Genomic DNA, 230,686 nt, shown 5'->3' with positions numbered 1-230,686 from the left:
ATAACCGTGGTTTTGAGCGACGAAGAAGGCGTTGAATCAATGGAGCTGGCCACCGGCGTCGGCGTTGAACCGGTGCGACCGTCAAAGCGAATCGTCTGACCCGGATGGATCGTATAAGGCGTAGGAATGTTGTTGCGTGCCGCGAGGGCTTTGTAGTCCCAGCCGTAGCGAAAGGCGATGGAGAACAAGGTGTCTTTAGGTCGGACGACGTATTGACCCGTGGTCACTGCCGGACGCTGGGCGACGGCGTTGTTGCGATCGACGACGCGTACTTCGCTCGATTTGTTGCTGGAGCAACCGACTAGCAAGGTGCTCAAGACAAGGCCAGTCACCAGGCGCTGAAAGCTCGTTTTACCCATTCGCTGCGCAATGACTGTGAGACTCACCCGCCGCTCCCTTTGTGGTGGCTGAAAATGTGGATTGCCGTGTTCCGGCATGAAATGTCGCAAGTATAACGGGCCGTGCAGGCTTTACCTTTAATGAAGCGAAATGGCTTCGCGCACACGTTTGCTGCCTGACGATGAATCCCGTTTAACTGATCGATGCCGCTGTAAGACAGGAGCAATCGAAGAGAATTCAGCGCGCTAAAACAAATGCTCAGGCGAGCGGCCCATTGAGTAACGGGACGAAGCGAACAGCCCCCAGAACACGCCTGGAAAAGCCCTGCTCTTCCCGGATGATCAGCATCAATTGTTGAACCTCACCCGATCCGACCGGGATCACCAGCCGCCCTCCCGGTGCCAATTGATCAAGCAGCGCCTGAGGTACATCGGTCGCCACCGCGGTCACGATAATGCCGTTGTACGGCGCCAGCGCCGGCCAGCCTTCCCAGCCATCGCCCCAGCGGAACACCACGTTGCGCAGGTTCAGCTCCACCAGGCGTTCCTTGGCCCGATCCTGTAGAACCTTGATGCGCTCGACGGAAAATACCCGCTCGACCAGTTGCGACAGCACCGCCGTCTGATAGCCCGAGCCGGTGCCGATTTCCATCACCTTGTCGAGCGGACCGGCCTCCAGCAGCAACTCGCTCATGCGAGCCACCATATAAGGCTGCGAGATGGTCTGGTTATTGCCGATCGGCAGCGCCGTGTCTTCGTAGGCACGGTGAGCCAGCGCCTCGTCGACGAACAGGTGACGCGGTGTACGGCGAATGACTTCCAGCACCTTGGCGTTGCAAATCCCCTCTTCATACAGGCGCTGAATAAGGCGCTCACGGGTCCGTTGTGAGGTCATCCCGATGCCACGACGCAGAATATCGTCTTGTTCACGAGCCATTAGTTCAGCCCCTCCAGCCAGCCATCGAGACTTCTGAAGGCATCATTAAAGGTGCGATCCAGTTGCAGTGGGGTGATTGAAACATAGCCCTGCATCACCGCATGAAAATCGGTGCCCGGGCCGCCGTCCTCGGCATCCCCCGCCGCCGCAATCCAGTAACCGGATTTACCGCGCGGATCGACCACTTTCATCGGCGCTGCAGCACGTGCGCGATGTCCGAGGCGGGTCAGCTGAATACCGCGGATGTGATCCAGCGGCAAATTGGGAATGTTCACGTTCAGTACCGTACGCGGTGGCAGTTCAAGGTCCGCGTGAGCCTCTACCAGTTTGCGCGCAAAGTACGCGGCTGTGGGAAGGTTCTCCACTTGCCGTGAGGCCAACGAAAAGGCAAACGAAGGACGCGCCAGGAAACGTCCCTCAAGGGCCGCCGCCACGGTGCCGGAATACAACACGTCATCACCCAGGTTGGCGCCCAGGTTGATGCCCGAAACCACCATGTCCGGCTCGCGCTCCAGCAAGCCATTGAGGCCCAGGTGCACGCAATCGGTCGGTGTGCCATTGAGGCTGATAAAGCCGTTGGCCAGCGTTTGCGGGTGTAACGGACGGTCGAGCGTCAGCGAGCTGCTGGCGCCGCTTTTGTCTTGGTCCGGGGCGATAACCACGCATTCGGTGTAATCCGCCAGCGCAGCATAAAGCGCGGCGAGACCGGGTGCGGTTACCCCATCGTCGTTAGAAATCAGAATACGCATGGGCTGTCCGTCTGCCCCACCGGCACCAGATCAACAAGCTCGCGCACCAATACGGTGGCGAAGCATCCGGCCGGGAGGACGAATTCCAGTTGCAGAATGTCAGGCTCGGGATAATGCCACGTCAACCCACCAATGGGCAGTCGCAGGATGCGACGTTCGTGGCTCATTCCGGCGTTAATCAACCAATCACGCAAGTCTGCTTCGCGAGTGGCGATTGCCTGCTCCAGTTCATGGACAGCGCCCGTCGTCGGCGAGTCACCTTCGCCCCACTGCGGACCGGTCGGGTGCAGATCGAGAATTGCCAGACGCGGGTCGCTGCACTCGGCTTCACCGGCCGGAAAGAAGCTGCGGCTATCGGTGAAGGCCAGCAGATCGCCAACCTGGGCACGCTGCCAGCTGCCATCGGCGACACGCGCCGCCAACACCTGATTAAACAGAAAACTGCGCGCCGTAGAGAGCAGACGCGAACGCACGTTGCGCTGCTCCGGTAAGGCTTTGCGAGCAGCCCACGCACGGGCATCGACCACGTTACCGCCGTCAAACCCAAAACGCTGGGCGCCGAAATAATTGGGAATACCTTGCTTGGCAATCAGTTGCAGACGCTCCTCGATCGCCGCTTTGTCGCCTGCGAATTGCGTCAGTCGCAACGTGAAGCCATTGGCCGAGTGGGCACCGCGTTGTAGCTTGCGTTTGTGCCGGCCGGTCTTGAGGATTTTCAGCGTATCGTTTTCCGCCGCCGACAGATCGGGATCAGCCTTGCCTGGCAGCTGCACGCTGAACCACTGGCGAGTCAGCGCCTGACGATCCTTGAGGCCCGCGTAACTGACGGTGCGCAATGGAACGCCCGCTGCCTTGGCGATCCGCCGTGCCGCTTCTTCGGTATTCAGACCGCGCTTTTCCACCCAGATCCACAAGTGTTCGCCATCGCCACTGAGGGGGATATTGAGGACTTCATCGACCTGAAAATCTTCCGCCGTGGCTTTCAGTACTGCGGTGCCGAGGGCTTCGCCATAGGCCCGCGGGCCGAGCAATTGCAGTTCGTTCATGCGCGCAGCAACAAGGCAACGGAGTGCACGGCAATGCCTTCTTCGCGACCGACAAAGCCGAGCTTTTCGGTGGTGGTAGCTTTCACGTTCACTTGATCCAACTCAACTTGAAGATCCGCGGCAATCAGCGCGCGCATCGATTCGATATGCGGGGCCATTTTCGGCGCCTGGGCGACGATGGTGTTATCGACGTTGCCGACTTTCCAGCCCTTGGCGTGGATCAGTGCGACGACGTGACGCAACAGCACACGGCTGTCGGCGCCCTTGAATGTCGGGTCGGTGTCCGGGAAATGCTTGCCGATATCACCCAGCGCAGCGGCGCCGAGCAAGGCATCGCTCAAGGCGTGCAGCAGGACGTCACCGTCGGAATGAGCGAGCAGCCCGAAGCCGTGTGCAATGCGCACGCCGCCCAGAGTAATGAAATCGCCTTCAGCGAAACGGTGCACATCATAGCCGTGGCCAATACGCATAAAAAAACGCCCCGATTTTTGTCAGGGCGTGATTCTACCTGCTTTGTCGAACATTAGGCGCTTAGAGCGCGCCCATGATGTTGCAAGTGGTCGTCGATGAAACTGGCGATGAAGAAATAGCTGTGGTCGTAGCCGGGTTGCAGGCGCAACGTCAGCGGATGACCGGCCAGTTTGGCGGCCTGTTGCAAGGCTTCAGGCTTGAGCTGGGTGGCGAGGAAATCGTCGCGATCACCTTGGTCGACCAGCAGCGGCAACTTCTCGTTCGCTTCGGCAATCAGGACGCAGGCATCCCACTCGCGCCATTTCGATCGATCTTCCCCCAGGTAGCGGGAAAAGGCCTTCTGACCCCAAGGGCAGTCCATCGGATTGTTGATCGGCGAGAACGCCGAGACCGACTGATAACGCCCCGGATTACGCAACGCGCAGACCAAAGCACCGTGGCCACCCATGGAGTGACCGCTGATGCCGCGCTTGTCCGACGCCGGGAAATGGGCTTCGACCAATGCGGGCAATTCCTGCACGACATAGTCATGCATCCGATAGTGCCGGGACCAGGGTTCCTGCGTGGCATTCAGATAAAATCCGGCGCCGAGACCGAAGTCCCAGGCGCCATCCGGATCACCCGGCACATCGGGACCGCGAGGGCTGGTGTCCGGTGCAACGATGATCAGGCCAAGCTCGGCGGCCATGCGCATGGCGCCGGCCTTTTGCATGAAGTTTTCGTCGGTGCAGGTCAGGCCGGATAACCAATACAGCACCGGCAGTTTGCCGCCCTGCTCCGCTTGCGGCGGCAGGTACACGGCAAACACCATGTCGCAGCCGAGCACATCGGAGCGGTGCCGATAGCGTTTGTGCCAGCCGCCGAAGCTTTTCTGGCAGGAGATATTTTCCAGGCTCATGACCGACCTCAGAAATGGATGACGGAACGGATGCTCTTGCCTTCATGCATCAGGTCGAACGCCTTGTTGATATCTTCCAGGCCCATCGTGTGGGTGATGAACGTATCCAGCGGGATTTCGCCGGTTTCAGCCATCTCGACATAGCTTGGCAACTCGGTACGGCCACGCACGCCACCGAACGCCGAACCGCGCCAGACGCGACCGGTCACCAACTGGAATGGACGCGTGGAGATTTCCTGGCCAGCACCGGCGACGCCGATGATTACCGACTCGCCCCAACCCTTGTGGCAGCATTCAAGTGCAGCACGCATCAATTGGACGTTGCCGATGCACTCGAAGGAAAAGTCGACGCCGCCATCGGTCATGTCGACGATGACTTCCTGGATCGGACGATCAAAATCTTTCGGGTTCACACAATCGGTTGCACCCAACTGCTTGGCGATCTCGAATTTGGCCGGGTTGATGTCGATGGCGATGATCCGCGCAGCCTTGGCTTTGACGGCGCCGATCACCGCCGACAGACCGATGCCGCCGAGGCCGAAAATGGCGACGGTATCACCAGGTTTTACCTTGGCGGTATTGAGGACTGCACCGATGCCGGTGGTGACACCGCAGCCCAGCAGGCAGACTTTTTCCAGTGGCGCTTCTTTTGGAATTTTGGCGACGGAGATTTCCGGCAGCACGGTGTATTCGGAGAACGTCGACGTCCCCATGTAGTGGAAAATTGGCTGGCCTTTGTAGGAAAAGCGCGAAGTGCCATCCGGCATCAGGCCTTTACCCTGAGTCGCGCGAATCGCCTGACACAGGTTGGTTTTGCCCGACAGACAGAATTTGCACTGGCGGCATTCCGGGGTGTACAGCGGGATCACATGATCGCCGACAGCGACGGAGGTCACGCCCTCACCGATCGCCTCAACCACCGCGCCACCTTCGTGACCGAGGATCGACGGGAAGATGCCTTCCGGGTCCGCACCCGACAGCGTGTAGGCATCGGTATGACAAACACCGGAGGCAACCACACGCAGCAGGACTTCACCGGCCTTGGGCATGGCGACATCGACTTCAACGATCTCGAGGGGTTTCTTGGCCTCGAAGGCAACGGCAGCGCGCGACTTGATCATGTGGATTCTCCAGTGAATAAAAACGAGACAGGGAGTGTAATACACCTCCTGACGGTGAATAATCCGGACAAAAGCAAAACATTATTGCCATACAGGGATAATCCTTGATGTCCGAAAACCGCTGGGAAGGTATCGACGAGTTCGTCGCCGTGGCCGAGTGCAGCCAGTTCACGGCTGCCGCGGAACGCCTCGGGGTTTCGTCCTCCCACATCAGTCGACAAATAGTACGCCTCGAAGAGCGCCTTCAGACGCGTCTGCTTTATCGCAGCACTCGCCGGGTCACTCTGACCGAAGCCGGGCAAACCTTTCTTCAGCATTGCCAGCGCCTGCAGGATGGCCGTGAAGAAGCCTTGCGTGCGGTTGGCGACCTGACCAGCGAACCCAAAGGCATGCTGCGCATGACCTGCGCCGTGGCTTACGGTGAACGATTCATCGTGCCGCTGGTGACCCGTTTCATGGCGCTCTATCCGCAACTGCGCATCGACATCGAACTGAGCAATCGTCAACTCGACCTCGTGCACGAAGGGCTGGACCTGGCGATCCGTCTCGGCCGCCTGCAGGACTCACGACTGGTGGCGACACGTCTGGCACCACGACGCATGTACCTGTGCGCATCGCCGTCCTACCTGGAACGGTATGGTCGCCCACATAGCTTGTCGGAACTCAGCCGCCACAACTGCCTCATTGGTAGCTCGGACATCTGGCAACTGGAACAGAACGGGCGGGAATTTTCCCAGCGAGTGCAGGGAAACTGGCGCTGCAACAGTGGGCAAGCGGTGCTGGATGCCGCGTTACAGGGCGTGGGTTTGTGTCAGCTGCCGGACTATTACGTGCTGGAGCATCTGAAGAGCGGTGCGTTGATTTCACTGCTGGATGCGCACCAACCGCCGAATACCGCGGTGTGGGCGTTGTATCCACAGCAGCGACATCTGTCGCCGAAGGTACGCAAGTTGGTGGATTATTTGAAGGAAGGGCTGGCTGAGCGGCCGGAGTATCGAACTTAGCTCGGCTTGCAGCTTTCAGTGACAGTTTTGCTGACTGATAGACCGCCATCGCGAGCAGGCTCGCTCCCACAGGGAAATGCATTCCATTGTGGGAGCGAGCCTGCTCGCGATAGCGGTTGAATATTCAACGAGTAATTCAGCGGCGGTTAGCCCAACGCTGGCGCAACCACTCAAGGTCTTCAGGGCGGGTGACCTTGAGGTTGTCGGATCGACCTTCGATCAGGCGCGGCGCCAGGCCTGCCCACTCCATGGCCGAAGCTTCATCAGTGATGACCGCATCGGCCACCAGACTGTCGGCCAACGCCCGATGCAATGCACCAAGGCGAAACATCTGCGGCGTATAGGCTTGCCAGATCACACGGCGATCCACGGTTTCGACCACACGACCATGCTTGTCGACCCGCTTGAGAGTATCGCGTGCCGGAACTGCCAGCAGCCCACCAACCGGATCATCTGCGAGCTCACCCAGCAACTTGTCCAGATCATCTCGGCTCAGATTCGGCCGCGCAGCATCGTGAACCAGCACCCAATCCTCATCGTCAGCGCCTTGCGCATGCAAATGCAGCAACGCATTGAGTACCGACCCGGAACGCTCGGAGCCGCCCTCAACCCGCTGAATTCGCGGATCGCAAGCACACGCCAGGGTCGGCCAATAAGGATCATCAACAGCAAGACTGACCACCAACCCTTTCAGGGAAGGGTGATCAAGGAAACAGCCAAGGCTGTGTTCGAGAATTGTGCGCCCGCCCAGTTGCAAGTATTGCTTGGGACGGTCCGCGGCCATACGGGCACCGACGCCCGCGGCAGGAATTACAGCCCAGAAGGCCGGTAACGAGGGGTTCATTGAGCCAACTGGTAAAGGGTTTCACCGTCCTTGACCATGCCCAACTCATGGCGAGCCCGTTCTTCAACGGTCTCCATGCCCTTTTTCAATTCACTGACTTCAGCGTCCATCACCCGATTGCGCTCAAGCAGCCCCTCGTTCTCAGCGTGTTGATCTGCGATCTGCTGAGTCAGTTCGGCCACTTGCGCCAGACTGCCATTACCCACCCACAGGCGGTATTGCAGGCCAGCCAGCAGCAGGAGCAAGACGAGGAACAACCAATTGGGACTGCGCATCGAATATCAGGTATCCAGTGAAAAAAGACAGCCATGCCAAAACTTTGAAGCTTCTGATAGCACGAAGCCTGGAAGACCCAGGCTTGTGCTTATAAGGCATCAGATTAGTGGCAAATCCATCGCTGTAGCGATTTTTCCGACACAATCCGGTGTCTTTTTACCAATTAACGATTAACCGCGGAATTCGCTGCGACCGTTGTACTTGGCTTTGCCATTCAACTGCTCTTCGATGCGCAGCAGTTGGTTGTACTTGGAAACACGGTCGGAACGGCACAGGGAGCCGGTCTTGATCTGGCCAGCCGCGGTGCCCACAGCCAGGTCGGCAATGGTCGAATCTTCGGTTTCGCCGGAGCGGTGCGAGATCACGGCAGTGTAACCAGCGGCCTTGGCCATCTGGATGGCTTCCAGGGTTTCAGTCAGGGTGCCGATCTGGTTGAACTTGATCAGGATCGAGTTGGCGATCTTTTTATCGATGCCTTCTTTCAGGATCTTGGTGTTGGTTACGAACAGGTCGTCGCCTACCAGTTGGATTTTCTCGCCGATCTTGTCGGTGAGGATTTTCCAGCCAGCCCAGTCGGACTCGTCCAGACCGTCTTCGATCGAGATGATCGGGTAACGCTCGGTCAGGCCTTTCAGGTAGTCAGCGAAACCTTCAGCGGTGAACACCTGGCCTTCGCCGGACAGGTTGTATTTACCGTCTTCGTAGAATTCGCTGGCCGCGCAGTCCAGCGCCAGGGTCACGTCGGTGCCCAGCTTGTAACCGGCGTTGGCCACGGCTTCGGAGATCACTTTCAAAGCGTCTTCGTTGGAGGCCAGGTTCGGTGCGAAACCACCTTCGTCGCCAACAGCAGTGCTCAGGCCACGGGCCTTCAGAACGGCTTTGAGGTGATGGAAAATCTCGGTGCCCATGCGCAGACCTTCCGAGAAAGACTTGGCGCCTACTGGCTGAACCATGAATTCCTGGATGTCGACGTTGTTATCGGCGTGCTCGCCACCGTTGATGATGTTCATCATCGGAACCGGCATCGAGTAAACACCCGGAGTGCCGTTCAGGTTGGCAATGTGAGCGTACAGCGGCAGGTCCTGGTCCTGTGCGGCGGCCTTGGCGGCTGCCAGGGAAACGGCGAGGATCGCGTTGGCGCCCAGGGAGCCTTTGTTTTCAGTACCGTCGAGCTTGATCATCGCGTGATCCAGCGCTTTCTGGTCGCTTGGGTCTGCACCTTTCAACAGGTCGCGGATCGGACCGTTGATGTTGGCGACGGCTTTCAGCACGCCCTTGCCCAGGTAACGGCTCTTGTCGCCATCACGCAGCTCGAGCGCTTCACGCGAGCCAGTGGAAGCACCGGACGGCGCGCAAGCACTGCCGATGATGCCGTTATCGAGAAGCACGTCCGCTTCCACGGTGGGGTTGCCACGGGAGTCGAGAACTTCACGACCTTTGATGTCGACGATTTTTGCCATTGTTGTAAACACTCCAAAGTTGACGAAAACGACGCAGCTGAAGGAAATCTTGTATCGCCGGCAAGTAATGTGCAGCGGGCAGACTTGCGGACGATAAGGCCCAGACCCGAGGGCCTGAGCATTAATTCGTGCGGTACTTTACCGGAGAAATGAGGATTACGCGGTTTCTACCGTCGGAAAACTCTTCACCAGTTCGTCCAAAGCTTTGAGCTGGGCCAGGAATGGCTCCAGTTTGTCCAGACGCAAGGCACAAGGGCCGTCGCATTTGGCGTTGTCCGGGTCCGGGTGCGCTTCGAGGAACAGGCCAGCCAACGACTGGCTCATACCGGCTTTGGCCAGGTCCAGGACCTGAGCACGGCGACCACCAGCGGAATCGGAGCGACCGCCGGGCATTTGCAGCGCGTGGGTCACGTCGAAGAACACCGGGTATTCGAACTGCTTCATGATGCCGAAGCCGAGCATGTCGACGACCAGGTTGTTGTAGCCGAAGCTCGATCCGCGTTCGCAGAGAATCAACTGATCGTTACCCGCTTCCACGCATTTGCTCAGGATGTGCTTCATTTCCTGAGGCGCGAGGAACTGGGCTTTCTTGATGTTGATCACCGCGCCGGTCTTGGCCATCGCGACCACCAGGTCGGTCTGGCGCGACAAGAAGGCCGGCAACTGGATGATGTCGCAGACTTCAGCGACGACCGCGGCCTGATCAGGCTCGTGGACGTCGGTGATGATCGGCACGCCAAACGCCTGCTTGATGTCCTGGAAAATCCGCATGCCCTCTTCCAGGCCGGGGCCACGGTAAGAGGTCACGGAGGAACGGTTGGCCTTGTCGAAGCTGGCCTTGAACACGTAAGGGATACCGAGTTTCTCGGTGACCTTTACGTATTCTTCGCAGACCTGCATCGCCATGTCGCGGCTTTCCAGCACGTTCATGCCACCGAAAAGCACCATTGGCTTGTCGTTGGCAATCTCGATATCGCCTACGCGGATGATCTTCTGGGCCATCGGATTTACGCCTTCTTCTGGTGTTGAACCAAAGCTGCTTTAACGAAACCGCTGAACAACGGGTGACCGTCGCGTGGTGTCGAGGTGAACTCCGGGTGGAACTGGCAAGCGACGAACCATGGATGATCCGGGGCTTCAACCACTTCTACCAGGGCGCCATCACCGGAACGACCGGTGATTTTCAGACCGGCTTCCATGATTTGCGGCAGCAGGTTGTTGTTCACTTCGTAGCGGTGACGGTGACGCTCGACGATCACGTCCTTGGCGTAGCAATCGTGCACCAGGGAACCCGATTCCAGCAGGCAATCCTGAGCGCCGAGACGCATGGTGCCGCCCAGATCGGACGTTTCGGTACGGGTTTCGACGGCGCCGGTGGCATCTTCCCACTCGGTGATCAGACCCACGACCGGATGACCGCTCGCACGATCGAACTCGGTGGAGTTGGCGTCTTTCCAGCCCAGCACGTTACGAGCGAACTCGATCACGGCCACTTGCATACCCAGGCAGATGCCCAGGTAAGGAACCTTGTTTTCGCGAGCGTATTGAACGGCGGTGATCTTGCCTTCCACGCCTCGCAGACCGAAGCCGCCAGGTACCAGAATCGCGTCGACACCTTCCAGCAGCGCAGTGCCCTGGTTTTCGATGTCTTCGGAGTCGATGTAGCGCAGGTTGACCTTGGTACGGTTGCTGATGCCGGCGTGACTCATCGCTTCGATCAGCGACTTGTAGGCGTCCAGCAGTTCCATGTACTTGCCGACCATGGCGATGGTGACTTCATGCTCAGGGTTGAGCTTGGCGTCGACCACGGCTTCCCACTCGGACAGATCGGCGCCGCCACATTGCAGGCCGAAACGCTCGACAACGAAATCATCCAGGCCCTGGGCGTGCAGAATGCCCGGGATCTTGTAGATGGTGTCGGCGTCTTCCAGCGCAATCACCGCACGTTCTTCAACGTTGGTGAACTGAGCGATCTTGCGACGCGAGGAGATGTCGATCGGGTGATCGGAGCGGCAAACCAGCACGTCAGGCTGCAGGCCGATGGAACGCAGTTCCTTGACCGAGTGCTGAGTAGGCTTGGTTTTGGTTTCGCCGGCAGTGGCGATGTACGGCACCAGTGTCAGGTGCATCAGCATCGCGCGCTTGGCGCCGACTTCGAAACGCAATTGACGGATGGCTTCGAGGAAAGGCTGGGATTCGATATCACCCACGGTGCCACCGATCTCGACCATGGCCACGTCGGCATCGCCGGCGCCCTTGATGATCCGGCGCTTGATTTCGTCGGTGATGTGCGGGATCACCTGAATGGTTGCGCCCAGGTAATCACCACGGCGCTCTTTGCGCAGGACGTGTTCGTAGACACGGCCGGTGGTGAAGTTGTTGTTCTGGGTCATGGTCGTGCGGATGAACCGCTCGTAGTGGCCCAGGTCCAGGTCGGTCTCGGCGCCATCGTGGGTGACGAACACTTCACCGTGCTGGAACGGGCTCATGGTGCCCGGGTCAACGTTGATGTACGGGTCCAGCTTCAGCATGGTGACCTTAAGTCCCCGCGCCTCCAGGATGGCCGCCAATGAAGCCGATGCGATGCCTTTCCCCAATGAAGAAACAACACCGCCCGTGACGAATATGTAGCGCGTCATGAAAAACCCTAGAAGTCTGCGTTAAAGCGGTCCGAGCCGCCGGGGAAAGCGAAGGAAGGCCGAAGCCCCCGATCACCTGCATTAATCACAGCGCACCTTTCAAAAAAACCGCCGCGTTGGGACAGACCGGAAGATGAAACACCGGTACGTTGCTCGCTACACATTTTTTGGAATCGCCCAGCAAAGACTGCTTGGTAATCGGCAACTCCTGCAATTCAGGCGAATCCACAGAAGTTGTATCAAGAAGGGAGCGTAGTCTACCGGAAAGCCCCTTTCAGCTCAAACCTAGATCTTCGTGCGGCGGCTGCCAATGCAAATTCCAACGGTCCTTTGCACTGCCGTCCAAGCCCCGCAGGTTGGCCACCGCCAGCAATTGCTCGCCTTGGTAGAGCAGCGGCAATCTGCCACGGGCAAAAACCGGCACGCCGCTTTCGTTAAGCAATCGCTTCAGATCGCGATGGCCGCGACCGGGCAAATTCATCACCTCACCTCCCTCACGATAGCGGATATGCAGCAGGCCATCGGGGATTGGGCCGGTGAGTGTGAGCACGCCGTTGTCCGGCAACACCAGCGATAGCGAGGGGTCGGGCCAGTTTCCGGCGGCGGGCGACGGGCACAACCAACGGCCGGACAACCACCAGATACGCCCACCCGCCCGATGCAGTTCGCCATCCGCCAGCCGCCAGATCGGGCAGGCATCGCCGGTGGCATCACGTAAATTCTCCCAACCCGACCAATGGTCACTGTCCGGCAGTCGCGTCAACGGTTCGAGCCAATGACTTAACGCATTACGTTGACGAGCAGAAGACAGTTTTTCCAATGCCCCCAGTTCCAGGGACGGCAATCCCAGCCAATCAAAATCATTGGCAGTGCTGGCGCCAGCCAGGTCGATTTGCGCAAGCTCATCGAGCAATCCCTGTGCCTCACTCAGATGCGCAGCGCTGCGAGCCATGGTCGTTACCGCTTGCCGCCAGCGCTCGGTCAATACCGGGAATACCTGATGGCGCAGGTAATTTCGCGAGAATTGCCGATCCTGGTTCGATGGGTCTTCGATCCAGCTCAGCCGATGCTCAGCCGCATAGGCTTCAAGTTCAGCCCGAGCGACATCGAGCAATGGCCGAAGCAACTGCCCTTTACCGAGCGGGCGCTGGCGTGGCATCCCCGACAACCCCCTCACCCCTGCCCCACGCAACAGCCGAAACAACAACGTTTCCGCCTGATCGTCACGGTGCTGGGCGGTCATCAACACTTCATTGGCCTGAGTCGCCTCGATGAACGCGGCATATCGCGCATCCCGGGCTGCACGCTCAAGGCTGGCGCCGGGTTGAACCTGCACACGAACAACCTGCAGCGGCACACCCAGCGCATCACAGATCGACTGACAATGATCCGGCCACGCATCAGCCACAGCCTGAAGGCCGTGATGAACATGGATGGCGCTTAGCGCCGGCAGGGATTCGGTTTTTGCGAGGTGTGCGAGAAGGTGCAGCAGAACGGTGGAGTCGAGACCACCGGAGAAGGCGATGCGCCAGGTTGTAGTGTTGCGCCACGGAGCCAGATTCAGCAGGAGTCTGGCAGGAAGATCATTCTTGGATGAGCTCATAGTGTTCACTTCGCCCAAATCAAATGTGGGAGCGAGCTTGCTCGCGATAGCGGTGTAACAGCCAACCTATTTGTTGAATGTTAAGCCGCCATCGCGAGCAAGCTCGCTCCCACATGGGTATAGCAACGTCAGATCAGAGACCGTAGCTCATCAGACGCTCGTAACGGCGAGCCAACAGCGCTTCGTTATCGAACTTCTTCAACATCGCCAGCTGCGAGCTCAGCTCGGCACGGATCGATGCAGCCGCAGCGGCCGGATTACGGTGTGCGCCGCCCAAAGGCTCGCCGATCACTTTATCCACAATACCCAGGCCTTTCAGGCGCTCGGCAGTGATGCCCATGGCTTCGGCAGCGTCCGGCGCTTTCTCGGCGGTCTTCCACAGAATCGAAGCGCAACCTTCCGGCGAAATCACTGCGTAAGTCGAGTACTGCAGCATGTTCAGTTGATCGCAAACGCCGATCGCCAGAGCACCACCGGAACCACCTTCACCGATCACGGTGGCGATGATTGGGGTTTTCAGGCGTGCCATGACACGCAGGTTCCAGGCAATCGCTTCGCTCTGGTTGCGCTCTTCAGCGTCGATACCTGGGTAAGCACCCGGGGTGTCGATGAAGGTCAGGATCGGCATTTTGAAACGTTCGGCCATTTCCATCAGGCGGCAGGCCTTGCGGTAGCCTTCCGGACGCGGCATGCCGAAGTTGCGGCGAACTTTCTCGCGCACTTCGCGGCCTTTCTGGTGACCGATGATCATCACCGGCTGGTCGTCCAAGCGGGCAATGCCGCCGACGATCGCAGCGTCGTCGGAGAAGTGACGGTCGCCATGCAGCTCGTCGAACTCGGTGAAGATGTGTTCGATGTAGTCCAGGGTATATGGACGTTTCGGGTGACGCGCCAGACGCGCGATCTGCCAGCTGGTCAGCTTGCCGAAGATGTCTTCGGTCAGCGTGCTGCTTTTGTCCTGCAGGCGGGAGATCTCATCGCCGATATTCAGCGAATTGTCATTACCGACCAAGCGCAACTCTTCGATCTTGGCTTGCAGGTCGGCGATCGGCTGTTCGAAATCTAGAAAATTCGGGTTCATAGGCGTCCGTCTTGGGTCGACCTCCAAGAGAGCTTGGGCCGGCCGGTTGTCTATTCGCGCCCTACCTTAAGGGAGAGGCGCGTTCAGGTCGAGATTAAAAATTCAGGTCGAGATCAGGCCCTAGCTATAGGGCCGGACCGTCAACGGTATTGGAGGAAGACGTTGTCTCGCCCGAACTGGTCACGCAGGGCTTGAATCAAGGCATCCGCCGGGTCGATCCGCCAGGTCTCGCCGAACTGCAACAAGGCTTTCGCATCGGGACTGGTGTACTCCATGGTGATCGGGCACGCGCCACGGTGACGCTTGAACAACTCACCGAGCCAGCGTAGCTGATCGCCTTTCAAATCCTGGGTTTGCAGCTTCAAGCGCAGGCTTTCAGCCAGATTGGTGCGCGCATCTTCCATGCTCATCACCCGCTTGACCCGTAGCCGCAAGCCACCGGAGAAATCGTCGTTGCTGACTTCGCCTTCGACCACCACCATCGCGTCGGTCTGCAACAGCGACTGCGCCGAATGGAATGCTTCGGCGAACAGCGAGGCCTCGATCCGTCCAGAGCGGTCGTCGAGGGTAATGAAACCCATCTTGTCGCCCTTTTTGTTCTTCATGACTCGCAGGGCAATGATCATGCCCGCGACGGTCTGGGTATCACGGGCCGGTTTCAGGTCGATGATGCGCTGACGGGCGAAACGGCGGATCTCTCCTTCGTATTCGTCGATCGGGTGACCGGTCAGGTACAGGCCCAGGGTGTCTTTCTCCCCTTTCAGGCGTTCCTTGAGGGTCAGTTCCTTGGCCTTGCGGTGATTAGCGTAGACATCGGCATCTTCTTCGACGAACAGACCGCCAAACAGGTCGACATGACCGCTGTCGTGGGTACGCGCGGTTTGTTCGGCCGCCTTGATCGCCCCTTCCATCGCGTTCAGCAAGACCGCCCGGTTGCGGTCGATATTGGCCTGATAGGCTTTCTGCTCGTCATGGAAGTAAGGCCCCAGACGATCCAGCGCACCGCTGCGGATCAAACCGTCCAGGGTGCGCTTGTTGATACGCTTGAGATCGACACGGGCGCAGAAGTCGAACAGATCCTTGAACGGACCTTCCTGACGCGCCTCGGTGATGGCTTCCACCGGACCTTCGCCCACACCTTTGATCGCGCCGAGGCCGTAAATAATTCGGCCCTCGTCATTCACCGTGAACTTGAACTCCGAAGTATTCACATCCGGCGCGTCGAGACGCAGCTTCATGGTGCGAATTTCTTCGATCAAGGTCACGACCTTGTCGGTGTTGTGCATATCCGCCGACAGTACCGCGGCCATGAAGGGCGCCGGGTAGTGCGTTTTCAGCCAGGCGGTCTGGTAGGACACCAGGCCGTAAGCAGCGGAGTGGGATTTGTTGAAACCGTAACCGGCGAACTTTTCTACCAGGTCGAAAATGTTACCAGCCAGGTCGGCGTCGATATTGTTGGTCGTGCAACCTTCAATGAAACCGCCGCGCTGCTTGGCCATTTCTTCGGGTTTTTTCTTACCCATGGCTCGACGCAGCATGTCCGCGCCGCCAAGGGTGTAACCGGCCATGACCTGGGCAATCTGCATCACCTGTTCCTGATACAGGATGATGCCGTAAGTCGGTGCCAGAACCGGTTTGAGGCCTTCGTACTGGTAGTCCGAGTGCGGGTACGCGAGTTCGGCGCGACCGTGCTTACGGTTGATAAAGTCGTCCACCATGCCCGATTGCAATGGACCCGGACGGAACAGGGCCACCAGTGCGATCAAGTCTTCCAGGCAGTCGGGCTTGAGCTTTTTGATCAGCTCTTTCATGCCGCGCGACTCAAGCTGGAACACCGCAGTCGTTTCAGCTTTTTGCAGCAACTGGTAAGTCGGCTTGTCATCCAGCGGGATGAACGCGATATCCAGCGGCGGCTCATCAACCTTGGCGCGATCACGGTTGATGGTTTTGAGCGCCCAGTCGATGACCGTCAGGGTCCGCAGACCGAGGAAGTCGAACTTCACCAGGCCAGCAGCTTCAACGTCGTCCTTGTCGAACTGGGTGACCAGACCATCACCGGCCTCATCGCAATAAATCGGCGAGAAGTCAGTCAGTTTGGTCGGGGCAATAACCACACCACCGGCGTGCTTGCCGACGTTACGCACAACGCCTTCAAGCTTGCGGGCCATTTCCCAGATTTCGGCAGCTTCTTCATCGACCTTGATGAAGTCACGGAGGATTTCTTCCTGTTCGTAGGCCTTTTCCAGGGTCATGCCGACTTCGAACGGGATCATCTTCGACAGACGATCCGCCAAACCGTAGGACTTGCCCTGCACCCGCGCCACGTCGCGGACCACAGCCTTGGCCGCCATGGAACCGAACGTAATGATCTGGCTTACCGCGTTGCGGCCGTATTTCTCGGCCACGTAGTCGATTACACGGTCGCGACCGTCCATGCAGAAGTCGACGTCGAAGTCGGGCATGGATACCCGTTCCGGGTTAAGGAAACGTTCGAACAGCAGGTCATATTCCAGCGGGTCAAGGTCGGTGATCTTCTGCACGTAGGCCACCAGCGACCCGGCACCCGACCCACGGCCTGGGCCTACTGGCACACCGTTGCTCTTGGCCCACTGGATAAAGTCCATAACGATCAGGAAGTAACCGGGAAAACCCATCTGGATGATGATATCCAGCTCGAAATTCAGCCGGTCGACGTAGACCTGACGCTTGGTTTCGTAGTCTTCGGTGGTGTCCTTGGGCAGCAGAACGCTGAGGCGATCTTCCAGGCCATCGAAGGAAACCTTGCGGAAATACTCGTCGATGGTCATGCCATCGGGGATCGGGAAGTTGGGCAGGAAGTGAGTGCCCAGCTTCACGTCGATGTTGCAGCGCTTGGCAATCTCGACGGTGTTTTCCAGCGCTTCGGGAATGTCGCTGAACAGCTCGGCCATTTCCTCGGCACTTTTGAGGTATTGCTGATCGCTGTAATTCTTCGAACGCCGCGGATCGTCGAGGGCGCGGCCCTCACCGATGCAAACGCGGGTTTCGTGAGCGGCAAAGTCTTCCTGCTTGATGAAGCGCACGTCGTTGGTCGCGACCAGCGGCGCGCCGATTTTTTCAGCCAGGGCCACGGCGCCGTGCAGCTGTTCTTCGTCGTTGGGGCGGTTGGTGCGCTGGATCTCCAGATAGAAACGATCCGGGAACACGGCCATCCATTCGCGTGCCAGGTTTTCCGCTTCGGCCGGGTTGCCACTGAGCATGGCCAGGCCGATCTCGCCTTCTTTCGCCGCCGACAGCATGATCAAGCCTTCGCTGGCTTCGGCCACCCACTCACGCTCGATGATGACCGAGCCATTGCGCTGGCCGTCGATGAAGCCGCGGGAGATCAGTTCGGTGAGGTTGCGATAACCCACGGCGTTCATCGCCAGCAGGCTGATCCGGCTCAGAGCGTTATCCGGATCCTTGTTCGACAGCCACAGGTCGGCGCCACAGATCGGCTTGATCCCGGCGCCCATGGCGGCTTTATAGAATTTGACCAGGGAACACATGTTGTTCTGATCGGTGACCGCCACGGCAGGCATGTTCATGCCGACCAGGGTCTTGACCAGCGGTTTGATCCGCACCAGACCGTCGACCAGGGAATACTCAGTGTGCAGGCGTAGATGAACGAATGAAGCCGGCATAGTGATCCTGTCTAGAAACTAGAAACGTGAAGACAACAAGGCCCGGATTGTACCGGGCCTTGGCAAAAACATCAGCCTGCCGACTAGTTCTCGATCAGGTTTTCCCGTGCCTCGTACGCCAGGCGTACCGGGGCGAACGAGCGGCGGTGAATCGGCGTTGGCCCCAAGCGGGCCAGCGCCTCCAGGTGAACGGGCGTCGGGTAGCCTTTGTGGCCACCGATGCCGTACCCCGGGTAAATCAATTCGAACGCTGCCATCTCACGGTCGCGGCTGACCTTGGCCAGAATCGACGCGGCTGCGATGGCCGGTACCTTGCCGTCGCCCTGCACCACTGCTTCGGCACGCATCGACAGCTTCGGGCAACGATTGCCATCGATCATCGCCAGTTTCGGCGTGATGTGCAGACCTTCGACGGCGCGCTGCATGGCCAGCATGGTGGCGTGGAGAATGTTCAGCTCGTCGATTTCTTCGACTTCGGCCCGAGCGATGCACCAGCTCAGGGCCTTTTCGCAGATCTCGTCGTAGAGCTTTTCGCGGCGTGCTTCGGTGAGCTTCTTCGAGTCGTTCAGGCCCAGGATCGGACGGTTCGGATCGAGGATCACCGCGGCTGTCACCACTGCACCACAAAGCGGGCCGCGACCGACTTCGTCAACGCCGGCGACCAGATCTTCAACTTCGGCGACCAGGGTGAAGTCCAGGCCCATCTGAATGCTTGCTTTGCTCATTGTGTTTTGCCGATCAGGTTCAGTACCGCGTCCGCCGCCTGATTGGAGGCGTCCAGACGTAAGGTACGGTGAATTTCATCGAAGCCGCGGGTCTGTTCTTCACCGCCTTCGATCAGTGGCGACAGCGTCTGGGCCAAGGCTTCAACCGTCGCATCGTCCTGCAGCAACTCGGGCACCAACAGGCGCTGGGCCAGCAGGTTCGGCAAGGAGATGTAGGGACTTTTCACCATGCGCTTGAGAATCCAGAACGTCAGCGGTGCCAAGCGGTACGCGACCACCATCGGCCGTTTGTACAACAACGCTTCAAGCGTCGCGGTTCCGGACGCGATCAGCACAGCGTCACAGGCTGCGAGGGCCAGATGGGATTTACCGTTGAGCAATGTCAGCGGCAGATCTCGGCCCGCCAGCAGCTCTTCAAGCTGCTTGCGGCGCTCGGGGCCGGCGCAAGGCATGACGAACCGCACACCAGGGCGCAGGGCTCGCAGACGCTGGGCCGTATCGAGGAACAACGCACCTAGCCGGCCAACTTCGCCACCACGACTGCCCGGCATCAGAGCAACCAGCGGCCCGTCGGGCAAGCCGAGTTCAGCCCGCGCGGCGGCACGATCGGCCTCCAGCGGGATGGCGTCAGCCAGGGAATGCCCGACAAACCGCACCGGCACGCCCTTCTCTTCATAGAATTTTGCTTCGAACGGGAACAGCGTCAGCATCAGATCGCAGCCTTCGCGAATCTTCAGCACCCGTTTCTGCCGCCACGCCCAAACCGACGGGCTAACGTAATGCACGGTCTTGATCCCGGCCTGACGCAGCTTGAGTTCGATATTGAGGTTGAAGTCCGGGGCATCGATACCGATGAACACGTCCGGCTTCTCGGCGATCAGGTCGGCAACCAGCTTCTTGCGGCGTGCCAGCAACTCGCGCAAGCGACCCAGCACTTCCACCAGGCCCATGACCGAAAGACGTTCCATCGGGAAATACGAAGTCAGGCCTTCAGCCTGCATCAGCGGGCCACCGACACCGATGAACTCCACCGCCGGGTGCTGAGCCTTGAGTGCGCGCATGAGACCCGCGCCAAGAATGTCGCCGGAAGCCTCACCCGCTACCAGCGCAATACGCAGATTAGCCATGATTAACGAGTGATGCCGCGGGTCGAAGACTGGATGGAATCACGGAACACCGCGACTTCCGGGAACTGATCCGAAGGCTCGGCCAGTTCGGCGAGCGCCTGTTCGACCGTCAGGCCCTGGCGATAAACCACCTTGTAGGCACGACGCAACGCGTGGATCGCATCTTCGCTGAAACCGCGACGACGCATGCCTTCAAAGTTCATGCTGCGGGCTTCGGCCGGGTTGCCGAACACCGTAACGTACGCCGGGACGTCCTTGCCGATGGCGGTGCCCATACCGGAAAAGCTGTGGGCGCCGATATGGCAATACTGGTGAACCAGGGTAAAACCGGACAGGATCGCCCAGTCTTCAACGTGCACATGGCCCGCCAACGCGGTGTTGTTGACCAGGATGCAGTGGTTGCCGATGACGCTGTCGTGGCCGATGTGGGCATAGGCCATGATCAGATTGTGATCGCCCAGGGTTGTTTCAGAACGGTCCTGAACGGTCCCACGGTGAATCGTCACGCCTTCACGGATGACGTTGTGGTCACCGATGACCAAACGGGTTTCTTCACCCTTGTATTTCAGATCGGGCGTGTCCTCGCCTACCGAAGAAAACTGGTAGATGCGGTTGTGCTTTCCGATTCGGGTCGGGCCTTTGAGAATCACATGCGGCCCGATCACTGTCCCCTCGCCGATTTCCACACCTGCACCGATGATCGACCAAGGGCCGACCTCGACGCCGTCGGCCAGGATAGCCGTCGGATCGATGATTGCGCGAGGGTCAATCAAACTCATAGTTTGCGTTCCGCGCAGATGATTTCAGCAGAGCAGACTGGCTTGCCATCGACCGAAGCCTGGCACTCGAACTTCCAGATCTGACGCTTGCAGCTGATGAAGCGGGCTTCGAGGATCAACTGATCGCCTGGGGTGACGGGCTGGCGAAAACGCAGCTTGTCGGAGCCGACGAAGTAGTAGAGCGTGCCGTCGGCAGGCTTCACGTCGAGCATTTTGAAGCCAAGGATGCCGGCAGCCTGAGCCATCGCTTCGATGATCAACACACCCGGCATGATTGGATGCGCAGGGAAGTGACCATTGAAGAAGGGTTCGTTGATGCTGACATTCTTGTAAGCGCGAATGCGCTTGCCTTCCACATCCAGATCCACGACCCGGTCCACCAGCAGGAACGGGTAACGGTGAGGCAGGTATTCGCGAATCTCGTTGATGTCCATCATTTCGGGGGGAAGCCTATGTAAAGATTGGGAGGCGCGACTGACGCGCACCCCTCTAGCAAATCAAGGAGGCAGTCTAGCGGCTGTGCACACTTGATATTGAAATGGTATCAGCCATCTGATGAAGCATTACCGTCAGGGGTCACTTCCCCTACACGCTTTTCCAGCTGTCGCAGACGCCGCGCGATGTCATCGAGCTGACGAATGCGTGCCGCGCTTTTGCGCCATTCGGCTGCCGGTTGCATGGCTGTACCGGAAGAATAGGAACCCTTTTCGGTAATCGAGTGGGTCACCATGGTCATCCCGGTGATGAAAACGTTGTCGCAAATTTCGATATGCCCCACCAGCCCTACGCCACCGGCGAGCATGCAATGCTTGCCGATCTTGGTGCTGCCGGAGATCCCCACGCACGCGGCCATGGCGGTGTGATCACCGACCTGGACGTTGTGGGCGATCTGAATCTGGTTGTCGAGTTTCACCCCGTTACCCAGAACGGTATCGGCCAGCGCACCGCGATCGATAGCGGTATTCACGCCAATCTCCACGTCGTCACCGACCAGCACACCACCGATCTGGGCGATTTTCTGCCAGACACCTTTCTCGTTGGCAAAACCGAAACCTTCGCCACCGAGTACGGCACCCGATTGAATCACCACCCGCTTACCGATGCGAACATCGTGGTACAGCGTGACTCGCGGGGCCAGCCAGCCGCCCTCGCCAATCTCGCAGCGGGCACCGATGAAGCAGTGCGCGCCAACGGTCACACCCGCAGCAATACGCGCGCAGCTTTCGATTACCGCAAAGGCGCCAATGCTCGCCGCCGGATCGACCACTGCGTCCGCTGCCACCACTGCTGTCGGATGAATACCGACAGCAGCCTTTGGCTTGGGATCGAACAGATGGGAAATCCGCGCGTAGGCCAGATACGGATCAGGCACCACCAGCGCATTACCTGCAAAACCTTCAGCGTCAGCGGCCTTCAGCAACAGGGCTGCGGCCCGGCTGTCAGCCAGGTATTTACGGTATTGGGGGTTTGCGAGAAAGCTCAACTGAGCTGGGCCAGCCTCTTGCAAAGTGGCTAGCCCAGTGATTTCTTTCTCCGGGTCGCCACGCAGTGTGGCGCCGAGGAACTCGGCCAATTGGCCGAGCTTTATAGTCGCTGTCATGGTTACTTCAGCTGATTCATGCGCTCGATAACCTGGCGAGTGATGTCGTACTGAGGTTTGACATCAATCACTGCGCCACGCTCGAAGACCAGGTCAAAAGCACCTTTCTTGATGACTTCTTCCACAGCACTGTCCAGTTTCGGCTTGAGCTGTTTCAGCATTTCACGGTCAGCAACGGCTTTGGCTTCGTTCAATTCCTTGGACTGGAACTGGAAGTCACGGGCCTTTTGCTTGAACTCGAGTTCCAGGCGTTCACGCTCGCCTTGCTGCATCTTGTCGCCGCCAGCCATCAGACGGTCCTGAATGCCCTTGGCACTGCTTTCCAGAGTCTTGAGCTTGCTCAGCTGTGGGCCGAACTTCTTCTCGGCATCAACGGCGTACTTCTTGGCCGCATCGGATTCCAACAGAGCCATCTGATAGTTCAGAACGGCGATTTTCATGTCGGCAAAAGCCGGACCTGCTACCAGTACGGTCGCCAGGAGAACCAATTGAGTCAACTTACGCACGATGCACTCCTACAAAATCCATTGTCGTTATCTTGGGTCAGACGCTTAGAACGTCTGGCCGAGGGAGAATTGGAACACTTGAGTATCAGCGTCATTCGGTTTCTTGACCGGCATGGCCAACGCGAAGCTCAGAGGACCCAGTGCGGTAACCCAGGTCACGCCTACACCGACGGAGCTGGCCAAGTTGCTCAGGCTGATGTCGTTACATTCTGTTTGAGCGGTTGAACCGACATTTGCGTTCGTCGTTTTATCGCACTTGGAGTCGAATACGTTACCCACATCCCAGAATACCGAAGTACGCAGGGAACGTTGATCCTTGACGAATGGCAGCGGGAACAACACCTCGACACCACCCTGGATCAAAACGTTACCACCGAACGGCAGCGGATCCTGGTCCGGGTCGGCCAGCGTGCCGGTATTACCCGTCACAGCCGCACCGCGACTTGGTGTACTGCGAGGACCGAGGGTGCTGTCCTTGAAGCCACGAACCGAGTTGAAACCACCAGCATAGTAGTTTTCATAGAACGGCAAGCCATCGGTAGAACCATAACCATCGCCATAGCCCAGTTCGGTGTGCAGGCGCATGGTGTAGTTTTCAGACAATGGCTGGAACAACTGGCCACGGTAATCAAGCTTGAAGAACGACAGGTCGCTGCCAGGCGTGGTGGTTTCCAGTGTCAGACTTTGGGAATGCCCACGGGTCGCCAATACGCCTTTGTTCAGTGTGGATTCGGACCAGCCGGCCGAAGCCTTGAAGTTCAGGTAGCTATCGCCTTCCCTGTTAACGAAATCGAAAATCTCGTCAACGGTGTATTGACCGGTCTTGATCTTGTCTTGTTGCGCAGTCAGGCCGAAGGTCAGACGCGAAGTCTCGCTGATCGGGTAACCGACGCTCACGCCTGCACCCAGGCTGTCTACGGCATAGCTGGCTACGTCGACGTCGAGGTCTTTGTAGTCAGTGGTGCGATAGAACGCGTTGTAACCCAGGCTCACGCCATCAGCAGTCCAGTACGGGTCGACATAACCGAAGTTATAGCGACTCTGGTATTGACTGCGGGTCAAACCGATGCTGACTTTGTTACCCGTACCCAGGAAGTTGTTCTGGGTGATCGAACCACCGAGGATCAGACCGGCGCTCTGGGCGAAACCGACGCTGGCGGTAATCGAACCGGAAGCCTGTTCTTCAACGCTGTAGTTCACGTCTACCTGGTCGTCGACGCCCGGCACGGCCGGTGTTTCGACGTTGACTTCCTTGAAGAAGCCCAGACGTTCAAGACGAGTCTTGGACTGGTCGATCAGGTAAGTCGAAGCCCAGCCGCCTTCCATCTGACGCATTTCACGGCGCAGCACTTCGTCTTCGGACTTGGTGTTGCCACGGAAGTTGATGCGGTTCACGTAAGCACGTTTACCCGGATCGACGGCGAACGTGATGTCGACGGTGTGGTCTTCATCGTGAGGCTGAGGCACGCCATTGACGTTGGCGAAGGTGTAACCCTCGTTACCCAGACGACGGGTGATCAGTTCGGACGTGGTGGTCATCAGCTTGCGCGAGAACACCTGGCCTTTCTGGACCAGCAGCAGGGACTTGACCTGGTCTTCAGGGACTTTCAGGTCGCCGCTCAGCTTGACGTCACGGACGGTGTACTTCTCGCCTTCATTGACGTTGACGGTGATATAGACGTGCTTCTTGTCCGGGGTGATGGACACCTGGGTCGAAGCGATATCCATGTTGATATAGCCACGGTCCAGGTAGTAGGAGCGCAGACGCTCCAGGTCACCGGACAGTTTTTCACGAGCGTACTTGTCATCGTTCTTGAAGAACGACAACCAGTTGGTGGTCTTGAGTTCAAACAGGTCGATCAGGTCTTCTTCAGGGAAGACGGTGTTACCCACCACGTTGATGTGCTGGATAGCAGCAACGGTGCCTTCGTTGATATTGACCTTCAATCCAACGCGGTTACGCGGCTGCGGCACCACTTCAGTGTCGACGGTAGCCGAGTAGCGACCCTGAGCGACGTATTGACGCTGCAACTCGTTACGCACGCCTTCGAGGGTGGCGCGCTGGAAGATCTCGCCTTCGGCCAGACCGGATTGTTTGAGGCCTTTCATCAGGTCTTCAGTGGAGATCGCCTTGTTACCCTCGATCTCGATACTGGCGACCGACGGACGCTCGACTACCGTGATGACCAGGACGTTGCCATCGCGGCCCAGCTGGATATCTTGAAAGAAACCGGTTTTGAACAACGCACGAGTGGATTCCACCAGGCGACGATCATCCGCCTGTTCACCGACGTTCAACGGCAAAGCACCAAAGACGCTACCCGCGGAGACCCGCTGGAGGCCATTGACGCGAATATCAGAGATAGTGAAGGACTCGGCGTGAACTTCGGCGATCATCAATACGGTGAGAACCGCAGTTAGCAGCAGACGTTTCATGAAGTCCTTTCTTATTCCAACTGGCAATAAACAAACTGCCGCAAAATGCGGCAGATTCGCAATTCAGCGAAGCGTTACAGTCGACCCAGATCATTGACAAGAGCAAGCAACATCACCCCGATCACCAAACTGATACCGATCTGTATCCCCCAACCCTGCACCCGATCCGACAAGGGGCGACCACGCGCCCACTCGATCAGATAAAACAACAAATGCCCCCCATCCAGTACAGGAATGGGCAACAAATTCAGAACCCCCAAGCTAATACTCAGATAAGCAAGGAAATTCAGGAAATCAGCGACACCCGACTGGGCAGAAGCGCCCGCCACTTTAGCAATGGTTATCGGTCCACTCAAGTTTTTTACCGAGAGCTCACCGAACAACATTTTCTTGAGCGAATCGAGGGTCAGTACGCTCATGGTCCAGGTGCGTCGAGCACCCTCCCCAATCGCTGCCACAGGACCATAACTCACTTCGCGAATCATCTCTGGCGGCCAATCGACTGCCTTCACCCCAGCCCCCAGATAACCACTGGGTGCCTTCTTCTCGCCGCGAGCGGCCAGCGTCACAGGGACGTCGATTTGAGCACCATCACGCTCGACGCGCAGCATGATTTTGGTATCAGGGTGCATACGGACCGTGTCCACCACCTGCTGCCAGTCATCAAGCGACTTGCCGTCCAGAGCCAACAGTCGGTCACCGGTCTTCAGGCCAGCAGCCTGTGCCGGGCCTTTCGGGTCAAGTTCGGCCAGGACCGGTGGCAGCGCCGGACGCCAAGGGCGTAGACCCAGCGAACGAATCGGATCTGGCTCATCGGCACCCTTGAGCCATTTATCCAGCATCAGCTCACGGGGCGAATCCACCGTGGAACCCTGATCACGGACCAGCAACTGCAGGGAACCGCTCTCCCCAAGACGACGGACCAACTGCAGGTTCACCGCGGCCCAGCCGGAAGTTGGCTCGCCATCGATGGCAATGATTTCCTGGCCCGCGCTCAAACCAGCCTTGGCGGCGATACTGCCGGATTCGACCGCACCAATGACCGGGCGCACTTGCTCGCTGCCGAGTATGGCGAGCACCCAGAAAAAAATCATCGCCAGTAAAAAGTTGGCAATCGGGCCCGCCGATACGATAGCGATACGCTGACGGACGGATTTGCGATTGAAAGATTGATCAAGCTGATCGGCCGGCACTTCGCCTTCGCGCTCGTCGAGCATTTTCACGTAACCGCCCAGCGGGATCGCGGCGACGACGAACTCAGTGCCTTTCTTGTCGTGCCAGCGCAGCAACGGCATACCGAAGCCCACGGAGAAACGCAGCACTTTGACCCCACAGCGACGCGCGACCCAAAAATGGCCGAATTCGTGGAAGGTGACCAGCACACCCAAAGCCACCAGGGTGCCGACAATCATATAGAGCGCGCTCATCTACTTTCTCCGCAATCCTGTCCAGTGCCGCATGGGTCAACGTATTGCAGCACTTACCGCCCGTGACGACTCAACCATTGTTCGGCCAGTACTCGCGCTTTTGCGTCAGCCGTGAACACTGCCTCGAGATCGTCAACCGCAACCACGGGCTCGAGATTCAATACTTCTTCGATGATACTCGCGATTTCCGGGTAGCGAACCCGCCCGTCGAGAAAGGCCGCGACCGCCACTTCATTCGCCGCATTCAGCATGGCCGGCGCGCTATTGCCGGATTCAGCCGCCTGACGCGCAAGGCGCAGGCACGGGAATCGCTCTTCATCAGGCGCCTGGAAGTCCAGCCGCGCAATTGCAAACAGGTCCAGCGGCGCAACACCCGAATCGATTCGCTCCGGCCAGGCCAGCGCGTTGGCGATCGGCGTGCGCATGTCAGGGTTACCTAACTGGGCCAATACCGAACCATCAATGTAATCGACCAGGGAATGAATCACGCTTTGAGGATGAATCACCACTTCGACCTGGGACGGCTTGGCATCAAACAGCCAGCAGGCTTCGATCAGCTCCAGCCCCTTGTTCATCATGCTGGCCGAATCCACCGAAATCTTGCGCCCCATGGACCAGTTCGGGTGGGCACACGCTTGTTCAGGGGAAACATGCACCAGTTCAGCCATAGGTGTCTGTCGGAACGGACCGCCAGAGGCCGTGAGTAAAATCCGACGCACCCCGACGGCACTCAGCCCACGAGCGAAATCCTGTGGCATGCACTGGAAAATCGCGTTGTGCTCGCTGTCGATCGGCAGCAATACCGAACCACTCTTGCGCACCGCCTGCATGAACAGCGCACCGGACATCACCAGTGCTTCTTTGTTGGCCAGGAGGATTTTCTTGCCGGCTTCGACCGCCGCCAGAGTCGGTCGCAGGCCGGCAGCGCCAACGATGGCCGCCATGACCGCATCGACCTCAGGATCGGAAGCAACCTGACACAGGCCCTCCTCACCTACCAGCACGCGGGTCGGCAGGCCTGCGGCGCGCAAGTCGTCCTGCAAGCCTCGGGCAGCACCCGCCTCAGGCACCACGGCGAACCGCGGCGTATGGCGAACGCACAGCGCCAACAGCTCGCTCAGACGGGTGTAACCGCTCAAGGCGAAAACCTGATAACGCTCGGGGTGGCGAGCGATGACGTCAAGCGTGCTCAGTCCAATCGAACCGGTCGCCCCCAGGACGGTAATCTGCTGCGGGCGGCTCACGGTGCCGCCATCCACAGCAGCACGGCAAACACCGGAATCGCTGCAGTCAGGCTGTCGATACGGTCCAGCACGCCGCCGTGACCCGGCAGCAGATTACTGCTGTCCTTGATCCCGGACTGACGCTTGAACATGCTTTCGGTGAGATCACCTACCACCGAGATAAACACGATGATGGCTGCACCAATCAAACCTTTGAACAGCTGCGCCACCGTCCAGTCTCGAACCAGACTGACAATGACAGTAATGACCAGACTCACGGCGAGGCCACCGTAGACGCCCTCCCAGCTTTTGCCGGGACTGACCTGTGGCGCCAGTTTGCGCTTGCCGAAGGCTCGGCCTGAAAAGTAAGCACCGATATCAGCGCCCCAGACCAGCACCATCACCGCCATGATCAGCCAGTTGCCTAAAGACTCCTGCTTGATCTGAATCAGACCTTGCCAGGCGGGTAGCAGGATCAGCAGACCGATCACCAACTTGCAGGCAGCGCTGGACCAAAGATCGCTGGTGCGTGGATAAGTCAGCACCAGATAGGTTGCGACGCCCCACCAAAGCACCGAAGCGCCCAACACCCAGGGTGCGAGCCCAGGCACGATATGCATGACAAACAGCATCAACGCGACCACAGCTGCATAGGCAATGCGGATCGGCTGCTCAGTGAAGCCCGCCAGGCGAGCCCACTCCCATGCACCGAGGGTCACGACCAGCCCGATGAACAGCGCAAAACCAGTGCCTTCGAGCAGGAAAAACCCGCACAGGGCAATCGGCAGCAGGATCAGCGCGGTGATGATTCGTTGTTTAAGCATTAAAACCGGGCTCCAGCCTCGACCTGCTCGCTCGTTTTACCGAAGCGGCGCTGCCGAGAAGCAAAATCGGCCAGCGCGGTACGCATGGCATCGTGTTTGAAGTCCGGCCAGAACAGGTCGGAGAAGTACAACTCGGCGTAAGCCAGTTGCCACAGCAGGAAGTTACTGATGCGGTGCTCGCCACCGGTACGGATGCACAAGTCCGGCAACGGCAAATCACCGGTAGCCAGGCAGGTTTGCAACAGTTCCGGGGTAATGTCTTCCGGACGCAGGTGCCCGGCCTGAACTTCCCGAGCCAGACGCTGTGCGGCCTGCGCAATATCCCACTGTCCGCCATAGTTGGCAGCGATCTGCAGAACGAAGCGATTGGCGCCCGCCGTCATTGCCTCAGCTTCACGCATGGCAGCCTGAAGCTCTGGATGAAAGCGCGTACGGTCGCCAATGATGCGCAAACTGATGTTGTTTTCGTTCAGGCGCTTGGCCTCGCGACGCAATGCCTTGAAGAACAGATCCATCAAGGCGCTGACTTCGTCGGCCGGGCGCTGCCAGTTCTCACTGGAGAAGGCAAACAGGGTCAATACTTCGACCCCGGCCTCAGCGCACACCTCGATCACCGCACGAACCGCATCCACGCCCGCTTTATGACCGGCGACACCCGGCATAAAGCGCTTTTTCGCCCAGCGATTATTACCATCCATGATGATCGCGACATGGCGCGGCACCGCGGACGGCGCAGTCTGCTTGGTCTTTTCCATGAAAACGCGACCCTTATACGGCCATCAGGTCTTTTTCTTTCTGCGCCAGATTCGCGTCGATTTCAGCCACGTACTTTTTGGTCAGATCATCGATCTCACCAGTGGCGCGGCGCTCTTCGTCTTCGCTGATTTCTTTTTCCTTGACCAGATCCTTGAGCTGGCTGTTCGCATCACGACGGATGTTGCGCACCGCAACACGGGCATCTTCAGCGACATCGCGAGCCTGCTTGGTGAAGCCCTTGCGGGTTTCTTCGGTCAGGGCCGGCATGGAGATCAGCAGCAATTCACCCAGGTTGGTCGGGTTGAGGTTCAGACCCGCGCTACCGATGGCTTTGTCGACGGCACCCAGCATGTTGCGCTCAAAGGCAACCACTTGCAGGGTACGGGCGTCTTTGACGGTGATGTTCGCTACCTGCTTGATCGGAGTGTCGGAACCGTAATACGGCACCATCACGCCTTCCAGAATGCTTGGGTGCGCCTGGCCCGTACGAATACGGCCGAAGTTGTGCATCAGCGACTCGACGGATTTCTGCATACGCTCTTTAGCGTCTTTCTTGATTTCGTTGATCATTGTTGGCCTTCCTCGATCAGGGTCCCTTCAGCGCCGCCATGTACGATGTTCAGCAGGGCGCCGGGCTTGTTCATGTTAAATACGCGCAACGGCATCTTGTGGTCGCGGCACAGGCAAATGGCGGTCAGATCCATCACACCCAGCTTGCGATCCAGCACTTCATCGTAAGTCAGATGATCGAACTTCTCGGCATGCGGGTCTTTGAATGGGTCAGCGGTGTAGACGCCATCGACCTTGGTCGCCTTGAGCACGACATCGGCATCGATCTCGATTGCACGCAAGCACGCTGCCGAATCCGTGGTGAAGAACGGATTGCCGGTACCGGCCGCGAAAATCACGACTTCCTTGGCGTTCAAGTGGCGCATGGCTTTGCGGCGATCATAGTGATCGGTTACGCCAACCATGGAAATGGCCGACATCACGATGGCCGAGATATTGGCACGTTCCAGCGCATCGCGCATGGCCAGGGCGTTCATCACAGTGGCCAGCATGCCCATGTGGTCGCCGGTGACCCGATCCATGCCGGCCGCGCTCAGCGCTGCACCGCGGAACAGGTTGCCGCCGCCGATCACCAGACCGACCTGAACACCGATGCCGACCAGTTGGCCGACTTCCAGCGCCATGCGATCCAGAACTTTCGGATCGATCCCGAACTCTTCCGAGCCCATCAGGGCCTCGCCGCTAAGCTTGAGTAGAATGCGTTTATAGCGAGCCTGATAACCACTGCCCTGCTGAGCCATTGCGAATCTCTCCTGCGGCGTATTTTAAAAATTCTTTGCGAGCTGTTTACAGCTGGCGTTCACTCTAACTTGGCGCTGCTTCAGCGCCATCGGAACATGGCTTTGTAAGCCAGTTCCAAAAGGAAACCAATTAAAAATTGGTGCCCCATCTGAAAAGAGGCTGCGCGCGTGAGCGGGCAGCCTCTTCAGGGCGACAGTTAAAAAACTGTCTTATTGCTTGGCGGCAGCCAGCTGGGCAGCAACTTCTTCAGCGAAGTTGTCGACCGGCTTCTCGATGCCATCGCCTACTTTGAAGTAGGTGAAGGAAACGATTTCAGCACCGGCTTTCTTGGCCAGTTCGCCAACCTTGATTTCAGGGTTCTTGACGAACGCCTGCTCAACCAGGCTCGCTTCAGCCAGGAACTTGCTGATACGGCCTTTGACCATATTTTCAACAATGTTTTCTGGCTTGCCGGCGATCTTGTCAGCGTTGAGGGTCAGGAACACGCCCTTCTCACGCTCGACCGCTTCAGCGGAAACTTCCGATGGCAGCAGGAATTCAGGGTTGGTCGCCGCTACGTGCATGGCGATGTCCTTGGCCAGCTCAACGCTGCCGCCTTTAAGGGCAACCACAACACCGATCTTGTTGCCGTGCAGGTAACCACCAACAACGTCACCTTCAACGCGAGCCAGGCGACGGATGTTGACGTTTTCGCCAACCTTGCCGACCAGAACCAGGCGATCGGCTTCTTGAGCTGCGATCAGAGGAGCGACGTCAGTCAGTTTGTCAGCGAACGCTTTTTCAACGCTGGAAGCGACAAATGCCTTGAAGTCATCCTGCAAAGCCAGGAAGTCGGTCTGCGAGTTCACTTCCAGCAGAACGGCGGATTTACCGTCTTCCTTCAGAGCGATTGCGCCTTCAGCAGCCACGTTGCCTGCTTTCTTGGCAGCCTTGATGGCGCCCGAAGCACGCATGTCATCAATGGCTTTTTCGATGTCGCCGCCAGCCTTGGTCAAGGCCTTTTTGCAGTCCATCATGCCTTCGCCAGTACGCTCGCGCAGTTCTTTGACCAACGCTGCAGTAATCTCTGCCATTTCAAAATTCCTCTTGGATAGGTTTTCAACCATTCCACCCGATCGAACGGGCGATCAATTCTTCCCGAACCACCCTTGCTGGCTGCTGCAGGTTACAGAGGCTGTAACTGCGCCGCCGACAAACGGTTTTCGAGGTGGCAAAAAGGGGGCCAAGCCCCCTTTTTGCTTACTGAGTCAACGCCTAGGCGTCAATTACTCAGCTGCTGCTACCGGAGCTTCTTCAACGAACTGCTCGGTGCCGCCAGCAACGTGGTTGCGACCGCGGATAACTGCGTCAGCCATCGAACCCATGTACAGCTGGATAGCGCGGATTGCGTCATCGTTGCCTGGGATGATGTAGTCAACGCCTTCCGGGCTGCTGTTGGTATCGACTACGCCGATAACCGGGATGCCCAGCTTGTTGGCTTCGGTGATCGCGATGCGCTCGTGATCAACGTCGATAACGAACAGAGCGTCTGGCAGACCGCCCATGTCCTTGATACCACCCAGGGAACGATCGAGCTTCTCAAGATCGCGAGTGCGCATCAGCGCTTCTTTCTTGGTCAGCTTGGCGAAAGTACCGTCTTCGGCTTGCACTTCAAGGTCACGCAGACGCTTGATGGAAGCACGGATGGTTTTGAAGTTGGTCAGCATGCCGCCCAACCAGCGGTGATCGACGTACGGCGAACCGCAACGTGCTGCTTCTTCAGCAACGATCTTGCCAGCGGAACGCTTGGTGCCGACGAACAGGATCTTGTTTTTGCCCTGGGCCAGACGCTCTACGAAAGTCAGAGCTTCGTTGAACATTGGCAGGGTTTTTTCAAGGTTGATAATGTGAATCTTGTTACGCGCGCCGAAAATGTACTTACCCATTTTCGGGTTCCAGTAACGGGTCTGGTGACCGAAGTGCACACCGGCCTTCAGCATATCGCGCATGTTGACTTGGGACATGATAGTTCCTTAATAAGTCGGGTTTGGCCTCCACGTATCCCAATGACCAACCAGCAGCATCAGCTGAAGGCACCCAGGTCATCGTGTCGACACGTGTGTGGATTTAGGCTTCTCAGGGGATCCCCGGAAAGCGGCGCATTTTATATCACAAGGCTGAAAAAAACGGAACCCGGATTGTTAAATCCTGGTGCGCGCCTTGGTTCCGTCCCTTGGAATCCTCCAAGAATGCGCCATTCTATAAGGAGAAGCGATGCACAGAGGCTCAGATTTGCGCTGCTCGTCTGTTAGAATCGCGTTTTTCAGGGCCGCGAAGATCGACCGCGCAACGCCCATTCCGTTTTAGAAGGCGCCATCGAGCGCAGAGAGAGCCTGTATGACCGTCACCCTCAAAACCCCAGAGGACATCGCAAAAATGCGCATCGCCGGCAAACTGGCCGCCGATGTGCTGGAAATGATTGCCGAACATGTCAAGCCGGGCATTACCACAGAAGAACTGGACCGCATCTGCCACGACTACATCGTCAACGAGCAGAAAGCCATCCCTGCCCCGCTCAACTACAAGGGTTTCCCGAAGTCGATCTGCACCTCGATCAACCACGTGGTCTGCCACGGCATTCCGAACGAGAAGGCCTTGAAGGATGGCGATACGCTGAACATCGACGTCACCGTCATCAAGGACGGCTACCACGGCGACACCAGCCGCATGTTCCACGTCGGCACCGTGCCGGTCTGGGCCGAGCGCCTGTCGCAAGTGACCCAGGAATGCATGTACAAGGCCATCGAAATTGTCAAACCCGGCTGCCGCCTGGGCGACATCGGTGAAATCATCCAGAAACACGCAGAGAAAAACGGTTTCTCGGTGGTTCGCGAATTCTGCGGTCACGGCATCGGCAAAGTGTTCCACGAAGAGCCGCAGATCCTGCACTACGGCCGCGCCGGCACCGGCATGGAACTGAAGGCCGGCATGACCTTCACCATCGAGCCGATGATCAACCAGGGCAAGGCCGATACCAAGGTGTTGGGCGATGGCTGGACCGCGATTACCAAGGACCGCAAGCTGTCGGCACAGTGGGAACACACCCTGCTGGTAACCGAAACCGGTTACGAGATCTTCACCCTGCGCGCCGACGACACCATCCCGCGCGTTTCGGCCTGATCCGGGCGCGCAGCTCCTCAGCCTCATAGACAGGAAAGCCAATCGATGCCGCAGGTGGATCCCGAACTCTTCGACCGTGGCCAGTTCCAGGCTGAACTGGCCCTGAAGGCAAGCCCGATCGCGGCCTTCAAGAAGGCGATTCGCCAGGCCCGCGAGGTGCTCGACGAGCGCTTTCGCAGCGGCCGCGACATTCGCCGGTTGATCGAGGATCGCGCCTGGTTCGTCGATAACATCCTGCAAAAGGCCTGGGAGCAGTTCAACTGGAGCGAAGACGCCGACATCGCGCTGGTCGCGGTCGGCGGCTACGGTCGCGGTGAGTTGCACCCTTATTCCGACATCGATTTGCTGATCCTGCTGGACAGCGCCGATCACGAAGTTTTCCGAGATTCCATCGAGCGTTTTCTGACGCTGTTGTGGGATATCGGCCTCGAAGTGGGCCAGAGCGTTCGCTCAGTGGACGAATGCGTCCAGGAGGCCCGCGCCGACCTGACGGTCGTCACCAACCTGATGGAAAGCCGCACCATCTGCGGCCCCGAGCGCTTGCGCCAGCGCATGCTGGACGTCACCAGCACCGCGCACATGTGGCCGAGCAAGGACTTCTTCCTGGCCAAACGCGCCGAGCAGAAGGCCCGTCACCACAAATACAACGACACCGAATACAACCTGGAACCCAACGTCAAAGGCTCGCCCGGCGGCCTACGGGATATTCAGACGATTCTGTGGGTGGCCCGTCGCGAGTACGGCACCCTGAACCTGCGGGCCCTGGCCGGCGAAGGCTTCCTGGTCGAGAGCGAAAACGCCCTGCTGGCCTCCTCCCAGGAATTCCTGTGGAAGGTTCGTTACGCCCTGCACATGCTCGCCGGCCGCTCCGAAGACCGCTTGCTGTTTGATCACCAGCGCACCATTGCCGGGCTGCTGGGCTTCAAAGGCGATGATGCCAAGCAAGCCATCGAAAACTTCATGCAGCAGTATTACCGCGTGGTCATGAGCATTGCCCAGCTCAGCGACCTGATCATCCAGCACTTCGAGGAAGTCATCCTCGCGCCGGAAGACCAAGCGCCGCCGCAGCCGATCAACTCGCGATTCCAGCTGCACGACGGTTACATCGAGGCGCGCAACGACAACGTGTTCCGCCGCACACCGTTCGCCATGCTGGAAATCTTCGTACTGATGGCCCAGCAGCCGGAAATCAAAGGCGTGCGCGCCGATACCATTCGTCTGCTGCGAGAACACCGTCACCTGATCGACGACGACTTCCGCAACGACATCCGCAATACCAGCCTGTTTATCGAACTGTTCAAGTGCAAGATCGGCATCCATCGCAATCTGCGACGGATGAACCGCTACGGCATTCTCGGGCGCTACTTGCCGGAGTTCGGCTTCATCGTCGGGCAGATGCAGCACGACCTGTTTCACATCTATACGGTCGACGCTCACACCCTGAACCTGATCAAACATCTGCGTAAGTTGCAGTACACCCAGGTGTCGGAAAAATTCCCGCTGGCCAGCAAGCTCATGGGCAAATTGCCCAAACCCGAGCTGATCTACCTGGCCGGCCTGTACCACGACATCGGCAAGGGCCGGCATGGCGATCACTCGGAAATCGGCGCCGTGGATGCCGAAGCCTTTTGCCAGCGCCACCAGTTGCCGGTGTGGGACAATCGTCTGATCGTCTGGCTGGTGCAGAACCATTTGGTGATGTCGACCACCGCCCAGCGCAAGGACTTGTCCGACCCGCAAGTCATCCACGATTTCGCGCAGATCGTTGGCGACGAAACTCACCTCGACTATCTGTACGTGCTGACCGTCGCCGACATCAACGCCACCAATCCGACGCTGTGGAATTCCTGGCGTGCCAGTCTGTTGCGCCAGCTCTATACAGAGACCAAGCGTGCCTTACGCCGCGGCCTGGAAAACCCGGTCGATCGCGAAGAACAGATCCGCCAGACCCAGAGCGCAGCACTGGACATTCTGGTACGCGGCGGCACCGATCCGGACGACGTCGAGCAGCTGTGGGCGCAATTGGGCGATGACTACTTCCTGCGCCACACCGCCGGCGACGTGGCCTGGCACAGTGACGCGATCCTCCAGCAGCCGGCCGACGGCGGGCCACTGGTGCTGATCAAGGAAACCACCCAGCGCGAGTTCGAAGGCGGCACGCAGATCTTTATCTATGCGCCGGATCAACACGACTTCTTCGCCGTGACCGTGGCTGCAATGGACCAGCTCAACCTGAACATTCACGACGCCCGGGTCATCACCTCCAGCAGCCAGTTCACCCTCGACACCTACATCGTGCTCGACACCGACGGCGATTCGATCGGCGATAACCCGGCGCGGGTCAAACAGATTCGCGAAGGCCTGACCGAGGCCCTGCGCAACCCGGACGACTACCCGACCATCATTCAGCGTCGGGTACCGCGCCAGCTCAAGCATTTCGCGTTTGCGCCACAGGTGACGATCCACAACGACGCCCAGCGTCCGGTGACCGTGCTGGAACTCAGCGCCCCGGACCGCCCAGGCCTGCTGGCACGCATCGGCACGATCTTCCTCGAGTTCGATCTGTCGCTGCAGAACGCCAAGATCGCGACCCTCGGCGAGCGCGTGGAAGACGTGTTCTTCATCACCGATGCGAACAACCAGCCGTTGTCCGACCCATTGCTGTGCAGCCGCTTGCAGGATGCAATCGTCGAACAACTGACCGTCAGTAACGAACCCGATATCAAACTGTCGCGCATCAGCATCTGATTGCGCGTCAGGATTCAGCCGCTTTGAACGAGACCCCGTACCGATGAACAACGCTCTGAACCAGTTGCAGCCCTACCCGTTCGAGAAGCTCCGCGCCCTGCTCGGCAGCGTCACGCCAAACCCGGACAAGCGTGCCATTGCGCTGTCCATTGGCGAGCCGAAACACCGTTCGCCAAGCTTTGTCGCCGAAGCCCTGGCAAGCAATCTGGATAAGATGGCCGTGTACCCGACCACCCTCGGAATTCCGGCCCTGCGTGAAGCCATCGCCGCGTGGTGCGAACGTCGTTTCAGCGTTCCGAACGGCTGGCTCGACCCGGCGCGCAATGTGCTGCCGGTCAACGGCACCCGTGAAGCCTTGTTCGCGTTCACCCAGACCGTGGTCAACCGAGGCGACGATGCACTGGTGGTCAGCCCGAACCCGTTCTATCAAATCTACGAAGGCGCGGCGTTCCTCGCCGGTGCCAAGCCGCATTACCTGCCGTGCCTGGACGAAAACGGCTTCAACCCGGATTTCGACGCCGTTTCCCCAGACATCTGGAAACGCTGCCAGATCCTTTTCCTGTGCTCACCAGGCAACCCGACGGGCGCCTTGATCCCGGTCGAAACCCTGAAGAAGCTGATCACCCTGGCCGACGAATACGACTTCGTGATCGCCGCGGACGAGTGCTACAGCGAACTGTACTTCGACGAACAAACCCCACCGGCCGGCCTGCTCAGCGCCTGCGTGGAACTGGGCCGCAAGGACTTCAAGCGTTGCGTGGTGTTCCATAGCCTGTCCAAGCGTTCCAACCTGCCGGGCCTGCGCTCGGGTTTCGTGGCCGGTGACGCCGACATCCTCAAGGGCTTCCTGCTGTATCGCACCTACCACGGCTGCGCGATGCCGGTTCAAACCCAGCTGGCCAGTGTTGCCGCGTGGAATGACGAAGTGCACGTACGCGCCAACCGTGCGCTGTATCGCGAGAAATACGATGCAGTGCTGGAAATTCTTGGCCCAGTGATGGATGTGCAACGTCCGGACGGCGGTTTCTATTTGTGGCCGAATGTTGAAGGCGACGACGAGGCGTTCTGCCGTGATCTGTTCGTTGAAGAACATGTGACGGTCGTTCCCGGGTCTTATCTGTCTCGCGAAGTGAACGGCTCAAATCCCGGCGCAGGCCGAGTGCGCATGGCGCTGGTTGCACCACTGGCGGAATGTGTCGAAGCCGCTGAGCGGATTCGCAATTTCATAACTAATCGCAAGTAACAACCTGAGCCTGTACTGCGCAACGCAGTACAGGCCTCACTCACAATAAAGCAACAAGCACTTAAACATTAAAACCTCCCCCACCCACTTATCACTGATTCAATCCTAATCAAATGCGCCAACATTCGAACCCATTCGAAAGTTAAATTTGATAAGGGCATACCAATGCATCCTCTAGCACCCTGCCAAGTTATTGGAATCTTTGATCCACGCGCCTCTTACGAGGCTGCTCTACGAGAAAACCCTGACAACCTCCAGAATTCTTCAACCGGTGGACGCCAGAAACGTGGAGTCGCCACGCACTCAAAATTCTGGGCCAGCCACAGAACTCTGAAAATTGCATTTATAAACCCGCCCTCCCCCGCACACCGCAACGCAGTTATCAACGCCATAAAACAATGGCAACACTCAATCAACCTGACACTTGAATTTGTGGACGATGCCACGGGAGATATCCGGATCACGATGGAGGCGCCTGCCAATTACTCGGCCATTGGCACTGATGCGACACTGCGCCAGCCTCATCAGAACACCATGAATGTTGGCACCGACCTGATGCACCCACAATTCGAGGCAACGGTCATGCACGAGTTCGGACATGCACTCGGAATGGAGCATGAACACCAACACCCGCACGCCGATATCCCATGGGACAAACCCAAGGTCTATGACTTCTACCTGCACAACTTCAACTGGTCGAAAGAGCAAGTCGATCATAACTTCTTTAGAACACTGGACGCGATCAACACACGAACAACTCCTTATGACAAACTTTCAATCATGCATTATAAGATTCCGAACGAGTTCACCACCGGCGACTGGTCGGTAGAGAACAACAGCACTATCAGCCAAAAAGATCGGCGACTGATGCGAAAGGTTTATCCCCGCAATAAAGAAGACAGGGCTACTTCATCCCCCCCGGATTAGCCTTGTTGAGATCAAGTTTGCCACTTTTATAACCGGTAACACTTAAGACGAAATTAAGGTTCACCAAACTGCAGAGCCCCCATTACTCTCATGCAGCACATTAGCGTGTGTATTCACACAACCTCACTTCAAGGAAGAAGTAGCCAATGAACAGTATCGAAGACTGCACCCTTATCCAATGGCCCGACGATCAACAATCCTACGAAGCCGCCATCAACGAGAACCCTGAGAATGCCGGCACCGGCGGCGGCACTCGTCGCAAGCGCTCTCTGATCAATTACTCAAAACTGTGGGCAAACGGACGCACACTCAAAATCGCGTTTATCGACGGCCCCGACAATGAACACAAACAGAAAATCATCAATGCGGCCAGCCAGTGGCTGCCCTATATCAATCTGCGCTTCGACTTCGTTGATGGGCTCGAGGGTGACATCAGAATCGCAACTAAAAACAACGTCAACAGCTCAATGTTGGGCACCGATGCGCTGTTGATTCATCCGGACTGGCCTACCATGGATCTGGGTGTCAAACCTGAACATGAAGATTTCGACGTGATCGTGACTCATGAGTTTGGACATGCCTTAGGCGCCATGCATGAACACCAACACCCTGAGGCCAATATTCCCTGGGACAAACCGAAGGTGTATGCGTTCTACCAGAATCGAGAAATGAATCCGCTGACCAAAGAGCAAGTCGACAGAAACCTCATTGCTTCCTTCGATACGATCGAAGCGATTTACACGCCATACGACAGAAAATCCATCATGCACCACCCGGTGGCTAACACGCTGACACTGGGCGATTGGGAAATCCCTATTAACCGAAAGATCAGTAAAAAAGATAAAAAACTGATGAAGTTGCTTTACCCCAAACGTTAGCAGGCGGTTTGCATCAAGCGCGTTTTCCAAGACAATCGACAGCATTGAAGTGCCATATTAGCCGCTTAGACTGCAGGCAGGCCGTTACACCTATGTCGCATGCAATCGCTGATCGCCACGACAAACGGACAAACCCGACCACGACCGACGCGAAACCGTCCGGTCATGGCATAATCCGTCACCTTTTATTTCCAGCACCTGCAAAGGGGGCAATTCCTTGACCGTTTCAAGTAAAACGTTGCACCTTTTCGGCATCAAAGCCTGCGACACCATGAAAAAGGCGCGCACCTGGCTCGATGAACACGCTGTCGGCTATGACTTTCATGATTACAAAGCGGTCGGAATCGACCGTGAACACCTGACCCAATGGTGCGACGAGCACGGCTGGCAAGTGGTGTTGAACCGTGCAGGCACGACCTTTCGCAAGCTCGACGACGAACGCAAAGCCGATCTCGACCAGCCGAAAGCCATCGAACTGATGCTCGCACAACCCTCGATGATCAAGCGCCCGGTGCTTGATCTCGGTGACCGAACCCTGATTGGCTTCAAGCCAGATATCTACGCGGCAGCGCTCAAGTAAGGCAGCCCGTTCCATTTTTTAGAGGTATCAACATGTCCACTACCCTGTTCAGCCTGGCCTTTGGTGTCGGCACTCAAAACCGTCAAGGTGCATGGCTGGAAGTGTTTTACGCGCAGCCACTGCTCAACCCGTCGGCCGAACTGGTCGCTGCCATCGCACCTGTTCTGGGCTACACCGAAGGCAATCAGGCCATCGCGTTCACTACCGCTCAGGCGTCGCAACTGGCTGAAGCCCTGAAAAGCGTCGACGCTGCCCAGGCTGCCTTGCTCACCCGTCTGGCCGAGAGCCACAAGCCGCTGGTCGCAACCCTTCTGGCCGAAGACGCTCAGCTGACTTCCACGCCTGAGGCTTACCTCAAGCTGCACCTGCTGTCCCATCGTCTGGTCAAGCCGCACGGCCTGAACCTGGCCGGTGTGTTCCCGCTGCTGCCGAACGTGGCATGGACTAGCCAGGGCGCAATCGACCTGGCCGAACTGGCCGAACATCAACTGGAAGCCCGTCTGCGCGGCGAGCTGCTGGAAGTGTTCTCGGTGGACAAGTTCCCGAAAATGACTGACTACGTGGTTCCGGCCGGCGTGCGTATCGCTGACGCGGCACGTATTCGTCTGGGCGCTTACGTCGGCGAAGGCACCACCGTGATGCACGAAGGTTTCGTCAACTTCAACGCCGGCACCGAAGGCCCGGGCATGATCGAAGGCCGCGTTTCCGCTGGCGTATTCGTCGGCAAGGGTTCGGACCTGGGCGGCGGTTGCTCGACCATGGGCACCCTGTCGGGCGGCGGCAACATCGTGATCAAGGTCGGCGAAGGCTGCCTGATCGGCGCCAACGCCGGTATCGGCATTCCGTTGGGCGATCGCAACACCGTTGAATCGGGCCTGTACGTGACCGCTGGTACCAAAGTGGCGCTGCTGGACGAAAACAACGCACTGGTCAAAGTCGTGAAGGCCCGTGAACTGGCCGGTCAACCTGACCTGCTGTTCCGCCGCAATTCGGAGACCGGTGCAGTGGAATGCAAAACCCACAAATCGGCCATCGAACTGAACGAAGCGCTGCACGCTCACAACTAAGTGCCGCAGGCACCTGTGGGAGCGAGCTTGCTCGCGATGGCATCCGAGAGACCGCCATCGCGAGCAAGCTCGCTCCCACAAGGTTTGGCGTACACCCGCCCATGTTCACCAGGGCCGAACAACATGATGATTCACTCTCCCTGGCGCGCCGATTTTCCGGCCATCGCCGCATTGCAACGGCAAGACCAGACGTATCTGGACAACGCCGCCACCACGCAAAAACCTCAAGCCCTGCTGGATGCCTTGGCGCACTACTACGCCAACGGTGCGGCCAACGTGCATCGGGCGCAACACCTGCCCGGCGCCCACGCCACTCAGGCGTTCGAGGCCAGCCGCAGCAAAGTCGCCCACTGGCTCAATGCTGGCGATTGCGGGCAGATCATCTTTACCCACGGTGCAACGTCTGCGCTGAACCTCCTGGCTTATGGCCTGGAACATCTTTTCAATCCGGGCGATGAAGTTGTCATCAGCGCCCTGGAGCATCACGCCAATCTGTTGCCATGGCAGCAGCTGGCCCACCGTCGCGACCTGAAACTGGTGATCCTGCCACTGGACGCTGACGGTTTGATCGACCTTGATGCTGCCGCGCAGTTGATCGGTCCGCGCACCCGCTTGCTGGCGGTCAGTCAGCTGTCCAACGTACTCGGTGCCTGGCAACCGCTGCCCGCACTCTTGACGATGGCCAAGGCGCATAACGCGCTGACCGTGGTCGATGGCGCCCAAGGCGTGGTTCATGGCCGGCACGACGTGCAGGCGCTGGGTTGCGACTTCTATGTGTTTTCCAGCCACAAGCTCTACGGCCCCGACGGTCTGGGCGTGCTGTTCGGTCGCAACGAAGCGCTTGAGCAACTGCGCCACTGGCAATTCGGCGGTGAAATGGTGCTGGATGCGGATTACCACAGCGCACGGTTCCGCCCGGCGCCACTGGGTTTTGAGGCGGGTACGCCGCCGATTGCCGGGGTGATTGGTTTGGGGGCGACGCTGGACTATCTGGCGGGGCTCGATCAGGACGCCGTGTCCGCCCATGAAGCAGCGCTGCATGACTATTTGCTCAAAGGCCTTGAAGCACGCAACGGCATTCGGTTGTTGGGCAAACCGCAACTGGCGCTGGCCAGTTTTGTCGTCGAGGGTGTGCATAACTCTGATTTGGCGCATTTGCTGACCGAACAGGGGATCGCGGTGCGCGCCGGTCATCACTGCGCAATGCCGTTGCTCAAGCATTTTGAGCTGGCTGGGGCCATCCGGGTGTCGTTGGCGCTGTACAACGATTCCGAAGACCTGGAGCGGTTCTTTGAAGCGCTGGATCAGGCGCTGGAGTTGTTGCGATGAGTTTGCCCTCCGATGCCGTCACCGCGCTGGATACTTTTCAGAAGGCTGCCGGTTGGGAACAACGGGCGCGGCTGTTGATGCAATGGGGCGACCGACTGCCCGCTTTGAGCGATGTGGATAAAGTCGATGCCAACCGCGTGCATGGCTGTGAAAGTCAGGTGTGGTTGGTGGGTGAATTGCAGGATGGTCACTGGCAGTTTGCCGCGAGCAGCGATGCGCGGTTGATTCGCGGGCTGGTGGCGTTGCTGCTGGCGCGGGTTAACGGGTTGTCGGCGGTTGAGTTGCAGCAGGTGGATTTGCCGGATTGGTTTGATCAGTTGGGGCTTAGCCGGCAGCTGTCGCCGTCGCGCAGTAATGGCCTTAATGCCGTGTTACAGCGGATGAATGAGTTGGCTGGTTAATCGCCATCGCGAGCAGGCTCGCTCCCACAGGGGAATGCATTCCAATGTGGGAGCGACGGTGCGACGATTCGACCTGCTCGCGAAGGGGCCATCCGCAGCCCTCTAAACCTCAGGTTTAACCCGATCCGATGGGCGACGCACACCCGCCACAATCTTATCCACAGCCTTGGTCGCCGCGACCATGCCAAACGTCGCCGTCACCATCATCACCGCACCAAATCCTCCGGCGCAGTCGAGCTTCACACCATCACCGACAAAACTCTTCTGCAAGCAAATGCTGCCATCCGGTTTCGGGTAGCGCAGTTGTTCGGTGGAAAACACGCACGGCACGCTGTAATGGCGGGTCACGGTACGTGAGAAGTTGTAATCCCGGCGCAAGGTCGAGCGCACTTTCGAAGCCAACGGATCATTGAAGGTCCGGTTCAAATCGCACACCTGAATCAACGTCGGATCAATCTGCCCACCCGCACCGCCGGTGGTGATGATCTGAATCTTGCGGCGCTTGCACCAGGCAATCAGCGCCGCCTTGGCATTCACGCTGTCGATGCAATCAATGACGCAGTCGATGTTCGGCGTGATGTATTCGGCCATGGTCTCGCGGGTGACAAAATCCGCCACCGCGTGCACCGTACAGTCCGGGTTGATCCCGCGTAGGCGCTCGGCCATCACGTCAACCTTGGGTTTGCCGACGGTGCTGTCCAGCGCGTGCAACTGACGGTTGGCGTTGCTGACGCAGACGTCATCCAGGTCGAACAGCGAAATCTCGCCCACGCCACAACGGGCGACGGCTTCCGCCGCCCAGGAACCGACGCCACCGACGCCGACGATCGCCACGTGGGCCGCGCGCAGGCGCTCCAGGCCGTCGATGCCATACAAACGGGCGATGCCTGCAAACCGCGGATCTTCTGTACTCATGACCATTACCCCAAAAACCGGCGCGCATTATAGGGCCACAGTGCGAGAACTTTTAACCTTCCGGCGACAAGTGAAAGAACTTATGTGAAACCAGAGTGCCCAATGTCGGGCGTTTCCCTGTTCGCTGTACGGTCAGAGAACCTCCAGTGTAGGATGCGCGCCCCTGCCCCCTGGCAGCCAGCCGCAAACCGTTCCTTCGTTCCACAGCCTTTGGAACCCGAAAAAGCTATGTCATCGCGTAAATTTGGACTCAACCTGGTCGTGGTGCTCGCCATCGCAGCCTTGTTTACCGGCTTCTGGGCGCTGATCAATCGCCCGGTCACCGCCCCCAACTGGCCTGAACAGATCTCCGGCTTTTCGTACTCGCCGTTCCAGCAAGGGCAGTACCCACAAAAAGAGCAATACCCGACCGACGATGAAATGCGTCGCGATCTGGAGATCATGAGCAAGCTGACGGACAACATCCGTACTTACTCGGTCGATGGCAGCCTGGGGGATATTCCCAAGCTCGCCGAAGAATTCGGTTTGCGCGTGACGCTGGGTATCTGGATCAGCCCGGATCTTGCGCGCAACGAGCGTGAAATCCTGCGCGCCATTGACCTGGCCAATACCTCCCGCAGCGTGGTTCGCGTCGTAGTCGGTAACGAGGCGATCTTCCGTAAGGAAATTACCGCCGCCGAACTGAGCGTGATCCTTGATCGCGTCCGCGCGGCAGTGAAAGTACCGGTGACGACCTCCGAGCAATGGCACGTCTGGGAAGAAAACCCGAGCCTGGCCAAGCACGTCGACCTGATCGCCGCCCACGTCCTGCCGTACTGGGAACATGTTCCGATGGAGCAGTCCGGGCAGTTCGTACTCGACCGCGCCCGGGACCTGAAAAAGATGTTCCCGAAAAAACCGCTGCTGCTGTCGGAAGTCGGCTGGCCGAGCAACGGCCGTATGCGCGGTGGCGCCGATGCGTCGCCGGCAGACCAGGCGATTTATCTGCGGACCTTGGTCAACAAGCTCAATCGCCAGGGCTTCAACTACTTCGTGATCGAAGCGTTTGACCAGCCGTGGAAGGCCACTGACGAAGGCTCGGTGGGCGCGTACTGGGGCGTGTTCAACGCCGCGCGCCAGCAGAAATTCAACTTCGAAGGCCCGGTGGTCGCGATCCCGCAATGGCGCGTGCTGGCGATCGGCTCGGCCGTGTTGGCCCTGCTGTCCCTGACCCTGCTGATGATCGACGGCTCGGCCTTGCGTCAACGTGGCCGCACCTTCCTGACCTTCATCGCGTTCCTCTGTGGTTCGGTGCTGGTGTGGATTGGTTACGACTACAGTCAGCAATACAGCACCTGGTTCAGCCTGACGGTGGGCTTCTTGCTTGCCCTCGGCGCACTCGGGGTGTTTATCGTGCTGCTGACCGAGGCGCATGAACTGGCCGAAGCGGTCTGGACTCACAAGCGTCGGCGTGAATTCCTGCCGGTGGTCGGCGATTCGGACTACCGACCGAAAGTCTCGATTCACGTACCTTGCTACAACGAGCCGCCGGAGATGGTCAAACAGACCCTCAACGCCTTGGCCAACCTCGACTATCCGGACTTCGAAGTCCTGATCATCGACAACAACACCAAGGACCCGGCGGTCTGGGAACCGGTGCGCGATTATTGCGAAACCCTCGGCCCGCGCTTCAAGTTCTTCCACGTTGCACCGTTGGCCGGCTTCAAGGGTGGCGCGCTGAATTACCTGATTCCGCACACCGCCAAGGATGCCGAAGTGATTGCGGTGATCGACTCGGATTACTGCGTCGACCCGAACTGGCTCAAGCACATGGTGCCGCACTTCGCCGATCCGAAAATCGCCGTGGTGCAGTCGCCGCAGGATTACCGCGACCAGAACGAAAGCACCTTCAAGAAGCTCTGCTACGCGGAATACAAAGGTTTCTTCCACATCGGCATGGTTACCCGTAACGACCGTGACGCGATCATCCAGCACGGCACCATGACCATGACCCGGCGCTCGGTGCTCGAGGAACTGGGCTGGGCTGACTGGTGCATCTGTGAAGACGCCGAGTTGGGTCTGCGCGTGTTCGAGAAAGGCTTGTCAGCGGCGTATTACCACACCAGCTACGGCAAAGGCCTGATGCCCGATACCTTTATCGACTTCAAGAAACAGCGTTTCCGCTGGGCTTATGGAGCGATTCAGATCATCAAGCGTCACACCGCCAGTTTGCTGCGCGGCAAGGACACCGAGCTGACCCGTGGCCAGCGTTACCACTTCCTCGCGGGCTGGTTGCCGTGGGTCGCGGATGGCATGAACATCTTCTTCACCGTGGGCGCCCTGTTGTGGTCGGCGGCGATGATCATCGTGCCGCAGCGGGTCGATCCGCCGTTGTTGATTTTCGCGATCCCGCCATTGGCGCTGTTCGTGTTCAAGGTTGGCAAGATCATCTTCCTGTACCGCCGTGCGGTCGGGGTCAACCTGAAGGATGCGTTCTGCGCGGCATTGGCAGGGTTGGCGTTGTCGCACACCATCGCCAAAGCGGTGCTGTACGGTTTCTTCACCAGCAGCATTCCGTTCTTCCGCACCCCGAAAAACGCCGACAACCACGGCTTCTGGGTGGCGATTTCGGAAGCTCGCGAAGAAATGTTCATCATGCTGCTGTTGTGGAGCGCGGCGCTGGGGATTTTCCTGGTGAACGGCCTGCCGAGTAACGACATGCGCTTCTGGGTGACGATGTTGCTCGTGCAATCATTGCCATACCTGGCGGCGCTGATCATGGCGTTCTTGTCTTCGCTGCCGAAACCGGCGGTCGAGGGCGAGACGGCTCCGGCGGTCTAAATCGTTCCAGATGCACTAAACGGCGGCCAATGGCCGCCGTTTTGCTTTAAGATAACCGCCATTTTGCAGGCCTTGCGCCCAATGGCCTGACCCAATACCTGTGGGAGCGAGCCTGCTCGCGATGCAGGCGATGAGGTTTGTCATACGGACCGTGTCATCGTTCATCGCGAGCAGGCTCGCTCCCACATTTACAGTTTCCGGAGTTTTCCCATGACGGCCCACGCCGACCTTTCGCCGACCCTTCAACTCGCCATCGACCTGATCCGCCGTCCGTCCGTGACGCCGGTCGACGCCGATTGCCAGAAGCAGATGATGCAGCGCCTGGGCGATGCCGGTTTTGCGCTTGAGCCAATGCGCATCGAAGATGTGGATAACTTCTGGGCGACCCACGGTAAACACGACGGTCCGGTGCTGTGCTTTGCCGGTCACACCGACGTGGTGCCGACCGGCCCGGTGACTGCCTGGCAGATCGACCCGTTCAACGCAGTAATCGACGAACACGGCATGCTCTGCGGCCGTGGCGCGGCGGACATGAAAGGCAGCCTCGCTTCCATGACCGTGGCGGCTGAGCGTTTCGTCACCGACTACCCGGATCACAAGGGCAAGGTTGCTTTCCTGATCACCAGCGACGAAGAAGGCCCGGCGCACCACGGCACCAAAGCCGTGATCGAACGCCTTGCCGCCCGTAAGGAGCGTCTGGACTGGTGCATCGTCGGCGAACCGTCGAGCACCACCCTGGTGGGTGACGTGGTCAAGAACGGCCGTCGCGGTTCCCTCGGTGCCAAGCTGACCGTGCGCGGCGTGCAAGGTCACGTGGCTTATCCGCACCTGGCGAAGAACCCGATCCACCTCGCCGCCCCGGCGCTGGCCGAACTGGCCGCCGAGCATTGGGACCACGGCAACGATTTCTTCCCGCCGACCAGTTTCCAGATCTCCAACGTGAACTCCGGCACTGGCGCGACCAACGTGATCCCGGGTGACCTGGTGGCGGTGTTCAACTTCCGCTTCTCCACCGAATCCACCGTTGAAGGCCTGCAAAAGCGCGTCGCCGATATTCTCGACAAACATGGCCTGGACTGGCACATCGACTGGGCGCTGTCCGGTCTGCCGTTCCTCACCGAGCCGGGTGCGTTGCTGGATGCTGTCGCGTCGAGCATCAAGGACATCACCGGTCGTGAAACCAAGGCGTCCACCAGCGGCGGCACCTCCGACGGGCGCTTTATCGCGACCATGGGTACGCAGGTGGTTGAACTGGGCCCGGTCAACGCGACGATCCACCAGGTCAACGAGCGTGTGCTGGCTGCCGACCTCGACGTGCTGACCGAAATTTACTACCAGACCCTGATCAAGTTGCTCGCCTGATGCTCGCTTGCCCGATCTGCAGTGAACCGCTGAACGCGGTGGACAACGGCGTGGCCTGCCCCGCCGGGCATCGTTTCGACCGTGCGCGCCAGGGTTACCTGAACCTGTTGCCGGTGCAGCACAAGAACAGCCGCGACCCTGGGGATAACCTGGCGATGGTCGAAGCCCGGCGCGACTTTTTGAACGCCGGCCATTACGCGCCGGTGGCCAAGCGTCTGGCCGAACTGGCCGCTCAGTACGCGCCCCAGCGCTGGCTGGACATCGGTTGTGGCGAGGGTTACTACACCGCGCAAATCGCCGAGGCCTTGCCGAACGCCGACGGTTACGCGTTGGACATCTCCCGGGAAGCGGTCAAACGCGCCTGCAAACGCAACCCGCAGCTGACCTGGTTGATCGCCAGCATGGCGCGGGTGCCGTTGGCCTCGGGCAGCTGCCAGTTTCTCGCCAGCGTCTTCAGCCCGCTGGATTGGGAGGAAGCCAAACGCCTGCTCAGCCCAGGTGGCGGTTTGATGAAAGTCGGCCCCACCAGCGGCCATCTGATGGAATTGCGCGAACGTCTGTACAACGAAGTGCGTGAATACACCGATGACAAGCATCTGGCCCTGGTGCCGGAAGGCATGGCGCTGCAGCACAGCGAAACCCTGGAGTTCAAACTGACGCTGGAAAAGGGTCAGGACCGTGCGAACCTGTTGGCCATGACGCCCCACGGCTGGCGCGCCAGTGCTGAACGCCGGGCGGCGGTCATCGAACAGGTCGAGCCGTTCGAGGTCACCGTTTCGATGCGCTACGATTACTTCGTACTTCAATAATTTTTAATTTTTTGGTCTTCGGCATTTGCCGTAGGCCGGCTAAATCCGCGAATGGATTTTTCAAGACCGCAGTGAGGACATCCATGCGCCAACCCGATATCGAGATTTACCTGAAAGACGCCGACGTCGACTACAAGGCCGTCGCGGCCTGGCTTGGCGCGGCTTTGGGCCCATGCACCGACTGGGTCCAGAAAGGCCAGACCTACAAGTGCAAGGCCGGCAACGTGTCGGTCACCTGGCTGCCGAAAGCCGTGGGCAAATGGAACAGCCTGTTCCTGGACAGCGACCAGACCCCGTGGGAAGACGACATCGCCTGCGCCCGCGCAGCCTTTGCCGCTCTGTCCGTTGAAGTGCGTTGCGCACCGGGGACGTGGGTCGAGGAAGAAGGTGAAGAGACAGCTGATCGCTGGATGCGCATTAGCGCCGATGGTGAAGAAGAGATCACCTGGAAAACTGTTTAAAACCAGTACACAAAACCTGTGGGAGCGAGCTTGCTCGCGATGGGGCCCTGTCAGCCAACATCAATGTTGAATGTCAGTCAGTCATCGCGAGCAAGCTCGCTCCCACAATGGTTTGTGGTGATCTGAAGATCGGGTTTACAAGCCTACAACGTCTTCAGCCTGCAAACCTTTCTCGCCAGTCACCACGCCGTATTCCACCTGCTGACCTTCAGCCAGCGAGCGATGCCCTTCGCCGCGAATCGCGCGGTAGTGCACGAACACGTCCACCCCGTCCTCGCGCTGAATAAAGCCGTAGCCCTTGGCGTCGTTAAACCACTTCACATTGCCGGTTTCGCGCGTAGCCATGTCAGTACCCCCTTGTTTTTATTTTGAACGGCCGAGTATATGACAGCCGCCAAAACTCTCAACTCACTTTACTTAGCCGCTTTTTTGCCGATTTTCGGCGAATACGGCACACTATCGGCCGCCCGAGCATTTGCTCGGTTTTATTCACTCACGCAGATGCCGTATGACCCGCTCCCCGTTCCGCCGTCTTGTGTTTGGCACCCTGCGCCGACTGCTCTACCTCTGGGTTCGCTCGGAGACGATCAATCAGTCGTCGTTCACCCTCAACCTCGACCGCAGCCGTCCGGTGTTCTACGTCCTGCAAAACCCTTCGCTGACCGACCTGGCCGTGGTCGATACCGAGTGCAGCAAGGCAGGTTTGCCCCGGCCGGTGTTGCCGGTATCGGTAGGTACATTGGTGGAGCCCGCCGCGTTCTTTTACCTGACGCCGGAGCCCGATTGGCTCGGCCGTCAGGATAAGCGTGGCGCGCCACCGACCTTGACTCGTCTGGTCAGCGCCCTGAGCCAAAATGCTGCCGAAGACGCGCAGATCATTCCGGTCAGCGTGTTCTGGGGTCAGTCACCAGACAGCGAATCGAGCCCGTGGAAGTTGCTCTTCGCCGACAGCTGGGCAGTCACCGGGCGTCTGCGTCGATTGCTGAGCATCATTGTGCTGGGGCGTAAAACCCGCGTGCAGTTTTCGGCACCCATTCACCTGCGCGAGCTGATCGACCACAACAAGGGCCACGAGCGCACCGTGCGCATGGCCCAGCGGATTCTGCGGGTGCACTTCCGCAACCTGAAAGCGGCGGTGATCGGTCCGGACATTTCCCACCGTCGCAATCTGGTCAAAGGCCTGCTGAATCAGCCACTGGTCAAGCAAGCGATCCTCGATGAAGCCGAGCGCGAGAACATCTCCCCGGAGAAAGCCAAGGCCCAGGCCCTGCGCTATGGCAACGAGATCGCCTCCGACTACACCTACACCGCGATCCGCTTCATGGAAGTGGTGCTGAGCTGGTTCTGGAACAAAATCTACGACGGCATCAAGGTCAACAACATCGAAGGCGTGCAAAAGGTCGCCCCGGGTTACGAAGTCATCTACGTACCCTGCCACCGCAGCCACATCGACTACCTGCTGCTGTCCTATTTGCTGTTTCGCAACGGCCTGACCCCGCCGCACATCGCCGCCGGGATCAACCTCAACATGCCGGGAATCGGCGGCCTGCTGCGTCGCGGCGGCGCGTTCTTCATGCGCCGCACCTTCAAGGGCAACCCGCTGTACACCTCGGTGTTCAACGAATACCTGCACACGTTGTTTACCAAAGGCTTCCCGGTGGAGTACTTCGTCGAGGGTGGCCGTTCGCGTACCGGGCGCATGCTGCAGCCGAAAACCGGGATGCTCGCGATTACCTTGCGCAGCTTCCTGCGCTCGTCGCGGATGCCGATCGTCTTCATCCCGGTCTACATCGGTTACGAGCGCGTGCTGGAAGGCCGGACCTACCTTGGCGAACTGCGTGGCGCGACCAAGAAGAAAGAATCGATCTTCGACATCTTCAAAGTCATCGGCGCGCTCAAGCAGCGCTTCGGCCAAGTGGCGGTGAACTTCGGCGAGCCGATCAAACTGGCGGAATTCCTCGACAACGAACAGCCGGACTGGCGTAAACAGGAACTCGGCCCGCAGTTCAAACCGGCCTGGCTCAACGAAACCACCAACCGCCTCGGCGAGAAAGTCGCGCAGCATCTGAACGAAGCGGCAGCGATCAACCCGGTCAACCTGGTGGCCCTGGCGTTGCTGTCCACCAGCCGTCTCGCGCTGGATGATCGCGCCATGGCGCGGGTGCTCGATCTGTACCTGGCGCTGCTGCGCAAGGTCCCGTATTCGCCGCACACCACCCTGCCGGAAGGTGACGGCCGCGCGTTGATCGAGCATGTGAAGGACATGGATCTGCTGTCCGAGCAGAGCGATGCCCTGGGCAAGATTCTGTACCTGGACGAGCAGAACGCCGTCCTGATGACCTACTACCGCAACAACGTTTTGCACATCTTCGCCTTGCCGGCGTTGCTGGCGAGCTTCTTCCAGAGCGCCTCGCGCATGAGCCGCGAACAGATCCTGCGCTACACCCGCGCGCTCTATCCGTACTTGCAATCGGAGTTGTTCATTCGCTGGTCGCTGGACGAGCTGGATGCGGTGATCGATCAATGGCTCGAAGCCTTCGTCGAGCAAGGTCTGCTGCGTTTTGAGAATGATGTCTACCTGCGTCCGGCACCGAGCTCGCGGCATTTCGTGCTGCTGACCCTGCTGTCGAAAAGCATCGCCCAGACCCTGCAACGTTTCTACATGACGGTCTCGCTGCTGCTCAACAGCGGTCAGAACAGCATCAGCGCCGAAGAGCTGGAAGACTTGTGCACGGTCATGGCCCAGCGCCTGTCGATCCTCCATGGCCTGAACGCCCCGGAGTTCTTCGACAAGAGCCTGTTCCGCCACTTCATCCAGACCATGCTGGATCTGGACGTGCTCAAGCGCGACGAGGCCGGCAAGCTGAGCTATCACGAACTGCTCGGCGAACTGGCCGAAGGCGCGGCCAAGCGAGTGTTGCCGGCAGAGATTCGCTTGTCGATCCGTCAGGTCGCGTTGCATCGCAGTGAAGATGCGGCGGATCAGGTCGCGGCTCCGACTCTATCCGACTAAATTCCTACGGGCGCCAGGCCTCTTCTGGCGCCTTCGATACGGAGATCTCCGATGAAAAAACTCCCTTTATTGGCCATGACCACCCTGCTGGGCGCCTGTCAGTCGATGCAACCTGCCGCCAAAACCAGCCTCGATGGCGAAGTCTTCTACTTGCAACGCATCGCCTTGCCGCCCAGCGCAACCTTGAGCGTCAGCTTGCAGGACGTTTCCCTTGCCGATGCGCCTGCCGTGATCCTTGGCGAACAGAAAGGCCCGGTCAAAGGCCAAGTGCCGCTGCCGTTTCATCTGAGTTACGATCCAGCGCAGGTCAAACCAGGCCATCGTTATTCGGTCAGCGCACGGATCGAAGTCAACGGCGGGCTGATGTTCATCACCACCGAACATCACGCCGTACAGCTTGATGGCAGCGATCCGCAGCCACTGAAAATCCGCGTCGACGCCGCTCGCTAACTCTCATTTTTTGAACAAAGGAAGCCGCCATGCTCCGCCCTACCCTTCGCTTCGCCGGCCTGTGCGCAGGCTTGATGATCTCCGCCAGTGCCCTGGCGCTGTCGCTCAACGACTTGTCGCAAAACGACGCCACCGGCGGCCTAAAGGATGCCCTGACTCAAGGTGCGCAACTGGCCGTGAAACAACTCGGCACGCCGGGTGGCTTCAGCAACAACCCGGATGTGAAAATCGAATTGCCGGGCAAACTGGGCAAAGTCGCCAGCAAGATGAAGCAGTTCGGCATGGGCGACCAGGTTGATCAGCTGGAAACCAGCATGAACAAAGCGGCTGAAACCGCCGTGACGCAAGCCCAGCCGATCCTGGTGGACGCGGTGAAGAAGATGAGCGTGGAGGATGCCAAGGGCATTCTCAGCGGCGGCAAGGACTCCGCCACTCAGTACCTGAGCAAAACCAGCCGCGAACAAATCCGCGTCAAGTTCCTGCCAATCGTCAAGCAAGCCACCGATCAGGTGGGCCTGGCCAAGCAGTACAACTCGTTCGCCGGACAAGCCGCGACGATGGGTGTGGTGGATGCGAAGAGCGCCAACATCGAAAGCTACGTGACCGAGCAGGCGTTGAACGGTCTGTTCGAGATGATTGGTAAACAGGAAGAAGCCATTCGCCAGAATCCTGCAGCCGCAGCGACCAGTTTGGCGAAGAAAGTCTTCGGTACGCTCTAAGCCTTAACACCGACCTTGTGGGAGCGAGCTTGCTCGCGATGAGGCCGTGTCAGTCGACATTAACTGTGGCTGATACACCGCCATCGTCGGAACGCCGCCCGGACCAAGCTCGCTCCCACATAGGGTCAAGCAGTCGATGCAGCCCGCAAAAAGAAGACCCACTCGCGCCCCATCTTCCGCTTCTCAAACACCTCCAATTCGACCAGCCCATTCAACGTGGCCGACGCGGTGTTGTAAGAACAGTCCAGATTCTCCTTCACATTGACCGCCGTAAACTCCTTGGCCATCCCGCTCTTGGCCACTTGGAATACGGCTCGCTGCTTCTCGGTCAAACGGTCAAAAAAACCGGACTCCAACAACCAGCGATCAAAGCTTTCGGCATACGCCAGACTTTTCCGATATGCCTCGGTAAAACCGCTGACAGCCCGCAGGATCACCGAGCATTGGAAGTCGATGAAATAAGTCAGGTCGAGGTCATCAGCCTCAGTGTTCAGATAAGACCGTCCGTATTTCACCGGCGCACTGCGCAGCAAAATGCTGATCGCAATGTAGCGAAAGGCAGAGAAGTCATTCTTGAACATGAACCAATAAAACAGCGCCCGCGCCACCCGGCCGTTGCCGTCGCGGAAAGGATGCTCATAGCCCAGTGCAAAATGCAGTGCGATGCCTTTGATCAGTGGATGAAGGTAATCCACTTGATCGGGGTCGTTGTGGGGCTGGTTGATCCACGTCGACAACACCCGCAATCGTGACACCAGCCCTGCTGCGGGCGGCGGTGTATGCGCGGTGTTGCCCTCGCCGTCCTGCACCACTACATCATCGTTGGCCCTGAACGCCCCCGGCGAATATTGCGTGTCATCAATGCCCTCGACACCCACCCGGTGCATGGCTGAAATCAGTTCGACACTCAGGGCGTCATAACGCTTTTCCCAGGCGAAATTCATCATCTTGAAGTTGCCGATCACCATTCGCTCATCCGGCGTGCGCGGCAGGCGATTGCGCTTGAGCATGTCCTTGGCCACGCGCGTGGTGGTCGCCGCGCCTTCGAGCTGGCTGCTGCTGATGGCTTCGTCTTCGATCAAATCGTTGAGCAGATAGCTGAAGTGCGCATGCTCACCAATCTGACTGGTCATGTACTCCAGCGCGGCCGTTGTGGCTTGTCGATCGACGGCGGAAATAGCTTTCTGCGCCAACGGCGTGAGCATGAATTTGCCCCATTGAAGCGGCTCGTCCAGTGGCAAAAGACTTGAGTACTGCGCAGTCCGGGCTTTCTTCACCAGCGCCCAGCACAGATTCGAATCCAGCCCCGGCGCCCAGCGGTAGCGCAACTCATCGAAAGGCAGATAGCGCCCCTGATCGTCCAGCGGCTTGAGCAAGGCAAGGTAGACCGAGAGGCGTTCCTTGTGGGGTGACTTCCCCAACAGGTCGAATACCGGGTCGGTCCGTCCTCTCAAAATCGGCGGCTTTTTCATTATTACTGTCTCAAAAACTCGTAAAACTGAGTCTTGAGTACAGCATTCCGATCCCTCTGACTCAATATCAGAGGGATCTGAAATACACGTAGGACGTTAGGCTGGGTCCTTTTTGATCCTGAACCACGCCGCATACAGCGCCGGCAGAAACAGCAATGTCAGCGCCGTTGCCACAATCAACCCGCCCATGATCGCCACCGCCATCGGACCGAAAAACACACTGCGCGACAGCGGAATCATCGCCAGCACCGCCGCGAGCGCAGTCAACACAATCGGCCGAAAGCGCCGCACCGTGGCTTCAATAATCGCCTGCCACGGCTTGAGCCCGGCGGCGATGTCCTGCTCGATCTGGTCCACCAGAATCACCGAGTTACGCATGATCATCCCGGACAACGCGATCGTCCCGAGCATGGCGACGAAACCGAATGGCTGACGGAACACCATCAGGAACAAGGTCACACCGATCAAACCCAAAGGCGCCGTCAGAAACACCATTACCGTGCGTGAGAAACTGCGCAGTTGCAGCATCAGTAATGTCAGCACCACCACGATGAAAAGCGGCACACCGGCCTTCACCGAATTCTGCCCGCGAGCCGAGTCTTCCACAGTGCCGCCGACTTCCAGCAAGTAGCCGTCGGGCAGTTCGGCGCGAATCGGATCGAGGGTCGGCATGATCTGCTTCACCAGCGTCGCCGGTTGTTCCTTGCCATAGATGTCGGCGCGGACCGTCACGTTCGGCAAGCGGTTACGGTGCCAGATGACGCCTTCTTCGAAGCCGTATTCCAGGGTCGCAATTTGCGACAACGCTACGCTGCGACCGTTGTCAGTCGGCACCGCCAGGCTTGGCAGCAATGACAGTTCGGTGCGTTCGTGCAACGTGCCGCGCAACAGAATCTCGATCAACTCGTTGTCTTCACGGTACTGGCTGACGCTGGAACCGGTCAGTGAACTTTGCAGGAACTTCGACAGGTTCGCGGTGCTCACGCCAAGCGCCCGGGCGCGGTCCTGATCGACGTTTAGATAAACGACTTTGCTCGGCTCTTCCCAATCCAGATGGACGTTGACCACATGCGGGTTCTCGCGAACCTTGGCGGCCACTTTACGGGCCAGCGCGCGGACTTCTTCGATGTGCTCACCGGTGACCCGGAACTGCATCGGATAGCCAACCGGCGGCCCGTTCTCCAGACGTGTCACCCGCGCGCGCAGGGCCGGGAATTGTTCCTTGAGGGCTTCGATCAGCCAGGTGCGCAGGATTTCGCGCTCCTCGATGGTTTTGGCCAGGACTACAAACTGCGCGAAGCTTGCTGCGGGAAGTTGTTGATCCAGCGGCAGGTAAAAACGTGGCGAACCGGTGCCCACATAAGCGACATAGTTGTCGATACCGGCGTGATCCTTGAGCAGTGCTTCGAGGCGTTTGACCTCATCGCGGGTGTTGCTCAACGAGGCGCCTTCCGCCAGTTTCAGATCGACCATCAACTCCAGACGACCCGATGCCGGGAAGAACTGTTGCGGCACAAAGCGAAACAGGATGACAGAACCGATAAACAACACGACCGTCAGGACAATGACCGTCTTGCGCCGCCGTACGCACCACTCCACCAGGCGTCTGACGCGCTGATAGAACGGCGTGCCGTAAGGGTCGGGCTGGCCGTCGCCGGTGCCATGTTTGGCTGCATGAATCTTCGCCAGATCCGGCAGGAGTTTTTCCCCCAGATAAGGCACAAACACAACGGCGGCAACCCACGAGGCCAGCAACGCGATGGTCACCACCTGGAAGATCGAACGGGTGTATTCGCCGGTTCCCGATTGCGCAGTGGCAATCGGCAGGAAGCCGGCGGCGGTGATCAGCGTACCGGTGAGCATCGGGAATGCGGTGCTGGTCCAGGCGTAACTGGCCGCCTTGATCCGGTCGAAGCCCTGCTCCATTTTGATCGCCATCATTTCCACGGCGATGATTGCGTCGTCCACCAACAAACCCAGCGCCAGCACCAACGCCCCGAGGGAAATCTTGTGCAGGCCGATTCCCAGGTAATACATGCAGGCGAACGTCATCGCCAATACCAAAGGAATCGCCAGCGCGACCACCATGCCGGTGCGCACACCGAGGGAGAAGAAGCTCACCAGCAGGACGATTGCCAGCGCTTCTACCAGCACCTGAACAAATTCACCGACACTGCTTTTCACGGCAGCGGGCTGGTCGGAGACCTTGCGCAGCTGCATACCGGCAGGGAGATTTTTCTGGATCCGGTCGAACTCGATTTCCAACGCCTTGCCCAGCACCAGAATGTCGCCACCGTCCTTCATGGCCACGGCCAGACCGATGGCGTTTTCCGCCATGAAGCGCATGCTCGGCGCCGGCGGATCGTTGAAACCCCGACGCACATCCGCCACATCGGCGATGCGGAACGTACGATCACCGACGCGGATCGGGAAGCTCTTGATCTCTTCGACCGTCTGAAAATTCCCCGTGACGCGTAGCTGCAAGCGCTCGCTGGAAGTCTCGAAGAACCCGGCGGTGGACACCGCGTTCTGCTCTTCAAGGGCCTGCTGCACCGCCGACAAAGGTAGACCGAGGGTGGCGAGCTTGACGTTGGAGAGTTCGATCCAGATCTTCTCGTCCTGTAACCCGAGCAGATCGACCTTGCCCACATCCTTGACCCGTTGCAGCTGAATCTGCACGCGGTCGGCGTAGTCCTTGAGCACCGCGTAATCAAAACCTTCGCCGGTCAGCGCGTAGATATTGCCAAACGTTGTGCCGAACTCATCATTGAAGAATGGCCCCTGGATGCCCGGTGGCAGGGTCTGACGAATGTCGCCGATCTTCTTGCGAACCTGATACCAGAGGTCCGGGATTTCCACCGAGTGCATGGAATCACGGGCGACGAACGTCACTTGTGATTCGCCCGGACGGGAGAACGAAACAATGCGTTCGTACTCGCCGGTTTCCATCAGTTTCTTTTCAATGCGCTCGGTGACCTGGCGCGATACCTCCTGCGCCGTGGCCCCCGGCCAGTTGGTCCGAATCACCATGGCCTTGAAGGTGAACGGCGGGTCTTCACTTTGGCCGAGTTTGGTGTAGGACAGTGCGCCGACAACTGCCAGCAAGAGCATCAGGAACAGTACGATCTGGCGATTACGCAACGCCCATTCGGAAAGATTGAAACCCATCGGGGATTACTCCTTGTCCGCCAGATTGACCACGCGGTTGGAGCGATCCACCGGACGCACCTGTTGTCCTTCAAGCAGCACATGGACGCCAGCGGCCACCACCCAGTCGCTGGCATTCAGGCCTTCGAGCACCGGTACGGTTTTCTCGCCGAAGGCACCGACACGTACCGGGGTTTTCTTCAGGGTGTTGTTGGCGTTGACGACCCAGACGTAGGTCGCACCGTTTTCCGCGGTCAACGCGGAAAGCGGCACCGACAGCGGCACCACATCGGAGGTTTGAACGAATACCCGGGCACTCTGGCCGAGTTCAGCGGGCACCTTGCCGGCGGTGAAGGCGATGCGGGCGGCAAAGGTGCGCGATTTTGGATCGGCAGCGGGCGACAGCTCACGGATGCGCCCGGCGAAACGTTGGTCGGGTTGGGTCCAGAGTTCGACTGATACTGGCTGACCGACCTTGAAGCGGCCAAAGCTCTGCTCCGGCAAGCTGATCAACACTTCGCGCTCGCCATCGGTGGCGAGGGTAAATACGGTTTGCCCCGCCGCCACCACTTGCCCGACTTCAACCGCGCGTTTAGCCACTACCCCATCCTGAGGCGCACGCAGCACGGCGTAACTGGCCTGATTGGTCGAAACGTTGAATTCGGCTTTGATTTGCTTGAGGCGCGCTTCACCGGATCGGTAAAGGTTTTCGGAATTGTCGTACTGCGAACGGCTGACCATCTGACGGTCCATCAGGGTCTTGTAGCGATCACGTTCGGCGCGCACCAGGCTCAGGTTGGCCTCGGCAGCGGCGACCTGGGCGCGGGTGGCTTCCAGTTGCAGGCGCACGTCCTGAGGATCGAGCTCCGCCAGAGGTTGGTCGGCCTTGACCCGCTGCCCCTCTTCGACCAGTCGTCGACTGACTTTACCGCCAATGCGAAACGCCAGGTCCGGCTCAAACCGCGCACGGACTTCACCGGGAAAACTTTCCATCGCCTGGGCCGATGGCTCTGGCTGCACGACCATGGCCGGGCGAACGGTGACTTGAGGCGCCTCTTCGTGACCACACGCAGACAATAAAAACGCCAGACTGACTGGCAACGCGAAGGGCAAGGCATAGCGGAACATGGTGAAGGACCTTTCGCTAATGGTGCTTGGAATAATTATACTGAGCAGTATGTTATTAATAGCAAACTAACCAGTCCAGTAATAAAAGCGCATATGCCTAACAATCTTTCAGTACCCAACGGCCCGGGCCGTCCCAAGGATCTGGCCAAGCGCCAGGCGATCCTCGATGCGGCGAAAACTCTGTTTCTGAGCAAGGGTTATGCGAATACCAGCATGGACGCCGTCGCGGCCGAGGCCGGCGTGTCGAAGTTGACGGTCTACAGCCATTTCAACGACAAGGAGACGCTGTTCTCCGCCGCCGTGATGGCCAAGTGCGAAGAGCAATTGCCGACGCTGTTTTTCGAATTGCCGGACGGCACTGCCGTAGAAACGGTGCTGTTGAACATCGCGCGTGGCTTTCATCAGCTGATCAACAGCGACGAATCGGTCAACCTGCATCGGCTGATGATGACGCTGGGCAGCCAGGATCCGAAACTCTCGCTGATCTTCTTCGAGGCCGGGCCTGAGCGCATGCTGCATGGCATGGAGCGGTTGCTGATCAAGGTTGATCAGAGCGGCGCGTTGAGCATCGACAAACCGCGCAATGCAGCCGAGCACTTCTTCTGTCTGCTCAAGGGGGCGGGGAATTTCAGGTTGCTTTATGGCTGTGGCGAGCCGCTGACCGGGGATGCGGCCGAGAGCCATGTTCAGGAAGTGGTGGCGTTGTTTATGCGGGCCTATCGGCCAGAGACAGCCTGATAGGTTTCGGTTGTCTGATCTGGCCCCTTCGCGAGCAGGCTCGCTCCCACACTGGATCTATGCAACACCGTAGATCTCCAGTGGGAGCGAGCCTGCTCGCGAAGGGAGCGACTCGGTCTTAAGGCTTGAGCGCTTTCTTCGGATAAATATCATACCGGCTGGATTTACCATCCAGCGCATGACTCGGCTTCGGCCCTTCGATGCATGGCGCCTTGCGCGGGCGTTTGACCACCACTCGATGGCTGGCCAACGCCAACGCGGCTTCGAGCAATGCAGGCGCATCGGGGTCATCGCCTACCAGCGGCCGGAACAGGCGCATTTCCTTCTTCACCAAGGCCGTTTTCTCACGATGGGGAAACATCGGGTCGAGGTAGATCACCTGCGGCGGCTCGCCTTCCCAATTGCGCATCACCTCGATCGAATTGCCCTTGAGCAAGCGCATCCGCGCCACGATTGGCGCCACCTCAAAGTCTTCCGCGCCGCGTGCCAGACCATCTTCAAGCAACGCGCCAATCAGCGGCTGACGCTCGATCAGGCTCATCTCGCAGCCCAGGCTCGCCAGCACGAACGCATCTTTGCCCAGCCCCGCCGTGGCATCCAGCACACGCGGACGCACGCCTTGGGCAACTCCGACAGCCTTGGCGATCATCTGACCGCTACCGCCGCCATACAAGCGGCGATGGGCCGCACCGCCCTCGACAAAGTCCACCCGCACCGGCCCCGGCGCGTCCGGGCCCAGTTGCTGCAGCTGCAACCCCTGGTCGCCGACCTGCAAGGCAAACTCACCGTCATCCACCTGCATCGGCAAACCCAGGCGCTCGGCCCATTGTTCGGCCTGTGGCTGAAAAGTCGCGGCCAAGGCCTCGACATGGATGCGGCAGGCCGCAGGTTGCTCAATCATGAGAAAACACGCTCAAAAAATTAATGATCGGCAAAAACGGCCGATAACAAAACTATCGAGCATTTTGCCAGAGCTGAGCGTCGACCGAGAGAAATGTCAGACATTCAACGCACATCGATAGGCTACATCTCGCCCCACGGCGATTTTGGTCTACGAAACTCCCAAGCACTGAGCGGCGTCAGTCACCTGTGGCAGGATTTCTTTGCCCAGGCCCTGGCCGATCAGTCGGGCGATGTCGTACCGGCTTCTCTCAACTTTCCACCGGTCGATCTCGACAGCCCGGTCGAACCCACCGTTGGCAGCGAACTGCTGGCGCACATCATTTCCCAGCGCGAATGCGATGTGAAAGAAACCGAGGTCCGCCCGCCCGAGCCATTGTTCCTGCCGATTGCCGAGTTCGAAATGGACCTGGCCGACAAACCTTTCCCACCGTTCCCGGCACAAGAAATCGTCGCTCAACAGAAGCAACAGGACTTCGAAAGCCGCTGGGTCCGCCCGATCGTGCTCACTGCCGGTCAACCGCTGCCAGAGCCTGGCGCGGCACCGCAACCGCGTCCACTGCACCTGCCGATCGCGGAGTTCGAACTCGATCTGCTGGACAAGCCATTCCCGCCGTTCTCGCCCGAAGAGCGGGTGGAGCAACAGAAACAACTCGATTTCGATAACGGCTGGGCTCGCCCGATCGTCCTGCAAAACCTGCGCATCGCCGCCTGACTTTCAATAACAAGCCCTCAGCGACACACCCACCACCGAAACCGCATCGTCAGCCTTTGAACAATTGATTGGCCTGGGCGTACGGCATGGATCGCGATGTGAAGCCGAACGTGCCCGACGTCTTGATCTCTTCGGCAGCGCGGAAAAACTCGCCATACGCTGCCAAGGCCAGCGCCGAACCGACGCTGATGCGTTTGACGCCCATTTCGCTCAACTGCTCGACCGTCAATTTCAGTCCGCCAGACATCAACACATTCACCGGTTTCGGTGCCACGGCACGGACCACCGCCAACACATCTTCAGCACTACGCAGACCCGGCGCGTACAACACGTCGGCACCTGCCTCGGCAAACGCCTGCAAACGGCGAATGGTATCGGCGAGATCAGGATTGCCGTGCAGAAAGTTCTCCGCGCGAGCGGTCAACATAAAGGGAAACGGCAAGCTGCGAGCCGCTGCCACGGCAGCCTCAATGCGCGCGACAGCATGCTCGAAGCAGTAGATCGGCGCTCCTTCACGGCCCGTGGCATCTTCGATCGAGCCGCCGACAGCGCCGGCCTCTGCCGCACGCAAAATACTCTGTGCGCATTCCGCTGGATCGTCAGCGAAGCCGTTTTCCAGATCGACGGCGACGGGCAGTTCAGTTGCCGCAACAATCGCCCGAACGTTTGCCAGTGTGTCGTCCAGCGTCAGCGCGCCATCGGGGCGGGCGTTGGAAAAGGCGTAACCGGCACTGGTGGTCGCCAGCGCTTCGAAACCAAGGCTGGCGAGCATTTTCGCCGAGCCGGCGTCCCAAGGGTTGGGAATGACAAAAGCCCCCGCGCGTTCGTGCAGTGCTTTGAACGCTTGGGCTCGAAGGGTTTGCGCATCCATTGGCAGGCTCCTGAAAAGGGCAGGGAATCCGCTTCAGAGCAGGCCAAGTTGCTCGGCAGCGGGCTCTCTGTATAGCTCAGGCAGCGGCGGCAGGCCAGGCAAACGCAGCATCAGTTTTGCGTGAAAACGTTGCGCCAGTTTGGCGGCCAGCAAATTGTCGGCGGTGTGCAGGAAGATATAGGGCGTACGGCCCTCTTCGATCCACACGGCGATTTTCTCGACCCACGGCACCAAAAACGGGTCGTTGGCCTCAAGTTGCGGATGGCCGATGAAGCGTACCTGCGGACATCGCGTGAAGGCTGCCGGGCGCGGCGGCACCCTGGGCTTTTTCGATTGGGCGTGAAGTACCGAGGGATCGGTCGATGTGCAGCTGAACAGCGCGCGAGGATCGAGGCAGATACGCTCTACACCGCGATCCAGTAGCAGACGATTGAGCATTCTTTCGGCATCGCCCTTGGCGAAGAATTCGTCATGCCGCACTTCAACCGCCAAAGGCCGGTCCACAGCATCAATAAAACCGGCAAGCTCAGACAGTCGCTGCGGCGTAAAGCTTTTGGACAGTTGCAGCCACAGCGGTGAAACCCGTTCACCCAGGGGGCTGAGCAATTGCAGGAAGGTTTCGGCAGCGGTCAATTGTTCGCGCAGGTCGCCGCTGTGGCTGATGTCACCGGGGAACTTGGCCGTGAAGCGAAAGTGTTCGGGCATGGTCTCGGCCCAACGCTGCACGGTGGTCGCAGCAGGGCTCGCGTAGAAGGTCGTATTGCCTTCCACGGCGTTGAACACTTGGGAATAGAGACTCAGAAATTCGGCGGGTTTGGCATCCAGCGGATAAAGATAATCGCGCCAGGCGTTTTCACTCCAGGATGGACAGCCCAGGTAGTAAGGCAACTGCATCAGATGTACAGGTCGAGGCCCAGCACATCCGAATCCCAATCGACAAAACCGGCGGTGCTCAGGTAGCTGGCCAGGGCCTTCGCGACACTGCTGCTCATGGCACGGTGATAAAGCATGTCTTGTTGACGGGCGGGGAGATTGCTCAAGCGTTGCGCAGAGGCTTTGGCGGCGCGGGCAGCCATTTGCTCTTCGGATGGAATTTCCAGCTCGCCGTCGATATCGACGTAGTCGTCATCCGCCACAGGGCCTTTGCGAGGCTTGCGTTTGATGGGGTAGGACTGAGAGGGAACGCCGTCTATACGCATGAGTACATGTCCGGGATCAATGATGGCAGTTTAGTGGCGCATGGCGCGCTTCGCAAACCGCCGAGTGATAACTAGAACACAGAAAATGGAAAAGGTTTAAAAGCTGGGGATATAAAACGACGATTGGCTACATTCGTTAGATCGCCTTCGCGAGCAGGCTCGCTCCTACAGGTTTTGCGCTAACCCTGTGGGAGCGAGCTTGCTCGCGATAGGACCGACTCGGTCTTGGAATTTAACGCGCTTTAGGGGTCGCAACCTTATCGCGCAGGTACACCGGCTGAGCCTCATCAGCCACGATCGCCTCGCCACGCGCCCAGGCAAAACGCGCCAGGGTCAGCAGGTCCTCAGCGTGAGGCAGCATGCCCGCATCCTGTCCGGTCAGGCTGACGGCGATACGCTCGGCATACCCCCAGCCAGTGCCGGCGCCAAACCACTCACCGCTGGCGTCAGCCGGCAGCGCGGCCACTTCCGGCGGAAGCACTGCTTCTTTGCCGACCAGCCGCATCTCCCCCGCCGTTTCGCGGTAGCAACCCCAATACACCTCATCCATCCGTGCATCGATGGCGGCCGCCACCTGGCTCACGCCGTGTTCGCGATAGGCCCGCTGTGCCAGCACGGCCAGGTTCGATACCGGCAACACCGGGCGATCCAGCGCAAACGCCAGCCCCTGCACCACGCCGATGGCGATCCGCACGCCGGTGAAGGCACCCGGACCACGGCCGAACGCGATGGCATCGACCGCTTGCAGGGTGGTCCCGGCATCCGCCAGCAGTTGCTGGATCATCGGCAGCAGCTTTTGTGCATGCAGGCGCGGGATCACCTCGTAATGGCTCGTGACTTTACCGTCATGCAGCAAGGCAACGGAGCAAGCTTCAGTCGCGGTGTCCAGGGCCAGCAAGGTGCTCATCGATGTTTCCGTAAGAGAGGTCAGAAAAAGTGCGCCAGTATAAACAACTACGGCCCGCAAGCGGGCCGTAGAAGATGAAGCGATTCAGACTTTTCAGCTCAGCGCTTCAAGCACCTTGCCGGTGATCGCTTCAACCGAGCCAACACCTTCGACGTGGCTGTACTTCGGTTTGCCTTGAGCGGCGGACAGCTCCTGGTAAAACTTCACCAGAGGCTCGGTCTGGGCGTGGTAGACCGACAGGCGATGACGCACGGTTTCTTCAGTGTCGTCTTTGCGCTGCACCAGCTCGTCGCCGGTGATGTCGTCTTTACCGGCAATTTTTGGCGGGTTGTAGACGATGTGGTACACGCGGCCGCTGGCCTCGTGAACACGACGGCCAGCGATACGCTGAACGATGTCTTCGTCTTTAACGTCGATTTCCAACACATGGTCCAGCTCGACGCCGGCTTTCACCAGGGCTTCAGCCTGAGGAATGGTGCGCGGGAAACCGTCGAACAGGAAACCGTTGGCGCAATCGGCCTGGCTGATGCGTTCCTTGACCAGATTAATGATCAGGTCATCGGAAACCAGACCACCGCTGTCCATGACGCTCTTGGCGATCAGGCCCAGCTCGGTGCCGGCCTTGACCGCGGCACGCAGCATGTCGCCGGTGGAGATTTGCGGAATGCCGAATTTTTCGGTGATGAACTTAGCCTGAGTACCTTTACCGGCCCCGGGAGCTCCCAGCAGAATGACGCGCATCGATGTGCTCCTCAATTTTTTATATAGATAACGTCAGATTCGCCTCGTGGGGCCAATCTCAAAATAAGGGTCGTGACCGCCCAAACGGTCAAAGGCTGATCAAGATACACAGCAGATCCTACGCACACAAGCCGCCGAAAGTCGGAGAAACCCACGCCTGATGTGGCCTTTCGTCGGGGTAACCCTAGTCGCAACCCCATCATTAACTGTCGCCTGGCAGCACTTTTCAAGCCCTCGCCCACAGGCACCCGACGCTCGCGCCGAGTGCCTTGCCCCACGACGAAAACCTTAGCCGGTATTACGCAAACCGGCGGCAATCCCCGCCACAGACACCAGCAGCGCCTGTTCTACCGGGCTGCCCTGTGCCACTTCCTGTTGCCGCGAACGCGCCAACAACTCAGCCTGCAATAGATGAAGAGGGTCGAGGTAAGTGTTGCGCAAGCGGATGAATTCAAGCGTGGCTGGGCTATGTGCCAGTAGCTGCGACTGACCGGTCAACCCAAGGACCACCGAGCAAGCCTGCGACAATAGGTCGCGTAAATGCGCCCCCAAAGGGAGCAGATCCGGCTCGACCAGACGCTCATCGTAGGACCGGGCGATATCGGCATCGGCCTTGGCCAACACCATTTCCAGCATATCGATGCGCGTGCGGAAGAACGGCCACTGCTCACGCATCTGCCCCAGCAACTCGCCTTCGCCGCGCTCCAGCGCCTTGCTCAGCGCCGCTTCCCAGCCGAGCCAGGCCGGCAACATCAGCCGCGTCTGGGTCCAGCCGAAGATCCACGGGATCGCCCGCAGGCTTTCAATCCCGCCGGCGCGGCGCTTGGCCGGGCGACTGCCCAGCGGCAAGCGTCCCAGTTCCTGCTCCGGCGTGGACTGGCGGAAATACTCAACGAACTGCGGATTTTCCCGCACCACGGCGCGATAAGCGCTGACACCGTCGGCGGCCAATTCGTCCATCAGATTGCGCCAGGCGGGCTCCGGTGGCGGCGGCGGCAGCAAGGTCGCTTCCAGCACCGCCGCCAGGTACAGATTGAGGTTTTGCTCGGCGATGTCCGGCAGGCCAAATTTGAAACGAATCATTTCCCCCTGCTCGGTGGTACGGAAACGCCCCGCCACCGAACCCGGCGGCTGCGACAGAATCGCTGCGTGCGCCGGACCGCCGCCGCGCCCCACGGTGCCACCGCGACCGTGGAACAACAGCAGTTCCACTTGCTGCTCGCGGCAGATGTCGACCAAGCGCTCCTGCGCCCGATACTGCGCCCAGGCCGCTGCCGTCGTGCCGGCGTCCTTGGCCGAGTCGGAGTAGCCGATCATCACTTCCTGCGGCCCTTGCAGGCGCGAGCGATAACCGGGCAGCAGCAACAGTTTTTCAATCACCGGGCCGGCGTTGTCGAGGTCGGCAAGGGTTTCGAACAGCGGCACCACGCGCATCGGCCGCAACACGCCGGACTCTTTGAGCAGCAGTTGCACGGCCAACACGTCGGAGGCGGCGCCGGCCATGGAGATCACATAAGAACCGAGCGATGCGCCCGGTGCGGCAGCGATTTCCCGGCAGGTCGCCAACACTTCAGCAGTGTCGGCCGATGGCTTGAAGTACGCTGGCAGTAACGGCCGACGGTTGTTCAGCTCGCGCATCAGGAAAGTGATGCGCTCGTCCTCGCTCCAGTCCTCGTAGCGTCCCAGGCCCAGGTAATCGGTGATCTCGGTCATGGCCGCGGTATGTCGCGTCGAGTCCTGACGCACATCGAGCCGCACCAGGAACAGCCCGAACGTCACCGCCCGGCGCAGGCAATCGAGCAACGGCCCATCAGCGATCACGCCCATGCCGCACTCATGCAGCGAGTGGTAGCACAGCTCCAGCGGATCGAGCAGCTCGCGGTTGTTTTGCAACACATCGGCGGTTGCCGGCGTGGTCTTCGTCAAGGAGGCGTGAGCCCAGTTACGCGTCGCACGCAGGCGTTCACGCAGCTGTTTAAGCACCGCACGGTAAGGTTCGGCGCTGTCCCCGGCCTTGGCCCTCAAGTCGTCGCTGGCCTGCTGCATCGACAACTCGGCCGCCAGGCGATCGACATCGCGCAGGTACAAGTCCGCGGCCATCCAGCGCGCCAGCAGCAAGACTTCACGGGTCACGGCAGCGGTCACGTTGGGGTTACCATCGCGGTCACCGCCCATCCACGAGGCAAAGCGAATCGGTGCGGCCTCCAGCGGGAGGTGCAGGCCAGTGGCGTCATGCAGGGCTTTATCAGCCTTGCGCAAATAATTGGGGATCGCCTGCCACAGCGAATGCTCGATCACCGCGAAGCCCCATTTGGCTTCATCCACCGGCGTCGGGCGGGTGCGGCGGATTTCTTCGGTGTGCCAGGCTTCGGCGATCAGGCGCTGCAACTTCGTGTGGATCTGCTCGCGTTCGGCAGTGGTCAGGTCGCGATGGTCCTGGGCGGCCAATTGAGCGGCAATTGCGTCGTACTTCTGGATCAGCGTGCGGCGCGCCACCTCGGTCGGGTGCGCGGTGAGGACCAGTTCGATCTCCAGCCGCCCCAGTTGCCGGGCCAGGGATTCGGCGCCATGACCTTCAGCACTCAGGCGGGCGAGCAGTTCCGGCAGTACCCGCGCTTCGAACGGCGCAGGCTGTGACTCTTCGCGACGGTGAATCAGCTGATATTGCTCGGCGATATTGGCCAGGTTGAGAAACTGGTTGAACGCCCGCGCCACCGGCAGCAGCTCTTCTTCGCTCAATTGGTTGAGGCTGGCGCTCAGTTCAGCGTCCATTGAACCGCGACGGTCGGCCTTGGCGCCTTTGCGGATCTGCTCGATCTTGTCGAGAAAACCGTCCCCGTACTGTTCACGAATGGTGTTGCCCAGCAGCTCACCCAACAGGTGAACGTCCTCGCGCAAGCGTGCATCAATATCGGTCATCAGCAGTTCTCCAGCGAAAATCCGGGTGACTTGGTGTCCATGCTCTTGGGTTAGAGAGTGCCGCTGTAAAGCGGTTCTTACAAGCGGACGACGATGGGAATGCTGTTCGCCCGAGAAGTTTTTGGGATTGGGGATTGTGGGATTGGTGGGGTACATATCCGTTTCTGCGGTAGCGGCTGCTGGCGGTTTCGCTCTTACAGCGACTCCCTTTTGCAGACGCCCAAAAGGAAGCAAAACGCTTTGCCCCTCCATTCGGTGCCTCGCCTAGGCTCGGCATGCCCTCACTCCGGCATTGCTCCGGGGGCCCGCCGCCACCGGCCATCCATGGCCGGGGGCGGCTACCGCGGCATCCTTGCCGCGGTGCCCCCTGCGCAACGCCTGCGTTCGGCCTCTGGGAAAGGGGCAACAGATCAAAATCAAAAGCCAAAGCAACGGCAACGGCAACGGCAACGGCAACGGCAACGGCAACGGCAACAGCAACAGCAACAGCAACAGCAACGGCAACAGCAACAGCAACAGCAACAGCAACAGCAACAGCAACAGCAACAGCAACAGCAACAGCAACAGCAACAGCAACAGCAACAGCAACAGCAACAGCAACAGCAACAGCAACGGCAAGATCAACAGCTTCGCGAGCAGGCTCGCTCCCACAATGGATCGGCGTACAGCTTTCGCTCCTCACCACTCAACAGGCCGAGCGTTAGCTCGCCTGCAGCTTTTGATCTTGATGCACCGCCCCATCGAGAGGCCGAGTGGAGGTTCTGCGCAGTGGGCAACCCGGCATGGATGCCGGGTTAGCCGCCCCCGGCCATGGATGGCCGATGGCGGCGGGCCCACGGAGCAGGACCGGAGCGAGGGCATGCCGAGCCTAGGCGAGGCACCGAACGAAAGGGGCAAGAGCGCTTGGTTACTTGGCGCTTTTCCAAGTGACTCGCTGTAAAAGCGAAACCGATAGCCGCCATCACCGCAAAAACGGATATACACCCAATCCCCCCAATACCCCTCCGCGCCATAAGACGACGAAGGGACTTTAAACCTTGGGCGTTAAAGCTAGTCTGAAGAGTAAGCCTTACAACGGCTGCCGCCGGCGATTGCCGGACACTGACACTGCCTGCCACGAGCAGGTGCGCATTGAGGTCACTATGAAAATCCGCGAGCTTGCCCATCACTGGGAAGAAAACGCCAAGGGTCGCCTGACCGACACCGGATACTCGATTCATCTGGATGTAGAGGCCGCCGCACGGCTGGCGGCCATTATCGAGATGTACCCCAAACGGCAGCCCGAAGAACTGCTCGGCGAGCTGATCGGCGCCGCCCTGGAAGAGCTCGAAAAAAGCTTCCCGTACGTGAAGGGCTCGACCGTAGTGGCCACCGACGAAGAAGGTGATCCGCTGTACGAAGACGTCGGTCCGACTCCGCGTTTTCTCGCCTTGTCCCGTCGTCATTTGCACGATTTGTCGGCCGTTGACGACAAACAGAAACACTGATTACTGCACTTCTCTCCCCCTCCAAAAATGCATATTCCTGGCCCCCTGCAGGGCCGGGAATACGGCTGCTTGTGGTAAGAATTCCCAGTTTAGAGCCTTGTCCGTTCGGTCAAAGTTTTTTCAGGCGATAAGCCATATTCTCTGAACTTTCGAAAAACGCCTCGGGTCACACCCATTAACCACGCCTGGGACGGCCGTTTTAAAACACCCCCGGAAATTGAAGGTTGCGGCTCCTTGCCCAGGATGGATTTTTAAGTTTTTCAGGAGTTTTTCCAATGGAGTTGAAGACCATGAAGACCCGAACTGCCAAATCCTCGTTCCCCCCTCTGCGTAGCCTGAAACTGGCTGCACTGGCCATCGGCAGCAGCCTCGTTCTGGCCGGTTGTGCCGGTAACCCGCCAAGCGAGCAATTCGCTGTGACGGAATCGGCGGTCAACAGCGCCGTCAGTGCTGGCGGTACCGAGTTTGCGGCGGTGGAAATGAAATCCGCCCAGGACAAGCTCAAACAAGCCGAAATCGCCCTGCACGACAAAAAGTATGACGAAGCCAAAGTCCTGGCCGAACAGGCCGAGTGGGACGCTCGCGTGGCTGAACGCAAAGCCCAGGCGATCAAAGCTGAACAGGCTGTGAAGGACTCTCAGAAAGGTGTTCAAGAACTGCGTCAGGAAAGTCAGCGCACCGTGCAATAAGCGGCGCGACACGACGCACTTCTTACTCGACTAAAAGGACGAAACCACCATGCGTACACAATTGATGATCCCTGCCCTGCTGGCCGCAAGCGTTGCACTGGCCGCCTGCTCCACGCCGCCGAACGCGAACCTGGAACAGGCCCGTAGCAACTACACCGGCCTGCAAACCAACCCGCAAGCCAGCAAAGTCGCGGCGCTGGAAACCAAAGAAGCCAGCGATTACCTGGACAAGGCCGACAAGGCTTATCAGGACAAAGAAGACCAGGCCAAGGTCGATCAACTGGCTTACCTGACCAATCAACGTGTTGAAGTGGCGAAGCAGACCATCGCCCTGCGCAACGCCGAAGCCAATCTGAAAAATGCTTCCGCGCAGCGTGCCCAGGCTCGTCTGGATGCCCGCGACGCACAGATCAAGCAGCTGCAGGACAGCCTGAACGCCAAGCAGACCGATCGCGGAACCTTGGTGACGTTCGGTGATGTGTTGTTTGCCACTGACAGGGCTGATCTGAAGTCCAGCGGTCTGGTAAACATCAACAAACTGGCGCAATTCCTCTCGGAAAACCCTGATCGTAAAGTGATCGTCGAGGGCTACACCGACAGCACGGGCACCGCGAACCACAACCAGTCGCTGTCCGAACGCCGTGCGACTTCCGTGCAGGTGGCACTGATCAAGATGGGTGTCGATCCAGCGCGCATCGTGGCCCAGGGTTACGGCAAGGAATACCCGGTGGCCGAGAACAACAGCGTCTCGGGCCGTGCGATGAACCGTCGGGTGGAAGTGACCATTTCCAACGACAACCAGCCAGTGATCCCGCGTTCGGCAGTCAGCTCTAACTGAGTTGAACCTGCTTTAACGCAAAAGCCCCGCCTGATCTGATCAGGCGGGGCTTTTGTTTTTAAGATCGGGCGCGCTACGGTTGCAGCTTCTGCGGGGTTTCCTCACCCATGCAGCGCACGGCTTTTTTCTTGTTGTTGACCAACACGCCGCTCAGGCCTTTCTGTTCGGTGTCGAACATCACCAGCACGCCATCGATGCACTGCGCGACTTGCGCGGCCGGCTCCAGGGAGACTTTGTAGTCTTCGCCCGGCACAGTCTTGAGCATGGTGAAGTCGCTGAGCAGCAGCGCATCTTCGGGTTTGGCGAAGTGCAGGTAGCCGTAGAACCACAAGGCCCCGACGGTGCCGAGGATGGTGCAGATACCGGTGATGATCAGCGGGATGGCGTTACGTTCTTCACTCATTGCGGACTCTCTGGTGGTTCATCTTCAGAATTTTTCGGCGCCGGGTAATTCGGGACTTCGCCCAGGCGGCGCAGGCCGTTGAAATGCTGCGGGTCATCGAGAAAACGCAGCATGACTTTGCGCCAGACCGGGTCGGCGAACGTCTGCACATGACCGCCACGGGTCAGTTGCAGCACCCGCGGCGGCGGCGCAGCTTGATACAGACGGATGCCGTTGGAAAGGGGCACGATCGGATCGTCGATGCTGTGGTAGATCAGTTTCGGCACGCCATTGAGCTGCGCCATGGAATGGATCGCGCTGTCGCCGTCCGGCACCAGCCAGGACAGCGGCACCTGAAACAGCCAGGTCATCCAGGATTGGCTCAGGGCAAATTGACCGATACTGCGGTAACTGGCGGGCACGCCGTCGAGGACGAAGGCCTTGAGTTGTTTCTGGCGTTCGGGGTGCTGAACCAGGTAATGCACGGCCATCGAACCGCCGAGGCTTTGCCCCAGGAGGATCAGCGGCTTGCCCTTGACCTCCGGCGCCTGGTCGAGCCATTTGAACGCGGCGTCGATGTCCTGATAAATCTCTGGCAGCGTCGGTTCACCCTCGGACAGACCGTAGCCGCGATAGTCCAGCAGCAGCACTTGATACCCTTCTTTCGGTAACCACCAGCTCCCCCCAAGATGCATGGGCAGGTTGCCGCCGTTGCCGTGCAAATGCAGCACCGTGCCTTTGACCTCGACACCTTTTTTGGCCGGCAACCACCAGCCGTGCAGCTTGAGGCCGTCGGCGGTGGTCAGGGTGACGTCGCGGTATTCAAGATGCGCTTTTTCAGGGGTGAATAACTGGCCTGGCTCGGGGTAGAACAGCAGCGAGCTGCAACCGCTCAAGGTCAGCAGCAGGCAAAAAATCCCGAGGAATCTCATCCGTTGAAACCTCGCAAAAATGGAGTTAGAACACAGTACCTGTGGGAGCCGAGCTTGCTCGCGATGACTGCGTGTCAGACAACAGAAGTGTTGAATGTTAGACCGCTATCGCGAGCAAGCTCGCTCCCACATTTGGACGGCGTACACGTTAGAGGATATTGGAGTAATCCGCTTCGATCCGGTCCAGGCTCAGGTGATTGAGGAAGTTGGAGAAGCACATCCACGCCGACAGCGCGTTCAGGTCACGGAACTGATCCGGCAAATACTTCGGCGGCACCACCAGCCCTTCATCGACCAACTGGCGCAAGGTCCGCATGTCTTCCAGCGTGGTCTTGCCGCAAAACAGCAGCGGTATCTGCTCAAGCTTGCCTTTACGCACGGCCAACTGAATGTAGTTGTAAACCATGATAAAGCCCTTGAGGTAGGACAAGTCTTTGGTAAATGGCAGACCTGTCGGCACCGAGCCACGGAAAACCCGACTGGCGTTGCCGTAGCTTTCCGCCATTTCAAAACCTTGCTCACGGAAGAACTCGAAGATCTGCAGGAAGTCCGCGCCCTCTTCCACCATGTGAATGGCGCGGGTGCGGTTGGTCAGTTTGCGCAGGCGACTCGGGTACGAGGCGAAGGTGATGATTTCCATCAGGATCGCCAGACCTTCCTGAGTCACCGTCGACGACGGCGGACCTTTGGAGAGGAAGGTGCAGATCGGCTGGTTCAGGCCATTGAGCGTGGTCCCCACATGCACCAACCCTTCGTGGACTTCCAGAGCGCGCACGTCACGGTCGTTGAACATCGCGTCGGCGCGAATCTTGATGTAGTCGGCGCCAGCCGCCGCATCGGCGACGATCCCGTCGGACTCGAATACGCGAATGGTTTCCTCGGCCTCGCCAAATACCTTGTTCAAGCGGGTTTGCAGCAGGTGGACGGCTTCCTTGGCGGTGAGGATTTTCGGTTCGTCCTTCAGGTCGCCACGGCCATCAATATTGTTCAGGTAATCCGAGAGCATCAGGCCCAGGTCGGAAAGGGTCGGATCGCCGGCGTGGAACGCGTCGGAAGCGGCACCGTAAAGCTCCTGTGAAATCAGCCCGAAATCCTCAGTGCCGCGCGCTTCGAGCATGCGCACCACCATCCGGTATTCCTTGCACATGCGGCGCATGATCTGGCCGACCGGGTTGAACTGACCGAGCTGACGGGTGATGTCGCGTTCGATGTTCTGGAATTCCAGCTTCACCTTGCTGGAGTCGAACGCCAGCGGCCTGTTCAGGTAGTAATCGCGGTCCACCGCCGGCATTTCCTTGCCCTTGGCCTTGAGGAAACCCTTGCGGATGTTGTCGTCCCACTTCACCGCATCGAGGACGCGAATCGGCGTCTGCGCCAGCACAATGCGATCGGACAACATGCGTATCGTCTGCTGGTAATCGTCCACCCGAAACTCCTGTAGAAAAACCGTTTACGTGCTGGGTTTATTTGGCTTTGGCCAGGCGCTGATAGCGCACGGCCTCGACGAACACATCGGAATTGGCCGGATCGTCGAGGTAGGCGAAAACCTGGTCCAGATTGTTGTTGATCAACACGCCGTCACCGTCGTCGGTCTGGAAGCCTTCGCCGCTGAGGACTTTTTGCCTCAGGGCCTGGTTGATCTGCTCGAGGTCGAGGTTATAGACCACCAGCTCATGCTTATCGGTGAGTTCAAAACCCAAAAGAGTGAAATGCCCACCGAACTGCGCCGGCACTTTGGCCGACAGGTACCAGCGACTGCCATGGCGGGTCACCGTGAACGGATAGGCCTCGCGCTCCTTGGGTTTAGCCTTGAAGTAGCTGACGGCCTGATAGTGATTGTCGCCGAGGCGTGTCAGCTCCAGATTCAGCGGCTCGCCCCAGGCGTTGGTGCTGGTCCATTTGCCGAGCAACCCTTTAGGCGCGGGCTCGCTCGAGGGCAGCGGCTCCTTGAAGGTCACCAGACAGCCACTGAGCAGCAGGAACGACAAGGCGATCACAACGACACGCCAGGCTTTCATTCAACACTCCCTTTGAATACACGCGGACCTCATGTGAACACCGCCCCCCTGTGGGAGCGAGCCTGCTCGCGATGGCGGAGTGTCAGCCAACATCAATGTTGAATGTTAAACCGCTATCGCGAGCAGGCTCACTCCCACAGGAGGTGTGGCGCCCACTGGGGTTACACCGACGCCAACACCAAATGCATGTAGCGGGTCAGGATGCCGAGCATTTCGGCTTCGGCGACAGGCTCGGCGTCGTTGAGCAGGCCCTGATATTCCATCCGTCCGATAATCGCCGTCAACACTTTGGCATCCTGTTGTGGCTCGCGGGAACCCAATACCTCGAAAAAATGGCAGGTGCCTTGCAAAAGAATTTGCTGATGCGAGCGCACCAACTCCGCCAGACGCGGGTTCAACAGCGCCTCCTGACGGAACGCCTGCTCGGCCATCAAGTGTTCGCGACGGTTGTGCAATTGGCGCTGCACGTAATCGGCGGTCAGCCGCGCGATATCGTCAGCCAGCTGGGAACGCGACTCGGGGCTGCCATCGCCATAAGCCACCATTTCGCGCAGCAGACCTTCGTTGCTGGCCCACAACTTGGCCATGAACGCCGCGCTGCGTTCCACGTATTGGGCAAAGGTATCGGTGAGCAGGTCATCGATATCCTTGAAATAGTAAGTGGTGGCCGACAACGGCACACCGGCCTCGGCGGCCACCGCGCGGTGACGCACGGCCCGCACGCCATCGCGCACGACAATGCGCATCGCCGCATCGAGAATGTCCTGTCGACGCTGTTCACTGCCCTGTCGGCTGGCCTTGCGACCCTGGTACTGAACACTTTCAGCGACCGCAGTGGCGACGTCCGCTGCACCCTCTTGAGCAATTGCACGGTTCACGACAGGTATTCCTCTCTACTTCAAAAGTAACCAATTGATACGTTTGTACCAGACAGGCAATAAAAAGCCGCCTGTTTTAGGCGGCTTTTTTATTGAAACACTTACGCTTGTGGCCGCATGTGCGGGAACAGGATCACGTCGCGGATCGACGGGGAGTTGGTCAGCAGCATCACCAGGCGGTCGATGCCGATACCTTCACCGGCGGTTGGCGGCATGCCGTACTCCAGCGCGCGAACGAAGTCGGCGTCGTAGTGCATGGCTTCGTCGTCGCCGGCGTCCTTGTCGGCCACCTGCGCCATGAAGCGCTCGGCCTGGTCTTCCGCGTCGTTCAACTCGGAATAGGCGTTGGCGATTTCGCGGCCACCGATGAACAGTTCAAAACGGTCGGTGACGTTCGGGTTGTCGTCGTTACGACGGGCCAGCGGCGACACTTCGAACGGGTATTGAGTGATGAAGTGCGGCTGCTCCAGCTTGTGCTCGACCAGTTCTTCGAAAATCATCACCTGCAATTTGCCCAGACCTTCGAAGCCCAGCACCTTGGCGCCGGCCTTCTTGGCGATGGCGCGGGCCTTATCGATGTCGGTCAGGTCGTCAGCGGTCAGCTCAGGGTTGTACTTGAGGATCGAGTCGAACACCGACAGACGCACGAACGGTTCACCGAAGTGGAACACTTTGTCGCCGTAAGGCACGTCGGTGCTGCCCAGAACCAGCTGTGCCAGCTCGCGGAACAGTTCTTCGGTCAGGTCCATGTTGTCTTCGTAGTCGGCGTAAGCCTGGTAGAACTCCAACATGGTGAATTCAGGGTTGTGACGAGTCGAAACGCCTTCGTTACGGAAGTTGCGGTTGATCTCGAACACCTTTTCAAAACCACCGACCACCAGACGCTTGAGGTACAGCTCCGGCGCGATGCGCAGGTACATGTCCATGTCCAGGGCGTTGTGGTGTGTTTCGAACGGTTTGGCCGCTGCACCGCCAGGAATGGTTTGCAGCATCGGTGTTTCGACTTCCAGGAAGTCTCGCTTCATCAGGAAGCTGCGGATGTGCGCGATGACTTGCGAACGAACGCGGAAAGTCTGGCGCACATCGTCGTTGACGATCAGGTCAACGTAACGCTGACGATAACGGGATTCGGTGTCGGTCAGGCCGTGGTGCTTGTCCGGCAGCGGGCGCAGGGATTTGGTCAGCAGACGCACGCTGGTCATTTCGACGTACAGGTCGCCCTTGCCGGAACGCGCCAGGGTGCCTTCGGCGGCAATGATGTCGCCCAGGTCCCAGGTTTTCACCGCGGCCAGGGTTTCTTCGGACAGGGTTTTACGGTTGACGTAAACCTGAATGCGCCCGGACATGTCCTGGATCACCATGAACGAGCCACGGTTGAGCATGAGACGACCGGCAACCTTGACCGGGATTGCAGCTTCTGCCAGCTCTTCCTTGGTCTTGTCCGCGTACTGTTTCTGCAAGTCTTCGCAGTAGTTGTCGCGGCGGAAGTCGTTCGGGAAGGCATTGCCCTTGGCGCGCTCGGCAGCCAGCTTTTCCTTGCGCAGGGCGATCAGGGAGTTTTCTTCCTGTTGCAGGGCTTGCGGGTCGAGTTCTAGGTCGCTCATGTCTTTAAAAATTCCATCACAGGTTCGTTGCCCCCACCGATGGCAGGGGACTTAAGGTCATGACTGGCGGTTTACAGGCCTTGCTTCAGGCTGGCCACCAGGTATTCGTCGATATCGCCGTCGAGCACCTTGTCGCAGTCGCTGCGTTCGATGTTAGTGCGCAAATCCTTGATTCGCGACGCATCGAGTACATACGAGCGGATCTGGTGACCCCAGCCGATGTCCGACTTGGTGTCTTCCAGGGCCTGGGAGGCGGCGTTGCGTTTCTGCACTTCCTGCTCGTACAAGCGCGCCCGCAACATTTTCATCGCGGTGTCTTTGTTCGCGTGCTGGGAGCGTTCGTTCTGGCAGCTGACCACGGTGTTGCTCGGTACGTGCGTAATACGCACGGCCGAGTCGGTGGTGTTTACGTGCTGACCACCGGCACCGGAGGAGCGGTAGGTGTCGATGCGCAGGTCCGACGGGTTGATGTCGATTTCGATGTTGTCATCGATTTCCGGCGACACGAACACGGCCGAGAACGAGGTGTGGCGACGGTTACCGGAGTCGTACGGACTCTTGCGCACCAGACGGTGTACGCCGATCTCGGTACGCAACCAACCAAAGGCGTATTCGCCCTTGATGTGCACGGTCGCGCCCTTGATCCCGGCAACTTCACCGGCCGACAGCTCCATGATGGTCGCATCGAAACCGCGTTTGTCGGCCCAGCGCAGGTACATGCGCAGCAGGATGTTGGCCCAGTCCTGAGCCTCGGTACCGCCGGAGCCGGCCTGGATGTCCAGGTAGGCGTTATTGGCGTCCATTTCACCGCTGAACATGCGACGGAATTCGAGTTTTTCCAGGGACTCGCGCAGACGCTCAACTTCGGCAGCGACGTCATCGACGGCGGCCTGGTCTTCTTCTTCGGCGGACATCAGCAGCAGGTCTTTGGCGTCGGCCAGGCCTGTGTGCATTTCGTCGAGGGTTTCGACGATCTGAGCCAGCAGGGACCGCTCGCGGCCCAGCTCCTGAGCGTACGTCGGGTTGTTCCAGACAGACGGATCTTCAAGCTCGCGATTGACTTCAGTCAGACGCTCATGCTTTTGATCGTAGTCAAAGATACCCCCGAATAGTTTCGGAGCGCTCGGACAGGTCCTTGATACTGTTAAGGATCGGGTTGATTTCCATGGCGGGCAGCACTCGTTGGCGAACTTTTGAAAGCCGGCGAGTATAACGTAATCAGGCTGTCACGGCAGCCCGCCTGGCGGCTTTAGCGGTGAATGAACCTGATGGTTCACTCAATCCCCACCTGATTACGCCCATTGTTCTTGGCCAGATACAGGCCCTTGTCCGCCGCCGAGATCAATTGGCGGCAATCGCCGCCCGGTTGCGGGGTCATGGTCGACAGGCCGATGCTGATGGTCAGGCTCGAACCTTCGACCGGAAAAACATGCGGAATCTTTAGCGAAGCTACGGTCTGGCGAAGTTTTTCCGCGACCAGTCGCGCGCCGCCCGGCGAAGTATTGGGCAGCACCAGGGCGAATTCTTCGCCACCGTAACGGGCTGGCAGGTCCGAAGGACGGGCGCTGGCATCACGAATCGCCGTGGCCACTTTGCGCAGGGCTTCATCGCCTTCAAGGTGGCCGAAGCTGTCGTTGTAGGATTTGAAGTAGTCGACATCGATCATCAGCAGCGACAGTTGACTCTGGTCACGCAGCGAACGGCGCCACTCAAGCTCCAGGTATTCGTCGAAATGCCGGCGGTTCGACAGCCCGGTCAGGCCGTCTGAGTTCATCAAGCGTTGCAGCACCAGGTTGGTGTCGAGCAACTGCTGCTGACTGACCCGCAGCGCGCGGTAAGCCGCGTCACGCTGCAGCAACGTCATGTAGGAGCGCGAGTGATAGCGGATGCGCGCCACCAGTTCGATGTTGTCCGGCAACTTCACCAAGTAGTCATTGGCCCCGGCCGCAAACGCCGCGCTCTTGATCAGCGGGTCTTCCTTGGTCGACAGGACAATGATCGGGATGTCCTTGGTCGCCGGATGGTTGCGGTACTCGCGCACCAGGCTCAAGCCGTCAAGACCGGGCATCACCAGATCCTGGAGGATCACCGTCGGTTTGATGCGGATCGCCTGGGCGATGGCCTGGTGCGGGTCGGCGCAGAAGTGGAAGTCGATGTTATCTTCGTTCGACAACCCGCGGCGAACCGCCTCGCCGATCATTGCCTGATCGTCCACCAACAACACCATGGCGGCGTTTTCGTCGGTTTTGAAGTCGTCGAGCTGTAATTCATTCATGGGCAGTCACCTGAGTACTACTTGGGCCAGATTGCTGTGAAATGTCTTCATTTGGGGAAAATCTCCAGCAATCGTGGCGCTATCTTTTCCAGTGGGCGAATCTCCACAGCGGCGTCGATGGCCGCTGCCGCCTTCGGCATTCCGTACACCGCGCTGCTGTGCTGATCCTGAGCGATGGTCAGGTAGCCCTGTTGGCGCATGAGTTTAAGCCCCTGTGCGCCATCGCGTCCCATGCCGGTGAGCAAAACACCCACGGCATCGCCGTTCCAGTAATTGGCCACGCTCTCGAAGAACACGTCGATCGAGGGCCGGTAGATCTCGTTGACCGGTTCGGCGGTGTAGGCCAGCGTGCCGTTTTTCAACAAGCGAATATGGTGATTGGTGCCCGCCAGCAGCACCGCGCCGGCCTGCGGAGGCTCGCCTTCCTGGGCCAGACGCACGTTCAGGCCGCTGGCGCTGCTGAGCCATTCGGCCATGCCGGCAGCGAACACCTGGTCAACATGCTGCACCAGCACGATGGCGGCTGAAAAATCTCGCGGCAACCCCTTGAGCAATACTTCCAGCGCGGCCGGCCCACCGGCGGATGAACCAATGGCGATCAGGCGCTGGCGCGAAGCCGAACTGCGCAGCGGACTCGGGGCGGCTCGCTCCCGATTGCCCCGGTCACCGATCAGCCAACCGATGTTCATGATCTTGCGCAGTAACGGGGCCGCTGCCTCTTGGGCATTGCCGGCACCAATGGCCGGCGTATCGACCACATCCAGCGCTCCGTGGCCCATGGCCTCAAACACCCGATGCACGTTCTGCTCGCGGTCGACCGTAACGATGACAATCGCGCACGGCGTCTCGGCCATGATCCGCCGGGTCGCCTCCACGCCATCCATCACGGGCATGATCAGGTCCATCAGGATCAGATCCGGCGTATTTTCAGCGCAACGCTGCACCGCCTCGGCCCCATTACTGGCGACCCAGACCACCTCGTGCGCCGGATCGAATGCCAAGGTGCGGCGCAGGGCCTCCACCGCCATGGGCATGTCGTTGACGATCGCTATTCTCATGCACGTGCTCCTCCAATGAGCTCAACCACCGCGTCAAGCAGGGCGTCGTCATGAAAACTGGCTTTGGCTAGATAATAGTCGGCTCCAGCGTCCAGTCCACGGCGACGGTCCTCTTCACGATCCTTGTAAGACACCACCATCACCGGAAGGGATTGCAGGCGATTGTCCCGGCGCAATAAAGACACCAGTTCGATGCCATCCATGCGCGGCATATCAATATCGGTGATCAGCAGATCGAAATCCTCCGAACGCAAGGCGTTCCAGCCATCCATCCCGTCCACCGCCACCGCCACGTCGTAGCCGCGATTGAGTAACAACTTGCGTTGCAGCTCACGTACGGTCAGCGAATCGTCGACCACCAGAATCCGTTTTCGAGCAGCTTCAACCGCTTGGCTGCCTTGACGGGCAATGCGCTCAAGACGCCCGGTATTGAGCAGTTTGTCCACCGAACGCAGCATGTCTTCGACGTCGACGATCAGCACCACCGAACCATCGTCGAGCAAGGCCCCGGCGGAAATGTCCTGCACCTTGCCCAGACGCTCGTCCAGCGGCAAAACGACCAACGTCCGCTCGCCGATAAAACGCTCGACCGCCACGCCGTAAATCGCTTCACGCTCGCGAATCACCACGACCTTGAGGGTTTGCTGACTGTTCTGGCTCGTCGGACGCTGCAACAGCTGACTGGCCGCGACCAGCCCGACATGCCGGCCTTCGTGCCAGAAATGCTGACGGCCTTCGACCTGGACAATGTCCGCAGGCTCCAGATCGCACATCCGTTCGATGTGGGCCAGCGGGAAGGCATACGCCTCGTCACCGACTTCCACCACCAGACTGCGCACCACCGACAGGGTCAGTGGCACTTCGAGATGGAAACGACTGCCCTCGCCCGCCACCTGCTCGAGCACGACCGCGCCGCGCACCTGGCGGACCATGTGCTGGACCGCATCCAGTCCGACGCCGCGCCCGGAGACTTCAGTGACCGTGTCGCGCAGGCTGAAACCCGGTAGAAACAAAAAGGTCAGCAGCTCTTCTTCAGTCAACTGCGCGGCGGTTTCGGCCGGGGACAATTGGCGTTCGATGATGCTGCGGCGGACCTTTTCCAGATCGACGCCATTGCCGTCATCGCTCAGCTCCAGCACCAACAGGCCGGCCTGATGAGAGGCGCGCAAACGGATCAGGCCTTCAGCGGGTTTGCCCGCCAATAGCCGTTGCTCCGGGGATTCGATGCCGTGATCCACGGCATTGCGCAGCAGGTGAGTCAGCGGCGCTTCAAGTTTCTCCAACACGTCGCGGTCGACCTGGGTTTTCTCGCCCTCGATCTCCAGTCGTACCTGTTTGCCGAGGTCGCGACCGAGGTCGCGGACCATGCGCACCTGCCCGCTCAACACATCGGCAAACGGCCGCATGCGGCAGGCCAGCGCGGTGTCGTACAACACTTGCGCCCGCTGACTGGCCTGCCAGGCGAACTCATCCAGTTCGGCGTTCTTTTCCACCAGCAATTGCTGAGACTCAGCCAGTAGCCGACGAGCATCATCGAGGGCTTCCTGTGCTTCCAGGCTCAAGGCATGTTCCTTGAGGTGGACGTTGAGGTTTTCCAGTGCCCGCAGGCCTTTGTTCTGCATACGCTTGAGGCGTTGCATGGTGGCCAGGTGCGGTTTGAGCCGCAGGGTTTCCACCAGGGATTTGCTCGACAGATCTAGCAGGCTGTTCAGGCGTTCGGCCGTGACCCGCAACACCCGCTCGCCGTTTTCGGTGGTGCGTTTAGTCTTGGGCGCTGGCTCGGCGGGCGCTGCCGGGGGGGCTTCGGTGGCGGCCGGCATGGGCGGCTCAACTGTGGGCGTCGGCGGTTCCAGCTGAAGTTCTGCCATCGGTGGCGCGATGGGGGTAGCCGCCATGTGATCAAGCAGCCGTCCCATCAAGACGACGTAAGCTTCGATATCCGCAGGCGCCGGAGCGTTGCCCGGCGTCGCAATTCGCATCAGCAGATCAGTGCCTTGCAACAGTGCATCAATGTATTCGGGCCGCAGGTACAGGCGCCCTTCCTGGGCGCTGACCAGGTAATCTTCCATCACATGGGCGACGCTGACCCCGGCATCGACCCCGACAATCCGCGCCGCGCCCTTGAGCGAGTGGGCCGCGCGCATGCACGACTCGAGGTAATCGGCCTGGGTCGGATCGCGCTCGAGCGCCAGCAGGCCGGCGCTTAGCACCAAGGTCTGGGCCTCGGCTTCCAGACTGAACAGTTCCAGCAAAGAGGCGTCGCGCATTTGCTCGGGGGTCATGTAAGGCTCCGGGTCACGGCGGACAGCAGCTGTTCTTCATCCAGCCAACGCAGGCTGCGACCTTTGAATTGCAACACACCACGGGTGTATTTGGCGCTGGCCTGCGTGCCGGAGCGGGACGCCGCCTCAAGGATGCGTTCGTCGATGGCGTGAATCCCGTCCACTTCATCCACCGGTACCACCACCGGCCCGCCGTGGGCGGCGATGATCAGCATGCGCGGCATGACCCGCGCGCCGGACGCCACGCTGCTGGCACCGTCGAGCCCGAGCAATTCCACCAGCGACAGGCACGCCACCAACGCGCCGCGCACATTCGCCACGCCGAGCAAGGCCCGGGAGCGTTGGTGCGGCAGGGAATGAATCGCTTGCAGCGGCGCGACTTCAACCAGACTGCGAGTGGCCAGGGCCAGCCACTCTTCGCCGAGACGGAACATCAGCAGCGAACGTGTCTTCACATCGCTCTCGACCGCCGTAGAGACTTGCCCGCGGTCTTCCTGCTGTAACGCATAGCGGTCGAGCAAGCGCGTCGCCGCGGCCGAATACACCGCGCAATTGCGGCAGTGAATGTGATCGCTCAGCAGCGGGCAGGACTTGTCGCCGTGGATACCGATACGGTTCCAGCAATCGTCGATGGCCTGGGCATCTTCATGGGTGAGGCTAAAGGTGTCGGCGGCGTTCATCGGTTACGCTCACTGTCAGTGGCGCGCTCACTGCGGGCGGCGCGGTCCTGCAATCGTCTGGCGCCTGCCGTGTCACCCAAGGATTGCAGCAACGCCGCCAGGTGCATCAACGCGTCGGGATGTTGCGGGTCGAGGTACAGCGCCTTGCGATAAAAACCCTGAGCTTCAAGGACTCTGCCGGCGACATCGCTGAGCAAGCCCAGCCAGTAAAAGACTTGGGCCACTGGCTCGTGACTGCGCAAATAGCTATCGCACGCGGCGCGGGCCTCGGCACTTTTGCCTTCGTTGGCCAGCGCGGCGATGTTCGCCAGCAGTGTGGCGGTGTCCGGGTTGGCGACTTTCGTCACGACAGGCAGCGGCGCCACCGTTGCAAAGGGCCGGCTGCGAACGGGCGGCGGCGCCACGCTGCGCACCGGTTGGCGCACGGGCAGAGGCGTTGGCACGAACGTCGGGGAGGGTTCTGGCTCTGGTGCGCTCTGACGACTGAACGCAAAGGACTGCGGGATGCCGATCGAACGCATGCCGAAACGGCCGAGCAAACTGCCCTCGGCCGGGCCGATAAACAGCACGCCATCCACATGGGTCAGACGCTTGAGCACTTCGAACACTTGCTGCTGGGTCGGCTGATCGAAATAGATCAGCAGGTTGCGGCAAAACACAAAGTCATAAGGCGGCTCGTTGGCCAGCAACGTCGGATCCAGCAGATTGCCGACCTGCAAACGCACTTGTTCGAGTACTCGCCCGCTGAGGCGAAAGCCCTCCTCGCCTTCAGCGGTGAAATGCCGGTCGCGAAAGGCGATGTCCTGACCACGGAACGAATTCTTGCCGTACAGCGCGCGCCGGGCTTTTTCCACCGACAACGGGCTGACGTCCATGCCTTCGACCTTGAACTGGTGAGGCTGTAGCCCGGCATCGAGCAATGCCATGGCGATGGAATACGGTTCTTCACCGGTGGAACACGGCAGGCTGAGAATCCGCAGCGCGCGCATGTTGTTGATGTCGCTCAGGCGTTTGGCGGCCAGTTTCGCCAACGTGGCGAAGGATTCCGGGTAACGGAAAAACCAGGTCTCGGGGACAATCACCGCTTCGATCAGCGCCTGCTGCTCGTCCTGCGAACCCTGCAAGGTGTGCCAGTACTCATCGGTTGTCAGCGCTTTGGACGCCGAGCTGCGCTGACGCACCGCACGCTCGATGATCGCCGGGCCTACCGACGTCACGTCGAGACCGATGCGCTCTTTGAGGAAATCGAAAAACCGCTGATCGCTGCTCATGGCAGCTCCTCAAGCATCGCCAGGTTCAGAGGCTGCGACGGAAACAGCAGCGCGCGAACCTGATCGTCGAGTAAGTCGGCGACCCGCACCCATTGCATCAATCCCTGGGCATCTTCACGCACCGGCCCGAGGTACGGCGCCTGGCGATTATCGAGGCCATAGGGCTGAAAATCCGCCGGGTTGCAGCGCAAGGTGCCGGTGGCCTGTTCCAGAATCAGCCCGAGCAATTGCGCCTCAGCGGTTTCATCCGGACGGTAATTGACCAGCACCAAGCGCGTGCTGGTGCGGGCCTGGGCCGGTTGGCCGAAGGTCAGCGCACTGAGGTCGATCACCGGCACCACCGCGCCGCGGTAGGCGAACACTCCGGCGACCCATTCCGGCGCGCGAGGAATCGGTTTCAACGGCAGACGCGGCAGCACTTCCGCCACCTCGATGGCCTGCAAGGCATAGCGCTCGCTGCCGATGCGGAACACCAGAAACAATGATTGCAGCGCCGGCTTCACGGCGGTGCGTTTGGCCGTGGGTTCGCTCATCAGACTTTAAATCGCGAAACGCCACTGCGCAGCCCTACGGCCACCTGGCTCAGTTCGTCGATGGCGAAACTGGCCTGGCGCAGGGACTCGACGGTCTGGCTGCTGGCATCGCCCAACTGCACCAGCGCGTGGTTGATCTGCTCCGCGCCCGTGGCCTGGGCCTGCATGCCTTCGTTGACCATCAACACCCGCGGCGCCAACGCCTGAACCTGATGGATGATCTGCGACAGCTGCTCGCCGATTTGCTGCACTTCGGACATACCACGACGCACTTCTTCAGAGAACTTGTCCATGCCCATGACCCCGGCCGACACTGCCGACTGGATCTCGCGCACCATCTGCTCGATGTCGTACGTGGCGACGGCGGTCTGGTCCGCCAGACGCCGCACTTCGGTGGCGACCACGGCAAACCCGCGGCCGTATTCACCGGCCTTTTCGGCCTCAATCGCCGCGTTGAGCGACAGCAGATTGGTCTGGTCGGCGACCTTGACGATAGTCACCACCACCTGGTTGATGTTGCCGGCCTTCTCATTGAGGATCGCCAGTTTGGCGTTGACCAGATCGGCCGCGCCCATCACCGAGTGCATGGTCTCCTCCATCCGCGCCAGCCCTTGCTGCCCGGAACCGGCGAGCACCGAGGCCTGATCGGCGGCGGTGGAGACTTCGGTCATCGTGCGCACCAGATCACGGGAAGTGGCGGCGATTTCACGGGACGTTGCGCCAATTTCGGTGGTGGTGGCGGCGGTTTCGGTGGCGGTGGCTTGCTGTTGCTTGGAGGTGGCGGCGATCTCGGTCACCGAGGTGGTGACCTGCACCGAGGAACGCTGGGCCTGGGACACCAGGGACGTCAGCTCGGTCATCATGTCGTTGAAGCCGGTTTCCACGGCACCGAATTCGTCCTTGCGCGCAAGGTTCAGGCGACCGCTGAGATCGCCGGTACGCATTATTTCGAGGATCTGCACAATGCGGTTCATCGGCGCCATGATCGCGCGCATCAGCAGCAGACCACAGAGGCCGGCGGCCAGGACCGCGACCAGCAGGGAAATGCCCATGATGATTTTCGCGGTGACCACGGCGGCGTCGATGTTCGCGATGTCCTTGTCGGCCACCGTTTTATTTTCGCGGATGATGTCATTAAGCTTCATTCGACCCGCGGTCCAGGCCGGGGTCAGTTGCTCGTTGAACATCTTGATGGCTTCGGCTCCCTGATTGCGCTTATGCAAATCGAGCACGGCAGCCAGGGTCTTGTTGTAATTGTCATAGAGCTTTTCAAAGTCGGCGTACTCGACCTTGTCTTCATCCGTGGTGATGGTGCCGCGATAGTTACTCATCTGCTCGTGTAGACGCGCCTCAAAGGATTTGAAGTCTGCGGCATCTTCAGTGCTGATGCCCTGCCCTTCCCTAAAACCAAGCATTTCCTGGGTCTGGATGAAACTGTCGACCCAGGCACCACGAATCATGGCGCTGTAATACACCCCGGGAAGCGCGTCTTCACGGACGCTCGCTTCGCTGGCTTCGATCTTCAACAGCCGCGAATACGAGACGACGACCATCAGCAACATGATGGCGATAATCACCGCAAAGCTCGCCAAGATGCGTTGGCGCAACGTCCAGTTCTTCACAGTCAGTCCTCGGGTGCGGTTCAAATGCTGCGGAGTATAGCTGAGGGTGTTTCATTTATAAGACGAGGTATGCCAGTTCTCGCTTCGCATGGAAAACGGCGGGATGAGCTCTGGGGGGACTTTCTGCCAGATCGGGTGAGGGATGCCAGTGGTGGATCGGAAGAAACGTGCCGTGGATTGTCATTGGGGGATGTGATGTGACTGAAGACGCCATCGAGGGCAAGCAAGGCTTGCCCTCGATGGCGATTTTAAATTTTACATAGAAGCCTGACGCACCTGCTTCTCCAACTCAGCCTTCAACCCCGGCTCAAGCTTGAGCTGCCGCGCCAGTTCATCGAGGTAGGACTTCTCCATGAAGCTCTCCTCATCCACCAGCATCACGCTGGCGATGTACATCTCGGCGGCCATTTCCGGCGTGCTGGCAGCGCGGGCGACGTCGGCCGGGGCCAGCGGTTTGTTGAGTTCGGCGTGCAGCCAGTGCTGCAATTCCTGGTCGTTATCGAGCTTGGTGAATTCACCTTCAATCAGCGCACGTTCACGTTCATCGACATGCCCATCAGCTTTAGCGGCGGCCACTAGCGCTTTGAGAATCGCCTGACTGTGCTGTTCAACTTGCGCCGCCGGTAAGCGGTCGATGGTTTGCGGTTCAGTCTTCGGCGCGGTGCCCTGCTGGGCCTGCCAGTTGCCATACGCCTTGTAGGCAATCACGCCCAACGCAGCCAGGCCGCCATAAGTCAGGACCTTGCCGCCGACACTGCGCCCTTTCTTGCTGCCCAGCAGCAAACCCATGGCACCCGCTGCCAACGCCCCGCCGCCTGCGCCCGAAAGCAAACTGCCGAGGCCGCCCGAACCACCGCTGCCGCCGAGCAATCCGCCCAGGCCACCGCCAGAGGCCTTGTTTTGTGAGCCGCCGGCCTTGTTCTGCAACATGTCCTGACCGGACTTGAGTAGCTGATCGAGCAATCCACGCGTGTTCATTTGCCGCCTCCAAAAAGGGGTTAACCGGATCAATAAGGTCACCAGCCTAGATCGAAAGTGCCCGGCATTCGGGGGCGAGAGTGCTTCGAGATGTTGCGCAGCGCCGTTCAGCCGAGCACGGCCCTTCAGAAAAATGGATATACACTCAAGCAAATCTATAAAAACCGCCCACCGGGTACTTTCTCCATGATGACCTTGCGTCAGATCCGTCACTTCATCGCCGTGGCCGAGACCGGCTCAATCTCCGCCGCCGCGCAAACCGCGTTCATTTCTCAGTCCACCCTGACCCTGGCGATCCAGCAACTGGAGCAGGAAATCGGCGTCGGCCTGTTCAACCGTCACGCCAAAGGCATGACACTGACCCACCAGGGCCACCAATTCCTGCGCCAGGCGCACCTGATTCTGGCAACGGTGGACAACGCCAAACGCAGCCTGCAACAGAGCACCGATCAGGTCGCCGGGCAGTTGATCATCGGCGTGACCAGCCTGGTGGCCGGTTATTACCTCGCCGATCTACTCACCCGTTTCCAGCGCGCCTACCCCAATGTCGAGATCCGGGTGATGGAGGACGAGCGCCCTTACATCGAGCATTTGCTGGTCAGCGGTGAGATCGATGTCGGGGTGTTGATCCTCTCCAACCTAGAAGACCGTCACGCCTTGCAGACCGAAGTGCTGACCCACTCGCCCCATCGGTTATGGCTGCCGGCCCAGCATCCGCTGCTGGAACACGACAGCATCAACCTCGCCGATGTAGCCCGCGAACCGTTGATTCAGCTGAACGTCGATGAAATGGACCGCAATGCGCAACGCATGTGGGCGGCGGCTTCGTTGCAACCGCGCATCACCTTAAGAACGGCCTCGACCGAAGCGGTGCGAAGCCTGGTGGCCGCGGGGTTGGGCGTGTCGATCCAGCCCGACATGACCTATCGCCCGTGGTCACTGGAGGGCGACATCATCGAAGCGCGGCCGATAGCGGACTTGAGCCAGACCCTCGACGTCGGCCTGGCCTGGCGTCGCGGCACCGCGCGCCCAGCGCTGGTGGACCCGTTCCTGACCGTCGCCCGCGAGCAACCCCACGGCGGACGCAAGCCATCTATTTAATCGAACGCCACCTTCAGTATTTAGTATTTGTCGACCTCGGGTGCGGCGCCTAGTCTTGGTACATCTATAAGACGGCCGCGCCCCAGTCACAGGGAGCAGCATGGCCACACAAGAAAAGAGAACCCGAAAAATGGCTGGCGCGCAGACCCCGTTGTTCACCGCATTGTTGATCGATGGCGAATTGGTCGCGGGCCAGGGGTTTGTCGAAACGATCCTCAACCCGGCCACCGGGGAAGTGCTGACCCACATCGCCGAAGCCAGTACCGAGCAAGTCGAAGCCGCGATCCTCGCCGCCCACCGCGCCTTTGTCGGTTGGTCGCGGACCACGCCGCAACAACGCTCGAACAAGCTGTTGGACATCGCCAACGCCATCGAAAAACAAGCTGACCTCCTCGCCCGCCTCGAATCCCTGAACTGCGGCAAGCCGTTGCACCTGGCGCGTCAGGATGACTTGAGCGCCACGGTCGATGTGTTCCGCTTCTTTGCTGGCGCCGTGCGTTGTCAGACAGGTCAGCTCAGTGGCGAATACCTGCCGGGTTACACCAGCATGGTCCGCCGCGATCCGATTGGCGTGGTCGCCTCGATTGCACCGTGGAACTACCCGATCATGATGGCCGCATGGAAAATCGCCCCGGCCCTGGCCGCCGGCAACACGCTGGTGTTCAAGCCGTCCGAACACACGCCGCTGTCGATTCTGGCCCTGGCGCCAGCGCTGGCCGAAATCCTGCCGCGCGGTGTGATCAACATCATTTGCGGTGGCGGTGAAGGCGTCGGCAGCCACTTGGTCAGTCATCCTAAAGTGCGCATGGTGTCGTTGACCGGCGATATCGTCACCGGACAAAAAATCCTCCAGGCCGCAGCAAAAACCCTCAAACGCACTCACCTCGAACTCGGCGGCAAAGCCCCGGTGATCGTTTGCAACGATGCCGACATTCAAGCCGTGGTCGAAGGCGTGCGTACTTACGGCTATTACAACGCCGGCCAGGATTGCACCGCGGCCTGTCGAATTTATGCACAGGCCGGGATTCATGACCGATTGGTGGCCGAACTCGGTGCGGCGGTCAGCAGTTTGCGCTTCGCCGGCAAACGTGACGCCGACAACGAGATCGGCCCGCTGATCAGCACCCGCCAACGCGACCGCGTGGCCAGTTTCGTCGAGCGCGCCCTCGGCCAGCCGCACATCGAGCGGGTAACCGGCGCGGCGGTGCATTCCGGCGCCGGCTTCTATTACCAGCCGACGTTGCTGGCCGGTTGCAAGCAGACCGATGAGATCGTCCAGCGCGAAGTGTTCGGGCCGGTGGTCACCGTGACCCGTTTCGATCAGCTCGAACAAGCCGTGGACTGGGCCAACGACTCGGAATACGGCCTCGCCTCCTCGGTCTGGACCCAGAACCTGGACAAGGCGATGCAGGTCGCGGCGCGCTTGCAGTACGGCTGCACCTGGATCAACAGCCATTTCATGCTGGTCAGCGAAATGCCCCACGGCGGCCTGAAACGTTCGGGCTACGGCAAGGACTTATCCAGCGATTCGCTTCAGGACTACAGCGTGGTGCGGCACATCATGGCCCGCCACGGACAGCATCTCTGACTACGCTTATAACAAGCCGCTAACGGCATGCTTCACCACGTTCAAAACTGCCCCGACCATAATTAAAGAAGAGGGAAACCCCATGTTCGTGCACAAGACCGCACTGCTCAGTGCTATCACCACCGCGCTGCTGGCCAGTGCCAGTATCCAGGCCGCCGAACCGCTGAAAGCCGTCGGTGCCGGCGAAGGTCAGCTGGATATTGTGGCCTGGCCTGGCTACATCGAACGTGGCGAAAGCGACAAGGCCTACGACTGGGTCACCGGCTTCGAAAAGGAAACCGGCTGCAAGGTCAACGTCAAGACAGCCGCCACTTCCGATGAGATGGTCAGCCTGATGTCCAAGGGTGGTTACGACCTGGTGACTGCATCCGGCGATGCCTCCCTGCGGTTGATCGCCGGCAAGCGTGTGCAGCCGATCAACACGGCGTTGATCCCGAACTGGAAGAACATTGACCCTCGCCTCAAGGATGGCCCGTGGTACGTCGTCAATAAGCAAACCTACGGCACCCCGTACCAATGGGGCCCGAACGTGTTGATGTACAACACCAATATCTTCAAAACAGCGCCGGACAGCTGGAGTGTGGTGTTCGAAGAGCAAACCCTGCCGGACGGCAAGTCCAACAAGGGTCGGGTCCAGGCCTACGACGGCCCGATCTACATCGCCGATGCGGCGCTTTATCTCAAATCGAAACAGCCGGAACTGGGCATCAAAGACCCGTACCAGCTCAACGAAGCCCAATACAAAGCGGCGCTGGAGCTGCTTCGCAAGCAACAGCCCTTGATCCACCGCTACTGGCATGACGCAACGGTCCAGATGAGTGACGTCAAAAACGAAGGCGTCGCGGCGTCCAGCACGTGGGGTTACATGGTCAACGGCCTGGTGGCGGACAAGCAGCCGGTTGCCTCGGTCATTCCAAAAGAAGGTGCAACGGGTTGGGCCGACACCACCATGCTCCACGCCGAAGCCAAGCACCCGAACTGCGCCTACAAGTGGATGGACTGGTCGCTGCAACCGAAAGTCCAGGGTGACCTGGCGGCATGGTTCGGTTCGTTGCCTTCGGTTCCGGCCGGGTGCAAGGAGAGCGAGTTGCTCGGCGCCGAAGGTTGCAAAACCAACGGTTACGACCAATTCGACAACCTGGCCTTCTGGAAAACCCCGCAGGCTGAAGGCGGCAAGTTTGTGCCGTACAGCCGCTGGACCCAGGACTACATCGCGATCATGGGTGGTCGTTAAGCCCTCTTCGCGAGCAGGCTCGCTCCCACATTCGACCGCATTCCCCTGTGGGAGCGACGGTGCGGCGATCCGACCTGCTCGCGATGCTTTTTAAGATTTAGATTTTTGGAGCACCGCACCATGACGCTTGCAGTCCAGTTCACCAACGTTTCCCGTCAGTTCGGCGAAGTGAAGGCCGTTGACCGGGTTTCCATCGATATCCAGGACGGCGAGTTCTTTTCCATGCTGGGCCCTTCCGGCTCGGGCAAAACCACCTGTCTGCGCCTGATCGCCGGTTTCGAACAACCGAGTGCGGGCTCTATCCGTATTCATGGCGAAGAAGCCGCTGGCCTGCCGCCATATCAGCGTGACGTGAACACCGTGTTCCAGGATTACGCGCTGTTCCCGCACATGAACGTACTCGACAACGTCGCCTACGGTTTGAAGGTCAAAGGCGTCGGCAAGTCCGAACGCCAGAAACGCGCCGAAGAAGCCCTCGACATGGTCGCCCTTGGCGGTTACGGCGAGCGTAAACCGGTGCAACTCTCCGGCGGTCAACGCCAGCGTGTGGCCCTGGCCCGCGCCCTGGTCAATCGTCCGCGCGTGCTGCTGCTCGATGAACCGTTGGGCGCGCTCGACTTGAAGCTGCGCGAGCAAATGCAGGGTGAGCTGAAGAAGCTGCAACGCCAGCTCGGCATCACCTTCATCTTCGTCACCCACGACCAGACCGAAGCGCTGTCGATGTCGGATCGCGTGGCGGTGTTCAACAAGGGGCGCATCGAACAGGTCGACACTCCGCGCAACCTCTACATGAAACCGGCTACAACCTTTGTCGCGGAATTCGTCGGCACTTCCAACGTGATTCGCGGCGATCTGGCGAAACAATTGAGCGGCAATCCACAGCCGTTTTCGATTCGCCCGGAACACGTGCGTTTCGCCGAAGGGCCGCTGGCCAGCCATGAAATCGAAGTCAGTGGTTTGCTCCACGACATTCAGTACCAGGGCAGTGCCACGCGCTATGAACTGAAACTGGAAAACGGCCAGACCCTGAACATCAGCCAGGCCAACGTCCAGTGGCTGGACGTCAGCGCGCAACATCAGACCGGACAACGCATCAGCGCACGCTGGGCACGAGAAGCGATGATCCCGCTGCACGACAACGCTGTCGGTGGGGTGTGAGATGAACAGCGTGGCTCTCCCTCAAACCCCGGCCGGCGGCTCGCCATTGCGCAGATTTTCCAACCTGCTGTATCGCCGGCCGAACTTTTACCTGTCACTGCTGCTGGTGCCGCCGCTGCTGTGGTTTGGCGCGATCTACCTCGGTTCGCTGCTGGTTCTGCTGTGGCAAGGCTTCTACACCTTCGATGACTTCACCATGGCGGTCACGCCCGACCTGACCCTGGCGAACTTCGCTGCCCTGTTCCAGCCGTCGAACTTCGACATCATCCTGCGCACCTTGAGCATGGCCATCGTCGTGTCGATCGCCAGCGCCATCGTCGCGTTCCCGATCGCCTACTACATGGCGCGCTACACCACCGGCAAAACCAAGGCGTTTTTCTACATCGCGGTGATGATGCCGATGTGGGCCAGTTACATCGTCAAGGCGTATGCCTGGACCTTGCTGCTGGCCAAGGGCGGCGTGGCGCAGTGGTTCGTTCAACACCTGGGGCTTGAGCCGGTTTTGCAGTTCATTCTGGGCATTCCGGGCGTCGGCGGCAGCACCTTGTCGACCTCGCACCTGGGGCGCTTCATGGTGTTCGTCTACATCTGGCTGCCGTTCATGATCCTGCCGATCCAGGCCTCGCTGGAACGTCTGCCGCCGTCCTTGCTGCAAGCTTCGGCCGACCTCGGTGCCAAGCCACGCCAGACCTTCATGCAAGTGACTTTGCCGCTGTCGATTCCAGGCATCGCGGCCGGTTCGATCTTCACCTTTTCACTGACTCTGGGCGACTTCATCGTGCCGCAACTGGTTGGCCCGCCAGGCTACTTCGTCGGCAGCATGGTGTACGCCCAGCAAGGCGCGATCGGCAACATGCCGATGGCCGCGGCCTTCACGTTGGTTCCGATTGTGTTGATCGCCATTTACCTGACTATCGTGAAACGACTGGGGGCCTTCGATGCGCTCTGATGCGAAAAAACAAACACCAGAAACGCACGGCGAGAAAGCCTCGCTCGGCCTGCGCATCGCCGCCTGGGGCGGGTTGGTGTTTTTGCACTTTCCGATCCTGATCATCTTCCTGTACGCCTTCAACACCGAAGACGCAGCGTTCAGTTTTCCGCCCAAGGGCTTCACCTTGAAGTGGATCGGCGTGGCGTTCTCGCGGCCGGACGTGCTGGAAGCAATCAAGCTGTCGCTGCAGATTGCCTCGGTCGCAACGTTGATTGCACTGGTCCTCGGCACCCTTGCATCGGCGGCGTTGTACCGCCGGGATTTCTTCGGCAAGCAAGGCATCTCGCTGATGCTGATCCTGCCGATTGCCTTGCCGGGGATCATCACCGGGATCGCGTTGCTGGCGACCTTCAAGACGCTGGGGATCGAGCCGGGAATGTTTACCATCATCGTCGGCCACGCGACCTTCTGTGTGGTGATCGTCTACAACAACGTCATCGCCCGCTTGCGTCGCACTTCGCACAGTTTGATCGAGGCTTCAATGGACCTCGGCGCCGACGGCTGGCAGACCTTTCGCTACATCGTCCTGCCGAACCTCGGTTCGGCGTTGCTGGCCGGCGGCATGCTGGCGTTCGCGCTGTCGTTCGACGAGATCATCGTCACGACCTTCACCGCCGGCCATGAACGCACCCTGCCGCTGTGGCTGCTCAACCAGCTCAGCCGCCCACGGGACGTGCCGGTAACCAACGTCGTCGCGATGCTGGTGATGATGGTGACCATGCTGCCGATCCTCGGCGCCTATTACCTGACCCGTGGCGGCGAAAGCGTTGCGGGCAGTGGCGGGAAATAACTGACACCGCATTTACCACTGTGGAAATCGGCTTTTTGTGGGAGCGAGCTTGCTCGCGATGGCGTCTTTGAAGACGCCAAAAGCATCGCGAGCAAGCTCGCTCCCACAGGGTTTAAACAACTTCAAAGAGGACAAAGCCATGCAAACCAAACTCTTGATCAATGGCCAACTGATCGACGGCGAAGGCCCCGCCCAACCGGTGTTCAACCCGGCCCTCGGTCGTGTGTTGGTGGAAATCAACGAAGCCAGCGAAGCCCAGGTCGATGCCGCCGTGCGTGCCGCCGACAGCGCCTTTGAAGGCTGGTCGCAAACCACGCCGAAAGAGCGTTCGCTGCTACTGCTCAAGCTCGCCGACGTCATCGAAGCCCACGGCGAAGAGCTGGCCAAACTGGAGTCGGACAACTGCGGTAAACCTTACAGCGCTGCACTGAACGACGAGATCCCGGCGATTGCCGACGTGTTCCGTTTTTTCGCCGGCGCCAGCCGTTGCATGAGCGGTTCGGCGGGCGGTGATTACCTGCACGGCCACACCTCGATGATCCGCCGCGACCCGGTCGGCGTGATCGCCTCCATCGCACCGTGGAACTACCCGCTGATGATGGTCGCCTGGAAAATCGCTCCAGCCCTCGCGGCGGGTAATACCGTAGTGCTCAAGCCGTCGGAACAAACCCCGCTGACCGCGCTGCGTCTGGCGGAACTGGCGTCGGACATTTTCCCGGCCGGTGTGCTTAACCTGGTGTTCGGTCGTGGGCCTACGGTCGGTAGCCCGCTGGTCACACACCCGAAAGTGCGCATGGTCTCGTTGACCGGCTCGATTGCTACCGGTTCGAACATCATTTCCAGCACCGCCGACAGCGTCAAACGCATGCACATGGAACTGGGCGGCAAGGCCCCGGTGATCATCTTCGACGACGCCGACATCGATGCAGCCGTGGAAGGCATTCGCACCTTCGGTTTCTACAACGCCGGCCAGGACTGCACCGCCGCCTGCCGCATCTACGCGCAGGAAGGCATCTACGACAAATTCGTCGAGAAGCTCGGCGAAGCGGTCAGCAGCATCAAGTACGGTTTGCAGGACGATCCGTCGACCGAGCTCGGCCCGTTGATCACCGCGCAACATCGCGACCGTGTGGCCGGGTTTGTCGAGCGTGCTGTGGCGCAGCCGCATATCCGATTGATCACCGGCGGCAAGGCTGTTGAAGGCAATGGCTTCTTCTTCGAACCGACGGTGTTGGCCGACGCGCAACAGGACGACGAAATCGTCCGTCGTGAAGTGTTCGGGCCGGTAGTGTCGGTGACCAAATTCGCCGATGAAGCACAGGTGCTGGGTTGGGCCAACGATTCGAACTACGGCCTGGCGTCGTCGGTCTGGACCTCGGACGTCGGTCGTGCGCATCGCTTGTCCGCACGCTTGCAGTACGGCTGCACCTGGGTGAATACGCACTTCATGCTGGTCAGCGAAATGCCCCACGGCGGTCAGAAACTGTCCGGTTATGGCAAGGACATGTCCATGTACGGGCTGGAGGACTACACCGTCGTTCGGCATGTGATGTTCAAGCATTAAAAAAGCTTCGCGAGCAGGTCGGATCGCCGCACCGTCACTCCCACAGGGGAATACATTTCAAATGTGGGAGCGAGCCTGCTCGCGAAGGTGTCACCCCGATCTCAAGGATGATCTCGGCAACACGCACCACAGGTTCCACCCCAAAGAAGCCAAAACAATAACCACCGATCCGGGCAGCGCCGTCATGGCCCTGTCACGGTTTCGGACATCCGAAATCTGCCGATTTTCCGGAGCTAACACCATGGATACAACACCCGAACTCGCTGTACCCGTCGCGGACAGCGACGCCGAGCAGCTACGCAAACTGGGCTACACCTCGAACTTCAATCGCAGCATGAGCCTGTGGGAAAACTTCGCCCTGGGCTTCACTTATCTCTCTCCGGTCGTAGGGGTTTATACCCTGTTCGGCCTGTGCCTCGCCGCCGGTGGGCCACCGATGTTCTGGGCCTATTTGCTGGTCGGTTGCGGCCAGTTGCTGGTGTGCCTGATCTTCGGTGAAGTGGTCTCGCAGTTCCCGATTTCCGGCGGCGTGTACCCGTGGGCTCGCCGCTTGGTGGGCAAGCGCTGGGCGTGGATGGTCGGCTGGATCTACTCCATCGCCCTGTGCGTCACCATCGCCGCCGTTGCGGTGGGCGCCGGTCCGTACCTGGCCGCCATGATGGGCTTTGAACCGAGCAACAACACCAACATCGTCATCGCACTGTTCCTGACCTTGTTCGCTACCCTGGTCAACCTCAGCGGCACCAAAGTGCTGGCACGGATCGCCATGTTCGGCTTCCTCTGCGAACTGGTCGGTGCGGTGATCGTCGGCGTTTACCTGCTGATCTTCGAACGTCATCAATCGATCAGTGTGTTGTTCAATACCTTCGATATCAGCGTTGATGGCTCCTACCTCCCGGCGTTCCTCACCGCCTCGCTGGCGGGGATGTTCCTGTACTACGGCTTCGAGGCCTGCGGCGATGTGGCCGAAGAAACCCCGAACCCGAGCAAGCAGATCCCGGTGGCCATGCGCATGACCATCTACATCGGCGGCATCGCAGCGATGTTCGCCTGCCTGGCGCTGATCCTCGCCGTGCCAGACATGCAAGCGGTGATCAACGGCACCGACAAGGACCCGGTCACCACCATCCTCAACAACGCCTTCGGCCCGGTCGGTTCGAAAGTGGTGATGGGCGTAGTGATGATTTCCTTCATCTCCTGCGTCATCAGTCTGCAAGCCGCGGCGAGTCGTCTGCTGTATTCCTACGCTCGGGATGAAATGGTCATCGGCAGCTCACTGCTGAAGAAGATTTCCCCTACGACTCAGGTTCCGGTTGCTGCACTGTTCGTGTCCGGCGTCCTGCCGGCACTGATCATTGTGCTGGGCTTCTTCCTGCAGGATGCCGTGGCAACCATCGTCAGCTTCGCGGCCATCGGCATCTACCTGGCGTTCCAGATGATCGTGCTCGCCGCTTTGTATGCGCGCATGAAAGGCTGGAAACCAAGCGGCAAATTCACCCTCGGCGCCTGGGGCTGGGCAGTGAACATCGGCGCGCTGGTGTACGGCGTCGGCGCGATCATCAACATGGCCTGGCCGCGCACGCCGGATGCGGCGTGGTACATCAACTATGCGATGGTGTTGAGTACTGCGATCGTGATTGGGTTGGGGCTGGTTTATATGTGGCTTGCCAGGCCGTATGACCATGGGACTGCGCCTGCAGGGGATGCTTGGAAGGTTAGTCGATAAGGGTAATTACCCTGCCCGCAGTGATGCGGGCAGGGTTCATGGTGTTAGTACAAACACTCGTTTCGAACGCGCCAAGATCACCCCGCCTTATCAGTGGCAACCCGCGATAACGGCCTTCAAAGTAACGCTTCTCGACATCCTCCCCTTCCCGTCCTTCAAAGTCGTAAACAGAAAAAAGGCAGGTTGCACCGTTAGCGTCTCTTTCGGTGATCCAGAACTGATCGCGTCGAAGCGCTTTGGCGTTCATTAGATGAGTGTCGTGAGTGGTAAAGATCAGTTGAGTATCCAGCCCACTGTCCAGGTGCTTCTCAATCAAGTCCGCGACTATTGAGGGATGAAGGCTGCTGTCCAACTCATCGACAGAAAGTATCCCGCTACCATCGGCGTGATTGATCATGAACCAGGGCAGCCAGAACCCAATCAGGTTTTTCGTACCGTCGGACTCCTCGGAAAAATCAAACTCCGCACTGCCTAAAAGACTCGTATGCGTCAGGGTTACTTTGTCTTTTTGGGCTGCTGCGAAGAACTCTTTCAGTGTGAGTTTTTTGGTGCGTTGAACAGACTCTGCGTCTTCAGTGTTGAGCCGGATCGCTGACACCGGGATATCCACTTCCTTTAGAAAGTCTCGTAAATCATGTGTGTAATCCGATGCCATCCGAAGAAATCTGATGGACGCTGCTGACAGCCCCATCATGTTGTTCTGCTCAATAACGAGTAGACCGGTTTGAAACCAGCTAAACGGCCCCCGCAACTGAGTCAACTCTTCGCTACTGTTCGCAACCGCCTGCGAAATAAACAACATCTTGGGGCTCGTCAGACGCTGCCAAGCGTTGTGCACGTCTTTACCACCCTCAAGGCTTGAGCCAAAAACATATTGCTCCCCCTCATCAACAAAACGACGCGAATACAACAGCGTTTCCTTACCTTTGGGATAGGAAACCAATTGTTCCTCGATAATCCGCTGCGCCGTCATGCGCAGAACAAACCGATATCGGACCCCCCGTTGGATGAAGTTGTACTCAAAAGAGCTGGGTTCATTTTGAAGTTGCGGGTCAAAACGAAATGGCGAGACCGGTAGCGGTTCATCATTTGATGTAGGTATCGAAGCAAGCAAACTCCCCATGATCCCCATTGCCCGGATAAGCGAAGATTTACCGGATGCGTTCGGTCCGTAAATCGCCGCCACCTTCAATAAATCAGGCAGTTTTTCCCCATTTACGATGGGTGTGAACACGTTGCGCTTTTTGCTCAAGCGCGGCGTCGCAGCCATGGACAGGGTTTGTTTGTCACGGAAGGAGCGATAATTGGAAACTGAAAATTCGATCAACATGTAGCAAACCTGCAGTTCGTTCCTGAATGCGGGAAAAACTATAGGAAAAACCACGACTGTGACGCTGCTTGACTGCACCTCATGCAAAAACAGGCAATTCCTACAGATCGAACCTTCCAGAAAAGACACTGATTCCTACAACACGCGGCGCCAGAGTAGACTTGGCACCGCGAGCGCCTTGCAGATAGGCTTCAACCCGTTGCTGCAACATCAGCAACCCGGGGTCGAAGCCGGAATATCATCAACATGGCGCATCCGCGTCCCCATATGAACTGGGGCATTTTTGCCTTTCAGCTTCGCTTTATGGTGGGCCGTGTGGCGCGGGCCTCTCGGCTTCCGTGTTGATCGAGAATGTTCCGACTTCGAACGCCACATGGTCCGCCACCCAAATCTGTCGAAGGATTAGTGGCGGCTCCTTTTTCAACATGGAGTCGAAAAAATGCTTACGCACACACCAAATCCGTCTGAAATCCATCCGCATTTCACCCCTACCGTCTTCACCCGCCACAACCGTTTCCTCCACGCCTTCATGCAAGACAACCAAGCCTGGTTCTGCGTCCAGGACCTCGGTCGCTTGATGGGCCACCCAATGGATCAACGCCTCACCCTGAAACTCGATCCCGATCAGCGTCGATACGTCTGGTTGCTCAAGAACGGCAAAACGGTTGAATCACTGATGGTCAGCGAATCAGGGATGTATGCCCTTTTGGTGCACCATTTCGTGCCGGAAAACCGAAACCTGCGCCAGTGGCTGAGCAATGAAGTCATACCTACGCTGCGTGAGTCGAAAGCAACATCTGTGGATAACATTCCAAGCCTGAGTTCATTGCAGTGGGCAGGCATCTCGGTGCCGCTGCTGCACTGGCGGCATCAGGCCTGGATCAAGTGGCGGGATATGCCTGATCTGATGCAGGCACAGCGGCCGTTCACGATCGTAGGCACTTGCAGTTGAAGGTAGAGTGAAAAAATGAAAAAGGGGCAGACTTCACAGTCCGCCCCTTTGGTTTGAATACACCTGTTCAATCTCCCGTAAGAGCAATCCGCAGCCATGAGCAAACCGCGCATCACCCGCCAAAGCGTCACTGAAGTGATTCCAAGTGATAGCGCCTTTTCAGAAAAGTATCTGCAACAAACCATCGAGCTAAAAAACATCGCGGCTCGCCGCCAAGCAATCCAAGAAGGCATCATCGACGCCGATGCTGGCAAGCTGACCTGCCTGGCCACCGTAAAAGCCAAATGGCTTTCACGGTAACCATCCTCGGTCAAAACCGCGAAACACTCCTCATCGCATCCACCAGATACCGCATCGCAATCTGGTCGCTTTCCGACAGCTCCCGATAGCGCTCCAACAACTTCATCTCGTCCGAACTGACCCGACGCCTTCGGCGCACAGTGGTCAAGCAAGGAAGGATTCCCAGCAACTGGGTGATGCCTTGTACTTTCGTCATGGACGATGTCCTTCTATAAGCCCGAGAAAACTTCAAAAACCGCATCGCCCTCTCCTTTTTGTCAGTCGCCGGCCTGAAGGGCAGAAACCGGTCATGACCACAGAATAGAAACTATCCGGGCGCTGAAAAGCGGTTTTTAGAGTAATTAGTCAAAAAAAGCAGAAATGCCCTATAAATCAGAAAGTACTGTCGGAAAACTTAACCGACATTTCTTGTTTCATTGCCACGAAGCCAAAGTGCTACCCATCATTTTTTCTACACAACCGAACGGTTTAAGCTATTTGTTATCTGTTTAATGTCCGTTGCGTTTGGCCGAAGGCATGTCCGAACCTTTATTTTTGATCCAGCACGTGCCAGGAACGGCGCGGGATTGTTCACGACAGGTTGAACTTATGCACCGCAGGAATTTGCTCAAAGCATCCATGGCCATCGCTGCCTATACCGGATTATCAGCCACCGGCCTGCTGGCTTCGCGGGCCTGGGCCGGTACCGGCGCGGCGGATGGCGAGGCTCAGGCATTCGACTTCGAGGCGCTGAAGATTCAGGCCAAGCAGCTCGCCGGCAATCGCTATCAGGACACCAAGCAGGTGTTGCCGCCGACCTTGGCGAACATGACGCCGCTAGATTTCAACGCGATCCGCTACGACGGCAACCATTCGCTGTGGAATGACCTCAACGGTCAGCTGGATGTGCAGTTCTTCCACGTGGGCATGGGTTTCAAGCAACCGGTGCGCATGTACAGCGTCGACCCCAAGACGCGTCAGGCGCGGGAGGTGCATTTCCGCCCGTCCCTGTTCAACTATGAAAAAACCACGGTCGACACTAAACAGCTTACGGGCGACCTGGGGTTTTCCGGGTTCAAGCTGTTCAAGGCCCCGGAGCTGGACCGGCACGACATGTTGTCCTTCCTTGGCGCCAGCTATTTCCGTGCGGTCGATGCCTCGGGCCAGTACGGTCTGTCGGCACGCGGCCTGGCGATCGATACCTATGCCAAGAAGCGTGAAGAATTCCCGGACTTCACCAAGTTCTGGTTCGAGACCCCGGACAAGGACAGCACCCGCTTCGTGGTCTACGCCCTGCTGGATTCACCGAGCGCCACCGGCGCTTACCGTTTCGACATCGACTGTCAGGCCAGCCAGGTCGTCATGGGCATCGATGCCCACATCAATGCGCGCACCGCCATCGAACAACTGGGCATCGCGCCGATGACCAGCATGTTCAGCTGCGGCACCCATGAACGGCGCATGTGCGACACGATTCACCCGCAAATCCACGACTCGGATCGCCTGGCCATGTGGCGTGGCAACGGCGAGTGGATCTGCCGCCCGCTGAACAACCCGGCCACCCTGCAATTCAATGCCTTTGCCGACACCGATCCGAAAGGTTTCGGCCTGGTGCAGACCGATCACGAGTTCGACAGCTATCAAGACACCGTCGACTGGTACAGCAAGCGTCCGAGCCTGTGGGTAGAACCTACGACCGCGTGGGGCGAAGGCTCTATCGATCTGTTGGAAATTCCTACAACCGGCGAAACCCTGGATAACATCGTCGCGTTCTGGACCCCGAAGAAACCGGTCGCGGCCGGCGACTCACTGAACTACGGCTACAAGCTGTACTGGAGCGCACTGCCACCGGTCGGCACGCCGTTGGCGCGGGTCAACGCTACTCGTTCGGGCATGGGCGGCTTCATCGAAGGCTGGGCGCCGGGCGAACACTACCCAGAGGTTTGGGCTCGACGGTTTGCCGTGGACTTCACGGGTGGCGGTCTGGACCGCTTGCCTGAAGGCGCGGGGATCGAGCCGGTGGTCACGTGCTCGAATGGGCAAGTGAAGGATTTCAACGTGCTGGTGCTGGACGACATCAAGGGTTACCGCATTACCTTTGACTGGTACCCGACCAATGACAGCGTGGCGCCGGTGGAGCTGCGGTTGTTCATTCGCACCAATGACCGGACGTTGAGTGAAACCTGGTTGTACCAGTACTTCCCGCCTGCACCGGATAAGCGCAAATACACCTGACAGTAAGACAGCGTCTGGGCGGGCCTCATCGCGAGCAAGCTCGCTCCCACATTGGATCTCCATGAGACACAGGTTTTGTGTGCACCTCAGATCACCTGTGGGAGCGAGCTTGCTCGCGATGACGGCAGCACAAGCGCTGAATATCCATCAGACAAACAAAAGCCCCGGTCAACTCGACCGGGGCTTTTTGGTTTTACAGCATCACTCAGTCACGCAAATCCGACTCATGAATCGGCTGTTCACGATGGGTGGCCCGCTGATACTGCGCCGGCCAGATGGCCTTGCGTCCCCCCAGGTCATCATCGGCATGCAGCGGCCAGTACGGATCACGCAGCAGCTCACGGGCGAGAAAGATGATGTCGGCCTGGCAGGTGCGCAGAATGTGCTCGGCCTGCGCCGGCTCGGTGATCATTCCTACCGTGCCGGTGGCAATGCCTGACTCTTTGCGCACACGTTCAGCGAAGCGGGTCTGATACCCGGGACCTGTAGGAATCTCGGCGTTGGCCGCCGTACCGCCCGACGAGACGTCAATCAGGTCCACGCCCAACGCGTGGAGGCGTCGTGCCAGCTCGACGGTTTCATCGGGGTTCCAGCCGTCTTCCACCCAATCGGTGGCCGACACCCGCACGAACAGCGGTAGCTCTTCAGGCCACACCGCACGCACCGCTTCAGTGACTTGCAGCACCAGCCGGATGCGATTCTCGAACGAACCACCATATTGATCGCGCCGCTGATTGCTCAGGGGCGAAAGAAACTGATGCAACAGATAACCGTGGGCGGCGTGTATTTCCACCACTTTGAAACCGGCGGTCAGTGCTCGCTGGGCCGAAGCGACAAAGGCCTGAATGACCTCAGCGATCTCGCTTTCATCAAGCGGCTTGGGATGTGTGTGCTGCGGGTCGAAAGCAATCGACGAGGGGCCCACCGGGATCCAGCCACCGTCTTCGGGTTTGACGCTGCCATGTTTGCCGATCCACGGCCGATGGGTGCTGGCCTTGCGCCCGGCGTGAGCCAACTGAATGCCGGCCACAGCGCCTTGAGCCGCAATGAAGCGCGTGATGCGTTGCAACGGTTCGATCTGTTCATCGTTCCACAGGCCGAGGTCCTCGGCGGTGATGCGCCCGTCGGCCGTGACCGCCGTGGCTTCGGTAAACACCAGGCCGGCTCCGCCGACAGCGCGGCTGCCGAGGTGGACCAGGTGCCAGTCATTGGCCAGTCCATCAACGCTGGAGTACTGGCACATCGGCGACACCGCAATGCGGTTGAGCAGGGTCAATTGGCGAAGGGTATAGGGTTCAAGCAGCAGACTCATGGGGCACCTCTCGAATCAGTGGGCAGGCTCCAGGGTTCTGTTTGAAAAGTCGACGAGTGACAGGAAAAAGGTGCAGCACCCGCCCCCGCGGGCAAAAAATTCGACAAGACGTCACAAGGATAATCAAGCAGTGCTTAGAGACTAGTCGACATCGCGGGATGAGGGAGGGTTCAGATGGATTGGGTGCCAGAAGATCGCTTCAACGCGGTTCGATGTGGGCAATCATCAACTGCACCGTCTCGTTGCCACGAAACTCGTTGAGGTCGAGTTTATAGGCCAATTCCACCCACTTGATGGTCGGATTCGGCCAGATGTCGCGGTCGATTCCGAAGGCAATGCCATCCAGCTTCACCGAGCCACATTCAGTCTTCAGTACCACTTTGAGGTGCCGCTCGCCGACCACCCGCTGCTCGACCAGCTGGAACACACCGTGGAACAGCGGCTCCGGGAAGTGCTGCCCCCAAGGACCGGCATGGCGCAGGGCGCGGGCCAGTTCCAGGTGGAACTCCTCGACCGCCAGCGTGCCGTCCGACAGCAATCGCCCGGTCAGGTCCTCTTCGCGCATTTGCCTACGCACTTCCGCATCAAAGGCTTCGGCGAACAACGGAAAATTCGCTTCCGGTAGCGTCAGGCCGGCGGCCATCGCATGGCCGCCGTATTTACTGATCAGGTTCGGATGCTGCGCCGCCACCACGCTCAACGCGTCGCGAATATGAAACCCCTGAACCGAACGCCCCGAGCCCTTGAGCAAGCCATCGCCGGCATCGGCAAAGGCAATAGTCGGACGGAAATAGCGTTCTTTCATACGCGATGCGAGGATTCCGATGACACCCTGGTGCCACTCGGGATCGAACAGGCACAAGCCGAACGGCATCGACTCGACCGGCAAATCCTTCAGTTGAGCCAGCGCTTCACGCTGCATGCCCTGCTCGATGGATTTGCGGTCCTGGTTCATGCCGTCGAGTTGAGCGGCCATTTCACGCGCCAGCCCAGCATCTTCGGTGAGCAGGCATTCGATGCCCAGGCTCATGTCATCCAGACGCCCCGCCGCGTTCAGACGCGGGCCAACAATGAAACCCAGGTCGGTAGACGTGATGCGTGTGTGGTCACGTTTGGCGACTTCGAGGATCGCCTTGATCCCCGGCCGAGCACGCCCGGCGCGAATCCGCTCCAGACCTTGGTGCACCAGAATCCGGTTGTTGGCATCCAGCGGTACCACGTCGGCGACGCTGCCCAGCGCCACCAAGTCCAGCAACTCGCCGATGTTCGGCTGCGGCTTGCTCTCGTACCAGCCGAGGCTGCGCAAACGCGCACGCAGGGCCATCAGCACATAGAAAATCACCCCGACGCCGGCCAGCGCCTTGCTCGGAAACTCGCAACCTGGCTGGTTGGGATTGACGATGGCATCGGCCAATGGCAACTCGTCACCGGGCAAGTGGTGGTCGGTGACCAGCACCTGGAGCCCGGCCTTTTTCGCCGCCGCCACGCCTTCAACGCTGGAGATACCGTTGTCCACAGTGATCAGCAACTGTGGTGTACGGGTCAGCGCCACTTCGACGATTTCCGGCGTCAGGCCGTAGCCGTACTCGAATCGGTTCGGCACCAAATAGTCGACGTGCGCCGCGCCCAGCAGGCGCAAGCCCAACATGCCCACCGTACTGGCCGTCGCGCCATCAGCGTCGAAGTCACCGACGATCAGAATCCGCTGACGCTGCTCCAGCGCCGTCACCAGCAAATCCACCGCGGCATCGATACCTTTGAGTTGCTGGTACGGAATCAACCGCGCCAGGCTCTTGTCCAGTTCAACCTCGGACAGCACGCCCCGCGCCGCGTACAGACGGGTCAACAGCGGCGGCAGATCACCGAGGAATGGCAGGGTGTCGGGCAACAGGCGAGGTTCGATGCGCATGGGGTGACAGGTGCTTCTCTTGAATACGTAGGATAAAAACGGGTAACGCGGACCAGCAGCGAATAATCAGCCGCGTTCGCCGCTCAGCCACTGCAGCTGGACTTCATGCTGACCACGGTCGTCGGTGACGAAAATCGTCCCTTCGCTGATCATCACGTCCCACTTGATAACGCGGGGCATGTCCTTGGCCAGGGTTTCCAGCACTTCCTGCGGAACAGCAGCGATGTGCACGTTTTTCAGGTTCTTGATCGCCGGGATCACTTTGGTCTCCCAGACGCGCAGGCTGCCGTAAGCCAGCAAGCTGGTGCGCTCGGTGCGACGCGAGCACCAGGTCAGGCGATCGGCGTCTGGCTGGCCGACTTCGATCCAGTGCAGGACACGGTCGTCCAAACTCTTTTCCCACAGGGCTGGTTCGTCCACGTCTGACAGACCGCGACCAAACGACAACTGCTCGTTGTACCAGAAGGCGTAGGCCAGCAGCCGCACGGTCATGCGCTCTTCGGTTTCCGAAGGGTGGCGGGCGATGGTCTGCTTCACGCTCTCGTACACGCTGCGATCGAGGTCGGTAAGGTTCAGTTCAAACTTGTAGGTCGTGGACGGCTGGGCCATGAACGGGCTTCTTGATACGGGGAAAGGCGGCAAGTCTAACCGATGCGGTAGGCAATCCACGAATTGAAGGCGATCAACCTTGGTCGTCTGACGTTCGGCTATGTTAAAACCCTGTATTCGCTCAACCTTTGTCCTACAGGATCCAGCATGCCGCTCACCGGAAAACCGCTCTCAGGTCTGAAAGTCATTGAATTGGGGACGCTGATCGCCGGGCCGTTTGCCTCGCGCATTTGCGGCGAATTCGGGGCCGAAGTGATCAAAATCGAGTCCCCCGATGGCGGCGATCCGTTGCGCAAATGGCGAAAACTGTATGAAGGCACCTCGCTGTGGTGGTTCGTCCAGGCGCGTAACAAGAAATCCCTGACCCTGAACCTCAAACACCCCGAGGGCCTGGCGATCCTGAAAAAACTGCTCAGCGAAGCGGACATCCTGATCGAGAACTTTCGCCCTGGCGTGTTGGAAAAACTCGGTCTGGGCTGGGAAGTCTTGCACGCACTGAACCCGAAACTGGTGATGGTGCGTCTCTCGGGTTTCGGTCAGACCGGACCGATGAAGGATCAGCCAGGCTTTGGCGCCGTCGGTGAATCCATGGGCGGCTTGCGCTACATCACGGGTTTCGAAGACCGGCCACCGGTGCGCACCGGAATTTCCATCGGCGACTCGATTGCCGCGCTCTGGGGCGTGATCGGCGCATTGATGGCCCTGCGTCATCGCGAGGTCAACGGTGGCCTCGGCCAAGTGGTGGATGTGGCGCTGTATGAAGCGATCTTCGCCATGATGGAAAGCATGGTCCCCGAGTTCGACGTGTTCGGCTTCATCCGCGAACGCGCCGGCAACATCATGCCGGGCATCACGCCCTCCTCGATCCACACCAGTGCCGACGGCAAACATGTGCAGATCGGCGCCAATGGCGATGCGATCTTCAAACGCTTCATGCTGATCATTGGTCGCGAGGACTTGGCCAATGACCCTGTGTTGGCGAGCAACGACGGACGCGATAGCCGTCGCGACGAAATTTATGGGGTGATTGATCGCTGGGTCAACTCGCTGCCGCTGGACACCATCATCGAGCAGTTGAATCAGGCCGACGTACCGGCCAGCCGGATCTTCAGTGCGGAAGATATGTTCAGTGATCCACAGTACCTGGCCCGGGAAATGTTCCTGAAGGCCAAGTTGCCGGACGGCAAAGATTTCAAGATGCCAGGAATCGTGCCGAAACTATCAGAGACACCCGGCACTTCGGAATGGGTCGGGCCGCAGTTGGGCGAACACAATGCGCAGGTACTCAACGATCTTGGTTACGACAAGGAACAGATCGCAAAGCTGCGTGAAGACGGGGCCATCTAAGCTGAGGTGCCTGCTTGCGCGGCCCATCAACCGCTGCCTGACGCGCGGCGGACGAGCAGTGTGCGCGTTCGCGTTTTTCCTGTTGCTCGCCGGCCAGGCTCAGCCAACGTTGGCGCAACCGAAGGAAACCCTGGTCTGGCTGTTGCGCGACCTTCCACCGCTGATGATTTTCGAAGGATCGAAAAAGGGCCAGGGCGTCATCGATCAACTACTGCAGCTGCTGATCGCCCGCATGCCGCAATACGAACACACTCTGATGCGAGTCAATCGCGCTCGCGGTTTGCAAATGCTCCACGAGCCATCCCTCACGTGCGATGCGGCGCTGAATTGGAGCAAGGAGCGCGATGACTGGATCGCGTTTTCCATCCCGGTCTTTCGGGCCATGAGTAATGGCCTGGCCGTGCGCCGCGTTGATCGGGAGGTGCTGGCGCCCTTTATCAAGGACGGCGAAGTGGACCTGGCGGCCCTGCTGGCCAGTGGCCGCGAGAAACTGGGCATTATTGCCGAGCGCAACTACGGCGAGTATCTCGACGCGCTGCTCAAACAAGCGCCAGCCAACTCACTGACCCTCCACTACGGCAACGACGCTTTGGGCAGCCTGTTGCAAATGCAACGCTTGGGGCGCTTGCGGATGCTGTTGGGGTACCGCTCGGAGATCCGCTACCAGGCCCAGCAGCAAGGGATCGCGGAAGATGAATTGCAGTTCTACCCGATTAGCGGCACGGGCAAATACCTGTCCGGTTACATCGGCTGTACCGACACCCCCCAGGGCCGGCAGGCGATCATCGAGATCAACCAACTGCTGCGCACCCTGCCCCACGATCATTTGAGCGAGGCATACGCCGCCTGGCTGGACCCCGAAAGTCGCAGCGACTACCTGGAGGCCAGCCGGGCATTTTTCATGCAGCAGGCCGAGCAATGACAAATCGCAGGCAAAAAGAAACCCCGAGAAGTGGGGAGACGACTCGGGGTTAAACGTGGCCTACATAAAGACCAGTAACAGCAAGCTACAAGCACCGGAGCACAATGCTTGATCCTGCTGTTACAAGGTCTGACTGACCTAAGCGCAGGAAGGTTCCCACAAAAAACAATTCAATTTCGGTTGGCCAGGATTTTGTCCTGAGCCGCATTACGCAACGCCGCGATGACGCAGGGCTCCAGCCTGCCTTCGGCGATCAGCACGTCGCGATGCAATCCGTCGACCACATCCGTCAGCAGACGTTTGCTGGTCAACTGGGCCTGATTGAACGCCCGCTCGACCACGATAGCGCCGGTCGCATTTTTCAGTGACACCAGGCATTCGCCATGGGTCCCCGACGGGGTCAACGTTACCTGATACGGGCTCAGAGCTTCACCGAGCAATAGACTGATACTTTCCATCTCGATCACCACTCAATAGTCCGAAAACAAAGTGCCTGGGGCGTACCTACAGTAAATGACCACTGGCTCGAGAAGAAAGTTCTGGATACCGACTGCTGGTGAACCTGCGCCGCGGGTCAATAGAGCATGCACGGCCAAGATGACAGATAAAAAACAGCCGCGTCATGCCTGCTGCTTGCGCTTACCAATATCGGTCCATCCACCCAGCAGGCCCCGCAACTGTCCGTCGGCACCGTAAAAAGGCACCGTCCACTGATAGACATGCCTGACGCCGTTCTTGAACCTCAATTGACGCTCACTGAAGCGCGTCTTGCGCGTACCGAGCTGGGCCATGAACTCTGCATGCAGCAGTTCGGCAGTCTCTTTGGGCAAGACGTCCAGTTCAATCAGCTGTCGTCCCTGAACCTGGTCGAAACGCGTCGACAAGCCCTCCTCATAACTTTTGTTGCACATGATCAAACGCCCTTCCAGATCACGAACAAACATCGGATCGGGCATGGCGTCCATCAACGCATGCTGGAAGGCAAGCTGATCACTCAGACTTTTCTCGGCATCCAGGCGTTGCTGGATCAATACCGTGAGCCGTCGGTTCCAGAGCAGGGACAACAGGCCGAACAGACTGACGATAAACATTCCCCAGCAGCCCCACTCGGCGAGTCGGTGCCAGGCGCCGGGCACCTTGACGGGGGCAATCCCGTTGAGCCATTTCAGGCGAATGGCGCGCAATTCGGCAGGATCAAGCGCCTCAAGCGCCTTGTTGAGGATGCTCGACAGCTGAGGTTGACCTTTGCGTAAGGCCAAGTGGTCCGCCTCCCATTTGCCCTCCACCGTATACCCGACCTTGAGCTGTCCGGACGGATAGAGTTGTGCTCCGGTTTCGTTTTCGATGGTGGCATAGGCCTCACCGCTCTCGACCAGCGCCCGGGCCTCCGCGTAGGTTTTAACCGAGCGCAGTTCGATGTCCGGATGGTCGCGGCGAATCGTGGCCTCCAGCGCATGCCGGGTTGGCAACACCAGAACCCGTCCCGACAGCTGCTCCAGGGATTTCACCTCTGACGCCCCGGCCCGCCCGACGAACACCCAGCCAGCGCCACCGAACGCATGACTGAAATCCAGAAACGTCTTGCGTTCGTCATTCATCGCCAGCGTCGTGCTCATGTCCGCGGCGCCACTTTCCAGTCGCCCGAGCAACTGATCGGTGGAAAACGATTCTTCGTGAACAAACTGCAATCCCGTCATTGCGCTGATGCGGTTGAGCAGATCATTGTTCAAGCCGCCCCAGTGGCCGCGCTCATCCTTGAACAGGTACAGCGGATATTGCACCGATGCGACGATGACTTTTGAATGCTCGGCAATCCATTTCAACTCCTGAGCATCCAGCTCGATCTTTAGGCCAGCAACCGATCCTTTGGAGTCGATCGCCGCCAATTGCGACGCGCTCCCCCATTGAGCAAAGCCCAGGGTGCCGACTAAAAAAAACATCCAGCACGCGGCTGGTTTTAACCCTCTGAAAAACAGCATTGCCACTTCCTTGGTGATCGTCTCGCCCGCCCTTCATAGGCGGCTCTTCATTTACGAAACCCGACAAGTGTGGCACGCAGAAATGAGAAAGCCCGTCAGGAGACGGGCTTCAAAATGTGACAGATTTAATTGGTTACAGAGGCTTGCCGCGGTTGCCATGCTTGCTGACAAAGGCCTGCACGGCTTTCAGGTCATTTGGCAGCACGGTGCAGCGCTCATCTCGCTCAAACAAATCAGAAAGATGTGCAGGTAGTTCGAGCGCTTTTCCTACGCCTGCTTTTTCCACTGCGTCCGGGAATTTGACCGGATGCGCCGTACCAAGGATCACCATCGGGATATCCAGGCTGCGACGGCACTCGCGCGCCGCCTTCACGCCGATGGCGGTGTGCGGATCCAGCAGTTCGCCGGTTTGCTCATAAACTTCAGCAATGGTTTCGCAAGTTTGTGCGTCATCCACGGCCAGCGAATCGAACAGCTTGCGGGCTTCGGTCCAGCGTTCCTGTTCGACGCTGAAACCGCCACCTTGCTTGAAGGTGTCCATCAGCCCGGCGATCGCTGCGCCGTTGCGACCGTGCAGGTCGAACAGCAGGCGTTCGAAGTTCGACGACACCATGATGTCCATCGACGGCGACAGCGTGGCGTGCAGGGTGTCCTTGACGTACTGATTGCCGCTCATGAAGCGGTGCAGGATGTCGTTGCGGTTGGTAGCGACGATCAACTGGTTGATCGGCAGGCCCATGTTGCGCGCCAGGTAACCGGCGAAAATGTCGCCAAAGTTGCCGGTCGGCACCGAGAACGACACCGAACGTGCCGGGCCGCCCAACTGCAGGGCTGCATGGAAGTAGTAAACGATCTGGGCCATGATCCGCGCCCAGTTGATCGAGTTCACGGCCACCAGACGCGTGCCTTTGAGGAAGCTCTGGTCGGCGAAGCTGGCCTTGACCATTTCCTGGCAGTCATCGAAGTTGCCTTCGATGGCGATGTTATGGATGTTCTCGCCGAAAATGGTGGTCATCTGGCGACGCTGCACTTCGGACACGCGGTTGTGCGGGTGCAGGATGAAGATATCGACGTTATCGCAGTGCTTGCAGCCTTCGATGGCGGCCGAACCGGTGTCGCCGGAGGTGGCGCCGACAATCACTACGCGCTCACCACGTTTTTCCAGCACGTAGTCGAGCAGACGACCCAGCAGCTGCAAAGCGAAGTCTTTGAACGCGAGGGTCGGGCCGTGGAACAGCTCCAGCACCCATTCGTTGCCGTTCAGCTGACGCAGTGGCGCCACGGCGTTGTGGGAAAACACGCCATACGTTTCTTCAAGAATCTTTTTGAAATCGGCATCAGGAATGCTGCCGGTGACGAACGGGCGCATCACCCGGAAGGCCAGCTCGTGATATGGCAGGCCGGCCCAGGAAGCGATTTCTTCCTGGGTGAAACGTGGCAGGTTTTCCGGGACGTACAGACCACCGTCCGTGGCCAGACCGGCCAGCAGGACGTCTTCGAAATTCAGGGCCGGTGCCTGGCCGCGGGTACTGATATAACGCATGACTGGCTCCAATAGACAGTGTTCGCAAACCCGGGCCCGCAGGCGGGCCCGGTGAACGATAACGGCTTAGTTCAGGTGCTCGACGCGGATCCGTACGACCGGACCGACCACGCCCGCCAAAGCTTCCAGGGCGGCGATCGCGTCGTTCATGTGCTGTTCCAGCACGCGGTGAGTCAGCAGGATCATCGGCACCAGGCCGTCGTGTTCTTCGACTTCCTTCTGCATGATCGATTCGATGTTGATGCCGCGCTCCGACAGGATACTCGCCACCTGCGCCAACACGCCCGGATGGTCCTTGGCCTGGATGCGCAGGTAATAGGAGCTTTCGCAGGCCTCGATCGGCAGGATCGGGTGCGCCGACAGCGAATCCGGCTGGAAGGCCAGGTGCGGTACGCGGTTTTCCGGGTCGGACGTCATGGCGCGAACCACGTCCACCAGGTCGGCGATCACCGACGAAGCGGTCGGCTCCATGCCAGCGCCAGCGCCGTAGAACAGGGTCGAACCGGCGGCATCACCGTTGACCATCACCGCGTTCATCACGCCGTTGACGTTGGCGATCAGGCGATCGGCCGGAATCAGCGTCGGGTGCACGCGCAGCTCGATGCCGGCCGCGGTGCTGCGCGCCACGCCCAGGTGCTTGATGCGATAGCCCAGCGCTTCGGCGTAGTTCACGTCAGCGGTGGTCAGCTTGGTGATGCCTTCGGTGTAGGCCTTGTCGAACTGCAGCGGAATGCCGAACGCAATCGACGCGAGGATCGTCAGCTTGTGGGCCGCGTCGATGCCTTCAACGTCGAAGGTCGGATCTGCTTCGGCGTAACCCAGGGCTTGCGCCTCGGCGAGTACGTCTTCGAAGGTGCGGCCCTTCTCACGCATTTCGGTGAGGATAAAGTTGCCGGTGCCGTTGATGATGCCGGCGACCCAATTGATGCGGTTGGCCGACAGGCCTTCACGGATCGCCTTGATCACTGGAATGCCACCGGCCACGGCGGCTTCGAACGCCACAATCACGCCCTTCTCGCGGGCCTTGGCGAAAATTTCATTACCGTGAACGGCGATCAACGCCTTGTTCGCGGTCACAACATGTTTTCCGTTCTCGATCGCTTTGAGTACCAGCTCGCGGGCAACGGTGTAGCCGCCCACCAGCTCTATGACGATGTCGATCTCAGGGTTCGTGGCCACTTCGAACACATCGTTGGTAATCGCAATACCGGTCGTCTGGAACTGAGGCTTTGGCGTGCGCATGGCAATTTGTGCCACTTCGATTCCACGCCCGGCACGACGAGCAATTTCCTCGGCGTTACGCTGAAGTACGTTGAAGGTACCGCCACCGACGGTCCCTAACCCACAGATGCCTACTTTGACCGGTTTCACTGTGAACTCCCCATAAAACGGCCGACTCAAGGCCGGCCGTGAAAACAACCGCATACTCGCGGTTCTCTATTAATGGCCCGGCGAATGCTGCCGCCGAACCATGATCGTCAATGGCTGACCGTGACGATGCGAATTTACTTCGCGCCCAACGCCAGTTTGGCGACTTGTGGCGCAGGCTGGTAGCCCGGAATGACCTGGCCGTCGGCCAAAACGATGGCCGGTGTACCGTTCACGCCGATCGACTGACCGAGGGCGAACTGCTTGGAAACCGGGTTATCGCACTTGGCGGCCTTGATTTCCTTGCCGTCGACCATCTTGTCCATGGCCGCTTTCTTGTCTTTCGAGCACCAGACCGCTTGCAGCTGTTCGTCACCCGGCGAGCCAAGGCCCTGGCGCGGGAACGCGACATAACGCACTTCGATGCCGCGCTTGTTCAGCTCAGGCACTTCGGCGTGCAGCTTGTGGCAGTACGGGCAGGTGGTGTCGGTGAACACGGTGATGTGCGATTTGGTTTCGCCGATCGCCGGGTAGACCACGGTTTCAGCCACCGGAATTTCGTTGACCAGTTTGGAAACGCCCAGGCGTTCGGTCTTTTCAGTCAGGTTGACCGGCTTGCCGTCCTTGAGCTGGAACATGTAACCCTGAACGATGTACTGGCCATCGGCGCTGGCATAGAGCACGCGACTGCCCTTGAGTTTGACTTCGTACAGACCTGGCAGCGGGCTGGCGGTGATGGTTTCTACCGGCACCTCGAGCTGGAGGTTTTCCAGGCTTTTACGAATGGCTTTGTCGGCCGCGTCATCGGCGACGGCAAAGGTGCTGACCAACGCAATGGCTGCGGCGGCGAAAATCTGGGTCAGACGCATGAGAACTCCTGAAGGCGGACAAATGGGACGATCAGAACGCCCGTGCCGAAACACCGGGTCATAAACGCCCATCGTGCAAACCGGCAAAGCCTACCACATAAGGCCCGTGTGGCCGAATGCGGGTGACAAGACACCTAACTCCCGGTGTACGACGCTTTATGTAGCAGCTGGCGAAGCCTGCGTTCGGCTGCGTAGCAGTCGTAAACCCTGAATCTTCGGTTTAACTGAAGCACCGCAGTGTCTGATTCACGACTGCTGCGCAGCCGAACGCAGGCTTCGCCAGCTGCTACAAAGCCCTGCGTTATCCGCGCGGGTGGTGTTTGGCGTGCAGGTCCTGCAAGCGGGCGCGGGCGACGTGGGTGTAGATCTGCGTGGTCGACAGATCGCTGTGGCCAAGCAGCATTTGCACCACCCGCAAGTCCGCGCCATGGTTGAGCAAGTGCGTGGCGAAGGCATGGCGCAAGGTGTGCGGCGACAGCGACTTGCCGATCCCGGCAACCTTGGCCTGGTGCTTGATGCGATGCCAGAAGGTCTGCCGAGTCATCTGCTCGCCGCGCTGGCTGGGGAACATGACATCGCTGGGACGCCCGCCAAGCAGCTCCTGGCGGCCATCGCGCAGGTAACGCTCGACCCAGACAATCGCCTCCTCGCCCATCGGCACCAGCCGCTCCTTGCTGCCCTTGCCCATCACTCGCAGCACGCCTTGGCGCAGATTGACCTGCTCCAGCGTCAGGCTGATCAGCTCCGTCACACGCAAGCCGCAGGCATAAAGCACTTCGAGCATGGCGCGGTCGCGCTGACCGATGGCTTCGCTCAGGTCAGGCGCTTTTAACAAGGCCTCCACATCCGCTTCCGACAAGGACTTAGGCAATGGCCTACCCAGCTGCGGCATGTCGACACGCAAGGTCGGATCGACGGCAATCAGCTTTTCCCGCAGCAAATAGCGATAGAAGCCACGCACGCCAGAGAGAAATCGCGCCGTCGAGCGGGGTTTGTAGTTTTGCTCCAGACGCCAGGCCAAGTGATCGAGGATCAATTCGCGACCGGCATTGATCAACTCCAGCCCTTTTTCCTGCAGCCAGCCGTTGAACAGGGCCAGGTCGCTGCGATAGGCATCGCGGGTGTTATCGGAAAGACCTTTCTCCAGCCACAGAGCGTCGAGGAATTGGTCTATCAGGGGATGATCGATGGCGGGCATAAAGGCTCAGGCAAGACCGACAGTACGGCCAGGGAAGATAAATCGCAGGCAACAAAAAAGCAGCCCGTAGGCTGCTTTTTTCTGCATCGGAAGCTGGACTTAAGCCAGTTTTTCCTTGATGCGAGCTGCTTTACCGGACAGGTCACGCAGGTAGTACAGCTTGGCTTTACGTACGTCACCGCGACGTTTAACGGCCATGCTGTCGATTTGCGGGCTGTAGGTCTGGAAAGTACGCTCTACGCCAACACCGTTGGAGATTTTACGAACGGTGAAAGCACTGTTTACGCCGCGGTTACGCTTGGCGATAACAACACCTTCGAACGCTTGCAGACGCGAACGGTCGCCTTCCTTCACTTTCACCTGAACGACAATAGTGTCGCCCGGGGCAAAGGTAGGGATCTCTTTGGTCATCTGCTCTGCTTCGAGTGCAAGGATGATTTTGTTAGTCATGCTGTGCTCCTAAGGTAAATCGTCGGATCTACCATCGATACGTTGTTAACTATCGTCCCGCTCGCGGATGTATTCCTCGAGCAGCTTCTTCTCTTCTCCAGAAAGCGAGCGGCTTTCCAGAAGATCGGCGCGTCGTTCAAAGGTCCTACCAAGGGACTGCTGTAAACGCCAACGCCGGATATGCGCGTGATTGCCACTTAGCAACACGTCGGGAACACGCTGATCCGCATACACCTCCGGTCGGGTGTAGTGCGGGCAATCCAGCAAACCATCCGTAAAGGAATCTTCCTCGGCGGAGTCCGCATGCCCTAAAGCTCCAGGCAGCAGTCGTGTAACCGCATCGATCAGGACCATCGCCGGCAGCTCGCCGCCAGACAGTACATAGTCGCCAATCGACCACTCTTCATCGACATGAGCCTCTATAAAACGCTCGTCAATGCCTTCATAGCGGCCGGCAATCAGGATCAATGCATCCAGATTCGCCAACTCGCGTACCGCCGACTGAGTCAGTTGACGGCCTTGGGGGGACAGGTAAATTACCTTCGCCGCCTCCCCGGCTGCTGCCTTGGCCTGAACCAACGCATCTTCCAGGGGCTTGATCTTCATCACCATGCCCGGACCACCGCCAAATGGGCGATCGTCCACAGTGTGATGTCGATCCGTCGTGTAGTCTCGCGGATTCCAACAGGTGAGCTGCAAGAGCCCCTGTTTCACCGCACGACTGGTGATGCCGTACTCGCTGATGGCGGAGAACATCTCGGGAAACAAACTGATCACTTCTACGCGCAAGTTAGCCACGCTTAGAAGTCCGCATCCCATTCCACCTTCATCTCGCCTGCGGCAAGGTCGACGGCCAACACGCATTGCTCCGTATAGGGCAACAGGCGTTCGCGATCATCCAGGCTGCCAGCGCAAGGCTTGACCACCATTACATCATTGGCGCCGGTTTCCAGAAGATGATCGATTTTCCCGAGCAATTGCCCGAGTTGATCAATGACCTTCAGACCTTCCAGCTGGTACCAGTAGTACTCGCCGTCGGTCAATTCAGGGAACAGGTTGCGCGGCACGCAGATCTCATAACCGGCCAGAAGACGCGCTTCTTCACGATCATCAAGACCCTTGAGCTTTGCGACCAGGAACTTGTCGTTCCCACGTCCGCTGACCAGCTCAACCTGTTTCACACTACCTTCGCGCTTGAGCGTCCAGGTTTTGTACTGCAACAGGTTTTCAGTCGGATCAGTAAAGGAATACACCTTCACTTCGCCGCGAACGCCATGAACCGAATAAATTTTGCCGATAACGATCAAATCATCAGCAACAGCTGGCGTCGCGTTCATATTGCTCAGGCCGCAGCCTTAGCCGCGTCCTTCAACAACTGAGCAACACGCTCAGAAGGTTGTGCACCAACGCTCAGCCAGTAGGCTACGCGCTCTTGGTTCACGGACAGACGGACTTCTTGACCACGAGCAACAGGGTTGAAGAAACCAACCTGTTCCTTGTGCGAACCGTCGCGCGGGTTGCGGCTGTCGGTTACGGTCAAGTGGTAAAACGGGCGCTTTTTGGAGCCGCCAAGGGCAAGACGGATTGTTAGCATGTGAACATCGTTCCTGTAGTCGGTGCTGCAAATCTAAAGGCACAGCGGGCATAGGTGCCCGAAAGGCCGCATATTCTAAGGAATATCCGGACTTTTGCAAATGTCTTTTTCCGGCTGCCTATCGGCCGCCATCAAGATTTGCTATAGAGCCGTCGTTGAAAACGGCCAGTCAGCTCCCGCCAAGTGCGGGTTTGCTGGAGATCCCACGTCCATGTGGGGCTGCGTCGACATCGCTGCCGACGCGGATTCTTTACATTCTCGGCATGCCGCCGCCGGGCAACATACCGCCCATGCCGCGCATCATTTTGGCCATTCCGCCTTTTGCGGAGAACTTCTTCATCATCTTCTGCATCTGCTTGTGCTGCTTGATCAAGCGACCGATATCCTGCACCTGAGTGCCGGAACCCATGGCGATCCGGCGTTTGCGCGAACCGCTGATCATCTCAGGGTCGCGGCGCTCGGCCGGGGTCATGGAATTGATGATGGCTTCCATCTGCTTGAATTGTTTCTCTGCCGCGCCCTGGGCGTTGCCCATCTGCGCCAGGTTCATACCGGGCATGTTTGGCAGTTTGTCCATGAGGCCGCCGAGGCCGCCCATGTTTTTCATCTGTTGCAACTGATCGCGGAAGTCTTCGAGGTCGAAGCCCTTGCCCTTCTTCAGCTTCTTGGCCAGTTTGTCGGCCTTGTCCTTGTCGAGGGTCTGCTCGGCCTGCTCGATCAGGCTGAGTACGTCGCCCATACCGAGGATGCGCGAAGCAATACGCTCTGGGTGGAACGGCTCGAGCGCGTCGCTCTTCTCGCCCATACCGATGAACTTGATCGGCTTGCCGGTGATGGCGCGCACCGACAGCGCGGCACCGCCACGGGCATCGCCGTCGACCTTGGTCAAGATCACACCGGTCAGCGGCAGCGCATCGCCGAAGGCCTTGGCCGTGTTGGCGGCGTCCTGACCGGTCATGGCGTCGACCACGAACAGGGTTTCGACCGGGTTGATCGCGGCATGCAGCGCCTTGATCTCGCCCATCATCTCTTCATCGATGTGCAGGCGACCGGCGGTATCGACGATGACCACGTCGATGAATTTCAGTTTTGCTTCTTTAATAGCCGCTTGCGCGATGTCGACCGGCTTCTGGCTCAGGTCGGACGGGAAGAAGGTAACGCCGACTTCACCCGCGAGCATTTCCAGCTGCTTGATCGCTGCCGGACGGTAAACGTCCGCAGACACGACCATGACCGACTTCTTCTTGCGCTCCTTAAGGAAGCGCGCGAGTTTGCCGGCGGTGGTGGTTTTACCCGCGCCCTGCAAACCGGCCATCAGCACGACGGCCGGAGGAACGGCGCTCAGGTTCAAGTCTTCGTTGGCCGCGCCCATCAGGCTTTCGAGTTCGGCCTGGACGATCTTCACGAAGGCCTGGCCCGGCGTCAGGCTGCGCGACACCTCGGTGCCGACGGCGCGTTCCTTGACCGAATTGACGAAGTCCTTGACGACCGGCAAGGCGACGTCAGCTTCGAGCAACGCCATGCGCACTTCGCGCAGGGTGTCTTTGATGTTGTCTTCGGTCAGCTTGGCCTTGCCGGTGACATGGCGCAGCGTCTGCGAGAGACGGTCGGTTAAGTTTTCAAACATTGCGCGATCCTTTCAGGCCCTGTGTAGACCGGGATAATGGCGGCCCAGACCGGAATAAACATGTGCTCGGCGAGCCTGCGGCGTGGGCAGGTCGCGGATTATAGCGAAGACTGCGTCTGGCGGACACCTCGTCGTCAGCTTGCATGGTCTTTCGTGCTGCGGGGGTTCTATGCCAAACTCAGCGCCTTTCGGGCTTGCCTAACAGGATTTATGCTCCCCTTGTCACCCAGTTTGCTAGCTACCCTCGCCGCCGCCTGCTTATATGCCGCTGCGACCCTCTATCAGGGCACTCGTCTGGCCACCGCTGCCAAGGCGAACAAACGCCTGCTGGTCACGCTCGGCGTGCTCGCCGTGCTGGCTCATAGCGCCAGTCTGTTCACCCACCTGCTGACACCGATTGGCCTGGGCCTGGATTTTTTCAGCGCCGCCAGCCTGATTGCCGCCGCGGTGATTGCCCTGACGCTGTTGGCCTGCTCGCGAATCCCGGTGGAAAACCTGCTTATATTGCTGTTCCCGCTCGGCGCCGCCACCGTGCTACTCGCACAGTTCGCCCCCGCCGGCACCGTGCAGATCATCGACGAAGAACCGGGCATCCTCGCCCACATCCTGTTGTCGATCCTCGCCTACGGCATGTTCACCATCGCGGTCTTCCAGGCATTGTTGCTGCTGGTTCAAGACCATCAGCTCAAGCACAAGCACCCGTCGGGCCTGATCAAGAACTTCCCACCGCTGCAAACCATGGAAAGCCTGCTGTTCGGTTTTCTCTGGGCCGGCTGGACCCTGCTGTCGCTGTCGCTGATCTCCGGCTGGCTGTTCGTCGACAACCTTTTCGCCCAGCACCTGGTGCACAAAACCTTGCTGGCATGCCTCGCCTGGATCGTCTTCAGCGTGCTGCTATGGGGCCGTAATCGCCTCGGCTGGCGCGGACACAAGGCCATTCGCTGGACCCTCGCCGGTTTCTGCCTGCTGATGCTGGCGTATTTCGGCAGTAAGCTGGTTCGTGAATACATCCTGCATATCTGACGGGCGGCATTAATGGACGACTTGCCCATAGGGCCGATGCTCGCGGTAGTGGCCCTGCTGATTTTATGGTCGGGGCTGTTTACCGCCATCGAAGCTGCGCAACAGTACTTGCTTGCCCAGCGGACCGCTTCGCGCTCGAGCGACAAGCCGGTGGCAAAGCTGAGCTTTTCGCTCAATAGCCTGATCCTCTGCAACACCCTGTGCCGCGCACTGGTCGTGGTCATCAGCACCTTGCTGGCGATTTTCACCTGGGCGGAAAACGGTCCATGGGTGGCCTGCCTGGGGGCCGGCGCCGTGCTTCTGGTGTTCGCCGACTACCTGCCGCGCACCCTCGCCGTCCGTTATCCGGACGCCGTTCTGGCCCTGGGCAACACCTTGCTTGGCGCGCCACTGAAAATCATCTATCCCGCCGCCTGGTTGCTCAATGGCATAAGCCAGCTGCTGATGCGACCGTTCGCCCGCAAAGTCAAAGTGGTGCAGCAGAGCGAAGACGAGGCCCCGAACGAACGGCACGACGATCACGAACACGCCGTCTGCCGCCCACACCCGCTGTCAGGCATCCATGCGCTGGACAACATCACGGTCAACGACATTCTGGTGCCACGCAGTGACATCGACGGGGTCAACCTGGACGACTCCCTCGAGGAAATCATCGAGCAGCTTCGCGCCAATAAACGCACGCGCTTGCCGGTTTTCCACAGCGACATCAATCAGGTCGAGGCGGTGCTCAATACCCGGCAGATCCGCCATCTGCTGTCCGACGCCACTCTGACCCGAGAGGCACTGCTGGCAGCCTGTCACGACCCCTACTTCGTGCCGGAAAGCACCCCATTGCAACTGCAGCTGTTGAACTTCCACAAACAACAGCGACGCCTGGGCATGGTGGTCGACGAATACGGCGAAGTGCTCGGTGTCGTGACCCTGGAAGACATTCTCGAAGAAATCGTCGGTGAGTTCGAAAGCCAGCACAGCCTGAAAAACCCGCACATCCATCCACAGGCCGATGGCCGCCTGGTGATCGAAGGGGCGGCGTCAATTCGCGAATTGAACAAGAGCCTGGGCTGGCACCTGCCCAGCGACGGTCCGAAAACCCTCAACGGGTTGGTGACCGAGGCGCTGGAGACGATTCCGGACAGTGCGGTATGCCTGAAGATCGGGCGTTATCGGCTGGAGATTCTGGAGACTGAAGACAATCGCGTCACTCGGGTTTTAATCTGGCATACCAGTTCGACGCCTGCGATTGTTTCTATCCGTTAGACAGTTAAAAGATCGCAGCCTCGCTTCGCTCGACAGCTCCTACAAGGGAACGCATTCCAAATTGCAGGAGCTGTCGAGCGAAGCGAGGCTGCGATCTTTTTCAATATCTATGCCCTTGTTTGATCGTTAGCCGCCTTCCTATAATCGATCCGCTTACCCAAGCCCCGCCATACCCCCGTGCTACCCGCACCCCGCATCAAACCCACATCCCTGGGTGTTCGACCATAATAATTCGCTCCACTGGGGCACATGACTGTCAGGGATAACCGCATGACGACCAGCACGACTTATAACGACACCGCGCCTGCGCAACCGACGAACTCCGCCACCCGCGTGGCGACCGCGAGTTTCATCGGCACCGCCATCGAGTTCTACGACTTCTACGTCTATGCCACTGCCGCTGCGCTGGTGATCGGTCCGGTGTTCTTTCCGCAGACCTCCGGCACGGCCCAGATGCTGTCGGCGTTCCTCACCTTCGGCATCGCCTTCCTGGCTCGACCGCTGGGATCGGCGCTTTTCGGCCACTTCGGTGACCGCATCGGGCGCAAATCGACACTGGTTGCCTCGCTGCTGCTGATGGGCGTGTGCACCACACTGATCGGCGTGCTCCCGGGCTACGACAGCATTGGGGCCTGGGCGCCGATCCTGCTCTGCGTGCTGCGCTTCGGCCAAGGCCTGGGACTCGGCGGCGAATGGGGCGGTGCGGCGTTGCTGGCGACGGAGAATGCGCCGAAGGGCAAACGCGCCTGGTACGGCATGTTCCCGCAGCTCGGTCCTTCGATCGGCTTCCTCGCGGCCAATGGCCTGTTTCTGACACTGGCAATGACCCTGAACGACGAACAATTCCGCTCGTGGGGCTGGCGGATTCCGTTCCTGCTCAGTGCCGCGCTGGTGATGGTCGGTCTGTACGTGCGCCTCAAGCTTCACGAAACGCCGGTGTTCGCCAACGCAATGGCTCGCCAGGAGCGAGTGAAGATCCCGCTGGTCGAGCTGCTCAGCCAATATTGGGCGCCGATGCTGCTGGGTGCCGGATCGATGGTGGTGTGCTACGCGCTGTTCTATATCTCGACGGTGTTTTCGCTGAGTTATGGCGTATCGACGCTCGGCTACACACGCGAAACCTTCCTCGCGCTGCTGTGCTTCGCCGTGCTGTTCATGGCCGCCGCTACGCCACTGTCGGCCTGGGCCAGTGATCGTTACGGGCGCAAACCGGTGCTGATCATCGGCGGTGTGCTGGCGATTCTGTCCGGTTTCCTGATGGAGCCGCTGCTGACCCAAGGCTCGACCTGGGGCGTGGCGCTGTTCCTGTGCATCGAGCTGTTTCTGATGGGCGTGACGTTTGCGCCGATGGGCGCGCTGCTGCCGGAGCTGTTTCCAACTCACGTGCGTTATACCGGTGCGTCGGCGGCCTACAACCTGGGCGGCATTGTCGGAGCCTCGGCGGCGCCGTTCTTCGCACAGAAGCTGGTGGCGATGGGTGGCTTGAGTTATGTCGGCGGGTATGTGTCGGGGGCGGCGGTGCTGAGTTTGATTGCCGTGCTGTGCCTGAAGGAAACGCGGCATAACGATTTGAATCAGGTTGCCTGAATCAGAAGCATCGCCAGCAGGCTGGCTCCCACATGGAAACTGGGTGTACACAAAATCTGTGACCAACCAAAAACCCTGTGGGAGCTAGCCTGCTAGCGATAGCCGCGACTCGGTTTACAGCTCTACAACAACAGCCTGGGAAGCGCGGGTAGCCTTGGCGCGAGCCGCTTCAATCGACTCATCACGCGCCAACGCCACACCCATCCGACGTTGACCATTGACCTCAGGCTTGCCGAACAGACGCAATGCCGTATCCGGCTCGCTCAACGCAGCACCGAGATTGGCGAAAGCCGTCTGGGTCGACTGCCCTTCCACCAGAATCACCGCCGAAGCCGATGGGCCGAACTGACGGATCAGTGGAATCGGCAGGCCCAGAATCGCCCGTGCGTGCAGCGCAAACTGCGACAGGTCCTGGGAAATCAACGTCACCAGACCGGTGTCATGTGGACGCGGCGAGACTTCGCTGAACCAGACTTGATCACCTTTGATGAACAGCTCAACACCAAACAGACCACGGCCACCCAAGGCTTCAGTGACGGCTTTGGCAACGCGCTCGGATTCGGCCAGGGCAATCGGGCTCATGGCTTGTGGCTGCCAGGATTCCTGATAGTCGCCCTTCTCCTGACGGTGACCGACTGGCGCGCAGAACGTAGTGCCGCCAACGTGACGCACGGTCAACAGGGTGATTTCGTAATCGAAGTCGATAAAGCCTTCGATGATCACGCGGCCTTTACCGGCACGGCCGCCTTCTTGGGCGTAATCCCAGGCTTTCTGCACGTCATCGACGCTCCGCAGCAAGCTCTGGCCTTTGCCCGAGGAGCTCATCACCGGTTTAACCACACATGGGAAGCCGAGGTCTTCGACAGCCTTGCTGTAATCCTCGAAGGTGTCGGCGAAGTGGTACGGCGAGGTCGGCAGGTCCAGCTCTTCAGCGGCCAGGCGACGGATGCCTTCGCGGTTCATGGTCAACTGCGCGGCGCGAGCGGTCGGGATCACGGTGAAGCCTTCGGCTTCCAGTTCCACGAGGGTCGCGGTGGCAATGGCTTCGATTTCCGGCACGATGAAATGCGGCTTCTCGGCTTCGATCACCGCACGCAGGGCGGCGCCATCGAGCATGTTGATCACATGGCTGCGATGGGCAACCTGCATGGCCGGCGCATTGGCGTAGCGATCCACGGCAATCACTTCAACGCCCAGGCGTTGCAGCTCGATCACCACTTCCTTGCCCAACTCGCCACAGCCACACAGCAATACGCGGGTCGCGGTTGGCGACAATGGAGTTCCGATACGGGTCATCTCAGGTCCTCAAGAAGCGGATCATCGAGGGTCGCAGCGCCTGGCGCGCTTCCCATGGGGAGAAAGCGCGGCATTTTACATGAACCTGCGGGTTTGGCTTCAGCTGACGACGGCCTGCTTGCGCAAGCGCCAGGCCATGATCAGCCACACGGCGGTCACGCCCGCGAACTTCGAGCCCATGGCAGTGAGAATCACGCCCGGGGTGAACGCATCGATCATGCCGAAGAAAATGAAGGTATCGAGAGGAATGCTCAGGGCCGAACTTATCCACAGGCGGTCGTGCAAGGGACGCTTGGTGATGCTGAACACCAGCCAATCGATGCATTCGGACACCGCGAACGCAGTGGCGCTGGCCAGCGCGATGGACGGATCGGACGTCACGTAGGACAACACCAGCGCTGCCAGCATCGCCGCGATCGCGCCATGGCCGAAACGGGTTTGCACCATGTCGCGCAAAACGAACACCAAACCACCCCAGGCTGACCAGAGGATGTCCAGGTGCGGAGCGGTGGAAAAGGCGTAGTTGATCAGCACGACGCTGCTGATGTAAGCGATCAGGAAGAACATGGGGCGGCGGGATACCTGTCAATTTGGCGCACAGGGTACGTTAGAGATGTGCCAGGGCCAAGAGAAGCGGCGGGCGCGATGGCCTCTTCGCGAGCAAGCTCGCTCCCACATTGGTTCCGTGTCGATCACAAATGATGTGGGCAACATCAATCATATGTGGGAGCGAGCTTGCTCGCGATAAAGTGCGCAGCACTTTCAAGGCACAACTCAAATGCCTGGCTTCTGCTCGATCATCCAGAGAATGCCACTCGACTTGGCCCGCTCATGACACAACCCCAACACCTTGCGGCGCTCTTCGTTGTCCATCCGGCTCCAGCGCGTGATCTCCTCCACCGTGCGCTGACACCCAGTGCAAATATCGTCCTCGTCCAACGCGCAAATGTTCACGCAGGGCGATAGTACCGGCCGTTCAGTGGCACTCATTCTTCCTGCTCAACCAGATCGCGGGCATAACGTTGCGAGTTATGCACATAGTGAGCAGCGCTGGCCTCCAGCATTTTTTTCTGCGGCTCGGTCAGCTCGCGCACCACTTTGCCGGGGGAGCCCATGACCAGCGAACCGTCTGGAATCTCCTTGCCCTCACCGATCAGTGAGTTGGCGCCGATGATGCAGTTCTTGCCGATTTTCGCGCCGTTGAGGATCACCGCATTAATCCCGATCAAGCTGTAATCGCCCACCGTGCAGCCATGAAGCATGGCGTTATGGCCGATGGTCACGCCGGTGCCGATGGTCAGCGGGTAACCCATGTCGGTGTGCATCACCGTGCCGTCCTGGACGTTGCTGTTCTTGCCGATCAGGATCAGTTCGTTGTCGCCACGCAACACAGCGTTGAACCAGACGTTGGCGCCCTCCTCCAGTTTGACCTTGCCCACCAGCACGGCATTGGGTGCGACCCAGCTCTGCGGATGGGTTTCGACGCGGGCGTCGCCCAGGCGATATTTCATCTTATTGTCCTCAAGGCCAGGCTGGCTCACTTGCAAAAAGCGGGGTTCGCGCCATACGGGCGATGGCTTCAGGTGTTGATAAACGTCTTGGGTGGCTGGTGCAGGCTGATTTTGGCGTCATAGAGCAGGTTGATCAACTCGACGATCATAATCGCCGTCAGGCCCCAGATTTTGTACTCGCCATAACGATAGCTCGGCACGTACCAACTTCGGCCCTGGTAATCGATGCGATGGGTGTGTTCGCGCGGATCCTTGCGGAAGAACTCCAGCGGTACGCTGAAGACTGCGGCGATCTCGGCATCGTTGGCCCGGTACTCGACAAAGTCCGGAATCACGCCGACATAGGGTGTGACCTTGATGCCGTGCAGGGAGATCAACGGGCTCAGCGGGCCGATCACTTCGACCAGCCCGGGCGGCAGGCCGATTTCTTCTTCGGCTTCGCGCAGGGCGGTGAAAATCAGGTCAGGGTCTTCGGGGTCGCGCCGCCCGCCGGGAAAGGCGACTTCGCCGCCATGGGTCGAGAGCCCGCTGGCGCGCAGGGTCAGAACCAGTTCCGGTTCGTCACTGCGAGTGATGGGCACCAGTACCGCGGCTTCAGGGAAACGTTTGTCGGTTTCCAGTGTTCGAGGGGTGTGGTTGCTTACTCGATGCAGTAGCTCGTCCAGCATGAGACTTCTCGATTTGTTCGCTACCTCGCATCATGCACCAATCGAACCGACCGCCCAAGCCCATAACCACTGCATGTCGCTAAACGACAACTTGCCGACAGACACCGTCGCACGCCAAGATAGGCGCAGCATTCAGGAACCCAAGCATGAAATTTTGCAGTCAGTGCGGCAACCCGGTGACCCAGCGCATTCCAGAGGGCGATTCGCGCTTGCGTTTTGTCTGTGACAGCTGTCAGGCGATTCACTACCAGAACCCCAATATCGTCGCCGGTTGCGTGGCAACCTGGGGTTCCAAGGTTTTGCTGTGCCGACGCGCCATCGAGCCTCGGCTCGGTTATTGGACCCTGCCCGCCGGTTTCATGGAAAACGGTGAAACCATCGAGCAGGCGGCCATTCGCGAGACGGCCGAAGAAGCCTGCGCGCGGGTGCGCAACCTGAGCATCTATACGTTGATCGATGTGCCGCACATCAGCCAGGTGCATGTGTTCTTCCGCGCCGAGCTGGTGGACCTGGACTTTTGCGCCGGTCCCGAGAGCCTTGAAGTGGCGCTTTTCGAAGAAGCCGACATCCCTTGGTCCGACCTGGCTTTCCGCACGGTGGGCCGTACCTTAGAATGCTTCTTCGCTGACCGGCGGACCGAGGTCTACCCCGTGCGGTCCGAGTCGATCCCGCCGCTTGCCCAGCCTGCCATCACTTAAAGCTTCTAAACTCACCTATAACTATTAAATAGTCGCGACACCTTTTAGGGATATCGTTTCATGCGCTGGTTGCTTGCCCTGTTTTGCTTGTCGTTCGTCGCTGTCTCCCAGGCTTCCGTTGCGGAAACGCTGGACGGCAAAGTCATCGAAAAAGTTCTGGTGCTCAAGTCCGCCCACCAATTGCAATTGATCAATGACGGCAAGCCGCTCAAGACCTATCGCATCTCCTTGGGCAAACGCCCCAAGGGGCCGAAGCTGATGGAAGGCGACAAACGCACGCCTGAAGGTTTCTATTGGCTGGATTGGCGCAAGGTCAGCGATAAATTCAATCTGGCGATGCACATCTCCTACCCGAACATCAGTGACTCCGTGCGCTCCCGTCGTGAAGGCGTCGAACCCGGTGGCATGATCATGATCCACGGCACCCCGGACACTGAAGAAAACCCCGAAGACCTGTTCCACACGCTGGACTGGACCGACGGCTGCATTGCCATGCGCAACATGGACATGCGCGAGGTTTGGGGTTTGGTGCCGGACGGCACGATGATCGAAATCCGCCCGTAACCCCCCGCAATGATCGTTCCCACGCTCTGCGTGGGAATGCAGCCCGGGACGCTCCGCGCCCCATGCGATCAATTGGCTACCGCTGGTCGCTCCTCGAAAAATAAATTCAAAAGATCGCAGCCTTTGGCAGCGCCTACCGGGTAGATACCACTCCCATCGGTAAGAGCTGCTGCAAGCTGCGATCTTTGCGTTCAAAAACCCAACCTCTAATACCACTTCAAACCAACAACCCTCTTACCCATCAATCAGGGCAGGCTTTCCCGCGCCAATAGCAAAGTGGTCTCATTGACATGGTATTTAAGTGGTATTAGGTTTCACCTCATCACCGGGCGACAACACTCCAATATCCGCATCGGACCAAACCTACATGAATGACCTTCAGGCCCTACGCCCTGACGACACCCAGCCCACGCCGTTGTACCTGCAACTGGCGCGCAATCTGGAAGCGGCGATCCATGCCGGCCAGTGGAAAGCCGAACAGGCCATGCCATCGGAGCGCAACCTCAGCGAAATGCTGGGCATCTCCCGGGTCACTGCACGCAAAGCGCTGGAAGTTCTGTTCGAGCAAGGCCTGATCCGCCGCAACCAGGGTTCCGGCACCTTCATCACCCCACGCCTGGAACAACCGCTGTCGCGCCTCTCGGGTTTCAGCGAAATGCTGCGCCTGAAAGGCTTCGTCCCCGGCTCGCAATGGCTGGAGCGTGAAATCACTCCGCCGACCCACGAAGAACTGATCCGCCTGGGCCTCTCGCCGAACGACAAGGTCGCGCGGCTCAAACGCCTGCGTAAAGCCGACGATACGGTAATGGCGATCGAGATGAGCACCCTGCCCGCCTCGATCATTCCCAAGCCACAAGCCGTGGGCGACTCCCTGTACGAATACCTCGACGGCATCGGCAAGCCGATCGTCCGCGCCCTGCAGCACATTCAAGCGATCAACGCCTCAGACGAATTCGCCGCCCTGGTGGGCATCGCCCCCGGCACCGCCATGCTGCTGATGACCCGGGTCGGCTACCTGGAAGACAACACGCCGATCGAAGTCACCGACACCTACTGTCGCAACGACTACTACGACTTTGTCGCAGAGCTTCGTCGATAACCCGCTTCACCGCCAAAGAACCGAGAACCGATCATGTCCGAAGACAACATCCTCACCGCCCGCGGCTGGGTTCGCGGCCGGCTGATTCACGAACACGGCAAGGTCGTGTCGATCGAAGGCCAACCGTGCGACCCGGCCGACAACGACCTGCCTTACCTGCTGCCAGGTTTCATCGACCTGCACGTTCATGGCGGCGGCGGCAAAGACATCATGGAAGGCGCGCCAGCCTTCGAGACCATCACCAAAACCCACGTGCGTTTCGGCACCACGTCGCTGCTGGCGACCACCATGACCGCGCCGAACGAAGAGATTTCGCGAGTACTCAAGGACGTCGGCGAGTTCTGCGAGCAGCGCCCGAAAGGCAGCGCCCGAGTCCTCGGCGTGCACCTGGAAGGCCCATACATCAACCCCGGAAAACTCGGTGCCCAACCGAATTTCGCCCACACCGCATTGATGGCCGAAGTCGAAGAATACCTGGCACTGGCGCCGATCCGGGTGATCACCATCGCCCCGGAAATCGCCGGCCACGACGCCTTGATTCGCGCCCTCAGCGCTCGTGGCGTGCGCATGCAAATCGGCCATACCCTCGGCAGTTATGAGGAAGGCGTGGCCGCGCTTGAAGCCGGCGCCAGCAGCTTCACTCACCTCTACAACGCCATGAGCCCGCTGCATCACCGCGAGCCAGGCATCGTCGGCGCAGCACTGGCTCACGCCAAATACGCCGAACTGATTCCGGATTTGCTGCACGTGCACCCCGGCGCCATCCGTGTGGCCCTGCGTTCAATCCCGTGCCTGTATTGCGTCACCGACTCCACCGCCGCCGCTGGCATGCCCGACGGTGAATACAAGCTCGGCAGCCACACGGTGACCAAATGCCTGGGCGGCGTGCGCTTGCCCGACGGCACGCTGGCCGGCAGCACGCTGACCATGGATCAGGCCCTGCGCAATCTGGTGAAGATCGGTTTGCCAATCGCCGAAGCCTCGCAACGTCTTTCGCAATTCCCCGCCGACTACCTCGGCCTCAACGAACGCGGGCGCCTGCAACCCGGCAGCTGGGCCGACTGCGTGCGGCTCGATCGCTCACTCACACTGACCGCCGTCATGGTCGAAGGAGAAGACATTGACTTCAAAAATGCTTGAAGAGGCGCTGTCCTCGTTCGAGGCCGTGCAAGCCCAATTGCAGCAACTCGACCCGCAGATGATCGAGATCGCCGGGCGCCTGCGCCGTCAGCCGCCGCAAGTGGCGATGACCGTCGCTCGCGGCAGCTCCGATCATGCCGCCAGTTACTTCGCCTACCTGACCATGCAGCAGTTGGGCTTCCCGGTGGCGTCGTTGCCGATGTCGGTGGTGACCATGTTGCAAGCGCCGTTGAAGGTCAGCGGCCAAGTGGCGTTCGCCTTCTCGCAGTCCGGGCAAAGTCCCGATCTGGTGAACAGCATGCGTCTGCTGCGCAAACGTGGCGCCCTGAGCATCTCGATGGTCAACGCCGAGAGTTCGCCGCTGGAGGCCGCGTGTGAGTTCAGCCTGCCGCTGTGTGCCGGCACCGAAAGCAGCGTCGCGGCGACCAAGAGTTTTATCGCTACCCTCAGCGCCAGCGCCCGTCTGATCGCCCACTGGAAAGAGGATGCGCAATTGCTGGAGGCCGGCCTCGCGCTGCCGGAAGGTTTGCGCGAGGCGGCGAAACAGGATTGGAGCCTGGCCATCGATGCCTTGCGCGATTGCCAGCGCCTGATGGTGATCGGCCGTGGCGCCGGTTTCGCCATCGCCCAGGAAGCTGCGTTGAAATTCAAGGAAACCTCGGCGATCCAGGCCGAAGCCTTCAGCAGCGCCGAGGTCCGTCACGGCCCGATGGCGTTGATCGATGAAAATTATCCACTGCTGATCTTCGCCCCGCGCGGTGCCGAGCAGGCCGGTTTGCTGAGCCTCGCCGCCGACATGCGCCTGCGCGGTGCCCGCGTATTACTGGCCGCACCGGATGACATCGCCGAACGCGACCTCACCCTGACCCGCGCCGAGCACCCGGCCCTCGACCCGATTCTGGCAATCCAGAGTTTCTACGTCATGGCCGCCGGTTTGGCTGTCGCCCGAGGCATGGACCCGGACCAGCCGCGGCACTTGAGCAAAGTGACCCGCACGCACTGAACCGATTGGTATCCATCCCTATTTGCTGGCGGACGAATAACCCCGTAGGAGCTGACGAGTGAAACGAGGCTGCGATCTCTTGACGTTGTTTCTAAAGAGCAAGATCAAAAGATCGCAGCCTCGTTTCACTCGTCAGCTCCTACAAGGGACACGTTAATCCGTACAGGGCGAGTTGATCCGAACCGTAGTTTTTACTGATGAGACCGAGCCATGCACAACAATAATAAAGAGCTGACCCTCAGCGCCCCGCTCAGCGGCCCGGTGCTCACGCTCGCCAAAGTCCCGGACCCGGTGTTCGCCAGCGGCGCCATGGGCGACGGGATCGCCATCGACCCGCTGAACGACACCCTCCACGCCCCGTGCGCCGGCATCGTGGTGCACGTCGCGCGCACCGGCCACGCCGTCACCTTGCGTGCCGACAATGGCGCCGAATTGCTGCTGCACCTGGGCCTCGACACGGTCGAGTTGCAGGGTGAAGGCTTCTCGATGCTGGTCAAGGAAGGCGCGCGGGTCAGCAATGGCCAACCGCTGTTGCGCTATGACCTGGACAAGGTCGCGCAGCAGTGCAAAAGCCTGGTCAGCCTGATGATCCTGACCAACAGCCAGGACTTTCAGGCGCGGCCGATCACGCTGAAGTCGGTAAAAGTTGGCGAGCCATTGCTGCACATCATTCGTCGGCACGCACCTGGAGCGCAGGCTGAAGCGGAGCTGTCCGGGGAAGAAATTGTCGGCCACATTCGCATCGCCCATCGTGGCGGGCTGCATGCCCGTCCGGCAGCGCTGATTCGTCAGACAGCGCAAGGTTTCAAGAGCAAATCGCAGCTGCATTTCGCTGGCAAATCGGCGACCTGCGACAGCTTGATCGGGCTGATGGGTTTGGCCGTTGGCGAACAGGACGAGGTTCAGGTCAGCTGCCAGGGCCCGGACGCCGAAGCCGCGTTGCAAGCGTTGCTGATCGCGTTATCCACAGCGCTGGCCGAAGACAGCCACGCCGCCGCGCCGACACCGCTTGCCCGACGCACCCGGGCTACCGAAGTGGGCGTGCTGCACGGTGTTTGTGCAGCGCCCGGTTTGGTTGGCGGGCCGTTGTTCCGCTTGAACGCAATCAGCCTGCCGGTGGACGCCGGCAACCATGATCCCGAGCAACAGCTGCACGCTCTCGATACCGCGCTGACCGTTGTGCGCAGCGAAATCGATCACACGCTGGCCCAAGCCAGAAAACATAAAAACACCGACGAAGAAGCGATCTTCGCCGCGCACCTCGCCCTGCTCGAAGACCCGGCGCTGCTGAATGCAGCGAACACTTCCATCGACCAAGGCATGGCCGCAACCCACGCCTGGAGCCAATCGATCGACGTGCAGTGCGAGGTGCTCCAGCAACTCGGCAGCCCGTTGTTGGCCGAACGCGCCAACGATTTGCGCGACCTCAAACAACGCGTGCTGCGCGCCCTGCTCGGCGAAACCTGGCACTACGACGTGCCTGCCGGCGCCATCGTCGCCGCACATGAACTGACACCTTCCGACCTGCTGCAACTCAGTCAGCAAGGTGTTGCCGGGTTGTGCATGGCCGAGGGCGGCGCGACCTCCCACGTGGCGATTCTCGCGCGTGGCAAAGGCTTGCCGTGCATGGTTGCACTGGGTTCTACGTTGCTGGATCAGCAGCAAGGCCAAGCGGTTGTGCTGGATGCCGATGGCGGTCGCTTAGAACTGATGCCAAATGCCGAACGTTTGGCCGAAGTGCATCAGGCCCAACTTGATCATCAACAGCGCCGCGCCGAGCAACAGGCTCAAGCTCACACCCCGGCGATGACGCTCGACGGTTTGCAGATTGAAGTCGCCGCCAATGTGGCTTCCAGCGCCGAAGCGGCCGAGGCGTTGGCCAATGGTGCAGACGGCGTCGGCTTGCTGCGTACCGAGTTTCTCTTCGTCGACCGCAACACCGCGCCGGACGAAGAGGAACAGCGCGCCGCCTATCAAGCCGTGCTCGACGCCATGGGCGACAAGTCGGTGATCATCCGCACCATCGACGTCGGCGGCGACAAACAACTCGACTACCTGCCGCTGCCGGTTGAGGCCAATCCCGTGCTTGGCCTGCGCGGTATTCGCCTGGCTCAGGTCCGCCCGGAATTGCTCGATCAGCAACTGCGCGCCTTGCTGCATGTCAGCCCACTGGCGCGCTGCCGGATCCTGTTGCCGATGGTCACCGAAGTCGATGAGTTGCTGCACATCCGCCAGCGTCTCGACGCGTTGTGCACTGAACTCGGTGTACTTGAGCGCCCGGAGCTGGGCGTGATGATCGAAGTCCCCGCCGCCGCCCTGCTGGCCGAGCAGCTGGCCGAACACGCGGACTTCCTGTCCATCGGCACCAATGACTTGTCGCAATACACCCTGGCCATGGACCGCGACCACGCTGGCCTCGCCTCGCGGGTCGACGCCATGCACCCGGCACTGCTGCGGCTGATCGCCCAGACCTGCGCCGGTGCTGCGGTGCATAACCGTTGGGTCGGTGTCTGCGGCGCGCTCGCCTCCGATCCGCTGGCCACGCCGGTTTTGATTGGCCTGGGCGTCAGCGAGTTGTCGGTCAGCCCGGTGCAGATCGGTGAAATCAAGGACCGCGTCCGCCACCTCAACGCCACCGAATGCCGACGCCTCAGCCAGGACCTGCTCAAGTTGAGCAGCGCCAGCGCAGTGCGTCACGCCTGTCACCAACAATGGCCTCTGAGCTGAAAACAACAAAAAATCCAGGGAGATCCGCCATGTACCACTACTTCATCGAAGGCCTGCAACGCCTTGGCCGCGCGCTGATGCTGCCGATCGCGATCCTGCCGATCGCCGGCCTGTTGCTGCGCCTGGGCGACACCGACCTGCTGAACATCGCAATCATCCACGACGCCGGCCAAGTCATCTTCGCCAACCTGGCGATGATCTTCGCCATCGGCATCGCGGTCGGTTTCGCCAAGGACAACAACGGCACCGCAGGCCTCGCCGGGGTGATTGGCTACCTGGTGATGATCTCCACCCTCAAGGTGCTCGACGCGAGCATCAACATGGGCATGCTCGCCGGGATCGTCAGCGGCCTGATGGCCGGCGCGCTGTACAACCGTTTCAAGGACATCAAACTGCCGGAGTACCTCGCGTTCTTTGGCGGCCGGCGCTTCGTGCCGATTGTCACCGGGTTCGCCGCCGTCGGCCTGGGCGTCATTTTTGGCTTGATCTGGCCGCCCATCCAACACGGCATCAACAGTTTTGGCACGTTGATGATGGAGAGCGGCAGCTTTGGCGCGTTCGTCTTTGGCGTATTCAACCGCCTGCTGATCGTCACCGGGCTGCACCACATCCTCAACAACATGGCGTGGTTCGTCTTCGGCAACTTCACTGATCCGACCACCGGAGCCATCGTCACCGGCGACCTGTCGCGCTACTTCGCGGGTGACCCGAAGGGCGGCCAGTTCATGACCGGCATGTTCCCGATGATGATCTTCGGCCTCCCCGCCGCGTGCCTGGCGATGTACCGCAATGCGCTGCCGGAACGCCGCAAGGTCATGGGCGGGATCTTCCTGTCGATGGCGCTGACTTCATTTTTGACAGGTGTAACTGAGCCGATCGAATTCGCCTTCATGTTCCTCGCGCCGCTGCTTTATCTAGTGCATGCGTTGCTGACTGGGCTGTCGATGGCAATCACCAACTTGCTGAATATCCATCTCGGCTTTACGTTTTCCGGTGGTTTGATCGACATGATTCTCGGCTGGGGAAAATCCACCAACGGCTGGTTGATGGTCCCGGTCGGCCTGGCGTATGCGGTGATCTACTACGTGGTGTTTGATTTCTGCATTCGTCGGTTCAACTTGAAGACGCCGGGGCGTGAAGATGTTCTGAATGGCGACAAAGCAGTCATCGCCGAGAATGAACGGGCCGGGGCTTATATCAAGGCGCTGGGTGGTGCGCAGAATTTGATCACCGTGGGTGCGTGCACCACTCGGTTGCGGCTGGACATGGTGGATCGCAACAAGGCAAACGATGCGGAGTTGAAAGCACTGGGTGCGATGGCGGTTGTGCGTCCGGGCAAGGGTGGGAGTTTGCAGGTAGTGGTCGGGCCGATGGCCGACAGCATTGCCGATGAGATTCGCTTGGCGATGCCTGCGTTGGGGCGCGCACTTGTTTCTTCCCCTCCTGCAGTTATCGATGCGCCGAAACCTGCGGCGGTGGCGAATTCAGAAGCACAGCAATGGCTGAATGCTTTGGGTGGCGGCGAGAATGTGTTGCAAATGGATTGCATCGCCATGACCCGGATCCGGCTGCAACTGGCGGATGGCAAGGCGTTGTCGGAATGTGAATTGAAGGCGCTGGGTTGCCAGGGTGTGAGTCAGCTGGACGGTGGGGTTTGGCATCTGTTGGTTGGCGACAAGGCATCGAGTTTGAATGATGCGCTGGATGCGTTGGTGAATCGCAGTGAGGTGAGTGCCAAGGTTTAGATTGTGGGTGCCACTCCTCATGATGGCGAGCGGATAGGACGCATGGAGAGTGTCAGATTTTTTGTGTGCGGGCCGGTAATGGCCTGCCGTCAGGCAGGCCTTCATTTCACCAGGTCGGCCTGATGAATCGATCTCCGTACAAGACCGCAAACTGATTCATGGCGTTCTTCCAGTCATGGGCGGGGCTGCCCCAATTGGCGGTGATATTTTGCAATGCCAGCCAGATCAACTTCGTCGCTGCATCGTCGGTTGGAAAGTGCCCCCTTGTCTTGATGATCTTGCGCAACTGAGCATTGATGCTCTCGATAGCATTAGTGGTGTAGATCACTTTTCGTATGGCTGGCGGGAAGACAAAAAACGGGATGACTCGATCCCAGGCACGTCTCCAGGCCGCAGCCACCGTTGGATATTGCTTACCCCAAGGTCCAGACTCGAAGGCCTCTAGAGCCTGCTCGGCAACTTCAGCGTTGAGTGCTTGATAGATCGGTTTCAGGGCCTTGGCCAGTTCGCGGCGCTTGTCCCAAGCCGCGTAATCAAGGCTGTTACGGATCAAGTGGACGATACAGGTTTGCAACGTCGTCTGAGGAAACACCGCACTTAAGGCTTCTGGCATGCCTTTAAGTCCGTCAGTTACCGCGATCAAAACGTCTTCGACGCCTCGGGTCTTGAGGTCATTGAAGACCTTCATCCAGAACTTGGCACCCTCAGTGGTCTCAATCCAGATCCCCAAAATATCTCGTGTGCCGTCCGGCAACACGCCCAGGGCCAAGTAGATTGCCTTGTTGCGAACCACCCCTTCGTCACGGATTTTGACCCGCAGAGCATCGAAGAAAATGACTGGGTACATGGGTTCAAGTGGTCGTTGCTGCCAGGTACTGACTTCTTCCAGAACAGCATCGGTGACGGAGCTGATGAAGTCATGGGAGACGTCTGTTCCGTATTGCTCCGAGAGAAATGCACGAATCTCGCGAACACTCATGCCGCGGGCATACATAGCAATGATCTTGTCGTCGAAGCCTGTAAACCGGCGCTCGTGTTTGGGGATCAGGATCGGAGCAAAGCTGCCATCGCGGTCTCTGGGAATATCCAGGCGCAACGGGCCGTCATCGGTCAGCACGGTCTTGCCGCTTCGGCCGTTACGTTGGTTACTCGACTCCTCGGGGCGCTCCGCGCCCTGAGGATAACCAAGGTGGTGCCCCAACTCGGCACCAAGGGCTCGCTCGATGAGCGCCTTCTTGAACGCCATCGAGGCATCCTGAATGGCTTCGGCACTCATCGGGCCGTTTACGAACTGATCAATCAGCTCTTTTGGAATGGCTGGAAGGTCTCGCGCGGCCCCACTGGCCGGTTTTTTCTTGGTCGGCATACATGCACCTCTGCAACATGTTATGCCCGAACACAAAATTTATGACACTCCCGACGCATGGAAGATTCTTTCTTGCCAACATTTCCGATGGTTAAACACCGCTCGCTAGCGCTTGTTTAAAACGCCTCAAGGTTACTTCCTGCAAGCTACAACACCTTGCGTCTTTGCCTACGGCTACGCCAGAATCTGCCGGCTTGTGCGCCTAGGGGGCGGTCGGTAACTTGGTTCCTGTCACTGCCCATCAGTGATCGGGTTTAGTCGCTCGGCTAGTCATCTACGGTTGCACAAGTGTCATCCAGTCAGGTTCGCCTGCACTTGATGGTGGCTGTGCGCATGGCGCCCTCGGGCGCACCGGGTTTGGTGGCTTGACCGGTCGACTAACTTGCGCACAGCCGCCTCCCTTTCGTTTAGTCGCGAGATGGTCACGGCCCTACTATAGGAAAGTCACCATGTTCAAGGTCACACCCAACCCGCCGGACACCGATCCGGTCTCCCCCTACGAAAGCCCCGATTCAAACAAACTCAACGAAGCCGCCGAGCGTGCCCTCGACCATCACTTCCCGCCAGCCGACCCCAAGCCACCAAAACGCAACGGCCAGCTCTTCAGCGTCTGCTCGGGCATCCACCCTGAAACCCTTCTCGCCAATGCCTCGGAAGATTTGCTGTCCATCAGCGCCATCGCCGCCAACCTCGCCGACGATGTGGACGGTTCCCGCCGCTCCGTAGCCTTGGCGCTCAGCCGCATGGCTGACGGCGTGCATTTGTTGGTGGAGCGAATGCTGGATCATCTGGATGAACCCGAGATGGCGGCGATTTTCGCCAAGCTTCAAAATCGAGTCAGCTGATTCGTCAGGCATAAAAAATGGGCACCCAACCTCGTTGGCGTGCCCATTTTTTATTCCGCTCCCGCGCTACGCGGGAAGTCGGTGCATAAGCCGATGCCCATGCCGTATTGGCGGCGGATACCGGACTGGGTGGCGCTTTGGGCTTCGATGACCCAAGCCGAGAGGGAATAAACCAAAACGCGATCCGTAGCAGCTGGCGAAGCCTGCGTTCGGTTCGGGCCGCGTTCGGACGAAGCAGTCGTAAAACCTGAGTTTGCGGTCTTCCTGAAAGACCGCATCGTCTGATTTCACGACTGCTTCGCAGCCGAACGCAGGCTTCGCCAGCTGCTACGGACTGTGTCGTTCCTTAACTGATCGGCATTAGCGCATGCCCGTCTCGCTCCTCACCACTCATCAGGCCGAGCGAGCTTTTATCCCCGTTCGGTTGCGCAGTAGCCGTAAAGCGGGACTTGACGATGAAAATTCACGATTTGTGTATTCACAATTTTTTCACCAAGGCCAACCACCGTCTAAGCTTCAGACAAGTCCTCTCAATCTGCGTGAATGGATCAGTCGACTATGGGCGCTTTATGGCAAACCGATTCGAGAAAAAATGTGGTTCCGACTGAACGTGTGGATGAAGCGCCTTTACCTGAAAAACCCCCTCGCAGTCGTATAAAGCACGGTTGGGGGGCGTTCTGGTTGTTGTTGCTGATAATTCTGATTGTCCTCGGGCTGGCCGCGGCCAAGGAAATGCGCACGTCGAAGTTTCAATCCCGGGAACTCAGCCAATTCGCCGCCACCCTGAGCTACGAGCTGAAACCCGGTCCCAGCGATGCCATTCGCTATCCGGGCGCGGGCCCTTTCGATCTGCGTCTGGGCTACAGCTCCCTGGGTGAATTCCTGCCGCGTCTGATCAAGCGCGACTACGTTGTGGCGTCACAGACCCGGTTTTCCCAAAAGTTGATGGACTACACCGAAAAGGGCTTTTTCGTGCCCTACGCGGAGAAAATCCAGGCTGGATTGTCGATCACCGATTGCCGTGCGGCACCGCTTTACCAGTACAAATACCCACAACAACTGTATTCAAGCTTTGCGGCGATCCCCCCCGTGGTGGTCAACAGTTTGCTGTTCATCGAAAACCGCTTTCTGCTCGACCCCCATCAGCCCCGGGCCAACCCTGCCGTGGATTGGCCACGGTTCGGCATGGCGGCGTGGTCCCAGGTCGCCAAGTTGATGCACCTGCCAGGCCAGTCGGCGGGCGGCAGTACCCTGGCCACGCAACTTGAGAAGTACCGGCATTCGCCCGATGGCCTGACCGTGTCGGGTGCGGAAAAAATCCGTCAGATGATTTCTGCCAGTGTGCGCGCTTATCAGGCCGGACCGGAGACCCTCGAAGCCCGGCAGAACGTGATCCGCGATTACCTCAACAGCGTGCCCCTGTCGGCAGTACCGGGCCACGGTGAAGTGCATGGCATGGCCGAAGGTTTGCGCGTCTGGTACGGCGCCGATTTCAACCAGGCCAACGAGCGGCTGGCCAGCAAGGAGACAGATCCGAAAAGCATGTCGGAAAAAGGTCTGGCTCTGCGTGAGATGCTGTCTTTGATGATTGCCCAGCGCCGCCCTTCCCACTACCTGACCAAGGGCCACGATGAACTGGCCGAACTCACCGACAGCCACATTCGCCTGCTGGCACTGAATGACGTGATCGATGCGCCACTCGCGGCAGCGGCATTGACCAGCAAAGTGACCTATCGCGACTGGCAGACACAGCCAACCATTCAGCCGATCGAAACCAACAAGGGCATCAGCGTGGCACGCAGTCGTCTGGGCGGGTTGCTCAACCGTCCGCTGTACGACCTCGATCGCCTTGATCTTTCCGCCACCAGCACCCTGCAAGGCGAGTTGCAAACCAAGGCTACCGAGTACCTGAAGCATCTGGCCGACCCTGTGTTTGCTGCGCAGATCGGCTTGATGGGCGAACGCCTGCTGACCCCCACCAGTACCACCCAAGTGCGCTACAGCTTCACGCTGTTCGAACTGACCCCGGACGGCTCGCGGGTGCGGGTGCAGACCGACAGCACCGACCAGCCGTTCGATATCAATGAAGGCAGCAAGCTGGAACTGGGCTCCACCGCCAAGATGCGTGTGCTGACCACCTATTTGCAGATCATCGCCGAGCTGCACGATAAGTACGCAACGATGACCGTCCCGGAACTGAAGAAGGTCGACGTCCCTGATCAGGACCGCCTGAGTCGCTGGGCCGTCGATTACCTGATCCAGAACAAAGACCGCAACTTGCCAGGCATGCTCGGCGCTGCGCTGGATCGCAAATACTCGGCCAGCCCCGGTGAAGCTTTTTTCACCGGTGGCGGGCTGCACACATTCGTTAACTTTCGCAAAGAAGACAACGGCCGCATTCCTACCCTGCGTGATGCCCTGCGTGAGTCGATCAACCTGCCGTTCATTCGGCTGATGCGTGACCTGGTGCGCTACACCACGTACTCCGGCGCCAATAGCAGCGCCGAATTGCTCAAGGACGACCGCGACCCTCGGCGTCAGGAATACCTGGCCTCGTTCGCCGACCGCGAAGGCACGTCGTTCCTGCTGAAGTTCTGGAAGAGATACAAGAACAAGGACACCCAGGCGCGGCTCGAGACCTTCCTCGACAGCATGCGCCCGACACCGATTCGCATGGCCGCGGTGCATCGTTATCTGTTGCCACAGGCCAGTCAGGAAAGCTTCAACATGTTCGTGCGCTCGCACCTGTCAGGCGCCAAGCTCACCGAAAAACTGACCGACGAACGCCTCCAGCGGCTCTACGAAAGCTACGGCCCTGGCGCCTACGACCTACCGGACCAGGGCTTCATCGCCAAGGTTCACCCGCTGGATCTATGGTTGATCGGCTACTTGTTGAAAAACCCCGACGCCAAGTTCAGCCAGATCGTCAAAGCCAGCCAGTTCGAACGCCAGGAAGTCTACAGCTGGCTGTTCAAAAGCCGTCACAAGGGTGCCCGCGACAGCCGCATTCGCACCATGCTGGAGATTGAGGCGTTCCTCGACATTCACCAACGCTGGCAGAAAGTCGGCTATCCATTCGACCATCTGGTGCCGTCGCTGGCCACGGCCATCGGCAGTTCCGGCGACCGTCCGGCCGCCTTGGCGGAGCTGATCGGTACCATCCTCAACGACGGCGTGCGCATGCCGACTCTGCGCATCGACAGCCTGCACTTCGCGGCGAACACGCCATATGAAACCAAACTGATCAATGATCCGGATGTCGGTAAACGGGTGATGCCTTCCGAGGTGGCCACGGCCATGCGTGAAGCGTTGTCGCAGGTGGTGGATGCCGGTACGGCCAAGCGTGTGTCCGGCAGTTTCGTGACGCCCGATGGCAAACCGTTGGCCATGGGCGGCAAGACCGGTACGGGCGATAACCGCATCGAAGCCTTCGGTTCGGGTGGGCGAATTCTGAGTTCGAAATCCATCAACCGCACCGCGACCTTCGTGTTCTACATCGGCGATCGTCACTTCGGCACGATGACTGCGTTCGTGCCCGGGCAATCGGCCGAAGCGTTCAAGTTCACCTCGGCCTTGCCAGTGCAAGTGCTCAAGGGGATGGCGCCGATTCTGACGCCGTACCTGCAACCGGGCAGCCACACGATGTGCCTGCCGGTTGCGATATCGCGACTGTGAACTTTTGCGCAGCAGGTGGTATTTAATTATTTTTCAGATTTGAATACTGACCTGTTTACCGGCTGAAAGCGCCGGTTAAGCACAGATCTTTAGACTGTTGTTTTTAGCCCCGACAGATAGGCTGATCATTCTTAAAACGATCAAGGATGATTGCCATGTCTGACGCTCCCACGCCTGCCGCAAACACCGATAAAGGCCGGTACTACGACTTCATCAGGAACGCCACCAGCGACAATTTCAAAACCGCCACCCTCAACCGAGGCCTGGCCCTGGCGGCCACTCCATTGAAGATGCAGCCGTGGTACACCACCGTGTCCGCCTCCCATCATGACAAGCTCAAGGCCGCTAACCTCAAGGCCTGGGGCTCGCAGAACCGGGTGGATCATCTGTTCAAACAACTGGACGTGTATCCGTTTGCCAAGCCCCTGCTCCAAGCGAAACTCAAGGAACGCTACGGCATCGAGGATGACGTCAGCACGACTTACCTGCGCTTGTACCTGCCCAAGAATTTGCCTTGGCATGCGCATGATGTGACGGGCGGTGTCACGACCCGGACCGTGTCCCTGCTGGATGCGGCGCTGCATAACTTCGCCAAGACCGAAACGGTCGATGCCGACTCGCAGTTCATCAGCAAACCCGACGATCTCGGCCACTTCGATGTCATCGCGATCAAGCACAAAATGACCATCGGCCAGTTTCAGGCCCTGTGCCGGGAACTGGACCTCGGCGCGCTTTACAAGAAACACCTCGACAGCTATTTGCTGTCCGGCGAACCGGTAGCCGATGCCTTCACGCAACTTAAGGTGACCGAAAGCCAGAAAGACGCACTCGCCGTCGCCGCGCAACTGGCATGGATCACCGGCGATATCCAGTACGATACCTGCCAGCTGATGCTGGAATTTGCCAAGGATGAACCTCAGCTGCTGCTCAATGGCAGGCTCATGCGCTGCTGCGACCTGTCGATGATGGGAACCCGCCTGACCGGCATTGTCCTGCTGATTCCTGCCGTGCCCGGCAGTGGCGGCATTCGGCGGCTCATTGCCTACATCCCCCATGACCCCGATCACCCGCTTAAGGAGTACGACTCAGCCGACACGTTCATGACTGAACTGGCGCGTCAGTTACGCGAAAACAAAGTCGGCGCATCATCGAAGCAGAGCTATCGACAATTTTTCAGCCAATTCGTCGATCAACAGCAGCGCGGGCATTTTTTCGCCGACCTCGATCGACGGCTCGTGACTGTCAGGTGGCATGACAAAGAGGATCCGACGGATCAGCGTCCGACGTGGCGAGAGGATGCTGTGGCTCGCCCCCGCCTGGAGTTCGAGCACCTGCCACTCTCCGGCAATTATTGGGCATACGCCTACCGTCAAAAGCTCAACAAGATCCTCAACGATGCACGGGAGATCGCCGTGTCCACCGCCGACACGGACAGCAACGCGCGCTGGGCCTGGTGGGACAACTTCAAGAAAATCGTTTCGGACATTTTCAATGTCGCGCTGTTGATCGCCACGCCGTTCGTGCCGGGGTTGGGCGAACTGATGATGGCGTACACCGTTTACCAGCTGACCAATGACGTCATCGAAGGGGTCGTCGATCTGGCTGAAGGTCTCGGTTCTGAAGCGGCCGAACATGTGATCAGCGTGGTGACGGATGTCATTCAACTGGCGGCATTTGGAGCCGGCGCTGAAATAGGTAACGCTTTGAAGTTGAAACTGTCGCCGCTGGTCGAAGGCATGAAACCGGTCAATCTGCCTGATGGCAAAAAAACGTTATGGCAACCCGATCTCGCACCTTACGAGCAGAAGAATGTCACCCTCTCGGCGGACTCAAAACCCGACGAATACGGCCTGCATCGCCACGCCAATCAGAACATTCTGCCGCTGGATGACAAGCTCTACGTCGTCGAGAAAGCCTCGAAGACGCCGACCTCCAGGACGCACCGTATCAAGCACCCTACTCGCCCTAATGCCTACACGCCCACGCTGGAACACAACGGCCATGGCGCCTGGGTGCACGAGGCGGAAAACCCGGTCGATTGGGAAAGCGAAACCTTGATGCGCCGCCTCGGCCACCGCGTAGATCGCTTCTCGCCCACGGAGCTTGAGCAGATCCGCGTCAGCAGCGGCACGCAAACCAATGCGCTACGCCGCATGCATATCGATAGCGCGCCGCCTCCACCGATTTTGGCTGACACGATCAAGCGCTTCATTGCGTATGACGAGGCCAAGGCCCTCGACGGACGCTCAGGCGAAACCTCAAAGCGCCTGTACCAAGCAGGAGAGACGTCGGACAAGGCGCAAATCCTGCTGCTGAGGCAATCCTTCCCGAACATCCCTCTCACCGTCGCAGAAACAGTGCTGGCTGACACAAAAGCCGCCGAGCGCACGATAATGGCCGAAGAAAGTCGCCTGCCGCTCCGCATTAAAACCCTGGCCCGTGAAATGAACTTCGAAGCCGGAACCGCCAGAGCCTACTATGGTTTTTATCGCAATGAGCAGGTTGTACCGGACACCGAAAGGCTGGCGCTCAACACATTGAAATTCCACACCGACAGCTTCGCCGATTTACGCATCGAAGTTTGGGACGGCACTCATGACGGCACACTGCGCTGCAGCGCGGGTCCGGAGGATGCTTCGACGGTTCGACGGCTGATCCGGGATGAACACGGTCAATACGAAGTGCTCGACGGGGACAATAAAAAACTGCACAACACAGGCGACTTCTATGAGTCGATCCTGCGCGCCTTGCCGGAGGACAAACGCGCGGCGTTGGGCTATCAACGGGGTCAGGGTCGCCTGCTCAAAATCTGGATCATGGAAAAGTCCGCAGCACCTGCTGAACGTCGGACAGCAATGGCAGAACCCCCCATTCGCCCCGTGGCCGACATTAAAACCGTCAACCTGGTGCGTGGGCCGGTGCTCTTCAGAAGCCCGGCCACGCCTCAAGAGAGAATCAAGAATCTGTATCCCGGTTTTAGCGAACAGGAGGCGCACACCTTTTTTGAGTCCTTGCGTGCCAAAGGTGATCCCGACCTTGCCCTTGACCGGATCAAGGACGAACTCACCGAACTGAGGGATATGTTGGCGCAATGGGAAAGAAAAGTGCTGGGTTACGTGTCGTCCGACTCGGAACCTGGAATTGATTATTACAACTTCAGGTTTCATGGAGGAAGGCACATTCGAGAACGACTCCTTGAATGCTTCGAACGCAAGAGTGAGGCATTCGGCGAACGCAATACCCACCCGGAAAACGGCTATACGCTGGACCTGTCCTCAGACTTAATGGGGCCGAATCTTGATCGCTGGTGGAGAGATCTGGGTAAACAACCCAATATCAAAAAGTATCTCGACCAGATTACCGTTCTTAATCTCGACAAAGCGCGCTTTTCCGCCGACGCCAGCGGCCTGTTGAACGACTTACGCACCGTGCGTCATTTGAGCGCTCGTTTCAGTGATCTGAAAGAACTGCCTGCCGGTGTCGGCAAGATGCATTTACTTGAAACCTTGCGCCTGACCAACAACGACATCAGGTTGACGCCTGAGTCCGCCAGACTATTGGGCGACCTCACGCGCTTGGAAACACTGAGACTGGACAACAATCCGTTACTACACCGCGTGGATGTCGGACGCATGCGCCGATTGAAAATCCTGAGTTTGAGAACCACCGGCCTAGACACCTGGCCGGAACGTCTGTTCATGGACGGGATCATTGCAAAACATCGCCCGCGAGGCTTTTATCTCGACCTGCGCGGCAGCCCAATCAAAACTGTGCCAAACGTTGTTCGCGGCTCAGATCACGCGCTCATCGTGGCACGCACGCGACTGGACACTTGGAATCTTGACGATGTCGATCGAGTCCGTTTTAAAGATTATCGCCAGTCAGTAGGCTTGTCCCCGGAACAAACCTACGAACGCGTTGCAACCGACGAGATAGCCCATTGGACGTCGTTACCGGACGACGCAGGAATGTATCGTTCCTCAACGGGGGTCGGGACGTATAGGGATGAATCCTGGAACGATGTGGCGTCTGAGCCCGATTCCGCCGATTTTTTCAAAGTTATCCGCAAACAGCGACAGAGCCGGGATTACCTCAACCCTCAGACGCGCACACGACTCACCAAGCGAGTCTGGGAGATGGTCGATGCCGCTGCACTGGACTCCGACCTGCGCGAGGAATTGTTCAAACAGGCCAGCCATCCTGAAACCTGCGCCGATGCAGGTTCACAATTGTTTAACAACATGGGGATGAAAGTCCTGGTGTCGAAGGCGCGTACAGAGTCTACATCTGCCGCGGAGCTGGAAAACAGACTTGTCAAACTGGCCAGGAGTACTGCTCGTCTGGATCAAGTGGGCGAAATAGCCAGAGCCGAAATCCGCGCTCAGCTCGAGAAAAGCCGTAATGACGCGGATTATCACGCGCCGGATGAAGTTGAGGTGCACCTGGCATTCGAGACAGGGCTGGCCAAACGGCTGGAATTACCCTGGCAGTCTGAAAACATGCTGTTTGACCGAACGGCGCGTGTAGACCAGAAACTGATCGAGACAGCCTATGAGACGATTATCGAACGGGAGAAAGGCGACGGGTTGGTCAACGGGATGATCGATCCATTCGAGAATCCGTTTTGGCAAAAACATTTACGAAACACCCATCCCGCGGAATTCGACGCGAATGATCACCTTTTCAAAGAGAAACAGGAGCTCGTTGACGACTTGCACCTGGCCCAGCAAGACTGGGTAAATACAACAGATCCGAGAGATTTGACTTCGCGCCAAAGAACCCTGGAAAGATTGGCACGGCAGCTTGGTGTTCCGCAGGCCGAAGCATTTACCGAAGTCAAAGACGAGATCGCGCGGTTGTATGAGCGACTGATGTCAGACCTGGGATATGAGCGAAATGAGTTGGCCAGAAAACTGACTCGGGAAGCGATGGCAAGAGCCGGGATTTATTAGAGGTAACGCGTTTTGAGGATAGTCGAATAGCCCCATGCCAGTCCCGAGTCTGATCCACTCAGGGCTGGTTTCTTTGGCATGTTTTACAGCCCACGTCCGAGTCCTGGATAACCATGATACTGCGTCACTATTCGCCCGCACTGCTTCATTCCCATGCAAATCGGTCACGGGCGTCAGTAAGCTTCTGCTCCATCTCACTCTCCCGGCGCCCTGGCGTTGAACAACAACAGTACGTTGCCGCTGTAATCCCCCGGGCGGAAGCCCCCCGCCGGTTTTACCGGATCGATTTCCAGCAATACCCGCTTGCCTGCTGCCGCATCAGCCGCCGACACCACCAGCCGTGGGGCAAGGTCCGGGCTCAACTCCACACCGTTGAAAATGACCCGCAACGCAATGTCGTCAACCGCCCTGCCGTTCGACAGGTAGGGAGCGGCCTCCAGGCGCGCTTCGATGGCGCTGGTGTCATGCCGTACATCAAAGTTCCTGCGCACACTGCTCAGGGTCGTTGTCGAGGGGTTCCAGATCAACCGCTGCGGCCGGTGTATCCAGTCCGGTTCGGCCGGGATCACGTAGAACGAGCGTGCCGGGACGCTCACGAACACCTCGAAGGTGTGCTCTTCCCGGGCAGCCCATGTCAAAGAGCCCATCAGTGCGGTCATTGCCGTCAGCGCGACGGCGGCGTATTGCTTGATCATGTTCGATACCCGTTGTGTCAATGGAAAGCCGGCCTATCGGCTGGCAATCTTCAGGACTTTTTTACTGTCGCCTTCGATCAGGGTGAAACGGTATTCGCGCCCCTTTTCCTTGTCGAAGCCAAATGCCTTGCCGGCCATGACGTGGTGTTTGGTGGTCGCTCCGCATTCGGTTTCATTGCTGATTGCGCAACTTTTGAACTCGTCGACGATGACCACGGTGTTGCCGTTATTGCGCAACTCATAACGTTGATCGGTTTCACTGATGGCGCTCTCGAAACGGGCGTTTTTGGGACGAACGAAGAAGACTGTGCCAAACCCGGTCATCACGTTGACCCCCGCAGACAGGTTTTTTTTGTAGTCTTCGCGCTCGTCGCTTGAGACGGCGAATTCATCTTCCTTCTCCGGTACCACTGGCACAAAACGCACGCGGAAATAGCGTTCCTGGTCTCGCTCGCCCATGTACAACAAGCGTGTACCCTGCATGCCCTGGGCCGGTACGATCAGCCGCGCCGGGCTGGCCATCAAGCCGTTGCGCGAGGCACCGTCCACGGCAGCCTCGACCGGAATTTCCTTGGGCGCGCCATCGGCGTCGTAGACGATTTCCAGCACGTTGACCTTGACGAACGCGGTGGCATCACCGCTGTTGAATACCCGTTTGAGGTAGGTACTTTTATCCGCATCCAGATAGTCATACACGGTGCCGACATTGATCTGCGGCCCGGCGTTGGCCGTCCCGCAAAACACACTGAGCACCCACAGCAAAAACACACGGTTCATTGTCTTTGATCTCATCAGAAAAAAGTGGCCAGGCTCGAACGGTCAAACATCCGAGTCCCAGATAATGGTGATGTTGCCGCTGAACGTGTCGCTCATGCCGGGCCGCAGCAGAAAATCGATGGAGTCCTTGGGCATCTCGAAACGTAGCGAGCCGGCCTTGCGATTCACATAGATCCCGGGTTGAAAGACTGATGACCAGGTGTTGTAGGCAAGCGGATAAAGCTTGACCTGCTCCGGCCCGCCCGGCCCGGTGATTCCGTCGGGTAAGGTAAGGTAGGTTTCCACTTCGGTGGTATTGCCTTGGGGGCTGTACAGCTTGCAGCGGGGGCCGCCGGTCGAGTCGCATAGCATCGTGACTTTGAAACGCGACGACGCCGACAGATAAAACAGCTGGTCGCGGTAGATCTTGTTCGGTTTGCGACCGCTTTCAATCCAGCGTTGCCACCCGCCCTCGGGTTCCAGCGAAACTTTGTTGCCGCCCGCTGGCAGGTCAACCTTCAGGGTGTGTTGCACATCCAGATCGAAACTTAGGGTCAGGGTCGGGTCATCAGGCAGCATGATGTCGCCCATGTCGAAATCCATCTCTGGTCCGATAGTGTAAGTCCAACTGCCAAAATAATTACCGGAAGACATCTGCAGCGGGTTTGGCGTACGCAACTCATAGCCAATCTGCATCCGGTCATAGGTCACGGACTGAACTGGGTAATTGGCCCTCGCGGCACACACGCTGGATCCGGTGGTTAACCAAAAGAAGGTTCTACTGGCCGGTAACGTGTACATACCTCCTGTGTACTGACAAGGTTGAGGAGGTTGCCACGTCCAGTCGCCCCAAAGGCGTGTGTGCCAACCCTGAACAGTTGTGGGCTCGCCTGTACCGACCAGATTTTCCGCCGTATCAGGCAGGATATAGCGGCCACCGATCGAGACTATCCGGACTTCCAAATCAGCTCTTTCGAGTGTTTCTGAATGCTTGACACTCAGTCTTTGCCATTCACCGGGTACCCGAAACATCGGCCCCCTTCGTTGATCGGCATTCCCTGCCTCAAAGGGCGCAACAGATCGGAATCCGATGGGTATAAGCAAAGAAAACAGCTCTCTGTTTTTGCAAAACGCAGGTTGCATTTCGCAATGTCCACTTACAGTGGTTTCGTTAATAAACTTGTTTTGCAGTGGTTTTGACGGATCGGGTCGAAACACCGCACGAATGTCCATCGTTGCACTCACCGCTGATTCGGCCATCAGGCTTAATATCAAAAACCAAAAACTGCGGCTTCCACCTGTTTTCCCCCTTATCATCTTTTCAACCCGCCTTCTGTTTAATAAACGACGCATCAGCCAGGGTATCCGGCGTGCAGCGCAGATCACCAATCATCAACACATCGTTTTCACTGCGATGACGACTGGCATCAAGACGAAACTGGCACAGCAGCTGATTGCCCTGGCGCACTTCAAGCGTCGGCGAGCCGGCGTTCATTTCCATCGAGAAGAACCCATCGACTTCCGTCACTCCGCGGCTGGCGTGGTTGATCACGTGATGGCCCTTGAGCGGTCGCCCCTGGGCATCGACCAGCCGGCCTAGCACGGTCAGAGTTTTCATCACGCGGACCTTGCGGTACTCCACCCCGCCCTTGTTCAGGTGATAGCGGGTACGCGCCGGCTCGATGGTCGCCGCCGGCACATGGTTGCCCTCGAAATCGAAACTCACCGAACTGTTCTGGTACGCGGTGATCGGGATGAAGTTGCGCCCGGGTTTCAACGCCGCACCGCCGCCGCTGTAGTCGTCGGCGCGCAGGGTGATGTCATCGATGTCTGATTCCACGTCGACAATCATTCCCGCGCCACGCATTTCGTAATGGCTGGTCATGAGCATTTGCTCGCCGCCGACGACCAGGGTGCTGTCCAGGTTAAGACCGCCGGTGAAGTTGCCGTTGTACGACGAACGCTGGACGAAACCGTCGCCATTGACTGCGTCGGTACGAAAGTTGGCAAGGCTCGACACCCCCACACCGTAGGTGTCAGCGAGTGCAGTCATCGAGACGTTTTGCAGCACGTGATCGTTGAAATCCTGGCGCCAGCCGAGGGAAGCATTGTTGTCGCGGCTGCCGTCACGGGCCGTGCGCGAACCGATGCTGCCGGTGATCTGCTGGCCGGGCGCGCCCAAGGCAAGGTTAAGGCTCAGGTCGATCCCGCGGTTGCGAGCGTCGCCACTGCTGAAACTGCCGGGGCGATCAAATAACGACAGACGCCAACTCGCATCGCTGCCGAACAACGTAGCGCGCTGGGTCCAACCCAGATCCATACCGATGCCATCGACGTTGCCCTCACTGTGGGACACCCGTCCGCTGATCGAACTTTTACTGCTGACCCGATGGTTGATCGCCAGGGATGAATTGCTGGTTTCGCCAGTGAACACGTTGCGTTGGCGCACCCGTGTACCGTCCGGCAGGGTTTCATACAGGTCCGTGGTGTCCAGCCAACTGCGGTTGTGGCTGATGACCAGGCTACCGGAGCCATAGTTGTAAAGACTTTGCAGATCGAGACCGGTGCCATGATCCTGGGTCTGATACACGTTGGCGTACAGGCTGATGTGATTGGCCAGGGTCCAGTCGATGGAACTGCCATATTGCAGTTTTTCGCGAATCTGCCGCGCCGATAGCCCGAGAATGACTCGTGGGTGCATCAGGTAATTGATCGAGGCCCCAGCCGTCGGACTGCCGCTGGACTGCTGGTCCCAGTTACTGAGCAGTTTGCTTTCTTCACCGGCAAACAGGTTGTAGCGCCAGCGCTCGTCGAGGTTTCGCCAGTTGCTGGGCTTGTACACCAACTCCTGGGTGGTTGAGGTGATTTGACCGTCTTCGATCAGGCGCACTTCCACTTCGTAAATCCCGCCCGGTAGCGGCCGGGTGTCGAGGGTCTGCAAACCGGCGGGTACCGACTGGGTGTTGATCAACAGACCATCGCGATAGATCTCCACCGAGCCTTGGCGATTGGCCGTGACGTAGATCGGATAAACGCTGGGCATCGGGCTATTGATCGCCAGGCTGTCGGAGCTGCCGACCATGACGCCGACAGCGGTATCGGGGCTGGTGCCAAACGTTCGAGGTTGGCGGGTCAGCCCTTCGGAATTGGGGGTGAAATAGCCCAGGCGCAGGAAGCTGCCTTGCAGTTCGCGCTGGGTGTAAAGCTCATGGATCGCGTGATAAAGCTTGTCATCGGGACCGCCGAGGCGGGCCAGTTGCATGTTGAACGTCTGGCTCCAGTTGCCCAGGCTCGCGCTGGCTTCAAGGCCATAGCGCCCGCCCAGATCCTGATCCTGGCCGCCATTGAGGTTGAGCTGGTTGCGCACCATCAGGCCACTACTGCCGCCATCCGGCTGCTCGTAATAACGCTTGGCCTCCAGATCGCGCTCGACGTTTTCGGTGAGGATCGAAACCAACGAACTTTCCAGGTTGTAGTGCACGGCCAGCACCTGATCCGGGCATGATCCCGTGCAATTGCCCAGCGGCACACCCGGCTTGAGATAACTTGCCCATTTTTCCCGTTCAGCGGGGCCGAAACGGTTTTCGCTGGTGTCGGTAAATTCGAGCAGGGTGACGCGATCATCGCGAGACAACACCACCATGGCCTCTCCCAGAGGCTGTTGATCGAGTTCTACCCGGACAGCCAGAGGCACATCAAAAAAATGCTCCTCAAAATCCGCCGGCAAACCTTTGGCCTGCGCCAGGAGACTTCGCGGTGTCGTACCGGCGGAAGAAACGGGAGCCGCCGCTGCACTGGCGCAAAACAACAACGCAAGCGCAGCCGCGATGGGGGTCATCGGGAACATGAACTCTTACTCTGATTACGATCGAGTTGAAGTCCGACGGGACAAACAATGCTGTTTGCCCTGTCGGTTTGCGCGACTTTGAAAGTTAGCGCGAGCCGCCCACGGGAGGGACAGCGTCGAAGGTCATTGCCACGACACCGGTGTAGTCGCCCGGCTCGAAGGTTGTACCTACCGCACTGATTTTCAGCGGTGCGCGGAAGTTCACGTCAGACTCGGCTTCACCTACAACCATTTGCGGGGTCAAGTTGAGTTCCCTGTTATTGAGTTCCACTTTCAAAACAATGGAATTGGCACCAGAGATCAGTTTTGGCGCGGCGTCCAGGCTGGCGTGAACCGAACCGCTGTTGTTACGCACTTCGAAGAACCCGTTCACTTCTCCCATTTTGCCGGTGGTAGGCTGGTAGCTCATATCCTGATCCTTGTTGACGAGGTCAGGATTGGTAGGTACCACGTAGAAACCGTTAGTCGGCACGTGGGCGACAATGCTGATGGAGTGAGCAGCTTCACCTGCGGCAAATGCGCCGGAGGAACCCAGCGCCAAAAAAGCCAATGGGGCAGCGATTGCGATTTTCTTGAACATTGTTAAGTACCTGTTTTCTTTATGGAATCGATTCATTGAAAGTTAAAAAATGCTTACCCGTAACAGGTCGCTTTATTTGAACCTCCAACGCCGAAACATCTTCGACTTCTTGTTCCGGAAAGTAAGCAGGCAACTTCCCATGAGCGCGTAGTTAAACAACCTCATAACCAGAAGGAAAAATAAACAAAAAACTCAAACACCAAACAGTGACTGTAAGTTACAGCCTACATACAGTTTTACTAAAAAAACCATACAGCGGCTTCGCCTAGACAACAGTGGTCTTGCAGGATTTTTAGAACATAAGCTCAACTATTATTAGAGCAATAGCTTTAACTATTAAACAATTCCTGTATCGGCGACAAAATCAGCTTATGTACGGTGATATTTCCTGGTGAATTTCATCATTGACCGCGCCAACCGCCCGTCGGCACCGAACAGCCCCTTGCAAAAAACGTCTTGCTCTGCGATTAAGATATATCTTAAGTTGTATCTAAATACGACGAGAGAGAAGGAAAATGAGAGACCATCATTCCCCCCACCGCGAACACAGCGACGGCCGCGACGGCTTCGAGAAACGCCCTGGCCCCGGTCGCGAACGCGGTGGACGCGGACCACGGGTGTTCGCCCCCGGCGACCTGAAACTGCTGCTGCTGGCGCTGATCGCCGAGCAGCCTTGCCACGGCTATGACCTGATCCGCCAGATCGAAAGCATGTTCGACGGCGCGTACAGCCCCAGCCCCGGTGTGATTTACCCGACCCTGACCTTCCTTGAAGAAAGCGAGATGATCCTGGGCGACGCCGAGGGCGGCAAAAAACGCTACACCATCACCGATGCCGGACGTCTGTCGTTAAGCGATCAGGCGATCGCACTGGACGGCGTGCGGATGCGCATCGAGGTCAGCAAGCGCTCATTGCGCGGCCATGACCGCCCCGCCGAGATTCACGAAGCGGTGCACAACTTGCGTCATGCCTTGCAGATGCATCACGGCCGCTGGAGCCCGGAAGAAATCCTGCGGGTACGCGACCTGCTCAACAACACCGCCAAAGCCATCGTCGATGGCCCTGTCGTTCAACCCGTTCAGGAGCAAGCCGAATGACTGAAGTGATCGTGCAAACCATTCACCGTGTCAGCCATGAGATCAAACGCCGTCGCCTGGAAGTGTTGCGGGTGGTCGACCTGACGCCGCGCATGCGCCGCATCACGCTGGGCGGACCGGAACTGGCCGGCTTCGTCAGCCTCGGCACGGACGACCACGTCAAACTGTTGTTCCCACAAAACGCAGCGGAACAAGCCGCCCTGGAAACCCTGGTGCTCGGTGCCGGCAAAGACAACGGGCCGATGCCGGCGATGCGCGACTACACGCCGCGCCGCTACGACCTCGACACGCTGGAACTGGACATCGACTTCGTGCTGCACGGCGATGGCCCTGCCGCGACCTGGGCCGAACAGGCCAAACCCGGCCAGTTTCTGCACATCGGCGGGCCACGGGGCTCGATGGTCGTGCCGGACATCTTCGACAGTTACCTGCTGATCGGTGACGAAACCGCCCTGCCCGCAATCGCTCGGCGGCTGGAAGGCCTGGCGGCCAATCGCCGGGCATTGGTGATTGTGGAAGTGGAGAACGGCGCCGAACAGCAACGACTGGAAAGCGCCGCACAGGTCAACGTGATCTGGGTATTGCGCGAGGGTGGCAAGGACAACCTGCTGAAGACGGTGAAGCAGCTGCAAGTGCCCAGCGGCAATCTATACGCCTGGGTGGCGACCGAGAGCAAAGTATCGCGGCAGATACGCCGGGTGTTGCTGGATGAGCACGCGCTTAGCGAGCAGTCCGTCAAAGCCGTCGGCTACTGGCGGCTGGATGACAGCGACGAGGAGTAACAGCCTCGACGAAAATCCCCTGTGGGAGCGAGCTTGCTCGCGATAGCGGCGGGTCAGTCAACATCAATGTTGAATGTGATGACGCTATCGCGAGCAAGCTCGCTCCCACATTGGATCGGTGGTGTTCGCTAGTTCGGCTTTCGCCACCGATCCAATGCCACGATCACCAACGCAATCCCCACAAACCCCACCAACAACCCGCCAGCATTCACGAACACCTGTGGATAACCCAGCTTCTCGACATCAATAAACGGATAGGGATAAACCGCCAGCAGACGCCCGCGCCACAACGAATACGCGAAGTACACCACTGGATAGATCACCCACGCAGCGATATGCCGCAGTCTTAACGTGCCTTTCGGCACACAGCACCACCAATAAGCCAGAAACAGCAGTGGCATGACGTCATGCATCAGCTCATCGGCCAGCCATTGCCAGCCTTGCGGATGCCATAAATGGCGCAACAACACGTTGTACCCCAGGCCGACCACGGCGATGCTCACGGCAATGCCGCTACTCACCCACGGCTGCAAAAACCAGCGGCGCGCCGCCGACTCGCGGGACGTCAGCTCACACGTCAGCACAGTCGCCACCAGCGTATTGCTCAACACGGTGAAATAGCTGAAGAAGCTGACCAGCCCACCGAGCAGGCTGGCCGCCAGTGTCCAGCGTGAGTAGAGAATCAGGTACAGCTGAATGCTCAGTCCCGCCCAGCCAAGCACCGCAGCCACGGCGACAACACGACGCCTCGCGGCAGAACCTGGCGTCGGAGGATTGACCATGCTCAGACCGGTCGCTTGGTGCGCATCAACTTCACGTACAAGCGTTCGACCTTCTCCCGTGCCCACGGGGTTTTACGCAGGAATGTCAGGCTCGACTTGATGCTCGGGTCACTCTTGAAGCAGCGGATATCGATGCGCTCGGCCAGCCCCGACCATTCGTAGTGTTCAACCAGCGCGTTGAGGATTTGCTCCAGCGTCACGCCGTGCAGCGGGTTGTTGTTCTGTTCGGTCATGCCGGGCCTTCGAGCGGTGAAAGAATGGGAAGCCGCGCACCTTAGCCGAGGGCTTCGTTGGGGGGAAGCGATCTGTGTGCGGTCAGTTAAATGTAGGTGAAACGCAAAAGATCGCAGCCTCGTTTCACTCGACAGCTCCTACATTGGAATGCGTTCACCTGTAGCAGCTGTCGAGTGAAACGAGGCTGCGATCTTTTCCCACTGACTGTTACCAAATCCGAAACGCTCCATGTCAGCAAAAGCGCTTTCTCTATTTGTAACAGGTCATTATCCTTGCGCCCGTCAAGCTGAAACGGTTCCGCTGCCCGCGACATACTGCCGCTTCAGTTCACTTCCCAGAAAAAGACCCAGAATTACTTCCCCTATGCCTTATCTTCAAACTCCGCGAGACAGCGCTGTCTGCACCGCTATTGCTGGTCGAAAAGCCCTGAACCTGATCGGCGGATTCACCGCGCTGGGCCTCGCCACTTGCACCCAGGCGGCTCCGGTCTTCGATAGCGAGTCGCCGTGGATGCTCGGCGACTGGAACGGCACGCGCACCGAACTTTCGGAAAAAGGCTACGACTTCAAAGTCGATTACACCGGCGAAATGGGCAGCAATCTGCACGGCGGTTACGACCATGACCGCACCGCTCGCTACAGCGACCAGTTCGGCCTCGGCACCCACATGGACTTGCAGAAGATTCTGGGCTGGGACGATGCCGAGTTTCAGCTGACCATCACCGAGCGCAACGGCAACAACATCAGCAACGACCGCATCAACGATCCGCGCGTGGGCGGGTTCACCTCGGCTCAGGAAGTCTGGGGCCGCGGGCAAACCTGGCGCCTGACGCAGATGTGGTATCAGCAGAAATTCTTCGATCAAAAGCTCGACATCAAAGTCGGCCGTTTCGGCGAAGGCGAAGACTTCAACAGCTTCCCCTGCGACTTCCAGAACCTGGCGTTCTGCGGCTCGCAGGTCGGCAACTGGGTCGGTGGCATCTGGTACAACTGGCCGGTCAGCCAATGGGCGATGCGGGTCAAATATCACCTGACGCCGGAGCTGTACGCGCAGGTCGGCGCCTACGAGCAAAACCCGTCGAACCTTGATCGCGACAATGGCTTCAAGCTCAGCGGCAGCGGCACCCAGGGCGCGATCCTGCCGGTGGAACTGGTCTGGTCGCCGAAGCTCAACGGCCTGCCGGGGGAATACCGCGCCGGTTATTACTACAGCAGTGCCAACGCCACCGACGCTTACAAGGACAGCAACGGTCAGCCGGCAGCCTTGAGTGGCGAGGCTTACCGCAGCGCGTCGAGCAAACACGGCGTGTGGCTGGGTGTGCAGCAGCAGATCACCCGCCGCGCCAGCGACAACTCCCGCGGCCTGAGCGTGTTCGCCAACGGCACGATGCACGACAAGAAGACCAACGCCATCGACAACTATGTCCAGGCGGGCGTCGTCTACAAAGGCTTGTTCGATGCACGCGCCAAGGACGACATCGGTTTCGCCCTGGCCCGCGTCCACGTCAACCCGGCCTATCGCAAGAACGCCGAGGCGACCAACCAGGCCCGCGCGGTCTTCGACTACGACAACCCGTCCTTCCTGCCACCGCAGGACACCGAATACAGCGCCGAACTCTATTACGGCGTGCACGTCACGAACTGGCTGACCGTACGCCCGAACCTGCAATACATCCGCCACCCCGGTGGCGTGGACAAGGTCGATGACGCGCTGATTGGCGGGATCAAGATCCAGTCATCGTTCTAAGACTCACAAAAAACCTGTGGGAGCGAGCTTGCTCGCGATAGCGGTATGTCAGTCGACATCAATGCTGAATGTTAAGCCGCCATCGCGAGCAGGCTCGCTCCCACAAGGACCGCATCAACTAAACAGTTTTTCTATGAACCCTGCCCGCACCGGATCGTCATCTACAGTGAACTTGCGCGGGACAACTTAAAACGTCACGGAGAACCACACTATGAGCACTGATGGTGCTTTGAGTCGAAGCCGTCTGCTGCCGAGCCTGCTCGGTATCCTGCTTCTGCTAATGGGCCTGGCCATGCTGGCCGGGGGGATCAAGCTGAGCATGCTCGGCGGCTCGCTGTATTACCTGCTGGCCGGTATCGGCCTGGCGCTGACCGGCGTGCTGTTGATTGCCGCTCGCCGCTCTGCGCTGGGCCTGTACGCTGCGGTGCTGTTCGCCAGCACCGTCTGGGCCCTGTGGGAAGTCGGCCTCGATTGGTGGCAACTGGTGCCGCGTCTGGCGATGTTGTTTGCCATCGGCATCGTCATGTTGCTGCCGTGGGTCCGCCGCCCGCTGCATCGCGGTGAGTTCAATCCGGTCGGCACGGGTGCGCTCAGCGCTGCCGTGGCGATTGCCGGTGTTGCCGCGCTCGCCAGTCAGTTCACCAACCCCGGTGAAATCAAAGGCCAACTGGACCGCGACAGCGTGCCGGGCATGACCAACACCGCCCCGGCCATGCCCGACGGTGACTGGAACTCCTACGGCCGCAGCGCCCATGGCGATCGTTACTCGCCACTGGCGCAGATCACGCCGCAGAACGCGAACAAGCTCGTTCCGGCCTGGACCTTCCGCACCGGCGACCTGCCAGGGCCGAACGACCCGGGCGAAACCACCGCCGAAAACACCCCGCTGAAAGTCAACGGCATGCTCTACGTCTGCACGCCACACAGCCAGGTGATCGCGCTGGACCCGGACACCGGCAAGGAAATCTGGCGTTTCGATCCGAAGCTCTCCACGCAAAACGCGGCGAACTTCAAGGGTTGGGCGCACATGACCTGCCGTGGCGTGTCGTATCACGATGACGCCGCTTACGCTTCCGAGCAAAGCCCGACCGGCACTGCCAGCCCTGCGCCGGTCAGCAGCGTCTGCCCACGCCGGATCTTCCTGCCGACTGCCGACACCCGTCTGATCGCCCTCGACGCCGACACCGGCAAGATGTGCGAAGACTTCGGCGACAAGGGCCAGGTTGATCTGCGCGCCAACATCGGCAGCTTCACGGCCGGCGGCTACTACTCCACCTCACCTCCAGCGGTCACTAAAGACCTGGTGGTGATTGGCGGCCACGTCACCGACAACGTCTCCACCGACGAGCCTAGCGGCGTGATCCGCGCGTTCGACGTGCACACCGGCAAACTGGTGTGGAACTGGGACAGCGGCAACCCGGACGACACCACGCCGATTGCCGAAGGCAAGGTCTACACCCGCAACTCGCCGAACATGTGGTCCATGTTCGCCGTCGACGAAAAACTCGGCATGCTCTACCTGCCGATGGGCAACCAGACCCCGGACCAGTTCGGTGGCGCGCGTACCCCTGAGTCGGAACTGCACTCTGCCGGCCTGACCGCCCTCGACATCGCCACCGGCAAGGTGCGCTGGCACTTCCAGTTCACCCACCACGACCTGTGGGACATGGACGTCGGCGGCCAGCCAACCCTGATGGACCTGAAAACCGCTGACGGCGTGAAGCCAGCGGTACTCGCGTCCACCAAGCAAGGCAGCATCTACGTGCTGGACCGCAGCACCGGCAAGGCCATCGTGCCGATCAACGAAGTGCCGGTGCCACAAGGCGCTGTCGCCGGTGATCACACCTCGCCGACCCAACCGAAATCCGACCTCAACCTGATGCCGCCGCCGCTGAAAGAGCGCGACATGTGGGGCGTCACACCGTTCGACCAACTGATCTGCCGGATCGACTTCAAATCCCTGCGCTACGACGGCCCGTTCACGCCGCCATCGCTGCAAGGTTCGATCGTGTATCCAGGCAACTTCGGCGTGTTCGACTGGGGCGGTATCTCGGTTGACCCGGTGCGTCAGATCGCTTTCATGAACCCGGACTACATGGCGTTCAAATCGAAACTGATCCCGGCCGCCGAAATCGCTGCCCAAGGCCCGCGTAAAAGCGAAACCGAAGGCGTGCAGCCAAACAAAGGCGCGCCCTACGGCGTCGTCCTCGAACCCCTGCTCTCGCCAATGGGCCTACCATGCCAGGCACCGGCCTGGGGTTACGTGACAGCGGTCGACCTGACCACCAGCAAAATCATCTGGAAACACAAGAACGGCACCGTGCGTGACAGCTCACCGGTTCCGATCCCACTGAGCATGGGCGTGCCTAGCCTGGGCGGCACGTTCACCACCGCCGGTGGCGTCGCCTTCCTGAGTGGCACCCTCGACCAGTACCTGCGCGCCTACGACGTGAAAAACGGCAAGCAGCTGTGGGAAGGCCGCCTGCCAGCCGGCGCGCAAACCACGCCGATGACCTACACCGGCAAGGACGGCAAGCAATACGTGCTTGTTGTTGCAGGCGGTCACGGGTCGCTGGGCACCAAGCAGGGTGACTATGTGATTGCGTACAAACTGTCCGAATAAGTTATAGCGGCGGTTAAAGGAAAGGCGACTCCTGCGAAGGGGTCGCCTTTTTTGTGGCCGCTGTCCCGTCGCACCGCACATCCCCTGTGGGAGCGGGTAAGCCTTTCGCCCCTCACCACTCAACAGGTCGAGCGTTAGCTCGCCTGCAGCTTGTGATCTTGATCCACCCGCCCCCTCGGGAGGCTGAGTGGAGGTGTGCATCCGGGGAGTGGCGCGCAGCGCCGTTCGACGCAGTCGAACACGCTGCATGTAGGTCGTCGCGAAGCAGACCGGAGGGCAGTGTCCCCGGATGGATACCGGAACGAAGGAACGCCGAGCCTAAGCGAGGGGCCGGACGCTCGGGGCGAGACCTTTGCTTCCTTTGGGGCGTTTGCCAAAGGGAGTCGCCGTAAGGGCGAAACCCTAAGCCGCCGTTACCGCAGCAACGGATATACACCCGGTCAACCACCAACATGGTCGGCCCAAAGGCCGCCAAGTCAAACGCACCTGTCAAAACCCTGAACACACACCCAGAAATATCCCGCCCCATTGAAACCACCCCCCACCCGCCCCATCTAACACCCATACCCAATTGCGCAGGTGCCCCATGAGCGACCAGCAAGAATTCCCCGAAGACCCGAGCGAATACGCCGACCCAGAGAACGCCGAACACCACTCCACCGGCAAAGGCCTCGCCCTGCCAGGCCAGAACCTGCCGGACAAGGTCTACATCATCCCGATCCACAACCGCCCGTTCTTCCCGGCCCAAGTACTGCCGGTCATCGTCAACGAAGAACCATGGGCCGAAACCCTCGACCTGGTGAGCAAATCCGATCACCACTCCCTGGCCCTGTTCTACATGGACACGCCCCAGGAAGATCCGCGCCATTTCGACACCTCCGCCCTGCCGCTCTACGGCACCCTGGTCAAGGTGCACCACGCCAGTCGCGAAAACGGCAAACTGCAATTCGTCGCCCAAGGCCTGACTCGCGTGCGCATCCGCACCTGGCTCAAACACCATCGCCCGCCATATCTTGTCGAAGTCGAATACCCGCACCAGCCCACCGAGCCGACCGACGAGGTCAAGGCCTACGGCATGGCGCTGATCAACGCGATCAAGGAACTGCTGCCGCTCAACCCGCTGTACAGCGAAGAGCTGAAGAACTACCTCAACCGCTTCAGTCCCAACGATCCGTCGCCGCTGACCGATTTCGCCGCGGCACTGACCTCGGCCACCGGCAGTGAACTGCAGGAAGTGCTCGACTGCGTACCCATGCTCAAACGCATGGAAAAAGTCCTGCCGATGCTGCGCAAGGAAGTCGAAGTCGCACGCCTGCAAAAAGAGATTTCCGCCGAAGTTAACCGCAAAATTGGCGAACATCAGCGCGAGTTCTTCCTCAAGGAACAGCTCAAGGTCATCCAGCAAGAGCTGGGCCTGACCAAGGACGACCGCAGCGCCGACATCGAACAGTTCGAGCAACGACTGGAAGGCAAGGTTCTGCCCGCTCAGGCGCAAAAACGCGTCGAAGAGGAAATGAACAAACTGTCGATCCTCGAGACCGGTTCGCCGGAGTACGCGGTCACCCGCAACTACCTCGACTGGGCGACCTCGGTGCCGTGGGGCGTGTACGGCGAGGACAAACTTGACCTCAAGCACGCACGCAAGGTGTTGGACAAACACCATGCCGGCCTCGACGACATCAAGGACCGCATCCTCGAGTTCCTCGCGGTCGGTGCTTACAAAGGCGAGATCAGCGGCTCCATCGTGCTACTGGTCGGCCCGCCGGGCGTGGGTAAAACCAGTGTCGGCAAATCCATCGCCGAATCCCTCGGTCGGCCGTTCTACCGCTTCAGCCTCGGCGGCATGCGCGACGAAGCCGAGATCAAGGGCCATCGCCGCACCTACATCGGCGCGCAGCCGGGCAAACTCGTCCATGCGTTGAAAGATGTCGAAGTGATGAACCCGGTGATCATGCTCGACGAGATCGACAAGATGGGCCAGAGCTACCAGGGCGACCCGGCCTCGGCGCTGCTGGAAACCCTCGACCCGGAACAGAACGTCGAATTCCTCGACCACTACCTGGACTTGCGCCTGGACCTGTCGAAAGTGCTGTTCATCTGCACCGCCAACACCCTGGACTCGATCCCCGGCCCGTTGCTGGACCGGATGGAAGTGATTCGCCTGTCGGGTTACATCACCGAAGAAAAAATCGCCATCGCCAAGCGTCACCTGTGGCCCAAGCAACTGGAAAAGGCCGGCGTGTCCAAAGGCAGCCTGAGTATCAGCGACAGCGCCCTCAAAGCGTTGATCGACGGATACGCCCGTGAGGCCGGCGTGCGGCAGTTGGAAAAACAACTGGGAAAACTGGTGCGCAAAGCCGTTGTGAAACTGATCGACGAGCCGAAAGCGGTGATAAAGCTCGGCCCGAAAGACCTCGAAGCCTCACTCGGTCATCCAGTCTTCCGCAACGAGCAAGTGCTGTCCGGTACTGGTGTCATCACCGGGCTGGCCTGGACCAGCATGGGCGGCGCGACTTTGCCGATCGAAGCCACGCGCATTCACACCTTGAACCGTGGCTTCAAACTCACCGGGCAATTGGGCGATGTAATGAAGGAGTCGGCGGAAATCGCCTACAGCTACGTCAGTTCCAACCTGAAGTCGTTCGGCGGTGATCCGAAGTTCTTCGACGAGGCTTTCGTCCACCTGCACGTCCCGGAAGGCGCCACCCCGAAAGACGGCCCGAGTGCCGGCGTGACCATGGCCAGCGCCCTGCTCTCACTCGCCCGAAACCAGGCGCCGAAAAAAGGCATCGCCATGACCGGCGAACTGACGCTGACCGGGCATGTACTGCCGATTGGCGGGGTGCGCGAGAAGGTGATCGCGGCGCGGCGGCAGAAGATCTTCGAGTTGATCCTGCCGGAGCCTAATCGCGGTAGCTTTGAAGAACTGCCGGATTATCTGAAGGAAGGGATTACCGTGCACTTTGCCAAGCGCTTTGCGGATGTGGCGAAGATATTGTTCTGATATTCATGTAGTGCCCGCACCATCGCTTTCGCGAGCAGGCTCGCTCCCACAGGGTTATCGCAATCCATTGTGGGAGCGAGCCTGCTCGCGAAGGCGTCGGCACTGACGGCGCAAATCCCCAGCGCCGTCACACTTTGTCTCATCTTCAGTTATGCTCGCCGTTCGTCGTGAATGCCGGAGCCACTGACCTTATGTCCCCCACTCGCCTGTTTGTCCCCCTCGCCCTCTCCTTGCTGGCCGCGTGCGCCACGCAACCGAAACAGAACGTGACCGTGGAAAAACAAAGCGAATGCCCGGTAAAACTGCACAGCGGGCAAAACCTGATCCTGACCCTGCCGAGCAACCCGACCACGGGTTATCGCTGGGCGATCCAGGATTCGGCCGGTGGCGTATTGCGCGCACTCAGCCCCGAGGTTTACAGCAACCCGGAAGACGCGGGGATCGTCGGCAGCGCCGGCCTCTCAACCTGGCGCTTCCAGTCCTTCACCGCTGGCACGGGCCGTTTGCGCCTGACCTACTCACAGCCATGGGCACCGGAAGTACCGGCCGTGGAAACCTTCGACTGCGCGATCTCGGTTAACTGATCGTGGGCTGGCTGATTCTGGCGCTGATGGGCGCGGTGACGTTCCTCTACGGCGTCAGCGTGCATGCGGCGTTGCTTTGCCTGCTGGTCAAGCCATTGCCGGTTTTGGCCTTGCTCGGCTGGCTGCATGACGCACCGCCCAGCGAATACCGTCGCTGGATCAGCCTTGGACTGATTTTCTCCCTGCTCGGTGATGTGTTGCTGGCATGGCCCGGGGATTTGTTTGTGTTCGGTCTCGGGGCGTTTTTGATCGCTCACTTGGCCTATCTGAAAGCCTACTTGAGTGATTGCCGGCGACTGGCACTGTTACCGCTGATCATCGCTTTGGGCGTCGGCGCGGTGTTGTTGGGGATCTTGATTTCCAATGGGCTGGGTCCACTGCTCATCCCGGTGATCGTCTACGGTCTGGCCATCAGCGCCATGCTTTGGCGGGCGCTGGCTCGACTCGGCACTGACGTGCCCAAACGCTCGGCGCTGCTGGCGGCCGCAGGTGCGGTGGCGTTTGTGTTTTCGGACAGCGTGATTGGCATCAATCGATTCGTCGCGCCGTTTCATGCCGCACCTTACGTCATCATCCTCAGCTACTGGCTGGGGCAATGGGGGATTGCGGCGTCGGCGTTCGGCCCGAAACCGCGCTGACCCCATCGCGAGCAAGCTCGCTCCCACAGGTTTATCACGGTCCCTGTGGGAGCGAGCTTGCTCGCGATAGCGGCATCACTGAAGACACGGACCTCAGAGCCTGTCCGGCGCTTTATCAGACAACCCGCGCATCCCCCCGTCAATTTGGCTAAAATGCCGGCCTTTTCCACCAACGCCGCTGGAACCGCCGTGAGCAAAGAACCCGATCGCCTTTTCGCCCAGCCTTTGGCCCAGGTGCCTGACTTCGCCTTTAACGAGGACGTGGTGCGGGTATTCCCGGACATGATCAAGCGCTCAGTGCCGGGTTATCCGACCATCGTTGAAAACCTCGGCGTGCTCGCTGCGCAGTTCGCCCAGCCCAACAGCGTGCTCTACGACCTGGGTTCGTCGCTCGGTGCCGTGACCCAGGCCTTGCGCCGTCACGTACGCACCGACGGCTGCCGCGTCATCGCTGTGGATAACTCGGCGGCGATGGTTGAACGCTGCCGTGAATACCTCAACGGTCAGGACTCGATGTTCCAGGAGCTACTGCCGGTCGAAGTGATCGAAGGCGACATCCTGGCCCTGGAATTCCAGCCGGCCTCGGTGGTGGCGCTGAACTTCACCCTGCAATTCATCGCCCCGGAACAGCGCACGGCGTTGCTCTCGCGTATCCGCCAATCGCTGTTGCCCGGTGGCGCGCTGATTCTGTCGGAGAAGCTGCGCTTCAATGATCCGGACGAACACGCGCTGCTCACTGACCTCCACGTCGCGTTCAAACGCGCCAACGGCTACAGCGAACTCGAGATCGCCCAAAAGCGCAGCGCCATCGAAAACGTCATGAAGCCCGACAGCCTCGAAGAACACCGTGAGCGCCTGTTGGCCGCCGGGTTCTCGAAAGTCGTGCCGTGGTTCCAGTGTCTTAACTTTGCCTCGTTGATTGCCTTGCCATGATTGATCTGTCCCCCCTCGCCCGCCGCTTGGCTGGCACACCGCTGGCCGACTGGGCCAACACGCTGCAAGCGCAACTCGACAAAAAAATGGAAAAAGGTCATGGCGATCTGGAGCGCTGGCAGAGTGCGCTGGACGCTTTGCCAAAGATTCAGCCGAGCGAAGTTGATTTGCTCAACGGTCTGACGCTGGACACCGATTGCGATGACGAAACCCGTGCGCAAATGCGCACCGCGCTGATGGGTTTGTCGCCATGGCGTAAAGGGCCATTCGATCTGTTTGGTGTGCACGTCGATACTGAATGGCGTTCGGACTGGAAATGGTCGCGGGTCGCACCGCATCTGGATCTGACGGGCAAACGCATCCTCGATGTCGGTTGCGGCAATGGCTATTACATGTGGCGCATGCTCGGCGCGGGTGCCGACAGCGTGATCGGTGTCGATCCGAACTGGCTGTTCTTCTGCCAGTTCCAGGCAGTGCAGCGTTACTTGTCCGAGCCCAATGCCTGGCACCTACCGTTCCCTTTCGAAGACCTGCCGCCGAACATGGAAGGCTTCGACACCGTGTTTTCCATGGGCGTGTTCTATCACCGTCGCTCGCCGATCGAGCATTTGCTGGCGCTGAAGGATTGCTTGGTCAAGGGTGGCGAATTGGTGCTGGAGACCCTGGTGATCGAGGGCGATCAGCAGCAGGTGTTGGTACCGGAAGACCGTTATGCGCAGATGCGTAACGTGTGGTTCCTGCCGTCGGTGCCGGCGCTGGAACTGTGGCTGCGCCGGGCAGGGTTCACGGATGTTCGCTGTGTGGACGTGAGCGTGACGACGGTCGAGGAACAGCGCGGGACGGAGTGGATGAAGTATCAGTCGCTGAGCGATTTCCTTGATCCGGAAGATCACAACAAGACAGTGGAAGGTTTGCCAGCGCCGATGCGTGCCGTGATCGTCGCTCGCAAGTAAAACCCGATTTTCCAGACACCAGAAAAACCTGTGGGAGCGAGCTTGCTCGCGATGAGGGCCTGTCAGACAACGATATTGTGAATGACAGTCCGCTATCGCGAGCAAGCTCGCTCCCACAGGGGTCGGTGTTTAGTCGGTGGGTTTGGCTCTTCGGGCCTTGAAGAACTCGCTCAGCACCGCCCCGCATTCCTCAGCCAATACCCCGCCTTCATACAACACCCGGTGATTCAAAAATCCCTGGGTAAAAAACTGCCCCTGACTCTGCACAATCCCGGCCTTCGGCTCCAGCGCCCCATACACCACCCGCGCAATCCGTGAATGCACGATCAGCCCGGCGCACATGCTGCACGGCTCAAGCGTCACGTACAGCGTGCTGCCGGGCAGACGATAGTTGCTGGCTGCCAACGCGGCCGCGCGGATCGCGACCATCTCGGCGTGAGCACTCGGGTCGTTGCCGCTGATCGGGCAGTTGAAACCCCGACCGATGATTTCACCGTCCTGCACCAGCACCGCGCCCACCGGCACTTCACCCAGGGCCGCGCCTTGGGCGGCCAGGGTCAGGGCTTCGCGCATGAAATCACGATCACGGCTGCGGTCGATGATGGCTGTCGGGCGTATCTGACGCATCACGCCACCTCGATGGCGGCCATCAGGCCGGTTTCCATGTGGTCGATCACATGGCAGTGAAACATCCAGATCCCCGGGTTATCCGCCACCAGCGCCACTTGCGCGCGCTCGTTCTTGCCCAACAAGTAAGTGTCGGTGAAGTACGGGATGACCTTGTGCCGGTTCGAGGCAATGACCTTGAAGCTCATGCCGTGCAGGTGAATCGGGTGTTGATACTGAGTCATGTTTTTCAATTCGAAAATGTAGCTTTTGCCCTTCTCGAGCTTGGCAATCGGGCGGTCGGCGCAAGTCTTGTCGGTAATGTCCCAGGCCTTGCCGTTGATCTGCCACAGGCTCGGCGGCTTGCCATTGTCGACGTTCACCGACACTGAGCCTACCCATTCGAAATTGAAGTTGAGTTTCTCGGCATTGGCCAGGTCCGGCTCGGCCACCGGGTTGGCGGGCAGTGCGGGTGGCCACTCGGTCGGGGCATCGGTGTTCGCCACCGAGCGGAACGTGCCCAGTCGTACCGGGCCGTTGCGCAGGGACAGCTCTTCACCCGCTGGCGGTGCCTTGATCGCCAGGCAAATGCGCATGCCGGGACCGAGCCAGTATTCCTTGCCCAACGGGCGCGGTTCGATGGGGTTGCCGTCCAGCGCATAGATCTGCGCTTCGACGCCGGGAATGTTGAGTCGGTAGGTCAGGGTGTTATCGAGGTTGAGCAGGCGCACCCGGGTGATCTGCCCGGCGGGCAACTCGATCACCGCTTGCGAGACACCGTTGATGGTCGACAGACGCCCCGCCGTGCCACCACGGGCCGCTTCGCGAGGAATGCTGAACGCGACAAAAGCGCCCTCTTCATCAACGTGCCAGCTCTTGAGGCTCAAGGTCTTCTCGTACTTGAAACCGGTAGGCTCGCGCTCTTCGATGATCAACGGGCCGACCAGCCCGCGGCCGAGTTCTTCGCTGCTGTTCACATGCGGGTGATACCAGTAGCTGCCGGCGTCGGGCACGCGGAATTTGTAGTCGAAGTATTCGCCCGGCAGCACTGGAAGCTGCGAGACGTAGGGTACGCCGTCCATTTCCAGCGGCAGGCGGATGCCGTGCCAGTGAATGGTGGTGGCGACCGGCAGGTGGTTGATGAAACGCACCCGCAGCCATTCGCCCTGACGCACGCGCAACTCGGTGCCCGGCGCCGACGGGCCGAACGCCCAGGCTTCGGTCTTGTGCCCGGCCACCAGTTCAACGTCCAGCGGTGCGGCGATCAGCTCATAGTCGTGGCCCGCGTCGGCGTCGGCCATTTTGCCCAACCAGTACCGCGACGCGCCCCCCGCTCCGACACCAACGACAACAAGACCGGCCAGGCCACCGAGGATTTGGCGACGGGTAAAGGACATGAACTCAACTACCTCACGTATCAGCGACAGGCGCGTGGGCCTGTAAAAGGCGAATACGATACACCTGCGGTTGAGAAACAGTAAGGGTGGGGTGGCGGATGGCCGCAGAGGCCACCCCTCACTGTAGAGACCGGTACATCCTTTACACATTTGACCGGGTACATCGTTTACACATTTAACAGGCTTGATACGCGTTTGGCACCGCGTTCAAGCCTGCCTAAAGGGAAAGAGCAAAGGTACAACTCCCACACGCCATCAGCCACCTCCTTCAGCGCGACGTGCTCGTCGATCAGCGCCTCGCCCAGAAAGATCAGGCCCCCTTGCCACTTGATCTCACCATTCTTGCGCACCCGCCGTACTTCGACGTCGGCCCCGTATTCGATCGCCGGCAAATAGCCTAGATAAGGTCTGAGTGACGGGCGATAGATATCCGCTGGCGTCTTCATCTCCAGCGCCGTATGAGGCCGTGCGTGATTGAAATCCTGTACGAAGTCCTCAAAGGCAAGCTGCTGACGCAGCAGGTTTTCCGCCGGCGGCCTGAGAACGGCAGCCTTTAGCGTGCGGTGCATGCGTTCATGCCGACCGTTCTGATCCGGGCGTCCCGGCTTGATTGTTTCGGGGTGGACACCATGCCTGATGAACCAGACGGACAGCTTGGAGAGGCGGGCCAAGCCTGTCGATGCAAACGGAGCGCCGTTATCGGTGCGGATCACATCAGGCATGCCGAACTCCCGGAACGCCCACTCGAAGCCCTGACGCGTAGGTTCACCGTGGGTGCTGGGAAGCGCCCGGCACGCCAGAAGATAGCGACTGGCATGGTCGGTGATGGTCAGCGGATAGCACCAGCGGCCGTCCTGGGTTTTGAATTGTCCTTTGTAATCGGCGCACCAGGTTTGATTGGGCTCGTCGGCCTGACGCAGATGCACCGGCCCATGCGGACGGGGTGGGTGCAGCCGTCGAGGAATCACCAGACCGGCCTTTTTCAGCCACTCTCCAGCGGTGCTGGCGGCCGGCCAAGCGATCTGCGGCTGCGCATTGCGCAGACGCTGGATCAGTTGCTTCGGCCCGCGATCCGGGTGCTCGCTTTTCTTCGCAAGCAACGTGGCAATGATTTCATCGGGGGTTTGGTGCGGACAGCTCAGCGGTTTTCGCGAGCGCTCTTTCAAGCCATCTACGCCGCAGCTTGCATACCGATCAAGCCACTTATCGACCGTCGGACGGCTAATGCCATATCGCCGACTCAGTTGGCTCTTGCTGTAACTGCCGCTAAGCCAGTCATGGATTAATTTCACTCGCTGATCCATCGGGGACTCTCGATTCCAGGGCATGGTCAGTACCTCCTGACCATGATTGATACCTGTAAACCATGTCCCCGGTCTCAAACGTAAAGGATGTCCCCGGTTTTTACCCACCCTAACCCTCTCCCCAGAGGGTAGAGGGGACTGACCGAGTTGTTCTTGGAGCTACATCGACCTGAAAAATCGAGTCGAACTCAGGTTTGAAAAGCTTGAAGATCTGCTCCCTTTCCCCCTCTCCCCTGTGGGGAGAGGGCTGGGGTGAGGGGTGGCTCTTGAAGCTGATCAATCAGCGTCCAGGTAACGCCAACCCCATCAACAAATGCACGACACCTCCGTCCAGCATCATGACTCCCGGCACACCGGCCATATTCAAAGCTTGCCGATCCATCCGCCCCACATCCCGCAACGCCACCCGAACCCGGGTCAGCGCCACCGGCTGCTGCGACTTGAGGTTATCCATTCCGCCCAGTGCGGCGACGATATCCGGGGCCAGACCAGAAACAGGCTGAGCAACCACTTTCGGCTCATCCACCACCAGATCCGGGGTTAACGCTTTCCAGAACGCCCGCTGCATTTTCTCGAACATGCTCAGTTCTCCAGTACCAGTGAAGTATCGACTGTCGCCTCGTGATACAGCCGCAACGCCTCGCGCACTTGCTCGGCGCTTTCCAGGCCCAGCACTTGCTGGGCGATGGCCTGGCAGTCCAGCAGATCCACTTCGCGAACCGCCGCTTTGATCGCCGGAATCAATGGCACGCTCACCGACAGTTCATCCACCCCAAGTCCCAACAGCAACGGCACCGCCAGCGTCTCGGACGCCATGGCGCCACACACACCGACCCATTTGCCATGGGCGTGGGCGGCCTTCACGGTGCTGGCAATCAAACGCAGCACCGACGGATGAAAACTGTCGGCCTGACTGGCCAGACGCGGATGATCGCGGTCCATGGCCAGGGTGTATTGGGTCAGGTCGTTGGTGCCGATCGAGAAGAAATCCACTTCCGGCGCAAACAGATCGGCCATCAGTGCCGCTGCCGGTACTTCGATCATGATCCCCAGTTTCGGCAATTCAGTGAGACCCAATGCCAGCGCCTCTTCCTCAAGCAGCTGCCGGGCCCGTCGCAACTCCGACAGTTGCGTGACCATGGGCAACATGATGTGCAGGCGGGCCAGCCCGGCGCTGCTCAGGATCGCTTTGAACTGATCGCGCAGCAGCTGCGGGCGCTCCAGGCACAAACGAATCCCGCGCATGCCGAGGAACGGGTTGGTTTCGCTGTCCATCGGCACGTAGGCCAACGGTTTGTCGCCGCCGACATCCAGAGTCCGCACCACCAGATTGCGCGCCGGCCCCAGGGCGCGGGCGATGGCGCTGTAGGTGGATGCCTGTTCGTCATGGCTCGGCGCATGGTTGCGGTCCAGATAAAGAAACTCCGAACGCAACAGACCGACGCCTTCTCCGCCCAGCGTCATGGCCTGCTCGGCTTCGGTCAGAGAAGCAACGTTGGCCGTCACTTCAAAGTGGTGACCATCGCGGGTACAAGCCGCCAGCGCAGCGTGTGCCAGCTCATGTTGATGGCGCTTCTGCTGGCGCTGACGATTGGCCTGCAGCTGCTCGATGGCCGCCAGATCCGGGTCCAGATGCAGCTCGCCCTTGTCGGCGTCGAGCAACACTTGGGTGCCGTTGGCCAGCGCCAGCACCTGAACGGGCAACCCGCAGATCGCCGGCAAACCGGACGCCCGCGCGAGGATGGCGACGTGGCTGGTAGCGCCGCCACCGACCGTGGCGAAACCCAATACCTTGCGGGTATCGAGCCCGGCGGTCTGTGACGGCGTCAGTTGTTCGGCGATCAGGATCGCCCCTTCTGGCAGCTCCATCGCCTGATCCTGTACGCCGAGGATCAGCTTGAGCACCCGTTGGCCGACATCGGCCAGGTCCGCCGCCCGCTCCGCCAGCAAGGCATTGCCCAGGCTTTTGAACAGGGTTGCCGTCGACTCGGTGGCTGCGCGCCAGGCGAACCCGGCACTTTTGCCTTCGATGATCAGCGACTCGGTCTGATCCAGCAGACTCGGGTCTTCAAGCAGTTCCTGGTGCGCCTTGAAAATCTCTGCCTGGGCGTCACCGGTGGCGTTGTCGCGCAGTTGCTGCAAGGCCAGCGCCGCTGCGGCCAAAGCCCGAGACAGATGCTCTCGCTCACGCTGCGGACCGACGCCGAACTCGCTCACTTCAAGCGTTTGCTCGGCGATCTGCACAACCTGACCAAACGCCGAACCCGCCGAGGCACAGACTCCGCGCAAAACGTTCAGCGATGACGCTTCAACCGTCTCGACTTCTGCCATCACGGCGACCGTCTCGCCACACCCGTCGGTCAGCAATTCGGCCAGCGTCTTGATCGCCGCTTCAGCATCCGGGCCGGCCGCGCTGACTTGCACAACGTCACCATGAGCCGTCTGCAACGCCATGATTGCCACCAGGGATTTCGCGTTCGCACTCGCCTGCTGTTTATGCAGGTAAATGCTCGCCGAAAAACCTTTCGCTGCTTGAGCGAACACCGCGGCCGGACGGGCGTGCAAGCCGTTCGGGTTGGCAAGTGTCACCGGTTTGGAAAACAGTGCTTCGCCCTCTTCCGGCACCGGCTCATCAGTTGTTGGCTCGATGGGATTCAAGCTCAGCAACGGCTGGCCACTGTCTACCAAACCCGTTTCCGGCGTCAGCCAAGTGAACGGCTCACCGCTGACCACCAGCATCAAGGTCAGCAGGCTGCGAGCATTCAAGGCAATGTAATCGGCATCGAACTCGATCAGCGACTGCCCAACGTCAACCCGCTGGCCCTCCTCCACCAACCGCGTGAACCCCTTTCCTGCCAGGTTCACCGTGTCGAGGCCGATGTGCATCAACACCTGCACGCCATTGTCGTCGGTGATGCTGACCGCATGCCCACTGGCCTGCACATTGCTGACAACCCCTGCCAGCGGTGCGCACAAGGTTTGCGAAGTCGGATCGATGCACAGACCGTCGCCGATCACGCGACTGGAAAACACCTGATCGGGCACCTGGTCCAGCGGCATCAGCACGCCGGACAAAGGTGCCAGCAGTTGCAATTGTTGGGGTGTGGCCATGACGTCACCTGCTGTTTTGTTCTTTGAAGTGCCGATGGAGCGCGAGGCTCCGACAGCATCGCTTATTTCCACCAATACTCGACCTGCAATCCGACGTTCGAACCGTGTCGCGCTGTGCCGAAAGAGCCGGTGTCGGACAACGCAGAACCTGCCGCCAGTTCATTGGCCGCCCGTTTGGCCGCCTCGTTCCAGCTCGCATAGGTGTAATACAGACGCACCTCGGGGCGAGCCCAGAATTCCGGTCCTTTGGGCGACCAGGTCGGAGCGAAGGTGAACTTGCTCAGCTTGCGCGTGCCGCCCGTGGCTTCGACCTGATCGTGACCCAGTTCGGTCACCAGTTTGAACTGCTCGGTGAGCGCATAAGTCGGGCGAACGCCCAGGGAAATCCAGTTCTGGTCAGCGCCGTCCGGGCGAATGTCTTTCTGATAGACCGCCTCGATCTGCCCGCCAAATCGCGGCGTCACTTGCCAGTCGAAGAACTCCACTACCCGGTAGCTTTTGCTGCTGTCGTCCAGCTTCACGTTACCGGTATAGCCCAACCCGGTGCCGGGCCCTTCGCCGTACTGGAACGCGAGTTTGTTCTTGCCGCCCAGAAAACCTTTCTGCACATGCTGGGTGGTGATCGCCCAGCCACGGTGAGCGTCGCGACTGTCGGGTTTGTCGATGTAGCTAAGGCCAAACTCCAGTTCACCGCCGGGGTTGGTGTTGAAACCAGCGACGTTGAAGTCGTGACGGTTGATGTAGTCCTTCTGGTACAGGTTGTCCTTGCGCGAGAAGGCGTAACTGTATTTCAGATCGCCGATCAGCACGTCCTCGATACCGCCGCCGGTGGCGCTCTGGTTCCAATAGTAGAAGTCGGAAATGTGGATATCGTTCCGTTTGTAGTAGCGCCGGCCGGCCCACAGCGAACCGCCGTTGAGGCTGGGCATGTTCGACCACTGCGCGTACGCCTGCGGCAGGCGCACCGAGCCGTTGTCACCGTTGAAGGTCAGGTCCTTGTCGTACTGGTTGTACAACGACGCCATGCCATCGACGCTCAGCACCGAGCCGTCATCCAGGGTGTAAAGATCCTGGCGCAGTTCCAGCTCAGCGTACTGCTCGCATTCGTTGCCCAAGCGGTATTTGGTCTGCGCACCCGGCAGTTGGAAACACTGCTGTTTACCGCTGTTGACCGAGGTGCCGACGCCGCTGCGCAAGTAACCGGCGAACTCCAGCGCTTGTGCCGAAAGTGGCAACGCCAGGCATACGCTCGCAGCTGCAAGGCTGCGAATTATTGTTGTTTTCAAGAACCACCCCATTATTTTTATTGTGTGCAGCGGCAAAATCGACGCGCAAAACTCTCCCGCGCAGCGTTCTGCGTGTTGTTTTAAAACAGTGTTTTTTAGTGGTTGGTCAGGTGCAGAACGAACGACTCAAAGGGCCGTAAAAACACCTGCCGATTGCGCGGCGGACAATCCGGGTAGTTGCTGATCACCAACCGCTGCGTCATCGCCTCGTCGATCACTTCATTCGGCAATACGACTTCACAGGTAGTGCCGTAGAAGTTGTTCAGCACCAGCAAGCGCTCGCCATTGCCCTCCCGCACGTACGCCCAGATTTGCGTGTGCTCGGGCAACAATTGCCGGTAAACACCGTCGGATATCAACGCTTCACTGCGGCGCAGAGCGATCAGTTGGCGGTAGTGATGAAGCACCGAATCCGGGTCATCGAGTTGGGCGGCGACGTTGATCTGCGTGGCGTTGGCCGGCACACCGATCCACGGCTCGACAGCGCTGAAACCGGCATTAGGCTCGGCATTCCAGTGCATCGGCGTACGGCCGTTGTCCCGGGACTTCTGCATGATCGCCGCCATGTTGTCGGCGTCGCTCGCACCCGCCTCGCGCTTGAGCCGGAAGATGTTCAGCGTCTCGACATCGCGGTACTGATCGATGTGATCGAAGCCCGGATTGGTCATGCCCAGTTCCTCGCCCTGGTACACGAACGGCGTGCCCTGGAGGAAATGCAGCGCCGTGCCGAGCATCTTCGCCGAGATCTCTCGATATTCGCCGTCATGCCCAAAACGCGAGACCACCCGTGGCTGGTCGTGGTTACACCAGAACAGCGCGTTCCAGCCACCGCCGGCCTGCATGCCGGTCTGCCAGTCGGAGAGAATGCGCTTGAGTTGCAGGAAGTCGAAATCGGCACGAATCCACTTCTGCAGGTTCGGGTAATCGACCTTCAGGTGATGGAAGTTGAAGGTCATCGACAGCTCTTTCGACTCTGGCCGCGAGTAACGAATGCAGTGTTCCAGGCTGGTGGAAGACATTTCGCCGACGTTGATCAGGTCATGGCCTTCGAAGACTTCGCGGTGCATTTGCCGCAAGTATTCGTGGACGTTCGGGCCATCGGTGTAGAAGCGTCGACCGTCGGTGTTGTCCTCGGGGAAGTCCGCCGGTTTGGAGATCAGGTTGATCACGTCCAGACGGAACCCGCCTACGCCCTTGTCGCGCCAGAAACGCATCATCTTGAAGACTTCGGCGCGCACCTTGGGGTTGTCCCAATTCAGGTCGGCCTGAGTGTGATCGAACAGGTGCAGGTAATACTGACCGGTCTGGGCTTCGTACTCCCAGGCCGAGCCACCGAACTTGGATTCCCAGTTGTTCGGCTGGTCGCGCCAGATGTAGAAATCCCGGTACGGGTTGTCGAGGCTGCTGCGGGCCTGCTGGAACCAGGTGTGCTCGATGGAGGTGTGGTTGACCACGATATCGAGCATCAATTTGATCCCACGCTTGCCGGCCTCGGCGATCAGCAACTCACAATCGGCCATGGTCCCGTAACTCGGGTCGATGGCGTAGTAATCACTGATGTCATAGCCGTTGTCGCGCTGGGGCGAACGCAGGAACGGCGTGATCCACAGGCAATCGACACCCAGCCAGTGCAGGTAATCGAGCTTGGCCACAACGCCCAGCAAATCACCCGTGGGGTTGCCGGCGTGGCTGTGAAAACTCTTCGGGTAGATCTGGTAGATCACCGAACGTTGCCAGTCTTGCATGGCGGGGTTCCTTCAGTAAGTTTTGTACTGGCCTTGCGGGCCTCATCGCGAGCAAGCTCGCTCCCACATTGGAATGCGATCAACTGTGGGAGCGAGCTTGCTCGCGATAGCGATCTATCAAGCGACCCGATACCCAGGCCGAACAATCTTCATGCTCAACCCGCAGGTCAGAACAAACGGCACGACCATGGCAATGACCATCCCGATCACGAACATCGGAATGAACTGCGGAATGATCGAGATAAAACCGGGCAAGCCACCGACGCCGATTGCCGAGGCCTGGACCTTGTTCAGCGACAGGAAAATGCAGCCCAGGGCCGAACCGATCAGGGCTGCGTAGAACGGAAATTTGTAGCGCAGGTTGACCCCGAACATGGCCGGTTCGGTGATGCCGAAGTAAGCCGAAATCGCCGAGGTCGAGGCCATGCTTTTATCCCGCACGTTACGGGTCATGTAGAACACCGCCAGTGCCGCACTGCCCTGGGCCAGGTTGGACATGACGATCATCGGCCAGATGAAGGTGCCGCCCTGGGTGGAGATCAGCTGCAAGTCGACCGCGAGGAACATGTGGTGCATGCCGGTAATCACCAGCGGCGCGTAGAGCAAACCGAAAATCGCCCCGCCGACCATTGGCGCCAGGTCAAACAGCATGACCACGCCTTCGGTGATAAGAATCCCCAGATGCCGGGTCACCGGGCCGATCACTGCCAGCGCCAGTACGCCGGTGACGACAATGGTGGTGATCGGTACGACCAGCAATTGAATCGCGTTCGGCACCCGCGCCCGCAGCCATTTTTCGATGACGCTCATCACGTAGGCCGCCAGCAGGATCGGCAAGATCTGCCCCTGATAGCCGACCTTCTCGATCTGGAACAAGCCAAGAATGTCGAAGTACGGCAGACTCTGCCCGTCCAGCCCGGCCACCGCTTTGCCGTAGTTCCAGGCATTGAGCAGATCGGGGTGCACCAGCATCAGGCCAAGCACGATGCCGAGGATTTCGCTGCCGCCAAACCGTTTGGCCGCCGACCAGCCCACCAGCGCCGGCAGGAACACAAACGAGGTGTTGGCCATGAGGTTGATCAGGCTCCAGAGCCCGTCAAGCTTCGGATAGGCGTCCAGCAGGGTCTTGCCCTCGATGAACATGCCCTTGGCGCCAATCAGGTTGTTAATGCCCATCAGCAGGCCGGCAATGATCAACGCCGGGAGGATTGGCATGAAAACGTCGGAAAACACCCGCACCAGACGCTGCATGGCGTTGATCTTGTCGGCGCTTTTTTGTTTGACGTCGGCGATGGTTGAAGCCGCGAGACCGGTTTGACGGCGCAGTTCGGCGTAGACCTTTTCAACCTCGCCAGGGCCGATAACCACCTGGAACAGGCCGCCGGTGAAGAACGAGCCTTTGACCAGATCGATCTGGTTCAACGTGGCGCTGTCGACCAGGCTCGGGTCCTTGAGGGCCAGGCGCAGGCGGGTGACGCAGTGCGCGGCCTGCTCGAGGTTGTCGCTGCCACCGAGGCTTTGCAGCAGCTCGCTGGCGATATTCGGATAGTCGTGGCTCATGCTTGTTCTTCCGCTGTAGTTTTTTGTTATTGGCAGCACGCCGAAGCGAAAAGTACTCGTCTGTACGAGTTAAAGCAACAACTCGTACAGACGAGTTTGAATTTGTTTATCCTGAACCCGACCGGCGGCGACATTTCCCACCTCAAAAGTCAAAGAAACCTAACGCCGCATGGACAAACCCCTACCCTGCCCTTAAGGTTCGAAACCTTGAGCACAGCGCGGCATAGAGCCATCCCCATGAGTAAATACAACCAGATCTACAGCGATCTGCTTGCCAGCATCACGACCGAACGTCTGGAACGCGGCGCCCGGTTGCCTTCCGAAACCGAACTGATGGACAGCTACCAGGCCAGTCGCGGCACCGTGCGCAAGGCCATCGAGCAACTGCAGGAGCGCGGTTTCGCCCAGAAAGTCCACGGCAAAGGCACGTTTGTCCTGTCGACCAACCCGATCGAATTTCAGCTGGGCGGCATCGTCAGCTTCCAGGAGACCTACCCGAGCCTGGGCAACAATGTCAGCACCGACGTGGTCGAGTTCAGCCAGATCCCCCTCGAAGGTTCTCTGCTCGAACACATCCAGGCTGAAGAAGGCAGCCTGATCACGCGGATCAAGCGAGTGCGGCGGATCGACGGCAAACGCGTGATCCTCGACATCAACCATTTCGTCAGCGACGTGATTCCCGGCCTGTCCCGAGACATCGCCGAGCACTCGATCTACGCCTTCATCGAGCAGACCTTGCAACTGCAAATCGCCTACGCCCAGCGCACCATCGAAGCGGTGCCGCGGAGCAAGGATGACCAGCAACACCTGGACCTCGACGGCCAGAGCCATGTGATCGTGGTCAGCAACCAGACGTTTTTGCAGGACGGACGGCAGTTCGAATACACCGAGTCGCGGCACACCTTGGACAAGTTTTACTTTTCTGACGTTGCACGGCGCTGAGCCTGACTCAGACCTTCGTCATGCCCTACTTCTTCTATCAGCAACAGGCCACCACCAGACACCCAGTAGCTTACAGATGGAACCGATGCCCCTTGAGATAGTGAGCGCCCCCTCAGCAACCTCTCAAGGCGAGCATCATGGACGACACTCAAGACATAACCCTGCCCGACGCTACCGATGCGCAGGCCCTCCAGGCCCTGATCCCTGATCTGGTAACCGATTGCCCCGACATGTACGCCATGGCGTATCAGGTCGCCAAAGACATTCTCATCCAGCACAACATCACGGATATCGAACCCGACAAGGTCTACTGGCATCGGTTTAATGCCGCTCAAAGCAGCTCGAAGACCTTTACCGGCTGGCAGCATGTATTCGAAAAACCCAGGGAGTCGATGACCTTCCCGCAACTGGTCATGCAGCGTTTCAGTGTCCACGACCAGGACAACGGGGACCTGCTGGACGTTGACAGCGGTTTCTACCGTGCCGACGGCAATGCCGGAAACTACGATGAAACCAACGAAATTCGCCTGCATGCCCGGGATGTGTTGAAAACCTTCTGGGATACCAATTTCGCTGACCGTTGCAAAACGGCCATCGCGACGTTCTGGGAAAAGCACAGCGACAACTTCCGTGCGCTGGCCAAGTGCACGTTCATCGCCAAAGCCATTGAAGACTACGAGAAGGGATACCTGACCCGCGAACACTTCACCCTGGTGCTCAGGGCGGCCACCGCAAATGTGAGCAGGCCACTCACCCGGCAAATGCTGCTGGACGAGGCGCCAGCAGGCAGCGGTTTATCAATCCGCAAGTTTTGTATTGATCAGTACGTGTCGACGGACATTTTCAGTATCACCGACGACCGTGACCTGAACATTCTCTACGTTCCGGGTGAGCCCAGAGGTTTTCACTGCTTCACCAGCGTCGAGCAATTGCACGAATGGCTGGCCAATGAAGTCAAGGATGCCGAAGGCCGTGAGCGCATGCTCATGCACTTCAAGCAGCAAGAGCGCGACATTATTCAGGACAAACCCACTTCACTGGGGCACAAGCTCACCAACTTCACCGGTATTGGCCTGATCATTCATGCGTTTGAGGAGACGGAAACCGAAAATATCGGCCTCACCCATGCCTATGACGTATTGCCCGGTGAATATGCAGTCGCGGACCATCATTTGCTCCACTACCGTGGCGAGAAAATTGCCGGTGATGCGTTCACCCATCTGAACCGGTCCACTCATGAGCGCATGCTCAGCGACGCCAATTACCTGCTGCACTCCAACGGCGAGATCAGGAAAAAGCTGTGGATAGGCTATCTCAATGCCTTCAACCACACCTTCGGGCCCATGGCCGCCCTTGCATGGCCGGCAGCGTTTGTCGTCATCGGCGCTGGCATCGCCAATGTCGGGCTTCACATCGACCAGGCCATCAACGGCCACACCCCGGCGGAACGCAAGGCCGCAGTGACTGGCGCCATCCTTGGCAGCGTGGATGTGCTGTTCAACCTGCCTTTCCTGAGGGGGGCGGCAGAACTTGCAGAGGCCTCCGATTTCGCAGAAATCACGGAGACAGAAGAGACCCTTGCGACCGGGCCGGAACCGAAGTCAGAAGCTGAACTGCCCCCACCACCCACTCCGTCTTTCGAGACCGTCATGGCCACGCCTGCCGACGCCGACATTCTCGCCCCTTTTGAAACCAATGAGGTCCTCGACGGCGACTTCCCGGTCAGTGACGAAGGCAAATTCCAGGGCATTTACCAACCCCGGACTGGAGGTAACTACATCGCAGTCGGTGACAGTTTCTACCTGGTGCGCTACAGCAACGAACTGAAAACCTGGGTAATCATTGACCCGGTCAATCCTTACTCCTTTTACCGCAACATACCGGTACGCCTGAATGAAATGGGTGAATGGGTGCCCCTCACGCGTCCCGGCCTGGTGGGCGGGGGCAAGTTTGCCGATCTGTTTGCCGATCTGTTTGCCAGGGCCGAGCCGCCACTCCCGGACTTCGATGCCCCGGCGACGGCATACGATGTTCCGCAGGACATCAAGCCAGCCCTCAAACAGGCGGCCAAGGGTATGGCCCCTAAGGGGGATTTGAAGGACGGCTTTGTCAATCCAAACAATCCGGACATTGAGCTGGGAGCCTTCAAGAGACTGCGCCGAACACTGCACGACGACGCCGTGACCTTCTATTCGCAACCGCCGCTGCGACCCAGACCGACCATTCCATCGTTCATTGCGAATGCGAAGCTCCAGGACATCATCAAGACCCTTTTCAAGCGGTCACAGAGCCTGGTCATCGGTGAAAGCCACGACAGCGTGGGCAGTAAACAGTTTCTGGTCGAGAACATGAGCGTGCTGCGCAAACAAAAGGTCAAAACCCTGTACATGGAGCATCTGCTGACCGATTTCCATCAGACTGACCTGGATGTGTTCAACCGCACTGGAGTGATGTCCGAGGATCTGGAAAGCTACCTCAAGGACCTTGATGCAGGTTTTTCGACTGACCCCAGCGAACAATTCACCTTTGAGCAGGTGGTCAGGACGGCGCAAAAAAACCATATCCGCGTTCAGGCCATCGACTGCCTGGCCAGTTACCGCAGCGCTGGCATTGAGAGGGCAAACATCAATTTTCGGCAAAAAATGATGAATTTCTTTGCCCGCCAAGTCATCGACGCCGACCAAACGGCCAGAGGCGCGCATCGCTGGGTGGCGTTGGTCGGGAACAGCCACGCCAATACCTATGCCGAAGTGGCGGGTGTCAGCGAACTTGAAGGCAGCATCGGGCTGCGTATTGAAAGCGTGGGCCCGGATGAGCTCGGCGGTATCAAGGTCGACCCGGGGGTGGCCGACGAGCCACGCCCGGGACAAGCGGCCGGTTTTGCCAAAAATGACTTGTTGCTGCAAATCCCGACGCCGAAAAGCGTGATCCTGGCGCAAAGGCTGGAGGATGGGCTACCCATGCCGGGCACGTACACCCTCAGCACCAGTACCGGTGAACCCTTTCTGGTTCACCGCAGCAGAACCCTCACCAACAGAGTCATCACCAGTAACGGCATCCTCACCCGTGGCAAACTCGTTCGAACGCCCATCAAGCATGATGCAGATGGGTACTACGTCGAACGGGATTCCTGGCAGATCAATGGTCGACGCTTTCAAAACCCCGACGCCTTGAGTTCAGCGCTGCACAGAATGGGCATGACCCCCGTCCGACTACCAGGCGTCTAAAACGCAAAAAGGCCGTGTGAACAGTGTTCACACGGCCTTTTCAGTTACATGCGATCAATCAATCAATCAATCAATCGTGTAGCCCCTGCGCTGATCGAACTCCTGATACTTCTGCGAGATGGCAGGATCATTAAAGGATCCTTCGACAGTGTCCACCGAGACAAGACCGTTAAGACCTTTAACAGATTGAATGGCAGCTTCCCACTTTCCCGGATCCAGAGGTAGCTCGATGAAGTCCTTCAGGTAATCATCAAGGATGCCCTTATCGGGAGTCTCGATCTCGTCACTAAGCGCCGACAAGTAGGCGGACTTGTCTGTCCTGCTCCAGTTAATCGAAAATCCAGCTCGATGACACAACACCGAGTGCACCACGAGCATCGTCCTTCCATTACCGTCCAGGAATGGGTGCCCATAGGCAAAGAACCCCATCACCACGCCCGATGATTTTCTGAGAAAAGCCTTGTCCTGGCCCAGACGGAGACCTTCTTCTACAGCCCTTTTGGCTTCAGTGGGAGGGCAAAAGTAAGTATCTGCCTTGGAAATAGCCAAATCAGGAGAAGTGCTCAGTCTATCCTTGCCCGCCCAAGGATAAAGATCTCCGAACAGGAGTTTGTGAACATGCAGAAAATTACCGTAGGTGATTACTCTCTGCTTGGCCAGGTAAGCCATGGCGTCCGACAGGTTCGCGCTGAACAAGTCGTGCTCAAGGTGTTTGACGATGTTGAGGTCTTTTTCACCCACAACATTCCTGAGATATCCCTTCGCTTCGAAATCCTTGAACGGGTCAAACACGCTGTCTTTCTCTCAAGTAGTTGGCGAGTAGATGAACCGCTTCTGTGCCGGTGACCTTTTTCTCTTTTTTCAACGCAATGACCAACTGCTCAATTGAGTCGGTACGAACATCATCCCCGGCCAATCTCGAGACATTTTCTGCCCATTCATCGGCATATGTTTTGACGTAGGAAACCTTGCTGAGCTCGGCGAGATCCAGCACGTACCGTTTGAGGCCAACAGTCGGGATGATCAAGTTCCCGGTTGTAGGGTGACGCCTCACCGTATTTTTCGCTTTCCGGGAGGGCGCCCGTTCATTGATGTAAACCACCGACCTTCCGCCCAACGACAACTTGCGGCGGATCCGGCGATTGCCCTGCACGCATATTTTCGCTTCCTTGCGGGCGCCCGAACGGCGCTGTCCTGAAGGCGTCGTTTGCACTGAAACGCTCATGCCGAACCGCCGAAATGCTTCGACCGCCAGTGTTTCAAGATCCTCGACAGGCGTAACGAGACCGGTGTCAGGGTTTCTGAACGCTTTGGCATAAACACCAATGCCCATCCGTACAATTACGCCCTTTTTCTGCAACTTATCGAGAGCGACGGAAACTTGAGAGTGACCGCCCAGCGACGCAACGTCCGCGCGCAGGATCACATTACCCGACGTGCGCTGGATGGCCATCCGCATGCGTTCTTCAAGCTTCATGTTCAAACCTCCCGACAGCGAGCGAATACTTTACCACCTGTCGAAGCAAAACTTCTGCAGGCCATATTGCTCGCTTCGTACGCAACAGAAGCACACGTTACAAAAGCAGTGAAGCATAAAAAAGCCCCTGACCGAGACCGGTACAGGGGCTTTCGCAACGATGACGCTAGCGCGGGATCACTCCCACTCAATCGTCGCTGGCGGCTTGCTCGACACGTCGTAGGTGACGCGGGAGATGCCTTCGATTTCGTTGATGATCCGGCCGGAAACAGTTTCCAGCAGTTCGTATGGCAGGTGAGCCCAACGCGCGGTCATGAAGTCGATGGTTTCAACGGCACGCAGGGCAACGACCCAGGCGTAACGACGGCCATCGCCGACAACGCCAACCGATTTCACCGGCTGGAACACCACGAATGCCTGGCTGACTTTGTGGTACCAGTCGGCCTTGCGCAGTTCTTCGATGAAGATGTGGTCGGCGCGACGCAGCAGGTCCGCGTATTCCTTCTTCACTTCACCGAGGATCCGCACGCCCAGGCCCGGGCCCGGGAACGGGTGACGGTAGACCATGTCGTACGGCAGGCCGAGTTCGAGGCCCAGACGACGGACTTCGTCCTTGAACAGCTCGCGCAGGGGTTCAACCAGCTTGAGGTTCATTTCTTCCGGCAGGCCACCCACGTTGTGGTGCGACTTGATCACGTGAGCCTTGCCGCTTTTGGCGCCAGCCGACTCGATCACGTCCGGGTAGATGGTGCCTTGGGCGAGGTACTTGATGTTGTCCAGTTTGTTGGACTGGGCATCGAAGACGTCAATGAAGGTACGGCCGATGATCTTGCGCTTCTTTTCCGGGTCGCTTTCGCCAGCCAGATTGTCGAGGAACTGATCTTCAGCGTTGGCGCGGATCACCTTGACGCCCATGTTCTCGGCGAACATGGCCATCACTTGCTCACCTTCGTGCAGACGCAGCAGGCCGTTGTCGACGAAGACGCAGGTCAGCTGGTCGCCGATGGCTTTGTGCAGCAGCGCAGCAACCACCGAGGAGTCCACACCGCCGGACAGGCCGAGCAGTACGTTGTCGGTGCCGACCTGGGCGCGAATGTTGGCAATGGCGTCTTCAGCAATCTTCGAAGGCGTCCACAGGGCTTCGCAGCCGCAGATGTCGAGGATAAAGCGCGAGAGGATGCGACCGCCCTGCTTGGTGTGGGTCACTTCCGGGTGGAACTGCACGCCGTAGTAGCCACGAGCATCGTCGAACATGCCGGCGATCGGGCAGCTTGGGGTGCTGGCCAGGATGTGGAATTCCTGCGGCATCTTGGTGACCTTGTCACCGTGACTCATCCAGACGTCGAGGCCGAACAGGCCGTCGGCGTCGATGTGGTCTTCAATGCCGTCGAGCAGACGGCTTTTGCCGACCACGTCAACACGGGCGTAACCGAACTCACGCAGCTCGGAACCTTCGACCTTGCCACCCAGCTGTTCAGCCATGGTCTGCATGCCGTAGCAGATACCGAAGACCGGTACGCCCAGGTCCCAGACGGCTTGCGGTGCGCGCGGGCTGTCGGCGACGTGTACGGACTCGGGGCCGCCGGCGAGGATGATCCCTTTCGGCGCGAATTCGCGAATCGCTTCGTCGTCCATGTCGAACGGATGCAGTTCGCAGTACACACCGATTTCACGCACGCGGCGGGCAATCAGCTGGGTGTACTGGGAACCGAAGTCGAGGATCAGGATGCGGTGAGCGTGAATGTCGAGGGCCATGTGGTCAGTCTCGTCTATGCAATTCGGTGAAGAAAATCAGAAACAACTCGGGGCTGAAAACAGCCCCGGTTACTTAACTTTTTGCTGGAAGGCTCAACCTACGCGGTAGTTTGGCGCTTCTTTGGTGATCTGCACGTCGTGAACGTGGGATTCGGCCATGCCGGCACCGGTGATCCGCACGAACTCAGGCTTGGTGCGCATTTCTTCGATGTCGGCGCTGCCGGTGTAACCCATCGAGGAACGCAGGCCGCCCATCAGTTGATGGATGATGGCGCTCAGGGTGCCCTTGTAAGGAACACGCCCTTCGATACCTTCCGGAACCAGTTTCTCGGCGCCTGCCGAGGAGTCCTGGAAGTAGCGGTCGGAGGAGCCTTGAGCCTGGGACATGGCGCCCAGCGAACCCATGCCGCGGTAAGCCTTGTACGAACGACCCTGGAACAGTTCGATCTCGCCCGGTGCTTCTTCAGTACCGGCGAACATCGAGCCCATCATCACGCAGGAAGCACCGGCAACGATGGCCTTGGACAGGTCACCGGAGAAACGGATGCCGCCGTCGGCGATCAACGGAACGCCAGTGCCTTCTAGGGCAGCGGCGACGTTGGCGATGGCGCTGATTTGCGGGACGCCGACACCGGCGACGATACGGGTGGTGCAGATCGAGCCTGGGCCGATACCGACCTTGACTGCATCGGCGCCTGCTTCGGCCAAAGCCTTGGCGGCAGCGCCGGTGGCGATGTTGCCGCCGATGACCTGCACTTCAGGGAAATTCTGTTTGACCCAGCGAACGCGGTCGATCACGCCTTTGGAGTGACCGTGAGCGGTGTCGACCACCACCACGTCAACGCCGGCATTGACCAGGGCAGCTACGCGATCACCGGTGTCTTTACCGGTACCGACTGCAGCACCAACGCGCAGACGACCTTGGTCGTCCTTGCTGGCCAGCGGGTAAGCCTTGGCTTTTTCGATGTCGTTGACGGTCATCATGCCTTTGAGGGCGAATTTTTCGTCGACGATCAGCACGCGTTCAATGCGGTGTTTGTGCAACAGCTCGCGGACGTCGTTCTTGTCGGCGCCTTCCTTGACCGTGACCAGACGCTCTTTAGGCGTCATCACTTGACGGACGGTGGCGTCCAGACGGTTTTCGAAACGTACGTCACGGGAAGTGACGATGCCGACCAGGTCGCCATCGTGCAGGACCGGAACGCCGGAGATGTTGTGCATGCGGGTCAGTTCGAACAGTTCACGAACCGTGGCGTCAGCCTCGATGGTGATCGGGTCCTTGACCACGCCGGCCTCATAACGCTTGACCTTGCGCACTTCGGCAGCTTGCTGCTCGATGGTCATGTTCTTGTGGATAATGCCGATGCCACCTTCCTGAGCCATGGCAATTGCCAGACGGGCTTCAGTAACGGTGTCCATGGCGGCAGAAACCAGAGGAATATTCAGCTCGATGCCACGGGTTAGGCGGGTCTTGAGACTGACTTCGTTAGGAAGCACCTCGGAATAACCAGGCACTAGGAGAATGTCGTCGAATGTCAGAGCTTCTTGGCTGATACGCAGCATCGCGGGGGCTCCCGAGCGGGAAAATGGAAGCGCGCCATTATAGTCAGACACCCCCTCGGGTTCAATGTAAAACTCTGTCTATTATTAGCATTACTGATATACGGAGATTCTCGTCTCCTACAGCTCGACTTTCACCCAACTGACAGGCTGATCGAGCCAATCGGCAAATTCGTCGATAAAGCTCTGCTTGAACCCGGCCTCTGCCCAGTTGTTGAAGATAAAACCCAGGTTGGAAAAGCCGCATTCCTGCAGGAAAAGAAAGCCGTTGATGTCATCTTCATGCCCGCACTCCGGACACGTGAAGTTATCGGTGCGCCCCGGCATCCAGTCTTCCAGGCTTTCGAACAGCGCTTCGCCGACTTCCTTGCGGCACTCGGCGCAGCCCGCCTCTTCAAGGAATCCCTTGGCCGGCGTATAGATGCAGCGTTTGGTGATGATCTCCAGGCCATTGATCGGTTCACCGAACGGCAGCGCTTCAGGATGCAGCACGACAGCGCGGGCGCCGTCGCCGATGGCATGAGCCATGCGGTTGCCAGTGCGGCCACAAGTGGTCAGTTCTTCTTTAATGATGTTCTTGCGCACCAGCCAACGCACGACCGCCCGGGCCCGGGGTTCGTGCACCGGCAGTGTGGAGATTTTCGGGACAATAATGCTTTGCGAATTCATGGGCACAAGCCTGCAAATACTGAATATTCACCCTTGTAGGAGTGAGCCTGCTCGCGATAGCGGTGTATCAGTCGACAACATTATTGAATGTTAAACCGCTATCGCGAGCAGGCTCACTCCCACAGGATTTTCGGGCGGCAGCTTAATCCCTGACACTCTCAGGTCAAGCACTCAAATAACGTCCGATCAAGGCGATTCCGCTGGCCAGCACCAACCAGGTCACCAGCCGCACAAACGCCTCGCGGGACAATCTCATGGTCAACCGCCGGCCGATCCACAGCCCCAATGCCATGGCCGGCAATAAACACAGCGCCAATACCAACAAGGGTAGCTCGGCGTACACGCCCGCGACAGCAAACAGGCTCAAGCGCACCACGGTGCTGCAACTGATCAGTGCACTCTGAGTCGCCCGGGCTGCCTCTTTGGGCAGGCGACTGTTCAAATAGATCGCATATAAAAAGCCGCCACTGCCAAACAATGCCCCGAACATCCCGCCCACCGTACCCATCGGCACGGCCCAAGCGGCGGACAATTGTGTCGGACGGGTTTTGACCCACAGGCTATAAATCGCATAAGCGCTGATAAACAGCCCCATCATCAGCAACAACACATCGGATTTCAGGTTCAACAGAAAAATCACTCCCAGCGTGCAGCCGACCGCCATGCACGGCAGCAGACGCAGCAACTCGGGCTTCGCCACATCCCGCCGCGAAGGCAGCAGATTGCCGAACGCCGCGACGAAATCCAGCAGTACCAACAGCGGCACGATCTTCGACAGCGGCATGAACAGGATCAGAATCGGCCCCGCTACCAATGCGGTGCCGAAGCCGGCGATGCCGAACACGATGTAGGCCAGGGCGATGCCCAGCCCGATGATCAGCCAATCCGTTGTACCGAAGGGCCATTGGTGCAACATCTCAAATGCATTCATTCCATGTCTTCCTTGAATCCGGGCCCCGACTTTACCCCTGTAGGAGTGAGCCTGCTCGCGATAGCGGTGTATCAGTCGACAACAGTATTGAATGCTAAACCGCTATCGCGAGCAGGCTCACTCCTACAGGGGATTTTCGTTGGTGCATGGAGATTCAGCGCCGAATGCCTTTAAACTGCGCCCCATGATTAAAGATCCCTTTGCAAGACTCGGCCTGGACCGTGAAGTCCTGACTGTCAGCCAGCTCAACGGCCGCGCGCGGGTGTTGCTTGAAGACGTGTTCAGCAACATCTGGGTCGAAGGCGAAATCTCCAACCTCGCTCGCCCGGCGTCCGGTCACGTGTATTTCACCCTCAAGGACAGCGGTGCCCAGGTGCGTTGCGCACTGTTCCGGCAGAACGCGGCGCGGGTTCGTCAGGCATTGAAGGATGGCCTGGCGGTGAAGGTGCGCGGCAAGGTTTCGCTGTTCGAGGGCCGTGGCGACTATCAGCTGATCCTCGATACCGTGGAGCCGGCCGGTGACGGTGCGCTGCGTCTGGCCTTCGATGCGCTGAAGGAAAAACTCAGCGCCGAAGGTCTGTTCAGCGCCGAACGCAAAGTGCCGCTGCCCGCGCATCCGCAACGCATCGGCATCATCAGCTCGCCCACCGGCGCGGTGATTCGCGACATCATCAGCGTATTCCGCCGCCGTGCGCCGCAGATCCAACTCACGTTGATCCCCACTGCCGTGCAGGGCCGCGAAGCCACTGCGCAGATTGTCCGCGCATTGAAACTGGCGGACGCCCGCGGTTTCGATGCGTTGATCCTGGCCCGTGGCGGCGGTTCGCTGGAAGACCTCTGGTGCTTCAACGAAGAAGCCGTGGCCCGCGCCGTGGATGCCTGCGTGACGCCGATTGTCAGCGCCGTCGGCCATGAAACCGACGTGTCGATCAGCGACTTCGTGGCCGACGTCCGCGCCCCGACGCCTTCCGCTGCCGCCGAACTGCTCGCGCCGGATTCCAGTGACCTGGTCCGCCGGGTCGAAAGCCTGCATCGACGGCTGGTGATGCGTATCCGCGACCGCTTGATGCGTGAACGACTGCGCCTGGAAGGCATGTCTCGCCGCTTGCGCCATCCCGGCGAACGTCTGCGCCAGCAAGCGCAGCGCCTGGACGATCTGGACATGCGCATGCGCCGCGCGTTCGAACGCAGCCTCAATACCCGTCGCGAACGGTTGATCCGCCTCGAAACCCGCCTCGCCGGGCAACATCCCGGTCGGCAACTGGCGATGCTCCGTCAGCGCCTAGACAGTCTTGCCGAACGCCTGCCCCGTGCCATGCGCGAAGGGCTAAAATCACGTCGCCTGCAACTGCAAAGCCAGATGCAGACGCTGCATGTGGTCAGCCCTTTGGCGACCCTCGGCCGTGGCTACAGCATTTTGCTGGACGAACGCGGCAACGCGATCCGCAACGCCGCGCAAACCCACAATGGTCAGCGCCTGAAAGCCAGACTTGGCGAAGGCGAACTGCAAGTGCGGGTCGAAGACAATCACCTGACGCCTGTCACCCTTTCTTTACTGGATTGATCCATGCCGCGTTTTTTAGCTCCGCTGCTGTTGCTGTGCCTGACCTTCAACGCCCACGCCGACAGCTACATCACCCGCCTGTTGAACAAACCGGTGCCGGGCGGCGTGGCCGTGGTGGATCTGGGTGCCTCTGCGCAGGCGCCGAAGGCCAGTTATCAAGGCAAACCCGTATTGGTGGTCAAGGAACAGAACAACTGGCTGGCGATTGTCGGCGTGCCGCTGACGGTTAAACCGGGCACGCAGCAGGTCAGCAGTGACGGTCGCACTCTGAATTTCAACGTGGGTAACAAGAAATACCCGGAACAGCACATCACCCTGAAGAACACGCAGCAGGTCAATCCGAACCCGGAGAATCTCAAGCGCATCGAGGGTGAGTTGGCCGAACAGATCCAGGCTTACCGCAGCTTCAGCCCGAACACCCCGAGCAACCTGTTGCTGGACAAACCGGTCAACGGCCCGCTGTCGAGCAAGTTCGGCGTGCGCCGCTTCTTCAATGGTGAAGAGCGGAATCCTCACGCCGGCCTGGACTTCGCCGTGCCTGCCGGTACGCCGATCAAGACCCCGGCGGCCGGCAAGGTGATCCTGATCGGCAACTACTTTTTCAACGGCAACACGGTGTTTGTCGATCACGGACAGGGCTTTATCAGCATGTTCTGCCACATGTCGAAAATCGACGTGCAGGTTGGCCAGCAATTGGCCCGTGGTGGAGTGGTCGGGAAAGTGGGTGCCACCGGGCGCGCGACCGGGCCGCATATGCACTGGAACGTCAGCCTGAATGATGCGCGGGTGGATCCGGCCATCTTTATCGGTGCATTTCAGCCTTAGATAGTGGTTGAGGCTGCCGGCCTCATCGTCGGAACGCCGCCCGGAGCAGGCTCACTCCCACATTGGATTTGTGTTCGCCATAGATCAACTGTAGGAGTGAGCCTGCTCGCGATGGCGGCATAACAGACGCCATCTATTCAGCTTCCAAGTCCTCAATCCCATGAATTTCCCTATGCGCCAGACACTCTTTGATCCAGGCCTGAGTTTCCTCCGAAAAGCCCGCCAACTCTTCAGCGCTGATCAACTCATGAGTACACAGCCCCAGCAAGTGAGCAGGTGCCTCATTGCGTGAGTGACTGAACACGCCAAACGCCCAATACAGCTCCTGTTGACCCGCCTTCAGCCTTTCTTCACTGGCTTCTATCCGCTCATAAGGTGCAATGCTTTTATCCAGCACCGTGCGCTCGACCTCTTCCATGATCCGGACGCATAGCCGCTCATGGGCCAACGGACGCAGTGCGCTATAAAACTTCCAATCCGACTCGTTCATTGCCGACTCCTGCCTGCCAGTAGTCCTTGGTAAGGCTTTAAGAATAGCCGCGCTGACACGCCCCATCACCGAAAGCCTTCAATTGCGCATCGCTCAAACCTCGCGCAAACATAAAAACAATCACCACCCTTCACCGCAATAAAATCTCGATAACCACGACTTTTCGAGGATTCCTCTCAATTTTTTTCGACCGCTTGCCATCCTTCACCCTCGCGGTTAGGGTTGAAGGCATGAAAACCTCTCACACCCTCATTCAGCTTCGCCAGCACCGCAGCCTGTGTCTTGTCAGTGCACGACTGCCAGGCTGAATCGCGGTGCCTCGTCCTACGCTTTATCCCCAGAACATTTGATCCACCGGCAGGCCGCCTTTTTTCGGCCCACACAATAAGGATTCCCCGATGAGCATGCTCAAAGACCCGTCTTCGAAATACCGCGCGTTCCCGACCATCGACATCCCGGACCGCACCTGGCCGTCGAAGACCATTACCGCCGCGCCGATCTGGTGCAGCTCCGACCTTCGTGATGGTAACCAGTCGTTGATCGAGCCAATGGACGCGGTCAAGAAGCTGCGTTTCTGGAAAACCCTGGTGTCGGTCGGTGTTAAAGAAATCGAAGCGTCGTTCCCGGCGGCTTCGCAAACCGACTTCGACTTCGTGCGTACCTTGATCGAAGGCAACCACATCCCGGACGACACCACCATTCAGGTGCTGACCCAGGGCCGTGAAGATTTGATCGAGCGCACCTTCGAGTCCCTGCGCGGGGCGAAGAAAGCCATCGTTCACCTGTACAACGCCACCTCCCCGTCCTTCCGTCGCATTGTCTTTAACCAGGACAAGGAAGGGGTCAAGGCCATCGCCGTGAACGCGGCCAAGCTGTTCGTCAAATATGCCGCCCAGCAGCCAAACACCGAGTGGACCTTCGAATACTCGCCAGAAACCTTCAGCGCCACTGAGCTCGAGTTCGCCAAAGAAGTCTGCGACGCGGTGATCGAAGTCTGGAACCCGACGCCTGAGCACAAGGTGATTCTCAACCTGCCAGCCACAGTGGAATGCGCGACCCCGAACATCTATGCCGACCAGATCGAATGGTTCGGCCGTCACATCAACCGTCGTGACAGCGTGATCATCAGCCTGCACACCCACAACGACCGTGGCACTGGCGTTGCGGCCACCGAACTGGGCCTGATGGCCGGTGCGGACCGTGTCGAAGGCTGCCTGTTCGGCAACGGCGAACGTACCGGTAACGTCGACCTCGTGACCGTGGCGCTGAACCTCTACACCCAGGGCATTCACCCTGAACTGGACTTCTCCGACATCGACGGCGTGCGCAAAGTCGTCGAAGAATGCAACCAGATCCAGGTGCACCCACGTCACCCGTACGTCGGCGACCTGGTTCACACCGCGTTCTCCGGCTCCCACCAGGACGCCATCCGCAAGGGCTTCGCCCAGCAGAAATCGGACGCCCTGTGGGAAGTACCGTACTTGCCGATCGACCCGGCCGACATCGGCCGCAGCTACGAGGCGGTGATCCGCGTCAACAGCCAGTCGGGCAAGGGCGGTATCGCTTACCTGCTGGAACAGGAATACGGCATCAGCTTGCCGCGCCGCATGCAGATCGAATTCAGCCAGGTTGTGCAGCGTGAAACCGACCGTCTGGGCCTCGAGATGACGGCTCAGCAGATCCACGCGCTGCTGCACAGCGAGTACTTGCAGGCCAACACTCCGTACGCGCTGGTCAGCCATCGCCTGCAGGAAGAAAACGGTCACAGCGCTGTCGAAGTGGAAGTCTCGGGCAAAGGTCAGGGTGAAACCAACCTGCACTGGCGTGGCAAGGGCAACGGTGCCCTGGAAGCGCTGGTGGCCGGTCTGCCGATTCCGGTTGAGATCATGGACTACAACGAACACGCCATCGGTTCGGGCACCAATGCCAAGGCTGCGGCCTACATCGAGCTGCGTGTGAATGGCGAACGTGCGGTGCACGGCGTCGGTATCGATGAAAACATCACCACCGCCAGCTTCAAGGCTTTGTTCAGCGCGCTTAACCGCTCGCTGAGCCAGCCGGAAGCGAAAGCGGCGTAAGCCTTCGCTGAAACGCAAAAGGCCCCGAGGTGCGAACCTCGGGGCCTTTTTGTTTGCCCTGATCGTTCCCACGCTCTGCGTGGGAATGCCTCAAGGGCTGCATTACCACGCAGAGCGTGGGAACGATCGGTTACGTGAACTCGAACGTATCGGCATCCAGGTTCGCTGGAAAGCGTGTTCGATAAGCCTGAAGATCCGCAGCGTTCAGAACGACCTGAAACACGCCATCGGCTTCGCCTGCACTGAGCAAGGTCTCGCCTTGAAAATCCAGCACTTGGCTATCACCGGTGTAGGCAAACCCTTTGCCGTCAGTACCAATGCGATTCACCGCCGCCACATAGCAGAGGTTTTCAATCGCCCGCGCTGGCAGCAAGCGGTTCCAGTGCTGACGCCGTGCACCCGGCCAGTTGGCGGTGTACAGCAGCAAATCGGTGTCCTGAGCATCGCGGCTCCAGACCGGGAAGCGCAGGTCGTAGCAAATCAGCGGACGCACTCGCCAGCCCTTGAGTTCGAACTGCACCTGACGCTCGCCGGGGGTGAAGTGGTTGTGTTCGCCGGCCATGCGGAACAGATGGCGCTTGTCGTAGTACCACACCTCCCCGTCCGGCCGCGCCCACAACAGGCGATTGCGATGGCTGCCGTCAGCTGCCTGGACGATCACGCTGCCGGTGATCACCGCATCCAGTTTCGCTGCCTGGACCCGCAGCCATTTGCTGGTCGGACCATTTTCCGACTCGGCGAGGGTCTCGGACTCCATCGAAAAACCGGTGGTGAACATTTCCGGAAGAATGATCAGATCCGCCCCGCGAGCCTGTTCCAGCAACGGCTCGAAATGCTCCAGATTAGCCTGACGATCATGCCAGGCCAGGGTGGTCTGGATCAGCGCGATGTTCAGATTGGGTAGCGCACTCAGATCACGCATAGTTTTGCCGCTGCTTCACGCAGGGTCTCCTCGCGTTTGGCGAAGCACAAGCGCACCAGGCGTTGGCCTTCGGGCGGAGTCTGGTAGAACACCGAGATCGGGATGCTCGCCACGCCATGTTCGCGGGTCATCCACAACGCCATCTCGACGTCATTGAGGTCCGGACGGATCTGCGAGTAATCGACCAATTGGAAATACGTGCCGGCCACTCGGGTGAAACTGAAGCGCGACGGCGCCAGCAGATCGCAGAACAGATCGCGCTTGGCCTGATAGAAAGCCGGCAGTTCTTCGACGTGTTCCGGGTGCTCGGCCATGAAGTCGGCCAAGGCGTATTGCAGCGGCGTTACACCGCAGAAACTGACGTATTGGTGAACCTTGCGCAGCTCGGCGGTGAGGGCCGGCGGTGCGACGACGTAGCCGGTTTTCCAGCCAGTGACGTGATAGGTCTTGCCGAAGGAGCTGACCACGAATGCACGCTGATACAGCTCTTGGTGATTCAGCACGCTGACGTGAGGCACACCATCGAACACCAGGTGTTCGTAGACCTCATCGCTGATGACATAGATGTCGCGGTCGCGGATCAACGCCGCCAGCTGATCCAGTTCGGCACGATTGATCAGCGCGCCGCTTGGGTTGTGCGGGGTGTTGAGGATGATCATCCGCGTGCGTGGGGTAATGGCTTCACCCAGCTTCTGGAAGTCGATGGCAAAGTCATTCAGGCCCAACTGCACATGAACGCAGCGACCACCGGCCAGCTCAACCGAAGGTTCATAACTGTCGTAGGCCGGATCGAAGACGATCACTTCGTCGCCGCTGTGGATAACCGCCTGAATGGCGCAAAAGATCGCCTGGGTTGCACCGGGCGTGACTGTCACTTCATGGTCGGCATCCACATTGACGCCGTAGCTGCGGGCGATCTTCGCCGCAATCTGCTGACGCAATGCCAGAAGGCCGGTCATCGGCGAATACTGGTTGTGGCCACTGGCGATATGCCGACCGACCGCATCGCACAGGGCCTGCGGCGCATCGAAATCGGGAAAACCCTGGGACAGGTTCAGCGCCCCGGTTTGCGCCGCGAGCTGAGACATCTGAGTGAAGATAGTGATGCCGACATTCGGCAGCTTACTGGTGATCATCGGTGATTCCCTGCTCTACACCCGGCTCTACGGCGGCACGGGAGAGCCCGAGAATAGCCCAAACGACAGGCATGAAAAAGGGCGCCATTGGCGCCCTCTTTACTTCACCGACTTGGACGCAGAGCGTCCGAGGCTGCATTCCCACGCGGAGCGTGGGAACGATCACTGAATCAGCGCTTGTCGCGGCGCTTCTTGTCGGCCTTTTTGTGGTGCGACATCATGCGACGCTTCTTGTTGACCTGGCGATCGGTCAGCGAGTTCTTGTTGCCTTCGTACGGGTTCTCGCCGCCCTTGAACTCGATGCGGATCGGCGTACCGACCAGCTTCAAGACACGACGGTAAGTGTTTTCCAGGTAACGAACGTAAGACTTCGGCACCTTCTCGATCTGGTTACCGTGAATCACGATGATCGGCGGGTTGGCACCACCCAAGTGGGCGTAACGCAGCTTGATCCGGCGGTTGTTGACCATCGGTGGCGCGTGCTCACCGACCGCATCTTCCAGAATCGTGGTCAGGCGGTTGGTTGGCCAGCGGGTGACCGCAGACTTGAACGAGTTCTGTACGGAGGCGTAGAGGTTGCCCACGCCCGTGCCGTGCAGGGCCGAGATGAAGTGAATGTCGGCGTAGTCAACGAAGAACAGTCGACGTTGCAGCTCGACCTTCACGAAGTCGCGCTCGCTCGGCGTCATGCCGTCCCACTTGTTGATCGCGATCACCAGCGCACGACCCGACTCAATGGCGAAGCCCAGCAGGTTGAGGTCGTGGTCGACCACGCCTTCGCGGGCGTCCATCACAAAGATCACCACGTTGGCATCTTTGATCGCTTGCAGGGTTTTGACCACGGAGAACTTTTCAACTTCTTCGTGGATCTTGCCGCGCTTGCGCACACCGGCGGTGTCGATCAGCGTGTACTTCTCGTCGTTACGCTCGAACGGGATGTAGATACTGTCGCGGGTGGTGCCGGGCTCGTCATAGACGATTACCCGGTCTTCACCGAGCATGCGATTGACCAGGGTCGACTTGCCGACGTTCGGGCGGCCGATGATCGCGATCTTGATCCCGTCTTTTTCGCTAGGGCCAGGAATGCGCTTGGCTTCCTCGCCTTCGGCAACGGTCTCTTCCTCGCCTTCTTCCAGCTCGTCATCGTCTTTCGGGAAGTCGCTCAGGGCGATTTCCAGCATCTGGGTGATGCCACGACCATGAGCACCGGCGATCGGGATCGCGTGGCCCATGCCCAACGGGGCGAATTCAGCGCGGGCCATTTCAGGATCGATGTTGTCGACCTTGTTGGCAACCACGTAAGAACGCTTGTTACGTTTGCGCAAATGCTCGGCGATCATCTGGTCGGCGGCGGTGAAACCGGCCTTGGCATCTACCAGGAACAGAACGACATCCGCTTCTTCAATGGCCAGCAGCGACTGCTCGGCCATTTTTTCGTCCATACCGTGCTCGTCACCGGAGATACCGCCGGTGTCGACCAGAATGTAGGAACGCCCTTGCCACTTGGCCTCACCGTATTGGCGATCACGGGTCAGACCGGACAAGTCACCGACGATGGCGTCGCGAGTCCTGGTCAGGCGGTTGAACAAGGTGGACTTGCCGACGTTCGGTCGGCCCACCAGGGCGATTACGGGAACCATGCGGCTCTCCACTTCGTTATTTCAGAAAATACAAAAGCCGCTGCTAGGCAGCGGCTGGTGCTCGGGGCAGCGCTTGAGGGCGCTGCGAACCCCTTGTTACGGGGCTGCCTGGGGTTTAACCCCAAGCATAGTCAAACCTTTACTTAATGGTCAGGGCTTCCAGTTTGCCGCTGTTGCCATACACATAAATCGTGTCGCCCACCACCAGCGGACGGGCACGCAGGCCGTCGCTGTCGATGCGCTCGCGGCCGACGAAACGACCGTCCACCTGGCTCAGCAGATGCAGGTAACCTTCCATATCACCGACTGCAACATAGCTGGAGAACACTTCCGGAGCCGACAGTTGACGACGGGCCAGCGAATCGTTGCTCCACAAAGCTGTGGTGGAACGCTCGTCGACGCCTTCAACGGTGCCCGAAGACAGGCTCACGTAGACGTTGCCAAAACCCTGGGCGACACCGGCATAGCTGGAAGCATCACGCTGCCAGAGCTGACGACCGCTTTCAAGATCCAGTGCCGCAACGCGACCCTGATAGCTGGCGACATACAGCGTACCGCCGGACAGCAGCAGGCCGCCGTCGATATCGACAACGCGCTCCAGTTCCGAACGACCTTGTGGAATCGCTACACGTTGTTCCCACACCGGCACGCCGTTGGAAATATCGAGAGCGACCACTTTACCAGTCGACAGGCCAGCCACCGCGAGGCGGTTGGTGACGATCGGCGCACTGGTGCCGCGCAGGGTCAATACCGCCGGAGTACTGTCATACAACCAGCGCTGGGTACCGGTAGCGGCATCCAGACCGATCAGACGGTCATCCTGAGTCTGAACTACAACGACATCACCGTTGTTGGCCGGCGGTGCGAGGACTTCACTGGACACGCGAGCGCGCCATTTCTCTTCACCGTTGATGGCGTCCAGGGCAACGATTTCACCCTTGATCGTACCGATCAGGAGCAGACCGTAACTGACGCCGACAGCGCCGGAAACAGACAGATCGAGATCTTTCTTCCATTTGACGTCGCCATTGCTGCGATCCATCGCCATCACCACACCGGTGACGTCGGCGGCATAGATGGTATCGCCATCGATCGCCGGAACCAGCATGTTGTACGATTCGCCCTGACCGTTACCGATCGAACGACTCCACTGCTTTTGCAGAACCACTTCTTCTTTGAAGTCGGTCAACTCGGCTGGTGGCAGTTCTTTTTTGCTGTTGCTGCTGCAACCCGCGGCCAATATGGCCAGAGCCAGCAATGCTGCATGTTTCCAACGAATCACGTCACGCATCCCCTTTGGCCAGGTCGTCCAGCTTGATTTGTAGGCCACCCACTGCCGCTTCATCCGACAGCGCCGCCTTGGCTTTTTGATACGCCGCGTTCGCTTCGTCGGTACGACCCAACTGCACCAGCAGGTCGCCTTTGAGTTCTTCGCGAGTGGCCAGGAATGCTTTATCGGCATCACCTTCGAGCAGTTTCAGGGCTTCATCGGCCTTGTTCTGCGCGGCCAGCACCTGCGCCAGACGCTGACGAGCAATTTCGCCAAGCGCCGGGTTGGCCGGTTTGGCAACAATGGCTTTCAGCTCGCTGGCTGCGTCATCCAGCTTGCCGCTGTCGACCGCGACTTTTGCCACGAACAGGCTGCCGTACTGCGCGTAAGCGCTACCGCCGAACTCACTGTTGAGCTTACTGGCCAGGTCCGCAACACGGGCGGCATCAGGCTTGCCGTCTGGCGTCAGCGTGGTTTCCAGCAGTTGCTGATAGAGCATCGAGGCGCCTTGCGACTGATTGCTCTGATACTTGTGAAAGGCCTGCCAGCCGAACACGATGACCAGCGCCAACAGGCCGCCAGTGACCAGGGGCTTGCCGTTGCGTGTCCACCAGTCCTTCAAATCCGACAGCTGTTCGTCTTCGGTACTCGACACCCCAATACTCCTTAATCGCTAAATCGGCTGTTTGACAGCTTCAACCCTGCACGACGCAGGTGGCCAGGTGTGCAGCAAGCGCATCCCAGGCAATGCTTTGTTGTTCGCCCTGGCCACGCAGGGGTTTGAAACCTACCACTTGCTGGGCCATTTCGTCGTCACCGAGGATCAGCGCGTACAACGCACCGCTCTTGTCGGCTTTCTTGAACTGGCTTTTGAAGCTGCCGGCGCCGGCATTCACTTGCAGGCGCAGGTTGGGCAATTGATCACGAACACGTTCACTCAGGGCCAGGCCGGCCAGCTCGGCGGCTTCACCGAAGGCGCAGAGGTAGACGTCGACCTGACGGGAAATCTCTTCCGGGATCTGCTCCAGGGTTTCAAGCAGCAGCACCAGGCGCTCGATGCCCATGGCGAAACCAACGCCCGGGGTCGGCTTGCCGCCCATCTGCTCCACCAGACCATCGTAACGACCACCGGCACACACGGTGCCTTGGGCGCCCAACTGGTCGGTGACCCATTCGAAAACGGTCTTGCTGTAGTAATCCAGCCCGCGAACCAGCTTCGGGTTGATCACGTAAGGAATGCCGGCGGTGTCCAGGCGAGCCTTGAGGCCCTCGAAGTGCACGCGGGACTCTTCGTCGAGGTAGTCGGCCATTTTCGGCGCGTCGACCAGCACGGCTTGAGTCTCAGCGTTCTTGGTATCCAGGACCCGCAAAGGGTTGGTCTTCAGGCGGCGCTGGCTGTCTTCGTCCAGCTTGTCCAGGCGGGCCGACAGGAACTCGACCAGCGCTTCGCGATAACGACCGCGGGACTCGGCGGTGCCCAGGCTGTTGAGTTCGAGCTTGACCGCATCACGGATGCCCAGCTCGCCCCACAGGCGCCAGGTCAGCACGATCAGCTCGGCATCGATGTCCGGACCGTCAAGGTTGAAGACTTCGCAACCGATCTGGTGGAACTGGCGATAACGGCCTTTCTGCGGACGCTCGTGGCGGAACATCGGGCCGATGTACCAAAGTTTCTGCACCTGGCCACCGCCGGTGATGCCGTGCTCAAGCACCGCACGCACACAGGCCGCCGTGCCTTCAGGGCGCAGGGTCAGGGAGTCGCCGTTGCGGTCATCGAAGGTGTACATCTCTTTTTCGACGATGTCGGTCACTTCACCGATGGAGCGCTTGAACAGCTCGGTGAACTCGACGATCGGCATGCGGATCTGCTTGTAACCGTAGTTATCCAGCAAACGCGAGACGGTGCCTTCGAAATGACGCCACAGGGGAGTCTGCTCGGGCAGGATGTCGTTCATGCCACGTATGGCTTGCAGAGACTTGCTCACTATAAATCCTTAAATTCGTTCGACTTAGCCGCGCGCAATGACTGCTGCGTCAGCTGCGACCTTTTCGGCCGCTTTCTGACGGATCAAGCGTTCAAGCTCATCCACCAGATTGTCATTCGTCAGTTTCTGCGACGGCTTGCCGTCGATGTAAATCAGGTTTGGTGTGCCGCCGGTCAAGCCGATATGGGCTTCCTTGGCTTCGCCCGGTCCGTTGACCACGCAACCGATGACCGCGACATCCAGCGGCACCAGCAGGTCTTCGAGGCGCCCTTCCAGCTCGTTCATGGTTTTGACCACATCGAAGTTCTGCCGCGAGCAACTCGGGCAGGCGATGAAGTTGATGCCACGGGAACGCAGATGCAGGGATTTGAGAATGTCGTAGCCGACTTTCACTTCCTCGACCGGGTCGGCCGCCAACGAGATGCGAATAGTATCGCCAATCCCTTCGGCGAGCAGCATACCGAGGCCCACGGCGGATTTCACCGTGCCTGAACGCAAACCACCGGCTTCGGTGATGCCCAGGTGCAACGGCTGAACGATTTCCTTGGCCAGCAAGCGGTAAGCGGCGACGGCCATGAACACGTCAGAAGCTTTAACACTGACCTTGAAGTCCTGGAAGTTCAGACGCTCAAGGTGCTCGACGTGACGCAGGGCAGATTCAACCAGCGCAGCCGGAGTCGGCTCGCCGTATTTCTTTTGCAGGTCTTTTTCCAGGGAACCGGCGTTCACGCCGATACGGATCGGAATCCCGCGATCACGGGCGGCATCGACTACCGCACGCACGCGGTCTTCGCGACCGATGTTGCCCGGATTGATGCGCAGGCAGTCAACGCCCAGTTCGGCTACGCGCAGAGCGATCTTGTAGTCGAAGTGAATGTCGGCGACCAAAGGTACTTTGACCAGCTTCTTGATCTTGCCGAAGGCTTCAGCGGCATCCATATCGGGTACGGAAATTCGCACGATATCGACGCCAGCCGCTTCCAGACGATTGATCTGGGCCACGGTGGCGGCGACGTCATTGGTGTCGCTGTTGGTCATGCTCTGCACAGCGATAGGCGCATCGCCGCCAACAGGCACGTTACCGACCCAGATCTTGCGGGATTCGCGACGTTTGATTGGAGATTCGCCGTGCATGACTTATTGACCCAACTTCAGGCGAGCAGTCTCGCCACTGGTGAACGGAGCGACATCAACCACCTGCCCGTTGTAGCTGACCTGCGCGCCACGGGCGAAGCCCAGACGCACGGAAAACGGTGGTTTGCCGCTCACGGAAACGTTTTCGCCTTTACGCTTGAGACCACTCAACAGCACCTTGCCGGTGCCATCGGTCACTTGCGTCCAGCAATCGGAAGTGAATTGCAATTGAACCTGGCCCTGGCCCTGACCGGCAGCCGCGGCTGGAGCGGGAATGGTCGGAGTAACCGAAGCGCTCGCAGGCGGGGTCGATACAACGGGAGCAGTCGGGGCTGGCGCGGCCGGAGTTGCGACAACCGGAGCGGCGCTATGCGTCGGTGCAACAGGCGTTGGTGCTGGCGCAGCAGGCACGGTCGCTTCAGCTTCGGCCGGTGCTTCAGTGGAGTTCTCGGCCTGCGGCAACGCAAGAGCGGTTGTGCCTTCAGCCTGACCTTCCGCGACGGCCTGGTCTTCCGGCTCGTCCAGCGGATGGATCTGGGTGGTGCCGTCAGCGCCTTCGACTTCAACGTGTTCCGGGCTCAGGCTCGTCAGGTCTTTGGTGCGCAATGAGGTTTGATCCTGCCACCAGACAAAACCACCACCAATCACTGCGATCAGCAACAGCAGGCTGACAATTCGCAAAATGGTGTGGGAAACCCGAACTGGCTCTTCGATACGCCCCAGGCTATGAACGTTGCTGCCCTGGGAGTCGGTGCCGGTGGATTGGTCGAACTGTTGGACCAGTACGGTTTGATCCATGCCGAGCAGTTTCGCGTAGGCGCGAATATAACCGCGAGCAAAGGTATGCCCAGGCAGCTTGTCGAAAGCGCCGGCTTCCAGATTGCTCAGGGAGTTGACGGTGAGGTTGAGCTTGAGGGCCACTTCGGCCAGCGACCAGCCATTGCTTTCGCGAGCCTGGCGCAAAGTCTCACCGGGATTAACGCGATTCGCTGCTACAACTTCGGGATGCGCCGCTTTCATCATTGCTCCGACAGGTATTGCTGATATTCCGGCGTACCGGGATAGAGTCGTTTTAGTTGCAGGCCAAAACTGGCGGCCTTGTCGCGATCATCAAACACTTTTGCCAGCCGAACGCCGAGCAATAGACTACGTGCATTTTGCTCGGTGAGCAGGCTAAAACGATCGTAGTAGTCACGCGCGGGCACATAATGCCTGTCTTCGAAGGACAACTCAGCCATTTCCAGCAATGCACGTGGCTGTTGGCGATTCAAACGCAGGGCTTTTTCAAGCTGCTGCTGGGCCAGATCACGCTGCCCCAGCTTCGAAGCGGTCATTCCGAGGTTCTCGAACACCCGCGAACGCTCAGGATACAAGGTATCGGCGGCGGCCTGTTCAAAGCGCTCGTACGCCTCTTTGTAGCGTTTCTCTTCGAAAAGAAAACTGCCGTAGTTGTTGAGGATTCGCGCATCGTTGGGGCGGGAAGACAGCGCCTTGCGAAAATGCTGATCCGCCAGCTCCGGCTCCATCTCGGCCTGGAATACCAGGCCCAGCGCAGCGTTGGCATCCGGATCCGAGTCATCCAGATCCAGCGCTTTCTTCAACGGTACTTTCGCCCGTTCGGTCATGCCCTGCTGCAAGTACCCCAAGCCCAGTTGCACATAGGCAACGCGCGCTTCATCGCGGCCCTTGCTGGTCTTCATCGGGTTGAAATCGCCCGACAGGACACAGCCAGCACACAGGCTGGCCAACAGCAAAAGCAGCGCTAAGCGCAGGGACATAGAGATCCTCTCTTAATTATTGTTCGCAGCGTTCTGTGCGATATCGTTTTCGGCGCTTAACTCACGCACGGCGATATAACGCTCGCTGCGACGGGTGCGATCCAGCACCTGCCCTACCAATTGGCCACACGCGGCATCGATGTCTTCACCGCGGGTGGTGCGTACGGTGACATTGAAGCCGGCATGGTGAAGCTGATCCTGGAAACGACGAATCGCGTTGTTGCTCGGGCGCTCGTAACCGGAATGCGGGAACGGGTTGAACGGAATCAGGTTGATCTTGCACGGGATGTTCTTGAGCAACTCGATCATTTCGACCGCGTGCTCGACCTTGTCGTTGATGTCCTTGAGCAAGGTGTACTCAATGGTCAGCACGCGCTTCTCGCCCAGGGACGACATGTAGCGCTGGCACGACTCGAGCAGCATCTTAAGCGGATACTTCTTGTTGATCGGCACCAATTGGTTACGCAATGCGTCGTTCGGTGCGTGCAGGGACAACGCCAGGGAGACGTCGATGTGCTTGGACAGCTCATCGATCATCGGCACCACACCCGATGTAGACAGGGTTACGCGGCGCTTGGAGATCCCGTAGCCCAAGTCATCCATCATCAGATGCATGGCGGCCACGACGTTGTCGAAGTTCAGCAGCGGCTCACCCATGCCCATCATCACCACGTTGGTGATGGCACGGTCGGCGGTCGCCGGGATGCTGCCGAACGATTTATTGGCAATCCACACCTGGCCGATGACTTCGGCGGCAGTGAGGTTGCTGTTGAATCCTTGCTTGCCGGTGGAGCAGAAACTGCAATCCAGGGCACAGCCTGCCTGGGACGAAACGCACAAAGTGCCGCGTTTGCCCTGGGGAATGTACACGGTCTCGACGCAGCTGCCGGACGCCACGCGCACCACCCACTTACGGGTGCCGTCGGTGGAGATGTCCTCGCTGACAACTTCAGGACCACGAACCTCGGCAATAACCTTGAGCTTGTCGCGCAAGGCCTTGCTGACGTTCGTCATGGCGTCGAAATCATCGACGCCAAGGTGGTGAATCCATTTCATTACCTGACCGGCACGGAAACGCTTCTCCCCGATTGAGTCGAAGAATTTTTCCATTTCCAGCTGAGTCAGACCCAGCAGGTTGGTTTTTACAGTCGATGTAGTCATGGATTCACCTTCACTCTTAAGCCAATGCTTAGCGAGTGGTTACTTCAGTAGCTGCGAAGAAGTACGAGATTTCGCGAGCAGCAGCGGCTTCGGAGTCCGAACCGTGTACAGCGTTGGCGTCGATCGAATCAGCGAAGTCAGCGCGGATGGTACCGGCAGCAGCTTCTTTAGGGTTGGTAGCGCCCATCAGCTCACGGTTCAGAGCGATAGCGTTTTCGCCTTCCAGAACCTGAACGACAACCGGACCGGAGATCATGAAAGCAACCAGGTCGCCGAAGAAACCACGAGCGCTGTGCTCAGCGTAGAAGCCTTCAGCTTCAGCTTTGGACAGTTGCTTCAGTTTCGAAGCTACAACGCGCAGGCCAGCTTTTTCGAAACGAGTGGTGATCTCGCCGATAACGTTTTTTGCAACAGCGTCAGGCTTGATGATGGAGAAAGTACGTTGAACAGCCATGGTGTAACTCCAGAAACGGTAATTTGCGAAAAATTAAACCCGCGAATTATACGCGGGTTCTTTGGTATTGCCTAACTGCGTACGGCGCAGACTCAGTCTGCTTCTTCGATCCAGGCGGCCTGAATGGCTTCAAGCACCTTCTCGCCACCGCGGGTCGGATCATCACTGAACTCCGGCAATGCCAGCACCCATTTGTGCAGATCGACGAAGTTCACGTAGCGCGGATCCACATCCGGCTTGGATTCAGCCAGCTGGATCGCGATTTCCAGCACATCAACCCATTTCAGACTCATTTCAGTTCCTTGAATCAGTGCGCCGCTTCGGCCGCATGGTTGAGCGAGTATTTCGGAATTTCGACAGTCAGGTCTTCATTTCCGACGATCGCCTGACAGCCTAGACGCGATTGCGCCTCCAGACCCCAGGCACGATCAAGAAAGTCTTCTTCCAGCTCATCCGCTTCTTCCAGCGAGTCGAAACCTTCGCGGATGATGCAGTGGCAGGTGGTGCAGGCGCAGACGCCGCCACAGGCGCTTTCCATCTCGATATGGTGTTCGTGGGCCAGTTCGAGAATGGATGTGCCAGGCTCAGCCTCCACAACCATACCTTCCGGGCAGAACTTCTCGTGTGGCAGAAAAATGACCTGCGGCATCGTTATTCCTCAATCTCATTCAGGTTGCGCCCCGCCAGCGCGGCTTTCACCGTCGAGTCCAGGCGGCGGGCAGCAAAGGCGTCGGTCACTTGCGACAGACGTTTGGTCTGCTGCTCGATGGCGTAACCATCAGTACCTTTCATCAGCTCGGTCAGTTCCTGCATCTGCAATTCGATGACCATGCGCTCTTCGGCGTCGAGCAAGCGCTCGCCATCGACATCGAGGGCGCCCTGCACCGCTTCGATCAGGCGCTGGGCATCGACCTGCTGTTCACGCAACACGCGAGCGACCTTGTCGTCGTTGGCGTGCTGGAACGAGTCTTTGAGCATCTTGGCAATTTCACCATCCGTCAGACCGTAGGACGGTTTGACCTGGATGCTGGCCTCAATACCTGAGCCCAGCTCGCGGGCAGAAACGCTGAGCAGACCGTCGGCATCGACCTGGAAGGTCACGCGAATCTTCGCCGCACCGGCCACCATCGCCGGAATGCCGCGCAATTCGAAGCGTGCCAGGGAACGGCAGTCGCTGATCAGCTCGCGCTCACCCTGCAATACGTGGATCGCCATGGCCGACTGGCCATCTTTATAAGTCGTGAAGTCCTGAGCGCGGGCGACAGGGATGGTGGTGTTGCGTGGAATCACCTTCTCCATCAGGCCGCCCATGGTTTCCAGCCCCAGGGACAACGGAATCACGTCAAGCAACAGCAGTTCATCGCCATCGCGCTTGTTGCCAGCCAGCGTATCGGCCTGGATCGCGGCACCGATGGCCACCACTTGATCCGGATCGATTTCGGTCAGCGGCTCGCGGCCGAAGGCTTCAGCAACGGCTTCGCGGACGCGAGGCACACGGGTCGAACCGCCGACCATGACCACGGCATGCACTTCGTCCAACTCGATGCCGGAATCACGCACAGCGCGGCGACAGGCTTTCAGGCTGCGGGCAACCATTGGCTCGATCAGCGCATTGAAGGCTTCACGGGTCAGCTCGGCTTTCCAGTCGCCATAAGCGACTTCAACGGACGAGGTATTGGTCAGGGCTTCTTTGGCCGCACAAGCGGTTTGCAGCAGATGGCGTTGCGCACCCGGATCGAGGTCGGCGGACAGACCGGCGCTCTCGATGATCCAGCCAGCAATTGCGTGATCAAAGTCATCGCCGCCCAGCGCGCTGTCGCCGCCAGTAGCCAAAACCTCAAACACACCGCCGGTCAGGCGCAGAATCGAAATATCAAAGGTGCCGCCACCCAAGTCATAAATAGCGACCAGGCCTTCAGCGTGCTGATCCAGACCGTAAGCTACAGCGGCGGCGGTCGGCTCATTGAGCAGACGCAGCACGTTCAGACCGGCCAATTTGGCCGCATCCTTGGTGGCTTGACGCTGAGCATCGTCGAAATAGGCCGGAACGGTGATCACCGCACCTACCAGTTCGCCACCCAATGTCGCTTCGGCGCGCTGACGCAGCACTTTCAGGATATCGGCGGAGACTTCGACCGGGCTTTTCGGGCCCTGAATCGTGTCGATGAACGGCATGTGCGACTCGCCGCCGACAAAGCGGTACGGCAGTTGATCGCCCAATTGCTTGACGTCGGACAGACCACGACCCATCAAGCGCTTGACCGACAGCACGGTGTTCAAAGGGTCGGTAGCGGCGGCCAGCTTGGCCGACTCGCCGACCTCAACACGATCGGCGTGGTAGCGCACGGCAGACGGCAGAATGACCTGCCCGTCAGCGTCAGCCAGAGGTTCGGAAAGACCACTGCGCAACGCAGCGACCAGCGAATTGGTAGTGCCCAAGTCGATCCCCACAGCCAGACGACGCTGGTGCGGTTGAGGACTTTGGCCGGGTTCGGCGATCTGCAGTAGGGCCATCGTTATCAGGACTTATCTGTATATCAGGCGTGCGACCGGAGCGGCACTGGGTTAATCGTCGAGGCGCTCTTCTAACTGGCGCACTTCGTAGGTGAGCTTGTCGAGGAACTGCATGCGCCGCATCAGGCGTTCGGCCTGTTCACGTTGCGCTGCATCATCCCAACAGGCTGCGAAGCTTTCGTTCAGTTCATCCTGCGCAGTCTTCAGGCGACGCTTGAACACTGCAACACCCGCCAGGTCGGCGCTGTCTTGCAGGTCTTCGAGCTCTTCACGCAACTCCATCTGCTGCAGAAGAAACTCCGGATCATGCACCGTGACCTCCAGCGGCAGCTCGCGACCGCCCATGGCGAGCAGGTAACGCGCGCGCTTTGGGGGACTTTTGAGCGTCTGGTAGGCCTCGTTGAGGCTCGCGGATTGCTCTAGCGCCAGCCGCTGCTCGCGCTCGGAAGCGTCTGCAAAACGGTCCGGATGAACGCCGCGCGCCAACTCACGATAGCGCGTGGCCAACTGATCGAGATCCAGACGGAAGCTCGGTTTCAGCTCAAATAAAGCGAAATGACAAGGAGTACCCACGCGCAGCCTCAGATGTTGAAGCTTTCGCCGCAGCCACATTCACCGCGCACGTTGGGGTTGTTGAACTTGAAGCCTTCGTTCAACCCTTCCTTGACGAAATCGAGTTCGGTGCCGTCCAGGTAGGCCAGGCTTTTCGGGTCGATGATCACTTTCTCGCCGTGACTTTCGAACACCTGATCCTCTGCAACCACCTCGTCGACAAACTCCAGCACGTAGGCAAGGCCGGAACAGCCCGTGGTGCGAACACCCAGACGAATCCCTTCACCTTTGCCGCGCCCGTTGAGGGAGCGTCGCACGTGTTGAGCAGCCGCTTCTGTCATGCTGATAGCCATCGGTGACTCCTTACTCGTCGCCAAAACTTGAAAGTCAGATCAAGCCTTTCTTCTGCTTGTAGTCGCGAACGGCCGCTTTGATAGCGTCTTCAGCAAGTACGGAGCAGTGAATTTTTACTGGCGGCAGAGCCAGTTCTTCAGCCAGCTGAGTGTTTTTGATGGTCTCTGCTTCATCCAGAGTCTTGCCTTTCATCCACTCGGTCGCCAGGGAGCTGGAGGCGATAGCCGAACCGCAACCGTAGGTCTTGAACTTGGCGTCTTCGATGATGCCTTGCTCGTTAACCTTGATCTGCAGACGCATCACGTCGCCGCACGCTGGGGCGCCGACCATGCCGGTGCCGACATCAGGGTCTTCCGCGTCCATCTTGCCGACGTTGCGCGGGTTCTCGTAGTGGTCGATGACCTTTTCGCTGTAAGCCATGATTCTTAATCCTCACTCATCAGAGAGTCGCTCTTAAGCCCTGAAAACCTGCGTCTTACAGGGCCGCTTTGCGGCGACTTGAAATCAGTGTGCCGCCCACTCGATTTTCGAAATGTCGACACCGTCTTTGTACATGTCCCACAGCGGCGACAAAGTGCGCAGCTTGGTAACGGCCTCGCAGACTTTCTGCGCGGCGTAGTCGATTTCTTCTTCGGTGGTGAAACGGCCGAAGGTGAAGCGAATCGAGCTGTGTGCCAGTTCGTCGTTGCGGCCCAGGGCGCGCAGTACGTACGAAGGCTCAAGGGAAGCCGAGGTGCAGGCCGAACCGGACGAAACAGCCAGATCCTTGAGCGCCATGATCAGCGACTCGCCTTCAACGTAGTTGAAGCTCAGGTTCAGGTTGTGCGGAACGCGAGCGGTCATGCTGCCGTTGATGTACAGCTCTTCCAGGCCTTCGACCTGCTTGAAGAAACGGTCGCTCAAGGCCTTGATGCGGATGTTCTCGGCAACCATGTCTTCCTTGGCTACGCGGAAGGCTTCGCCCATGCCGACGATCTGGTGGGTCGCCAGGGTGCCGGAACGCATACCGCGCTCGTGACCGCCGCCGTGCATGGTCGCTTCGATGCGAACACGCGGCTTGCGGCTCACGTACAGTGCGCCGATGCCTTTAGGGCCGTAGGTTTTGTGGGCAGAGAACGACATCATGTCGACTTTCAGCTTCGACAGGTCGATATCGACCTTGCCGGTGGACTGAGCAGCGTCAACGTGGAACAGGATGCCCTTGGAGCGGGTCAGTTCGCCGATGGCTTCGATGTCGTTGATGGTGCCGATTTCGTTGTTCACGTGCATGACCGAAACCAGGATGGTGTCGTCGCGCAGGGCAGCTTCGATCATCTCTGGAGTGACCAGACCATCAGTGCGAGGCTCGATGTAGGTAACTTCGAAGCCTTCACGCTCCAGTTGGCGCATGGTGTCGAGGACAGCCTTGTGCTCAATCTTGGTGGTGATCAGGTGTTTGCCTTTGGTGGCATAGAAATGCGCCGCACCCTTGATTGCCAGGTTGTCGGACTCGGTGGCACCGGAGGTCCAGACGATTTCACGCGGGTCGGCGTTGACCAGGTCAGCGACCTGACGACGAGCGTTTTCGACGGACTCTTCAGCTTTCCAGCCGAACACGTGGGAACGGGACGCCGGGTTACCGAAGTTTCCGTCAACCAGCAGGCACTCACTCATCTTTTGCGCTACACGCGGATCAACCGGGGTGGTCGCAGAGTAATCAAGGTAAATCGGCAATTTCATGGACTATCTCCTAAATCAGGCTGGCTGGCGTGCCGCTAGCTCTTTGGCTGTCATTCGACGGCGGACGCTTCAATCTTGTCCAGGCGCGGCGCTTTGCTGTTGCAACGGCGCTGATCCTGACGCTGGGCTACTTCTTGTACCTCACGGCGAGTGACAAGGTCAGCCAAGCTGATACCGCTGAGAAATTCGTGAATCTGCAGGCTCAGATCGCACCACAAGTGGTGGGTCAGACAGGTGTCGCCTTGATGGCAATCGCCTTGGCCCTGGCATTTGGTGGCATCGACCGATTCGTTCACCGCATCGATCACCTGAGCAACCTGGATACCCTGCATGTCGCGCGACAGCTGATAGCCGCCGCCTGGACCACGGACGCTGGACACCAGATTGCTGCGGCGCAATTTGGCGAAGAGCTGTTCGAGGTAGGACAGGGAGATGCCTTGGCGCTCGGAGATATCGGCCAGGGACACCGGCCCGTGCTGCGCGTGCAACGCCAGGTCAAGCATGGCAGTCACGGCGTATCGGCCTTTTGTAGTCAGTCGCATGGACAATTACCACGGAGTTCGGAATGGGGCGAGTATGCAATTCCCGAGTATTTAAGTCAACTATAAGACCTAGTGCTTTAGTCAGGATTACCCGCAAAAGAGCGGGCGCATCATAGCAAAGGCTGGCCGCGAACAGCCAGCAATTGCTTGCGAAGGGGCCAACCCGGAATTAGCTGGCCTGGCTCTGATCCTTGTCCTTCACACAGGCGAAGTCTTCTTCGCGCAGCTCAGGCAGATCTTTCGCACAGTAATTACTGCCCAGATCCTTCAGCGCACCGCACATACCTTCCAGACGCCCATCAACTGCCTGCAGATGATCGAGCAACTGGTTGATGGCCCGCGCCACCGGGTCCGGCATGTCTTCGCCAACACCGTAGGCGTCAAAACCGATCTTCTCGGCCATGGCCTTGCGCTTGGCGTCCTGCTCTTCATCGGGCTTGACGATGATCCGACCAGGAATGCCGACCACCGTCGCACCCGCCGGAACCGCCTTGGTGACCACGGCATTGGAACCGACCTTGGCTCCGGCGCCGACCGTAAACGGACCCAGCACCTTGGCCCCCGCCCCGACCACCACGCCATCTTCAAGAGTCGGATGACGCTTGCCCTTGTTCCAGCTGGTGCCACCCAGGGTCACGCCCTGATAAAGGGTGACGTCATTGCCGATCTCAGCGGTCTCACCGATAACGATGCCCATGCCATGGTCAATAAAGAAGCGACGACCGACCTTGGCACCCGGATGGATCTCAATCCCGGTCAACCAGCGACCGAAGTTCGACACCAGTCGCGCCAGCCACTTCCAGCCCATGCCCCACAGGGCTGACGACAGGCGATGGATCCAAATGGCGTGCATGCCCGGGTAGCACGTCAGAACTTCAAAGGCGTTGCGCGCAGCCGGATCACGATGGAAAACACTCTGGATATCTTCACGCAAACGCTCGAACATTTTTAATCCTTCCGCTTAAGAAGCTCGCCACGGGCCGCTTTCTGGGTTTCCGTGAGGATGCCACGCAATATATTCATTTCCGCCCGGCTGACCGAGCTGCGTCCGTACAACCGGCGCAGGCGCGCCATCAAGTGCCGTGGTTTTTCCGGATCGAGAAACTCAATGGCCACCAGGGTTTGCTCCAGGTGCTCATAGAATCGCTCCAGCTCATCCATGGTCGCCAGCTCACCACTTTTGGTGGACGCCACTTCATCCTTCTCGACCTTGCTCGGCTGACCTTGGGCCGCGAGCCAGGACATACGCACTTCATAGCTCAACACCTGCACCGCTGCCCCAAGGTTCAGCGAACTGAACTCAGGGTCTGATGGGATGTGCACGTGATAATGACATCGCTGCAGCTCCTCATTGGTCAGGCCGGAATCTTCACGACCAAAGACCAAGGCGATCTCAGCACCCTGCGTTGCTTCCTCGACCACTTTCACACCGCATTCGCGGGGATCGAGCAACGGCCAGGGAATGCGACGATCACGGGCGCTGGTGCCAAGCACCAGATTGCAGCCGACCAAGGCATCTTCCAAGGTGGCGACGACTTGCGCGTTTTCAAGGATGTCACCGGCACCGGAAGCACGAGCATCGGCTTCGTGATGCGGAAACAACCGCGGTTCGACCAGCACCAGCCGCGACAGGCCCATGTTCTTCATGGCACGCGCAGCCCCGCCGATATTCCCGGGATGGCTGGTATTGACCAGGACGACACGAATGTTTTGCAGCAAGGGAGGCGCTCTCGAACACTTTAATGGGAGCAGAATCTTACAGCTCAACCTACCGTTAAGCTATGAAAGCGAACACCAACCTTCACCTGTAGAAAAGTTCTGATAGAATGCCCGGCTTTCTTTAACAACCTTAGGTGACACATCCATGCAGCCCATGCTGAATATCGCGCTGCGCGCCGCCCGCAGCGCCAGTGAATTGATCTTCCGCTCCATCGAGCGCCTGGATACCATCAAGGTCGACGAAAAAGACGCCAAGGATTACGTATCCGAGGTGGATCGCGCCGCCGAACAGAAAATCATCGACGCGCTGCGCAAGGCCTACCCTACCCACGGCATTCTCGGTGAAGAAACCGGCATGCACCCGGGTAGCGGCGAAGGCGAAGACTACCTGTGGATCATCGACCCACTGGACGGCACCACCAACTTCCTGCGCGGCATTCCTCACTTCGCCGTCAGCATTGCCTGCAAATACCGCGGTCGCCTGGAACACGCTGTTGTTCTGGACCCGGTTCGCCAGGAAGAATTCACCGCCAGCCGTGGTCGCGGCGCCCAACTGAACGGTCGTCGTCTGCGCGTCAGCGGCCGCACCAGCCTGGACGGCGCCCTGCTGGGTACCGGCTTCCCGTTCCGCGATGACCAGATGGACAACCTCGACAACTACCTGGGCATGTTCCGCGCCCTGGTTGGCCAGACTGCCGGCATCCGCCGCGCTGGCTCGGCGAGCCTGGACCTGGCTTACGTAGCGGCCGGCCGTTTCGACGCATTCTGGGAGTCGGGCCTGTCCGAGTGGGACATGGCTGCAGGCGCACTGCTGATTCAGGAAGCAGGCGGTTTGGTGAGCGACTTCACCGGCGGTCACGACTTCCTTGAGAAAGGCCACGTCGTTGCCGGTAACACCAAGTGCTTCAAAGCAGTTCTGACGGCCATCCAGCCGCACCTGCCGGCCTCGCTGAAACGCTAAGCTTCCAGCGACAGAAAAAGCACCCTTCGGGGTGCTTTTTTTATGCCCGACATCCGCCTTGCACAACACCACAAATCCAATGTGGGAGTGAGCCTGCTCGCGATAGCGGTGGATCAATCACCACTGATATTGAATGCAAGACTGCTATCGCGAGCAGGCTCACTCCTACAGGAATCTGTGGTGACGCATAAATCGCGGGCACAAAAAAAGCACCCCGAAGGGTGCTTCTTTTTGAATCTCAAACCTGAGTATTTAGCGATTCTCTTCGTTCTGCCCCAGGATCAGCTTGCCTTCCTTGTCGACCGGAATCTGGTTGCCCGGATCGCGATCCATCCGTACTTTGCCTTCCTTGCCGTCCAACGAATAACGGACGTCGTAACCTACGACCTTGTCACTGATGTCATTCACGGTGTTACACCGCGTCTGAGTCGTGGTGTAGGTGTCGCGCTCCTGCATGCCTTCCTGAACCTTGTTGCCCGCGTAACCACCGCCAACTGCACCTGCTACGGTGGCAATCTTCTTGCCGGTGCCACCACCGATCTGATTACCGAGCAAACCACCCGCCAACGCACCGACCACGGTACCGGCGATCTGATGTTGATCTTTCACCGGCGCCTGCCGGGTTACTGCAACGTCCTTGCATACTTCACGTGGCGTCTTGATTTGTGTCTTGACCGGTTCAACGGCTAGAACTTGCGCATACTCAGGGCCGCTTTTTTTGACCAGGCTGTAGGTGGCAACAGCACCCCCGGCCGTCACACCAACAGCACCCAATACTGCACCAACCAGCATCGACTTGTTCACATGAACCTCCTGACCATCACATGCGGGACATGCCCGCGCTTCTCCCAGCCTTGGAGCATAAAAAAAGGCGCGAGTTCAACACTCGCGCCTTTTCGGTCGACAGCTGGAAAACGATAGCCGTTATGGGCGGTCGTCGACTTCCTTATCGGTAGCCACTGTAGGAATCAGATCCTCGGTGCTCAGGTTCAGCCAGATCAGCACGACGTTGGCGATGTAGATCGACGAGTAAGTACCCGCCAACACACCGATAAACAGCGCGATGGAGAAGCCGAACAGGTTGTCGCCACCAAAGAACAACAGGGCCGCGATCGCCAGCAAAGTGGAGATCGACGTCGCCATGGTCCGCAGCAGGGTCTGGGTAGTCGAGATGTTGATGTTCTCGATCAAGGACGCCTTGCGCAGCACACGAAAGTTCTCACGAACCCGGTCAAATACCACAATGGTGTCGTTGAGCGAGTAACCAATGATCGCCAGTACCGCCGCCAACACCGTCAGGTCGAAGGTGATCTGGAAGAACGACAGAATACCGATGGTCACGATCACGTCGTGGATCAGCGAAACGATCGCACCGACCGCAAACTTCCACTGAAAGCGGAAAGCCAGGTAGATCAGAATGCCGCCCAGCGCCATCAGCATGCCGAGGCCGCCCTGGTCGCGCAGCTCTTCACCGACCTGAGGGCCGACGAATTCGACGCGCTTGACCACCGCAGGGTTGTCGCCACCGACCTTCTGCAAGGCCTCGGCCACCTGGTGACCCAGCTGCGGGTCTTCACCTGGCATACGCACCAGCAAATCGGTGGTCGCACCGAAGCTCTGTACGATCGCCTCGTGATAACCCGCTGTAACCAGCTGCTCACGCACCTTGGTGACGTCGGCCGGACGCTCGTAGGTCAGCTCGATGAGCGTACCGCCGGTGAAGTCCAGCCCCCAGTTCATGCCCTTGTGCCAGCAGCTGAACAGCGCCAGAGCAGTAAGGAACAATGTGACGCCGAACGCAAAGTTGCGAACGCCCATGAAGTTGATTGTACGTAACATGGCAGCCCCTTAAATCCACAACTTCTTGAAGTCACGACCGCCGAAGATCAGGTTGACCATCGCGCGGGTCACCATGATGGCCGTGAACATCGAGGTAAAGATCCCGAGGGACATGGTCACTGCGAAGCCTTTGACCGGGCCGGTGCCCATCGCAAAGAGAATCCCGCCGACCAACAAGGTTGTCAGGTTGGCGTCGAGAATCGCGGTGAATGCCCGGCCGAAGCCTTCGTTGATTGCCCGTTGTACGGTCATGCCCGCCGCGATCTCTTCACGAATCCGCGAGAAAATCAGAACGTTGGCGTCGACCGCCATACCCATGGTCAATACGATACCGGCGATACCCGGCAGGGTCAGCGTTGCACCCAGCAGCGACATCAAGGCCAGCAGCAGCACCATGTTCACCGCCAGCGCGACGGTGGCGATGATGCCGAAGAAGCGGTAGATGGCCATGATGAACAGCGAGACAAACAGCATGCCCCACAGCGATGCATCGATACCCTTGACGATGTTGTCGGCACCCAGGCTCGGGCCAATGGTGCGCTCTTCAGCGAAGTACATCGGTGCAGCCAGACCACCGGCACGCAGCAGCAGCGCCAGTTCGGACGACTCGCCCTGACCGTTCAGGCCAGTGATGCGGAACTGAGCACCCAGCGGCGACTGGATGGTCGCCAGGCTGATGATCTTTTTCTCTTCCTTGAACGTCTGGACCGGCACGTCTTTCTCGACGCCGTTAACCACTTGCTTGACGTAAGTGGTGACCGGACGTTGCTCGATGAAGATCACCGCCATGCTGCGACCGACGTTGCTGCGAGTCGCACGACTCATCAGCTCGCCACCGTGGCCATCCAGACGGATGTTCACTTCTGGCGTGCCATGCTCGCCGAAGCCAGCCTTGGCGTCAGTCACCTGGTCGCCAGTGATGATCAGGCCACGCTCGATCTGTGCTGGCGGACGCTTGCCTTCACGGAACTCGAAGGTTTCGGAAGTGGCTTTCGAAGCACCCGGCTCAGCGGCCAGACGGAACTCAAGGTTGGCCGTCTTGCCGAGGATACGCTTGGCTTCGGCGGTGTCCTGCACGCCTGGCAGCTCAACCACGATGCGGTTGGCGCCCTGACGCTGAACGATTGGCTCGGCAACACCCAGCTCGTTGACGCGGTTACGTACCGTGGTCAAGTTCTGCTTGATGGAGTATTCGCGGATTTCCGCCAGCTTGGCCGGGGTCATCGCCAGACGCAGCACCGGTTGGCCATTCAGGTCGGCCGGAACAATGTCGAAATCGTTGAAGCTCTTGCGGATCAGCGTACGGGCTTGTTCGCGGGCTGCTTCATCAGTGAAGCCCAGCTGAATGGCACCGTTGAGTTGCGGCAGGCTGCGATAGCGCAGTTTCTCTTTACGCAACAGGCTCTTGACGTCGCCTTCGTAGACTTTCAGGCGCGCATCGAGCGCTTTGTCCATGTCCACTTCCAGCAGGAAGTGCACACCACCGGACAAGTCCAGACCCAGCTTCATCGGGTGCGCGGCCAGGCTGCGCAGCCATTGCGGGGTGGTTTGTGCCAGGTTCAGTGCAACGACGTAGTCATCACCCAATGCCTTGCGCACGACGTCCTTGGCAGGTAGCTGATCTTCAGCCTTGGTCAGACGAATCAAACCGCCCTTGCCGTTTGCTGCCAGGGTGGCAGCCTTGACGTTGATCCCGGATTCCTTGAGCGCTGCGCTCACACGATCCAGATCAGCCTGATTGACCAACAGTGCGGTACTTGCACCGCTGACCTGAATGGCCGGGTCATCAGGATATAGATTGGGAGCGGAATAAATCAGACCGACCGCCAGCACCGCCAGGATCAGAATGTATTTCCACAGAGGGTATTTGTTCAGCATCACGCCGCCCGCTTATGACGCGGGGCGCCTTGCGCGCCCCGTCGATTGAGTAGAAGTTGGAACTTAGATCGCTTTCAGCGTGCCTTTTGGCAGCGTGGCGGCGATGGCGCCTTTCTGGAACTTCATTTCGATGGTGTCGGAAACTTCCAGAACAACGAAATCGTCTGCCACTTTAGTGATCTTGCCGGCGATACCACCGGTGGTCACAACTTCGTCGCCTTTCTGCAGGCTGCCCAGCAGGTTCTTCTGCTCTTTGGCGCGCTTGGCCTGTGGACGCCAGATCATCAGGTAGAAGATGACCAGGAAACCGACCAGGAAAATCCACTCAAAGCCGCCGCCCATTGGGCCTGCAGCAGGTGCAGCAGCGTCAGCCATGGCGTTAGAGATAAAAAAGCTCATTTAGCACTCCAGTTGCAAATGTTGAATCTTGGGGTCAGAAAACTCAGTCCAAAGGCGGAACAGGTAACCCGCGTTTGGCGTAGAAGGCATCGACAAAGGCGGCCAATGTACCCTGTTGAATAGCCTCGCGCAAACCAGCCATAAGCACCTGGTAATGGCGCAAATTGTGGATGGTATTCAACATGCTACCCAGCATTTCGCCACACTTGTCCAGATGGTGCAGATAAGCACGGGAGAAGTTCTGGCAGGTGTAGCAATCGCAGGTCGGATCCAGCGGCGAATCATCATGGCGATGGAACGCGTTACGGATCTTCAGCACGCCTGTATCAATGAACAGATGCCCATTGCGGGCATTACGGGTTGGCATCACGCAATCGAACATGTCCACACCGCGGCGCACACCCTCAACCAGATCTTCCGGTTTGCCAACGCCCATAAGGTAACGAGGTTTGTCAGCCGGCATCTGACCCGGCAGGTAGTCGAGCACCTTGATCATCTCGTGTTTCGGCTCGCCCACCGACAGACCGCCAATAGCCAGACCGTCGAAGCCGATATTGTCGAGACCTTCCAGGGAGCGCATGCGCAGATCCTGGTGCATACCGCCCTGAACAATGCCGAACAACGCCGCCGTGTTGTCGCCATGAGCTTCTTTCGAACGCTTGGCCCAACGCAACGACAGCTCCATCGATACCCGCGCGACGTCTTCGTCAGCCGGGTACGGGGTGCATTCGTCGAAAATCATCACGATGTCCGAGCCCAGATCGCGCTGGACCTGCATCGACTCTTCCGGGCCCATGAACACTTTGGCGCCGTCAACAGGAGAGGCGAAGGTCACGCCCTCCTCCTTGATCTTGCGCATCGCGCCCAGGCTGAACACCTGGAAACCGCCTGAGTCTGTAAGAATCGGGCCTTTCCACTGCATGAAATCGTGCAGATCGCCGTGCTTCTTGATCACTTCGGTGCCAGGACGCAGCCACAAGTGGAAGGTGTTACCCAGAATGATTTCCGCGCCCGTGGCGGTGATATCCCGCGGCAACATGCCCTTGACCGTGCCGTACGTGCCCACCGGCATGAACGCCGGGGTCTCGACGGTACCGCGCGGGAAGGTCAAACGACCGCGACGAGCCTTGCCGTCGGTGGCAAGAAGCTCAAAAGACATGCGACTGGTGCGACTCATTCTGTTTCCTCAGGGCCACGTGGTGCGGGATTACGGGTGATAAACATCGCATCACCGTAGCTGAAAAAGCGGTAACCATGCTCGACGGCGGCTTTATAAGCGGCCATGGCTTCGGGATAACCGGCGAACGCCGAAACCAGCATCAACAGCGTGGATTCGGGCAAATGGAAGTTGGTGACCAGGGCATCGACCACATGAAACGGCCGGCCCGGGTAGATAAAGATGTCGGTGTCGCCGCTGAACGGCTTGAGCACGCCATCGCGCGCGGCACTTTCCAGGGAACGCACGCTGGTGGTCCCCACCGCCACCACGCGACCACCGCGAGCGCGGCAGGCTTCGACGGCATCGACCACGTCCTGACCGACTTCCAGCCACTCGCTGTGCATGTGGTGGTCTTCAATCTTCTCGACGCGCACCGGCTGGAACGTGCCCGCGCCGACGTGCAAGGTCACGAATGCGGTCTCGACGCCCTTGGCGGCAATCGCCTCCATCAGCGGCTGATCGAAATGCAGCCCCGCCGTCGGCGCCGCCACCGCGCCCAAACGCTCGGCGTAGACCGTCTGATAACGCTCGCGGTCCGAGCCTTCATCCGGGCGGTCTATATAAGGAGGCAACGGCATGTGCCCGACGCGATCGAGCAGCGGCAACACCTCTTCGGCGAACCCCAGCTCAAACAACGCATCGTGACGCGCCAGCATCTCGGCCTCGCCACCGCCGTCGATCAGGATCTTCGAACCCGGCTTCGGCGACTTGCTGGAGCGCACATGGGCCAGCACGCGATGACTGTCGAGCACCCGCTCCACCAGGATTTCCAGCTTGCCGCCGGAAGCCTTCTGGCCAAACAGTCGCGCCGGAATCACCCGGGTATTGTTGAACACCATCAAATCGCCCGGGCGCAAATGCTCGAGCAAATCAGTGAATTGACGGTGTGCCAGGGCGCCGCTGACCCCATCAAGGGTCAACAGGCGACTGTTGCGACGCTCGGCCAAAGGATGGCGAGCGATCAGCGAATCAGGGAGTTCGAAAGTAAAGTCAGCAACGCGCATGATGGGGTTCGTCTAGCAGGGGCCGGAAGTCTAGCCGAAATAGTGAAAATTCTCTATGTACCTGATTGACCGACGGTAATCTCATCTCTATACTTCGCCGCCATTGAGCCCTGATGGCGGAATTGGTAGACGCGGCGGATTCAAAATCCGTTTTCGCAAGAAGTGGGAGTTCGAGTCTCCCTCGGGGCACCAAAATTAAGAAAGGTCTTGCTTTGCAAGGCCTTTTTTTTCGTCTGTAGAAAAGCCACTCCGCTGCTGATGGCTGCGATCTTTTGATCTTGCTCTTCCACGCCGCCCGCAGCGGTGGAACATTTCACAAGGATTCCCCCATGGAATTGCTGCTGGAAACCGTCGCTCTGTTCTGCCTCAAGCTCGCTTATGAGACTGAAGATTCAAGCCCGATTCTGCGGGATGATCTTATGATGAGTGATTATGAGCGTGAGGTTTTTGGGTTGCTGGTGCGGCGGGGGGATGTCGAGGTGATCCACAGTAAAGTGGATGAATGCCTGAAGTTGGCCCTGAACGCTATCGGCGGTGTGGACACAGTCTTAGGCCGCGAATTGAATAGGTTGGCGGAAGACTTCAGCACTGCACGGACGATAGAGCAACTCGATGCGCCGCTTATCGCGCTCAAGGATTATCTGAAACACATTCTGTGATTGATGAAGTGGAGTGGAGTGGAGTGGCAGTCGTGGGCTTAGCATGACTGGAAAGCTATCCAGTAAGGATTCAATTGGGTGGCCGACTACTCGATGCGATCTGGGATGGTTGGGATGGTTGGGATGGTTGGGATGGTTGGGATGGTTGGGATGGTTGGGATGGCACACCCGACATGGACTTACGCCAAAGCCAACTAAATCCCGAACAATTGCCGAGGGAACCCGGTTTCATCCGGGAACCCCATCGCCTTGAAGGTGCAGCCCGGCATAGCAGGCTTGCTGTCGATCAAATCCGCGACGTCGCTGATCCAGGTCGAGGCTGGTGCGATTTTCTGCAGCAGAAACCATATGACCGCGACTGCCCCGTACAACCGCTTGAGCGCGTGCTGATCTAGCCCCAGCGTCTGAAAATACGGTTCTACGGGTACCGCCAACGCGTTAGGCGAGGCCTGATTCCAGATACGCGAATGGTGCGCACAGCGGTTGCGCAAATGGCTGGTTTGTTGCATCCATCGGCTGAGCATCCTGGTGTTATTCAAGCCGAGGCGCGCGAGTATGAGATTCTGATACTTACTACTAAGCAGTTCGAAGAACTCAGAAAGATCACCGAAATCCCATGCTTCTACCGCAACCCAAACGGGAATGGACTTACCGGCTCGAAAGTGCCACTGAATGCAGTCCTCTTTGCTCCGCGCAATGTGCGACTGCTGCTTCTGGCTCCACTCCACCCACTTGTTCCGCCTATTGCCGCTACGGTCCGTGTACGGTTGAGTCCATTTTTGCAGGATGAATTTCGCATTGGTGTAAGCCATTGGGTCGTGATACCCAACCTCGTGAGCCATTACGGTCTTGAGGTGAACCTCCAAACGCTCGACTGCATCCAGCATAAGCATTCGCAATCGTTTATCGAACTTGTAAAGGTCTACGGCCGAGTTGAAGCAGGTGGCTGCCTGGAAAGTGTCCAGACGCAGAGGCTTGCCCGTGACCGGGCAAACGTCTTGCTGCTGGCCGTTCATTTTGAACTCTCGAGCCGGGTACCAATAACCGCTGAGGCGGTAATAGCCTAACTGCGCAAGCTTGCGCTCTGCACGTGAGGGGTCATGGACCTCCATGCCCCTGCTGGCCAAAATCGCGACCAAATCAGAGTATGTACGGAACGGCTTCGGAGGGGCTGGGGTAGACAACTTCCATGTTCCAGAAACAAGAAGGCCCGAACGTAATGCCGGACTGAGCCAGCACCAGAGGATCGGGCGCGATTGGGGTCAATGCTGCCGTAGCCTAATGACCATGTCAAATCTGTACGTCGCATAAAACGCGGCAAACACTACGGTTTATGCGGATTTTCGACAGACGAGGCAGCGCGCTTATGCGCAGCCTAAAACAGTGCGCTTCGGATTGTTGTCGGGCCATTCCGAGATTGCGGTAGGGATATTCTCTTCCATACCCGATGCTAGTTTTTCCAGAGAAAGCACTGAGCAAAGAGCTTATGAACGTTGCAGTAATGAGGCCTGCACGATACCCTCCAACCGTCGCTGCCAATTCAGCGACCGGGTGTGGAAACCCGTGTAATTCAAGGCGCAACAGCGCCCCCATCACGTCTGCCGGCGCTTTTTTTATGCCTGCGGCGTGAGTTATGGCGGCTGTGCGTGGGACGTCTTCGGGCGTGCCGGTTTCCTTGATTCCCGGTTTTCCACCCTGCGCACAGCTGTCACCCATTCGTGTGGAAACGAATGTGGCAGCTCCCCATATCAAGGAGTCTGATAATGCGCAGCATCAATCCGTACGAAATTTGGCTTTTCCCTCTACGCAATTCCCAATCGCGTAACACCTTCCCCGACCGCCTCTCCCTCATCGGAGGTGGCAAATGACCGATCAACCAGAACTCAAAACCATCGGCCTCACACCCGCCATCTACTGCGCGAATCACGCCCTGTTCCACATAACTCGCGGCGTTCCTCTTGGTGATGCGTTATCAATGGCTTCTGACTTTCTGTTCCTCGCCAAGAAGCTGACCGAAGATGCCGCCTACGCCACAGACACCGACCGCCACGCTTGGGCCGCGCATTATTTGACTGCGATGAGTAAGGCGGTGGTGGATGATGCGGTGAAGGTGCTGAATCGGGATCGGGACAATGAGATGGCGTCTAAGCGGGCGGGGGCGAAGGCTGAGGGGTAGTGGGCGAAGCGCCGGGTTAGCTTTTGGTTTCAAGAGTTAGGCGTGATGTTGTGGGAGCGGGTTTGGTTGCGGTGGTCGGGGGCATTCAGCAGGGAATGTGGATGCCTTGCGTTTTTCGCGAGCGAGCTCCTACAAGTGGTTGAGGTCACTTCAGGGTTTTGCGTTGGTTGGGCTGGCGCTATCGCGAGCAGGCTCGCTCCCACAGGGGTTGTGTGTGGTGGCTGGCATTCAGGATTGGCCCCGAGGTTTTTCGGGGCTTTTTATTTTTCGGCTGTTACAGCGGGATAGATCAACGCATCTGCTCCCTGAATTGCCCACGGATCTGACACTCCCGCTCGTTGGGGAACACCACGCCGTCGCGCATGAATTTGGGAGTCGATGACTTGCATGACTTCACGCCGTCGGCTTATCCGGCTCTTCCTGCCCCGCCGCCCGCACTGCAACCTCAATCGCCCGAACACTGATCGCCGCAAATATCGCTGTCATCAGCACCCCGTTGAACCCCAGAAAAATCGCCAGAACCCGCGAGACGCCAAGTTTCGGCACGAGTTCTCCATAGCCAATGGTCAAACCGGTCACGAAGCCGAAATAGATACCGTCAAAAGGATCCCAACCCTCCAGGTGGCTGATGATGAGGCCGATCAGCACGATCAGAAAAAGCAGTAAGGAAAAGATCGGCCAGACAACGCGAAAGTAGAACCCGACTGCTTTGTAGAATTCTCGACGGACGTGCGACGCATGACTGGGGTTCATGACATGAGCTTCCTGAGGTTTGTCTGAGCGGCGGGCGTATTAACACTCCATCAGCTTGGCACAAGCGCTGGAAACTGGCCCCGACCATTCAGGGACGACGCCTCGGGCCGCACTCTTCTAGACTCAATAGAAGGTCGTAGAAAGAACCGAACACGTCGCTTTGGTGCAGATGAATCAAAAGCAGCGTGGCAAGCTGCCTTAATGCCCTTATAGAGGTGCGGCGAAGACCGCGCCGGGCACAACAAGATGCCCGCACAGGGTGCCCTGGCCAACGGCCTGAAATTGCCACGATACCGTGACGTGGTGTGAGTGCCGCAGCCGACACTTTCGGACGACCGACAACCCTCTGGTTTGTCCGTGACCGTGAGGAATGCTGAATGCCTGATGAGATGCTGCAATTGCCTATGGTCAACAGCGTGCTGGAGCGCCACAAGGGCTCTGCGGGTGCACTGTTGCCCATTCTTCATGAGATTCAGGAGGGCATCGGTTATATCCCCGATGCCGCCATCCCCGAGATTGCCCACGCGCTGAACCTGAGTCAGGCCGAGGTTCGCGGGGTGATCAGCTTCTACCATGACTTCCGCACCGCGCCTCCAGCCCGGCATATCCTGCGTCTGTGCCGGGCCGAGTCCTGCAAGAGCCGCGGTGCCGAGCAGCTCGCCGCGCAGTTGCGCGAACGCCTGCAACTGGACGACCACGGCAGCAGCGCCGACGGCAACATCAGCCTGCGCCCGGTGTATTGCCTCGGCGCCTGTGCCTGCTCGCCCGCCCTTGAGCTGGATGGTCAGGTGCATGCGCGGCTCAGCGCCGAGCGTCTGGATGCTTTGCTTGATGCTTGCCGGGAGGATGCATGATGCCGACTTTCTATCTGTCCGGTGATTCGCTGGCCCGTGCCGTGGGTGCCGAAGAGGTTGCGGTGGCCCTTATCGTCCACGCCCGGGGACGCGTTGTGCCCCTGGAGTTGCAACGCACCAGCTCGCGCGGCCTGTACTGGCTGGAACCGCTGCTGGAAGTGGACAGCCCGCAAGGCCGTATCGGCTTCGGCCCGTTAACGGCTGCTGATGTGCCGTCTGTGCTCGAAGCGCTCCAAAGCGAGCCGTCTTCTCATCCTCTGGCCTTGGGCCTGGTGGAAGAGTTGCCCTATCTGAAGACGCAACAACGCCTGCTGTTTGCCCGTGCCGGTATCACCCGGCCGCTGTACCTCGACGATTACCGGGATCATGGCGGTTTCGAGGGTTTGAAAAGAGCCGTCACCATCGGTGGCGAACAGACCGCGACGGAAGTGTTCGATTCGGGCCTGCGTGGCCGTGGCGGCGCAGCCTTCCCGGCCGGGATCAAATGGCGCACGGTGCGCGCCACCCAGGCAACGCAGAAATACATTGTGTGCAATGCCGACGAAGGCGACTCCGGCACCTTCGCCGACCGTATGTTGATGGAAGGCGACCCCTTCCTGCTGATCGAAGGCATGGCCATTGCCGGCATCACCGTCGGCGCCAGCTACGGCTACATCTATGTGCGCTCGGAATACCCGGCTGCCGTGGCGACACTGCGCGCGGCGCTTGACATCGCCCGGACCGCCGGTTACCTCGGCGCCAATGTCGGCGGCAGCGGTCAGGCCTTCGATATGGAAGTACGCGTCGGGGCCGGCGCTTACATCTGCGGTGAGGAAACCGCGCTGCTGGACTCTCTCGAAGGCAAACGCGGGATCGTCCGCGCCAAGCCGCCGATCCCCGCGCTGCAGGGCCTTTTCGGCTTGCCGACCCTGGTGCACAACGTGCTGACCCTGGCCTCGGTGCCACTGATTCTGGCCAAGGGTGCGCAGTTCTATCGCGACTACGGCATGGGCCGTTCCCTGGGCACCATGCCTTTCCAATTGGCGGGCAATATTCGTCACGGCGGCCTGGTGGAACGGGCCTTTGGCCTGACCTTGCGGGAACTGGTGGAAGACTACGGCGGCGGTACCGCCAGTGGCCGACCGCTGAAAGCCGCCCAGGTGGGCGGCCCGCTCGGCACGTGGGTGCCGCCGTCGCAATTCGACACGCCGCTGGATTACGAAGCGTTTGCTGCCATGGGCGCGATGCTCGGTCACGGTGGTGTGGTGGTGGCTGATGACACGCTGGACATGGCCCAAATGGCGCGTTTCGCCATGCAGTTTTGCGCCGAGGAATCCTGCGGCAAATGCACGCCGTGCCGCATCGGCTCGACCCGGGGCGTGGAGGTGATCGACCGACTGCTCGCTGCACCTGACCAGAACGGTCGCGATGAGCAGGTGATCATCCTCAAAGACCTGTGCGACACGATGCAATACGGTTCGCTGTGCGCGTTGGGCGGCATGGCCCCATTTCCGGTGGCCAGCGCCCTCAAGTACTTCCCCGCCGACTTCGGTCTGCAATCTTCGGAGGCCGACCAATGATCACCCTCTTCGACCCGAACACCGATATCGACCTCGGCACCCCGGCCCGCGACAGCGACGTGCAGGTGACCCTGAACATCGACGGCCGCAGCATCAGCGTGCCCGAAGGGACCTCGGTGATGCGCGCCGCCGCGCTGTTGGGCACCACCATTCCGAAACTGTGCGCCACCGACAGCCTGGAAGCCTTTGGCTCCTGCCGCATGTGCCTGGTTGAAATCGACGGCATGCGCGGCTACCCGGCGTCTTGCACCACGCCGGTCACCGAAGGCATGAGCGTGCACACCCAGACGCCGAAGCTCGCGACCCTGCGCCGCAATGTCATGGAGCTGTACATCTCCGATCACCCGCTGGACTGCCTGACCTGCTCGGCCAACGGCAACTGCGAACTGCAAACCGTCGCCGGTCAGGTCGGCCTGCGGGAAGTGCGTTACGGCTATGAAGGCGACAACCATCTGGCCGATGTGAAGGACACCTCCAACCCCTACTTCGACTACGACCCGAGCAAGTGCATCGTCTGCAACCGCTGCGTACGCGCCTGCGAAGAAACCCAAGGCACGTTTGCCCTGACCATCACCGGGCGCGGTTTCGAGTCCCGGGTTGCGGCCGCCGGTGGCGATAACTTCCTTGAGTCGGAATGCGTGTCCTGCGGCGCCTGTGTGCAAGCCTGCCCGACCGCGACCCTGATGGAAAAAAGCGTGGTCGAACTGGGTCAGCCCGAACGCAGCGTGATCACCACGTGTGCCTATTGCGGCGTGGGCTGCTCGTTCCGCGCCGAGATGAAAGGCGACAAGCTGGTGCGCATGGTTCCGGACAAGAACGGCCAGGCCAACCACGGTCACTCCTGCGTCAAAGGACGCTTTGCCTGGGGCTACGCCACCCACCCGGACCGCATCACCAAACCGATGATCCGCAAACACATCAACGACCCTTGGCAGGAAGTCAGTTGGGATGAAGCGGTGACCTACGCCGCCAGCGAATTCCGCCGACTGCAGCAAAAATACGGCCGCGATTCCATTGGTGGCATCACCTCCAGTCGTTGCACCAACGAAGAAACCTACCTGGTGCAAAAACTGGTGCGCGCCGCGTTCGGCAACAACAACGTCGACACCTGTGCGCGGGTCTGCCATTCGCCAACCGGTTATGGCCTGAAACAAACCTTGGGCGAGTCCGCCGGTACCCAGAGCTTCGATTCGGTGATGCAGGCCGACGTAATCCTGGTGATGGGCGCCAACCCCAGCGACGCCCACCCGGTGTTCGCCTCCCAGCTCAAACGCCGCCTGCGTGAAGGCGCGCGACTGATCGTCATCGATCCACGACGCATTGATCTGGTGGACTCGGTGCATGCTCGCGCCGAACTGCACTTGGCCCTGCGCCCGGGCACCAACGTCGCCATGCTCAACGCCCTGGCCCACGTCATCGTCACCGAAGGCCTGCTCAATCAGGCCTTCATCGACGCCCGTTGCGAGGGAACGGATTTCGCCCACTGGAGCGAGTTTGTCAGCCGCGCGGAAAACTCGCCGGAAGTCCTCGGCGCCATCTGCGGCGTAGAACCTGCCGACATCCGCGCCGCCGCCCGCCTGTATGCCACCGGCGGCAACGCCGCGATCTATTACGGTCTGGGCGTCACCGAACATAGCCAGGGCAGTACTGCTGTGATGGGCATCGCCAACCTGGCGATGGCCACTGGCAACATCGGCCGCGAAGGCGTGGGCGTGAACCCGCTGCGTGGGCAGAACAACGTTCAGGGCTCCTGCGACATGGGTTCCTTTCCCCACGAGTTGCCCGGCTACCGACACATCTCCAACGAGGTGGTACGGACGCAGTTCGAACAGGCCTGGAATGTCACCCTGCAACCCGATCCGGGCCTGCGCATTCCCAACATGTTCGAAGCCGCCCTCAGCGGCAGCTTCAAGGGCCTGTATTGCCAGGGCGAGGACATCGCCCAGAGCGACCCGAATACCCAACACGTCACAGCAGCCCTGTCCGCCATGGAATGCATCGTGGTGCAGGACATTTTCCTCAACGAAACCGCCAAGTTCGCCCACGTGTTCCTGCCGGGCTGCTCGTTCCTTGAAAAAGACGGCACCTTCACCAACGCCGAGCGACGCATCTCCCGGGTGCGCAAGGTCATGGACCCTCTGGGCGGCAAGGCTGACTGGGAAGGCACGGTGGCCCTGGCCAACGCGCTGGGCTATCCAATGAACTACAAACATCCGTCAGAAATCATGGATGAAATCGCCAGCCTGACGCCGACCTTCACCAACGTCAGCTACACCGAACTGGATCGCCACGGCAGCCTGCAATGGCCATGCAACGCCGCGGCACCGGACGGCACGCCGACCATGCACATCGAGGAGTTCGTGCGCGGCAAGGGGCGTTTCATGCTCACCGGCTACGTGCCCACCGAGGAAAAGGTCAACAATCGCTATCCGCTGCTGCTGACCACCGGGCGCATCCTCAGCCAGTACAACGTCGGCGCACAGACCCGGCGTACCGAAAACGTTGCCTGGCACGACGAAGACCGCCTGGAAATCCATCCGACCGACGCCGAGAGCCGTGGCATCAACGAAGGTGACTGGGTCGGCATCGGCAGCCGCGCCGGCCAGACCGTACTGCGTGCGCGGGTCACCGAACGGGTCGCCCCTGGCGTGGTGTACACCACTTTCCACTTCCCTGAATCGGGAGCCAACGTGATCACCACCGACAACTCCGACTGGGCCACCAACTGTCCGGAGTACAAGGTCACGGCCGTGGAAGTCAGCCGCGTCTACCACCCTTCCGAGTGGCAAAAACGCTATCAGGAGTTCAGCGACAACCAGCACCGACTGCTCGACGAACGCCGCCAGGCACGGGGCACTAAAGCCGAGGTGCGCCGATGAGCACTGAAAACCTGATCAAAATGGCCAACCAGATCGCCCAGTACTTCGCCAGCCAACCGGACCAGCAACAGGCCGTGCTCGGTGTGCGTAATCACCTGCAGATGTACTGGACGCCCGGCATGCGCAAGGAATTGCTGGCCTGGCAGACGGAGCATCAGGGGGCAGACTTGCACCCACTGGCGCAGGCAGCGGTCAGTGGGGCGGGCTGGGAGGCTTAGACCAGCAGAACTGTGGAAAAACCTGTGGGAGCGAGCCTGCTCGCGAAAGCGGTGTATCAGTCACTACAAAGTCGTCTGACAGTCCGCATTCGAGAGCAGGCTCGCTCCCACAGGGGTTATGCGTAGTGACTTGTATTCGGATGCACCGGCAACACCACCAACGCCTCCAACCCACCCGTCGGCCGATTGCGCAGTGTCAGCTCGCCGCCGTGTTCCAGCACAATCGCCCGCGCCGCCGATAACCCCAAACCAACGCCCCCCGTGCTTTTGTTTCGTGAGCCTTCCAGTCTGAAGAACGGTGCAAAAACCTGTTCAAGGCTGGCATCGGGAATACCCGGTCCACGATCCAGTATCTTGATCCGCACCTCCCCGGCTCCGGGGATCAGTTCAATCCCCGGCTCACTCCCGTACTTGATCGCGTTATCCAGCAGATTGGTCATCACCCGCTTAAGCCCCAACGGTCGCCCGAAATACACCCACCGCAGCGGTCCATTGAAAGCAATCTCGACACCCTGATCCCGGTAATCATCCAACAACGTTTGCAGCAGTTCCGCCAGATCAAACTGGGTCGCCGGCTCAAGCCGCGCATCATCGCGGAAGAACTCCAACGCCGAGTTGATCATCGCCTGCATTTCATCCACATCACGAAACAACCGTTGCTGTTGCTCGCTGTCTTCGATGAATTCGCCCCGCAAGCGCATCCGCGTCAGGGGCGCGCGCAGGTCGTGGGAGATGGCGGCGAGCATTTGCGTGCGGTCGCGAATGAAGTGTTGCAACTGGGCCTGCATGGCATTGAACGCGAGAATCGCCTGGCGGATTTCCTGTGGGCCCAGCGGTTCGATGGGCGGTGCGCGGAAGTCCACGCCGAAACGTCGGGCACCTTCGGCAAAATGCTGCAAAGGTGTGGCGAGGCGCCGGGTGGCGATCAGCACGACCAGGGCGGTGGAGATCAGCACCAGCAGGATCACGATCAGGTAGCGTGGCGTTTCGTCGAGGCCCCAACTGCGCGAGGGCGCGGAGAACATCAGCCATGTCGAATCCGATAGCTCGATCAGCAGCGCGTAATGCGCGTCCGCCGTGTGCTCCGTCCAGTCGGCCGGCTCATAGGCTTCGATGCGCCGGTCAGGGGCTCTGAGCATCGGCTGCAGGATGGTCGAGCCGATGTCGGACTTCGGATCTTCCACGGTCGGCAGATTGAGATCGTGCCGGTCCGGGTGCCAACTGACAGTGAAGCCGTTCTCGCCGGCAGCTTGCGCCAATGAGTTGCGCAGTGGCGCCGGTGCAGCCTCGATGACGCGGCTGATGGCGGCGGCTTTTTCCAGCAGGCCGGTTTCGGTCAGCGGCGGGCGCGCCCACACGCCGGCCAGTTGGATAAACAGCCCGTTGAGTGCCAGTGAAATGAGCATGGCCAGGATGATCGTCAACGCGATCCAGCGCGCCACCGTATCCCGACGAATCCGCTTCAGCCAGCTCATCGCCGCGTCACGCTGGGCGTGAACAGGTAACCGCCATTGCGCACGGTGCGAATCATCGCCGGCCGTTTGGTGTCGGACTCGAGTTTGCGCCGCAGTCGGCTGACCTGAACGTCGATGCTGCGATCGAACGCCTCGTGACAATGTCCGCGCGCCAGGTCCAGCAATTGCTCGCGGGTGAGGATGCGCTGCGGGTGTTCGACGAAGACCAGCAGCAGGTCAAACTCACCGGCCGACAATGGAATCATCACGTTGTCCGGCGAACGCAGTTCTCGACGGGTGACGTCGAGGTGCCAGTCGGCAAAGTCGATCAGCGGCCGTGGCCGTTCCTGCGATACCGGACGGCGCTCGTCCACTCGACGCAACACGGCGCGCACCCTGGCCAGCAGTTCACGAGCGTCGAAGGGTTTGGTCAGGTAATCGTCGGCGCCCAGTTCCAGGCCGACGACCCGGTCGCTGAGTTCACCCATGGCGGTGAGCATAATCACCGGAATGGAGTGTCGAATCCGCAGTTGCTGGCACAGGATCAGTCCGCTGTCCCCGGGCAACATCACGTCAAGAATGATCAGGTCTGGCGGCTGGCGCTCGATGGCCGCCCACAGCGACGGGCCGTCGGTGGCGACCTCGACGCTGTAGCCGTGCTGCACGAAGAATTTTTTCAGTAGATCGAGGACCTCAAGGTCGTCGTCCACAATTAAAAGGCTGTTCACCGAAGGTCACTTAAGGGGCGAATGGAACCGCCATCTAAAACCATTCACGGCAGCGCGTCATATATTTCAATCCTGCAATAAAGCGTCAGCGCCGCAATAAACCAGACATCTTTGCGCAAGGCTTGGGGCTCAGCATCTCGGCGAATTCCTCCCGAGACTTGCGTCCATGTTGCCTTTCAAATGTGCTCCCTGGCTGACCCGCAACACCTCGATTGCCGTGCTGACCGCAGGGCTGGCGGGTTGCAGCAGTCAGCCGCCGTCCACCACCGATGTGAGTTGCGCCGACATCGCCTATTCAGTGTACGACCCGGCGGAACCGTTCAATCGCGGGGTCTTCGCGTTTAACCGGGTGGTCGATGACTACGCCTTGGCACCGGTCGCTCGCGGCTATCGCTACTCGCCGGACTTTTTCCAGACCGGTGTGCATAACTTTGTGGCGAACTTCGGCGAGCCCAAGGTATTCATCAATGACCTGCTGCAAGGCAACCCGATGCGCTCGGCCAATACCCTGGGGCGTTTCGTGCTGAACACCACGGTGGGTGTGGTGGGCTTGATCGATGTCTCCGGCATGGCCGGCATCCCGCGTCACGACGCGGACTTCGGCCAGACGTTCGGCGTGTGGGGCA

204 protein-coding genes and 1 tRNA gene (2 of these 205 only partly in view) are annotated in these 230,686 nt (G+C 59.2%); 71 read left to right on the top strand and 134 right to left on the bottom strand.

All coding sequences use genetic code 11. The features are described 5' to 3' along the window. From AC3IUE_RS06135 to AC3IUE_RS06105, 7 genes are all read right to left on the bottom strand, one after another. Positions 1 to 386 carry the 5' portion of a peptidoglycan DD-metalloendopeptidase family protein gene (locus AC3IUE_RS06135; RefSeq protein WP_056739177.1) on the bottom strand. The gene continues 472 nt to the left of window position 1, outside the view, so 386 of the gene's 858 nt are visible here — the first part of the coding sequence; the start codon lies at positions 384 to 386; its stop codon lies off the left edge, out of view. A 211-nt stretch (positions 387 to 597) separates the two neighbouring features. Next, positions 598 to 1,233 carry a protein-L-isoaspartate(D-aspartate) O-methyltransferase gene (locus tag AC3IUE_RS06130; protein ID WP_177327881.1) on the bottom strand — a complete coding sequence of 212 codons (636 nt, stop codon included), beginning with the start codon at positions 1,231 to 1,233 and terminating at the stop codon, positions 598 to 600. A 41-nt stretch (positions 1,234 to 1,274) separates the two neighbouring features. Next, entirely contained in the window at positions 1,275 to 2,024 is a 750-nt protein-coding gene (surE, locus tag AC3IUE_RS06125) for a 5'/3'-nucleotidase SurE (protein WP_046046285.1), read from the bottom strand. Continuing rightward, positions 2,012 to 3,070, bottom strand: coding sequence for a tRNA pseudouridine(13) synthase TruD (truD, locus tag AC3IUE_RS06120; protein ID WP_056739175.1), 1,059 nt, complete (start codon positions 3,068 to 3,070; stop codon positions 2,012 to 2,014). Before truD ends, surE begins: the two co-directional genes overlap by 13 nt. Next, complete coding sequence (ispF, locus tag AC3IUE_RS06115; RefSeq protein WP_010462780.1) at positions 3,067 to 3,540, bottom strand: 2-C-methyl-D-erythritol 2,4-cyclodiphosphate synthase; 474 nt, start codon at positions 3,538 to 3,540, stop codon at positions 3,067 to 3,069. The genes truD and ispF overlap by 4 nt, the downstream gene beginning before the upstream one ends. A gap of 53 nt (positions 3,541 to 3,593) precedes the next feature. Beyond that, positions 3,594 to 4,439 (bottom strand): S-formylglutathione hydrolase, encoded by an 846-nt coding sequence (gene fghA, locus AC3IUE_RS06110; protein ID WP_046046288.1) that lies wholly within the window; start codon positions 4,437 to 4,439, stop codon positions 3,594 to 3,596. Between the two features lie 8 nt (positions 4,440 to 4,447). Further along, a complete protein-coding gene (locus tag AC3IUE_RS06105; protein WP_033059912.1) occupies positions 4,448 to 5,560 on the bottom strand; it encodes an S-(hydroxymethyl)glutathione dehydrogenase/class III alcohol dehydrogenase in 1,113 nt (370 codons plus the stop codon). A gap of 107 nt (positions 5,561 to 5,667) precedes the next feature. Between AC3IUE_RS06105 and AC3IUE_RS06100 the strand changes: the two genes are divergently transcribed. Then, positions 5,668 to 6,564, top strand: a complete 897-nt coding sequence (locus tag AC3IUE_RS06100; protein WP_056739173.1) for a LysR family transcriptional regulator — start codon at positions 5,668 to 5,670, stop codon at positions 6,562 to 6,564. A 136-nt stretch (positions 6,565 to 6,700) separates the two neighbouring features. On the opposite strand, the gene ispD is transcribed toward AC3IUE_RS06100, so the two are convergent. The 23 genes from ispD to rpsB form a co-directional block, all read right to left on the bottom strand. Continuing rightward, on the bottom strand, positions 6,701 to 7,408 hold the full coding sequence (ispD, locus tag AC3IUE_RS06095; RefSeq protein ID WP_489266174.1) for a 2-C-methyl-D-erythritol 4-phosphate cytidylyltransferase: 708 nt from the start codon (positions 7,406 to 7,408) through the stop codon (positions 6,701 to 6,703). Next, positions 7,405 to 7,683 carry a cell division protein FtsB gene (ftsB, locus tag AC3IUE_RS06090; RefSeq protein ID WP_008028992.1) on the bottom strand — a complete coding sequence of 93 codons (279 nt, stop codon included), beginning with the start codon at positions 7,681 to 7,683 and terminating at the stop codon, positions 7,405 to 7,407. Before ftsB ends, ispD begins: the two co-directional genes overlap by 4 nt. Positions 7,684 to 7,854: 171 nt before the next feature. Further along, positions 7,855 to 9,144: a phosphopyruvate hydratase gene (gene eno, locus AC3IUE_RS06085; protein WP_056739170.1), complete on the bottom strand. Its 1,290-nt coding sequence runs from the start codon at positions 9,142 to 9,144 to the stop codon at positions 7,855 to 7,857. A gap of 156 nt (positions 9,145 to 9,300) precedes the next feature. Then, positions 9,301 to 10,146 carry a 3-deoxy-8-phosphooctulonate synthase gene (gene kdsA / locus AC3IUE_RS06080; protein ID WP_033059920.1) on the bottom strand — a complete coding sequence of 282 codons (846 nt, stop codon included), beginning with the start codon at positions 10,144 to 10,146 and terminating at the stop codon, positions 9,301 to 9,303. 5 nt (positions 10,147 to 10,151) lie between these two features. Beyond that, positions 10,152 to 11,783 carry a CTP synthase gene (gene pyrG, locus AC3IUE_RS06075; RefSeq protein ID WP_046046291.1) on the bottom strand — a complete coding sequence of 544 codons (1,632 nt, stop codon included), beginning with the start codon at positions 11,781 to 11,783 and terminating at the stop codon, positions 10,152 to 10,154. Positions 11,784 to 12,057: 274 nt separating this feature from the next. Continuing rightward, a complete protein-coding gene (gene tilS / locus AC3IUE_RS06070; protein ID WP_489266170.1) occupies positions 12,058 to 13,386 on the bottom strand; it encodes a tRNA lysidine(34) synthetase TilS in 1,329 nt (442 codons plus the stop codon). 133 nt (positions 13,387 to 13,519) lie between these two features. Beyond that, positions 13,520 to 14,467 (bottom strand): acetyl-CoA carboxylase carboxyltransferase subunit alpha, encoded by a 948-nt coding sequence (locus AC3IUE_RS06065; protein ID WP_046046293.1) that lies wholly within the window; start codon positions 14,465 to 14,467, stop codon positions 13,520 to 13,522. A gap of 140 nt (positions 14,468 to 14,607) precedes the next feature. Beyond that, the gene (dnaE, locus tag AC3IUE_RS06060) at positions 14,608 to 18,129 is read right to left on the bottom strand and encodes a DNA polymerase III subunit alpha (RefSeq protein ID WP_489266168.1); all 3,522 of its coding nucleotides are present in this window, start codon (positions 18,127 to 18,129) and stop codon (positions 14,608 to 14,610) included. 83 nt (positions 18,130 to 18,212) lie between these two features. Next, on the bottom strand, positions 18,213 to 18,839 hold the full coding sequence (rnhB, locus tag AC3IUE_RS06055; protein ID WP_462000635.1) for a ribonuclease HII: 627 nt from the start codon (positions 18,837 to 18,839) through the stop codon (positions 18,213 to 18,215). Between the two features lie 11 nt (positions 18,840 to 18,850). Continuing rightward, on the bottom strand, positions 18,851 to 19,981 hold the full coding sequence (gene lpxB, locus AC3IUE_RS06050) for a lipid-A-disaccharide synthase (protein WP_046054573.1): 1,131 nt from the start codon (positions 19,979 to 19,981) through the stop codon (positions 18,851 to 18,853). A 2-nt stretch (positions 19,982 to 19,983) separates the two neighbouring features. Next, entirely contained in the window at positions 19,984 to 20,760 is a 777-nt protein-coding gene (lpxA, locus tag AC3IUE_RS06045) for an acyl-ACP--UDP-N-acetylglucosamine O-acyltransferase (RefSeq protein ID WP_033056289.1), read from the bottom strand. Beyond that, on the bottom strand, positions 20,757 to 21,197 hold the full coding sequence (gene fabZ / locus AC3IUE_RS06040; protein WP_008154051.1) for a 3-hydroxyacyl-ACP dehydratase FabZ: 441 nt from the start codon (positions 21,195 to 21,197) through the stop codon (positions 20,757 to 20,759). The genes lpxA and fabZ overlap by 4 nt, the downstream gene beginning before the upstream one ends. A gap of 107 nt (positions 21,198 to 21,304) precedes the next feature. Further along, positions 21,305 to 22,360, bottom strand: a complete 1,056-nt coding sequence (gene lpxD / locus AC3IUE_RS06035; protein ID WP_024164588.1) for a UDP-3-O-(3-hydroxymyristoyl)glucosamine N-acyltransferase — start codon at positions 22,358 to 22,360, stop codon at positions 21,305 to 21,307. 2 nt (positions 22,361 to 22,362) lie between these two features. Further along, positions 22,363 to 22,866, bottom strand: coding sequence for an OmpH/Skp family outer membrane protein (locus AC3IUE_RS06030; protein ID WP_010462812.1), 504 nt, complete (start codon positions 22,864 to 22,866; stop codon positions 22,363 to 22,365). A gap of 45 nt (positions 22,867 to 22,911) precedes the next feature. Next, positions 22,912 to 25,302: an outer membrane protein assembly factor BamA gene (gene bamA, locus AC3IUE_RS06025; RefSeq protein WP_056739162.1), complete on the bottom strand. Its 2,391-nt coding sequence runs from the start codon at positions 25,300 to 25,302 to the stop codon at positions 22,912 to 22,914. A gap of 74 nt (positions 25,303 to 25,376) precedes the next feature. Next, positions 25,377 to 26,729, bottom strand: a complete 1,353-nt coding sequence (rseP, locus tag AC3IUE_RS06020; protein WP_282482277.1) for a sigma E protease regulator RseP — start codon at positions 26,727 to 26,729, stop codon at positions 25,377 to 25,379. A 53-nt stretch (positions 26,730 to 26,782) separates the two neighbouring features. Continuing rightward, the gene (ispC, locus tag AC3IUE_RS06015; RefSeq protein ID WP_056739158.1) at positions 26,783 to 27,973 is read right to left on the bottom strand and encodes a 1-deoxy-D-xylulose-5-phosphate reductoisomerase; all 1,191 of its coding nucleotides are present in this window, start codon (positions 27,971 to 27,973) and stop codon (positions 26,783 to 26,785) included. After that, positions 27,970 to 28,776: a phosphatidate cytidylyltransferase gene (locus AC3IUE_RS06010; protein WP_489266163.1), complete on the bottom strand. Its 807-nt coding sequence runs from the start codon at positions 28,774 to 28,776 to the stop codon at positions 27,970 to 27,972. Before AC3IUE_RS06010 ends, ispC begins: the two co-directional genes overlap by 4 nt. Then, the gene (gene uppS, locus AC3IUE_RS06005) at positions 28,776 to 29,531 is read right to left on the bottom strand and encodes a polyprenyl diphosphate synthase (RefSeq protein WP_489266161.1); all 756 of its coding nucleotides are present in this window, start codon (positions 29,529 to 29,531) and stop codon (positions 28,776 to 28,778) included. Before uppS ends, AC3IUE_RS06010 begins: the two co-directional genes overlap by 1 nt. Before the next feature lie 13 nt (positions 29,532 to 29,544). Further along, on the bottom strand, positions 29,545 to 30,102 hold the full coding sequence (gene frr, locus AC3IUE_RS06000; RefSeq protein ID WP_008028968.1) for a ribosome recycling factor: 558 nt from the start codon (positions 30,100 to 30,102) through the stop codon (positions 29,545 to 29,547). Next, the gene (gene pyrH / locus AC3IUE_RS05995) at positions 30,099 to 30,842 is read right to left on the bottom strand and encodes a UMP kinase (RefSeq protein WP_003172271.1); all 744 of its coding nucleotides are present in this window, start codon (positions 30,840 to 30,842) and stop codon (positions 30,099 to 30,101) included. The genes frr and pyrH overlap by 4 nt, the downstream gene beginning before the upstream one ends. A gap of 210 nt (positions 30,843 to 31,052) precedes the next feature. Beyond that, positions 31,053 to 31,916 carry a translation elongation factor Ts gene (tsf, locus tag AC3IUE_RS05990; RefSeq protein ID WP_033056302.1) on the bottom strand — a complete coding sequence of 288 codons (864 nt, stop codon included), beginning with the start codon at positions 31,914 to 31,916 and terminating at the stop codon, positions 31,053 to 31,055. A 192-nt stretch (positions 31,917 to 32,108) separates the two neighbouring features. After that, entirely contained in the window at positions 32,109 to 32,846 is a 738-nt protein-coding gene (gene rpsB, locus AC3IUE_RS05985) for a 30S ribosomal protein S2 (RefSeq protein ID WP_003219330.1), read from the bottom strand. 373 nt (positions 32,847 to 33,219) lie between these two features. Between rpsB and map the strand changes: the two genes are divergently transcribed. From map to AC3IUE_RS05940, 9 genes are all read left to right on the top strand, one after another. Continuing rightward, a complete protein-coding gene (map, locus tag AC3IUE_RS05980; RefSeq protein ID WP_046046303.1) occupies positions 33,220 to 34,002 on the top strand; it encodes a type I methionyl aminopeptidase in 783 nt (260 codons plus the stop codon). A 45-nt stretch (positions 34,003 to 34,047) separates the two neighbouring features. After that, complete coding sequence (locus AC3IUE_RS05975; RefSeq protein WP_489266157.1) at positions 34,048 to 36,750, top strand: [protein-PII] uridylyltransferase; 2,703 nt, start codon at positions 34,048 to 34,050, stop codon at positions 36,748 to 36,750. A gap of 43 nt (positions 36,751 to 36,793) precedes the next feature. After that, a complete protein-coding gene (gene dapC / locus AC3IUE_RS05970; protein ID WP_489266155.1) occupies positions 36,794 to 37,993 on the top strand; it encodes a succinyldiaminopimelate transaminase in 1,200 nt (399 codons plus the stop codon). Positions 37,994 to 38,158: 165 nt separating this feature from the next. After that, positions 38,159 to 38,920: a M12 family metallopeptidase gene (locus AC3IUE_RS05965; RefSeq protein WP_489266153.1), complete on the top strand. Its 762-nt coding sequence runs from the start codon at positions 38,159 to 38,161 to the stop codon at positions 38,918 to 38,920. 146 nt (positions 38,921 to 39,066) lie between these two features. Beyond that, positions 39,067 to 39,798 (top strand): M12 family metallopeptidase, encoded by a 732-nt coding sequence (locus tag AC3IUE_RS05960; protein ID WP_489266151.1) that lies wholly within the window; start codon positions 39,067 to 39,069, stop codon positions 39,796 to 39,798. Between the two features lie 217 nt (positions 39,799 to 40,015). After that, positions 40,016 to 40,378 carry an ArsC family reductase gene (locus AC3IUE_RS05955; RefSeq protein ID WP_046046309.1) on the top strand — a complete coding sequence of 121 codons (363 nt, stop codon included), beginning with the start codon at positions 40,016 to 40,018 and terminating at the stop codon, positions 40,376 to 40,378. A gap of 32 nt (positions 40,379 to 40,410) precedes the next feature. Further along, positions 40,411 to 41,445, top strand: coding sequence for a 2,3,4,5-tetrahydropyridine-2,6-dicarboxylate N-succinyltransferase (gene dapD / locus AC3IUE_RS05950; RefSeq protein WP_461997162.1), 1,035 nt, complete (start codon positions 40,411 to 40,413; stop codon positions 41,443 to 41,445). Between the two features lie 123 nt (positions 41,446 to 41,568). Further along, complete coding sequence (locus tag AC3IUE_RS05945; protein WP_489266148.1) at positions 41,569 to 42,774, top strand: aminotransferase class V-fold PLP-dependent enzyme; 1,206 nt, start codon at positions 41,569 to 41,571, stop codon at positions 42,772 to 42,774. After that, the gene (locus AC3IUE_RS05940) at positions 42,771 to 43,175 is read left to right on the top strand and encodes a SufE family protein (protein WP_489266146.1); all 405 of its coding nucleotides are present in this window, start codon (positions 42,771 to 42,773) and stop codon (positions 43,173 to 43,175) included. The genes AC3IUE_RS05945 and AC3IUE_RS05940 overlap by 4 nt, the downstream gene beginning before the upstream one ends. A 102-nt stretch (positions 43,176 to 43,277) precedes the next feature. On the opposite strand, the gene tcdA is transcribed toward AC3IUE_RS05940, so the two are convergent. After that, the gene (tcdA, locus tag AC3IUE_RS05935) at positions 43,278 to 44,096 is read right to left on the bottom strand and encodes a tRNA cyclic N6-threonylcarbamoyladenosine(37) synthase TcdA (RefSeq protein WP_056739143.1); all 819 of its coding nucleotides are present in this window, start codon (positions 44,094 to 44,096) and stop codon (positions 43,278 to 43,280) included. Between the two features lie 222 nt (positions 44,097 to 44,318). Between tcdA and AC3IUE_RS05930 the strand changes: the two genes are divergently transcribed. From AC3IUE_RS05930 to AC3IUE_RS05915, 4 genes are all read left to right on the top strand, one after another. Further along, positions 44,319 to 46,910, top strand: coding sequence for a glycosyltransferase (locus AC3IUE_RS05930; RefSeq protein ID WP_489266145.1), 2,592 nt, complete (start codon positions 44,319 to 44,321; stop codon positions 46,908 to 46,910). A gap of 210 nt (positions 46,911 to 47,120) precedes the next feature. Further along, positions 47,121 to 48,272 carry a succinyl-diaminopimelate desuccinylase gene (dapE, locus tag AC3IUE_RS05925; protein WP_008146697.1) on the top strand — a complete coding sequence of 384 codons (1,152 nt, stop codon included), beginning with the start codon at positions 47,121 to 47,123 and terminating at the stop codon, positions 48,270 to 48,272. Further along, on the top strand, positions 48,272 to 49,081 hold the full coding sequence (locus AC3IUE_RS05920) for a putative RNA methyltransferase (RefSeq protein ID WP_489266143.1): 810 nt from the start codon (positions 48,272 to 48,274) through the stop codon (positions 49,079 to 49,081). The genes dapE and AC3IUE_RS05920 overlap by 1 nt, the downstream gene beginning before the upstream one ends. A gap of 83 nt (positions 49,082 to 49,164) precedes the next feature. Next, the gene (locus tag AC3IUE_RS05915) at positions 49,165 to 49,542 is read left to right on the top strand and encodes a hypothetical protein (protein WP_489266141.1); all 378 of its coding nucleotides are present in this window, start codon (positions 49,165 to 49,167) and stop codon (positions 49,540 to 49,542) included. 135 nt (positions 49,543 to 49,677) lie between these two features. Here AC3IUE_RS05915 and AC3IUE_RS05910 read toward each other — a convergent pair whose 3' ends face one another. After that, positions 49,678 to 49,887 (bottom strand): cold-shock protein, encoded by a 210-nt coding sequence (locus AC3IUE_RS05910; RefSeq protein ID WP_008146705.1) that lies wholly within the window; start codon positions 49,885 to 49,887, stop codon positions 49,678 to 49,680. A 163-nt stretch (positions 49,888 to 50,050) separates the two neighbouring features. Here AC3IUE_RS05910 and plsB point away from each other — a divergent pair, with 163 nt between their 5' ends. From plsB to AC3IUE_RS05895, 3 genes are read left to right on the top strand one after another with little or no spacing between them, the layout of a single operon-like run. Beyond that, positions 50,051 to 52,555 carry a glycerol-3-phosphate 1-O-acyltransferase PlsB gene (plsB, locus tag AC3IUE_RS05905; RefSeq protein WP_489266138.1) on the top strand — a complete coding sequence of 835 codons (2,505 nt, stop codon included), beginning with the start codon at positions 50,051 to 50,053 and terminating at the stop codon, positions 52,553 to 52,555. Positions 52,556 to 52,606: 51 nt separating this feature from the next. Continuing rightward, the gene (locus tag AC3IUE_RS05900) at positions 52,607 to 53,005 is read left to right on the top strand and encodes a YbaY family lipoprotein (RefSeq protein ID WP_489266136.1); all 399 of its coding nucleotides are present in this window, start codon (positions 52,607 to 52,609) and stop codon (positions 53,003 to 53,005) included. 29 nt (positions 53,006 to 53,034) lie between these two features. Further along, positions 53,035 to 53,724: a DUF4197 domain-containing protein gene (locus tag AC3IUE_RS05895; RefSeq protein ID WP_489266134.1), complete on the top strand. Its 690-nt coding sequence runs from the start codon at positions 53,035 to 53,037 to the stop codon at positions 53,722 to 53,724. 125 nt (positions 53,725 to 53,849) lie between these two features. On the opposite strand, the gene AC3IUE_RS05890 is transcribed toward AC3IUE_RS05895, so the two are convergent. From AC3IUE_RS05890 to AC3IUE_RS05880, 3 genes are all read right to left on the bottom strand, one after another. Continuing rightward, entirely contained in the window at positions 53,850 to 55,196 is a 1,347-nt protein-coding gene (locus AC3IUE_RS05890) for a Fic family protein (protein WP_489266132.1), read from the bottom strand. Between the two features lie 96 nt (positions 55,197 to 55,292). Next, positions 55,293 to 58,364 carry an efflux RND transporter permease subunit gene (locus AC3IUE_RS05885; RefSeq protein ID WP_489266130.1) on the bottom strand — a complete coding sequence of 1,024 codons (3,072 nt, stop codon included), beginning with the start codon at positions 58,362 to 58,364 and terminating at the stop codon, positions 55,293 to 55,295. A gap of 6 nt (positions 58,365 to 58,370) precedes the next feature. Beyond that, positions 58,371 to 59,471: an efflux RND transporter periplasmic adaptor subunit gene (locus AC3IUE_RS05880; RefSeq protein ID WP_489266128.1), complete on the bottom strand. Its 1,101-nt coding sequence runs from the start codon at positions 59,469 to 59,471 to the stop codon at positions 58,371 to 58,373. Between the two features lie 93 nt (positions 59,472 to 59,564). Here AC3IUE_RS05880 and AC3IUE_RS05875 point away from each other — a divergent pair, with 93 nt between their 5' ends. Then, positions 59,565 to 60,209: a TetR/AcrR family transcriptional regulator gene (locus AC3IUE_RS05875; RefSeq protein ID WP_489266126.1), complete on the top strand. Its 645-nt coding sequence runs from the start codon at positions 59,565 to 59,567 to the stop codon at positions 60,207 to 60,209. A gap of 118 nt (positions 60,210 to 60,327) precedes the next feature. Here AC3IUE_RS05875 and AC3IUE_RS05870 read toward each other — a convergent pair whose 3' ends face one another. After that, complete coding sequence (locus AC3IUE_RS05870; RefSeq protein WP_008146717.1) at positions 60,328 to 61,110, bottom strand: class I SAM-dependent methyltransferase; 783 nt, start codon at positions 61,108 to 61,110, stop codon at positions 60,328 to 60,330. A 93-nt stretch (positions 61,111 to 61,203) separates the two neighbouring features. Between AC3IUE_RS05870 and AC3IUE_RS05865 the strand changes: the two genes are divergently transcribed. Then, complete coding sequence (locus AC3IUE_RS05865; RefSeq protein WP_056739123.1) at positions 61,204 to 61,824, top strand: hypothetical protein; 621 nt, start codon at positions 61,204 to 61,206, stop codon at positions 61,822 to 61,824. Positions 61,825 to 61,873: 49 nt separating this feature from the next. On the opposite strand, the gene AC3IUE_RS05860 is transcribed toward AC3IUE_RS05865, so the two are convergent. The 7 genes from AC3IUE_RS05860 to AC3IUE_RS05830 form a co-directional block, all read right to left on the bottom strand. Continuing rightward, entirely contained in the window at positions 61,874 to 62,695 is an 822-nt protein-coding gene (locus AC3IUE_RS05860; protein WP_056739121.1) for an isocitrate lyase/PEP mutase family protein, read from the bottom strand. 33 nt (positions 62,696 to 62,728) lie between these two features. After that, positions 62,729 to 63,589 (bottom strand): DUF72 domain-containing protein, encoded by an 861-nt coding sequence (locus tag AC3IUE_RS05855; RefSeq protein WP_489266123.1) that lies wholly within the window; start codon positions 63,587 to 63,589, stop codon positions 62,729 to 62,731. Beyond that, positions 63,589 to 63,894: a hypothetical protein gene (locus AC3IUE_RS05850; protein ID WP_008156859.1), complete on the bottom strand. Its 306-nt coding sequence runs from the start codon at positions 63,892 to 63,894 to the stop codon at positions 63,589 to 63,591. Before AC3IUE_RS05850 ends, AC3IUE_RS05855 begins: the two co-directional genes overlap by 1 nt. 232 nt (positions 63,895 to 64,126) lie before the next feature. Then, the gene (gene tsaB / locus AC3IUE_RS05845; protein WP_489266120.1) at positions 64,127 to 64,801 is read right to left on the bottom strand and encodes a tRNA (adenosine(37)-N6)-threonylcarbamoyltransferase complex dimerization subunit type 1 TsaB; all 675 of its coding nucleotides are present in this window, start codon (positions 64,799 to 64,801) and stop codon (positions 64,127 to 64,129) included. 93 nt (positions 64,802 to 64,894) lie between these two features. Next, positions 64,895 to 65,542: an adenylate kinase gene (gene adk / locus AC3IUE_RS05840; RefSeq protein WP_027924949.1), complete on the bottom strand. Its 648-nt coding sequence runs from the start codon at positions 65,540 to 65,542 to the stop codon at positions 64,895 to 64,897. Positions 65,543 to 65,830: 288 nt separating this feature from the next. Continuing rightward, positions 65,831 to 68,461, bottom strand: a complete 2,631-nt coding sequence (gene ppc / locus AC3IUE_RS05835; RefSeq protein WP_489266118.1) for a phosphoenolpyruvate carboxylase — start codon at positions 68,459 to 68,461, stop codon at positions 65,831 to 65,833. Between the two features lie 264 nt (positions 68,462 to 68,725). Further along, a complete protein-coding gene (locus AC3IUE_RS05830) occupies positions 68,726 to 69,112 on the bottom strand; it encodes a hypothetical protein (RefSeq protein WP_489266116.1) in 387 nt (128 codons plus the stop codon). Positions 69,113 to 69,603: 491 nt separating this feature from the next. Here AC3IUE_RS05830 and AC3IUE_RS05825 point away from each other — a divergent pair, with 491 nt between their 5' ends. The 3 genes from AC3IUE_RS05825 (at position 69,604) to lptF (ending at position 71,475) form a co-directional block, all read left to right on the top strand. After that, the gene (locus AC3IUE_RS05825) at positions 69,604 to 69,948 is read left to right on the top strand and encodes a hypothetical protein (protein ID WP_046048158.1); all 345 of its coding nucleotides are present in this window, start codon (positions 69,604 to 69,606) and stop codon (positions 69,946 to 69,948) included. A 275-nt stretch (positions 69,949 to 70,223) separates the two neighbouring features. Further along, positions 70,224 to 70,637 carry a DUF4398 domain-containing protein gene (locus AC3IUE_RS05820; protein WP_111451410.1) on the top strand — a complete coding sequence of 138 codons (414 nt, stop codon included), beginning with the start codon at positions 70,224 to 70,226 and terminating at the stop codon, positions 70,635 to 70,637. 49 nt (positions 70,638 to 70,686) lie between these two features. After that, positions 70,687 to 71,475 carry a lipotoxin F family OmpA-related lipoprotein LptF gene (gene lptF, locus AC3IUE_RS05815; protein ID WP_489266114.1) on the top strand — a complete coding sequence of 263 codons (789 nt, stop codon included), beginning with the start codon at positions 70,687 to 70,689 and terminating at the stop codon, positions 71,473 to 71,475. Between the two features lie 73 nt (positions 71,476 to 71,548). Here the strand turns inward: lptF and AC3IUE_RS05810 are convergent, their stop codons facing one another. The 15 genes from AC3IUE_RS05810 to AC3IUE_RS05740 all read right to left on the bottom strand — a co-directional run bounded on the left by AC3IUE_RS05810 (position 71,549) and on the right by AC3IUE_RS05740 (position 87,988). Next, positions 71,549 to 71,878, bottom strand: coding sequence for a PA3694 family proteiin (locus AC3IUE_RS05810; protein ID WP_046048161.1), 330 nt, complete (start codon positions 71,876 to 71,878; stop codon positions 71,549 to 71,551). Continuing rightward, a complete protein-coding gene (locus tag AC3IUE_RS05805) occupies positions 71,875 to 72,789 on the bottom strand; it encodes an alpha/beta hydrolase (RefSeq protein WP_489266112.1) in 915 nt (304 codons plus the stop codon). Before AC3IUE_RS05805 ends, AC3IUE_RS05810 begins: the two co-directional genes overlap by 4 nt. A 148-nt stretch (positions 72,790 to 72,937) precedes the next feature. Beyond that, positions 72,938 to 74,188, bottom strand: coding sequence for a flavohemoglobin expression-modulating QEGLA motif protein (locus AC3IUE_RS05800; RefSeq protein ID WP_177338882.1), 1,251 nt, complete (start codon positions 74,186 to 74,188; stop codon positions 72,938 to 72,940). Between the two features lie 64 nt (positions 74,189 to 74,252). Beyond that, positions 74,253 to 74,807 carry a hypothetical protein gene (locus AC3IUE_RS05795; protein ID WP_223429745.1) on the bottom strand — a complete coding sequence of 185 codons (555 nt, stop codon included), beginning with the start codon at positions 74,805 to 74,807 and terminating at the stop codon, positions 74,253 to 74,255. A gap of 161 nt (positions 74,808 to 74,968) precedes the next feature. Then, positions 74,969 to 75,685, bottom strand: coding sequence for a TetR/AcrR family transcriptional regulator (locus AC3IUE_RS05790; RefSeq protein ID WP_046048164.1), 717 nt, complete (start codon positions 75,683 to 75,685; stop codon positions 74,969 to 74,971). A gap of 101 nt (positions 75,686 to 75,786) precedes the next feature. Next, positions 75,787 to 77,289, bottom strand: a complete 1,503-nt coding sequence (gene lysS, locus AC3IUE_RS05785) for a lysine--tRNA ligase (protein WP_056744930.1) — start codon at positions 77,287 to 77,289, stop codon at positions 75,787 to 75,789. Positions 77,290 to 77,360: 71 nt separating this feature from the next. Then, positions 77,361 to 78,456, bottom strand: a protein-coding gene (gene prfB / locus AC3IUE_RS05780) for a peptide chain release factor 2 (protein WP_102615600.1) whose coding sequence is annotated in 2 segments (ribosomal slippage) — positions 77,361 to 78,383 and positions 78,385 to 78,456 — 1,095 coding nt in all. Because the reading frame shifts where the segments join, the coding sequence is not laid out codon by codon here. A gap of 106 nt (positions 78,457 to 78,562) precedes the next feature. Further along, positions 78,563 to 79,564 carry a diguanylate cyclase domain-containing protein gene (locus AC3IUE_RS05775; protein ID WP_489266109.1) on the bottom strand — a complete coding sequence of 334 codons (1,002 nt, stop codon included), beginning with the start codon at positions 79,562 to 79,564 and terminating at the stop codon, positions 78,563 to 78,565. A gap of 47 nt (positions 79,565 to 79,611) precedes the next feature. Continuing rightward, complete coding sequence (locus AC3IUE_RS05770; RefSeq protein WP_489266107.1) at positions 79,612 to 80,622, bottom strand: chemotaxis response regulator protein-glutamate methylesterase; 1,011 nt, start codon at positions 80,620 to 80,622, stop codon at positions 79,612 to 79,614. Beyond that, positions 80,619 to 82,904, bottom strand: coding sequence for a hybrid sensor histidine kinase/response regulator (locus tag AC3IUE_RS05765; RefSeq protein WP_489266105.1), 2,286 nt, complete (start codon positions 82,902 to 82,904; stop codon positions 80,619 to 80,621). The genes AC3IUE_RS05770 and AC3IUE_RS05765 overlap by 4 nt, the downstream gene beginning before the upstream one ends. Continuing rightward, entirely contained in the window at positions 82,901 to 83,584 is a 684-nt protein-coding gene (locus AC3IUE_RS05760) for a chemotaxis protein CheW (protein WP_489266103.1), read from the bottom strand. Before AC3IUE_RS05760 ends, AC3IUE_RS05765 begins: the two co-directional genes overlap by 4 nt. Beyond that, positions 83,581 to 84,855 carry a CheR family methyltransferase gene (locus AC3IUE_RS05755; protein WP_489266101.1) on the bottom strand — a complete coding sequence of 425 codons (1,275 nt, stop codon included), beginning with the start codon at positions 84,853 to 84,855 and terminating at the stop codon, positions 83,581 to 83,583. Before AC3IUE_RS05755 ends, AC3IUE_RS05760 begins: the two co-directional genes overlap by 4 nt. Beyond that, positions 84,852 to 85,388 (bottom strand): chemotaxis protein CheW, encoded by a 537-nt coding sequence (locus AC3IUE_RS05750; protein WP_489266099.1) that lies wholly within the window; start codon positions 85,386 to 85,388, stop codon positions 84,852 to 84,854. Before AC3IUE_RS05750 ends, AC3IUE_RS05755 begins: the two co-directional genes overlap by 4 nt. Then, positions 85,388 to 87,010 (bottom strand): methyl-accepting chemotaxis protein, encoded by a 1,623-nt coding sequence (locus tag AC3IUE_RS05745; RefSeq protein WP_489266097.1) that lies wholly within the window; start codon positions 87,008 to 87,010, stop codon positions 85,388 to 85,390. The genes AC3IUE_RS05750 and AC3IUE_RS05745 overlap by 1 nt, the downstream gene beginning before the upstream one ends. Positions 87,011 to 87,265: 255 nt before the next feature. Further along, on the bottom strand, positions 87,266 to 87,988 hold the full coding sequence (locus AC3IUE_RS05740; protein WP_489266095.1) for a tellurite resistance TerB family protein: 723 nt from the start codon (positions 87,986 to 87,988) through the stop codon (positions 87,266 to 87,268). Positions 87,989 to 88,174: 186 nt separating this feature from the next. Here AC3IUE_RS05740 and AC3IUE_RS05735 point away from each other — a divergent pair, with 186 nt between their 5' ends. The 8 genes from AC3IUE_RS05735 (at position 88,175) to AC3IUE_RS05700 (ending at position 98,140) form a co-directional block, all read left to right on the top strand. Next, positions 88,175 to 89,089 carry a LysR family transcriptional regulator gene (locus AC3IUE_RS05735; protein WP_046048338.1) on the top strand — a complete coding sequence of 305 codons (915 nt, stop codon included), beginning with the start codon at positions 88,175 to 88,177 and terminating at the stop codon, positions 89,087 to 89,089. Between the two features lie 100 nt (positions 89,090 to 89,189). Beyond that, positions 89,190 to 90,677 carry a gamma-aminobutyraldehyde dehydrogenase gene (locus AC3IUE_RS05730; protein WP_489266092.1) on the top strand — a complete coding sequence of 496 codons (1,488 nt, stop codon included), beginning with the start codon at positions 89,190 to 89,192 and terminating at the stop codon, positions 90,675 to 90,677. A gap of 82 nt (positions 90,678 to 90,759) precedes the next feature. Then, on the top strand, positions 90,760 to 91,911 hold the full coding sequence (gene ydcS, locus AC3IUE_RS05725; protein ID WP_461997134.1) for a putative ABC transporter substrate-binding protein YdcS: 1,152 nt from the start codon (positions 90,760 to 90,762) through the stop codon (positions 91,909 to 91,911). A 120-nt stretch (positions 91,912 to 92,031) separates the two neighbouring features. After that, complete coding sequence (locus AC3IUE_RS05720; RefSeq protein ID WP_489266090.1) at positions 92,032 to 93,069, top strand: ABC transporter ATP-binding protein; 1,038 nt, start codon at positions 92,032 to 92,034, stop codon at positions 93,067 to 93,069. A gap of 1 nt (position 93,070) precedes the next feature. Beyond that, the gene (locus AC3IUE_RS05715) at positions 93,071 to 94,018 is read left to right on the top strand and encodes an ABC transporter permease (protein WP_489266088.1); all 948 of its coding nucleotides are present in this window, start codon (positions 93,071 to 93,073) and stop codon (positions 94,016 to 94,018) included. Then, a complete protein-coding gene (locus tag AC3IUE_RS05710; RefSeq protein WP_056744954.1) occupies positions 94,008 to 94,850 on the top strand; it encodes an ABC transporter permease in 843 nt (280 codons plus the stop codon). The genes AC3IUE_RS05715 and AC3IUE_RS05710 overlap by 11 nt, the downstream gene beginning before the upstream one ends. Positions 94,851 to 94,989: 139 nt before the next feature. Beyond that, a complete protein-coding gene (locus tag AC3IUE_RS05705) occupies positions 94,990 to 96,414 on the top strand; it encodes a gamma-aminobutyraldehyde dehydrogenase (RefSeq protein WP_489266085.1) in 1,425 nt (474 codons plus the stop codon). A gap of 241 nt (positions 96,415 to 96,655) precedes the next feature. After that, a complete protein-coding gene (locus AC3IUE_RS05700) occupies positions 96,656 to 98,140 on the top strand; it encodes an APC family permease (RefSeq protein ID WP_489266083.1) in 1,485 nt (494 codons plus the stop codon). On the opposite strand, the gene AC3IUE_RS05695 is transcribed toward AC3IUE_RS05700, so the two are convergent. Beyond that, the gene (locus AC3IUE_RS05695; RefSeq protein WP_489266081.1) at positions 98,130 to 99,470 is read right to left on the bottom strand and encodes an AAA family ATPase; all 1,341 of its coding nucleotides are present in this window, start codon (positions 99,468 to 99,470) and stop codon (positions 98,130 to 98,132) included. The genes AC3IUE_RS05700 and AC3IUE_RS05695 overlap by 11 nt on opposite strands. Positions 99,471 to 99,909: 439 nt before the next feature. On the opposite strand from AC3IUE_RS05695, the gene AC3IUE_RS05690 reads away from it, so the two are divergent. Continuing rightward, positions 99,910 to 100,422 carry a BRO-N domain-containing protein gene (locus AC3IUE_RS05690; RefSeq protein WP_489266079.1) on the top strand — a complete coding sequence of 171 codons (513 nt, stop codon included), beginning with the start codon at positions 99,910 to 99,912 and terminating at the stop codon, positions 100,420 to 100,422. Between the two features lie 96 nt (positions 100,423 to 100,518). Beyond that, positions 100,519 to 100,722, top strand: a complete 204-nt coding sequence (locus tag AC3IUE_RS05685; RefSeq protein WP_461997127.1) for a hypothetical protein — start codon at positions 100,519 to 100,521, stop codon at positions 100,720 to 100,722. Positions 100,723 to 100,732: 10 nt separating this feature from the next. Here AC3IUE_RS05685 and AC3IUE_RS05680 read toward each other — a convergent pair whose 3' ends face one another. Continuing rightward, positions 100,733 to 100,918: a hypothetical protein gene (locus tag AC3IUE_RS05680; RefSeq protein ID WP_008151642.1), complete on the bottom strand. Its 186-nt coding sequence runs from the start codon at positions 100,916 to 100,918 to the stop codon at positions 100,733 to 100,735. Between the two features lie 392 nt (positions 100,919 to 101,310). On the opposite strand from AC3IUE_RS05680, the gene AC3IUE_RS05675 reads away from it, so the two are divergent. After that, a complete protein-coding gene (locus tag AC3IUE_RS05675; RefSeq protein ID WP_489266076.1) occupies positions 101,311 to 102,936 on the top strand; it encodes a glucan biosynthesis protein D in 1,626 nt (541 codons plus the stop codon). A 205-nt stretch (positions 102,937 to 103,141) separates the two neighbouring features. Here AC3IUE_RS05675 and AC3IUE_RS05670 read toward each other — a convergent pair whose 3' ends face one another. From AC3IUE_RS05670 to AC3IUE_RS05660, 3 genes are all read right to left on the bottom strand, one after another. Further along, complete coding sequence (locus AC3IUE_RS05670; RefSeq protein ID WP_046048186.1) at positions 103,142 to 104,248, bottom strand: NADH:flavin oxidoreductase/NADH oxidase; 1,107 nt, start codon at positions 104,246 to 104,248, stop codon at positions 103,142 to 103,144. Between the two features lie 199 nt (positions 104,249 to 104,447). Continuing rightward, the gene (recJ, locus tag AC3IUE_RS05665; RefSeq protein WP_489266074.1) at positions 104,448 to 106,157 is read right to left on the bottom strand and encodes a single-stranded-DNA-specific exonuclease RecJ; all 1,710 of its coding nucleotides are present in this window, start codon (positions 106,155 to 106,157) and stop codon (positions 104,448 to 104,450) included. A 66-nt stretch (positions 106,158 to 106,223) separates the two neighbouring features. Beyond that, entirely contained in the window at positions 106,224 to 106,766 is a 543-nt protein-coding gene (locus AC3IUE_RS05660; protein WP_007897614.1) for a YaeQ family protein, read from the bottom strand. A 147-nt stretch (positions 106,767 to 106,913) separates the two neighbouring features. Here AC3IUE_RS05660 and AC3IUE_RS05655 point away from each other — a divergent pair, with 147 nt between their 5' ends. Next, the gene (locus AC3IUE_RS05655; protein WP_489266072.1) at positions 106,914 to 108,113 is read left to right on the top strand and encodes a CaiB/BaiF CoA transferase family protein; all 1,200 of its coding nucleotides are present in this window, start codon (positions 106,914 to 106,916) and stop codon (positions 108,111 to 108,113) included. Positions 108,114 to 108,171: 58 nt separating this feature from the next. Next, positions 108,172 to 109,035, top strand: a complete 864-nt coding sequence (locus AC3IUE_RS05650) for a TIGR02285 family protein (protein WP_489266070.1) — start codon at positions 108,172 to 108,174, stop codon at positions 109,033 to 109,035. 170 nt (positions 109,036 to 109,205) lie between these two features. On the opposite strand, the gene AC3IUE_RS05645 is transcribed toward AC3IUE_RS05650, so the two are convergent. The 11 genes from AC3IUE_RS05645 to ffh all read right to left on the bottom strand — a co-directional run bounded on the left by AC3IUE_RS05645 (position 109,206) and on the right by ffh (position 119,663). Then, positions 109,206 to 109,493, bottom strand: coding sequence for a DUF3509 domain-containing protein (locus AC3IUE_RS05645; RefSeq protein ID WP_489266068.1), 288 nt, complete (start codon positions 109,491 to 109,493; stop codon positions 109,206 to 109,208). A gap of 162 nt (positions 109,494 to 109,655) precedes the next feature. Next, entirely contained in the window at positions 109,656 to 111,014 is a 1,359-nt protein-coding gene (locus tag AC3IUE_RS05640) for a transporter substrate-binding domain-containing protein (protein WP_489266066.1), read from the bottom strand. 133 nt (positions 111,015 to 111,147) lie between these two features. Beyond that, positions 111,148 to 112,557, bottom strand: a complete 1,410-nt coding sequence (gene thrC, locus AC3IUE_RS05635; RefSeq protein ID WP_056743384.1) for a threonine synthase — start codon at positions 112,555 to 112,557, stop codon at positions 111,148 to 111,150. Positions 112,558 to 112,623: 66 nt separating this feature from the next. After that, positions 112,624 to 113,928, bottom strand: coding sequence for a homoserine dehydrogenase (locus tag AC3IUE_RS05630; protein WP_046053481.1), 1,305 nt, complete (start codon positions 113,926 to 113,928; stop codon positions 112,624 to 112,626). A gap of 134 nt (positions 113,929 to 114,062) precedes the next feature. Further along, positions 114,063 to 114,794, bottom strand: a complete 732-nt coding sequence (gene dsbC / locus AC3IUE_RS05625; protein WP_056743383.1) for a bifunctional protein-disulfide isomerase/oxidoreductase DsbC — start codon at positions 114,792 to 114,794, stop codon at positions 114,063 to 114,065. Positions 114,795 to 115,095: 301 nt separating this feature from the next. Continuing rightward, positions 115,096 to 115,992: a site-specific tyrosine recombinase XerD gene (xerD, locus tag AC3IUE_RS05620; protein WP_008151625.1), complete on the bottom strand. Its 897-nt coding sequence runs from the start codon at positions 115,990 to 115,992 to the stop codon at positions 115,096 to 115,098. Between the two features lie 99 nt (positions 115,993 to 116,091). Then, entirely contained in the window at positions 116,092 to 116,442 is a 351-nt protein-coding gene (gene rplS, locus AC3IUE_RS05615) for a 50S ribosomal protein L19 (RefSeq protein WP_003175895.1), read from the bottom strand. 45 nt (positions 116,443 to 116,487) lie between these two features. Next, entirely contained in the window at positions 116,488 to 117,261 is a 774-nt protein-coding gene (trmD, locus tag AC3IUE_RS05610) for a tRNA (guanosine(37)-N1)-methyltransferase TrmD (RefSeq protein WP_154503229.1), read from the bottom strand. Then, entirely contained in the window at positions 117,243 to 117,779 is a 537-nt protein-coding gene (gene rimM, locus AC3IUE_RS05605; protein WP_010565276.1) for a ribosome maturation factor RimM, read from the bottom strand. The genes trmD and rimM overlap by 19 nt, the downstream gene beginning before the upstream one ends. 5 nt (positions 117,780 to 117,784) lie before the next feature. Continuing rightward, entirely contained in the window at positions 117,785 to 118,036 is a 252-nt protein-coding gene (gene rpsP / locus AC3IUE_RS05600; RefSeq protein WP_007944872.1) for a 30S ribosomal protein S16, read from the bottom strand. 250 nt (positions 118,037 to 118,286) lie between these two features. Then, positions 118,287 to 119,663 carry a signal recognition particle protein gene (gene ffh / locus AC3IUE_RS05595; protein WP_033056394.1) on the bottom strand — a complete coding sequence of 459 codons (1,377 nt, stop codon included), beginning with the start codon at positions 119,661 to 119,663 and terminating at the stop codon, positions 118,287 to 118,289. A gap of 210 nt (positions 119,664 to 119,873) precedes the next feature. Between ffh and AC3IUE_RS05590 the strand changes: the two genes are divergently transcribed. The 3 genes from AC3IUE_RS05590 to AC3IUE_RS05580 all read left to right on the top strand — a co-directional run bounded on the left by AC3IUE_RS05590 (position 119,874) and on the right by AC3IUE_RS05580 (position 123,530). After that, positions 119,874 to 120,686: a cytochrome C assembly family protein gene (locus tag AC3IUE_RS05590; RefSeq protein ID WP_046048193.1), complete on the top strand. Its 813-nt coding sequence runs from the start codon at positions 119,874 to 119,876 to the stop codon at positions 120,684 to 120,686. Between the two features lie 12 nt (positions 120,687 to 120,698). Then, complete coding sequence (locus AC3IUE_RS05585) at positions 120,699 to 121,943, top strand: transporter associated domain-containing protein (protein WP_489266060.1); 1,245 nt, start codon at positions 120,699 to 120,701, stop codon at positions 121,941 to 121,943. A 270-nt stretch (positions 121,944 to 122,213) separates the two neighbouring features. Beyond that, a complete protein-coding gene (locus tag AC3IUE_RS05580; protein ID WP_489266058.1) occupies positions 122,214 to 123,530 on the top strand; it encodes an MFS transporter in 1,317 nt (438 codons plus the stop codon). 114 nt (positions 123,531 to 123,644) lie between these two features. Here AC3IUE_RS05580 and purT read toward each other — a convergent pair whose 3' ends face one another. The 5 genes from purT to AC3IUE_RS05555 all read right to left on the bottom strand — a co-directional run bounded on the left by purT (position 123,645) and on the right by AC3IUE_RS05555 (position 127,005). After that, a complete protein-coding gene (gene purT, locus AC3IUE_RS05575) occupies positions 123,645 to 124,826 on the bottom strand; it encodes a formate-dependent phosphoribosylglycinamide formyltransferase (protein ID WP_489266056.1) in 1,182 nt (393 codons plus the stop codon). Positions 124,827 to 124,925: 99 nt separating this feature from the next. Further along, positions 124,926 to 125,393: a preQ0 transporter gene (locus AC3IUE_RS05570; RefSeq protein WP_489266054.1), complete on the bottom strand. Its 468-nt coding sequence runs from the start codon at positions 125,391 to 125,393 to the stop codon at positions 124,926 to 124,928. Positions 125,394 to 125,600: 207 nt separating this feature from the next. Next, entirely contained in the window at positions 125,601 to 125,816 is a 216-nt protein-coding gene (locus AC3IUE_RS05565) for a DUF1289 domain-containing protein (protein WP_489266052.1), read from the bottom strand. Further along, positions 125,813 to 126,337 (bottom strand): gamma carbonic anhydrase family protein, encoded by a 525-nt coding sequence (locus AC3IUE_RS05560; RefSeq protein WP_007954617.1) that lies wholly within the window; start codon positions 126,335 to 126,337, stop codon positions 125,813 to 125,815. The genes AC3IUE_RS05565 and AC3IUE_RS05560 overlap by 4 nt, the downstream gene beginning before the upstream one ends. A gap of 68 nt (positions 126,338 to 126,405) precedes the next feature. Next, positions 126,406 to 127,005 (bottom strand): CoA pyrophosphatase, encoded by a 600-nt coding sequence (locus AC3IUE_RS05555; protein ID WP_056743377.1) that lies wholly within the window; start codon positions 127,003 to 127,005, stop codon positions 126,406 to 126,408. A gap of 146 nt (positions 127,006 to 127,151) precedes the next feature. Here AC3IUE_RS05555 and AC3IUE_RS05550 point away from each other — a divergent pair, with 146 nt between their 5' ends. The 7 genes from AC3IUE_RS05550 (at position 127,152) to nagE (ending at position 135,981) form a co-directional block, all read left to right on the top strand. Continuing rightward, positions 127,152 to 127,703, top strand: coding sequence for an NUDIX hydrolase (locus AC3IUE_RS05550; protein WP_056743375.1), 552 nt, complete (start codon positions 127,152 to 127,154; stop codon positions 127,701 to 127,703). 60 nt (positions 127,704 to 127,763) lie between these two features. Then, complete coding sequence (locus AC3IUE_RS05545) at positions 127,764 to 128,267, top strand: L,D-transpeptidase family protein (RefSeq protein ID WP_056743373.1); 504 nt, start codon at positions 127,764 to 127,766, stop codon at positions 128,265 to 128,267. A 367-nt stretch (positions 128,268 to 128,634) separates the two neighbouring features. After that, the gene (locus AC3IUE_RS05540) at positions 128,635 to 129,366 is read left to right on the top strand and encodes a GntR family transcriptional regulator (protein WP_008151596.1); all 732 of its coding nucleotides are present in this window, start codon (positions 128,635 to 128,637) and stop codon (positions 129,364 to 129,366) included. A 33-nt stretch (positions 129,367 to 129,399) separates the two neighbouring features. Beyond that, positions 129,400 to 130,506 (top strand): N-acetylglucosamine-6-phosphate deacetylase, encoded by a 1,107-nt coding sequence (gene nagA, locus AC3IUE_RS05535; protein WP_489266048.1) that lies wholly within the window; start codon positions 129,400 to 129,402, stop codon positions 130,504 to 130,506. Further along, complete coding sequence (locus AC3IUE_RS05530; RefSeq protein WP_489266046.1) at positions 130,487 to 131,509, top strand: SIS domain-containing protein; 1,023 nt, start codon at positions 130,487 to 130,489, stop codon at positions 131,507 to 131,509. Before nagA ends, AC3IUE_RS05530 begins: the two co-directional genes overlap by 20 nt. A gap of 210 nt (positions 131,510 to 131,719) precedes the next feature. Next, positions 131,720 to 134,236 carry a phosphoenolpyruvate--protein phosphotransferase gene (ptsP, locus tag AC3IUE_RS05525; protein ID WP_489266045.1) on the top strand — a complete coding sequence of 839 codons (2,517 nt, stop codon included), beginning with the start codon at positions 131,720 to 131,722 and terminating at the stop codon, positions 134,234 to 134,236. Between the two features lie 29 nt (positions 134,237 to 134,265). Next, the gene (gene nagE, locus AC3IUE_RS05520) at positions 134,266 to 135,981 is read left to right on the top strand and encodes an N-acetylglucosamine-specific PTS transporter subunit IIBC (protein ID WP_461997111.1); all 1,716 of its coding nucleotides are present in this window, start codon (positions 134,266 to 134,268) and stop codon (positions 135,979 to 135,981) included. A gap of 106 nt (positions 135,982 to 136,087) precedes the next feature. Here the strand turns inward: nagE and AC3IUE_RS05515 are convergent, their stop codons facing one another. After that, positions 136,088 to 137,347 carry an IS256 family transposase gene (locus AC3IUE_RS05515; protein ID WP_489263864.1) on the bottom strand — a complete coding sequence of 420 codons (1,260 nt, stop codon included), beginning with the start codon at positions 137,345 to 137,347 and terminating at the stop codon, positions 136,088 to 136,090. Positions 137,348 to 137,796: 449 nt separating this feature from the next. On the opposite strand from AC3IUE_RS05515, the gene AC3IUE_RS05510 reads away from it, so the two are divergent. Next, positions 137,797 to 138,192, top strand: coding sequence for a DUF6124 family protein (locus AC3IUE_RS05510; protein ID WP_489266043.1), 396 nt, complete (start codon positions 137,797 to 137,799; stop codon positions 138,190 to 138,192). Positions 138,193 to 138,242: 50 nt separating this feature from the next. On the opposite strand, the gene AC3IUE_RS05505 is transcribed toward AC3IUE_RS05510, so the two are convergent. Beyond that, positions 138,243 to 138,368, bottom strand: coding sequence for a hypothetical protein (locus AC3IUE_RS05505; protein ID WP_489266041.1), 126 nt, complete (start codon positions 138,366 to 138,368; stop codon positions 138,243 to 138,245). Positions 138,369 to 138,750: 382 nt separating this feature from the next. On the opposite strand from AC3IUE_RS05505, the gene AC3IUE_RS05500 reads away from it, so the two are divergent. Beyond that, entirely contained in the window at positions 138,751 to 141,867 is a 3,117-nt protein-coding gene (locus tag AC3IUE_RS05500) for a transglycosylase domain-containing protein (protein WP_489266039.1), read from the top strand. A 155-nt stretch (positions 141,868 to 142,022) separates the two neighbouring features. Continuing rightward, complete coding sequence (locus AC3IUE_RS05495; RefSeq protein WP_489266036.1) at positions 142,023 to 146,819, top strand: NEL-type E3 ubiquitin ligase domain-containing protein; 4,797 nt, start codon at positions 142,023 to 142,025, stop codon at positions 146,817 to 146,819. Between the two features lie 194 nt (positions 146,820 to 147,013). Here AC3IUE_RS05495 and AC3IUE_RS05490 read toward each other — a convergent pair whose 3' ends face one another. The 5 genes from AC3IUE_RS05490 to AC3IUE_RS05470 all read right to left on the bottom strand — a co-directional run bounded on the left by AC3IUE_RS05490 (position 147,014) and on the right by AC3IUE_RS05470 (position 152,697). Further along, entirely contained in the window at positions 147,014 to 147,514 is a 501-nt protein-coding gene (locus AC3IUE_RS05490; protein ID WP_489266034.1) for a CS1 type fimbrial major subunit, read from the bottom strand. A 33-nt stretch (positions 147,515 to 147,547) separates the two neighbouring features. Next, on the bottom strand, positions 147,548 to 148,291 hold the full coding sequence (locus AC3IUE_RS05485; RefSeq protein WP_489266032.1) for a molecular chaperone: 744 nt from the start codon (positions 148,289 to 148,291) through the stop codon (positions 147,548 to 147,550). A 42-nt stretch (positions 148,292 to 148,333) separates the two neighbouring features. Next, positions 148,334 to 149,623: a hypothetical protein gene (locus tag AC3IUE_RS05480; protein ID WP_489266030.1), complete on the bottom strand. Its 1,290-nt coding sequence runs from the start codon at positions 149,621 to 149,623 to the stop codon at positions 148,334 to 148,336. Continuing rightward, entirely contained in the window at positions 149,592 to 152,117 is a 2,526-nt protein-coding gene (locus AC3IUE_RS05475) for a CS1-pili formation C-terminal domain-containing protein (protein ID WP_489266028.1), read from the bottom strand. Before AC3IUE_RS05475 ends, AC3IUE_RS05480 begins: the two co-directional genes overlap by 32 nt. 85 nt (positions 152,118 to 152,202) lie before the next feature. Then, a complete protein-coding gene (locus AC3IUE_RS05470) occupies positions 152,203 to 152,697 on the bottom strand; it encodes a CS1 type fimbrial major subunit (protein WP_489266026.1) in 495 nt (164 codons plus the stop codon). A gap of 515 nt (positions 152,698 to 153,212) precedes the next feature. Between AC3IUE_RS05470 and AC3IUE_RS05465 the strand changes: the two genes are divergently transcribed. Together AC3IUE_RS05465 and AC3IUE_RS05460 are read left to right on the top strand one after the other, a co-directional pair. Next, positions 153,213 to 153,794 carry a PadR family transcriptional regulator gene (locus AC3IUE_RS05465; protein WP_056743347.1) on the top strand — a complete coding sequence of 194 codons (582 nt, stop codon included), beginning with the start codon at positions 153,213 to 153,215 and terminating at the stop codon, positions 153,792 to 153,794. Beyond that, positions 153,791 to 154,576: a siderophore-interacting protein gene (locus AC3IUE_RS05460; RefSeq protein ID WP_489266024.1), complete on the top strand. Its 786-nt coding sequence runs from the start codon at positions 153,791 to 153,793 to the stop codon at positions 154,574 to 154,576. The genes AC3IUE_RS05465 and AC3IUE_RS05460 overlap by 4 nt, the downstream gene beginning before the upstream one ends. A gap of 128 nt (positions 154,577 to 154,704) precedes the next feature. Here AC3IUE_RS05460 and AC3IUE_RS05455 read toward each other — a convergent pair whose 3' ends face one another. Continuing rightward, entirely contained in the window at positions 154,705 to 155,358 is a 654-nt protein-coding gene (locus tag AC3IUE_RS05455; RefSeq protein WP_489266022.1) for a Pr6Pr family membrane protein, read from the bottom strand. 2 nt (positions 155,359 to 155,360) lie between these two features. Continuing rightward, positions 155,361 to 155,591: a VF530 family protein gene (locus tag AC3IUE_RS05450; RefSeq protein WP_007944895.1), complete on the bottom strand. Its 231-nt coding sequence runs from the start codon at positions 155,589 to 155,591 to the stop codon at positions 155,361 to 155,363. A 364-nt stretch (positions 155,592 to 155,955) separates the two neighbouring features. On the opposite strand from AC3IUE_RS05450, the gene AC3IUE_RS05445 reads away from it, so the two are divergent. From AC3IUE_RS05445 to cmoB, 7 genes are all read left to right on the top strand, one after another. After that, positions 155,956 to 157,338, top strand: a complete 1,383-nt coding sequence (locus AC3IUE_RS05445) for a carbohydrate porin (RefSeq protein ID WP_489266019.1) — start codon at positions 155,956 to 155,958, stop codon at positions 157,336 to 157,338. A 211-nt stretch (positions 157,339 to 157,549) separates the two neighbouring features. Beyond that, complete coding sequence (locus AC3IUE_RS05440) at positions 157,550 to 159,961, top strand: glucose/quinate/shikimate family membrane-bound PQQ-dependent dehydrogenase (protein WP_489266017.1); 2,412 nt, start codon at positions 157,550 to 157,552, stop codon at positions 159,959 to 159,961. A gap of 586 nt (positions 159,962 to 160,547) precedes the next feature. Further along, positions 160,548 to 162,965 (top strand): endopeptidase La, encoded by a 2,418-nt coding sequence (gene lon, locus AC3IUE_RS05435; protein ID WP_046054669.1) that lies wholly within the window; start codon positions 160,548 to 160,550, stop codon positions 162,963 to 162,965. Between the two features lie 191 nt (positions 162,966 to 163,156). Next, entirely contained in the window at positions 163,157 to 163,549 is a 393-nt protein-coding gene (locus AC3IUE_RS05430) for a protease inhibitor I42 family protein (RefSeq protein WP_415773400.1), read from the top strand. 2 nt (positions 163,550 to 163,551) lie between these two features. Continuing rightward, the gene (locus AC3IUE_RS05425) at positions 163,552 to 164,187 is read left to right on the top strand and encodes a lysoplasmalogenase (protein ID WP_056743234.1); all 636 of its coding nucleotides are present in this window, start codon (positions 163,552 to 163,554) and stop codon (positions 164,185 to 164,187) included. 153 nt (positions 164,188 to 164,340) lie between these two features. After that, on the top strand, positions 164,341 to 165,120 hold the full coding sequence (gene cmoA, locus AC3IUE_RS05420; RefSeq protein ID WP_461997096.1) for a carboxy-S-adenosyl-L-methionine synthase CmoA: 780 nt from the start codon (positions 164,341 to 164,343) through the stop codon (positions 165,118 to 165,120). Next, positions 165,117 to 166,073, top strand: a complete 957-nt coding sequence (gene cmoB / locus AC3IUE_RS05415) for a tRNA 5-methoxyuridine(34)/uridine 5-oxyacetic acid(34) synthase CmoB (protein WP_489266014.1) — start codon at positions 165,117 to 165,119, stop codon at positions 166,071 to 166,073. Before cmoA ends, cmoB begins: the two co-directional genes overlap by 4 nt. 129 nt (positions 166,074 to 166,202) lie before the next feature. Here the strand turns inward: cmoB and tadA are convergent, their stop codons facing one another. The 8 genes from tadA to treP form a co-directional block, all read right to left on the bottom strand. Further along, a complete protein-coding gene (gene tadA / locus AC3IUE_RS05410; protein WP_140677095.1) occupies positions 166,203 to 166,700 on the bottom strand; it encodes a tRNA adenosine(34) deaminase TadA in 498 nt (165 codons plus the stop codon). Next, the gene (locus tag AC3IUE_RS05405; RefSeq protein ID WP_150658658.1) at positions 166,700 to 168,076 is read right to left on the bottom strand and encodes a multicopper oxidase family protein; all 1,377 of its coding nucleotides are present in this window, start codon (positions 168,074 to 168,076) and stop codon (positions 166,700 to 166,702) included. The genes tadA and AC3IUE_RS05405 overlap by 1 nt, the downstream gene beginning before the upstream one ends. Positions 168,077 to 168,243: 167 nt before the next feature. Continuing rightward, a complete protein-coding gene (locus AC3IUE_RS05400) occupies positions 168,244 to 169,404 on the bottom strand; it encodes an integrase core domain-containing protein (protein WP_489264019.1) in 1,161 nt (386 codons plus the stop codon). 256 nt (positions 169,405 to 169,660) lie between these two features. Further along, positions 169,661 to 169,960: a PTS sugar transporter subunit IIB gene (locus AC3IUE_RS05395; protein ID WP_489266011.1), complete on the bottom strand. Its 300-nt coding sequence runs from the start codon at positions 169,958 to 169,960 to the stop codon at positions 169,661 to 169,663. A 2-nt stretch (positions 169,961 to 169,962) separates the two neighbouring features. Then, the gene (ptsP, locus tag AC3IUE_RS05390) at positions 169,963 to 172,491 is read right to left on the bottom strand and encodes a phosphoenolpyruvate--protein phosphotransferase (RefSeq protein WP_489266009.1); all 2,529 of its coding nucleotides are present in this window, start codon (positions 172,489 to 172,491) and stop codon (positions 169,963 to 169,965) included. Positions 172,492 to 172,553: 62 nt separating this feature from the next. Then, entirely contained in the window at positions 172,554 to 173,777 is a 1,224-nt protein-coding gene (locus AC3IUE_RS05385; protein ID WP_489266007.1) for a maltoporin, read from the bottom strand. Positions 173,778 to 173,872: 95 nt separating this feature from the next. Beyond that, positions 173,873 to 175,522 (bottom strand): alpha,alpha-phosphotrehalase, encoded by a 1,650-nt coding sequence (gene treC / locus AC3IUE_RS05380; RefSeq protein WP_489266005.1) that lies wholly within the window; start codon positions 175,520 to 175,522, stop codon positions 173,873 to 173,875. Positions 175,523 to 175,639: 117 nt separating this feature from the next. After that, positions 175,640 to 177,082 (bottom strand): PTS system trehalose-specific EIIBC component, encoded by a 1,443-nt coding sequence (gene treP, locus AC3IUE_RS05375; RefSeq protein ID WP_056743220.1) that lies wholly within the window; start codon positions 177,080 to 177,082, stop codon positions 175,640 to 175,642. Positions 177,083 to 177,319: 237 nt separating this feature from the next. Between treP and treR the strand changes: the two genes are divergently transcribed. Together treR and AC3IUE_RS05365 are read left to right on the top strand one after the other, a co-directional pair. Next, on the top strand, positions 177,320 to 178,024 hold the full coding sequence (gene treR / locus AC3IUE_RS05370) for a trehalose operon repressor (protein WP_489266003.1): 705 nt from the start codon (positions 177,320 to 177,322) through the stop codon (positions 178,022 to 178,024). A gap of 137 nt (positions 178,025 to 178,161) precedes the next feature. Continuing rightward, positions 178,162 to 181,251, top strand: coding sequence for a membrane-targeted effector domain-containing toxin (locus AC3IUE_RS05365; RefSeq protein ID WP_489266001.1), 3,090 nt, complete (start codon positions 178,162 to 178,164; stop codon positions 181,249 to 181,251). Positions 181,252 to 181,317: 66 nt separating this feature from the next. Here the strand turns inward: AC3IUE_RS05365 and AC3IUE_RS05360 are convergent, their stop codons facing one another. The 6 genes from AC3IUE_RS05360 to AC3IUE_RS05335 all read right to left on the bottom strand — a co-directional run bounded on the left by AC3IUE_RS05360 (position 181,318) and on the right by AC3IUE_RS05335 (position 187,643). Continuing rightward, positions 181,318 to 182,043 carry a Fic/DOC family protein gene (locus AC3IUE_RS05360; RefSeq protein WP_489265999.1) on the bottom strand — a complete coding sequence of 242 codons (726 nt, stop codon included), beginning with the start codon at positions 182,041 to 182,043 and terminating at the stop codon, positions 181,318 to 181,320. After that, positions 182,036 to 182,728 (bottom strand): hypothetical protein, encoded by a 693-nt coding sequence (locus AC3IUE_RS05355; RefSeq protein WP_489265997.1) that lies wholly within the window; start codon positions 182,726 to 182,728, stop codon positions 182,036 to 182,038. Before AC3IUE_RS05355 ends, AC3IUE_RS05360 begins: the two co-directional genes overlap by 8 nt. 177 nt (positions 182,729 to 182,905) lie before the next feature. Continuing rightward, complete coding sequence (guaA, locus tag AC3IUE_RS05350) at positions 182,906 to 184,483, bottom strand: glutamine-hydrolyzing GMP synthase (protein WP_150747949.1); 1,578 nt, start codon at positions 184,481 to 184,483, stop codon at positions 182,906 to 182,908. A gap of 93 nt (positions 184,484 to 184,576) precedes the next feature. Beyond that, positions 184,577 to 186,046: an IMP dehydrogenase gene (gene guaB, locus AC3IUE_RS05345; RefSeq protein WP_056743214.1), complete on the bottom strand. Its 1,470-nt coding sequence runs from the start codon at positions 186,044 to 186,046 to the stop codon at positions 184,577 to 184,579. A 117-nt stretch (positions 186,047 to 186,163) separates the two neighbouring features. Then, entirely contained in the window at positions 186,164 to 186,712 is a 549-nt protein-coding gene (locus AC3IUE_RS05340; protein WP_008147784.1) for a hypothetical protein, read from the bottom strand. A gap of 163 nt (positions 186,713 to 186,875) precedes the next feature. Beyond that, positions 186,876 to 187,643: a sulfite exporter TauE/SafE family protein gene (locus AC3IUE_RS05335; protein ID WP_489265994.1), complete on the bottom strand. Its 768-nt coding sequence runs from the start codon at positions 187,641 to 187,643 to the stop codon at positions 186,876 to 186,878. 184 nt (positions 187,644 to 187,827) lie between these two features. Between AC3IUE_RS05335 and xseA the strand changes: the two genes are divergently transcribed. Continuing rightward, the gene (gene xseA, locus AC3IUE_RS05330; protein WP_489265992.1) at positions 187,828 to 189,207 is read left to right on the top strand and encodes an exodeoxyribonuclease VII large subunit; all 1,380 of its coding nucleotides are present in this window, start codon (positions 187,828 to 187,830) and stop codon (positions 189,205 to 189,207) included. Between the two features lie 3 nt (positions 189,208 to 189,210). Beyond that, positions 189,211 to 190,032 carry a peptidoglycan DD-metalloendopeptidase family protein gene (locus AC3IUE_RS05325; RefSeq protein WP_056743208.1) on the top strand — a complete coding sequence of 274 codons (822 nt, stop codon included), beginning with the start codon at positions 189,211 to 189,213 and terminating at the stop codon, positions 190,030 to 190,032. A 133-nt stretch (positions 190,033 to 190,165) separates the two neighbouring features. Here AC3IUE_RS05325 and AC3IUE_RS05320 read toward each other — a convergent pair whose 3' ends face one another. Beyond that, a complete protein-coding gene (locus AC3IUE_RS05320; protein WP_461997085.1) occupies positions 190,166 to 190,522 on the bottom strand; it encodes a hypothetical protein in 357 nt (118 codons plus the stop codon). A gap of 398 nt (positions 190,523 to 190,920) precedes the next feature. Here AC3IUE_RS05320 and leuA point away from each other — a divergent pair, with 398 nt between their 5' ends. After that, complete coding sequence (leuA, locus tag AC3IUE_RS05315; RefSeq protein ID WP_489265989.1) at positions 190,921 to 192,600, top strand: 2-isopropylmalate synthase; 1,680 nt, start codon at positions 190,921 to 190,923, stop codon at positions 192,598 to 192,600. Positions 192,601 to 192,730: 130 nt separating this feature from the next. Here leuA and AC3IUE_RS05310 read toward each other — a convergent pair whose 3' ends face one another. The 21 genes from AC3IUE_RS05310 to trmJ form a co-directional block, all read right to left on the bottom strand. Then, entirely contained in the window at positions 192,731 to 193,522 is a 792-nt protein-coding gene (locus AC3IUE_RS05310) for an amidohydrolase (RefSeq protein WP_056743248.1), read from the bottom strand. Beyond that, on the bottom strand, positions 193,510 to 194,658 hold the full coding sequence (locus tag AC3IUE_RS05305) for a pyridoxal phosphate-dependent aminotransferase (RefSeq protein WP_489265987.1): 1,149 nt from the start codon (positions 194,656 to 194,658) through the stop codon (positions 193,510 to 193,512). Before AC3IUE_RS05305 ends, AC3IUE_RS05310 begins: the two co-directional genes overlap by 13 nt. Before the next feature lie 170 nt (positions 194,659 to 194,828). Beyond that, positions 194,829 to 196,298, bottom strand: coding sequence for a ribosome biogenesis GTPase Der (gene der / locus AC3IUE_RS05300; RefSeq protein ID WP_056743201.1), 1,470 nt, complete (start codon positions 196,296 to 196,298; stop codon positions 194,829 to 194,831). A gap of 139 nt (positions 196,299 to 196,437) precedes the next feature. Then, on the bottom strand, positions 196,438 to 197,589 hold the full coding sequence (gene bamB, locus AC3IUE_RS05295; RefSeq protein WP_489265985.1) for an outer membrane protein assembly factor BamB: 1,152 nt from the start codon (positions 197,587 to 197,589) through the stop codon (positions 196,438 to 196,440). Beyond that, a complete protein-coding gene (locus AC3IUE_RS05290; protein ID WP_056743197.1) occupies positions 197,582 to 198,223 on the bottom strand; it encodes a tetratricopeptide repeat protein in 642 nt (213 codons plus the stop codon). The genes bamB and AC3IUE_RS05290 overlap by 8 nt, the downstream gene beginning before the upstream one ends. Positions 198,224 to 198,263: 40 nt before the next feature. Further along, complete coding sequence (hisS, locus tag AC3IUE_RS05285; protein ID WP_489265983.1) at positions 198,264 to 199,553, bottom strand: histidine--tRNA ligase; 1,290 nt, start codon at positions 199,551 to 199,553, stop codon at positions 198,264 to 198,266. Between the two features lie 24 nt (positions 199,554 to 199,577). Continuing rightward, complete coding sequence (gene ispG, locus AC3IUE_RS05280) at positions 199,578 to 200,687, bottom strand: flavodoxin-dependent (E)-4-hydroxy-3-methylbut-2-enyl-diphosphate synthase (protein WP_046046035.1); 1,110 nt, start codon at positions 200,685 to 200,687, stop codon at positions 199,578 to 199,580. A 3-nt stretch (positions 200,688 to 200,690) separates the two neighbouring features. After that, positions 200,691 to 201,707 carry a RodZ domain-containing protein gene (locus tag AC3IUE_RS05275; protein WP_489265980.1) on the bottom strand — a complete coding sequence of 339 codons (1,017 nt, stop codon included), beginning with the start codon at positions 201,705 to 201,707 and terminating at the stop codon, positions 200,691 to 200,693. Then, positions 201,707 to 202,465, bottom strand: coding sequence for a type IV pilus biogenesis/stability protein PilW (gene pilW / locus AC3IUE_RS05270; protein WP_489265979.1), 759 nt, complete (start codon positions 202,463 to 202,465; stop codon positions 201,707 to 201,709). Before pilW ends, AC3IUE_RS05275 begins: the two co-directional genes overlap by 1 nt. A gap of 12 nt (positions 202,466 to 202,477) precedes the next feature. Further along, a complete protein-coding gene (gene rlmN, locus AC3IUE_RS05265) occupies positions 202,478 to 203,626 on the bottom strand; it encodes a dual-specificity RNA methyltransferase RlmN (RefSeq protein ID WP_033061468.1) in 1,149 nt (382 codons plus the stop codon). A 28-nt stretch (positions 203,627 to 203,654) separates the two neighbouring features. Beyond that, positions 203,655 to 204,080 carry a nucleoside-diphosphate kinase gene (ndk, locus tag AC3IUE_RS05260; RefSeq protein WP_007916882.1) on the bottom strand — a complete coding sequence of 142 codons (426 nt, stop codon included), beginning with the start codon at positions 204,078 to 204,080 and terminating at the stop codon, positions 203,655 to 203,657. 92 nt (positions 204,081 to 204,172) lie between these two features. Next, complete coding sequence (gene iscX / locus AC3IUE_RS05255) at positions 204,173 to 204,373, bottom strand: Fe-S cluster assembly protein IscX (protein ID WP_008147746.1); 201 nt, start codon at positions 204,371 to 204,373, stop codon at positions 204,173 to 204,175. 14 nt (positions 204,374 to 204,387) lie between these two features. Next, positions 204,388 to 204,729 (bottom strand): ISC system 2Fe-2S type ferredoxin, encoded by a 342-nt coding sequence (fdx, locus tag AC3IUE_RS05250; protein ID WP_046046032.1) that lies wholly within the window; start codon positions 204,727 to 204,729, stop codon positions 204,388 to 204,390. A 2-nt stretch (positions 204,730 to 204,731) separates the two neighbouring features. Next, positions 204,732 to 206,594, bottom strand: coding sequence for a Fe-S protein assembly chaperone HscA (gene hscA, locus AC3IUE_RS05245; RefSeq protein WP_489265975.1), 1,863 nt, complete (start codon positions 206,592 to 206,594; stop codon positions 204,732 to 204,734). 51 nt (positions 206,595 to 206,645) lie between these two features. Then, positions 206,646 to 207,167, bottom strand: coding sequence for a co-chaperone HscB (hscB, locus tag AC3IUE_RS05240; protein ID WP_008070981.1), 522 nt, complete (start codon positions 207,165 to 207,167; stop codon positions 206,646 to 206,648). 8 nt (positions 207,168 to 207,175) lie between these two features. Next, positions 207,176 to 207,499 carry an iron-sulfur cluster assembly protein IscA gene (gene iscA, locus AC3IUE_RS05235; protein WP_007903589.1) on the bottom strand — a complete coding sequence of 108 codons (324 nt, stop codon included), beginning with the start codon at positions 207,497 to 207,499 and terminating at the stop codon, positions 207,176 to 207,178. Between the two features lie 34 nt (positions 207,500 to 207,533). Next, positions 207,534 to 207,920, bottom strand: a complete 387-nt coding sequence (gene iscU, locus AC3IUE_RS05230; RefSeq protein WP_003443374.1) for a Fe-S cluster assembly scaffold IscU — start codon at positions 207,918 to 207,920, stop codon at positions 207,534 to 207,536. A gap of 84 nt (positions 207,921 to 208,004) precedes the next feature. Next, a complete protein-coding gene (locus AC3IUE_RS05225) occupies positions 208,005 to 209,219 on the bottom strand; it encodes an IscS subfamily cysteine desulfurase (RefSeq protein WP_046046030.1) in 1,215 nt (404 codons plus the stop codon). 50 nt (positions 209,220 to 209,269) lie between these two features. Beyond that, on the bottom strand, positions 209,270 to 209,761 hold the full coding sequence (gene iscR / locus AC3IUE_RS05220) for a Fe-S cluster assembly transcriptional regulator IscR (protein ID WP_007903581.1): 492 nt from the start codon (positions 209,759 to 209,761) through the stop codon (positions 209,270 to 209,272). 169 nt (positions 209,762 to 209,930) lie between these two features. Next, the gene (gene cysE, locus AC3IUE_RS05215; RefSeq protein WP_095131562.1) at positions 209,931 to 210,707 is read right to left on the bottom strand and encodes a serine O-acetyltransferase; all 777 of its coding nucleotides are present in this window, start codon (positions 210,705 to 210,707) and stop codon (positions 209,931 to 209,933) included. 2 nt (positions 210,708 to 210,709) lie between these two features. Further along, the gene (trmJ, locus tag AC3IUE_RS05210; RefSeq protein WP_046046028.1) at positions 210,710 to 211,480 is read right to left on the bottom strand and encodes a tRNA (cytosine(32)/uridine(32)-2'-O)-methyltransferase TrmJ; all 771 of its coding nucleotides are present in this window, start codon (positions 211,478 to 211,480) and stop codon (positions 210,710 to 210,712) included. Positions 211,481 to 211,625: 145 nt separating this feature from the next. Between trmJ and suhB the strand changes: the two genes are divergently transcribed. Continuing rightward, on the top strand, positions 211,626 to 212,441 hold the full coding sequence (gene suhB, locus AC3IUE_RS05205) for a type III secretion system regulator SuhB (protein ID WP_033061458.1): 816 nt from the start codon (positions 211,626 to 211,628) through the stop codon (positions 212,439 to 212,441). A gap of 252 nt (positions 212,442 to 212,693) precedes the next feature. Here the strand turns inward: suhB and AC3IUE_RS05200 are convergent, their stop codons facing one another. The 6 genes from AC3IUE_RS05200 to queA form a co-directional block, all read right to left on the bottom strand. After that, positions 212,694 to 213,245: a glycine zipper 2TM domain-containing protein gene (locus AC3IUE_RS05200; protein ID WP_046046026.1), complete on the bottom strand. Its 552-nt coding sequence runs from the start codon at positions 213,243 to 213,245 to the stop codon at positions 212,694 to 212,696. Positions 213,246 to 213,365: 120 nt separating this feature from the next. After that, positions 213,366 to 214,280, bottom strand: coding sequence for a protein translocase subunit SecF (gene secF / locus AC3IUE_RS05195; RefSeq protein WP_489265970.1), 915 nt, complete (start codon positions 214,278 to 214,280; stop codon positions 213,366 to 213,368). 9 nt (positions 214,281 to 214,289) lie between these two features. After that, on the bottom strand, positions 214,290 to 216,158 hold the full coding sequence (secD, locus tag AC3IUE_RS05190; protein ID WP_123368310.1) for a protein translocase subunit SecD: 1,869 nt from the start codon (positions 216,156 to 216,158) through the stop codon (positions 214,290 to 214,292). A gap of 63 nt (positions 216,159 to 216,221) precedes the next feature. After that, complete coding sequence (gene yajC, locus AC3IUE_RS05185) at positions 216,222 to 216,557, bottom strand: preprotein translocase subunit YajC (protein ID WP_046046023.1); 336 nt, start codon at positions 216,555 to 216,557, stop codon at positions 216,222 to 216,224. A 43-nt stretch (positions 216,558 to 216,600) separates the two neighbouring features. Continuing rightward, positions 216,601 to 217,716: a tRNA guanosine(34) transglycosylase Tgt gene (gene tgt, locus AC3IUE_RS05180; RefSeq protein ID WP_161990833.1), complete on the bottom strand. Its 1,116-nt coding sequence runs from the start codon at positions 217,714 to 217,716 to the stop codon at positions 216,601 to 216,603. 14 nt (positions 217,717 to 217,730) lie between these two features. Continuing rightward, positions 217,731 to 218,780, bottom strand: a complete 1,050-nt coding sequence (queA, locus tag AC3IUE_RS05175) for a tRNA preQ1(34) S-adenosylmethionine ribosyltransferase-isomerase QueA (RefSeq protein ID WP_046046021.1) — start codon at positions 218,778 to 218,780, stop codon at positions 217,731 to 217,733. 107 nt (positions 218,781 to 218,887) lie between these two features. On the opposite strand from queA, the gene AC3IUE_RS05170 reads away from it, so the two are divergent. Further along, positions 218,888 to 218,972: transfer RNA gene (locus AC3IUE_RS05170), tRNA-Leu, on the top strand. Between the two features lie 137 nt (positions 218,973 to 219,109). Next, positions 219,110 to 219,439 carry a hypothetical protein gene (locus AC3IUE_RS05165; protein ID WP_489265967.1) on the top strand — a complete coding sequence of 110 codons (330 nt, stop codon included), beginning with the start codon at positions 219,110 to 219,112 and terminating at the stop codon, positions 219,437 to 219,439. A 194-nt stretch (positions 219,440 to 219,633) separates the two neighbouring features. Here AC3IUE_RS05165 and AC3IUE_RS05160 read toward each other — a convergent pair whose 3' ends face one another. Next, positions 219,634 to 220,551: an Abi family protein gene (locus tag AC3IUE_RS05160; protein ID WP_489268754.1), complete on the bottom strand. Its 918-nt coding sequence runs from the start codon at positions 220,549 to 220,551 to the stop codon at positions 219,634 to 219,636. Positions 220,552 to 221,303: 752 nt separating this feature from the next. On the opposite strand from AC3IUE_RS05160, the gene AC3IUE_RS05155 reads away from it, so the two are divergent. Then, positions 221,304 to 221,615, top strand: a complete 312-nt coding sequence (locus AC3IUE_RS05155) for a DUF3077 domain-containing protein (RefSeq protein ID WP_489265965.1) — start codon at positions 221,304 to 221,306, stop codon at positions 221,613 to 221,615. Positions 221,616 to 222,008: 393 nt separating this feature from the next. On the opposite strand, the gene AC3IUE_RS05150 is transcribed toward AC3IUE_RS05155, so the two are convergent. Further along, positions 222,009 to 222,368 (bottom strand): potassium channel family protein, encoded by a 360-nt coding sequence (locus AC3IUE_RS05150; RefSeq protein ID WP_489265963.1) that lies wholly within the window; start codon positions 222,366 to 222,368, stop codon positions 222,009 to 222,011. 377 nt (positions 222,369 to 222,745) lie between these two features. Between AC3IUE_RS05150 and AC3IUE_RS05145 the strand changes: the two genes are divergently transcribed. The 4 genes from AC3IUE_RS05145 to AC3IUE_RS05130 are packed head-to-tail and all read left to right on the top strand — an operon-like array spanning position 222,746 to position 227,878. Continuing rightward, entirely contained in the window at positions 222,746 to 223,222 is a 477-nt protein-coding gene (locus tag AC3IUE_RS05145; RefSeq protein ID WP_461997070.1) for a formate dehydrogenase subunit gamma, read from the top strand. After that, complete coding sequence (locus AC3IUE_RS05140) at positions 223,219 to 224,781, top strand: formate dehydrogenase beta subunit (protein WP_489265960.1); 1,563 nt, start codon at positions 223,219 to 223,221, stop codon at positions 224,779 to 224,781. The genes AC3IUE_RS05145 and AC3IUE_RS05140 overlap by 4 nt, the downstream gene beginning before the upstream one ends. Then, the gene (gene fdhF / locus AC3IUE_RS05135; RefSeq protein WP_489265958.1) at positions 224,778 to 227,660 is read left to right on the top strand and encodes a formate dehydrogenase subunit alpha; all 2,883 of its coding nucleotides are present in this window, start codon (positions 224,778 to 224,780) and stop codon (positions 227,658 to 227,660) included. Before AC3IUE_RS05140 ends, fdhF begins: the two co-directional genes overlap by 4 nt. Beyond that, positions 227,657 to 227,878 (top strand): formate dehydrogenase subunit delta, encoded by a 222-nt coding sequence (locus tag AC3IUE_RS05130; RefSeq protein ID WP_095131521.1) that lies wholly within the window; start codon positions 227,657 to 227,659, stop codon positions 227,876 to 227,878. The genes fdhF and AC3IUE_RS05130 overlap by 4 nt, the downstream gene beginning before the upstream one ends. Positions 227,879 to 227,994: 116 nt before the next feature. Here AC3IUE_RS05130 and AC3IUE_RS05125 read toward each other — a convergent pair whose 3' ends face one another. Both AC3IUE_RS05125 and AC3IUE_RS05120 read right to left on the bottom strand, forming a co-directional pair. Beyond that, positions 227,995 to 229,353, bottom strand: coding sequence for a sensor histidine kinase (locus AC3IUE_RS05125; RefSeq protein WP_489265956.1), 1,359 nt, complete (start codon positions 229,351 to 229,353; stop codon positions 227,995 to 227,997). Further along, positions 229,350 to 230,060 (bottom strand): response regulator, encoded by a 711-nt coding sequence (locus AC3IUE_RS05120; protein WP_489265954.1) that lies wholly within the window; start codon positions 230,058 to 230,060, stop codon positions 229,350 to 229,352. The genes AC3IUE_RS05125 and AC3IUE_RS05120 overlap by 4 nt, the downstream gene beginning before the upstream one ends. A 166-nt stretch (positions 230,061 to 230,226) precedes the next feature. On the opposite strand from AC3IUE_RS05120, the gene AC3IUE_RS05115 reads away from it, so the two are divergent. Then, positions 230,227 to 230,686 carry the 5' portion of an MlaA family lipoprotein gene (locus tag AC3IUE_RS05115; protein WP_489265952.1) on the top strand. It continues 332 nt past the right edge of the window, so 460 of the gene's 792 nt are visible here — the first part of the coding sequence; its start codon is at positions 230,227 to 230,229; the stop codon falls past the right edge of the window.

This window comes from Pseudomonas sp. GL_093 (assembly GCF_057837605.1).
This window is presented reverse-complemented; position numbering and strand designations above follow the sequence as displayed.

Excerpts from the sequence above, each read along its gene's own strand:
- guaA (WP_150747949.1), bottom strand. The coding sequence starts at position 184,483 with ATGGCCCTCGACATTCACGCTCACCGCATCCTGATCCTCGACTTCGGT.
- AC3IUE_RS06065 (WP_046046293.1), bottom strand. The coding sequence starts at position 14,467 with ATGAACCCGAATTTTCTAGATTTCGAACAGCCGATCGCCGACCTGCAA.
- AC3IUE_RS05470 (WP_489266026.1), bottom strand. The coding sequence starts at position 152,697 with ATGTTCAAGAAAATCGCAATCGCTGCCCCATTGGCTTTTTTGGCGCTG.
- AC3IUE_RS05555 (WP_056743377.1), bottom strand. The coding sequence starts at position 127,005 with ATGCTGGACGAGCTACTGCATCGAGTAAGCAACCACACCCCTCGAACA.
- cmoA (WP_461997096.1), top strand. The coding sequence starts at position 164,341 with ATGCCGGCCTTTTCCACCAACGCCGCTGGAACCGCCGTGAGCAAAGAA.
- AC3IUE_RS05500 (WP_489266039.1), top strand. The coding sequence starts at position 138,751 with ATGGGCGCTTTATGGCAAACCGATTCGAGAAAAAATGTGGTTCCGACT.
- treP (WP_056743220.1), bottom strand. The coding sequence starts at position 177,082 with ATGAGCCACGACTATCCGAATATCGCCAGCGAGCTGCTGCAAAGCCTC.
- AC3IUE_RS05570 (WP_489266054.1), bottom strand. The coding sequence starts at position 125,393 with ATGTTCTTCCTGATCGCTTACATCAGCAGCGTCGTGCTGATCAACTAC.
- ispD (WP_489266174.1), bottom strand. The coding sequence starts at position 7,408 with ATGAACCCCTCGTTACCGGCCTTCTGGGCTGTAATTCCTGCCGCGGGC.
- leuA (WP_489265989.1), top strand. The coding sequence starts at position 190,921 with ATGAGCATGCTCAAAGACCCGTCTTCGAAATACCGCGCGTTCCCGACC.
- AC3IUE_RS05455 (WP_489266022.1), bottom strand. The coding sequence starts at position 155,358 with ATGGTCAATCCTCCGACGCCAGGTTCTGCCGCGAGGCGTCGTGTTGTC.
- lysS (WP_056744930.1), bottom strand. The coding sequence starts at position 77,289 with ATGAGCGACCTAGAACTCGACCCGCAAGCCCTGCAACAGGAAGAAAAC.
- AC3IUE_RS05275 (WP_489265980.1), bottom strand. The coding sequence starts at position 201,707 with ATGAAAGCGGCGCATCCCGAAGTTGTAGCAGCGAATCGCGTTAATCCC.
- dapC (WP_489266155.1), top strand. The coding sequence starts at position 36,794 with ATGAACAACGCTCTGAACCAGTTGCAGCCCTACCCGTTCGAGAAGCTC.
- xerD (WP_008151625.1), bottom strand. The coding sequence starts at position 115,992 with ATGCCCGCCATCGATCATCCCCTGATAGACCAATTCCTCGACGCTCTG.
- AC3IUE_RS05560 (WP_007954617.1), bottom strand. The coding sequence starts at position 126,337 with ATGAAATATCGCCTGGGCGACGCCCGCGTCGAAACCCATCCGCAGAGC.
- AC3IUE_RS05675 (WP_489266076.1), top strand. The coding sequence starts at position 101,311 with ATGCACCGCAGGAATTTGCTCAAAGCATCCATGGCCATCGCTGCCTAT.
- AC3IUE_RS05550 (WP_056743375.1), top strand. The coding sequence starts at position 127,152 with ATGAAATTTTGCAGTCAGTGCGGCAACCCGGTGACCCAGCGCATTCCA.
- AC3IUE_RS05755 (WP_489266101.1), bottom strand. The coding sequence starts at position 84,855 with ATGAGCAGCGATCAGCGGTTTTTCGATTTCCTCAAAGAGCGCATCGGT.
- AC3IUE_RS05160 (WP_489268754.1), bottom strand. The coding sequence starts at position 220,551 with ATGGAGGTCCATGACCCCTCACGTGCAGAGCGCAAGCTTGCGCAGTTA.
- AC3IUE_RS05895 (WP_489266134.1), top strand. The coding sequence starts at position 53,035 with ATGCTCCGCCCTACCCTTCGCTTCGCCGGCCTGTGCGCAGGCTTGATG.
- AC3IUE_RS05510 (WP_489266043.1), top strand. The coding sequence starts at position 137,797 with ATGTTCAAGGTCACACCCAACCCGCCGGACACCGATCCGGTCTCCCCC.
- uppS (WP_489266161.1), bottom strand. The coding sequence starts at position 29,531 with ATGGAAAAGACCAAGCAGACTGCGCCGTCCGCGGTGCCGCGCCATGTC.
- AC3IUE_RS05145 (WP_461997070.1), top strand. The coding sequence starts at position 222,746 with ATGCCTGATGAGATGCTGCAATTGCCTATGGTCAACAGCGTGCTGGAG.
- ndk (WP_007916882.1), bottom strand. The coding sequence starts at position 204,080 with ATGGCTGTTCAACGTACTTTCTCCATCATCAAGCCTGACGCTGTTGCA.
- ispG (WP_046046035.1), bottom strand. The coding sequence starts at position 200,687 with ATGCACGGCGAATCTCCAATCAAACGTCGCGAATCCCGCAAGATCTGG.
- AC3IUE_RS05340 (WP_008147784.1), bottom strand. The coding sequence starts at position 186,712 with ATGAATTCGCAAAGCATTATTGTCCCGAAAATCTCCACACTGCCGGTG.
- AC3IUE_RS05855 (WP_489266123.1), bottom strand. The coding sequence starts at position 63,589 with ATGCAGTTGCCTTACTACCTGGGCTGTCCATCCTGGAGTGAAAACGCC.
- AC3IUE_RS05310 (WP_056743248.1), bottom strand. The coding sequence starts at position 193,522 with ATGCGTGATCTGAGTGCGCTACCCAATCTGAACATCGCGCTGATCCAG.
- lpxA (WP_033056289.1), bottom strand. The coding sequence starts at position 20,760 with ATGAGTTTGATTGACCCTCGCGCAATCATCGATCCGACGGCTATCCTG.
- AC3IUE_RS05885 (WP_489266130.1), bottom strand. The coding sequence starts at position 58,364 with ATGGGTTTCAATCTTTCCGAATGGGCGTTGCGTAATCGCCAGATCGTA.
- AC3IUE_RS05880 (WP_489266128.1), bottom strand. The coding sequence starts at position 59,471 with ATGTTCCGCTATGCCTTGCCCTTCGCGTTGCCAGTCAGTCTGGCGTTT.
- truD (WP_056739175.1), bottom strand. The coding sequence starts at position 3,070 with ATGAACGAACTGCAATTGCTCGGCCCGCGGGCCTATGGCGAAGCCCTC.
- AC3IUE_RS05700 (WP_489266083.1), top strand. The coding sequence starts at position 96,656 with ATGGATACAACACCCGAACTCGCTGTACCCGTCGCGGACAGCGACGCC.
- rplS (WP_003175895.1), bottom strand. The coding sequence starts at position 116,442 with ATGACTAACAAAATCATCCTTGCACTCGAAGCAGAGCAGATGACCAAA.
- ispF (WP_010462780.1), bottom strand. The coding sequence starts at position 3,540 with ATGCGTATTGGCCACGGCTATGATGTGCACCGTTTCGCTGAAGGCGAT.
- queA (WP_046046021.1), bottom strand. The coding sequence starts at position 218,780 with ATGCGCGTTGCTGACTTTACTTTCGAACTCCCTGATTCGCTGATCGCT.
- treC (WP_489266005.1), bottom strand. The coding sequence starts at position 175,522 with ATGCAAGACTGGCAACGTTCGGTGATCTACCAGATCTACCCGAAGAGT.
- fdhF (WP_489265958.1), top strand. The coding sequence starts at position 224,778 with ATGATCACCCTCTTCGACCCGAACACCGATATCGACCTCGGCACCCCG.
- rpsB (WP_003219330.1), bottom strand. The coding sequence starts at position 32,846 with ATGTCCCAAGTCAACATGCGCGATATGCTGAAGGCCGGTGTGCACTTC.
- ftsB (WP_008028992.1), bottom strand. The coding sequence starts at position 7,683 with ATGCGCAGTCCCAATTGGTTGTTCCTCGTCTTGCTCCTGCTGCTGGCT.
- yajC (WP_046046023.1), bottom strand. The coding sequence starts at position 216,557 with ATGAGCTTTTTTATCTCTAACGCCATGGCTGACGCTGCTGCACCTGCT.
- AC3IUE_RS05660 (WP_007897614.1), bottom strand. The coding sequence starts at position 106,766 with ATGGCCCAGCCGTCCACGACCTACAAGTTTGAACTGAACCTTACCGAC.
- secF (WP_489265970.1), bottom strand. The coding sequence starts at position 214,280 with ATGTTACGTACAATCAACTTCATGGGCGTTCGCAACTTTGCGTTCGGC.
- AC3IUE_RS05495 (WP_489266036.1), top strand. The coding sequence starts at position 142,023 with ATGTCTGACGCTCCCACGCCTGCCGCAAACACCGATAAAGGCCGGTAC.
- lptF (WP_489266114.1), top strand. The coding sequence starts at position 70,687 with ATGCGTACACAATTGATGATCCCTGCCCTGCTGGCCGCAAGCGTTGCA.
- treR (WP_489266003.1), top strand. The coding sequence starts at position 177,320 with ATGAGTAAATACAACCAGATCTACAGCGATCTGCTTGCCAGCATCACG.
- dsbC (WP_056743383.1), bottom strand. The coding sequence starts at position 114,794 with ATGCGTCTGACCCAGATTTTCGCCGCCGCAGCCATTGCGTTGGTCAGC.
- AC3IUE_RS05940 (WP_489266146.1), top strand. The coding sequence starts at position 42,771 with ATGAGTTTGCCCTCCGATGCCGTCACCGCGCTGGATACTTTTCAGAAG.
- AC3IUE_RS05870 (WP_008146717.1), bottom strand. The coding sequence starts at position 61,110 with ATGATTGAGCAACCTGCGGCCTGCCGCATCCATGTCGAGGCCTTGGCC.
- ptsP (WP_489266045.1), top strand. The coding sequence starts at position 131,720 with ATGCACAACAATAATAAAGAGCTGACCCTCAGCGCCCCGCTCAGCGGC.
- AC3IUE_RS05580 (WP_489266058.1), top strand. The coding sequence starts at position 122,214 with ATGACGACCAGCACGACTTATAACGACACCGCGCCTGCGCAACCGACG.
- guaB (WP_056743214.1), bottom strand. The coding sequence starts at position 186,046 with ATGCTGCGTATCAGCCAAGAAGCTCTGACATTCGACGACATTCTCCTA.
- ydcS (WP_461997134.1), top strand. The coding sequence starts at position 90,760 with ATGTTCGTGCACAAGACCGCACTGCTCAGTGCTATCACCACCGCGCTG.
- tadA (WP_140677095.1), bottom strand. The coding sequence starts at position 166,700 with ATGCGTCAGATACGCCCGACAGCCATCATCGACCGCAGCCGTGATCGT.
- AC3IUE_RS05705 (WP_489266085.1), top strand. The coding sequence starts at position 94,990 with ATGCAAACCAAACTCTTGATCAATGGCCAACTGATCGACGGCGAAGGC.
- AC3IUE_RS05865 (WP_056739123.1), top strand. The coding sequence starts at position 61,204 with ATGTCAGACATTCAACGCACATCGATAGGCTACATCTCGCCCCACGGC.
- ptsP (WP_489266009.1), bottom strand. The coding sequence starts at position 172,491 with ATGGCCACACCCCAACAATTGCAACTGCTGGCACCTTTGTCCGGCGTG.
- AC3IUE_RS05670 (WP_046048186.1), bottom strand. The coding sequence starts at position 104,248 with ATGAGTCTGCTGCTTGAACCCTATACCCTTCGCCAATTGACCCTGCTC.
- AC3IUE_RS05430 (WP_415773400.1), top strand. The coding sequence starts at position 163,157 with ATGTCCCCCACTCGCCTGTTTGTCCCCCTCGCCCTCTCCTTGCTGGCC.
- kdsA (WP_033059920.1), bottom strand. The coding sequence starts at position 10,146 with ATGGCCCAGAAGATCATCCGCGTAGGCGATATCGAGATTGCCAACGAC.
- tsf (WP_033056302.1), bottom strand. The coding sequence starts at position 31,916 with ATGGCAGAGATTACTGCAGCGTTGGTCAAAGAACTGCGCGAGCGTACT.
- tgt (WP_161990833.1), bottom strand. The coding sequence starts at position 217,716 with ATGTCTTTTGAGCTTCTTGCCACCGACGGCAAGGCTCGTCGCGGTCGT.
- AC3IUE_RS05820 (WP_111451410.1), top strand. The coding sequence starts at position 70,224 with ATGGAGTTGAAGACCATGAAGACCCGAACTGCCAAATCCTCGTTCCCC.
- iscU (WP_003443374.1), bottom strand. The coding sequence starts at position 207,920 with ATGGCTTACAGCGAAAAGGTCATCGACCACTACGAGAACCCGCGCAAC.
- lon (WP_046054669.1), top strand. The coding sequence starts at position 160,548 with ATGAGCGACCAGCAAGAATTCCCCGAAGACCCGAGCGAATACGCCGAC.
- AC3IUE_RS05805 (WP_489266112.1), bottom strand. The coding sequence starts at position 72,789 with ATGAGATTCCTCGGGATTTTTTGCCTGCTGCTGACCTTGAGCGGTTGC.
- AC3IUE_RS05540 (WP_008151596.1), top strand. The coding sequence starts at position 128,635 with ATGAATGACCTTCAGGCCCTACGCCCTGACGACACCCAGCCCACGCCG.
- plsB (WP_489266138.1), top strand. The coding sequence starts at position 50,051 with ATGACCCGCTCCCCGTTCCGCCGTCTTGTGTTTGGCACCCTGCGCCGA.
- eno (WP_056739170.1), bottom strand. The coding sequence starts at position 9,144 with ATGGCAAAAATCGTCGACATCAAAGGTCGTGAAGTTCTCGACTCCCGT.
- AC3IUE_RS05930 (WP_489266145.1), top strand. The coding sequence starts at position 44,319 with ATGTCATCGCGTAAATTTGGACTCAACCTGGTCGTGGTGCTCGCCATC.
- secD (WP_123368310.1), bottom strand. The coding sequence starts at position 216,158 with ATGCTGAACAAATACCCTCTGTGGAAATACATTCTGATCCTGGCGGTG.
- nagE (WP_461997111.1), top strand. The coding sequence starts at position 134,266 with ATGTACCACTACTTCATCGAAGGCCTGCAACGCCTTGGCCGCGCGCTG.
- AC3IUE_RS06100 (WP_056739173.1), top strand. The coding sequence starts at position 5,668 with ATGTCCGAAAACCGCTGGGAAGGTATCGACGAGTTCGTCGCCGTGGCC.
- cmoB (WP_489266014.1), top strand. The coding sequence starts at position 165,117 with ATGATTGATCTGTCCCCCCTCGCCCGCCGCTTGGCTGGCACACCGCTG.
- AC3IUE_RS05640 (WP_489266066.1), bottom strand. The coding sequence starts at position 111,014 with ATGCTGTTTTTCAGAGGGTTAAAACCAGCCGCGTGCTGGATGTTTTTT.
- AC3IUE_RS05810 (WP_046048161.1), bottom strand. The coding sequence starts at position 71,878 with ATGAGTGAAGAACGTAACGCCATCCCGCTGATCATCACCGGTATCTGC.
- AC3IUE_RS05440 (WP_489266017.1), top strand. The coding sequence starts at position 157,550 with ATGAGCACTGATGGTGCTTTGAGTCGAAGCCGTCTGCTGCCGAGCCTG.
- fabZ (WP_008154051.1), bottom strand. The coding sequence starts at position 21,197 with ATGATGGACATCAACGAGATTCGCGAATACCTGCCTCACCGTTACCCG.
- lpxD (WP_024164588.1), bottom strand. The coding sequence starts at position 22,360 with ATGACAGCGACTATAAAGCTCGGCCAATTGGCCGAGTTCCTCGGCGCC.
- rpsP (WP_007944872.1), bottom strand. The coding sequence starts at position 118,036 with ATGCTAACAATCCGTCTTGCCCTTGGCGGCTCCAAAAAGCGCCCGTTT.
- AC3IUE_RS06010 (WP_489266163.1), bottom strand. The coding sequence starts at position 28,776 with ATGCTTAAACAACGAATCATCACCGCGCTGATCCTGCTGCCGATTGCC.
- iscA (WP_007903589.1), bottom strand. The coding sequence starts at position 207,499 with ATGGCTATCAGCATGACAGAAGCGGCTGCTCAACACGTGCGACGCTCC.
- AC3IUE_RS05460 (WP_489266024.1), top strand. The coding sequence starts at position 153,791 with ATGACTGAAGTGATCGTGCAAACCATTCACCGTGTCAGCCATGAGATC.
- AC3IUE_RS05155 (WP_489265965.1), top strand. The coding sequence starts at position 221,304 with ATGACCGATCAACCAGAACTCAAAACCATCGGCCTCACACCCGCCATC.
- iscR (WP_007903581.1), bottom strand. The coding sequence starts at position 209,761 with ATGCGACTGACTACAAAAGGCCGATACGCCGTGACTGCCATGCTTGAC.
- recJ (WP_489266074.1), bottom strand. The coding sequence starts at position 106,157 with ATGCGCATCGAACCTCGCCTGTTGCCCGACACCCTGCCATTCCTCGGT.
- trmD (WP_154503229.1), bottom strand. The coding sequence starts at position 117,261 with ATGGGATGCGGACTTCTAAGCGTGGCTAACTTGCGCGTAGAAGTGATC.
- AC3IUE_RS05225 (WP_046046030.1), bottom strand. The coding sequence starts at position 209,219 with ATGAAATTGCCGATTTACCTTGATTACTCTGCGACCACCCCGGTTGAT.
- AC3IUE_RS05775 (WP_489266109.1), bottom strand. The coding sequence starts at position 79,564 with ATGAATGAATTACAGCTCGACGACTTCAAAACCGACGAAAACGCCGCC.
- AC3IUE_RS05770 (WP_489266107.1), bottom strand. The coding sequence starts at position 80,622 with ATGAGAATAGCGATCGTCAACGACATGCCCATGGCGGTGGAGGCCCTG.
- AC3IUE_RS05405 (WP_150658658.1), bottom strand. The coding sequence starts at position 168,076 with ATGTCCTTTACCCGTCGCCAAATCCTCGGTGGCCTGGCCGGTCTTGTT.
- AC3IUE_RS05125 (WP_489265956.1), bottom strand. The coding sequence starts at position 229,353 with ATGAGCTGGCTGAAGCGGATTCGTCGGGATACGGTGGCGCGCTGGATC.
- AC3IUE_RS05355 (WP_489265997.1), bottom strand. The coding sequence starts at position 182,728 with ATGAAGCTTGAAGAACGCATGCGGATGGCCATCCAGCGCACGTCGGGT.
- nagA (WP_489266048.1), top strand. The coding sequence starts at position 129,400 with ATGTCCGAAGACAACATCCTCACCGCCCGCGGCTGGGTTCGCGGCCGG.
- AC3IUE_RS05915 (WP_489266141.1), top strand. The coding sequence starts at position 49,165 with ATGCGCCAACCCGATATCGAGATTTACCTGAAAGACGCCGACGTCGAC.
- AC3IUE_RS05750 (WP_489266099.1), bottom strand. The coding sequence starts at position 85,388 with ATGAGCGAACCCACGGCCAAACGCACCGCCGTGAAGCCGGCGCTGCAA.
- AC3IUE_RS05690 (WP_489266079.1), top strand. The coding sequence starts at position 99,910 with ATGCTTACGCACACACCAAATCCGTCTGAAATCCATCCGCATTTCACC.
- tsaB (WP_489266120.1), bottom strand. The coding sequence starts at position 64,801 with ATGAGCACCTTGCTGGCCCTGGACACCGCGACTGAAGCTTGCTCCGTT.
- AC3IUE_RS05545 (WP_056743373.1), top strand. The coding sequence starts at position 127,764 with ATGCGCTGGTTGCTTGCCCTGTTTTGCTTGTCGTTCGTCGCTGTCTCC.
- tilS (WP_489266170.1), bottom strand. The coding sequence starts at position 13,386 with ATGAGCTCATCCAAGAATGATCTTCCTGCCAGACTCCTGCTGAATCTG.
- AC3IUE_RS05445 (WP_489266019.1), top strand. The coding sequence starts at position 155,956 with ATGCCTTATCTTCAAACTCCGCGAGACAGCGCTGTCTGCACCGCTATT.
- AC3IUE_RS05685 (WP_461997127.1), top strand. The coding sequence starts at position 100,519 with ATGAGCAAACCGCGCATCACCCGCCAAAGCGTCACTGAAGTGATTCCA.
- iscX (WP_008147746.1), bottom strand. The coding sequence starts at position 204,373 with ATGAGTCTGAAATGGGTTGATGTGCTGGAAATCGCGATCCAGCTGGCT.
- rlmN (WP_033061468.1), bottom strand. The coding sequence starts at position 203,626 with ATGACTACATCGACTGTAAAAACCAACCTGCTGGGTCTGACTCAGCTG.
- AC3IUE_RS05655 (WP_489266072.1), top strand. The coding sequence starts at position 106,914 with ATGCCGCTCACCGGAAAACCGCTCTCAGGTCTGAAAGTCATTGAATTG.
- AC3IUE_RS05365 (WP_489266001.1), top strand. The coding sequence starts at position 178,162 with ATGGACGACACTCAAGACATAACCCTGCCCGACGCTACCGATGCGCAG.
- AC3IUE_RS05515 (WP_489263864.1), bottom strand. The coding sequence starts at position 137,347 with ATGCCGACCAAGAAAAAACCGGCCAGTGGGGCCGCGCGAGACCTTCCA.
- AC3IUE_RS05585 (WP_489266060.1), top strand. The coding sequence starts at position 120,699 with ATGGACGACTTGCCCATAGGGCCGATGCTCGCGGTAGTGGCCCTGCTG.
- AC3IUE_RS05325 (WP_056743208.1), top strand. The coding sequence starts at position 189,211 with ATGCCGCGTTTTTTAGCTCCGCTGCTGTTGCTGTGCCTGACCTTCAAC.
- AC3IUE_RS05395 (WP_489266011.1), bottom strand. The coding sequence starts at position 169,960 with ATGTTCGAGAAAATGCAGCGGGCGTTCTGGAAAGCGTTAACCCCGGAT.
- rimM (WP_010565276.1), bottom strand. The coding sequence starts at position 117,779 with ATGAACGCGACGCCAGCTGTTGCTGATGATTTGATCGTTATCGGCAAA.
- map (WP_046046303.1), top strand. The coding sequence starts at position 33,220 with ATGACCGTCACCCTCAAAACCCCAGAGGACATCGCAAAAATGCGCATC.
- AC3IUE_RS05900 (WP_489266136.1), top strand. The coding sequence starts at position 52,607 with ATGAAAAAACTCCCTTTATTGGCCATGACCACCCTGCTGGGCGCCTGT.
- AC3IUE_RS05850 (WP_008156859.1), bottom strand. The coding sequence starts at position 63,894 with ATGCGTATAGACGGCGTTCCCTCTCAGTCCTACCCCATCAAACGCAAG.
- AC3IUE_RS05715 (WP_489266088.1), top strand. The coding sequence starts at position 93,071 with ATGAACAGCGTGGCTCTCCCTCAAACCCCGGCCGGCGGCTCGCCATTG.
- AC3IUE_RS05765 (WP_489266105.1), bottom strand. The coding sequence starts at position 82,904 with ATGACCCCCGAGCAAATGCGCGACGCCTCTTTGCTGGAACTGTTCAGT.
- dapD (WP_461997162.1), top strand. The coding sequence starts at position 40,411 with ATGTCCACTACCCTGTTCAGCCTGGCCTTTGGTGTCGGCACTCAAAAC.
- der (WP_056743201.1), bottom strand. The coding sequence starts at position 196,298 with ATGGTTCCCGTAATCGCCCTGGTGGGCCGACCGAACGTCGGCAAGTCC.
- rseP (WP_282482277.1), bottom strand. The coding sequence starts at position 26,729 with ATGAGCGCGCTCTATATGATTGTCGGCACCCTGGTGGCTTTGGGTGTG.
- AC3IUE_RS05485 (WP_489266032.1), bottom strand. The coding sequence starts at position 148,291 with ATGAACCGTGTGTTTTTGCTGTGGGTGCTCAGTGTGTTTTGCGGGACG.
- xseA (WP_489265992.1), top strand. The coding sequence starts at position 187,828 with ATGATTAAAGATCCCTTTGCAAGACTCGGCCTGGACCGTGAAGTCCTG.
- pyrG (WP_046046291.1), bottom strand. The coding sequence starts at position 11,783 with ATGACGCGCTACATATTCGTCACGGGCGGTGTTGTTTCTTCATTGGGG.
- AC3IUE_RS05490 (WP_489266034.1), bottom strand. The coding sequence starts at position 147,514 with ATGATCAAGCAATACGCCGCCGTCGCGCTGACGGCAATGACCGCACTG.
- AC3IUE_RS05475 (WP_489266028.1), bottom strand. The coding sequence starts at position 152,117 with ATGTTCCCGATGACCCCCATCGCGGCTGCGCTTGCGTTGTTGTTTTGC.
- AC3IUE_RS06105 (WP_033059912.1), bottom strand. The coding sequence starts at position 5,560 with ATGATCAAGTCGCGCGCTGCCGTTGCCTTCGAGGCCAAGAAACCCCTC.
- fdx (WP_046046032.1), bottom strand. The coding sequence starts at position 204,729 with ATGCCGCAGGTCATTTTTCTGCCACACGAGAAGTTCTGCCCGGAAGGT.
- bamB (WP_489265985.1), bottom strand. The coding sequence starts at position 197,589 with ATGCGTGACGTGATTCGTTGGAAACATGCAGCATTGCTGGCTCTGGCC.
- AC3IUE_RS05890 (WP_489266132.1), bottom strand. The coding sequence starts at position 55,196 with ATGAAAAAGCCGCCGATTTTGAGAGGACGGACCGACCCGGTATTCGAC.
- AC3IUE_RS05795 (WP_223429745.1), bottom strand. The coding sequence starts at position 74,807 with ATGAAAGCCTGGCGTGTCGTTGTGATCGCCTTGTCGTTCCTGCTGCTC.
- adk (WP_027924949.1), bottom strand. The coding sequence starts at position 65,542 with ATGCGCGTCATTCTGCTGGGAGCTCCCGGGGCCGGTAAAGGTACTCAG.
- AC3IUE_RS05400 (WP_489264019.1), bottom strand. The coding sequence starts at position 169,404 with ATGCCCTGGAATCGAGAGTCCCCGATGGATCAGCGAGTGAAATTAATC.
- AC3IUE_RS05730 (WP_489266092.1), top strand. The coding sequence starts at position 89,190 with ATGGCCACACAAGAAAAGAGAACCCGAAAAATGGCTGGCGCGCAGACC.
- AC3IUE_RS05920 (WP_489266143.1), top strand. The coding sequence starts at position 48,272 with ATGCTCGCTTGCCCGATCTGCAGTGAACCGCTGAACGCGGTGGACAAC.
- AC3IUE_RS05710 (WP_056744954.1), top strand. The coding sequence starts at position 94,008 with ATGCGCTCTGATGCGAAAAAACAAACACCAGAAACGCACGGCGAGAAA.
- dapE (WP_008146697.1), top strand. The coding sequence starts at position 47,121 with ATGACGGCCCACGCCGACCTTTCGCCGACCCTTCAACTCGCCATCGAC.
- hscA (WP_489265975.1), bottom strand. The coding sequence starts at position 206,594 with ATGGCCCTACTGCAGATCGCCGAACCCGGCCAAAGTCCTCAACCGCAC.
- ffh (WP_033056394.1), bottom strand. The coding sequence starts at position 119,663 with ATGTTTGAAAACTTAACCGACCGTCTCTCGCAGACGCTGCGCCATGTC.
- AC3IUE_RS05590 (WP_046048193.1), top strand. The coding sequence starts at position 119,874 with ATGCTCCCCTTGTCACCCAGTTTGCTAGCTACCCTCGCCGCCGCCTGC.
- lpxB (WP_046054573.1), bottom strand. The coding sequence starts at position 19,981 with ATGGCTAATCTGCGTATTGCGCTGGTAGCGGGTGAGGCTTCCGGCGAC.
- thrC (WP_056743384.1), bottom strand. The coding sequence starts at position 112,557 with ATGCGTTATATCAGTACCCGCGGCCAGGCACCGGCCCTGAATTTCGAA.
- surE (WP_046046285.1), bottom strand. The coding sequence starts at position 2,024 with ATGCGTATTCTGATTTCTAACGACGATGGGGTAACCGCACCCGGTCTC.
- AC3IUE_RS05320 (WP_461997085.1), bottom strand. The coding sequence starts at position 190,522 with ATGAACGAGTCGGATTGGAAGTTTTATAGCGCACTGCGTCCGTTGGCC.
- AC3IUE_RS05565 (WP_489266052.1), bottom strand. The coding sequence starts at position 125,816 with ATGAGTGCCACTGAACGGCCGGTACTATCGCCCTGCGTGAACATTTGC.
- tcdA (WP_056739143.1), bottom strand. The coding sequence starts at position 44,096 with ATGGTCATGAGTACAGAAGATCCGCGGTTTGCAGGCATCGCCCGTTTG.
- suhB (WP_033061458.1), top strand. The coding sequence starts at position 211,626 with ATGCAGCCCATGCTGAATATCGCGCTGCGCGCCGCCCGCAGCGCCAGT.
- AC3IUE_RS05975 (WP_489266157.1), top strand. The coding sequence starts at position 34,048 with ATGCCGCAGGTGGATCCCGAACTCTTCGACCGTGGCCAGTTCCAGGCT.
- purT (WP_489266056.1), bottom strand. The coding sequence starts at position 124,826 with ATGACCCGTATCGGAACTCCATTGTCGCCAACCGCGACCCGCGTATTG.
- AC3IUE_RS05305 (WP_489265987.1), bottom strand. The coding sequence starts at position 194,658 with ATGATCACCAGTAAGCTGCCGAATGTCGGCATCACTATCTTCACTCAG.
- AC3IUE_RS05480 (WP_489266030.1), bottom strand. The coding sequence starts at position 149,623 with ATGCGTCGTTTATTAAACAGAAGGCGGGTTGAAAAGATGATAAGGGGG.
- AC3IUE_RS05165 (WP_489265967.1), top strand. The coding sequence starts at position 219,110 with ATGGAATTGCTGCTGGAAACCGTCGCTCTGTTCTGCCTCAAGCTCGCT.
- AC3IUE_RS05720 (WP_489266090.1), top strand. The coding sequence starts at position 92,032 with ATGACGCTTGCAGTCCAGTTCACCAACGTTTCCCGTCAGTTCGGCGAA.
- AC3IUE_RS05860 (WP_056739121.1), bottom strand. The coding sequence starts at position 62,695 with ATGGATGCGCAAACCCTTCGAGCCCAAGCGTTCAAAGCACTGCACGAA.
- AC3IUE_RS05695 (WP_489266081.1), bottom strand. The coding sequence starts at position 99,470 with ATGTTGATCGAATTTTCAGTTTCCAATTATCGCTCCTTCCGTGACAAA.
- AC3IUE_RS05465 (WP_056743347.1), top strand. The coding sequence starts at position 153,213 with ATGAGAGACCATCATTCCCCCCACCGCGAACACAGCGACGGCCGCGAC.
- AC3IUE_RS05130 (WP_095131521.1), top strand. The coding sequence starts at position 227,657 with ATGAGCACTGAAAACCTGATCAAAATGGCCAACCAGATCGCCCAGTAC.
- AC3IUE_RS05760 (WP_489266103.1), bottom strand. The coding sequence starts at position 83,584 with ATGAACGCCGCCGACACCTTTAGCCTCACCCATGAAGATGCCCAGGCC.
- AC3IUE_RS05735 (WP_046048338.1), top strand. The coding sequence starts at position 88,175 with ATGATGACCTTGCGTCAGATCCGTCACTTCATCGCCGTGGCCGAGACC.
- AC3IUE_RS05645 (WP_489266068.1), bottom strand. The coding sequence starts at position 109,493 with ATGGAAAGTATCAGTCTATTGCTCGGTGAAGCTCTGAGCCCGTATCAG.
- frr (WP_008028968.1), bottom strand. The coding sequence starts at position 30,102 with ATGATCAACGAAATCAAGAAAGACGCTAAAGAGCGTATGCAGAAATCC.
- AC3IUE_RS05875 (WP_489266126.1), top strand. The coding sequence starts at position 59,565 with ATGCCTAACAATCTTTCAGTACCCAACGGCCCGGGCCGTCCCAAGGAT.
- AC3IUE_RS06130 (WP_177327881.1), bottom strand. The coding sequence starts at position 1,233 with ATGACCTCACAACGGACCCGTGAGCGCCTTATTCAGCGCCTGTATGAA.
- AC3IUE_RS05680 (WP_008151642.1), bottom strand. The coding sequence starts at position 100,918 with ATGACGAAAGTACAAGGCATCACCCAGTTGCTGGGAATCCTTCCTTGC.
- cysE (WP_095131562.1), bottom strand. The coding sequence starts at position 210,707 with ATGTTCGAGCGTTTGCGTGAAGATATCCAGAGTGTTTTCCATCGTGAT.
- AC3IUE_RS05150 (WP_489265963.1), bottom strand. The coding sequence starts at position 222,368 with ATGAACCCCAGTCATGCGTCGCACGTCCGTCGAGAATTCTACAAAGCA.
- AC3IUE_RS05740 (WP_489266095.1), bottom strand. The coding sequence starts at position 87,988 with ATGAACACGCGTGGATTGCTCGATCAGCTACTCAAGTCCGGTCAGGAC.
- pyrH (WP_003172271.1), bottom strand. The coding sequence starts at position 30,842 with ATGGCTCAGCAGGGCAGTGGTTATCAGGCTCGCTATAAACGCATTCTA.
- AC3IUE_RS05825 (WP_046048158.1), top strand. The coding sequence starts at position 69,604 with ATGAAAATCCGCGAGCTTGCCCATCACTGGGAAGAAAACGCCAAGGGT.
- AC3IUE_RS05965 (WP_489266153.1), top strand. The coding sequence starts at position 38,159 with ATGCATCCTCTAGCACCCTGCCAAGTTATTGGAATCTTTGATCCACGC.
- dnaE (WP_489266168.1), bottom strand. The coding sequence starts at position 18,129 with ATGCCGGCTTCATTCGTTCATCTACGCCTGCACACTGAGTATTCCCTG.
- AC3IUE_RS05960 (WP_489266151.1), top strand. The coding sequence starts at position 39,067 with ATGAACAGTATCGAAGACTGCACCCTTATCCAATGGCCCGACGATCAA.
- AC3IUE_RS05450 (WP_007944895.1), bottom strand. The coding sequence starts at position 155,591 with ATGACCGAACAGAACAACAACCCGCTGCACGGCGTGACGCTGGAGCAA.
- bamA (WP_056739162.1), bottom strand. The coding sequence starts at position 25,302 with ATGAAACGTCTGCTGCTAACTGCGGTTCTCACCGTATTGATGATCGCC.
- AC3IUE_RS05945 (WP_489266148.1), top strand. The coding sequence starts at position 41,569 with ATGATGATTCACTCTCCCTGGCGCGCCGATTTTCCGGCCATCGCCGCA.
- AC3IUE_RS05910 (WP_008146705.1), bottom strand. The coding sequence starts at position 49,887 with ATGGCTACGCGCGAAACCGGCAATGTGAAGTGGTTTAACGACGCCAAG.
- AC3IUE_RS05140 (WP_489265960.1), top strand. The coding sequence starts at position 223,219 with ATGATGCCGACTTTCTATCTGTCCGGTGATTCGCTGGCCCGTGCCGTG.
- pilW (WP_489265979.1), bottom strand. The coding sequence starts at position 202,465 with ATGTCCCTGCGCTTAGCGCTGCTTTTGCTGTTGGCCAGCCTGTGTGCT.
- fghA (WP_046046288.1), bottom strand. The coding sequence starts at position 4,439 with ATGAGCCTGGAAAATATCTCCTGCCAGAAAAGCTTCGGCGGCTGGCAC.
- AC3IUE_RS05800 (WP_177338882.1), bottom strand. The coding sequence starts at position 74,188 with ATGTTGTCCGATCGCATTGTGCTGGCGCAGACGCCGATTCGCGTCCTC.
- ppc (WP_489266118.1), bottom strand. The coding sequence starts at position 68,461 with ATGACCGATATTGATGCACGCTTGCGCGAGGACGTTCACCTGTTGGGT.
- AC3IUE_RS05335 (WP_489265994.1), bottom strand. The coding sequence starts at position 187,643 with ATGAATGCATTTGAGATGTTGCACCAATGGCCCTTCGGTACAACGGAT.